The organism is Kribbella pittospori (assembly GCF_004331465.1).
In the GTDB taxonomy this organism is placed as follows: Bacteria; Actinomycetota; Actinomycetes; order Propionibacteriales; family Kribbellaceae; genus Kribbella; species Kribbella pittospori.
In genome coordinates, this window is the sequence record NZ_SJKB01000003.1 from 227,652 (window position 1) to 458,337 (window position 230,686).

Below are 230,686 nucleotides of genomic sequence, written 5' to 3' on the forward strand. Positions count from 1 at the left end.
GCATCCGAGTTGTCGGCGTGGAACCAGGAACTGGAGTCGCGGGTCGAGAGCCAGGTGTCGCAACTGCAGCGGATGAGCCGGTTGCGGCGCTTCCTCAGCCCGCAGTTGGCCGAGCTGATCGTGGACTCCGGCGACGAGTCGTTCCTGGCCAGTCATCGGCGCGAGATCGTCGTCGTCTTCTGCGACCTGCGCGGCTTCACCACGTTCGCGGAGGCGAGCGAGCCGGAGGAGGTGATGGGCGTGCTGGAGGAGTACCACCACGCGCTCGGTGACCTGATCTTCCGGTTCGAGGGAACGCTGGAACGCTTCGCGGGCGACGGCTTGATGGTGTTCTTCAACGATCCGGTGCGTTGCGAGGACGGACCGCTGCGGGCTTTGCGGATGAGCGTCGCGATGCGTACCAGGGTCCGCGGGCTGGCCGAGGCGTGGAGTCGTCGCGGGCACGACCTCGGGCTCGGCATCGGGATCGCGCAGGGCTACGCGACGCTCGGCACTATCGGGTTCGACGGGCGATTGGACTACGCCGCGATCGGCAGCGTGACCAACCTGGCCGCGCGGCTGTGCGCCGACGCCGAGGCGTGGCAGATCCTCGCTACTGAACGGGTTTACAGCGCGGCCGGCAACGCAGTCATCGGCGAGGACGCCGGGCTGCGGGAGGTCCGCGGGTTCAGCCGAACCGTGCATGCGTACAGCATTCGCGGTCTCGACAACTCCAGGGTCGCGTCGTGACCGGCGACCTGTGGACCGCTCCGGGCGAGGCGGCCCGGGGCCTGTCCACACTGACCGAGGACGAGCGCTATCAGTACTTCGACCAACTGCAGTCGCGGATGGCCGGAGTGTGGGCGGCGATGCGGCTCAACCACGACGACGAGTCGGTGGTCGTCGTACCGTCGCTGACCCTGGATCGGACCGAGGCGGCCGGGACCGGGACGATGATGCAGGCCTACGAGGAACGGTTCCTGTTCTTGCTGATCCTGTTGCGGGAGCCGCGGCTGCGGATGATCTACGTGACCTCGGTGCCGATCGCGCCCGAGATCATCGAGTACTACCTGGCGCTGCTGCCCGGCGTCATCCCGAGTCATGCGCGGGCCCGCCTGTCGCTGATCGCGGTGAACGACGCAACCCCGATCTCGCTCAGCGAAAAGCTGCTGGCCCGGCCGCGGCTGCTCCAACGCATCGCCGACCTGATCCCGAACCCGCTGCGTTCGCACCTGATTCCCTACAACACCACCGAGCTCGAGCGTGACGTCGCGATCAGCCTCGGCATCCCGATGTACGCCGCCGATCCGCGGCTGGCCCCACTGGGCTCGAAGTCCGGGTGCCGCCGGCTGTTCGCCGAGATCGGCGTACCGCATCCGCTCGGGGCGGAGAACCTGCGCACGCTCGACGACATCGCCGACGCACTACTCGCGATGCGGGCCGAACGGCCCACGATGGACAGCGCGATCGTGAAGCTCAACGAAGGCGTGTCCGGCGAGGGCAACTCGGTCGTGCGGCTGAAGGGGTTGCCCGCGCCGGGGTCGTCGGGGGAGCGCGACGAGGTAATGGAGCGACTGCGGGCGATGGAGCTGGAGTCCCAGAAGATGTCGTTCGAGACGTACGTCGCCAAGTTCGCGGACAACGGCGGGATCGTCGAGGAACGGATCGTCGGCACGGAGTTGCAGAGTCCGAGCGTCCAGTTGCGAGTCGTGCCCGGCGGTGCCGTCGAACTGCTGTCGACGCACGACCAACTGCTCGGTGGTGCGAGTGGTCAGAGCTACCTGGGGTGCGTGTTCCCGGCGGCGCCGGAGTACGCGCGGATGATCACCGAGCACGCCGCGACGATCGGGCGGCGGCTCGCGAGTGAGGGCGCGCTCGGGCGGTTCGCGATCGACTTCGTCGTGGTCAAGGACGAGGCGGGCGGCTGGACGCCGTACGCGATCGAACTGAATCTGCGCAAGGGCGGGACGACGCATCCGTTCCTCACGCTGCAGTTCCTCACCGACGGGCGCTACGACCCGCGGACCGCGCTGTTCCTGACGTCGAGCGGCCAGGAGAAGCACCTGGTCGCGACCGACCATCTCGAGTCGGAACTGCTGAAGGGCCTGATGCCCGCCGACCTGTTCGACATCGTGGCGCGGCACGGTCTGCACTTCGATCAGTCGAAGCAGGTCGGCATCGTGTTCCACATGATCAGCTGCCTGACCGAGAAGGGCCGCCTGGGGATGACCGCTGTGGGCGACACTCCGGCCGAGGCGGATCGCCGGTACCGTGATGCTTCCCGCATCGTGCTGGCGGAGGCCGAGCAGGCCTTCGTGGAGCGTTCCCTCCCGGTCTGAGAGGTTCGATGGAGCGAGTCTGGTACGTCGCCTACGGTTCCAACCTCGCCCTCGATCGCTTCCGCTGCTACCTGGCCGGCGGCCGCCCGGCCGGCGGGATGCGCCTGTATCCGGGCGCTCGGGATCGCAGCGACCCCGAGCAGATCGCGGATGTCGACGTACCCGGGCGTCTGCTCTTCGCCGGGGCGTCCAAGGTCTGGGGCGGCGGGTCCGCCTTCTACGATCCGGCCGGGCCCGGCCGCGTCGCCGGGCGTGGGTACCTGCTGACGCCGGACCAGCTCGGCGACGTCGCCGCGCAGGAGATGCGTCGCGAGCCGGGCGGACCCTTCGCCCGCGATCTCGCCGGCCTCCTGGCCAACGTCGAGTCCCTCCACACCATGGGCCCGGGCCGCTACGAAACCGTAGCCCGCTTGGGCGAACGCGACGGCCTCCCGATGTTCACCGTCACCCACGGAAACGCGTCCGACCTCGACCCAGCCGCGCCCACAGCGCCGTACCTCCGCTGGATAGCCACCGGCCTGACCGAATCTCACGACTGGACCACACCGCAGATCGTGGACTACCTGTCGGTCGCGCCGGGCGTCCAGTTGTCCTGGACGCCCGACGCACTCACCGAGCTGCTTACCGCTTGATCGCGACGCAGGTGGCGGTGGACTTCTTGGTGGGGTCGCTCTCGGAGGTTGCGGTGAGAGTGATCTTGGCGAGGGGAGCGGTGCCGGCCTTGGCATAGACCGGGACGTTCACGTGCTGGCCGGCGTCGGCGGTGGCCAGGGCGTTGGGGAGCTGGACGTCCCAGTTCTTGCCGTCGACCTTCGCGGACACGCGGTACACATCGCCCTTGAGGTACGGCGTGACGTCCTCGGGGTGCTGTGCTCCGGTGCCGGCCTTGCCGGTGTTGGTGAGGTTGAAGTTGCAGGTCTGGACGCCGCCCTGGCCTGGCTTGGCGACCGTGGGCAGGACCCGGACGCCGCGCTTCTGCGGGCCGGCGCCGTCGAGGGAGCGGATCGCGACCGTGTAGGACAGCACGCCCTTGCCGTCGCGGTGGATGTTGGTGATGTAGAAGTGCAGCCGGTTGGCGGTGTCGGTGTACTCGTACTCGCTGCCGGAGTTCGTGCCCGCGTGGAACAGGGCGTCGGACAGCTGACGGTAGTCGCCGATGGTGATCGGAACCTTGGTGCCGTCGGGCAGCACGTAGTCGGTCATGTTGATGTCCTGCGGGTTCGCGTCGACGACCCACTCGAACGGCGCCCGGTCCTGGTTCTTGGTCTTCGCGAGCAGGACACCGGAGTCGGGCGTGAACGAGTCGGTGCCCATCCGGTCGACCACCTCGACCGTGTAGTTCTGGTAGCCACGGCCGTCACACAATGCGTCGGTGTTCACGTCGCAGGGCGGTGCCAGGTCGCCGGTTCCACCGAGCTCGATGTTGACGCCGGACAGCCCCTTCGCTCCCGGCTCGACGGACCGCGCGGTGACATCAGCGATCACGACGCCGGACGAGGCAAGAGCTTCGCGGGACAGCCGAAGTACGTTCTGTTCGTCGACCATCTGCAGCTTCAGCTTGTTCCGCAGCATGTGTTGCGCGCCCATCGACGCGCCACCGGTGGCCGGGATCATCCAGCGACTGTGTGGACCGCCGGGACCGTTGAAGCTGCCGCGACTGAGCATCTCCCAGACCCCGGTGTACGCGCGTCTCGGTGGTACGCCGTACGGGTTGTTGTAGTTGTCACCGATCCCCAGGATGTGGCTGAACTCGTGCGCGAAGACCGCCATCCCGGAGCTCTCGGCCTGGGTCGACGAACCGCCGCCGGCGTTCGGCCAGATCGACGCGCCGGCGGCCCACGAGGTCCAGTCGACGTACCGCGTGTCCGACCAGTTCGGCAGGGCCGGGTCCGGCGGGCCGAAGTCGTCGGTGACGTCCTCCTTGTTCGGGAACTTCATCATCCCGAACTCCTGCCAGGTGGACGATTCATCCTGTCCGGCGCTGAGGAAGAACACGAAGTCGAACCCGGCGGGTACCTCGGGCCCCTGGTCGGCGACCCACGCGGCGCGGCCGTCGGCACGGATGTCCTTGGTGCAGTCGTCACCGGCCGGGCAGGCGGAGTCGCCCTGGAACTCCATCGCGTACTCGTGCGACTTGCCGGGCATCCGGTACGGGCCGAACGCGGTCAGGTTGACGCCGTACCGGCCGCCGGAGTCTTCCATCCAGTACTCGTGCAGGGTGTGGCCGCGGTTCAGCGCGCTCGGGGTGTTGAGGAAGTTCTTGTAGAACTGCGCGACCTGGTCTCGCGGTACGCCGTTCGCCTCGGCGCTCGGGTTGCCGAACGGCGTGGAGCCCTTCGGCTTGGTGATGACGAAGTCCTGGTTCGGGTAGTCGACCAGCACCAGCGCACCCTTGAACGTCCGCACCGATCCCGGCACCGCCGGGTCGGCCCAGTTCGTCCCGGGCGGCTTGCGGTAGTCGTTCCAGGTCATGTGGTCGGGGTTCTCCCAGTTCTGCGGATCGATCGGCCCGGGCAGGCCGTTCGCCGTGGTGGCGATCCGCTGTTCCGGCCCGGCGGTGCCCGACTCCTGCCACGGTTGCTTCTGTGGCCAGTGCGGGTACTGCCAGGCGTTCGCGGGATCCGGGGGAGCGGTGGCGTCCGGCGCGGCGAGCGCGAGACTCGGCACCGAGACAGCAGCCAGTACGGCGACCAGCCGCACAACGACAAGACGGTATTTCCGTAGCTCAGACACGGGCGGGCATCCGATCAACGAGTGGGCGGGACAGCCATGAGCATGCCTGTTCGACACCCCTGACGACAACAGGTGAGATCACTGTATACAGTATGGAGTGGAGTGGTTAGCCTGGGCGCTTGCGTCGTCTTTGGATGGAGGACCCATGTATTCAGTCACCGACCCGGCCACGGGTGTGCTGATCGAGGAAGTCGCGAACTCGACGGACGAGGAGGTGCGGGAGTCGATCGGGCGGGTGCACTCCGGCTATCCGGGGTGGCGACGCCGGACCGTCGAGGAGCGGGCCGCGATCGTGGCACGCGCCGCGGACCTGTTCGAACAGCGGACCGACGAGCTGGCCGCGATCATGACGCAGGAGATGGGCAAGCGGATCAACGAGGGCCGCGGCGAGGTCGGCATCGTGGTCGACATCTTCCGCTACTACGCCGAGAACGGACCGGCGTTGCTGGCCGACGAACCGCTGGACATCAAGGGCGGACGGGCGGTCATCACCAAAGGCCCGATCGGCGCGCTGCTCGGGATCATGCCGTGGAACTTCCCGTGCTACCAGGTGGCCCGGTTCGTCGCGCCGAACCTGGTGCTCGGCAACACCATCCTGCTCAAGCACGCATCGATCTGTCCGCGTTCGGGCCGCGCGATCGAGGAGATCCTGCGGGCGGCCGGCGTACCGGACGACGTGTACGTGAACACGTACGCGTCCAGCCGGCAGATCCCGGCGATCCTGGCCGACCCGCGGATCGTGGGCGTCTCGCTGACCGGCAGCGAGCAGGCCGGTGTCTCGGTCGCCGCCGAAGCCGGGAAGAACCTGAAGAAGACCGTGCTCGAGCTCGGCGGCTCCGACCCGCTGATCGTGCTCGACACTGCCGACCTGGACGAAACGGTCAACGCGACCGCGACGGCCCGGATGCGGAACTGCGGCCAGTCCTGCAACGCGCCGAAGCGGATGATCGTGCTCGCCGACATCTACGACGAGTACGTCGACCGCCTGACCAAACGCGTCGCGGAGTACTACGTTCCCGGCGACCCGGCCGACCCGGAGACGAAGCTGCCGCCGTTGGCCTCGAACTCGGCCGCGGACGAGGTGGCGGGCCAGGTGGCGAAGGCGGTCGAGCAAGGCGCGACCCTGCGCACCGGCGGTCAGCGGATCACCCCGGGTGCGTTCCTCGAAGCGACCGTGCTCACCGACGTCACGCCGCAGATGGATGCGTACTACGAGGAGATCTTCGGGCCGGTGGTGATCGTGTTCAAGGCCGAGACCGAGACCGAGGCGATCGCGCTCGCGAACGACACGCCGTTCGGTCTCGGCGCGTCGGTCTGGGGTACCGACGACGAGCGCTCCCGACGCGTCGCCGAACAGATCGAGGCCGGCATGGTCTATCTCAATCGCGCCGGTGGCTCCCAGGCCGACCTGCCGTTCGGCGGCATCAAGCGGTCCGGCATGGGCCGCGAACTCGGTCCGGCCGGCATCGAGGAGTTCATGAACAAGAAGTCCATCCGCTTGTAGCTGGCAGGAACCGGACACCGCGCGGCGGTGGCCGGAAGAACCCCTCATGCTCTGAGTGACGATCTATGACGGAAAGTGACTCAGCATGAGCTTCCTGCCGCCGCCCGCGCCGGGCACCGGCCCGTACCCAGGGCCGCGCCCTGTGTCGCACGACCCTCTAGCTGTTGCCTTGGGCAACGCTTCCTGGCTCGGTATCGGCTATCTGATGATGCGGCGGTGGAAGACTGCGGTCGCGAACTGGCTGGTCACCGCGACGCTCGTCGTACTCATAGTGGTGCTGCGAGAGCTCTGGTGCGAGCTCGCCATCGCCGGGCTGTGGGTGCTCGTCATCGTGCATGGGTGGTTCCTGGCCAGAGCGCAACCGTGGCAGGCGGCGGTCCGCAGGAAGCGACTGATCGCGCTCGGGGCGACGGTGCCGATCCTGCTGGTCGTCGGACTCCTGCGGTTCGACGCGTCGCGGATCAACGGCAGCATGACCGAGGCACGCGAGGCCGGCGACTGTGCTGGGGTGACGACAGCCGAGCAGAGGTACTGGTTCGGCCACCGCGTGGTGGACGGGCCGAAGACCGCGAGCGGCGAGGCCGACGTCAACGCCTGCGATCGGATCGACACGGCCCGGGCCCAGCTCGACGCCGCACTGACGGGTGACACCGAGGCGCTCGCCGTCGGCTTCCGCATCCTCGACTCGGTGCAGAGCGAGCGGGGTCAGGACAAGACGGTCGGGGTCGCGCTGGACACGTTCCTCGGAGCGCTGCCGAAGAACGCGCCGTGCGCGAACGTGACGATCGCCGGCTGGCTCCGGACCCGTACGCCGAACCACACCGCGCTGGACCGCTCCAGCGATGTCGTCCCGCGGATCGAGCCCGTCGCGCTGGTGGCCTGCGCGGACCAGCACGCCAAGTCGTTGGACTGGAAAGCAGCTCGCACCCTCTACCAGCAGACTCTCGACCGCTACCCGAGCGATCGGCTGGTGGCCCGGGCGACCGCCGGGGTACGCACCGCCGATCTGAGCCTGCAGTTGGCGAACGTCCGCAATCTCGTCGGCGCGGGGGAGGGCTACTGCTCGACACCGGCGAGGTACAGCGCCGCACCGCCGTACCACCGCGGCGTCAACCGAACGCTGTTCCTCGGCGAGGCGGACGACTACACGGCGAAGCTGCCGAGCAGCTGGAAGACGACTGACCCGACCGTCGCCTCGCTCATCGTCTGCGCGGACGATCCCGACTACGGAACGGCGGTTCGCACCTGCCCCTACACACCGGTGAAGAACCCCAGTGCCTTCCCGACCGACGTGACCTTCCACAAGATCGCGATCCCGCTCAAGGCCTACGAGTTGCGCACCGGCCGGCTGGTGGCGCGCACCACGCTCCAGATCAACGGCTCGTCGTGTCCGCGGACGCTCCACTTCACGTCGTACTTCGACTCCGACTTCTACGTGCCGTCCACAGAGTACGTGAGCCCGACCAGCGCCAACGTGCAGGCCGCCTTCCAGCCGGTGGTCGTCCGGCCGTGATCCGGTCGCGTCAGGAGTTGCCGTGGTCGCAGGCGACGCCGTCGCCGTTGCGGTCCAGGTCGCGCGAGTAGCCGGGGTCGCCGCGACGGAGCGGTGCCTTGCCGGCGGCGCGGACCTCGTCGCAGTTCTCGTAGTGGACCGCGCTCACGACCGAGGTCGACGGCGTCGACGAGACGGTGGGCGTCGCTGACGGCTCTGGGGCCGTTGGCGGATCCGTCGGCTCGCCGGTCGGCCCGACCGGCGTTTCTTCCGGCGTGGCCGACGGTGCCGGTGTCGACGTCGGCGTGCGCTCGATCTGCCGGGTCGGCTTCTCGGTACGACGCAGTGTCGTCGGCGGCTCGGTGGCGGGTGCGACCGAGGTGGACCGGATCGTCGTTGGTTCCGGACCCGTCGCCGAGGGGACCGTGTCGCCACTGCTGAACGGCTTGTAGAACAGCAGCGCGCCGATCAGAGCGAGCGGGACCACGGTGATCGCCGCCAGCTTGAGTTTGCTCGGACCGCCGTACCGTCCAAACGGGCCACGGACCGGCCGGCCGCGCTCGTCGACCCAGAAGGACCATCCCCTCGGGGCCGGTGGCCACGACTCGTTCGGCCTCCAGCGTCTCGGTGGCCGCCACCGCGCCGTCGGCGGATCGGGCCATTCAGGCGGTGTGTTGAACTGCCTCACGCATACCTCCCCCAGTACGCCCAGCAGCCTAGCGAGGACGCCGCCAGAGGCAAGTACCGGGGTCCGAACCCCTTGTTTTCATGCGCTTGAACAGAGTGAGCGCTAGGTCTCGTTGACGGACCCAGCTGGGCGTGTGAAGCTCGGTCCATGACGGAGACTCAGGAGCAGACCCGCAGCCGGACCTTCTCGTGGTCCGACCCGGCAGTGGCCGCGGCGCGGATCGGGACCACGTCCGGGCTGGAGATGCTGCACGCGATGGGCACCGGCGAGATCCCGCCGCCGCCGATCCTGCAACTGGTCGGCGCCACCGGGATGGAGGTGGAGGAGGGCCGGGTCACCGTGCTGATGCCGGCGCAGGAATTCCACTACAACCCGCTCGGCACCGTGCATGGCGGGATCATCGCGACTCTGCTCGACACGGCCGCCGGCTGCACCGTCCACTCGACGCTGCCGGCCGGGTTCGGCTACACCTCGCTGGACCTGATGACGCGATTCATCAAGCCGGTGACGATCAAGTCGGGACTGCTCCGTTGTGAAGGCGGCATCATCAGCCGCGGCCGCCGTACTGCGGTCGCGGAGTCGCGGCTGTTCGACGAGGCCGGCGCGCTGCTGGCTCATGCCACCTCGACCTGCCTGATCTTCGAGCTGCCGACCTCCTGACGGCAGTCGGCAACTCGAGAGCGGGCGTCAGCCGGCCAGGAGCTTCTCGGTGCCGACGAGGCGGACGCAGGTGGCGAGTCCGGAGATCGCGGCCTCCACCTCCGGGAGTTCCGGGTACGTCGGGGCGATCCGGATGGTGCGGTCGGCCGGGTCGTCGCCGTACGGGTGGGTCGCGCCGGCCGGGGTGATCGCGATGCCGGCCGCCTTGGCCTTCGCGACGACCTCGCGGGCGCAGCCTTCCGGCACCTCGAGGTTGATGAAGTAGCCACCGGCCGGGCTCGTCCACGTCGCCAGCCCGGTGCCGCCGAGCTCGGCGGTCAGGATCTTGTCGACCGCATCGAACTTCGGCCGGATCAGGCCGGCCAGGTTCCGCATGTGCTCGTGCAGCCCGTCGGCGTCGCGGAGGAACTGCACGTGCCGCAACTGGTTGATCTTGTCCGGCCCGATGCTCCGCTTGACCGTGTGGCTCAGCCACCATTCGACGTTCGCGGGGGAGGAGCCGAAGAACGCGACGCCGCTGCCGGCGAAGGTGATCTTCGAGCTGGACCCGAACACGAACGCCCGGTCCGGGTGACCGCTCTCCGCGCAGAGCGCGAGCACGTCGGCGATCTCGGCCGGTGCGTCGGTCAGGTGGTGTACGGCGTACGCGTTGTCCCAGAAGATCCGGAAGTCCGGTGCTGCGGTCTCCATCGCGGCCAGCCGCCGTACGGTCTCGTCGGAGTAGACCGAGCCGTCCGGGTTGCTGTACTTCGGCACGCACCAGATGCCCTTGATCCGGGCGTCCTCGGCGACCAGGCGCTCGACCACGTCCATGTCCGGGCCGTCCGGCGTCATCGGCACCGGGATCATCCGGATCCCGAACCGCTCGCAGATGCCGAAGTGCCGGTCATACCCCGGCACCGGGCACAGGAACGCGATCTCCGGCTGGTCGGCCCAGCGCCGCTCGGCACCCGGCACCAGACCGAGCAGCGCGAACACCACGGCGTCGTGCATCAGCTCGAGGCTGGAGTTGCCGGCGGCCAGCAACTGCTCGACCGGCACCTGCAGATCCGCGGCGAAGATCGCCCGCAGCTCGGGCAGTCCGTTCAGGCCGCCGTAGTTCCGCAGGTCGGTCCCGTCGGCTCCGACCGGATCACCTTTGAGCTCGAGCAGGCCGTTGGCGAGATCGAGCTGCCGGGGTGACGGCTTCCCGCGCGTCAGGTCCAGCTTCAGCCCTTGGGCCACCAGCGCCTCGTAGTCCTGGCGGGCACGGTCACGCTGGGCGGTCAGCTCGTCGACGCTCACGGGAGTCCTTTCACGGTCGGGTGATGGATCCAAGCCTAATGATCACCCGACCGCGACCGTGGACAGGGTCAGCGCCGCCGGCACTTCGGGTAGCGCGGGTCCGTCGGCGGACAGGTCGGCCAGCCCGGTGGCAGCTGGATCGTCGGCGGCGTACCAGGCGGTCCCGGTGTCGTCGGCGGCGGAGGCGGCGTCGCCTTGCTGCCGTTCGACAGGTACAGCGTGATCTTCGCACCGGCTGGTGCGCCGTCCTCCTGGCGTGGACTCGTGTACGCAACGGTGCCCGCCGGTGCGTCCGAGTCGACCGGCGTCGGCGAGACCTCGGCCTGGAAGCCGAGCTGCTGCAGCTGGGCGATCGCGATCGGCGGCAGCACGCCCTTGAGCTGTGGCAGGTCCTTCACGTTGCCGCGGATCGTCAGGTCGTCCGGCCGGACGAAGTGGGTCGACGGCAGACCCTTCAAGGCACCCTGGAGTGCGGTCTCCCAGATCGGCCCCGCGGTCCCGGAGCCGGACGCGTTCCCGATCTTCTTGCCGTTCAGCGTCAGCCTGGCCAGGTCCGTGTACTTCGGCGTCGCATCGGCCACCACGGACGCGGCCGCGAGCCTGGTCGAGTAGCCGGCGAACCAGACGGCGATGTTGCCGTTGATCGTTCCGGTCTTGCCGGCCAGGTCGCTGCGGCCGAACTTCAGCTTGCCGCCGGTGCCGCCCGGCTCCATCACCTTGTTCAGCACGTAGTTGACGCCGTCCGCGACCTGCGGGGTGAGCGCCTGCTTGCAGCTGCGGCCCTTGACCGGGATCGACTTGCCCTTGCTGGTGGTGACCGCGGTGACGAGTTGCGGGGTGCAGTACTTGCCGCGAGCGGCGAAGGTCGCGTAGGCATTGGCCAGCATCAACGGTGTGATCAGACCGGCGGACCCGAGCGTGAACGACGGGACCTGCTGCAGCGGCTTCATCGTCTGGGCGTCCTGCATGCCGAGCTTGGACGCGATGGTGGCGATCGGGCAGAGACCGACCTGCTCGGACAACTGCAGGAAGTAGGTGTTCGTCGACGCCCTGGCCGCGTCGATCATCGACGGGTCCAGGATCGTCTTGGTCGAGTTCTTCGGCTTGTAGTCCGGGGCGGACGTCGTACCGCTGCAGGTGGCGAACTTATGGCCGCTCAGGTCGATCTGCTGCGGCGAGTTGATCCGGTAGGTGAGGGGGACACCCTTCTCGATCGCGGCGGCGATGGTGAACGCCTTCATCGTCGAACCGTTCTGGAAGCCGCCGTATCCGCCGGCGTAGGACTTCTCGACGTTGTAGTTGTACGACGTCTGGCCCTTCTTGTTGCCGTACGGCTTGCTCTGCGCCATCGCCTTCACCAGACCGGTGCCGGGCTCGACGATGGTGACCGCGGCCACGGCTTGGTCGCTGGCCTTGGAATGCTTCTTCATCGAGTCCTCGGCCGCCTTCTGGATCCTCGGGTCGAGCGACGTCCGGATCACCAGACCGGCGGTCTCGATGTAGTTCTCCGCGGCCTGCGGGGTCTTGCCGAAACTCGGGTTGTTCTTCAGCTGGGAGACGATGTACTCGCAGTAGAACGGGTACTTCGAGTTCGCGCAGCCGTTCGGTACGTTGCGGACCTTCTTCGGATCGATCACCGGGGTCTTCAGTGCGGCCGCGGCCTGCGCGGCGGTGACGATGTTCAGCTCCTGCATCCGCCGGATCACCACGTCGCGACGCTCCTTGGCCCGCTTCATGTTGTTCGTCGGGTCGTAGCCGGTCGGGTTCTTCACCAGACCGGCGAGCATGGCGGCCTGCGGCAGCGTCAGCTGGGAGGCGTGCACGGAGAAGTAGTGCAAGGCGGCGGCCTCGATGCCCCAGGCACCGTCACCGAAGTTCGCGAGGTTGAGGTACTTCTCCAGGATCTGGTCCTTGGAGTATTCCTTCTCGACGGCGATCGCATACCGGAGCTCGGCGACCTTGCGTTCGTAGGTGTCGGCCGTAGCGGCCGCGGCCTCCTCCGGTGTCTTCGCCTTTTCGATCAGGTTCATCTTCACGTACTGCTGGGTGATGCTGGAGCCACCCTGCTGGACCGCACCCTGCGACTGGTTCCGCAGCAGTGCGCGCAGGGTGCCCTTGGCGTCCAGTGCGCCATGCTCGTAGAAGCGATCGTCCTCGATCGCGACGATCGCCTTGCGCATCATCGGGCTGATCTGCCGCAACGTCACCGGTACCCGGTTCTCCTGGTACAGAGTGGCGATGAGCGAGCCGTCGGCCGCCTGGATGATGCTCTTCTGGGAAACCGGCGCCGCCTTGAGGTCCTGCGGCAGGTACTGGACCGTGTCGTGGGCCTTCGCTGTGGTCACCCCGGCCAGTCCGGCGAGCGGAAGGGCCAGGCCGGCGACGAGCGCTCCGGCGAGAGCGCTGGTGAACAGGAAGAGCACCACGGACTGGACGACCTTGGGGCGGGCCGGCTCGCGTCTGTGCATGGTCCGGCAGATTAGCCCCGGAGGGGCTTCACCGGGACATTTTCGTCACGGAATTAACACATCTGCCCAACGATGTCACCAATTGTGACGAATCCGTCACTGCCGGCTCACCGGATCAGGACCTTGAGGGCGTCGCGGTTGTCCATGGCGCGGTAGCCGTCGGGGACCTGGTCCAGGGTGACGGTCTGGTCGAAAACCTTGCCAGGGTTGACCTTTCCGGACAGGACACCGGGCAGCAGACGTTCGATGTAGGCGCGGGCGGGAGCCGGTCCGCCGGTCAGCGTGATGTTGGGGCCGAACAGACTGGAGAAGCCCACCGGAGCGTCGAGGTACTGAGGTACGCCGACCCGGCTGATCACGCCGCCGGGACGAACAACACCAATCGCCTGCTCGTACGCCGGCATGTGCCCGACGGCCTCGAGTACGACGTGGGTCCCGTCCCCGCCGGTGAGTTCACGGACCTTCGCGATCCCTTCCTCGCCCCGCTCGGCGACGACGTCGGTCGCGCCGAACTCGACGCCGAGGTCGGTCCGCTTCTTGTGCCGTCCCATCAGAATGATGCGCTGGGCACCTAATTGCCGGGCCGACAGGACGGCGAGCAGGCCGACCGCGCCATCGCCGATGACCGTGACCGAGGTACGCTCGTCCACGCCGCCCTTCAGAGCCGCGTGGTAGCCCGTGCCGTACACGTCGGACAAAGTCAGCAACGACGGCAGGAGCTCGGAATCCTCGCCGACCGGGACCCTCACCAGCGTCCCGTCCGCGAGCGGAACTCGGACCGCCTCTGCCTGACCGCCGTAGACGCCGTTTGCGTTCCAGAACCCGCCGTGCCGGCACGACGTCTGCAGATCCTCCTGGCAGAAGTCGCACGTCCCGTCGGACCAGGCGAACGGCGCGATGACGAAGTCGCCCTTCCGCACCGTCGCCACGTCGGCGCCGATGTCCTCGACCACGCCGACGAACTCGTGTCCCATCGACTTGCCGCCGGGCAGCGCCGGCAGGTTGTGGAACGGGTGCAGATCACTGCCGCAGATGCAGGAGCCGGTCACCCGCACCACCGCATCGGTTCGTTGCTGAATCACCGGATCCGGTACGTCGATCACCCGTACGTCGCCGGCGCTGTACATGTAAGTCGCTCGCATGGTCCCAGTGAAGGTCACGGAGCGTGGGCGGGGGAGTGACTGTCGTTCCAGGTAACGCCAGTGCCTCCCTCGGGATCGCGAAGGTCCGTAGTGTTGACGCCATGGACCACCGAGCCGAGATCAAGGAGTTCCTCAGCTCCCGCCGGGCCCGGCTCACCCCCGAGCAGGCCGGCCTGCCGGTGTACGGCGGCAATCGCCGGGTGAAGGGACTGCGGCGCGAGGAGGTCGCCCTGCTGGCGGGCGTCTCGGTCGACTACTACGTCCGGCTGGAGCGGGGAAACCTGGCCGGCGCCTCGGAGAGTGTGCTCGAGGCTCTCTGCGGCGCGCTCCAACTGGACGACGCCGAGCGCACGCACCTGTTCGCGCTCGCGCGCGAGTCCGACGCCACCCCGGTACGGCGCCGCCCGGCGGTGAAGGGGGTTCGCCCGGCCCTGCAGCAGATCCTGGACGCGATCACCGATGCGCCGGCCTGGATCCGCAGCGCGCGGTTCGAGGTGATGGCGGCGAACCGGCTGGCTCGCGCGCTCTACGCGCCGATGTTCGCCGATCCGCGCCGTCCGGCCAGCACGGCCCGGTTCATCTTCCTCGATCCGGCCGCCCAGGAGTTCTTCGTCGACTGGGAACGCGCGGCCGACGACATCGCGGCGGTGCTGCGCTCCGAGGCCGGCAAGAACCCGCACGACAAGGCACTGACCGAACTGATCGGCGAACTGTCCACCCGCAGCGAGACGTTCCGGACCCGGTGGGCCGCGCACAACGTCCGCTTCCACCGCACCGGCGTGAAGAAGCTGCACCACCCGGTGGTCGGCGACCTCGAGATCAACTTCGAGGCGATGGAGATCCCGTCCGACCCCGGCCTGGCGCTGGTCGTCTACACCGCCCCGGCCGGCTCGCCGACCGCGGACGCGTTCCAGCTACTGGCCAGCTGGGCCGCCACCCAGGACCAACCCGAAATAGTCGCCCAGGACAACGAATAGTTGTGCGGATCCTTCAGGAGACCGAGCGGATGCGGTTGGGGGCGGCGGAGCCTCGGACGATGAGGGTGGTGGCCAGCTCGACGTGGTGTGAGGCAACCTTCTCGCCGGCGGCGAGCTGAAGGGCGGTGCGGAGCGCGACTGCTCCCATGTCGCGGAGCGGCTGCTTGACAGTCGTGAGTGGCGGCGACGCGAGCCGCGCGACCTGGGTGTCGTCGAAGCCGACCACGCTCAAGTCCTCGGGGACTCGCAGACCGCGGGCGCGGGCCGCCTCCAGTACGCCGAGCGCGGCCTCGTCGCTGCCGGCGAAGATCGCGGACGGCCGGTCGGCCAGGTCCAGCAACGCCGCTCCGCCGGCCAGGCCGTCGTCGTACAGGAAGTCGCTGAGCCAGATGTAGTCGGGTGGCACCGGGGCGCCGACCGCCTCCATCGCACTCCGGAACCCGCTCATCCTGGCCTGGTTGCAGCCTGAGGTCGGCGGACCGCCGACGTACGCGATCCGCCGATGGCCGAGGGACAGCAGATGCTGGGTCGCCGCCATGCCGCCGGCGAAGTTGGTCGAGCCGACGCTGGTCACGTCGGGCTGCGGGATGTTGGCCGGGTCCACGACCACGAGCGGCAGCCGGGCCCGCGACAGCGCGGCCAGGTCGGCGTCGGCCAGCTCACTGGTGATCCCGATCGCGGCGCGCCGACCGGCCGCGATCACCTCGCGGATCCACCGGGCCGCCCGTCCGGAGCTGGACGTCTGCGGGTGCGGCGGATGTGCGTTCAGTACGACGTCCACCCCGGCTGCCTGGCCGGCGTCGACGACACCCTGGATCACCTCGACCGAGTACGCGTTGACGATGCCCTGGTAGAACAACTCGATGCTGTCCCGCTCGACCGTCTCCGGCCGGCGGCCGACGTACCCGTGCTTCTCGAGGATCTCCTGGACCCGGGCGCGGGTGACCGGCGAGACGTCGCTGCGCCCGTTCAGCACCTTGGAGACCGTGGCGATCGACACCCCGGCGGTGCCGGCGACGGTGGCGAGGGTGACGCGTCCCTTCAGCCGTGACATCTCATCACCCTCCTCCCGGGGCATCGGCGGTGACCGGGGTGCGGTCGACCGGAGTGGTCAGCATGCGCTCGTGACCCACCACCCTCACATCCCCGGTGACCCGGACGACAGCGCGACACGGCAGGTCCTGCGACGAGGTGCCGAGCATCACTTCGACGTCGCCGGGCTCGACGATCCGGCGCAGATCCGGCCCGGTGTACGCCGTGCGATCCGCGTGCACACGGAAGGTTACGTCAACCGCCGCCTGCGGTTCGAGCGATATCCGCGCGAACCCGGTCAGCAGCTTCAGCGGCCGCGCGATCCGCGCCACCACATCGTGCAGATAGAGCTGGACGACCTCGTCACCGGCCCGATCGCCGGTGTTGCGGACCCGCACGGTCGCGGTGAAGTCACCGTCGTTCCCGATCTCCGTCGCGCTCATCCGCAGGTCACCGACCTCGAACGTCGTGTACGACGCGCCGTACCCGAAGGGGAACAGCGGCGCGGCCTCGAGACCACTGATGCCCGCACTCTCGACACTGCCAAGGGCTGGCTGCAGATACGTCCCCGGCTGCCCGCCCACGTGCCGCGGGATCTGCACCGGCAGCTTGCCACTTGGCACGATCCGCCCACTCAGTACGCCGGCAATCGCGGCGGCACCCTCCTGGCCCGGGATGAACGCCTGCACCAGTCCGGCGACCCGGTCCGCGATGCCACCAAGCGCATAGGGACGCCCCGAGACCACCACGACGACGACAGGCTTGCCGGTGGCAAGCAACTGGTCGAGCAACTCGTCCTGGACGCCGGGCAACCGCAGGTCCTCGGCGTCACAGCCTTCCCCGGACGTGCCGTGACCGAACAGTCCGGAGAGATCGCCGACGTACGCGATGCAGACATCCGCATCCCGCGCCGCGGTGACCGCGGCCTCGAAGCCGGAGCGGTCGTCTCCCATCACGTCACATCCCTTGGCAGACAGGAATTCGACGTCCGGAAGTTCGTTGCGCAGGGCATCGATGGGAGTGACCACCTCGACACCGAGGCCGCGATCGGGGTACCGCGGCAGGACGTGGTTGGGGAAGGCGTAGCAACCCATCAGGGTCCGCGGATCGCCCGCGCACGGCCCGACGACGGCGATCCGCCGCACGTCCGTTGACAGCGGCAACGACGATCCCGCGTCGAGCAGGATGACCGACCGCTCGGCAAGCTGCCGCGCGATGGCTCGGTTCTCGGCCGAGTCGAGGTCGATCGCCGCATCGCCGACCGAGCCCTGCGGAGTCCAGTCGGGATCGAGCAGACCGAGCCGGGCCTTCTGCAACAGCAGTCGCCGGGCCGCGCGATCGACCAGTTCCTCGGACAGTTCGCCCGCTTTCACCTTGTCCAGCAGGCCGGCGAAGCCGATGGTGTCCGGCAGCTCGACATCGGTGCCGGCCGTCAGCGCAACCGCGCCCGCGTCGGCGTTGTCGGCGGCGACCCGGTGCATCGACGCGAGGAACGGCACGGCCCAGTAGTCCGAGACCACCGTGCCGCCGAAACCCCATTCGTTGCGGAGGACCTCAGTGAACAACCACGAGTCCGCGCCGGCCGGCAGCCCGTCGATGTCGGAGTACGAGCTCATCACCGATCCGGCGCCGGCCGTCGCGATCGCGGTCTCGAACGTCGGCAGGATGAAGTCGAGCAACTCCCGCCGACCCATCGACACCGGTCCGTGGTTGCGGCCGGCGCGGGACGCGGAATACCCGGCGAAGTGCTTCAGCGTCGCCAGCACGCCCGCGCTCTGCAGCCCGCGCACGTACGCCGACCCGAGCATCGCGACCAGATACGGATCCTCGCCGATCGTCTCCTCGACCCGCCCCCACCGATAGTCGCGGACCACGTCCAGCACCGGCGACAACCCTTGATGAACGCCGACCGCGGCCATGTCCCGCCCGATCGCCGCCGCCATCCGCTCGACCAACTCGGGGTCGAACGTGGCACCCCAGGCGATCGACGCCGGGTAGACGGTCGCGCCGTACGTCGTGAATCCGGTCAGGCACTCCTCATGCACGAGCGCGGGGATCCCGAGCCGGGAACTATCCAGCACGACCTCGTGCTGCCGGATCAGTTCGGCCACGCCCTGCTCGACCGATTGCGGGATGCTGCCCCAGACCCGGGTCAAGTGACCGAGCCCGTCCCGGCTCGCCTCCGCCAGCGACGGCGCGGCACCGGTGGTGAAGACGTCCTCCATCGGCGCGACGTTGATCGTCTCGTCCGCGGGCAGCTCGGCGTCGGCCATGTCGTTGCCCGCCCAGCGGCTGCCGAGCTGGGCGATCTTCTCCCGCAGCGTCATCGCCTGCAGGAGCAGTTCGACCCGCTTGTCGGCCGGCAGTCCCGGGTCCCGCCACGGCTGGTCGCTCGAGCTGGACAAGAAATTCTCCCTAAATCGGCGCCCTTGGTTGAGACAAAGTATCGAAAAAGTTTCGATACTTTCAGCGATTCTCGCCGTCGTCACAAAGTCTGGGAATCACCTGTGTGACCAGGCGATTCCGTGACCTCACTGTGACCGCAAAGAGCCGGTAGTTCAAGTCTTGACAGCGACATGTTCGAAATCTACGTTACGAAACATCTTTTAATTGTCCGGTGCTTCCGCGACCGGCGGAGCAGCATGGAGTACGGAGATCACAGTGGATCCCATGGCGACATCTCGGCGTACGTTCCTCGGCCTGGTCGGCGGGGGCGCACTGGCGGCCGGCCTCGCGGCCTGCGGTAGCTCCGGCCCGAAGACCACACCCGGTTCGACCACCGGCGCGGCCGCCGGCACCGGTACGACGTACTGGTACCTGACCGGCCAGCCGCAGGAGGCCATCCGGGACGCGCAGGTCAAGCGGTTCAACGACGCGAACTCTGGCAGTCAGATCAAGACCACCAAGTTCCAGAACGACGCGTTCAAGGCGAAGATCAAGACCGCGATCGGTGCCGGCCAGGGTCCGACGCTGATCTGGGGCTGGGGCGGTGGCGGCCTCAAGGCCTACGTCGAGGCCGGCCAGGTCGAGGACCTGACCGACTGGTTCAACCAGCAGACCGACCTGAAGAACTCGATCTTCCCGTCCGCCTTCACAGCAGCCACAGTCAACGGCAAGCTCTACGCGGTGCCTGGTGAGACCGTGACGCCGATCGTGCTGTTCTACGACAAGCGCTCGTTCGAGAAGATCGGCGCCCAGCCGCCGCAATCGTGGGGCGACATCATGGACCTGGTGCCGAAGTTCAACGAGAAGGGCATCGCGCCGTTCTCACTCGGCGGCCAGTCCCGCTGGACCAACATGATGTGGCTGGAGTTCCTGTTCGACCGGATCGGCGGCAGCGAGGTCTTCCAGAACATCTACGACGGTAAGAAGGACGGCTGGTCCGACCCGTCCGCGCTCAAGGCGCTCGACGAGATGCAGAAGCTGATCAAGGCGAACGGCTTCGTGAAGGGCTTCTCCTCGATCACCGCCGACTCCAACGCCGACCAGGCCCTGCTCTACACCGGCAAGGCAGCGATGATGCTGCACGGCGCGTGGACCTACGGCAACATGAAGTCGTCCGGCAAGGACTTCGTCACCGGGGGACACCTCGGGTACATGAACTTCCCGCCGGTCGACGGCGGCAAGGGCGACCCCACCGACACCGTGGGCAACCCGGGTCAGTACATGTCGATCTCCTCCAAGGCGAGCCAGGCCGACAAGGACAACGCGAAGAAGTTCATCGCGAACAACACACTCGACGACGCGACGGTGGATGCCTGGGTGAAGTCCGGCAACATCCCGGTCGTGAAGAGCGCGAAGGACAAGCTCTCGTCGATCACGGACAAGAACGACTCCGAGTGGCTGAACTTCGTCTACGACACTGCGGCGAACGCGAAGAACTTCGCCCAGTCCTGGGACCAGGCACTCAGCCCGACGGCGGCCGAGACGCTGCTCGACAACATCGCCAAGCTCTTCCAGCTGTCGATCTCCCCGCAGCAGTTCGCCGACAACATGAACGCGGTGATCGGACAGTGACTCTGACCGCTCCGCCCGCCGTCTCGGCCGGCGCTCGTCAAGCTCCGTCCGGTGCCGTCGGGCGGAGCGGTCGGGTCAGCTGGATGGTCCTGCCCGCACTGGTGATGTTCGTCGTCTTCGGTGTCGTCCCGCTGGTCGGCGTACTCGCCCTCAGCTTCACCCAGTGGGACGGCCTCGGCCCGATCCATCCGGCCGGCCTGTCCAACTGGCGGTCCGTGCTCTCCGATCCCACGCTGCCGCACAGCATCTTCGTGACCTTCGAGATCATGATCCTGTCGTGGGCGGTGCAGACTCCGATCAGCCTGCTGCTCGGAGTCTTCCTTGCCGGCCGCCAGCGGTATCGCGCGTTGCTGGCCGTCCTCTATTTCATTCCGCTGCTGCTCAGCTCGGCCGCGATCGCCATCACCTACAAGGCCCTGCTCGACCCGAACTTCGGTCTGGGCCCGGGACTGCATCTCGACTTCCTGACCCAGGACTGGCTCGGCAAGAGCAACCTCGCCGTCGGCGTGGTCGTGTTCATCGTCTCCTGGCAGTTCATCCCGTTCCACTCGCTGATCTACCAAGGTGGGGTCCGGCAGATCCCGACCACGATGTACGAGGCCGCGTCGATCGACGGGGCCGGCCGGGTCCGGCAGTTCTTCAGCATCACGGTGCCGCAGCTGAAGTACACGATCATCACGTCGTCCACTCTGATGGTGGTTGGGTCGCTGACGTTCTTCGACCTGATCTTCGTCCTGACCGCGGGCGGTCCGGGCGACGCCACCCGCGTCCTCGCCCTCGACATGTACAAGCGCGGATTCATGTCCAACCAGATGGGCCCGGCCAGCGTGATCGCCGTCTTCCTCGTGTTGCTCGGCCTGGCCCTCGCCCTGTTGCTGCGCCGGCTCGGCGGCAGTACGACCGCCAGCCAGCAGGAAGGTGCGTGACATGGCATCCGGCACGACAACGGCCACGAGAAGCACGAGTACGGCGACCCGGCCGGCGCGCGGCGGACCCGTCCGTGCCCACAAGCTGCTCCAGCTGAACTGGTTCGGCGGTGCGGCAGGCTGGGTGTGGCTCGGGATCGTGCTGATCCCGCTGTACTGGATCGTCGTCACCAGCTTCAAGGACCAGAGCGACTACTTCACCCAGAACCCGTTCGCGCTGCCGTCCGCCCCGACGACAGAGAACTACAAACTGGTGATCGAGTCCGACTTCCCGCGGTACTTCGCCAACAGCGTGATCGTCACGGCCGGCACGATCATCCCGGCGGTCGCGATTTCGTTCATGGCGGCGTACGCGATCATCCGCGGTGCCGGCAGCCGCTTCCTTGCCGGGGTCAACGGCCTGTTCCTGATGGGCCTGGCGATCCCGCTGCAGGCCACCATCATCCCGGTCTACCTGCTGATCATCCGGATGCATCTCTACGACAGCCTGCTGGCGCTCATCCTGCCGTCGGTCGCGTTCTCGATCCCGCTGTCGGTGCTCGTGCTGACGAACTTCATCCGCGACGTACCGAAGGAACTCTTCGAGTCGATGCGGGTCGACGGTGCGACCGAGTGGGACATGCTGCGCAAGCTCGCGCTGCCGCTGACCCGGCCCGCGCTTGTCACCGTCAGCATCTACAACGGCCTCGCCGTCTGGAACGGCTTCCTGCTCCCGCTGATCCTGACCCAGAGCCCCGACAAGCGGACCCTGCCACTGGCGTTGTGGACCTTCCAAGGCCAGTACAGCGTGAACGTTCCCGCCGTCCTCGCGTCGGTCGTGCTGACCACGCTGCCGATCGTCATCCTCTACGCCCTCGGCCGCCGCCAGCTCCTCAGCGGCCTGACCGCCGGCTTCAGCCGGTAGGACACGCCCTAGCTACAACCTTCTGCTGCCGGGTCTGATCGCCCACGACGCGAGCGCCAGTACGGCGAACGCGGCGGGGGCGATCATTCCGGCGTACTGGTGGTCGGCGGCGTTCGATGCGGCCGCGCCGGTCATGTTGATCAGCACGCCGGCGTACGCCCACTCCTTCAGTCGCGGCAGGCCGGGCGCAACCAGCACCACCGCGGCCGCCACCTTCGCGACGCCGAGGATGGTGGCGAGATAGCTCGGGTACCCGAGGTCGATCATCATGGGGTAGAACGGCGGCAGCCGCAGCAGATCCATCGTGCCGCCGACGGCGCACTCGCCCACTACGATCGTGGTCACTGCCCAGTACGTGCCGGTCTTCATCGTGACTCACCTGCTATCGGTACGGACCCGTACTCTTATCTATCGGTACGATAGCGTTTCGATGGAGGAGGTTCAATGGCAGCGGTCTCGCGCGGCGACGGTGCCCGGCAGCGGATGCTCGCGGCTGCGCTGGAGGTTCTGGACGAGTCAGGTCTGGCCGGCTTCACGATGGAGGCGGTCGCCCGGCGGGCCGGCGCGAGCAAGGCGACGCTCTACCGGCGCTGGCCGACCACGGGCGCGCTGCTGATCGACGCGATGGACGCGACCTTCCGGCCGTTCCCGGTGCCGGAAACCGGGAAGGTGGAGTCGGATGTGGCCGCGATCCTGAACGCGTTCGTGCAGCTGATGGAGCACACGCCGTTCCCTCGGCTGCTGGCCGCCTTCATCGACGCGGCCGAACGTGACCCCGCCCTGTCCCGGCTCCACGCCGACCTGACCGGCCGCCGACGCGACCCGCTCCTCGCCGTTCTCGAACGCGCTCGCGAACGCGGGGAGCTTCCCGAGGACACGGACCCCGAGCTCACCACGGACCTGCTCACCAGCCCGTTCTTCTACCGCCGGTTCGTTGCCCACCGCCCCATTCCACCGACGATGGTGGACGAGGTCGTCAGCCGCGTCCTGGCACGCTGACTCCGGACGACCAACCGGGATTCACCGCGGGTGCTGGTTCGGCGAGGGAGATGCGGGACCGGACTGCGAGGCCCTCGATGTCACGCCGCAGCGGCATCGCGCCCATCTGGACCGCCGGACGGTACGCCGCGCGGAGCGAGTCGCTCAGTGTCGAGGCCGGCCGGCCTTCACCGAGACCCGACTCCACGAAGCGGAACAGCGCTTGCGCTTCGCCCCAGACGTTCCCCGTCTCGCGGCAGGCCGCTGCGGCGTCGAGCCAACGATCGGGCTGATCACCTCCGGCCCGGCAGCGCTCCCGCTCGGCCTCGAACAGTGCTCTGTGCATCGTCGCAGCGGGCGTGCCGGCCGAGAACGGCTCGGTCGGCCAGCCGGCCAGCACTTCGTCGAGGGTGGCGATCGCCTCGGCGACTTCGGCTGGATCCTGGTGGTCCCGTGCGGTCCGGGCGAGTTCGGCGGCGACCTGTGCGTAGGCGACGAGAACGTCGTCACCGAGGTCCTCGGCCGCCTGGTCGCCGGTCGGTACGCAGCGCTTCAGCCAGTCGAGTGCGTCCCGAGGCTTGCCATCGGCAAGCAACGTTGCCGCTCCGCAGAGTTTGAAGCCCTCCTGGAGGCCGGGGAAGCTGCTGGGCACGAGTTCTTCCGCGCGCTCCAGATGCAGTCTCGCCTCTGCAACCTGACCCGACCTCACGGCGAGCAGGGTGGCCGCGAGCCGGACGCCGGCGCCGCTGATACCACCGCACCGCGCCGCCAGGGCCGTCCGGATCATCGCTCGCGCTTCGTCCCAGCGACCGTTGTCCAGCAACCCGTCGGTCAGCATGAACAGCAGGAAATGGCAGGACTTGCCCGCACCGCCGTCGATCAGTTGCCGGTACGCCGTCAGGCCTTCGGCGAGGAACTCGTCGTACCGGCTGAGCTCAGCCAGGGCGTTGAGTCGCCAGATCGTCGCGTCCTGCAGGTCGCGCAGGTTTCCGTGCGACAGCGCGAGGTGTGCGGCTCGAGTGGCGTCGGTCAGCGCGTCCGGCGGGCTCGTCACGCACGTCGCGGCCGCACGCTTGCAGAGTGCTCTCGTCAGGGCCTCGTCGGAGCCTGATCGCTCGGCGGCGGCAACCGCCTGGCCTGCGTACCTGCTGCTGGCGGTCGGGTCGTTCCACACTTGCAGGGCGGCGAGTTCGGCAAGCGCCATCGCGTGTTCGGGGCTGTCCGGATCGGACGAGCTGAGATCGACGGCGTCCTGCGCGTCGGCCAGGTCCGGCGTCGAGGGCGAGTTGGCGCTCCAGCGTGCCGTCGATCTGCTGGTCAGGATCGCGGCGGCCAGGAGGGGCTCGGTACGCCGGTCGACCAAGTCGACCGCCTGGTCCAGCAACGCACTGGCCTCGCCGGGTTCGCTGATCTTCGAGTACGTCGAACTCGTACGCCGCAGCAGCCGGATCCGGTCGTGCACGCTGCCGCGGATCGGGTCGGAGACCGACTCCCACAGATCGCAGGCGCGGCGCAGATGGATCGCCTCCTCGGCCGGCGCACCCAGCCGCCGCGAGTCGTCGGCAGCTTGCAGCGACCAGCGGTAGGCGTCGTCCGTCCGTCCGGCCAGGTGGCTGTGCGCGGCCAGGTCGGCCGCGGCCGCGTCGGGCGTGGCTTCCAGCACTCGCACGTACGTCGCATGCACCTTCCCGGCCGCGGTCAGCGGGAGACCGTCATACAGGATGTCGGCGATCAGCGGATGGCGGAACCATGGTGTGCCGCTGGTCGACTCGATGACACCGTGGGTCTCGGCCTCGGTCAGGCAGTCGGTCACATACTCGGGGTTGATGCCGTGCTCTCCGGCGACTCTGGTCAGGACAGCGAGCGGCACCGGTCGACCGGCGGCCGCCAGCAGACGGGTGAGGTCCCTGGACTCCCGGGTCAGGCCGTGCCATTGGGCGAGTAGCGCATCCCGCAAGGCGTCCGGCACAGCGATGGGAGCGGCCTGCGGGTCCGGGAGATCGCGGACCAGCAGTTCGGTCAGGTACGGGTTGCCGTCGGACATCGCCTGCACCTGCGCGGCCAACTCCAGATCCCGCGGGTGCTGGGTCAGGCCGGCGATCTGATCAGCGGTCGATTCGAGGTCCAGCCGCTCCAGGTGGATCTCCTCGAACGACGGCATCCGGCGCATGTCGGCGAGCCAGCCGTGCAACGGGTGTGTTTCGGACCGTGCCTCGTCGCGGCAGGTGGCGATCAGCGCCAACGGCTGGTTCCGGAAGCCGGCGATCAAGTAGGCCAGCACATCGAGGGACGCCGCGTCCGCCCACTGCAGATCGTCGACGACCACCACCGTGGGTCGGCGGTCAGCCAGTCGGCTGATGACGAGATCGACCAGCGGTACCAGTCGTCCGCCGGCGATCGCCGTACCGAAGCCGATCGAGGGGAGCAGGGCCGCGAGATCGTCGGCACCGGCGAGGACCTCATCGCGCTCGGTCGGGCCGGCGGTGTTCAGCCAGTCCTGAAGCACACCGGCGATGGGCGTGTACGGAACCTCGGCGGCGGCGAAACGGACGCAACTGCCCCACGTTGGTCGCAACTGCGAGGCTTGGCAGGTCTCTCGGACCAATCGCGTCTTGCCGACGCCTGCCTCGCCGTGAACGAACAGCGCTCGTGGACTACCTTCGGCCGCACTCTGCAAGGCGCGGGCCAGCAACGCCTGCTCCCGGTCGCGGCCGGGGAGCGATCCGTGGTCTCCGTCCGTTCCCCCCATGCGGTCAGTGTGCGCCCCAACGCAAGAGCCGACCACAACTTTGCGTGGTGGGTCACTCCTTGCGGTCGGCGATGCCGCGCGTCGCGAGGAGGGCGGCGGCGAGGATGGCTGCGCAGAGAACGGTCAGCAGAGTCAGCGGTACGGCGTCCTCGGTCGCCGTGTGGTCGTTGGACAACAGGGTCATGATCGGGCGGATCGGCGAGACCCAGCGGATCAGCAGGACGGCGAGGATCGCGGCGGCCGCGGTCAGGGTCGCGATGCCGATGCGGGGGATGACCAGACGCGAGCAGAGCAGGCCGATCGCGGTGCCGATCATCGCGGCGGCCAGTTGGGCGACGGCGCCGACGGTCAGGTTGCCGGCGGTGATGACGTGCTTGCCGGTGACGATCGGGTAGATCAGGCCAACCGCGATGAGCGGGATGCTCCAGGTGAGTACGACGGCGACTGTGATCGCGAGCACGCGCAGCGAATCGCCCATCATCACCAGCGTGATCTTGCGCTGGGTCGGATCCTCGTGGTTGACGATGCTGACCGCCAGCCAGGTGCTGCAGATCAGCATGGCCAGCACACAGAACGCGTACGACGCCTGCAGCGGACCGTTGTCCGACGTCACGCCGACCGCGAGCGCGGCGAGGAAGATCAGGGTCGGCGGCAAGTAACGCTGGGAGAGCAGGACGCTGGCCAATAGGTACCGGTAGAGGGCGCTCACTCGGGCTTCACCTGCCGGACCGACACCACTGACCAGCCGTGGTTGAGGGCGGTCAGCAACGCGGCGTCGTGGCTGCCGGTCGGGATGATCAACGTGACGCCGGCGTCGTGGCGTCGTACCTCGAGAACGTCGGGCTGGTGCGACCAGTCGAGGTCGGCGCCCGGGATCAACTCGATCTCCGTCAACTGGTGCGGTGTGCTCGTGGTGCGTTGGATGAGCTTGCCCTGATGGATCTCGCAGACCCTTGTGGCGGTTGACTTCACGACCTGGTCCGAGTGCTCGGTGAAGGCGACCGCGCCGCCGTCGCGGGCCGTCTCGGTGAGCAGTTCCCGGAGCGTCCCGTGGGCCGTGGTGTCCAAGCCGGCCCACGGCTCGTCGAGGACGAGCAGTTGCGGTGGCATGAGTAGTGCTTGGGCGAGCGCGACCTTCTGTGCGTTGCCCTTGGAGAGTTCGCGCATCGGCGTGTCCGCTCCGCCGCTCAGCGCGAGTCGGTCCAGGAGCTCGCCGGACCGTTGCCGGGCTGCGCGAGCGGTCAGGCCACGGATCCGTCCCATGTGCCGTAGATAGGCCGAAGCTGAGAGCCGGTCGTGCGAGGCGAAGACGTCCGGTACGTAGCTCACGATCTGCGCGGTACGCCGTACTGTGCCGGTCGTCGGGCGGGACAAGCCGACCATCAGCTTCAGCACCGTCGACTTGCCGGAACCGTTGGCGCCGACGAGAGCCAGTAACTCACCCTCCTGAAGATGCAGATCGACGTCGGTCAGAACCTCCCGTCGGCCGTACCGTTTGGAGACCTTCCTCAGCCGCGCTATCTCCATGCGGCGAGACTATCCGGCCACCGGTCCGCATCACCTTCGCCAGCGGGCGGGTGAGGACGAGCGACACGAGTAACGACGCGGCCGCGAAGGCGGTGATCGACGGCGCCGGCGCGGTGAGGTCGGCGAGCGTACCGGCGAGGATCGCGAAGATCCCGAACGCCGTCATCCGGAGCGCTGACTCGAGACCAAGCACCTGCCCTCGGAGGTCGGGCAGCGTCAGATCGACCAGCACCTCCTGTTGCGACAAGGACGCCGAATACCCGCTACTGCCGACGGCGACCAGAGCCGCGAGTACGCCGATCGGCAGGTCGAAGGCAAAGCCAAGGAACGGGACGGCCAGCAGGTACCGCAACCAACGGCCGGCGGCACGACGACCTGATGGGGTGAGGAAGCGGCCGACGACGAGATCGCCGGTCATCATCCCAGCGGCTCCCGCGGCCAGGAGCCAGCCCGCGCGCGGTCCGGCGTACGGGACGAAGAGGGCCTCGCAGCCGACGATCAGGCCGTTGGGCAGCGACAGGGCGAGCAGCAGCGGTCGGGTCCTGGCCTGGCCGAGGAGACGGCGGTTGCCGCGCCAGGTCTCGCCGAGGCCGGTCCGGGTTCTGCGTCGCGGTGCCCGATCGTGGAGACCGAACCGGAGGACGGGGATGCTCAGCGCCGAACAGACCGTCGCCATCCACAGCACGGTCGCCGGGCTCAGTGCCTGCAGCAACAATCCGGCGATGCCGAAGCCGGCGATCTGCATCGCGCCGACGGACAGGTTCATCGCGGACCGGCCGAGGATGAACTGGTCCTCGTCGACCACCTCGTTCAGCAGCCCCCAGCGAACGCCGCCTCCGATCGAGAGCCCGTAGGCGACGAGGAGCGCGAGGAGGAGCCGCATCCCCGCGCTGAGATCGAGGGCAGCCTGGGCGGCGACCGCCGCGGTCGACAGGGTGGCGAGTGCGGTCAGGACTCGCCGTGGCCGGGCGGTGTCGGCGGCCGACATGAGCGTGGAGGCGCCGAGCACCTGGGCGAGTGACGGGCCGAACATCACCAGGGCCGCCAGCAACGCCGACCCGGTCGCGGCGTCGACCATCAGGGCGAGGGTGAGGCTGGTCATCGTCGACGACGCGTTGCCGAGGGCGCTGCTGACCCAGAGGTTGCGGAACTCGGCGTTCCTGAAGATCTCCCGGTAGGTGCTCATGTCCGGAAGCTTCGACGGCGGCGCGTCCGCGCCCTACAGTTTCGGATGGAGGCGAAACCTTGTCCGAGTTCCTCGTCGACGCCGACACGCTGGCCCTGGCCCGGTTCGGGACGTCGCAGCTGACCGAGACCGTGTCCGCGCTGAAGCTGCTGGAGCGGCCGGTCGAGCCGTGGTTCCGGGCCTGGAAGGACCAGCACAAGGCGGCGTTCGACGCTCAGTTGGCCACCCGGCCGGTCTGGGCCGCGCTCATCGGGAACGCGTTCGGCCGGAGTTGGGTCGCCGACTTCCTGACCGTGCCACCGCTCGAGCCGGACCAGGAGCTGGCCGACGAGCTCGAGTTGCTGACGGTCCTGGACGACGACCAGATCCGTGCCGACCTCAGCGTCGTACGGACGCCGCTGCCGGAGATCCTGCTGACGTCGACGGGACTCGCGGATGAGGCGGCGGAGCTGCTGCGGTGGGTGTGGACGGAGACGGTCGAGCCGGACTGGCCGCGGCGGTTGCGGGTGCTGCAGGCCGACATCGTGTCGCGTACGTCGCGGCTCAGCGAGCAGGGGTGGTCGGGCGTACTGCGGGGGCTCGGTCCGGATGTCCGCTGGCTGGGGGACGGGCGGATCCAGGTGAACCGAGCGGACTATCCGCCGACCGACGTACGCGGGCGCGACCTGATGTTCATCGCCGCGCACACGCAGGGTGTCAACGTCAGTTGGCGCAAGCCGGACCGGTTCGCGCTGACCTACCCGGTCACCGGGATCTTCGCCGGGACCGAAGGGGCCGCCGAGCCGCTCGTGCAACTGCTCGGCCGCAACCGGGCCCGCATCCTGGTCGAGGCCGCGGAGCCGGTGAGTACGACGTTCCTGGTCGCGACCACCGGTCTCTCGCTGGCCACCGTCTCGGACCACCTGCGGGTGCTGACCGATGCGGGTCTGCTCGAACGTCGCCGGTCCGGCCGCTCGGTCTTGTACTGGCAGTCCGACACCGGTCGTCGCGTCGTACGACGACCGGTGGCGGTCAGCGGACTTCGATCGGGCAGGCGAGCGGGAGGTCGTTGACCGACGAGCCGGCGCGGAGCGTGAAGGTGCCGGGTTCGGTGGTCCAGCCGTTGTCCCAGTGCTCGAAGGTGTGGTTGTGGAGCTGCACCGTGAGCTCCCGCGCTTCGCCCGCGGCGAGACGTACGACGGCGAAACCGGCCAACCAGCGGGCCGGACGATCCACAGTGGTCGAAGCGCGCTCGGCGTACACTTGGACGACGTGCTTGCCGGCCCGGTCGCCGGTGTTGCGGACGGTCAGCGCGACCGACGACGGATCGACCGCGCGGAGGTCGGTGAGCTCCCAGGTCGTGTAGCCGAGGCCGTGGCCGAAGGCGAACGCCGGCTCGGTGCCGGCCTTCAGCCAGGCGCGGTAGCCGATGTGGACGCCCTCGTCGTACCGGACGATTCCGTCGCGTGGCGTCACGTCGATGACCGGTACGTCGGCCTCCTCGCGCGGCCACGTGGTCGGCAGGCGCCCGCCGGGCTCCACGACCCCCAGCAGTACGTCGGCCAAAGCGTTGCCGTACTCCTGGCCACCGAAGTAGGTGACCAGGAGCGCGGCAACCTCGCCACGCCAGGGCAGCAGCACGGGCGAGCCTGCGTTGACGACCACGACCGTGCGCGGGTTGGCCGCGACCACGGCCCGGACCAGGTCGTCCTGACGGCCGGGAAGTGCGAGCGAACTGCGGTCGTAGCCCTCGGACTCGACCTTCGAGTTGGTTCCGACCACCACGACCGCGACCTCCGCCGCCGCGGCCGCCGCGACGGCCTCGTCGATCAACGCCTGCGGGTCGGAGCGGTCCGGCTCGACGCCCACCGTGACGCTCATGGCGTTGCCGAGACTGCCGTCGCGCCTGGGGAGATCGACTTCCACCCGAACGTCGACGGTCTGACCGGCAGTCACCTCCAGCGGCGCCGAGATCGACGGCGGCGCCAGGAGCGCCGCACCGAGATCAGTCCCCACCGGTACGGCGACGTCGTCGCGGAGGAGCTTGCCGTCGGCAAAGATCCGGCCACGGCCGACGGACGCGAAGCCGAGCAGAACGGAGCCCGACTCGGTCGGGGTGTAGCTCGTGCGGAACTCGACGGTGGACGCATCGCCGATCGGTGCGCTACCGCCGAGATAGACCAGTGCGCTGGAGAGCCGGTCCTCGGCGAAGAACTCGGCACCCGCGGCGTCCAGGAAACGAACCCGTGCGCCCGGCTGCCCGGTCTCCGGATTGACCATGGTCGAGAGCGGTAGCTCGGCGACGCCTTCCTGCACGACGGCGCCGAGCGAGTAGGTGACCTCGGCATCCGGCAGCGCGGCCCGGAGGCCGTCGAGCGGCGAGACCACGGACGACGGGATGACGGTTGCACTCCCACCGCCCTGGGTGCGCGCGTCCCGGGCGTTGTGGCCGATCACCGCCACGCGGGAAGGCGCGCTCCACGGCAACTCTCCGGTGTTCCGGAGCAGGACCGAGCCCTCGGCGGCCGCGGTCCGGGCGAATGCGACGCCGTCGACCTGCGGCACCTCGGCCGGCTTCTCGTAGCCCTCCAGCGCGCCGACCCGGGCAGCGAGCGCGAGCAGCCGCAGTACCTTCCGATCGATCGCCGCTTCCTCGACCTCACCGGCCCGTACGGCGTCGACCAGTGCATCACCCCACGCGCCGACCGGTCCCGGCATCGCCAGATCCTGCGAGTACTTAGCGCTCTCGACGCTGCGTACGGCGGTCCAGTCGCTCACCACGACCCCGTCGAAACCCCAGTCGGTGTTGAGCGGTGTCTCCAGCAGGTCGTTCTCCGTCGCGGTCGCCCCGTTGACCGAGTTGTACGCGCTCATCACCAGCCACGCCTTCGCCTCGGAGACCGCCTTCTCGAACGCGAGCAGATAGACCTCGCGTAGCGCCCGCTCACTCACCTCGACGTCGACGGTGAAGCGGTCGGTCTCGAAGTCGTTGGCGACGTAGTGCTTCGGCGTCGCGCCGACACCCAACTCCTGTACGCCGGCCACGTAGGCAGCGGCCAGGTCGGCAGTGAGCACCGGATCCTCGCTGAAGGCCTCGAAGTGCCGGCCACCCAGCGGGGAACGATGCAGGTTGATCGTCGGACCCAGCACGACGTCCACGTCCTTGCGCCGGGCCTCGAGTGCCGACACGACGCCGTACCGGTGGGCGACCTCGACGTCCCAGGACGACGAGAGGGCGGTGGCCGACGGCAGGTTCAGTGATGGGTCGCGCTCGTCCCAGACGGGACCGCGGACGCCGCTCGGCCCGTCGGAGAGAACCATCGAGCGCAGGCCGATGCCGGGCAGCGGATGGGTCGACCAGAAGTCCTGCCCGGTCAGGACCCGGACCTTCTCCTCGAGCGTGAGGCGGCCGAGCAGTACGGCGAGATCGGCTGAGCTGGGGTTCATGCGACGACTGTACGCTCCAAAACCGAGTATCGCTAGGTTTTCGTTCCGGGTCTCGGTAGCATCGCCCGCATGGCTGCCAGAGGTCCGTACGCGAAGGGGGTCGCGAAGCGGGAGGAGATCCTGACCGCGGCACTCGAGGTGATCGCCCGGCAGGGCTACCGCAAGACCTCGACCAAGGAGCTCGCCGCCGCGGTCGGCCTGAGCGAGGCCGGTCTGCTGCACTACTTCGGGTCCAAGGAGAAGCTCTTCGAGGCGGTACTGCGGGCGCGCGACGAGGCCGACGTCGACCGGTTCGAGGAGTCGGACCTGATCGGCAAACTGACCGCGATCATCCGGCACAACAGCGACGTACCGGGTCTGGTCCAGCTCTATTCGACGTTCTCGGCCGAGGCCGGCGACCCACAGCACCCGTCGCACCCCTACTTCGTGGAGCGGTACGCACGACTGCGCGAATCCCTGGCCGACGCGGTGCGCGCCCGTCAGTCGGCTGGGACGTTCAGTCCGGCCGCGGACCCGGAGGTGATCGCGACCGTGCTGATCGCGCTCTCCGACGGTCTTCAGGTCCAGTCGCAGTTCGGGCTGCCGGTCGAGCCGGCCGACCTCCTGACTCAGGTCGTGGGCCTGCTCGGTTCGGCTGGGGGAGCGGTGGATAGTTGAGGCATGACGAGCTCCGCGGGTGAGGCCGCCGGACCACCCGCGGCCCCCGTGGCCGATCGACGGGTCCTGACGAAGGAGATCTGGCTGGTCCTGGCGCTGTCGCTGGGCGCGTCGGCGCTCTCCGCGGTGATCTCGTTCACCGGTGTACTGACGTCGGCGAAGCCGATCAGTGGGCAGACGGCCGTCATCGTCGGTTCACGGGCGCCGGGGCGCCCGTGGCTGGACCTCACCTGGCAGGTGTTCGCGGTCGTCACCGCTCTGGTCCCGGTCGCGCTCGTCGCCCACTTCCTGGCCCGCGGGGGCGAGTCCCTGCACACCATCGGCTTCGATCTGCGGCAGCGCGTCCGCGATCTCGGCCGCGGCACCGCCGTCGCGGCCTGCGTGGGTGGAGCCGGGCTCGCCTTCTACCTCGCCGCCTACGCAACCGGCGCCAACCTGTCCGTCGACCCGTCCCAGCTGCCCGACTACTGGTGGCGCATCCCGATCCTGGTCCTCGTCGCCGTGCAGAACGCCGTACTCGAGGAGGTCATCGTCCTCGGCTACCTCAACCACCGGCTGGACCAGCTGGGCTGGTCGACCACGCAGTCGACGGTCACCAGCTCGCTCCTGCGCGGCTCGTACCACCTCTACCAAGGCCTCGGCGGCTTCGCCGGCAACGTGATCATGGGCGTCATCTTCTGCCACCTGTACCGGCGCTGGGGCCGGGTCGGACCGCTCGTCGTGGCCCATACGTTGATCGATATCGCTGCCCTGGTGGGGGCGACGTATCTGATCGGCAACGTCGGCTGGCTGCCCGGCGGAGGGTGATCGAAACGACTGACACGTAACCGATCGGGGGTGGATCGGGTTGTGGATACGTGACTGTTAACGGGGAAATCGCAAGTCCGCCCGAGATCGATCCGGGGTTGGCGGCCGCCGCACTGGCCGTCTTCGCCCACCGGCACGAGGTGGTCCATCTGCTCCACGCCGCTACCGACGAACCGGACGCGCTGGCCCGCATCGCCGACCTGCTGCGCGTCGACGAGGCGACCATCGCCAGAGTCCTGGACCAGCCGCTGCGCTGGATGCTGCCGCAGTTCCGCACCGAACTGGAGGCCATAGCCGCCGCTCCACCACCGGCCACTGCACCAGAGCCCCAGCCCGAGCCGGCGACCCACTGACCGCGCGCGGGGTGGACACCCCGTCCACCCCGCCGTCAGACCGGCTCCGGTTAGGTTTGGCGGATGGAGACTCTTGGGGCGGACGTGCTGGAGATCGCGGACGAGTTGACCGAGGCGTACGTCGAGGTGTTCACGGCGCCTCCGTGGCAGCACCGGGATCCAACCGAGACGCGGGTCGCGTTCCGGCGGCGGTTGGAGGGCGACGCCCGGCGAGACGGGTTCCAGGCCTGGGTGGAGCGGTCCGATGACGGGCGCATCGCGGGGTTCGTGACCGGCTGGATCACGCCGGCGCCGTTCCGGACCGACCGGTCCTACGGGAGCGTGCAGAAGCGGATCGGGCCGGAGCAGGTCGAGGAGTTGCTGGTCGGTGGCTTCGAGATCGACGAGCTGGGGGTGCTCGCGCATGCCCGCGGGACAGGCCTCGGGCGGCGGTTGCTGGAGACCGCGACCCAGGAGCAACCGCGCGCCTGGCTACTGGCCTGGAACCAGAATCACGACACCCTCGCCTTCTACCGCAGGATCGGCTGGCAAGAGCCACCCGTCCAGGGCCCCGAGACCGACATCGTCGTCTTCGTGTCCCCGAACCAGTCGATCAGAGGCTGAACAGACTGGTGGCGTTCTGCCACATGATCGCTTCGTGCTCGTCCGGGGTCAGGTTGGCGGCTTCGAAGGCGCCCAGCGCTACCGAGGGGTCGATGAGCGTCGCGTCGGTGCCGAACATGAGCCGAGAGTGGCCGATCTGCTCCAGCACCCAGCGGATCCGGTTGGCGTCGGGCGCGGACCAGCACGGCTCGAACCAGATGCGGTCCGAGCGGGACGCGGCCTCGGGCAGGTGCGGCCAGCCGAACGCGCCCATGTGGCCGGCGATCACCTGAGCGTCCGGGACGCGGGCCGCGACGTCGGCGAGATCGAGGACGTTGTCGCCCCAGGTGTGGACCAGAGTGGGCAGCCCGAACTCCGTGGTGAGTTCGATCGCGGCCTGCATGCCGGGGGAGGCGATCGGGGTGCGGCTGTATTCGGTGTGGATCTTGGCGCCGACCCACCGGGAGCGACCGTCCCCGGCGAGCAGTTCGTCGAGATCGGCCCGGGCCTCGTCCAGCCGGCGCGGGTCCACCACGAGCATGCCGCGCAGTCGCGGGTCGGCCGGGAGTTGTTCCGCGAGCGAGCGGTTCCCCGCGGGTGCGTCGTACACGATCGCCTCGATCGCGGAGACCAGTTGGAGGTCGATGCCGAAGCGGTCGATCAGGTCGATGTTGACGTCGATGCTGCGCACGTCCATGGAGAAGAACCACGGACCCCAGTGCGCGTGTACGTCGATCAGCATGCCGGCTCCAGGAGGTTGGTCAGGGACGTGCTGCCGGCCTGGGCGATCTCGGCGGGCGTGAGCTTCGAGGTCAGCAGGCGACGTACGACGGAATGGGTCTCGTGGAACGGCGTCCGGCAGCCGAGCAGCAACCGCTCGGCGCCGACCTCACCGGCGACGATCTCGAGCGAATCCGGCCCGGTGAGCATCCGGGTCGAGGTGTGGAACCCGCTCTCCGCGCGGGCGAGCACGATGAAGTCACCGAGGTGGTAGAAGTGCGTGTCGAGGAACACGACGCGCGCCCCGAGACCGCGGAACGGCGTACCGATCTTGCGTACGTCGCCCTCCACGAAAATGGTCAGGTCCGCGTCCACCAGCAGCCGCACCACATGGTCGAACGACGGGAAGCCCGGTTCCACACCCTGCGCGGTCGGCGCGAGCCGAATCGTCCGGGGCCGGTCCGGCTGGGCCAGGATCCGCTCGAGTTCTCGCTCGGCGCCGAGCACGTCCCGCAGGTCGAGCACCGGGGCCGCCGACCAGCCGTTGCTGTCGGCAACCTGCCGCGCCTCGTCGTTCCCGGTCGGTACGTCGAAGTGCACGGCCCGCAGCGAGGACACGACACCACCGGAGATCCCGGTGGCCTTGAACACGTCCTGCACCGCGTCGGGGCGACTCCAGCGACCGGTCGTGACGTCGTGCCCGACCAGTACGTCGCAGTCCAGCAGGTGCGGGGTGTCGTTCATCAGGCCTCCCGGGCCAGTGCGCTGTGGACCTTGCGGATCGCGGCGACGATGTCGTCGACGTCCGCGTCGGTGTAGTTCTCGTTCCAGGGCAGGACCAGCAGCCGGCTGTTGATCAGGTCTTCGGCGTTCGGACACAGACCGGGCGGGTACTCGGTGTCCTGCAGCGGGAACTTGGACTGTCCGTAGGTGATCCGCTCACGGACCGCGGGCGCGGCGTACAGCGGGCTGGTCAGATAGCCGCCGACCGCGGGCACGCCCTCGGCGGTCAGGGCCGCCGCCCACTCGCGCATGTCGCCCGCGACCTCCGGATCGATGATCAGCGGGTACTGCCAGTACACGTGATCGCCGCCGTCCGGTGGCGTCGTGATGCCGGCCAGGTCACCGATCCCGGCCGTGGCGCGTGCGGCGCCGGTACGACGATCGGCGACGATCTCCCGCACCCGCGACAACTGCGCGCGGGTCACCGCCCCGACCAACTCGGTCATCCGGTAGTTGAGGGCGAGGAAGAGGTAGGTCCGCTCGTCGGTGTCGCGCGGCCAGCCCTTGTCGGCGAACAGCCGCATCCGCCGGGCCAGGGCCGCGTCGTCGGTGACCACGAGACCGCCGTCGCCGGCGCTGATGTGCTTGGTCTGCTGCAGGCTGAAGCAGCCGATGTGCCCGATCCGCCCGACGTACGTGTCGCCGACCGGAGCGAGGTACGCCTGCGCGCAGTCCTCGATCAAGACGATCCCATGCTGATCGCACAGCTCCCGCAGTTCCCGGATCGGGGCCGGCTTGCCGAACAGGTGCACGGCCATCACGGCCTTCGTCCTCGGCGTGATCGCGGCGGCGACGGCGGCCGGATCGAGGTTGCCCGTGATCGGGTCGACGTCGGCGAACACCGGTACGGCGTTCTGCATCATGATCGGGAACACCGTGCCCATGTCGCTGATCGGCGTGGTGATGATCTCGTCACCCGGCTCCGGGTTCACCGCCGCGACCGCGAGGTGCAGCGCCGCCGTACCCGAACTGCACGCGACCGCATGCCCGGCGCCCAGCAGGTCCGCGAACTCCTGCTCCAGGGCGGGGACCTCGGTGCCCCAGGTCGCCGAGAGCATGCCGCTGCGCAGCACTCTCTCCACGGCCTTGACCTCCTCGTCGCCGAACCGGCGGCCGGAGGAGTCGAACACCGACGGCAGGGGAGTGGTGCGCACCGGCGTACCGCCGTCACGGGCGAGCGTGCTGTTGTCCATCGAAACGCGTCCTCACGTGGTTGAGGTTGCTTACGGCAACGGTAGTTGGACGAGATCGCGGTCGGCGAGACCCCACACGACGTGCCGCCGGCCGGCCACCGGAGTCAGCTGGGGCACGGTGTACCACCCGTCACCGAGGTTGTTCACCAGCAGCTCCGCCTCGGTCAGGCCGGGCCCGAGCCGGTACAGATTGCCGCCGAAGTTCGTTTCACCATAGACCCCGGAGCTGTCGGTGAAGATCTGGCCGTAGCCCGACAACTTGTTGGTGCCACGGACGACCGCCTTCGTCTTGAGGTCGTAGGTGAACCAGCCGCCGCTGGTCCGCTTGAGTGCGCCGTACAGGATGCCGTCCTTGACCGCGACGCTCTGGATCGAGCGCTCACCGGCGAGCGGTTCGACGGTCCACAGCAGTTGCCGGCGGCGGAGGTCGAACGCTGCGATCGCGGCCGAGGTCCGGGTCGGCGTGATCCCGCCACCACCGACGACGTCGCCGCCGATGTACGCGATGCCGTCGTCGATCGCGACCGTCATCACGCTCTGGTCCGGGAGGACGCCGTAGTGAACGTCCAAGGCCCCGGTCCTCGGGTCCAGGAGGGTGAGCGCGCCGGTGAGCTTGCCAGTGCCTGGTGCCGACGCGATCGCGAGCAGCTTGGATTTCGGGTCGTACGCCGCCTGCCACGGGCGCTGCTGGTCGTGGCCGATCGTCCCGAAGCTGTGGACCTCGTTGCTCCGCGGGTTGATCCCCACCACCTCGGTGCTCGGGTAGAGAGCGCTGTACAGCTCTCCCCGCAGCCAGGTCAGGGTCTTCGCCTCACCTGGCACCCGAATCCGCCGACCGGGGCCTGCACCTGGTGGGACGGTGTGCTCGGTGACGACCCAGTGGCCGCCGACGTACAGGTGCGGATCGCCGAGCTGGATCGACTGGGGCTTGTCCGCCGCCGGGGTGAAGCCGGCGTCGATCAGGTCGAGCAACTCGAACTCGCCGGTGGTGAGGTCGAGCAACCAGAGCACCCCGGATCCGGTCGAGCCCAGAAGGGTGGTCGCGTCGAGGAGGTGGAGCCTGCGGTGCTCGTCTGCCGGTGCCGGGTTGGCGACCGCGGTGAGCGTTGTGTCGCTCGGACCGCACGACCAGACCGTCCCGGAGCCGCGGGTCGTGACGTACGCCGTACCGTCCGCGCCGACTGTGATCGCGTCGATGCTGGTCTCGCCCGCGGGCAGCGCGACGGTCCGGACGTCGGTGCCGTCGAGCGCCATGCTGGAGAGCGCTCCGTCACTGCCTGCGAACAGCCGGTCGGTTGTCGCCGCGAACGGACCGAACTTCTGCCCGCGGAGCGGCTCGGGCGTCAGGTCGCGGAACTCGCCGGTGCTCCGGTCGTAGCCGATCAGCGCCGACGGCGTGTAGATCCCGGCGTACACGAAGTTGCCCGCGGCACCGACGTACCGGCCGTACTGCGCTCCGGCGACCGGCGTGCCGATGCGGGTGAGGGCGTTGGTGCTGGGGTCGATCTGCCAGATCGTGCCGTTCGGATAGCTGACTGCGAAGACCTGGCCGTCGGGCGCGGTCACCATGTCCCAGACGAACCCGCCGGCTCCGGCCAGGCTTCCGACGCGGGTGACCGAGCCGGTGACCGGGTCGAAGCAGTACACGTCCGCGACCGGGTACAGGCCGACGTACACCTTGCCGGCGGCAACCGTGATACCCCAGCCACCCTCGCCGACCGGGAGTTCGACGGTCCTGGTGACCTTTCGCGTGGTCAGATCGACCTCGCTCAGTCGCGGTGGCACGATGCCCCGGCTGACGACGTACGCGTGCCCTTCGTGGACGGCCATCGCGACGACGGCCGCGGTCAGGCAGGCGGGACCGAAGGTCGGCAGAGTCGTCCCGTCGATCGTCCCGTCGATCGGGCCGTCGCCGGCCACGGCGACGCTGGGGACGGCTGTGGCCACGGTCGTGATCGCGGCTCCGGCGAGGAGCGTACGGCGCGAGATCATCGGCTCACTTCTCCCGGGGCAGGTTGCCGATGCGGACCAGATCCCGGCCCTTGATCGTGTAGAGGGCGTCGCCGGTGGGCGACGTCGTGATCAGCGGATAGCTGTAGATCTGCGCGGCCAATCCGTCGACGACCGTGGTCACGGTCGGCGCGCCCGTGCGGTTCGGGACGAGTTGGAACACGCGCTTGCTGTCCGTCCCGAAGAGTCCGGAGCGTGCGATCGTCAGCCGGCTCTGACTGGTGCCGAGGACATCGGTCGAGAGCAGCTTGCCGGTGTGTGGATCCAGCACCGCGAGCCGTCCGTCGTCGGTGGTCGCGTAGAGCTTGCCGCGGTAGGTCAGGAGGTCGCTGTAGCTCTGCGCGCCGGCGAGTGGTGCGACCTCCCACAGCGTGCGGTTGCTGCGCAGGTCGAAGGCGACAACCGTTGCCTCCGGCAAGATGGGCGTTGTACCGAGGCTGTTGCGGGTGGCTCCGCCGAGATACGCGACGCCGGAGTCCGTGGTGACGGAACGGACCGACTGGTGCGGTACGACGCCGCGGTGGACCTCGCGGACACCCGTGTCCAGGTGCTGCTCGGTGAGCGTTCCGTCGTACTTCCCGTAGTCGGGCTCGGTCGCGATGAGCCAGGTCCGCGAGCCGGCGTCGTAGGCGTCGTCGGTGGGGCGGGTCTGCTCGTTGCCGATCTGGCCGAGTTCGTGCAGGCCGGAGCCGTTCGGCTTCATCGCCCACAACCGCGCGAGCGTGTAGACGCCGAGGTAGACGTCATCGCCGACCGGGGTCAGGGTCTTGGCCTCACCTGGCAGGAAGGTGCGCGTGCTGGTGCCGGTGGCGAGATCGTGGACCTGGATGCCGGCCTTGCCGCTGACGAGCACCGAGGTCTTCGTGGCCGCGATCCCCATCGCCTGCTCGGGCGCGGGTGGCAGCCCGGCCTGGCCCAGGTCGGTGCCGCTGAACGTCGCGCTCGCCTCGTCGAAGTCGACGACCTGGCTGGTCAGCTCGGCCCGGATCGTGGATCCGTCGATAAAGATTCGGTTGAAGTAGGCACCGTCGTACGGCGAACCGAGCGGTGTGAGCGTGCTGTCGCGGTACCTGTAGAGCGTCCCGGACGGGCGGGTGCCGAGGTAGACGTCGCCGGTCGGCTGGTCGATCGTGATGGCGGTGACGTACTGGTCTCCGCCGGGTGTCTGCACCTCGACCGGGTTGCTCAGGTCGGCGGTGTCGAACAGCAGCATCGTGCCGGTCGGAGAGAGGCCGGCGGCGAGTGTGGATCCGGACAAGGTGAGCGTCGCGACGAACGTGCGGTCGGCGTACTTGGCCGGAAGAACGTCGTGGCGATCGCCGGTCGCACGGTCGATGGCGATCAGGTGGGCCTTGGTGCCGACGCCCGCGTAGATGGTGGTCGCGTCGGCGGCGATGCTGCGCACGTACTGCTCGCCGGCGATCGCCGCGCCGTACGACTTGGTCGTGCCGCTGGCCGGGTCGTACTCGTGGACGGCGCCGTCGGGGTAGGTGCCGGCGACGATCTTGCCGTCCGGCGTGGCGGCGATCGACCAGATGAACGAGCCGAACTGCGCGACCTTGGTGGCGGTGCCGGTCGTGGTGTCGATGCGGTAGATGTCGCCGGGGGTGTACAGACCGACGTACAGGTCGGTGCCGATGTGTGCCATCGCCCAGGCGCCGGCGCCGGTGGGGAGCGCGAGCTTGTGATCGACGGTGCGCGTGACCGGGTCGAAGGCACCGACCTGCACCGGGGAGACACCGGACGTCACTGTCCAGATCCGGTCACCGACCTGCTCGGCGACGCTGGTCGAGGTGACGGCGGACGCCGGGCCGAGGGTGTCGATCGTGACCGGTGTTTCGGGCTTGGCCGGAACCTCGGCCTCGGCGGTGACTCCAACACTCAGCAGGGCTGCGCAAACGACGATGGTGCCGATCAGTCTCCGTGTGAACCGCTTGTCCACAAGGCCTCCCGGGATGAGCCAACCGCTATTACGGTCATGGCTGTAATTATCCCGGAACCCTACGCGGGCCCGATTCGGGGCGTCAACAGGTCAGAGGTGGACGCGGTAGATGATCAGCGGGCGGCCGCTGCTGGGGCCCGCCTGGGTGCCGGTGGCGTCGGCCAGGCCGGCACGTTCGAGGCGGTTGAGGACGCGGCGGGCGGTGCGCGGCTGGATGCCGAGGTGATCGGCGACCGTGCGGGTGGTGAGACCGGCCTCCGGGGTCGCGTGGACCAGCTCTTGGAGTCGTTCGAGGGTGGCCTTGGACAGGCCGGCGCGTTGAGCCAGCAGTTGGAGCTTCGAGCGTTGCTGCGCGCGGGGTGCGCCGCCGCCGACCAGGACCAGGTCGATGTCGTTGCGCAGCGAGATCACGGCCGCCGTTCGCCCCGCGGTCTTCGCGCGGCCGAGGGCGCGTCGGGCCAGCGCCTCGGTCTCGGTGCCCGAGCCGCCGATGCCGAACCCGATCCGCACCGGTCCGAACTGCTCCTTGAGCCTGTTCAGCATGCCGAGCTCGGTGAACGCCGCTGTCGCCTGCTCCAGTGGTCCCCGCGTGGCCACGACCAGGAACCGCTTGTCGTCGTACCGGATGACGCTGCCGCCAAGCGAGCCGGCCTCGCGACGCAGCGCGCTCTCGCCCTCGGCTGCGATCTCGACCAGGCCGAGCGCGATCTGCGCATCGTCGCTGCGCAAAGCGTCGTGGACCAGGAGCAGACCGTTGACCGCCGCGCGGACCGAGTGGACGGAAGGCGCCAGCCGGAGCGTCGTCTGCTCGGTCCGGAGTTTCTCGTACGCCGACCGGATGCAGGTGATGGCGACGGTCGCGCGAGCCTCGCGGTGGAACGCGAGTACGTCGTCGGAGCTGAGGCCGGGGCGATACGGGAGGACGCGGATGCCGCGGGTCGGCAGCCCGACCTCGTCGAGCGTCTCGTGCACCTGCGCCTCGTCCAGGATGTCGATGCTCATCGAGGTGATGTCGCGGCCCTCGCGGAGGAGCTGGACCAGCGCGCGCATCAGGGTCGCGCCGGTGTACTCGACGTGGACGGCCGGGCGGTCGAGGAGGTTGTTCGCAGCGGCGATCTGATACGGGACCACTCCGGTGAACAGCCAGGCGTCGACGGTGGGCGGCGCCTCGGCCATCACCTTCGGGGTGTCGGTCTCGCGGCGGTAGCGCAGCGGCACGACCTCGATACCGCGCTGGGAGGCGAGGACACGGCCGGTCGACGTGACCAGATCCGAGGGACCGACAACCCCGATCGTCGTGACCATCCGCGGTCCTCCTCACTGTGCGCACCTGTCCGGCGCGCTCAGTCTCACCAGATCACCGACCCCCTGCAAGAACGCGCGCCGTACGCGGCCGTCCGAGGGTTCCGCTAGGTTTCGAGCATGACGCGCACACTCGCCACCAGTCACGGTTGGGTTGCCCAAGGTACGGCGCTCTGCGCGAGAGCGCTCGCGGACGCGGATCTCGACGCCCCGTCGTCGCTCCCCGGATGGACGCGCAAGCATGTCGCCGCGCACCTGTCCAACAACGCCGAGGCGCTCGGCAACCTGGTGCACTGGGCGCGGACCGGCGAGGAGCGCCGGATGTACACGTCGCCGGAGCAGCGGAATTCCGACATCGAAGCTGGCGCGCAGCGTCCCGCCGATGAGCTGGTGCAGCGGTTCCAGGTCACCGCGCAGTCCCTGGCCGAGGCCATGTCGGCGCTGACCGAGGAGCAGTGGCAGGCCGAGGTGCGGAGTGCGCAGGGGCGCCCGATCCCGGCGACCGAGGTGGCGTGGATGCGCAGCATGGAGGTGATGGTCCACGCCGTCGATCTCGATGCCGGCGTCACGTTCGCCGACCTGCCGACCGACTTCCTCGAGGAACTCTGCGCCGACATCCGGGCGAAGAGCGAGACCGATCCGCAGGTGCACGGTCCGCTGCCCCAGCGGGCGGCGTACCTGACCGGCCGTTCCTATGAGGATGTGCTCACGCCTGACGGCAAGCCCGCACCACCGCCGCCGCCCTGGTTGTAAGCGTCAGACCTCGACGTGCGACCCGATGATGACCGTCCGGTCGCGGGGCAGGTTGAAGTACTCGGCGGCGTCCGCGGTGATGTGTGACGTGGCGATGAACAGGTGCTTGCGCCACGTCGCCATCGTCGCCGCCGGCCCCTTGCGCAGCTCGATCTTGGACAGGAAGTACGACGCGTGCTCCAGATCGATCCTGCCCTCGGTCGCCTCCGGATCGAGCAAGGCCAGCGCCGCCGGGACGTCCGGCGTCTCCATGTAGCCGAACCGCGCGGTGACGTGGAGGATGCCGTCGTCGCCGTGCCCGAGGTCGTCGGCGGTCATCCGCTGGTCGTCGGCGACGCGAGGTACGGGCTCGGTCTCGATCGAGACGATCACGACATGCTCATGCCGCACCTGGTTGTGCTCGACGTTCGCCCGCAGGGCCAGTGGTGCCGTGGTCCGGCCGCGGTTCAGGAAGATCGCCGTCCCCGGAACCTCCTGAGACACCAGCCCGCCGGAGCGGAGCTCCTCGATGAACTCGTCCAGCGGACCCTCGAGCCGTCCGCGCTCGGCGGTGACGACCGCGCGGCCGCGCTGCCAGGTGGTCATGATCGTGAACGCGGTGATCGCGATCAGCAGCGGTAGCCACGCGCCGTGCAGCAGCTTGGTCAGGTTGGCGGCGACGAACAGTGCGTCGACCGTCAGCAGGGGTACGGCGCCGACGGCGATCAGCCACTTGGGGACGTGCCACCGGTAGTGGGCCACGTAGAAGAACAGCAGTGTGGTGATGGTGATCGTCCCGGTGACCGTCATGCCGTACGCGTAGGCCAGGGCAGCGGAACTGCGGAAGGCGAAGATCAGCGTCAGCACCGAGGTGAACAGCAGCCAGTTGATCCACGGGACGTAGATCTGTCCCATCGTGGTTGCCGAGGTGTGCGCCACCCGGAGCCGCGGCAGGTACCCGAGTTGGGCCGCCTGGGACGCGACCGAGTACGCACCCGTGATGACCGCTTGGGACGCGATCACCGTGGCCGCGGTCGCGAGCAGCACCAATGGCAGCCGGCCCCAGTCGGGGACGAGCAGGAAGAACGGACTGCTGATGTTGCCCGGGTCCTGGAGGATCAGCGCTCCCTGCCCCAGATAGCTGAGCGTGCAGGCCGGGAGGACCAGGAAGAGCCAGCCGCGGCTGATCGCCCGGCGGCCGAAGTGACCCATGTCGGCGTACAGCGCCTCGGCGCCGGTGACCGCGAGCACGATCGCGGCCAGCGCGAAGAACGCGATGTGGAAGTGGCCGGCCAGGAACCCGATCGCGTACGTCGGCGAGAGCGCCTTGAGGATGTCCGGGTTGCCGACGATCCCGCCGATGCCGCAGGCACCGATCACCGCGAACCAGACGATCATCACCGGGCCGAACACCCGGCCGACCGTCTCGGTGCCGCGGCGCTGGACCAGGAACAGCACGATGATGATCACGGCGGTGATCGGTACGACGTAGTGCCCGAGCGGCGGCTCGACGACCTTCAGGCCCTCGACCGCGGACAGCACCGAGATGGCTGGGGTAATCATGCCGTCGCCGAAGAACAGCGAGGCGCCGAACAGGCCCACGGCGGCCAGCACGGTCGCCGCCCGGCGCCGTCCGGGGTGGCTGGTCCGCCACTGGCGCAACAGCGTGATCAGCGCCATCACGCCGCCCTCGCCGTCGTTGTCGGCACGCATCGCCAGCAGGATGTAGGTCGTGGTCACGATGATCATCACCGACCAGAAGATCAGCGAGACGACCCCGTAGATGTTGCCGGTGCTGACCGGGACCGGGTGCGGGTCCTCGGGGTTGAACACGGTCTGCAACGTGTAGATCGGGCTGGTGCCGATGTCGCCGAACACCACTCCGAGTGCTGCCACGATCACCGCCAGCCGCACCGTGTCCCGCGCCGAGCCGTGAGGCGCACCAGAAGCATTCACGGCCCGGACCCTACCGCGCAGGGGTGGCCATTCCGGCGACGACGTCGAGAAGCCGCAGGCCGCTCCGACGTACCAGGTGACCGAGAAGGAGGGACCTGATGAGTCCGGAGCGGATCCTGCGCACGTACGTCACGCTGACGGCGGTGGCGACCGGGGCGTCGTCGATGATCTGGGGCATCAATACGTTGTTCCTGCTCGACGCCGGCCTGAGCATCGGCGAGACCTTCGCCGCGAACGCGTTCTTCACCGTCGGCATGATGCTGTTCGAGGTGCCTACCGGTGTCGTCGCCGACACGGTCGGCCGGCGGGCGTCGTACCTCCTCGGAGCGGCGACCCTGTTCGGGTCCACGCTGCTCTACCTGTTCCTTTGGCAGCACCATGCGCCGTTCGTCGCCTGGGCGGGTGCGTCGGCGTTGCTGGGGCTGGGGTTCACCTTCTTCAGTGGTGCGACCGAGGCCTGGCTGGTCGACGGCCTGCACGCGACCGGGTACGAAGGCGAGCTCGACGCCGCATTCGCGAAGGGCCAGATCGCGAACGGCGTCGCCATGCTGGTCGGCTCGATCTCCGGCGGCCTGCTGGCCCAGTGGACCAACCTCGGTGTCCCGTACGTCGTCCGCGCGGTCCTGCTCGCGGTCACGTTCGTGGTGGCGTGGCGGTCGATGCGCGACGTCGGCTTCACGCCGAAGCCGCGAGTGTCGGTGGCCGGTGAGATGCGCGGCATCCTGCGGGCGTCGCTGACTCATGGGCTGCTCAACCCGCCCGTCCGCTGGCTGATGCTCGCGGGTCTGTTCGGGGCCGGCGTCGGTGTGTACGGCTTCTACGCCGCGCAGCCGTATCTCCTCCAGCTGTACGGCAACCCCAACTCGTACGCGGTCGCCGGGCTGTCCGCCGGACTCGTTGCCGGTGCGCAGATCGTGGGCGGCGCCTCCGCGGCGTACCTGGCCCGTCTGTTCCGTCGTCGTACGACGCTCCTGCTCGTGGCGACCGGGGTCATCGTGGTGACGCTGATGCTGATCGGCCTGGTCTCGGGCTTCTGGATGGCGCTCGTGCTGCTGAGCGTGTGGGCCATCATGTTCGCGGCGATCGGGCCGGTCCGGCAGGCGCTGCTGAACAGCCAGATCCCGTCGGCTCAGCGAGCGACCGTGTTGTCGTCGGACAACCTGCTCGCCTCCGGTGGCGGAGCGGTCATCCAGCCGACGCTCGGCCGGTCCGCGGATGTCTGGGGCTACGGCTCGGCGTACCTGATCAGCTCGGTGATCCAGCTCCTGGCCATACCGTTCCTGCTGCTGGCCGGACGGAGCTGGGCCCGGACCAGTCCGAAGCCCTTGGAATCGCTATCGTTGCCGGCGTGACGGGACGGCTGATGGTGGTCAACGGTGGGTCCAGTTCGGGGAAGTCCGGAATGATCCGGTGCCTGCAGGCGATCCTGGACGAGCGGTGGCTGACGTTCGGGGCGGACAGCTTCGTCGAGGCGATGCCGGCCGCGATGCAGGCGTCCGATGACGGGATCCACATCGGCGCGAACGGCGAGGTCGTGGTCGGCACCGAGTTCCGGCGGCTGGAAGCGGCCTGGACGGCGGGCGTCGTCGCGATGTGTCGGGCCGGTGCGAACGTCATCATCGACGACGTCTTCCTCGGCGGAGCCGCATCGCAGCAGCGCTGGCGCGACGCGGCCGAGGACGTCGAGGTCCTCTGGGTCGGTGTCCACTGCGATCCCGAGGTAGCCGCTGGACGCGAGCTGGCCCGCGGCGACCGGGCGGTCGGGATGGCGGCCTTGCAGGCGACCCTCGTCCACGAGGGTGTCAGCTACGACGTCGAGGTCGACTCGAGTCACACCGAAGCCTTGGACTGCGCCCGGACTATCGCCGGGCACTTGAAGTGATCTCGACCCGCGCGAAGGCCGAGCCGATCCGCGTCCGGTGATCTGAGACGACCTCAGCCTCGTCGTCACCGGCCAGAATCCGGCGGACCGACTCCAGGTGGACGGTCCGGTACGCCGCAACCGCCAGCGCGGCGGTGAGGCGAGCATCGGGTACGCCGGTGGCCTCCATCGCAGCTGCGATCGCATGCTCGAGATGGTCGAGCAGTTCGCGAGCGCGTGACTGCAGTGCACGTGAGGATTCGACCAGCCGCCAGAACGCCGCGAAACGACCTCGGATCGTGGACAGTGGATGCCCTTCGTCGGCCAGCTTGATCATCAGCTCGGACAACGCAGCGACGGCGGAGGTGCCGACCGGGCGATCGGTGACGGCGGCAACCACCAGGGCCTCGGCCTCCGGGTAGCGATCGAAGAGCAGGTCCTCCTTCCGCGGGAAGTGGGCGAACACGGTCGGCCGGGCGACGTCGGCGGCCTCCGCGATCTCTGACACCGACACCGCGTCGAAGCCGCGCTCCAGGAAGAGCGCCGTCGCGACGTCGGAGATCCGGGTCCGGAGCTCGGCCTTCTTGCGCTCGCGGCGGCCTGGCGCTGGGTGCTGGTCCACGCCGTCAGGGTAGGTGAACTCGTACTCGATAAAAAGATGTACCGAGTATGAGATTGATTGCTACCGTAGTGCCCATGCGTCCTCTCGGGGTGAACTACGACACCGGCCTGCAGTACGACGGCCGTTCGACGCGCCGGCGCTTCGACGCCGGCACGGTCCGCGACGAACTGCGGACCATCGCCGACGATCTGCACGCTCCCGCCGTACGGGTCTCGGGCAACGACCCGGACCGGCTCACGATCGCGGGGGAGGCGGCCCTCGACGCCGGCCTGGACCTGTGGTTCTCGCCGGTCCCGATGGATCTCGAGCCGGACGAGTTCATCGCGTTCCTGTCCGACTGTGCGAGGCGCGCAGAGACGTTGCGGACGAGCGGCCGGGGCGACGTCGTGCTGGTGCTGGGTTGCGAGCTTTCCGTGTTCTGCAAGGGATTCGTGCCCGGCGAGACGTCGGGGGAGCGGTTGGCAACGATGGCCGATCCGGCGACCTGGACCGATCAGGCGAAGCTCGCGCAGCTGTACGAGGGCCTCGCGCGGTGGGGCGACGTACAGCAGCGGCTGGTGGCCGCGGCCCGCGCCGAGTTCGGCGGCCGGATCACCTACGCCGCCGGGATGTGGGAGGACGTGAACTGGGAGCTGTTCGACATCGTCAGCATCGACGCGTACCGCGACCAGCAGAACGCGGCGACGTTCCACGACGAGTTGGTGGCCCGGCAGAAGTGGGGCAAGCCGGTCGCGATCACCGAGTTCGGCTGCTGCGCCTACCGCGGCGCCGCTGCCCGGGGCGGCTCGGGCTGGATGATCGTCGACCGGTCCGTCGACCCGCCCGCGATCAACGGGCACTACGAGCGCGATGAGGGGGAACAAGTGGAGTACCTGCTGGAGCTCGTCGAGGAGTTCGACCGGATCGAGCTCGCGGCCGCGTTCTGGTTCAGCTTCGCCGGGTACGAACTGCCACACCGGCCCGGCGACCCCGCCCACGATCTGGACCTGTCGTCCTACGGACTCGTCGCGACCGATGGCGACGGTGGCTGGCGGCCGAAGCGCGTCTTCGGTGCCCTGGCCGACCTGAACGGCAACCGGCGCTGATGGACTCCGTCCGGTTGGGCGGGACCGGTCTGCGGGTGTCGCGGATCTGCCTGGGGATGATGAGTTTCGGTACCGGTGGTGCGCGCGAGTGGCACCTGGGCGAGGAGGCCGCGGAGCCGATCGTACGGCGGGCAGTCGACGCCGGAGCCACGTTCTTCGACACCGCCGACGCGTACTCGAAGGGCACCGGCGAGGAGCTGACCGGTCGGCTGCTGCGGAAGTTCTTCGGCCGCCGCGAGGACTACGTACTCGCGACCAAGGTGTACTACCCGACCGGCCCCGGACCGAACGACCGCGGCCTGTCCCGCAAGCACATCCTGGACGCGATCGACGCCTCGCTGCGCCGGCTCGGCACCGAGTACGTCGACCTGTACCAGATCCACCGGTGGGACGACGAGACGCCGATCGAGGAGACGATGGACGCGCTCGCGGACGTCGTCCGGGCCGGGAAGGCCCGCTATCTCGGGGCGTCGAGCATGTTCGCCTGGCAGTTCGTGAAGGCGCAACAGGTAGCGCCGATCCCGTTTGTCGCGATGCAGAACCACTACAACCTGGTCTACCGCGAGGAAGAGCGCGAGATGATCCCGCTCTGCCTCGACCAGGGCGTCGCCGTGATTCCCTACAGCCCGCTGGCCCGCGGTCTACTGGCCCGGACCGGCGGAGGTACGACGCGATCCGGCAGCGACCCGGTCGCCGACGACCTGTACGGCGAGAGCGACCAAGCCGTCGTGAAGGCCGTTCACGGGGTCGCCGCGGATCGTGGTGTGCCCCCGGCTCAGGTCGCACTGGCCTGGCTCCTCGGCGCTCGCGGCGTCACCGCTCCGGTGGTCGGCGCAACCCGCGCGCAGCATATGGACGACGCGGTGGCTGCCGTCGACCTCACGCTCACTGCGGATGAGCGGGCGCTGCTGGAAGCGCCGTACCGTCCGCATCCGGTCACCACCTGACTGGACCCGCGGGTACAGTCGACGGTGTGCTGACGGCGAAGGGTGCGGCGACGCGGGATCGGATCGTCGCCGCCGCGGCTGCGGAGATCCGCGAGCGTGGGGTCGGGGCGGTGACGCTCGACGACATCGGGCGGCGGAGCGGGACGGGCAAGAGCCAGCTGTTCCACTACTTCCCCGAGGGCAAGGAGCAGTTGCTGCTGGCGGTGGCCGAGCGCGAGGCCGACCGGGTGATCGAAGATCAGGAGCCGCAGCTCGGGCAGCTGACCACGTGGGAAGCGTGGCGGGAGTGGCGTGATGTCGTCGTCGAGAAGTACCGGCGCCAGGGCGTGAACTGCCCGCTCGGCGTACTGATCACGGAGATCGGGCGGCATACTCCGGCCGCGCAGGCGGTGACCGGCAAGCTGCTCGCGCAGTGGCAGCGCCGGGTCCAGGCCGGGATCGAGGAGATGAAGGCCGCCGGGAAGATCCGTGCCGAGGTGGACCCCGCCCGCGCCTCCGCGGCCCTGATCGCGTCGATCCAGGGCGGGGTCGTCATCCTCATGTCGTCCGGCTCGGCCAAGCACCTGGAGTACGCGCTCGACCTCTGCCTGGACTACCTCCACGGCGGCGTCACCGCCAGTTGACCACCGGCGGCTGGTACCCGGACGGCTTGTCGGCGACCTTGGCGCCGGCGTTGACCAGCCAGCCTTGGTACTCCGGCGTGAACATGCGGTACACGGACTCCGGCGGTGCGGCGCTCGCCTCGTCGAGGGCAGACCGCAGTTCCGTGGGGAGCTCGAAGTCGAGGGACGCCAGCGTGGAGTCGAGCTGCTCAGGACTGCTGGCGCCGACGATCGCCGAGGCGATGCCGGGCTGGGTGGCGACCCAGTTCACGGCGACCTGAGCCATCGAGACTCCAAGCTTGTCCGCCACCGATTCGACCGTCTCGAGCAGGTCCCAATGCCGATCGCTCCAGGTCCGGACCGGTGCTCCGTCGCCGGTGAGACGTCCATCGCCGGACATGCCCTGCGCGTGGTCGCGGCGGTACTTGCCGGTGAGGAATCCGCTGCCGAGTGGACTCCACGCCGTGATGCCGAGCCCGAGCGTCTGGCCGAGCGGGACGTGCTCGGTCTCGATCGTCCGCTCGACCAGCGAATACGGCAGTTGCAGGCTGACCATCGGCACCGACGAGTGCGCCTCGGCGAGTGTCTGGGCGCGAGCGGCGTACCAGGCCGGTACGTCGGACAGGCCGGCGTACCGGATCTTGCCGGCTCTGGTGAGGTCGTCGAAGGTGCGCAGGACCTCCTCGATCGGGGTGATGCGGTCCCAGGTGTGCAGGAGGAACAGGTCGAGGTAGTCGGTGCGCAGCCGGCGCAGTGATGCGTCGACCGCGCGGATCATGTGCTTGCGGCCGTTGCCGCCGGCATTCGGATCGCCGGGGTCGACGCTGTTGGTGAACTTGGTGGTGAGCACCATCCGCTCCCGGAGTCCGGCCTGCTCGATCAGCTTGCCGAGGATCGTTTCGCTCTCACCCGCGGTGTAGAAGTCGGCCGTGTCGATGAAGTTGCCCCCGGCATCGACGTACCGGTGGAAGATGGATCGCGCCTCGTCCTCGGTCTTGCCGTACGGCGCGTGGAAGCCGCCGGTGCCGAAGTTCATCGTGCCCAGGGCCAGCCGGCTCACGCGCAGTCCGGACCGGCCGAGCAGGTAGTAGTCGTCAAGTGCCATGCCCTCAGCGTTGCTCGGGAAAAATGGACCGGCAAGTACAAACAGTCGCGGCGTGATTGAGTGGGGACCGGCGTCCTCTGACGAAGGAGATCGGACTGTGGGGTTGTCGGAACGGCAGCGGTTGGTACTCGAGCGGTTGGCGGAGCTCGCGATCCCGGCGGACGACTTCCCGTCGGCGGCCGAGGCCGGTGCGGTGGGGTTCATCGAGCGAGTGGTGACCGAGGACCGGCCGGACTGGCTGGTGCGGGTCGAGCGGGCGCTGGAGGTCGCGGGGGACGAGCCGGACCTTGATGTGGTGATGGCAGACCTGGATGGTGCGTGGCTGGTGCGGATGATCGCGCAGGGGTTCTACGCGGGGGATGGGCAGGTCCGGCCGCCGGCGTGGACCATGGTCGGCTGGCAGGCGGACATGGCCGGGGCGTGGGAGCCGGTGCAGACCGATCTGCGCGTCACGCCGCGGTCGGAGTTGGCGGATCGCTACGACTGCATCGTGGTCGGCTCCGGCGCGGGCGGTGGTGCGGCAGCGCAGGTGCTGGCCGAGTCCGGGCGGTCGGTGCTGGTCGTGGAGACCGGTCGCTACCCGACGACCGAGTCGTTGTCCCGCGACCATCTGCGGAACCCACGCTCGGTGGCCGGACTGCCTGCACTGACCGACCCGGATCCGTTCGGACGGCCTCGGGTCGCGGTGATCGACGGCGTACCGCGGCAGGTGCTGCCGCCGGACGGTGGCTGGGGCAACAACGCCTTCACGGTCGGCGGTGGCACCCGGGTGTACGGCGCTCAGGCCTGGCGGTTCGTGCCGCGCGACTTCGCGATGGCGAGCACGTACGGCGTTCCGTCAGGGAGTGCCCTCTCTGACTGGCCGATCACGTACGACGACCTGGCGCCGTACTACACGCTGGCCGAGCAGAGGTTCGGGGTGAGTGGCGGCGGTGTGGACCCGTGGCACGAGCCGCGGGAGCTCCCGATGCCGCCTATGCCGCGCACCGGTCCGGCGACGCGGCTTGCGGCTGCTGCCGAGCGGCTGGGTTGGGGGACTCTCGACGTACCGCTGCTGATCAACTCGGTCGAGTACCTAGGACGGTCCGGTTGTGTGCGGTGTGGGCAGTGCGTCGGGTTCGCCTGTCCGGTCGAAGCAAAGTCCGGGACCCACAACACCGCGTTGCCGGCCGCACTCGCGACCGGACGCTGCACATTGGTCACCGAGACGACGGCGGAGCGACTGGTGACCGATGCGACCGGCCGCGTGACCGGTGTCGCGCTGGTCGCCGAGGATTGGCGCCGGACCGTGCAGTGCGATGAGGTCGTGATCGCCGCCGGTGCGAGCGAGACGCCGCGGCTGCTGCTCAACAGCGCCCACGACCGCGAACCCGATGGCCTCGGCAACAACCAGGACCAGGTCGGCCGGCATCTGCAGGCTCATGTGTACGCCGGTGCGGTCGGGCTGTTCGACGACGAGTTGGCCGACCTGATCGGGCCGGGTGTGTCGATCGCGACCTGCGACTTCCGGCACGGCAACGACGGGATCGTGGGCGGCGGGATGCTGGCGAACGAGTTCGTGCCGACCCCGGCCGCGACGTACGACTATCTGACCGGCGCGGGGTTGATCCCGCGGGCTGGTGCCGCGGGGAAGCAGGCGATGCGGCGGGACGCACGACGCATGCTGCGGGTCGTCGGGCCGATCCAGGAGGTCACGTCGGCGGAGTCCCGGGTCCAGGTCGATCCGCGGGTCCGCGACCGCTTCGGCAATCCGGTCGTGACGATCAGCGGCTCCATCCACCCGGAGGACGTCCGGGCGCAGGCCTTCATGAGTGCGAAGGCCCGCGAGTGGCTGGAGGAAGCCGGCGCGGTCCGAACGGCTGTCGGTGGGGTTGGTACGACGCGGCAGGCGAGCAGCGGGCAGCATCAGGCCGGCACCTGCCGGATGGGCGACGACCCGGCGCGGTCGGTCACCGATCCGTACGGCCGGGTCTGGGGTCACGACAACGTCCGGATCGCCGACGCCTCCGTGCACGTGACGAACGGGGGAGTGAACCCCGTGCTCACCGTGCTGGCCAACTCCTTGCGGATCGCCCAGCACCTGGCTGGGTGAAAGTCAGGCGAGGATGCGGGAGATGCCGACTCCGCTGCGGGCATCGCGGCCGTACTTCTCCACCTCGGCCGCGAGGTCCAGGCGGCGCACTCCGGCCTTCGCCCGGTCCTCGTCGGTAAGCAGGTCGGCCGGGATGATCCAGACGATCTCGAACTCGAGCCCGTTCGGGTCCTTGCCGTACAGGGACTTGGTGGTGCCGTGGTCGGACTGACCGACCAGGGCGCCGGCCTCGGCCAGCGTCGCGGCGAGGTCCTCGAGGTCGCCGAGGGTGTCCACCTCCCAGGCGAGGTGATACAGCCCGACGGTCGTCTGCCCGGCACCGGACGGGCCGGCCTGCGGGCCGAGTTCGAACAGGCCGAGATCGTGGTCGTTGGTCGAGCCGGGCGCGCGGAGGAAGGCCGCGCCCTGGTAGGCGTCGCCGCCCTCGGTGTAGCCGAAGCCGAGCACGTCGCGGTAGAAGGCGACACTCTCGGCCACGTTCCGCACGTACAGCACCGCATGGTTCAAGCGGAAGATCGCCATCGAACAACCTCTCTCGTCGGGACCCTCTCGATGATAGTTGAAGACTCAACCTAGGGCCACGGCTGCGCGCTAACGACGGCGAGGTCTGCCCGGCTTCTTACCCGTGCCCTTTGTGGCCGGCGCTTTCTTGGCCGGGGTCTTCTTGGCCGGGGCTTTGGCGGCGGGCTGGGCGCCGCGGCTGCTGTTGACCGTCCGGCCGCGGACGATCCCGATGAACTGCTCCACCAGTTCTGACGTCTCGTTCTCGGGCCAGCTCAACGCGACCTGCGACTCCGGCGCGTCCAGCAGCGGCCGGTAGGTGAGGTCCTTGCGGTGGTGCAGCCTGGCCAGCGACTGCGGTACGACGAGCAACCCGGTGCCCATGGCAACGAGTGCGATCGCATCCGCCGTGGTCGCCGGACGTTCGTCGATCACTCGCCCGGGTGGGCGTTCCCAGTCGAAGACGTCGTCCTGCGGGTGGAGCATGAGTTCGTCGGCCAGGTCGTCGGTGGTCACCTCGTCGGCTGCCGTGACCAGGTGGTCCTTCGGGACCACGACCACCGTCTGCTCGACGTACAAGGGGATGGCGTGCAGGCCCTCGCGGTCGATCGGGAGCCGGAGGAGTACGGCGTCCACCTCGCCGCGACGTACCAGGGCCGGCGCGTCGTCGGCGCTGACCTGGATCAGCTCCAGCGGGATCCGGGGCAGGCGTTCGGCCCACATCCGCACCCACTTGGCGGGTGTCGCGCCGGGCACGTAGCCCAGCCGGAACGTGGGTCGGGGGCCGGTCACGGTGGCAAGACTAGCGACCGTTACCGGGCGTGACGGCAGCGGTCGCTAGTCTTGCCGCATGACGGCGCGTAAGACACCCCAGACGATGAAGCCGGCCACGGCCGCCAAGAAGCTCGGGGTGTACCTCCAGGCGACCCCCGCGGAGTTCCAGGAGGGCGCGGTGTCCCGCGACGAGCTGAACGCGCTCCAGACCGATCCGCCCGAGTGGCTCCGCGAGCTGCGCCGGACCGGTCCGCACCCGCGGCCCGTCGTCGCGGCCAAGCTCGGCGTCTCGATCAGCGGCCTGGCCCGGGCCGGCATCACCGAGGCGCTGACCACGGACGAGATCGAGGCCATCAAGTCGGAGAACCCCGACTGGCTCGAGCACGAACGCGCCACCCAGGCCGACGTCCGCCGCCAGGCCGCCGAGCTCAAGAACAAGACGGACTAGGGGCGTATCTCCCAATCCGGCTCGACCCCTTGACGCGACCCGTCACTCAGGCACTATTTTCGGTCATGACCGTAAATGCGGTCACAGCCGTGCTTGCGTCTGGGAGGTCCTGATGAAGGTCGGAGTCAGCCGAGTCGCGGGGTCTGTGGCCGCAGTAGCGGTGGTGGCCGGATTGAGTGCGTGCGGCGGTTCCAGCGGTTCCGGCGGGTCCTCGGACCAGGCGGTCGTGACGGTCTGGATGTACCCCGTGATCGCGGACGAGAAGGCGGCCACGACGTACTGGACGCAGATCGAGAAGGACTTCGAGGCGGCCAACGGCGGGATCGACCTGCGGATCGAGCAGCAGCCCTGGGCGAACCGGGACCAGAAGCTGGCGACGGCGTTCTCCGGCAACAAGGGACCCGACGTCCTGCTGCTCGGGCCGGACCAGATCCCGCAGTTCGTCACGTCCGGCTCGCTCGAACCGGTGGACAAGGTGCTGGAGGCGGACAAGGACAAGTTCCTGCCCGGCGCCCTGGATGCGCTGAAGGTCGACGGCAAGCTCTACGCGGTGCCGATCTACCACACCGTCACCACGACGGTTTACAACAAGAAACTGCTCGCGAAGGCCGGCATCACCAAGCCGCCGGAGACGTGGGACGAGATCAAGGCGGCGGTCCCGAAGTTCAAGCAGGCCGGTGTCGCCACGCTGGACTACTCCGCCTCGCCGGAGGCGTCGCTGAACCTCAGCTTCTACCCGCTGCTGTGGCAGGCCGGCGGCAAGGTGTTCGCCGACGACGGCAAGTCGGTCGCGTTCAACCAGGCTCCCGGCGTCGAGGCGCTGACGTTCCTGAAGGACCTGTACGACGCCGGCGGGATCCCGAAGAGCGCCCTGTCGAACGCGAACGTGGTCGCCGACCAGGCGCTCGGCAAGCAGCAGGTGGCGATGGGCTTCACCAACACCCTGATCGACGCCAAGACCGTGGCCTCCAGCTGGGGCGCCGCGAACGTCGTGGTCGGCGTACCGCTGGAGAACAAGAAGCGGGTCGGATTCGGGCTGCCCGGCGGGCTCGCGGTGAACGCGGGGTCGAAGGACGTCGACGCGGCGGAGAAGTTCCTCGGCTTCATGACCCAGCCGAAGCAGGAGATCAGCCTGGCGACCGCGTCCAACTTCCTGTCCCCACGCACGGACGCGCCGGTGCCGGCCGCCGACGACCAGGCGAAGAAGTTCGAGGAAGCCTTGCAGTACGCCTACTCCGGTGAGGTCAACCCGGCCGCCCGCCAGGTGATGACGTTGCTGTCGGTCGAGATCCAGGCCGTGCTGACCGGTAAGAAGACGCCGCAGCAGGCTCTCGATTCGGCGGCCAAGCAGTCCAACGATCTGCTCTCCAGACAGCGCTGACCGGATGAGAGTGGTCGACGTCAATCGCATCGTCGGTCCGGTGCCGACCGGCGACGTACCGAGTGCGGATGCGCCGGGTCTGCTGGCCGAGCTCGACCGGTTGGCGATCGACGCGGCGTGTGTGGTGCATTCGCACGACCTGTACTACGACCCGACCGCGGTGGCCGAGTTGCCGGAGGATCCACGGCTGATCCGGGTGCCGGTCGTCGTACCCGGGCCGTTGGGAACCGGCGTGCCGGCGGGTGCTCGGGTCGTGCGGATGTGTCCGGCCGAGCATCGGTTCCTGCTGACCGCGCCGCACGGCATCGCGATGGCCCAGGAGTTGGCCGAGACCGGCGTCTCGGTGTTGCTCGCGCTGGAGTCGGTGGGTCCGGGGGAGATCCACCGGCTCGCGACCGAGGTGCCGTCGTTGCGGATCGTGCTGATCAACACCGGCTACCGCGCGCTGCGCGAGCTCGCCGACTTGATGGACGCGCATCCCGAGGTACGGGTGGACACCGCGACGTTGTGCGGGCACCTGGCAGTGGAGTGGGTTGTACGCCGGTACGGCGCCCAGCGCGTGCTGTTCGGGACCGGTGCACCGCTGACCGACGACGCGGGGCCGCGGTTCCAGCTCGACCATCTGGAACTGCCGGCGGACGAGGTCGAACTGCTTGCTAGTGGCAACATCCTGGAGCTGGTCGGATGACGGGCATCATCGACGCCCACGGTCATCTCGGGGCGTGGTTCGCTTTCGCGATCCCGGACAGTTCGACCGAGAGCCTGGTGCGGGTGATGGACGGCTGCGGCGTCGCGACGATGTGTGTCTCGCACATGCTCGCGATCGGCCCGGACTCTCGCGCCGGCAACGCCCTGTTGGTCCAGGAGATCGAGCGCTTTCCAGGCCGCTTTCTAGGGTACGCCGTCTATGACCCGCACGACCCCGACACGGCGCAACGAACGGCCGATCTGCTCGACGCGCCAGGGGTGATCGGGCTGAAGCTGCACCCGGACACGCATGAGCATGCGCTCGACGGACCAGGGTACGAAGCCGCCTTCGAGTTGGCGGCCGAGCGCGGCTGCGTCGTACTCGCGCATGGCATGTTCGGTTCGCCGTGGTGCGGCCCGCAGCACTTCGCCACCGTTGCCGCCCGGCATCCGTCCGTGAACCTGTTGATGGGCCACGCCGGCCTGTTGCCGGCCGGGTTCCCCGCGGCAGCCGCGGTGGCGTCGACGTACCCGAATGTCACGTTGGAGCTCTGCGGGTCCCGGACCACGGCGCGGCATGTGGCCTGGCTGGTCGATGCGGTGGGTGCGGATCGGATGGTCTTCGGGTCCGACGCGCTGTTCCTGGATCTACGGGTCGGAGTCGGCCGGGTGCAACTCGCGCCGATCGATCAGACCGACCGCGATCTGTTGCTGTTCGGCACGATGACTCGGCTCCTGGAGGGATGTCGATGACAGAGGCAACAACCGGGGCAACACCTGGGGCAACAACTGGCGCAACGACTTTGGCGCTGGACGGCGGTACGCCGGTCCGGACCGCAGGCTGGCCGAGTTGGCCGCCGTCCGCGACCGCGGAGCAGCGCGAACTCCTGCTCGAGGTGCTCGACAGCGGCGACTGGGGTGCGACCTCTGGTCGGAAGGTGGCCGAGTTCACCACCGCCTTCGCCCAGTCGATCGGAGCGCAGTACGGCGTCTCGGTCGTGAACGGGACGATCGCGCTCTTCCTCGCGCTGCGCGCCCTGGGTGTCGGCCGGGACGACGAGGTGATCGTGCCCGCGTACACGTTCGTTGCGAGCGCGACCGCGGTGGTGCTGGCCGGCGCGCGACCCGTGCTGGCCGACGTTACTCCGGAGACGCTCCATCTCGACCCGGTCGCGGTCGAGCGGCTGATCGGGCCGCGGACGAAGGCGATCATGCCGGTGCATCTCGCCGGCGCTCCCGCGGATGTGGATGCGTTGCGCGAGTACGGCGTACCTCTCGTCGAGGACGCGGCGCAGGCGCACGGCGCGACGTGGCGTGACCGGCCGGTCGGGACGCTGGGGAATGCCGCGTGCTTCAGCTTCCAGTCCAGCAAGGCGATGACGGCCGGCGAGGGCGGGCTGATCGTGACGGACGACGAGGCCGTGTACCGGAAGGTCTGGGCGCTGCACAACGTCGGCCGGAGTCTCGAGGGCGGGTGGTACGAGCATCCGGACGTCGGGTGGAACCTGCGGATGACCGAGTTCCAGGCCGCCGTGCTGCTGCCGCAACTCGGCGTACTGGACGACCAAGTGAAGACCCGGCATCGCGCTGTGGAGTTCCTCCGCCGGGAGCTTGCCGACGTCGATGGTCTGGAGGTGCTGCCGGAGCCGCCGGGCACTACCGCGAGCAGCCATCACCTCGGCTTGGTTCGCTACGACGCGGCCGCGTTCGGCGGGCACGGCAAGGACGACTTCCTCGCGGCGATGGCGGCCGAGGGCGTTCCGCTGGACTCCGGCTACCGCTCGCTGTCCCGCGAGAACGCACTCCAGGCGTACTCCGACCTGCAGCCGTGTCCGGTCGCGGAGCAGGCCGCGGACACCGTCGTGTGGATCCGTCAGAGTCTGTTGATGGCCGACGAGGAGGAGCTGTCCGACATTGTCACCGCCGCGACGAAGGTCCGGCGGGCGTTCGTCAGCTCGTGACGAGGGCCTCGAACGCGTCGAGGGCGCGCCGGATGTTCTCGACCGAGTTCGCGTACGAGAACCGCAGGTGGTCCTCGCCGTACACACCGAAGGACGTGCCCGGCAGGCAAGCGACACCTGCCTCCTCGAGCAGCCGATCGGCCAGCGTTGCGGCGGACAGTCCGAGCTCACTGATGTTCGGGAACGCGTAGAACGCTCCACCCGGCTCGATGCAGGACACACCCGGTACGGCGTTCAGGCCGGAGACGATCACCTCGCGGCGTTCCCGGAACGCCTCGAGCATCCGCTCGACGTCGTCCCACGGTCCTTCCAAGGCGGCGATCGCGGCGTACTGGCTGAAGGCCGACGTACACGACACCGAGTTGATCAGCAGCCGCGTCACCGGCTCGACCAGCGGCTGCGGGAACACGCCGAACCCGAGCCGCCAGCCGGTCATCGCGAACGTCTTCGACCAGCCGTCGAGCAGGATGGTCCGCTCGGCCATGCCGTCGACATCCAGCACGCTGTGGTGGTCCCCGTCGTACCGCAGCGCCCAGTAGACCTCGTCACTGAGTACGACGAGGTCGTTGGCGATCGCGATCTCGGCGATCGCCTCCAACTGCTCGGGTGTCGAGGCACTGCCGCACGGGTTGTGCGGGGAGTTGAGGATCAGCAGCTTGGTCCGGTCGGTGACCAGCGACGCGAGCTCCTCGGGGTCGATGACGAACCCGTTCTCCTCGCGCAGCGGCACCGGCACCGGTTTCGCGCCGGCGAACGCCGCGATCGAGGCGTACATCGGGAAACCCGGGTCCGGATAGAGGACCTCGTCGCCCTCCTCGCACAGCGCCATGATCGTGAAGAACATGATCGGCTTGGCGCCCGGCGTGACGAGCACCTTGTCCGGCGTCGTGGTCAGCCGGCCGGTGCGCTCGAGGAAGTCCGCGACCGCGGTCCGCAGTTCGGGGATGCCCGGCGCCGGCACATAGTGCGTATGACCCTTGTCCAGCGCCTGCTGTGCGGCGGCGACGACGTGCGCCGGGGTGTCGAAGTCCGGTTCGCCGATCTCGAGGTGCACGATCTCGCGGCCGCGGGCTTCCAGGGCCTTCGCCTTGGCCAGCACCTCGAACGCCGATTCGGTACCCAGTCGATTCATCCGCCCAGCAAGCTTCACGGCTTCGAGCCTAGGCCGAGTGTCCACTTCCTGGCCAACGGTCCTGTGTCGTGAGACGCGTGCCATCATCGGTTGGTCGGTCAGCGAGCGACTCGAAGGAGTGCGGATGGCACGGGTAGCGGTCACCGGAAGCAGCGGGAAGCTCGGCCGGGCGGTGGTCGACCACCTGCAGGACAACGGCTGGGACGTGGTCGCCCTGGACCAGGCACCGCCGGCGCGGTCCGGTGTGGTGGCGTCGCGGGTCGACCTGACCGATTTCGGCCAGACCTACGAGGCGATCGCCGGCATCGACGACCGTCACGACGGTGTCGACGCCGTCGTCCACCTGGCCGCCGTCCCGGCGCCCGGACTACGGCCGAACGCGGCGACCTTCCACAACAACATGACGGCGACCTACAACGTGTTCTCGGCCGCCTTGCGGGCAGGAGTCCGCAACATCGTCTGGGCGTCCAGCGAGACCGTGCTGGGTCTGCCGTTCGACGAGTTCCCGCCGTACGTGCCGGTCGACGAGGACTACCCGCCGCGGCCGAACAGCACGTACTCGCTGGTGAAGACGCTCGAGGAGGAGCTGGCCCGGCAGCTGTGCCGGTGGCATCCGGACCTGAAGCTGATCGGCCTGCGGTTCTCGAACGTGATGTACCCCGAGGACTACGCGCGCTTCCCGTCGTTCGACGCCGACGCGCAGGCGCGCAAGTGGAACCTCTGGGGCTACATCGACGCCCGCGACGGCGCACAGGCTGTCCGCCGCGCACTCGACTACGACATCACCGGCACCGACGTGTTCATCGTCGCCAACGCCGACACGGTGATGTCGCGGCCGAACGAGGAGCTCCTCGCCGAGGTGTTCCCCGGCGTCCCCGTGAAGCGCCCGTTCGGCCCGAACGACACCTTGCTGTCCATCGACAAGGCCCGCCGCCTGCTCGGCTACGAACCCCAGCACTCCTGGCGGGACTAGGCCGGACCGTACGGGAACAGCTTCTTCGGGTCGTACGACGCGCGGACCTCTGCCAGCCGGGCGAACGTGTCCGCCGGCCACGCCGCCTCGTACGAGCCCGGCAGTGAGAAGGCGGCCGCGAAGTTGACGGTGGTCTCGGGGGAGACCCACTCCGACAGCCGATCCAGCACACCACCCGCCGCAGCGGGCAGCACCGTCTCGAACAAGGCCGGATCGGGGACACCGATCATCACCAGGCTGTACGCGCCGCCACGTCCACCCACCGCACTGCCTTCCGGTACGTCGCGGTGCGCCGCGCCACCGAGATGCCGGATCTCGACCGCGACCAGCGGCACCTGCTGATCCGGCCCGACGACCTCGAGGAACGCGGAGGCGAAACCGGCGTCGATGTCGCGGAGCAACAGACCTTGGTCCCATGCGGCCGTCGGGTTCTTGGGGTCGTTGTGAATGAGCGCGATGTCGGTGGCCGGCATCTCGCCGACGCTGTCGATGATCGACGTACCGGCGTCCCGGATCGGCCGGAACAGACTCTCGCCCTCGGCCGGGTCGCCGACGAAGGCGAACCGGACGTTGAGCACGGTCTTGCCCCGCAACGGCTCGGGGATGAACTCCAGCGGCGGCAGCCGCAGGATCACGACCGACGAATTCGCGGTCTCGGGCAGCGTCTTGGTCCAGCTCGCCCAGGTCATGAACACCCTGGCGATGTCCGGGGCGTCGAAGAACACCGAACCGCCGTACAGCGTGGTCAGTTCGACCAGCGCGAAGTCCATCGATGTGACCAGGCCGAGGCCACCCTTGCCGCCGCGCAGCGCCCAGAACAGGTCGGGGTGCTCGTCCGCGTTCGCCGTCACCACCTCGCCGGTGCCGGTGACGACGCGGAAGCCGCGCGCCCAGTCCGACGAGACGCCATAGGTCCTGGCCAGCGGACCGAGTCCGCCACCGAGGGTGTAGCCGATGCATCCGACCGCGTCGGAGGCGCCGATGATCGGCGCGAGCCCGTGCTGTCCGGCCGCGGCGATGACTTCCGCCCACCGGGAACCCGCGGCGATGTGGGCGACCTTCTGGTCCGGATCGACAGTGACGCCCGTCAGCCGGGACGTGGTGACCAGGACGCCGTCGGTGACCGCAGGCGTTCCGTGCCCGGTCGCGAGCATCCGGATCGGCAGTCCGGCGTCGGCTGCCGCCCGTACGACGGCTGCGGCGTCCGCCTCCGACGTGATCCCGACCGCGACGGCCGGACTGTGCGTGACCGCCGTGTTGAAACCGGCGAGCTCCTCCGCGAACCCTTCGTCACCAGGAACCAGGACCGGACCGGCCACCTCGCCCCGAAGTCGCGCGACCAACTCATCAACACCCGACACAGTGCCTCCCCTCCAGAGACTCCACCCTTGGCCTGCAGTCTTCCGCACGCGTGGGGTCACGCCGAAGCTGGCGAAAACACGCTTGGATAGGGGGCCGACTCGACGGTAGGCGGGCAAGGCTGAAAACCTGTGCCAGCGGTTGGCGATCCCAACGGCGACAACAGGGTGAGACACGGAGGCGGTCGATGTTCAAGCGTATCGCAGTGGTGAACCGGGGTGAAGCCGCCATGCGGCTGATCAACGCGGTTCGCGAGGTCAACGCCGAGGGTGGTGACCCGATCGAGACTGTCGCCTTGTTCACCGACGGTGAGCGGACCGCGACCTTCGTCCGCGAGGCCGACATCACCTACCCGCTCGGGGCGGCGTCGGCGCGCCCGTACCTGGATCTCGCCGTACTCGAGCGTGCCCTTCGGGAGACGAAGGCCGACGCGGCCTGGGTCGGCTGGGGTTTCGTGGCCGAAGACCCCGCCTTCGCGGAGCTGTGCGAGCGGATCGGGGTGACCTTCATCGGGCCGTCGACCGAGGCGATGCGCAAGCTCGGCGACAAGATCGGGTCCAAGCTGATCGCCGAGGAGGTCGGCGTTCCGGTTGCGCCGTGGAGCCGTGGCCCGGTCGAGTCGCTGGAGGCGGCGCTGCAGGCGGCCGAGACGATCGGCTACCCATTGATGCTCAAGGCAACGGCCGGAGGCGGTGGCCGCGGGATCCGGGTGGTGCGCTCGGCGGACGAACTCACCGATGCGTACGCGCGGACCAGCGACGAGGCCGCGCGGGCCTTCGGCAGCGGCGTGGTGTTCCTGGAGCGCCTGGTCACCGGCGCCCGCCACGTCGAGGTGCAGGTCATCGCTGACGGCCAGGGCACGGCCTGGGCGCTCGGCGTCCGGGACTGCTCGGTGCAGCGCCGGAACCAGAAGGTCATCGAGGAGTCCGCCTCCCCGCTGCTGTCGGCCGGCCAGGTCGAGGACCTGAAGGCCTCCGCCGAGCGGCTTGCGCTCGCGGTCGGCTATCGCGGTGCGGCGACGGTCGAGTTCCTGTATCACCCCGGCGAGAAGAGCTTCGCCTTCCTCGAGGTGAACACCCGGCTCCAGGTGGAGCACCCGATCACCGAGCTGACCACCGGCTTCGACCTGGTGAAGGCCCAGTTGCACGTCGCGAACGGCGGCCTGCTGGAGGGCACGAAGCCGGTCGAGAGCGGGCACGCGGTCGAGGCACGCCTGAACGCCGAGGACCCGGACCGCGACTTCGCACCGTCACCGGGCCGGATCGCCGTACTCGACCTGCCGTCCGGGCCTGGCATCCGGGTCGACACCGGAGTGAGCGCCGGCGAGAGCATCCCGGCCGACTTCGACTCGATGATCGCGAAGATCATCGGCTACGGGCGGACCCGCGAGGAGGCGCTGGCGCGGCTGCGCCGGGCGGTCGGCGCGACCACGGTGCTGATCGAGGGCGGCGCCACCAACAAGAGCTTCATCCTCGAACTGCTGGACCAGCCCGAGGTGATCGACGGCAGCGCCGACACCGGCTGGATCGACCGGGTCCGCGGCGAGGGCCGGCTGATCTCACACCGGCACTCGGGCGTCGCGCTGGTCGCGGCCGCGATCGAGGGATACGAGGACTCCGAGCAGGTCGAGCGGGTGCGGCTGCTGGAGACCGCGCACGGCGGCCGTCCGCAGATTCAGCACGAGGTCGGTCGCGCGATCGACCTGAAGCTGCGCGGCGCGAGCTACCGGGTGACGGTGGCGCGGATCGGGCCGGACCGGTTCCGGGTCGGTGTCGGGACCGGCAACGACCACCTCAAGGTGGTGGACGCCGAGCTGGAGCGGCTGGACGAGTACACCAGCCGGCTCGTGGTCGGCGGGCAGCGGTTCCGCCTCGTCACCGCGACGCACGGGCCGGTCCACCTGGTCGAGGTGGACGGCGTGACCCATCGGGTCAGCCGCGACGAAGGCGGCGTACTGCGTTCTCCCGCGCCGGCTCTCGTGGTCGCGACGCCGGTGCAGACCGGGGCCGAGATCGAGGCCGGTGCACCGGTGCTCGTGCTGGAGAGCATGAAGATGGAGACGGTGCTCTACGCGCCGTTCAAGGCGACCGTGAAGGAACTGCTCGTCAGCACCGGCAGCCAGGTCGAGACCGGTGCGCCGCTGCTCCGGCTCGAGCCGGTAGCCGACGAGTCCGGCGCCGAGGTGGCTGCTCCGACGGAGAACGGCGTACAGCTGGATCTTCCGAACGGGTCGGGGGAGAAGTCCGCGGCCGAGCGGGTCGAGCGGGGGCTGGACGACCTGCGCAGCATGCTGCTCGGGTTCGACATCGATCCGTCGGACGAGGGCGGCATGCTGGCCGACTACCTGTCCGCGCGGTCCGAGCTGGCGGACCCTCCGGTCGTGGCCGAGATCGACCTGCTGCGGGTGTTCGCGGACTTCGCCGAGCTGAGCCGCAACCGGCCGGCCGGCGAGGAGATCAGCACCGAGAACCGGGTGCACAGCCCGCGCGAGCACTTCCATACTTACCTGCAGAGCCTGGATCCGGACCGTGGTGGTCTGCCGGCCGAGTTCCGCGCCCGACTCACCCGGGTGCTCGGCCAGTACGGCGTGACCGATCTGGAGCGCAGTACCGAGCTGGAGGAGGCTGTCTTCCGGATCTTCCTCGCCCAGCAGCGCTCCACTCCGGACGTGCTGCTGGTGTCGTCGCTGCTGCAGCGCTGGATCGCCGAGCCGCGGCCGGTGTCGCCGGTGGACGAGTCCGCGCATGACCTGCTCGACCGGCTGGTGCTGGCGACTCAGCTGCGCTTTCCGGTGATCGGCGACCTGGCCCGCAGTGTGCGGTTCCGGTGGTTCGACCAGCCGCAGGTGGACGCGGAGCGGGCCTCGGTGCTGGAGGGTGTCGGCGACGAGGTCGCTGCGCTCGCGGCCGACCCGGAGGCGCCGGACCGCAAGGAGCGGGTCGACGCGCTGGCGACCATCCCGGAGCCGATCGTCCGGTTCCTGGCGCAGCGGCTGGAGCGCGGCTGGGGTGAGCGCGAGCCGATGCTCGAGGTGCTGATCCGCCGGCACTACCGCGAGTACGAACTGCACGACCTGCGCGAGTTCGCCGTCGACGGACGGCCGTTCGCGACCGCCGACTACACGATCGACGACCGGCCGAGCCATCTCGTCACCTCGGTGGGCACGGTGGCCGAGCTGGCCGACCCGCACAGCGGCCTGTCCCGCGCGCTGACCGCGCAGATCGAGGCGCGCCCGGCCCGGCACGAGGCGGTCGTCGAGCTCTACCTGTACGGCCCGGACCTGCCGGCCTCCCAGCAGGAGGCGTCCGACCTCTACCGACGGATGGTCGCCGACCAGCCGGTCGCCCAGCGGGTACGCCGGTTCTCGGTCGCGATCGCACCGGGCCAGGGCCGGCCGGTGTCCTACTTCACCTACCGCCCGGCCGGCGGGTCCGTGGCCGAGGACGACAACGTCCGCGGCGTCCACCCGATGGTCGGCCGACGGCTGAACCTGTGGCGGCTGCGGGACTTCCGGATCACCCGGCTGGAGGGGCCGGACGACGTACTGCTCTACCACTGTGTGTCGCGGGAGAACGACGCAGACCAGCGACTGGTCGCGCTGGCTCAGGTTCGCCAGTTCGTCGTGGTCCGGGACGAGGACGGGCAGGTGACCTCGCTGCCGCACGCGGAGCGGGCGATCGCGAACTGCCTGGAGGCGATCCGCCGGGCCCGGACCGACCGCGGCGCGGCCGGTGCCAAGCTCGACATGAACCACGTCTGGGTGCACATCTGGCCGGTGGTCGAGGCTCAGGTCGACGAGGTCACCGCGCTACAGCGCAACATCGCGCCGATGACCGCGGGCGCCGGGATCGAGGAAGTCCTGGTCCAGGGCCGGGTCGCGGCGCCGGACGGCAGCATCAACCTGGTGGCGGCCCGGTTCTACTACCAGCCCGGTGCCGGCGTCGTCACGTCGGTCGAGCAGCCGCCGACCGGCCGGCTGATGCCGCTGGACGACTACGCCCAGAAGGTGCAGCGCTCGCGCCGGCGCAACACGATCTACCCGTACGAGGTCAGCGGCATGGTCGCCGGCCAGGGCGGCTCCTTCACGGAGTACGACCTCGACGACAGCGGTGTCCTGGTCCCGGTGGACCGCCCGCGCGGCCTGAACAAGGCCGGCGTCATCCTCGGCATCGTCAGTACGCCGACCGCCCGGCACCCCGAGGGCATCACCCGGGTCGCGCTCAGCGGCGACCCGACCAAGGCGCTCGGCGCGGTCGCCGAGGGGGAGTGCTCGCGGATCATCGCTGCCCTCGACTTGGCCGAGCGGATGCGGGTGCCGGTCGAGTGGTACTCGCTGTCGGCCGGTGCGCGGATCTCGATGGACTCCGGCACCGAGAACATGGACTGGGTCGCCAAGGCGCTGAAGCGGATCGTCGAGTTCACCCAGGACGGCGGCGAGATCAACGTCGTCGTGGCCGGTATCAACGTCGGCGCGCAGCCGTACTGGAACGCCGAGGCGACGATGCTGATGCACACCAAGGGCATCCTGGTGATGACGCCGGACAGTGCGATGGTGCTGACCGGCAAGCAAACGCTGGACTTCGCCGGTGGCGTGTCGGCCGAGGACAACTTCGGCATCGGCGGGTACGACCGGGTGATGGGCCCGAACGGCCAGGCGCAGTACTGGGCTCCTGACCTCAAGGGCGCGCGGGATGTGCTGATGGCGCACTACGACCACTCGTACGTCGTCCCGGGGGAGATCGGGCCCCGCCGGGCCGAGACGTCGGACCCGCTGGATCGCGATGTCACGACGTACCCGCACAACGCGCCCGGCAGCGACTTCCGGACCGTCGGCGAGATCTTCTCGGCGGCGACGAACCCGGATCGCAAGAAGGCGTTCGACATCCGCACGCTGATGCGATCGGTCACGGACCAGGACCACCCGGTCCTGGAGCGCTGGGCCGGCATGGCCGACGCCGACACCGCGGTCGTGCAGGACGCCCGCCTGGGCGGCTACCCGGTCTGCCTGGTCGGCATCGAGTCCAAGTCGGTGCCGCGGCGCGGATTCCCTCCCACCGACGGGCCGGACACCTACACCGCCGGCACGCTGTTCCCGCTCTCGTCGAAGAAGACGGCCCGGGCGATCAACGCGGCCAGCGGCAACCGGCCGCTGGTGGTGCTGGCAAACCTGTCCGGCTTCGACGGCTCGCCGGACTCGATGCGGAACCTCCAGCTCGAGTACGGCGCCGAGATTGGCCGCGCGATCGTGAACTTCCAGGGCCCGATCGTGTTCTGCGTGGTGTCGCGGTATCACGGTGGAGCGTTCGTGGTGTTCTCCAAGGCGCTCAACCCGTCGATGACGGTGCTGGCGGTCGACGGCTCGTTCGCGTCCGTGATCGGTGGAGCGCCTGCGGCGGCGGTCGTTTTCGCCGGCGAGGTCGACGCCAGGACGGCGGCCGACGAGCGAGTCGCTTCGCTGGCCGAGCGGGTCGGCGAGGCGACCGGGGCGGAGCGAGCAGCGCTGGCGACCGAGTTGGCCGAGGTGCGGACCGCCGTACGCGCGGAGAAGCTGGGCGAGGTCGCGGTCGGGTTCGATCGCGTGCACAACATCCAGCGTGCGGTCGAGGTCGGATCGGTCGATAAGGTCATCAGTGCGAACGAACTGCGCCCACGGTTGATCGAGGCAATCATTTCCGGTCTACCGGGAGTTGGACCACTCGCCTAACCTGGAGGTATGCGGACCGAGAGGGGCGGTCGCAGTAAGGCTCACTCGTTGATCACTTTCATCGGCGTGAGCGTACTGTCCGGTGCGCTGGCGGCCGGACTGGCGATCCCCTTCGCCGGATTCGCGGGACAGGGCAGCGAGCAGGTGGCCAAGTCCGTGCAGGATCTGCCGCGCGAGCTCGTGGTCGAGCCGGTGGCGGTGCGGAGCCGGATCCTCGCCTCGGACGGCACTCTGATCGCCACGCTGTACGAGCAGAACCGGATCCCGGTCCCGCTGGACCGGATCAGCCCGATCATGCGCCGGGCGATCGTCGCGATCGAGGACTCGCGGTTCTACGACCACGGCGCGCTGGACGCGAAGGGCACGATCCGGGCGATGGTCCGCAACCAGACCGAGGGCGAGGTCCAGCAGGGCGGGTCGAGCATCACCCAGCAGTACGTGAAGCTCAGCCTGGTCGAGAAGGCCAAGACCGCCGAGGAACGCCAGCAGGCCACCGCGGTCACCTACCAGCGCAAACTGACCGAACTGCGGTACGCGATCGCGATCGAGAGCCAGCTGTCCAAGGACGAGATCCTGGAGCGGTACCTGAACCTGGTGAACTTCGGCGACGGCGCGTACGGCGTCCAGGCCGCGGCGCAGCACTACTTCCGGACCACAGCCGACAAGCTGACCCTGCCCCAGGCCGCGATGCTGGCCGGCCTGGTGAAGAACCCGACCGGCTACGACCCGACCAACGACCTGGCGCGGGCGAGGGCACGGCGCGACGTGGTGATCAAGCGGATGCTCGAGCTCAAGGTGATCTCGCTGCGCCAGGCCAACCAGGCGCTCAAGGCCCCGGTGATCAACCTGAAGCGGGTCCTGCCGGTGCCGAACGGCTGCGCCAGCTCACGCTACCCCTTCTACTGCGAGTACGTCGTCTCGAAGCTGCTGGACAACCCGGCACTCGGCGTGACGGTCAAGGACCGCGACCACTTCCTGAAGACCGGCGGGCTGCTGATCCGGACCTCGATCGACCCGCGGATGCAGAAGGCCGCGCAGAAGTCGATCAGTGCGCACAGCAAGCCCACCGACACCGCGATCGCGGCGATCACGATCGTCCAGCCGGGCAGCGGCCTGGTGAAGGCGATGGTGCAGAGCAAGCCGTACGGCAACGGCCGCAACCACACGAACTACAACTACAACGTCGAGAAGTCCTACGCCGGCGGGTACGGCGGGTTCCAGAACGGCTCGACGATGAAGGCGTTCACGATCGCAGCGGCGATCCAGAAGGGCATCCCGCTCAACTACCGGATCAACTCGCCGGCCCAGATCAACCTGAGTGGGAAGCGGTTCCGCACCTGCTCGGGCTGGACCCGGGACCCGGACTACTCGCCGAAGAACTCGACCCACAGCGGCAACCTCACGATGGTCGAGGCGGCGCGGTTCTCGACCAACACCTACTTCCTGCAGCTGTCACAGCGGACCGGGCTATGCTCGATCGCCCGGATCGCCTCCAAGCTCGGGATGTACAACGCCCAGACCCTGCATCCGCTCGACCAGGTCGTGTCGATGACGCTGGGCGTCGGCTACGTGACGCCGCTGATGCTGTCGAACGCCTACGCGACGTTCGCGGCGCGCGGCAAGTACTGCAAGCCGCTCGTCGTCGTGTCCGTTCGGGACAAGGCGGGCAAATACATCGACACGCCGCAGATCGACTGCAAGCAAGCGATCGCCCCGCAGGTTGCCGACGGCGTGAACCGGGTGCTCAGCGCGGTGATGGAGCCCGGCGGCACCGGCGGCCGGCTGAACTTCGGCAACTGGGACCTGGCCGGCAAGACCGGCACGATCCAGGACAACCTCGCCGTCTGGTACGCCGGTTACGCGCCGAACCTGGCCGGAGCAGCGGTGGTGGCGGACGCGAACCTGCCGTACACGAACCTGATGTACCGCCACACCCTCGACGGCCGGGACATCTCCGACCCGACCGGCTCGGGCACCGCCGGGCCACTGTGGCAGACCGCGATGCAAGGCGCCCTCAAGGGCATGCCGCTGCGCCACTTCAAGGCGCCACCGCGCAAGATGCTGGGCGCCGCCGAGCCTCGCCCGGCGGACGAGGGCAGACGCCCGGACGAGAACGGCGGCGGCCCCGGGCGCCGCTAACCGTCAGTCTCTGTGGCTGGGGGCGACGTCGAGCGCCGGGTTGCGGTCGAAGAAGCCGAAGGGCTTCAGCCAGAAGGCGATCGTGTCCACCGGCATCACCGGCCAGTTCCTCGACCCGGGTGACGTGGTGGATGCCGAACACGTACCAGAGCACCACGTCGGGCTTCTCCAGCGATTCGTCGTCCGCGATCCAGCGGGTCATCCCGTCGTCGGCCATCGACTGGGTCGGGTAGTCGCCGCACGGCCAGCGTTCCTCGTCGTGCTGCCGCGTCACCCACACCGTGTGCCCGATCACCGGTGCCCGCAGGTATTGCGGCGCGTCCCGGGGTCCATCAGTGCCGGGATCGACGCGCTCGGGATCAGTTTGTACGCCGGATTGGTGCCGACGGCGTTCACGCGGTTCGGGTTGACCACCTTCCAGGTGCGCTGGGCCGCCCAGTTGAAGTCGCGGGCGGCCTCGGACTCGGACCGGATCGGGGTCACCTCGGTGACGACGGCCAGTCCGTACGGGTTGTCGTCCGACACCGGTAGGGCGCGGGAGTCGACCTGTGACCTGGTAGATGACCGGGCCCTCGCGGTGGTTGAAGCCCAGCCGCATCGTCCAGTTCTGCCACTTCAGCTCGGTACCGTCGACGGTGAACGAGACACCCTCTGGCTGGGTGACGTGCAGCGGCTTGAGGTCGGTGCGCAGTGTGCCGGTCCACGGTCCGGGCGCGTACTCCGCGTCGACCTCGGGCTGCCCGTGGTCGTGATCGTTCTCGAGTTCGAGCAGTTCGAGTGTGTTCATGTCGACGACGATCTTGAGGCCCGAGACCGGGTGGGCGTACGGATTGCCGTCGGGAGTCTCGCGGTACCAGATGTCGCACCAGCCGAGCCGCCGGTCGCGGTACTTCTCCGGCATCAGCGCCTCGCCGTAGGTCCAGACCTCGATCATCACCAGCGAGAGGTCGGTGATGCCGGGCTCGGCCAGCGCGGCGATCGGTCCCCGGTCAGGTCGACGACACCTTCCCAGGTCTGGTTGCCGGCCCGGTTCCACAGCACGGCGAACGACGTCCGCGGTATGGCGTCGCCGGGACGCCAGGCGCGGACCGCGGACTTGGCCGGCTCCAGCAGTTCGATCGCCGCGAACCGCCAGGACCCGCCGAGCTCCCGGTCCCGGCGCAGGATCGCGGCGGTCTGCCGGAACTCGTCCTCGTCCAGGGGTTCGAGCGGATGGGTCGCCATCAGTCCACGTCCCGCGCCATCAGGTCGTCCCAGGACTCCCGCCGTACGACGAGCCGGGCTCGGCCGCCGGTTGCGAAGACCACCGGGATCCGGCGATTGCCGTTGTAGTTGTTCGCCATCGTGTAGCAGTACGCCCCGGTCGCAGGGACGGCGAGCAGATCGCCGACGGCCGGCTCCGACAGCGGTACACCGTCGACCAGAACGTCGCCGCTCTCGCAGTGCCGCCCGACCACGGTCACCGTCTCGAACCGAGGACCCTCGAACCGCCCGACGATTCCGGCTTCGAACCGCTGCTCGAACAACGCGACCTCCAGGTTGTCGCCCATCCCGCCGTCCACCGCGACGAAGGTGATCGCACCTCGCTTGACCGTGGTGACGCGGTAGATCGTGGTCGCCGCCGTACAGACCATGCTGCGTCCAGGTTCGATGACGAGGTGCGCGGAGGCGGGCAGGTGCTGTTTCGCCGCGCCGATCAGAGCATCGAGGTACGCCGCCACCGTCGGCGGCTCGTCGGACCAGGTGTAGCGGGCGCCGAGACCGCCGCCCAGGTCGTACACCTCGAACTCGCCGAGCCGCGCGAGCGGCTCCACCGACTCCGCGAACGGCTCGACGTCGAGGATCTGCGAGCCGACGTGGACGTGCAGACCGCGCATCCGCAGCCGCGGGCTGTGTTCGATCCGCTCGATCAACCGGGCCGCATCGGGTGGGGCGAGTCCGAACTTCGAGCCCTCGTGGCCGGTCAGCACATGGCTGTGGGTGTCGGCGGTGACGCCGGGGATGATGCGTACCAAGACGTCCTGGGTCCGGCCGGTCGTTTCCAGCCGGTCGACGTCGTCGGCGTTGTCCACCACGACCAGGCCGATGCCGTGCTCGACGGCCAGTGCGATCTCCTCGTCGCTCTTGGCGTTGCCGTGCAGGACGATCAGGCCGGGATCGGCACCAGCTTTCACCGCGGTCAGGATCTCGCCACCGCCGGCGACGTCCAGGCCGAGCCCTTCCTCGGCCATGACCCGCTGGACCGCCGTACACGGGAAGGCCTTGGAGGCGAAGACCACGCGGGAGTTCGGCCAGCGGGCGGCCAGCTCTTCGCGGTACTCGCGGGCGCGGGAGCGGAGCACATCCTCGGCGACGACCAGGACCGGTGTACCGAACGCGGCGGCCAGGTCGTCCGCACGGCAGCCACCGACGACCAGCATGCCGTCGCCGGCCAGGACGCTGCCGGCCGGGAAGAGCGAGAGCAGGTCGCTCCGGTCGGCTTGGTGCATGGTCAGTTCTCGGTGGCGCGTCCGGCCAGCTCCTCGGCCCGGCTGCGCGGTACGACGAGGACCGGGACGGGGGAGTGGCGCAGGATCTTGGTTGCCCGCGAGCCGAGGAACACCCGCGCGACCGGCCCGAGCTCGCTCGACCCGACCACGAGGATGTCGCCGGGCTCCCAGCCGACTTCGTCGATCGCCTCGGCCCAGTTCGCACCGGAGCCGATCACCGTCTCGACCGTTCGCGGCCCGTGCGGCAGGTGTTTCACCTGGGTCAGCGTGGCGGTGACGGTCTTCTCCACCTCCGCCCGCCACTCGTCCATCACGAGGTCCTCGGAATCGGTGCCGAGCCGGGTGGTGTACGCGGGACGCGACCACACCGCGAAGGTGGCGATCCGCAGCGAAGCACCCACGTCGGCGCTGATCGCTGCCGCGGCGAGGACCAGCTCCTCCGCGCTCTCGGTGCCGCCGAACGCCGCGGTCACCCGGTGGACCTTGGCATCCCCGGGGCAGCGGAATCCCCGGGTGGCCAGGGCGATCGAGACATGCGAGCTGTGCAGCAGCCGGTCGGTCACGCTGCCGAGCGAGATGTGCCCGAATGCGCCGGCCGATGACGACCCGAGCACGATCAGCCAGGCGTTATTGCGCGCGGCCATCTCGAGCAGCCCGGCCGGCGCCGACCGCGCGCTGTACCGGACGTACGTTGCGGGCACGTCACCCGGCAGGTGGTTCCGGGCCCGCTCCAGCGCCTGATCCGCAGTCTGCGTCAGATAGTTCTGGTACTCCGCGTCCACCCGCGCCATCCCGGGCGTCCAGGGCGCCGGTACGACGGTGCAGACGATCAGATCGTCGTGCGCGGACCGGGCCAGCATCGCGGCGAGGTGGAGCGCCGCCTTCCCGCGCTCATCGGAGGCGTAGCCGACGATCATCGTCATGGGGTCGGCCCGTCGTCGTCGTGGATCAGCCCGACGTGCTCGTGCCGGCCGAGATGCGAGTGCCTGAAGCCGTAGATGAAGTACCAGGCCAGAGCCACCGCGAGCCAGATCAGGAAGACCCAGATGGTCACGGCGCGCAGGTCCTTGATGATCCACAGACAGCCGAGGATCGACAGGATCGGTGTGACCGGATAGCCCGGCACCTTGAACCCGCGGGACAGCTCGGGATGCGTCCGCCGCAGCACCATCACTCCGACCGACACGACCAGGAACGCGACCAACGTGCCGATGCTGGTCATCTCGGCCAGGAAGTTGATCGGGATCAGCCCGGCCAGCAGGCCGATCAGCACGGCGACGATGATCGTGTTCGGCACCGGGGTGTGGGTGCGCGGGTTCACCCGGTGGAACAGCTCCGGGATCATCCCGTCGCGGGCCATCGCGAACAGGATCCGGGTCTGGCCGTAGATCACGATCAACGTGACGCTGAAGATCGAGATCACCGCGCCGGCCGCGAGCACGGTGGCGGGCCAGGATGCTCCGGTCACCTTCTCCAGGATCGCCGACAGGCCGGCCTCCTGGTTCTCGAAGTCGCCGGACGGCTGGGCGGCGACCGCGACCAGGGTGACCAGGATGTAGAGCCCGGTGACGGTGACGAGCGCGATCAGGATCGCCAACGGCATCGTCCGCCGGGGGTTCTTCACTTCCTCACCCGCCGTCGAGACGGCGTCCAGACCGATGTAGGAGAAGAAGATGATGCCGGCCGCGGAGGTGATCCCGCTGATGCCGAAGGGTGCGAAGTCGGACAGGTTGTTCGCGTCCCAGCCCCTCAGCCCGAGCACGATGAACAGCAGCAGGACACCGATCTTGATGCACACCATGACGGCGTTCGTCGTGGCCGACTCGCTCGCGCCACGGATCAGCAGCAGGGTGCAGAGCACGACCAGGATGACCGCGGGCAGGTTGAACACGCCGCCCTGCTCCGGCGCCTGCGACAGGCTGTCCGGGATGGTGAAGCCGAAGAGGTTGTCGAACAGTTCGTTCAGGTACTGCGACCAGCCGACGGCGACCGCGGCCGCGGACACGCCGTACTCCAGCAGCAGGCAGGCGGCGACCCCGATCGCCGGCAGCTCACCGAGCGTCGCGTAGGCGTACGAGTACGACGATCCCGACACCGGGACCGCACTGGCGAGCTCGGCGTAACAGATCGCGGTCAGCCCCGCGACCGCGCCGGCGATGACGAACGACCAGATCACCGCCGGTCCGGCGACCGGTACCGCCTGGGCGAGGACGAAGAAGATTCCGGTGCCGATGGTGGCGCCGATGCCGAACATCGAGAGCTGGAACAAGCCGATCGTTCGGGCGAGTTCGCTCTGGCCGGTGTCGGTGCCGCTCTCCTGCGACATCTCCGGGACCGGTTTGCGACGGAACAACTGCTGCGGCGTCATCGCCATGATGCCCTCCCCTCGAGGGAGGTCACCCCGCCCCCAATTCGGAGTGTGGCACTCGGAATTGGCCGACGGAACAGGTCAGTTCGGCTCCGGTCGGTCACCCAGCAGCGGGTGGGCAGGATCCCACCGCGTGCCGTCGCGCTCGTCCTGGCGCTTGCGAGCGATCGCTGACACCGCCTCGAGCACCACCCGATTCGCCAGCGCAGCGGTGATGTCCGAGTGGTCGTACGGCGGACTCACCTCGACCACATCCATCCCGGCCACGGGCAGTTCGAGGCAGATCCGGCGTACCGCGTCGAGCAACTGACGAGCGGTCAGGCCGCCGGGCTCGGGGGTCCCGGTGCCCGGCGCGTGGCCGGGGTCGCAGACGTCGATGTCGACGGACAGGAAGACGCCGTCGCAGTCGTCGGTGGCGATCACGAACGCCTCGGTCAGGCACTCGTCCAGGCCGCGGTGCACGATCTCGGTCATCTCGTAGGAGCGCATCCGCTGCTCGGCCATCCAGTCCAGCGTGTCCGGCGGCGGCCAGTACCCGCGCAACCCGATCTGCAGGAAGCGATCGCCGCGCAGCGCACCGGACTCGATCAACCGGCGCATCGGCTGGCCGTGACCCCACAGCGACCCGAACTCGATGTCGCCGGTGTCTGCGTGCGCGTCGAAGTGCAGCATCGACACCCGGCCGTGGCCGAGCACGTTCGCGACACCCTTCGCGTCCGGGAACGCGATCGAGTGGTCGCCGCCGAGGACGACCGGGATCGCCCCCGAGCGCGTCACCCTTTCGACCGCCGCCTCGAGCGCGGGCAGCGCGACCTCGATATCGCCGGAGTACATCTCCACATCACCGGCGTCGACGACGTTCAGCTCGACCAGACCGTCGGTGCGCAACGCGAGACTCGGCCGCGATCCGTCGTGACCGAGGTAGTCCCGCATCCGGATCGCCATCGGCCCGAACCGGGCACCCGGCCGATGCGACGTACCGCCGTCGAAGGGCGCCCCGAGGATCACGACCTGCGCGTCCGCGTACGACGCCGGATCGTCCAGATCGCACGCCGGCACACCCAGAAACGTGAAGTCCGGCCCGAACTGCTGCCCGTAGCGGGTCATGCTCGGAGTCTGGCATCCAGCCACCACATGTCAACCAACGCCGACGTAGTCTGACCGCCGTGAATCTACTCGTCGTGCAGCCGGACGAACTCTGCCCGCCGGGCCAGCTCGCCGACTGGCTGTCCCCGTTCCAGGTCTGCCGCGCGTACGGCGGTGATCCCGTGCCGGAGAACGCGGACGGGCTCTCCGGATTGATCGTGCTTGGTGGTCTGCCGGGCGTGCACGACGCGGATCGGGTGCCGTGGCTGACCCCGATCATGACGCTTCTCGCCGACGCGGTGCGGCAGGAGGTGCCGACGCTCGGGATCTGCCTTGGCCACCAGTTGCTCGCCCACGCCTTGGGCGGCACGGTGATCTCCCGGCCGCAGGGCCAGAACTCTCGCGTGCTCCGGCCGGTCTGGACCGCCGAAGCCGCCCTCGATCCAGTCGTCGGTCCAGCGTCTGCGCAACTGCCCGCGGTGGCGTGGAACGCCGACACCGTCGCCGTACCGCCACCCGGGGCGATCGAGCTGGCCAGAAGCGATGACGGCGACCTGCTGGCGTTCCGGATCGGTCGATCGGCGTGGGGCGTTCAGTGGCACCCGGAGGCGTCGTACGGGATCGTCAAGGGGTGGTACGACGCGCAGTGCCGGGCCGGTACCGCTCGTCCGGAGCTGGAGCGCGGGCTGGCCGAGATCCGCGCGGCCGAGACCGAGCTGTCCGCCGCATGGCGTCCGCTCGCTCTCGCCTTCGCCGCCGCGGCCACCGGTTCGCGCGAGCCGGCCTGATCGGCTACCTCAAGCAGCGGGACACGACCTCCAGCAGGCGATCGTGGGTTGCGGCGTCAGCTGCGACGACCAGGCCTGGGCCGGTGTGCACCGGTTGCCCGCGGAAGTCGGTGACCACGCAGCCCGCGGCCTGGCACAGCTGGATGCCGGCGGTGAAGTGGACGCTGTCGACCAACGCACCGTTGGTGATGTAGCCGGCTCGGCGACCCACAGCCACCCACGCGAGCGTGAGGGTGGTCGACGACACCCGCAGCCCGAAGGTGGCCAGGAGGGTCGGGTCGGTCAGGATCCGGGCGCCGAGGCGGTCGCTCCCGGGCGGATCGTCGACATCGACGTCGATCAGGAGTGAGGTCGCGGACGGTGTGGCCGGCGCGTCGGCACCGTCGCGGCGCACCGCGGCGGTCGTCCCGTCGGTCCAGAACACCTCACCGGAGAGCGGCTGCGCGACGGCGGCGACACCCGGCCCCTTGAGGGCAACGTTCACCGAGAACAACGGTGTCTCGGCGGCGAAGTTGAGGGTGCCGCAGAGCGGGTCCACCAACCAGGTCCGGGCCGCCTGACCGTCGGCGCCGTACTCCTCGCCGATCACCGCGTCGGCGGGCCGTGCGGCGCGCAGTACCTCGAGAATCGCCCGCTCCGCCTCGAGGTCCGCCTCGGTGGCGAAGTCGGTGGGCGACTTGTCGTACCTGGCCAGCGGTACGCCGTACTTGGCGCAGACGACCGCGGCGCCGGCCGCGGCCGCCTGGATCGCCACCTCCGCGTCGGTCTGAGTGCTCATGCCGCCCATCCAACCCGACTGCCTACAACGGGCGGAGGTCGGTGCCGGGGATCCAGGTGATGTGGCCGTCCTTGTCGCAGACCCGGCCGAGCCACTCGCCGTTGTCGCGGATCCAGACGTCGAGCTCGCCGTCCTGCCACTCGGCGCGCTGCACCGGCTGGGCCGGGTCCACCCGCCGTACGGCGTCCGCCGGACGCGGGCCGTGAGCGTCGTACTGGACGTCGAGATCGCTGGCTATCCGGTGGGCCTCCGTCTCACTGTCGATACCCATCGCACGCCACCCGTTGACCGCACCGTCCCAGACGCCGAATCCGTTGGATCCGTCGTCGGCCGGGCGAACCGTGAACCGACCAAGCATGTTTTCAGATTACACTTTCTTCGAACACATGTTCTAGTCTTGATCTTGGCAGCCCGGACGCGATGAGCTGTCCCAGATGGTAGAGGGTGTGCGATGGGCTACAACAATCCGCCGATCAAGTGGTCGGAGCTGGAGCGGAAGCTGTCGGACCGGTCCCGGCCGGGCAGCCACGGCGGGCGGCCGGTGACGGGCGACGGCGGCGACAGCCCGGCGTGGTCGCAGCACCGCGGTCCGTATGTGCCTGACACCGTCCGTCGCCCGGAGCACGCGGTGCCTTACGCGGAGCTTCACGCGCATTCGAACTTCTCCTTCCTGGACGGTGCTTCCCAGCCGGAGGACCTGGCCGAGGCCGCGGTCCGGCAGGGGCTGCACGCGCTGGCGCTGACCGATCACGACGGGTTCTACGGCGCGGCCCGGTTCGCCGAGGCGGCAGCGGCGTACAAGTTGCCGACCGTGTTCGGAGCGGAGTTGTCGCTGGAGCTGACCGGCCCGCAGAACGGCGTGGCCGATCCCGAGGGCAGTCACCTGCTGGTGCTGGCGGACGGCCAGGAGGGCTATCACAAACTGGCCGGCGAGATCACCGAGGCGCAACTGGCCGGTGGTGAGAAGGGCAAGCCGGTCTACGACCTGGAGAGGCTGGCCGAGCAGGGGCGGGACCATTGGCTGATCCTGACCGGTTGCCGCAAGGGACTGGTCCGGCAGGCGCTGGAGCTCGGCGGGCACGCCAACGGTCCGGCCGCCGCCGGACGTGAGCTGGACCGGCTGACCGCGTTGTTCGGCAAGGACCGGGTGGTGGTCGAGCTGATCGACCACCACCTGCCGGCCGACACCACCCGGAACCGGATCCTGGCCGGGCTGGCGGCCGACCGCAGTCTCCCGGTGGTTGCCACGAACAACGTTCACTACGCCACCCCGGCGCAGCACAAGCTGGCCGCCGCGCTGGCCGCGGTCCGGGCCCGGCGGGACCTGGACACGATGGACGGCTGGCTGCCGCCGAGCGGGATGGCGTTCCTGCGCTCGGGGGAGGAGATGGCGTTCCGGTTCCGCCGGTACGACGGGGCCGTGGCGCGATCGGTGACACTGGCCGACCAGCTGGCCTTCGACCTGGCCCGGGCGAAGCCCAAGCTGCCGCTGCGCGACGTACCGGAGGGGGAGACGCCGATGTCGTGGTTGCGGCACCTCACCTTCGAGGGCGCCGCCAAGCGGTACGGGACGCGGGGGCAGCGGCCGGACGCGTACGAGCGGCTGGAGCGTGAGCTGGCGGTCATCGAGGAGAAGGAGTTCCCGGGGTACTTCCTGATCGTCGAGGACATCGTCCGGTATGCCCACGACAACGGGATCCTCTGCCAGGGCAGGGGATCGGCGGCGAACTCGGCGGTCTGCTACGCGCTCGGGATCACCGCGGTGGACAGCATCCTGTACGACCTGCCGTTCGAGCGCTTCCTCGCCACCACCCGGACCGAGGAGCCGGACATCGACGTCGACTTCGACTCCGACCGCCGGGAGGAGGTGATCCAGCACGTCTACCGCAAGTACGGCCGCCGCAACGCCGCCCAGGTGGCGAACGTGATCTCGTACCGGCCGAAGTCCGCCGTCCGGGACATGGCCAAGGCGCTGGGGTACTCGGTCGGTCAGCAGGACGCGTGGTCGAAGCAGGTGGACGGCTGGAGCCCGGAGATCACCTCGACCGAGCACGACATCCCGCCGAAGGTGGTGGCGATGGCGACCGAGCTGCTGAAGTTCCCGCGGCACCTGGGCATCCACTCCGGCGGGATGGTGCTGACCGAGCGGCCGGTGGGGGAGGTGGTGCCGATCGAGCACGCCCGGATGGAGAACCGCACGGTCCTGCAGTGGGACAAGGACGACTGCGCGTGGATGGGGCTGGTGAAGTTCGACCTGCTCGGGCTGGGGATGCTGGCGGCGTTGCAGTACTGCATGGAGCTGGTCCGCGAGCACATCGGCGAGTCGTGGCTGCTGCACACGATTCCCAAGGAGGAGGCGGGCGTCTACGACCAGCTGTGCCGCGCGGACTCGGTGGGCGTCTTCCAGGTCGAGTCGCGGGCGCAGATGGCGACGCTGCCGCGGCTGAAGCCGCGCCGGTTCTACGACCTGGTCACCGAGATCGCGCTGATCCGGCCCGGCCCGATCCAGGGCGGCGCGGTCCATCCGTACATCCGCCGCCGGACCGGTGAGGAGCCGATCACCTACCTGCACCCGAAGCTGCGGCCGGTGCTGGAGCGGACCATGGGCGTGCCGCTGTTCCAGGAGCAGCTGATGCAGATGGCGATGGCGGTCGGCGAGATCGACGGCGACGAGGCCGACCTGCTGCGCCGGGCGATGGGGTCCAAGCGCGGCATCGAGAAGATCTCGTCACTGAAGGAGAAGCTGTACGCCGGGATGGCGCGTAACGGGATCACCGGGGACCTGGCCGACGAGATCTACGAAAAGATCGAAGCCTTCGCGAACTTCGGGTTCGCCGAGTCCCACTCGATCAGCTTCGCTCTGCTGGTCTACTCCAGCACGTGGCTGCGGCTGCACTACCCGGCCGCGTTCCTGGCCGCGCTGCTGCGCGCCCAGCCGATGGGCTTCTACTCACCCCAGTCCCTGGTCGCCGACGCCCGCCGCCACGGCGTCGAGGTACGGCGTCCGCACCTGCACCTGTCGGGGGTCGACGCCGGGCTCGAGCAACTGGTCGACGGTCAGGAGCTCACCGGCCCGACCGGATCGGACGACTGTCTGAAGGATCCGCAGCCGCTGGTCGGACCGTTCGATCCGAAGGCACCGTCCGACACCACCGGGCACCGCCGCGACGGCGTGTTCTCGGTCCGGCTCGGGTTGTCGGAGGTGCGCACGATCGGCGACAAGGGCGCGAAGCTGATCGTCGAGGAGCGCGAGCGCGGTGGGCCGTTCACGGAGATGGCCGACCTCGTCCGGCGTACCGGGATCACTGCCGCGCAGGTCGAGGCGCTCGCCACCGCCGGGGCGTTCGACTGCTTCGGCCTCGATCGCCGGCAGGCGTTGTGGGAGGCCGGTCGTGCCGCCGAGGAGCGGCCGGGCCAGCTCGCCGGGATCACCGCTGCCGGACCACCGCCGACCCTGCCTGGGATGAGTGACATCGAGGCGGACATGGCGGATCTGTGGTCCACCTCGATCACCACCACCAGTCACCCGATGCAACGCGTCCGGGAGCGGCTCCGCGCCGAGGGCATCCTGTCCGCGGCCCAACTCCGCGAAGCCCCGAACGGCGCCCGCGTTCGCGTCGCCGGCGTGGTCACCCATCGCCAACGCCCGGCGACCGCCTCCGGCGTCACCTTCATGAACCTCGAGGACGAGACCGGCATGGCCAACATCGTCATCACTGTCGGCTGCTGGCACCGCCACGCCACCGTCGCCCGCACCGCCGGAGCCCTCATCATCCGGGGCCGGGTGGAACGAGCCGGCGAAGTCACCAACCTCTCCGCCGACCACCTCCAACGCCTCCCCCTAGCCGCCAAAACCCCCTCCCGAGACTTCCGCTGACTTCGGCCGCGACGTCCGGATCGCCGTGACCCGCTCCGGCGTACGGCGGGCTCAGCGTTCAGTGGGCGGGCCGGGCTCAGTGTCCGGTCGGCGGGCCGGCGGCTATTCGGGTGCGGACCTGCTCCATGCGTTCGGGGGAGTGGTGGGGCATTTGCCAGCGGGTTTCCAGCCACCAGGTGGCTCCGGCGTCGGCCCAGGATTTGAGGAGGGCGGCGGCTGCGGCGGGGTCGTGGGCGGGGGTTTCGCCTTCGGCGATGATGTCGAGGTGTGGAGAGCCGCCTTGGGCGGTGAGCCAGGAGCGGACCTGCCGCAGGTCGTCCGGTGAGTCGTGGCCTGATTGGTACTGCGGGAGTACGCCGTCGCAGCGTAGGACGCGGCGCATCGACTTGGGTCTCGGCCAGACGCCGACCACCCAGATCGGGATCCGCTCCTGCACCGGCCGTCCGACCTGCGCGAGGTCGTCGCGGGCGCACTCGTAGTCGTAGTACTCACCGTGATAGCTGGATCGTCCGGCCCAGAGTTCGCGGATCAGGTCGATGCCCTCGTCCATCATGGCCGCCCGGGTCCGCAGGTCCAGCTCCTCGCCGGTCCGCGGGAGGTCGGTCTCGACGGCGCCGACCCCGACCGCCAGGGTCGCGCGACCCGATGACACCTGGTCCAGCGTGGCGACCTGGCTCGCGACCTTCCACGGCCGTCGCCACGGCAGCGGCGTCAGCATCGTGCCGAGCCGGATCCGGCTCGTCCTGGCCGCGATCGCCGTCAGCAATCCCCACGCATCGACGCCGTACGCCGCCTCCCAGACGAACACCCCGTCCCAGCCGGCCGCCTCCGCAGCGACCGCCTGCTCGAGCTGCTCGACCGCCGACCCGCCCGGAAGAATCAGTCCGTATCTCATTCCACCTTCCTACTAGCCGCCACCGACAACACGCGGCCCGTTGTATTACCCGCCGACTCGTGGGCTCCTAGGTAGTGGGGCTGCGATGGAGGGGGAAGCCATGCCGTTGAAGACGTACGGCGTACTGGTCGGCCGGGCGGTCGGCGTACGCCGGGAAGGCGATTCGGACACGCCGCACTACCAGATCCGGCTGGTGGACGACGCCAGGGTGGACTACCGGATCGCGGTCAATGTGAAGTCGAAGGAGTTCCCGTCGGAGCTGCTCTACCGGGTCCACGAGGACTTCCGGCATCCGGTCACCGCACAGTTGATCGGACTGGCCCGGGGCTGGCATCGGCTCGACACGGGTGCGGCCGGGGTGAACCTGGACTACGTCCGGCAGACGTTGTTCGATCGCACGCTGCTGCGGCCGTTGCCGGCCGACGTCGAGGGGCCGGGCAACGATCTGGCCGACCTGCTGGACGATCAGGTGCAGCGGGCGATCCGCGAGCCGGCTGCGGTCGTGTACGCGTTCGGCGAGCGGTGGGGTCCGGAGGACGGCGTACCGGACAAGGTCTTCGGCTTCCGGCCGGGCAACGGTGTGCATGACATCCACATGAACCAGGGCAACGTCGGTGCCTTCCGCAAGGACGACGGGGTGTGGCAGGACGGCGCGATCATCATCGGGCTGCCGGACCAGCAACGCTGGGTCGGCATCTTCCTGGCGTTCCAGAGCCAGTCGTGGCACACCGACGACAAGACCGGTCACGCTCTCGTGGACGCACCGGTCGCCGAGTTCGGCGCCGAGGCAGTCCAGATCGTTGCCGCGTTGATCAACCCGGTCGGCCCTGCGCCTGAAGCCGAGACGGTCACCCTGCTGAATGCTTCGCCGGACGCGGTCGACCTGACCGGCTGGCATCTCGTCGATCGTGCACTCCATGTCGGCCCGGTCCCGGCCGGTGTGCTGCCACCCGGCGAGACGCTGCTCGTCCGCCTTCCATCCACCGTCCAGCTGGGCAACAAGGGCGGCGAGATCACGCTGCTGAACAGCGCCGGCCTCAAGGTCCACGGCGTCGCCTACACCGCGGCCCAGGCAGAGCGCTCAGGCTGGAGTGTCGTCTTCTGATCCCGAAGGCCTGAAAGCGATATGAAAGGGTGGACAGCTTGGCTGGGCGACGGCAGCAGCTAACGACGGAGCGCTTGGAGTTGCAGCGATGGACACGTCCTCGTATGTGAAGTCTGTGGTCGAGCAGACGAGTACGTTCGCCGAGTGGGTGGACGGCAGGGATGCGGCGACGCCGGTGCCGACGTGTCCGAAGTGGACGCTGGCCGATCTGGTCGACCATGTCGGCGCCACCCATCGGATGGTGGCAATGCTGGTAGGTGAGCAACTGAGCGAGCCGAGCAAGGCGTTCGCCGCCTACGTGCCGGCGCCGGCCGATTCGAGCCAGTGGGGCGCCTGGATGACCGACGGTGCGGCCGCGGCGAAGCAGGCATTCGACGCGGCCGCCGATGACACGCCGGTGTGGGATCCGTCCGGTGCTGCGGCGGGGGTGCCGTTTTGGTCGCGGCGGTTGTTCGGTGAGGCGAGTGTGCACCGCGCGGACGCGGCGGTGGCGCTCGATCGGCGGTACGAGTTGGCGCCGGAGCCCGCCGCTGCGGCCCTGGAGGACTGGCTGGACACGATGACATCGGGCGGCTACTGGGAGAACAGGCCGGACTTCGCCGATGGGATGCGCGGTGACGGCCAGACGCTGCACTTCCACGCGACGGACGCGCCTGGAGAGTGGCTGGCCCGCCGGGAACAGGACCGGGTCGTGCTGGATCGCACGCACGCCGAGGCTGACGTCACGCTCAGCGGCCCGGCCGCCGACCTCCTGCTCGTGCTCAGCAGGCGCTGCAAGCTGGGTGCGGCACCCAGTCTGGAACTGCACGGCGATCGCGCACTGCTTGACTCCTGGATCGACCACATGGACTGGGTCAGCGACTGACCTCAGCTCTGGGTGAGCCGGGCGCCCAGCCGTTGACCTGGCCCGCCCCGGCGGCGATTCTCGACACATAGTGCCTCCGGGGTGGGGGAGAGATGGGGCAACGCAGTCCACTGGTGACGCTCGCGGCCGCGGCCGTCGGGCTCGTCGCGCTGCTTGTCGTGAACAGCACGCAGACCACGTCCACCGGCTCAGCGTCGTCCGAGACCATCGTGACGAACACGCCGGTCACCCCGCCCAACACCGGTCGGCCCGCGGCAGGCACGCCACCGACCAATCCACAGCCGACCGCCACGAAGCAGGCCGCACCCACTCCGACCCAGCAGGCAGCAGTCGTCTACGCCGGTCGTACGGCGAACCGCGAGGCGACTCTCGCCATCGCGGTGAAGGGCGGCCGGGCAGCGGCGTACGTCTGCGACGGCCGGCGCGTCGAGGCCTGGCTGACCGGCACGCGAACCGGCGACACCCTCGCGCTCCGCTCCCGAGCCGGTGACCGAGTGGTCGCGAACCTGGCGAACGGCCAAGTCACCGGCACAGTCACGGTGCACGGCCGCACGCTGCGCTTCACGATCTCCCAGGCCGACCCACCGGCCGGCCTGTATCGCGCGAAGACCTCCGGCAACACCATCGGCTGGATCGTGCTCGCCGACGGCAGTCAGGTCGGCATCGACAACGACGGCACGCCCGCTCCCGCCCCGCCGCTCGATCCGTCCACGGGTACGTCGACCGTCGGCGGGACCGCGGTGACGGCAACCTCGGTCACCGGCGACGAGACGTTCTGAGGAGAGCCATGTCGACCGCAACGATCGGCGCGACGAGCAGGGTCGCGATCCCGCTGTCGATCGGTGCGGCGGTCGCCGTCGTCCTCGGTCTGTACGCACGGCTGCACGAACCGACCGGCGTCGCGGTGAACCTGGCCGGCTTCTCCAGCACCCAGTCGGTCAAGGCGTGGCTGGCATCGCTCGCGTTCGTGCTCGCCCTGGTGCAACTGATGTCCGCGCTGGCGCTGTTCGGGCATCTCGGGCCCCTCAACAGCCGGAGCTGGATCGGACCGCTGCACCGGTGGTCGGGCCGCGCCGCCGTCGCGGCCACGCTGCCCGTGGTCGCACATTGCCTGTATGCGTTGGGGTTCCAGTACGACCAGCCGCGCGTGCTGATCCACTCGCTGCTCGGCTGCTTCTTCTACGGCGCGTTCGTCGCCAAGATGCTGACCCTGACCCGGACCGACGGGCCTCGCTGGCTGCTGCCGGCGGTGGGCGGCGCAGTCTTCGCCGGCCTGGTCGGGCTGTGGCTGACCTCGTCGCTGTGGTTCTTCACCACGTTCGGCATCATTCGCTGAAGGGACCTGCCTGTGGACGAACCGAAACGCCGTACCGTCCTGGCCGCGGCCGCGTTCGCCGCGGTCACCGGATGCAGTACCTACGGTGAGCCCAAGAGCGCTCCGGCCAGTACGCCGCAAGCCGGTACCGAGCTCGCGAAGACGAGCCAGATCCCGGTCGGCGGCGGAGTCCTCTTCGGGGACAAGCAGGTGGTCGTCACCCAGCCGACGGCGGGCACGTTCAAGGCGTTCACCTCGGTGTGCACGCACGAGGGCTGTCAGGTGGCGAGCGTTGCCAACGGCACCATCAACTGCGACTGCCACGGCAGCAAGTTCTCCATCAAGGACGGCTCGGTCGTCCACGACCCGGCCCCGCAGCCCCTCGCCGCCAAGCAGATCAAGGTCGCCGGTGACTCGATCACGCTCGCCTAGGCTGACGACTGATTCGACTGCGGTACTTCGTGGTGTGGCCGCGACTGCCACAGCGCCCACTCGGCGCTGACATCGCCGGCCGTGCGCAGGAGCAGCGGGAGATGGTCCCGCAGGAGCTTCTCGGTGCTGGTTTCCGCAGCGTGCACGGTCACGTTCATCGCGGCGCGGACGGCGCCCGTTCCGTCGCGGACCGGCGTCGCCACCGAACGGACCCCGGGCGCGAGCTCCTCATCAGCCAACGCCCACCCACGCGCGCGGATCTCGGTCAGCTCGTCACGCAACTGATCCGCAGTGCGCCCGATGTACGGCGGAAGCCCAGCGCGACTCGGCAGCGCGAGCGTCTCCGCGAGCTCGTCGGGGGAGAGAGCGGCGAGCAGGACCTTGCCCTGTGAGGTCTGGGCCGCCGGGAACCTGGTGCCGATGTCGACCCGCAGCGCGATGATCTTCGGCACCGACACCCGGGCGACGTAGACGATGTCGGAGCCGTCGAGCTGTGCCATTGACGACGACTCGCCGGTCCGCGCCACCAGTTCCTCGAGATGCGGTTTCGCGATGTCCCACAGTCCGAGCGCGCCGACGTACGCCATGCCGAGCGTCAGCACCTTCGGCGTCAGCTGGAAGGAGCCCTCGACCGAGCGGACGAAGCCGAGCTCCTCCAGCGTGAGCAGCAGCCGGCGCGCGGTCGGGCGGGCCAACCCGGCCGCGGTCGCCACCTCGCTGAGCGACATGGTGCGGTGGTTCGCGTCGAAGCAGGCGAGCACGTCCAGCCCGCGAGCCAGCGACTCGACGAAGTCCGGACCCGCACCGCGTCCTGCCATCAGTTCCTGCCTCCCCGTCGTACGACGTACCGTTCCGGACGAGAGCCTACGACCCGGCAGCTGTCACTCGCCGGAGCCGGGGTCGCCGAAGATGGTGCCGCGAGCCTCGCGGGTGGACTCCGACTTGTACTCGGTGTACTGGTACGGGTTGTCCAGCACCTCGTCCTTCGGCAGGTCCGGATTCATCCCCGCCGCCCACGCGTCCTCGCCGAGCGCCGACCGGAGGAAGTCCACAGTCGCCTCGACCTCTCCGCGTACGGCGGCCAGGTCGACGCCGACCAACTGGTTCGCGTACTTCACCACCTTGCCGTCGACGATGACCGTGTGGACGTCACCGCGCTGCGCCTGGAACGCGACCTGGCCGTACGGATGCACCATCGGGAACGACACCGGAGACGTATCGTTCTTGATCAGTACGACGTCCGCCTTCTTGCCGGGCTCGAGACTGCCGAGGTCGTCGCGGCCGAGGGCCTTCGCACCACCGCGAGTCGCCCAGTCGACCACGTGCTCGGCGCGCAGGTGGCTGTGCGTCACGGTGTCGCCCTTCATATGGGCTTCGAGGTGCTCACGGGCCCGGTCGGCGCCGAGCGTCGTACGCATCGCGCTGAACAGGTCGCCGCTCCACCAGACGCTGGTGTCCATCGACAGCGAGACCGGGATGCCGTACTTGCGGACCTGCCAGGTGGGTGGGTAGCCCTGGCCGGCACTCTGCTCGGACTCGGTCGAGACCGAGACCGACCCGCCTGTCGCGGCCATCCGCTGGTATGAGTCCTCGGTCAGGGTCGCGCTGTGCACGTAGATGTTCTGCGGCGTCATGAAGCCGTTCTCGTGCATCAGCCGGATGCCGTCGTCGTTCGTCGCGCCCCAGACACCGGCGTGCGTGGTGACACCGACCCCGAGCTCGCGGGCCACCTCGAACGCGGCTCGCTCGGGGAAGGCCGGGTCGCCGGTCACGTCGAAGGCGAGCTGGAGCCCGAGTTCGTCGTCGTCCCTGATCCGCTCCAGGAACGCCCGGACGGCCGGGTCCGCGGACCACTGCCACGGTCCTGCCTGGATGTTGCCGTAGGCAAGCACGAAGCGGCCGGGGACGGCGCGCAAGGCGTCCGCGGCGGCTTCGGCGTGATCGACGGACTGCAACCCGTGCGACCAGTCGACGGTGGTGGTGACACCGGCCTCGAGCGACTCCCAGGCCGACGTGAGGTTGCCGGCGTGGATGTCCTCGGGCCGGAAGGTCTTCCCGTGCTCGAGGTAGTACCAGACGAAGTACTGCGTCAGCGTCCAGTCGGCGCCGTACGCGCGCATCGCGGTCTGCCACATGTGCCGGTGGGTGTCGATCATCCCGGGCATCACGATGCCGCCGGTCGCGTCGATCACCTGCGTGCCCTCGGGTACGTCGACCGACGGTCCGACGGCGGCGATGCGGTCGTCGACGATCAGTACGTCGCCCGCGGCCAGCACCGTGTGGTTGTCGTCCATCGTGAGTACGGTCCCGCCGCGCAGCAGTAGCGGCCGGCCCGCCACCGGCGTCTCGGCAGTGGTCATGATCCCCTCCAGAAAACGGTCGGACAGGCGTCCGTATGCCGGTCATCACGGCGATATGGTCACTATCGAAGCGCCCGTCGGCAGTGTCAAGGGCTCGCCGTCCGGTCCTTGACAGTGCCGGTCCAGCGCGCCGAGACTGAGGCGACGAGCTCAATGCGGACAAGTGTCCGGAATAATCGGGGAGGTTGCGTCGTGCCCGCTGGGAAAGGTCCGTTGTCCGGGGTCCTGGTGGCCGATTTCTCCCGCATCCTGGCCGGCCCGTACGCGACCATGCTGCTGGCCGACCTCGGGGCCGAGGTGGTCAAGGTCGAGGCGCCGGGCGGTGACGACACCCGGTCCTGGCAGCCGCCGGTCCGCGACGGGATCTCGACGTACTACCTGGCGGTCAACCGGAACAAGCGGTCGATCGCGCTCGACCTGAAGGACCCCGGCGATGTGGCCGTCGCCCAGGAGCTCGCGCGGCGGGCCGACGTACTGATCGAGAACTTCAAGCCAGGTGGGCTGGCGCGCTTCGGGCTGGACTACGAGTCGGTCGCGGCGGTCAACCCGCGACTGGTCTACGCGTCGATCAGCGGATTCGGGAGCGGGCCTCGAGGAGCCGCCTTGCCGGGGTACGACCTGATCGTGCAGGCCATCTCCGGGCTGATGAGTCTGACCGGCGATCCGGACGGCGAACCGTTCCGTGCCGGGATCTCGGTGTTCGACGTGATGGCGGGGATGCACGCGACGATCGGCGTCCTGTCCGCGCTGAACGCCCGGCACGAGACCGGGCGCGGTCAGCACGTCGAGGTCAACCTGCTGTCTTCGGCGCTGTCGGGACTGGTGAACCAGTCGAGCGCGTACGTCGCGGGCGGCGTCGTACCGCTGCGGATGGGAAACAGCCACCCGAGCCTGTTCCCGTACGAGCCGCTGCCGTGTTCCGACGGCGAGCTGATCATCACGGCCGGGAACAACAACCAGTTCCGCCGGTTGACCGAGGTGCTCGGCGTACCGGAGCTGGCCGACGATCCGCGCTTCGACCGGAACGAGAAGCGGACCGCGAACCGCGAGGAACTGAGGCCGCTGCTGGTGGAGCGATTGCGGACCAGGACCCGGATGGAATGGTTCGGCGACATCATCGCCGCCGGTGTGCCGTGCGGTCCGATCAACACCATCGACGGTGGCGTGGCCTTCGCCGAGGACATCGGGCTGGATCCGGTGGTGACGATCGACTCGATCCCGTCCGTGCGCAACCCGATCACCTTCTCCGAGACCCCGGCGGAGTACCGGCTGCCGCCGCCGTCGCTGGACGAACACGGAGCCGAGCTGCGGAGGTGGCTGAAGGAATGAGCTTCCCAACGTCCCTGGGTACGTCGACCGCCGACGAGATCCGCCTCCTCGGTCAGGACCTCACGGCCGACCTGATGGGCAAGGTCGGCTTCGGCGAGCTCGCCTTCTGGCTGGTCGCGCTGCGCCGCCCGACGCCCTCGGAAACGCGGGTGTTCGAGGCGGTACTGGTCGCACTCGCCGACCACGGCTTCACCCCGACCGCGATCGCGGCCCGACTGACGTACCTCTCCGCGCCGGACTCACTTCAAGGGGCGCTCGCGGCCGGACTGCTCGGTGGCGGGTCGCGCTTCCTCGGAGTGACCGAGGACTGCGGGATGTACCTGCACGAGGCGCTGGAAGGGCGGGACCCGCCGACCGACGACGCCGGGTGGGACGCGCTGGCACTCGAAGTCGTCACCGCGACGCGGGCGGAGGGGAAGTACGTTCCCGGCCTCGGGCATCCGGTGCACAAGGTGCAGGACCCGCGAACGCCGGTGCTGATCGGCATTGCCTCCGACGAAGGGCTCCGCGGACCCCACCTACAGCTCTTCGAAGCCATCGGTCGGGTGCACGAGCAGGTGCTGGGCCGCAAGCTCCCATTGAACGGCGCCGGAGTCTGCGGTGCGGCCCTCGCCGATCTCGGCCTGCCGGTCGAGCTGCTGCGCGGGTTCGCCTTGCTGGCAAGGGCTGCCGGCCTGCTCGGTCAGCTCGCCGAGGAACGCCGCCGGCCGATCGGCATGGACGCCTATCTCACCGTGGACCGCAACGCCGTCTACGTCGACCCCAACGACTGACAGTTTCCCGGACGCAGAGGAGCTCTTCATGGCCACCGTCGCCGCGGTCATCGCCTCGACGCACCATCCGTTCTACTACCGGGCCAGCACCTCGACCGGAGCCGACCGGCCGCCGTTCGCCGACGAGTGGGTCGCGAAGATCGAGGCGTTCCGGGAGACCCTGACCAAGGCCCGGCCGGACATCCTGGTGATGGTCGGCAGCGACCACTTCCACCAGCTGTGGCTGGACAACATGCCGCAGTTCCTCGTCGGCAAGGCGCCGTACTTCGATGCGAACTGGTACAACGAGGAGCGCGAGTTCGGGCTGCCGCGGATGACGCTGCCCGGGGAGGAGCGGCTGGCCGGGCACATCCTGCGCAACGGGCTGGACGCCGGCTTCGATCTTGCCTTCAGCAACGAACTGCGGATCGACCACAGCATCACCTGCCCGATCATCACGCTCCGCCCGGACGCCGACCTGCCGATCGTGCCGATCTACACCAACATCTTCGCGCCACCGCTGCCACGGCCGCAGCGGTTCGTCGAGCTGGGCCGGACGATCCGGCAGCTGGTCGAGTCCTGGCCGGACGACAAGCGGGTGGCGATCATCGGCACCGGTCACCTGTCCCTCGAGCTCGGCGGGCCGCGGCAGTTCGGTGCCCACGGCCCCGATCCGGAGTTCGACCGGAAGGCGGTCGAGTGGATCGCGAGGGGCGACATCGAGGGCTGCCTGGGTGAGGTGACGCTGGACAGCCTGCATCTGCCGGGCAACGCGACGCACGGGTTCATGGACTTCATGCTGATGATGGGCGTGGCCGGCGCAGGGGCGAAGGCGGACCACGTCGACTCGCTCGACCTGTTCCACACCATGGAGGCGTACTTCACCTGGTATCCGAACGGAGTGCCTGCATGAGTAAATACTTGCTGGACAAGTTCCTGTTCACGATCGACCGCGATCCTGAGTTGGTCGAGCGGTATCGCGAGGACGCGGCCGGGACGGTGAGCTGGTGGGAAGCCGAGGTCGCGAACCGCATCCTCAACTGCACGACCGGCGAGAGGTCGACCTGGCAGCAGTTCACCGACGAGGAGCGGACGGCGTTGCGCGAGCACAACCATGTGGCGCTGTTCGAGCTGGGCGCGCATCCGTTCCTCACGCTCACCCTGTTCATCGCGATGTTCGAGCGAGACCATGGACCGCTCGAGTACCAGAAGGCGTACGGCAAGGCGATGGAACACCTGACTCTGCCGTACCCGGACATCGCGACCTGACTTCTGAGGAGGAGACGCGTGCGAGCAGCCGTCCTGCGCGCGCACGGCGAATCGCCGGCGCATGCTGAACACCCGGACCCGGTGCCGTCCGCGGGCCGGTCCATCGTCCGCGTCACCGCGGCCCCCGTCGTACCGCTGGATCTGCTCTGCGCATCAGGTACGTCGTACTTCGGTCAGCAGCCGTTGCCGTACGTGCCGGGTGTGCAGGGTGTCGGTGTGGTCGAGCAGTCGGATGTCGTGGCTCCGGGGACGAGGGTGTTCTTCCCGACGTCGGCCGGGATGTCCCCGGGTGATGGCAGCTTCGCGGAGCGGTGCGCCGTACCGGACGACGATCTGATCGTGCTCGATGCTCCGATGGCGGATGCCCAGGTTGCGGCACTCGGTCTGTCGGCGGTCGCGGCGTGGATGGTGCTGACGTGGCGCGCTCAGTTGCAGCCGGGGGAGAGCGTTCTGGTTCTTGGTGGCGGCGGGGCCGTCGGTCAGGCCGCGATCGGTACGGCGCGTGTCCTCGGCGCCAGTCGGATCGTGGCGGAATGCCGATCGGAGGAGGCGAAGGAGCGGGCGCTTGCGGTCGGTGCTGACGAGGTCGTGTCGCTGACCGGTGACGTCGCAGAACTCACGCGAGCGTTCTCCGACGCAACTGGTGGCTCGGTTGATGTCGTGGTGGATCCGGTCTTCGGCGCTGCGGCGACCGCGGCATCGCGGGTGCTGGCCGCCGGCGGGCGGCTGGTGAATCTCGGCGGTGCATCGGGCGATGAGGCAACGTTCTCCTCTGCGGTGCTGCGGAGCCGGTCGGTGAGTGTCCTTGGCTACACCAACAATGCGTTGACCTCGGAGCAGCGTCGGGACGCGTTCACCGCGGTGCTGCAGCACGCGGCAGTCGGGGAGATCGCGGTCGCCTACGAGAGCGTTCCGTTGCCCGAGATCACGGCGGCGTGGGAGCGACAGGCGGCCGGACTGACCTCGGGCCGTCTGGTGCTGGCCATCTGAGACGGGCGCGCCACCGAGATAAGAACGAGCGGTATTATCTCGGCCATGGGTGTTCCGGTCCGGCGGTTGTGGGTGGCGGTGCTGTCCGGGTATCTCGCGTTCGGCGCCACGTTGCAGGCCTTGCCGGCGTACGTGCCGGAGAAGTTCGGCGGCGGTGCGCTGGCGAGTGGGACCGCGGTCGGGATCGCGTTCCTGGCCACGGCGTGCGGTCGTCCGGTCGCGGGGTGGTTGGCCGATGCTGGGTGGTCGCGTCCGGTCGTCATGGCCGGGGGAGTGCTGACGGCGCTCGGCGGACTCGGGCAACTGCTGGCGCCGAGTCTCGTGGTCCTGATGATCGCGCGACTGGTGATGGGCGCGGGGGAAGCGGCGCTGTTCTCCGCTGCACTGCCGTGGGTTCTGTCGGGGATGCGGATGGCGCAACGTGGGCGCGCGGCAGGGTGGTTCGGCCTGTCGATGTGGGGCGGGCTGGCCGCCGGACCGGTGATCGCGTCAGCGATCGGGGATCATGTGTGGTGGGTCGTCGTCGGCCTCGCGGCTGCATCGGCCCTGCTGGTGCTGACGACGCGTTCGGATCCCGGCCGGATCGAGCCGCTGGTTCGGATCCGGCGGTTCCGTGACCTGGTCCCGGTCGGCGTTCCGTTGCCTGGAGCAACCGTCGGACTGGCGGCGTACTGCTACGGCACAGTTGCTGCGCTGCTGGTCCTCCGCCTGCGCGCGGACGGGATCGGCGGCGACGGCATCGCGCTCGCGGTGTTCGCGGCGGCGTTCCTGGTGATCCGGTTCGCCGGCAGCCCCGCGGTCGATCGGTACGGCGGGCGCGCGGTGGCAGCTGTGACCGTGACGATCGAGGTAGTGGCGTTGGTGGGGCTCGCGCTGGTCGGTGAGGCGCTGGGTGCTCTGGTGTTCACCGCGTTGGCCGGATGTGGGATGGCGTTGATCTATCCGGCGTGCGTGTCGATGACGCTGGACCGAGTGCGCGGGCTGCGGCCTGGTGTGTCGATGGGCGTGATGACGTCGTTCTGGGACCTCGGCGTGATGGTGGCCGGCCCGCTCGGTGGGCTCGTCGCGGAACGACTGGGATTCCCGGTCGCGTTCTACCTGGCCGCAGTGTCCGCCGCGGCCTGCGTCGTTGTCTGCCTGGTGTTCCTCAGGCAGCGTCGAGCAGTGTCTCCACGATGACCCGTGCCTCGGCGCCCAGGCCCGGATCCCGATCGACCGCACTGATGATCGTCGCGCCCTCCAGGACGATGACCAACTGGCGGGCCATGGTTTCGGGGTCGCGCACGCCGGCCTCGGTCAGCAGTCGCTGGAAGAGGTTGCGATAGAAGGTGAGATGGTCCTGCGCGAGTCGCCGGGGCGCGCCGTCATGACCGCGGTCCTCGGTGGCCGCGTTCATCATCGCGCAGCCGCGGAAGCCGGACTCGGCGTACCAGTTCGCGACCAGGTCGAAGACGGCGAGGATCCGCTCCCGGCCGGCAGTGGCCTGCTCGACCGCCTGCTCGTGCCACGCCCGGACCCGCTGGGTGCGGTCGGTCAGCACAGCCTCGACGAGGCCGTCCTTGGAGCCGAAGTTCTTGTAGATGGTGAGTTTGGACGCGCCGGCCGCCTCGGCGACCTCGTTGATCCCGGCCGCGTGGATGCCCCGCTGCAGGAACACCTCCGAGGCCGCCTTCAGGATCCGCGCCCTGGTCGCCTCGGGGTCCAGCCGCTCTCCGGCCTTCACCGGCATCGTGCACCACCTCCGGAGAACAGGATACCGATCGGTGTCATCTCGGAGTGGCGAGAGATAAGACCGATCGGTACTATCTGTCCATGATCGATGGGTGGACGGCAACAGGATTCGAGCAGGTGGCGGAGGCATTCGCGCGGAACTTCGCCGAGCGAGGTGAGTTGGGCGCGGCCTTCGCGGCGTACCAGGACGGCCGACCGGTGGTCGACCTCTGGGGCGGTACGGCGGACCCGGACACCGGGCGCGGTTGGGATCGCGACACGATCCAGCTGATGTTCTCCGGCACCAAAGGGCTTGCGTCGGCGTGCGTCCTGCTGATGGTGCAGCGCGGTCAGGTCTCGCTGGACGATCGGCTCAGCCGCTACTGGCCCGAGTTCGGTGCCGCCGGCAAGACCGAGACGACGCTGTCCGACGTTCTCTCCCACCAGGCCCGGCTGCCCTGGGTCGAGGCCGGGTACGCCGATCTCCTCGACCACGACGTGATGGCCGGGCACCTGGCGGCGCAGGCTCCGTCGACGGATCCACGGGCCGCGTTCATGTACCACGCGATCACCTGGGGCTGGCTCGTCGACGAGTTGGTACGACGGGTCGATGGCCGGACCGTCCAGCAGTTCTTCGCCGAGGAGTACGCCGTACCGCTGGGGTTGGAGGTGTGGATCGGCCCGCCGGAGGACCTGCACTGGCGCGCGACCACGATGGTTGCGCCCGGCGGCGTACTCACCGACGAACCACAGACCGACCGGCTCCTGCAGTTGAACCGCAATCCCCTCTGGGTGCCCGGCGCGGAGAAGATCTGGAACAGCACGGAGTACCGCAGCGCCGGCCTTGCCGCCGTCGGAGGCTTCGCCACTGCTCGCGGCATGGCTCGTTTCTACGCATCGCTCGTCGGCGAGGTCGACGGTCAGCGCATCCTGACCCCGGCCACCGTCGAGCTCGCTCGCCGGGAGCTCCGCCGCGGCACCGAGCCGACGTGGGGGAGCGAGATGGTGTACGGCGCGGGCTTCGAACTCCACGTCCCGGGCAGCCGCCTCGGCCGTCCGATCGATGCCTTCGGCCACGTCGGTGCCGGCGGCTCCACCCATGGCGCCTGGCCGTCGCGGCGGATCACCTTCTCCTACCTGATGAACCAGGTCCGCACGGTGCCCGACCCGCGGCCGCAGACTCTGCTCGATGCGTTGGAGAGCGCCGTCTGAGATCTCTCCCGAAAATCGGTGTATCAACCCGCGCCGACGGCGACTCCGCGTAGTGGGGCGCCCTTCGAGATGCTCTGGGGGGAGAGCAAGCGGGGGGCATAGAGGGGGGAGCGTCGACGCGGTGCGGGAGGAATCCGGTGGTCAGACCGGATGGGGGCCGCGCCGCGTCGACACACTCACACGCTCACTGGCCCAGTGACGCCAACGCGTCGCCGGTGGTGAGAACAGGCCCGACCCCCGGTGACGGCTGGGTCAGCGCGAAGGCGAGCAACGCGTCCGCGGACTGGCGGGCACTCTCTCCGGTCAGCGACATGCGGCCGGCGATGAGCGCGGCGACCAGCGGTGTCGAGAACGACGTACCACTCCAGCGCGCCATACCCGTGAAGTCCCGGATCTGACCGGTGTTCGGCGGCTCGGTGCACTCGTAACTGCCGGTGAGGAACGCATTCACCAGGTTCTCGCCCGGCGCGTAGACATCCACCCAGCCACCGAAGTTGCTGAACGACGCGCGGTCGCGCCCGTTGTCGGCGAGTGCACCTACGCCAACGACCTCCGGGAACGCGGCCGGCCAGAAATAGTCCCGGCTGTTCTCGTTCCCGGCCGCGGCCACCAGAACCAGGCCGTTGACCCGATTCAGCCGGGTCTGGACGAACACGTCGAGGCCGAGCGCCGGAAGGTCGAAACGCGTCCTGGTTCCGGCCGACAGACTGATGATGTCCGGAGCCAGATCGAGTACTTCGTCAAGAGCCTGGGCGAGATCGAACTCCCACATCGCGCCGACGCTGGTGAAATAGCTCTTGACCACCACCTCGACATTTCGCGCCACCGCCCGCAGTACGCCGGCGATGAAGGTGCCGTGGCCCGCGTACGGCCGGATCCGGCCGGAGGGAAAGAACGCGTCCTCCGGATCGCCGGTCACGCCGTTCAGCCAGTACGCCGCGGGTGCCTCGGACCAGCCGACATCGAGCACGACCACCTTCACTCCGCGTCCGTCGGCGGCGCCGGCGGGCAGGAACGGAGTCGGCAGTACGGGGTCCGGCGGGATGCCCTGCGCAACCTCCTCGGGTTCGGTCGCCGGACACGGGCTGACGCTGGGAGTCACGTAGAACAAGTGCTCCGGCGTGACGACCCCGCGGCCGAGCCGTTGGTCGGCAAGAGCCAGGAAGCGTTGCGTGGGGTTCGGTCCTTCCGGTGCGTTCGGCGGAACCTTGTCCGGCAGCAGCAGCCGGGTGATCCCGCCGATGCCGCCCTCGCCTGTCGTCCCGCCCTGGAAGAGCTCGACGACCCGGGGCACATCCTCGTCCCGGACCAGCACCGTGCCGACGCGGTACAGATAGTCGGCGCCTTCCTTTTCCCACTCCGGCGGATGGACTCCGGCGTCCCGTCCGAATGCCTCCAGGATGAGTTTGATCTGGGCGATGTACTTCGGGTCCTGTTGTTCGGTCGTTTGATTTCCTGCTTTTTGCGCCATTCGGTGGGCGATCCCCCTTGAATCGGTAACCCAGGAATCGACGAAATCGTCGAGCGGACCGATATCATTTCACCGTGCAGACGGCCGGGGGGAGTGCTGGAACGGCGGTTGCACCGACTGATCTGTTGCCGCTGGCTCTCTCACGCCCGCATGACGCCATCGCAGCGGCTCGATCGTTGCTCACCGGCGACCTCGACCCGGAAGCCGCGTCCTGCGCGCACCAAGCGATCGGGATCGGCCTGCGCCAGCTCGGCGATGTGGAGACGGCGATCCGCGAGCTCCGGATCGCGCTGCGACTCGCCCAGACCACAGACCGGCCGGAGCGCGAAGCCGATGTTCTCGCCACCCTCGGCGCGACCCTTGGCCGCGCCGGCCGCAGCCGCGAGGGACTCATCCATCTGGACCGCGCGGTGAGCCTCAGCCGGGGAGCACTCTCGGGGCGCGTTCTGCTGCGGCGTGCCGACGTACTGCTGATCCTGGGCAGGCATCGCGAGGCGCTGGACGATCTGCGGATCGCGATCAGCCGGCTGCGGCGGTCCGGCGATCGGGTCTGGGAGGCGCGCTGCCGCAACTACCGCGGGTTCATCCAGCTCGAGATGGGCATCACCCGTCAGGCCGACACCGATTTCGAACAGGCCGGCCGGCTGTACGCCGCGAGCGGCCAGGAGTTCGAGTACGCCGAAACCCGTCAGAACCGCGGCCTCGTTGCGTTCTCGCGCGGCGATCTGCCCGCGGCGCTGCAGTACCTCGACGAGGCCGGGCGCGGGTTCGCCGAGGTCGGTGTGGTGTGGCCCGAGCTCGCGATCGACCGGTGTGCTGTCTTGCTCGCGGCGGGTCTGCCCACCGAGGCGCTCGCCGAGGCGGACCAAGCGATCATCCGGATGGAGACCGTCGGCGGGCAGGCGACGAAGCGAGCCGAGGTGCTGTTCGCGGCGGCGACCGCAGCGCTCGCGGCCGGTGAGCTCGAGACCGCGCGTTCCCGCGCCGAGGGCGCTCGCCGGTTGTTCTCGGCTCAGCGTCGTCCGTGGTGGTCGGTCCGCGCGTCGATGGTGCAACTCGACGCCCGCTATCAGTCCGGAGAGAGCGGTCCCAAGCTGCTGCGACAAGTGACAGAGACCGCCAGACGACTCGACACCCTCGGCGCGACAGAAGCATCGGCCGCACACCTGCTGGCCGGCCGACTCGCGTTGGCCGACGGACGAACGCGGACAGCCGGGCGGCAGTTGGAGCTGGCCGGGCGGCGGACCCGAGACACTCCACCACTCGCGCGCGGCGCTGCCTGGCTCGGCAAGGCGTTGCGGTCAGAGGCCAAGGGCGACGTCCGCGGAATGCTGACCGCCTGCGGCCGCGGTCTCGACGCGCTGGACGAGCATCGCCTGATGATGGGTGCGACCGAACTGCGAGCACGCGCGACCGGTCATGGCGCGGAGCTGGCCGGACTGGCGCTCCGCGATGCCTTGCGGCGCGACGACGCCAGGAGCCTGCTGAAGTGGGGCGAACGCTGGCGCGCCACCGCACTCACGATCCCTCCTGTGCGTCCACCGGACGACCAGCAACTCGTCCACGATCTCGCCGCCCTGCGCGACGTCGTACGCCGGTTGGACGCGAAACGCGACGGGGATGGGACCGACCCTGCCCTCGACCGTGAACGGCGCAGGCTCGAGAAGGCAGTGCGAGAACACACACTCCGAGCGCACGGGCATCGCTCGCACCCAGAGACCTCTGGAGTTCAGATCGACGAGTTGCTCGACGAGTTGGGCGACACGGTGCTGGTCGAGTTGATCGAGATCGACGGAGTCCTGCACGCGGTGGTGGCGCGCGACGGACGGATCAGCAGACTCACGGTCGGGCCGATGGCCGCGGCCGAGATCGAGGTGGAGCGATCTCGGTTCCGGCTGCGCTGGCTGGCCCATGGCCGATCGAAGTCCGGACCTTCGCTTGACGTGCTGGGCGCTCGGCTTGGCAGCGCGATCCTCGGCCCGGTGCAGGACGTGCTGGAGGATCGGCCTGTCGTGATCGTGCCGCCCGCGCGATTGCAGGCGTTGCCCTGGGGGCTGGTGCCGTCGCTGGATGGTCGTGCGGTGAACGTCGTACCGTCGGCGGCGACCTGGCTGCGGGCGCGACGGTTGCAGCCGCCGTCCGATCGACGAGTCGTCCTGGTGCTCGGCCCTGGACTGCCGGCCGGTCGTGCCGAGGTCACACGCCTCGCCGAGCGGTACCCGGGTGCGACCGTCCTCGCGAACGGTGACGCCACGGCCGAGAGGGTATTGAAGGAACTCGACGGTGCGTGGATCGGCCACATCGCGGCGCATGGCACCTTCAGGTCCGACAGTCCTTTGTTCTCTTCGCTGCGACTGGACGACGGTCCGCTGACCGTCTACGACTTCGAGCGGCTGCGGCGGGCGCCGTACCGATTGGTGTTGTCGAGTTGTGAGTCGGGGCTGGCGAAACCGGTCGGCGCCGACGAGTTGCTCGGACTCAGCAGCAGCCTCGTGCCGCTCGGCGCGGCCGGCATCCTGGCCAGCGTCGTACCGGTGAACGACCCGGCCACAGTGCCACTGATGACAGCGCTCCACGACCACCTGCAAGCCGGTCAACCGCTGGCGGGTGCGTTCGCGCTCGCCCGTGCCAAGGTCGGCGACGACCCGGTCGCCCGTGCGGCGGGCCGGTCGTTCGTCGCACTGGGAGCGTGATCCACACCATGTATCAACGCGCGGCCCGCGGACTCCGTATCAATGACGGCGGGCGGAAGGAGCGGGGGAATGCGGGATGATCCGACCGTCGTCAGCCTGGTCGTGCGCGCCGGGGAGGGGGACGAGGGAGCCTGGGACGAGCTGGTGGAGCGGTACGCCCCACTGATCTGGTCCATCTGCCGGCGGTACCGGCTTCAGCCGGGAGACACCGACGACGTGGGTCAGGGCGTGTGGCTGCGGCTGATCGAGCATCTGCCCGGGCTTCGCGAACCGGCCGCACTGCCGGGCTGGATCGCGACGACCGCGCAACGCGAGTGCCTGCGCCTGCTGCGGGTGTCGAGCCGGGTCGATCCTGTCGATCCGGTGGACTCGCGGGAGGTGGGAGAGCACACCGTGGACCACGCGGTGGCGGAGGAGGAGGTGCTGCGGCACGAACGACGGCGGATCGTCCGGGCAGCCTTCGGCCAGCTGTCCCAGCGCTGTCAGTTGCTGTTGGCAATGATCACGCAGGACCCGCCGGCGCCGTACGACGAGATCAGCCGCAAGCTGCACATGCCGATGGGCAGCATCGGCCCGAACCGGGCCCGCTGCCTGGACCGGCTGCGACGAGCGCCGGCCCTGGCGACACTGGTGGACGAGCACTGAGGGATCAGTGAGGAGGTGGGAAGCATGACGGAGACCGGCTGGAACGACGACGAGCTCCTCGACGCATTGCGCGACGCGCTGCGGACCGAGCGGGAGATGCCACGGACGTTCGTCGACGCGGGCAAGGCCGCGTTCGTCTGGCGGACCATCGACGCAGAGCTCGCCGCACTGACCTACGACTCGGCCTGGGAGAGCGCGGAGGCCGCGCCGGTCCGATCCTCCGAGAGCGCCACCCTGCGCGCGCTGACGTTCGCCTCCGACGGCTGGACGATCGAGATCGAGCTCACGCCGACCGGCGTACTCGGCCAGTTGGACCCGCCCGAGTCCGGCACGGTCAGTGCCCGCGGCAACAGCGGTGAGCTGGCCACCGCCGAGATCGACGATCTCGGGTTCTTCGTGCTCTGGCCGATCCCGGCCGAGCCCTACCGCCTGATCTGTACGCCGTCCTCCGGACCGACGATCCTCACCGGCTGGGTGACGCCGTAGCCGACCCCTGGGGGGCCGGCTACGGCGGTTGCCTCAGCCCAGGTAGTCGCGCCACGGGCCGGTGATGGCCAGCGTGATGCCCGGGGTCTGGATGTTGACGAAGAGTACCTTGCCGTCGGCGGAGAACGTCGGCCCGGTGAACTCGGAGTCGTTCAGCATGTTCCGGGCGATCGCGTACGTCGGGCCGCCCGGGGTCGCGCTGAGCACGTGGCTGCTCGCGGTGCCGTCCTCGGCGAGGATCAGCGAGCCCCACGGGGTGACGGTGACGTTGTCCGGACCGTCGAAGTTGTAGTCGTCGTACTTCGCCGCGGCGCCCTTGTTCGCGGCGGCGCTCTCCGGGAAGTACGTGACCAGCTGGATGGTCTTGGCGTCGTAGTTGTAGAACCAGACCATGCCGTCGTGCGGGACGCCGTCGGCCGGCAGGTCGGCGGTGCCGCCCTCGGCGAACGAGTTGACGACGTACACGCCGTCACGGGTGCCGTAGACGCCCTCGAACTTCTTGCCGCGGGTGACCTGGCCCTCGGTGAACTGGTTGCGCACCGAGACGGTCAGCCCGTCGCGGTCGGACACCGGCACCCAGGCGACCCGGAACGGCCGGAGCAGCTGGGCCGAGGTCAGGTAGGCAACATCCGGGATCGGCTTGCCGTCGTCACCGAGGATCGCCATCGCCTCGAGCGTGCCGAAGTCCTTGTCGGCCAGGTCCTTGTAGCTGCGCGAGCTGAGCTTGTAGCCACGCGGCGCGGACCAGCGGTAGAACAGGCCGTTCGGGCCGCTGGCGTCCTCGGACAGGTAGATGTGGGTCCGCTCCTCGTCGATCGCCAGCGCCTCGTGGGCGTAGCGGCCGAGCGCCTTCAGCGGCACCGGGTGCGCGGTCTTGCCGTCGGCCCAGACCTCGAAGACATACCCGTGGTCCTTGAGCCGAGTGGTGCCGTTGGCCTTGTTCTCGGTCTCCTCACACGTCATCCAGGTGCCCCACGGGGTCGGGCCGCCGGCGCAGTTGGTGAGCGTGCCGGAGATGCCGACCCACTCGCCCTTGTTGCGGCCGTCCTTGTCGACGGAGATGACGGTGCAGCCGCCGGCCGAGCCGACCGCCGAGTCGTACACGGTGCCCGGGATCTGCGGCACGCCCAGCGGGTCGTTGCCACCGATCTCGTGGTTCTGGATCAGCGTGTAGCCGTTGTGGTCGCTGTCGACCACGGCGGTGCCGTCGTGCAGCGACGGGGTCGGCTGGCCGCTCTTCAGCTTGGTCTCACCGGCGCGCGTGACGACCTTGTACTTGAAGCTGGCCGGCAGGGCGAGCAGGCCGTTCGGGTCGTCCAGCAGCGGCGGGAACGGACGGTGCGTCGGGAACGGGCCGGGACCGTGGGGCGAGTGCGAGACCGGGGTGGCCTCGGCGAGCGACGGCACCGAGCCGACGGTGGCGAAGCCGACGCCCGCGGCGCCGACGGCGGCACCACGGAGAACGGAACGGCGATCGACTGACATGGAATGCTCCTCAAGCATTTAGTGGCGGACCAGCGCGGGCGACAGCCGCAGATCCTGTGTTCTCGAACCGCACAGAGTCGCTCGGCGGCACTGCGGGCCGGGACCTCTCCCGCAGGGCGACGGTGTCCGCCCGAGCGTGGACGATCCTGCCGTCGGTCGGCTGCCAGCCGGCAAACACCATCTGAACAACTCAGTGGTAATCGCCGAGCGGTCTCGCGGCGTGCCGTGAGGTCTATTGACAATCGATAGGTAGCCGCTGATAGTCGATGCATGAATCTGGCCGACCGGGTCGTCGCACCCCTCCGGATCCTGCTCGTCATGCTGTTCGCCGGCCTGTTGTTCGCGCAGGCGCTGAGCATGCCGGGACAGTTCGCCTACATGGCGAGGGAGGAGCCCGATCTGGCCTACCTGCGCTGGCCGTTGACGATCTGGTCGATCCTGGGACTGCTCTGCGTGCAGGTCGTGATCGTGTGCACGTGGCGGCTGGTGACGATGGTGAAGGCCGACCGGATCTTCACCGAGGACGCGTTCGTCTGGGTGGACGCGATCCTGTGGGCGCTGAGTGCCGCCTGGGTCCTGCTGGTCGCCGGGTTCATCTACTTGGGCTTCCTGGCCGACGACCCGGGGCTGCCGATCGTTCTGTTCGGCATGGTGCTGACCGGCGCCGTCCTGGTGCTGCTGATGGTGGTGATGCGGGCCCTGCTCAGGCGCGCAACTACACTGCGGTCCGATATGGAAGCGGTCATCTGATGCCCATCATCGTGCGCATCGACGTCGAGTTGGCGAAGCGGAAGATGAGCGTGGGGGAGTTCGCCGAGAAGGTCGGTCTGACGCCGGCCAACATCGCCGTACTGAAGAACGGCCGGGCCAAGGCGGTCCGCTTCAGCACGCTCGAGTCCATGTGCCGGGTGCTGGAGTGCCAGCCCGGCGATCTGCTCGAGTTCGTCGAGGACTGATCCTCGGTACGCTCGCCGGATGACAGGGCTTTCGGGTGCCGAGGTCCGGCGGGTCGGCAACCATTTCGTGAAGCGCGACCCGGCGGTCGCTGCCGAGGCGGAGCGGCTGGAATGGCTGGCGCAGCAGGGGATCAAGGTGCCGCGCATCGTCGATCGCCGCGACGGCGTACTGACGACCTCAGTGGTGCCGGGTGTACCGGCATCGTACGACTGGACCGACGAACAGCGGCCCGCCGTCGTGGCGACGTTCGTCGAGCTCGCCCGTGCGCTGCACAGCCTGCCGATCGAGAATTGTCCGTTCCGCCGCGACCTAGGCACAACGATGGCGGAGGCTCGCTCGCGGGTCGCCGCGGGCCTGGTGGATCTGAACAACCTCGAGGATTCGTACGCCGGTTGGACCGGTGAGCAACTGCTCGCGGAACTGGAGCGGACCCGGCCGTCGAGCGAGGACCTGGTCGTGTGTCACGGCGATCTGACCCCGGACAACGTCCTGGTCGATCCGCGGACCGGCCGGCTGACCGGGGTGATCGACGTCGGCCGGCTGGGCGTCGCGGATCGGTGGCTCGATCTGGCGATCCTCCGGCGGGAGCTGACCGAGGAGCCGTTCGCGGCGTTCCTGGCCGGCTACGAGCTGACCGGGCCTGACCAGGACAAGCTGGAGTTCTACATCCTGCTGGACGAGTTCTTCTGAGGCTGCAACGGCGGCCGTCCGCGGAGCGTCTAGGGTAGGAGGTGATCGTGATGCGAGTGTTCACTGTGCTGGCCGCGGCCTTCCTGCTGGTTTCGTGCAGCCTGCTGGTTGCGTGCGGCAACGAATCTGACGCGGGAGAGGAGCCGTCGATGACACCGTCCAGCAGCGGCGTGTCCGAGAGCGATTCGCCGCCGCCGTCGGGACCGGCCGAGCAGGCGAAGGCCGACCTGGTGAAGCGGCTGGGCGTCGACGCGGCGCAGGTCACCGTGGTCAGCTCCGACGAGGTGATGTGGCGCGACGGCAGCCTCGGTTGCCCGGAGCCCGGCATGCACTACACGCAGGCGCTGGTGAACGGCAGCCGCGTCGTCCTGGAGTCTGGCGGCAAGGAGTACCACTACCACTCCGGGCCGAACCGGCCGCCGTTCCTCTGCACGAATCCCCAACCACCCGTAGGCGGCTGACCGATGGCAGTTCCCGGACAGAAGGTGCCGGACAACGCCCCGGCGGCGCTGGCCGACACCGAGTTGTACGCCGTCGACGCGTACCTGGCCGAGTTCGACTCTCCGATCGTCGAGATCGACGCGGAGCAGCGCCGGGTGGCCTTACGTCGTACGGCGTTCTTCCCGGGAGGCGGAGGTCAGCCGTACGACGTGGGCACGCTGCGCTGGGCCGACGGGTCGGCGGCGGTCACCCGGGTCAAGCGGGAGGGACCACTGCTCTGGCACTGGCTGGACGGTGAGCAGTTGCCCGGTCCCGACGACGAGGTGCATGGCGAGCTCGACTGGGAGCGCCGCCACCTGACCATGCGGACGCACACCGCGCTGCACATTCTCTGCGGGGTGATCTGGGCCGACCACCACGTCGCGGTGACCGGCGGCAACATGGATCCGGGCAAGGGCCGGCTGGACTTCGCCTTCGACTCGATGTCGGCCGAGTTCGGCCGCCGGATCGAGGCCCGGATCAACGAGGAGATCGCGGCGGCCCGCGAGATCGTCGTCGACTTCGTCGGCCGTGAGGTTGCCGACGCCGACCCCGCGCTGATCCGGATCGCCGCACACCTGATCCCGCGCGAGATCGACCCGCTCCGCGTCATCGACATCACCGGCCTGGACAAGCAGGCCGACGGCGGCACCCACGTCCTCACCACCGCCGAGGTCGGCTCCGTCAAGGTCACCGGCACCGAGTCCCGAGGCAAAGCCAACAAACGCATCCGCCTCGAAGTCCACTAGTTCAGGCGTTCAGAGCCTCCAGGATGGTGGCGGTGACGGCGTCCGGCTCGGAGACGCTGAGGGCGTGGGAGGCGCCGGCGATCTCGCGGACGCTCTTGGCACCGGCGCGCTCGGCGAAGAAGCGGTGCAGGGCGACCGGGATGTTGAGGTCCTGGTCACTGAAGACGAACCAGGACGGGAGCGTCTTCCAGGCCGGCGAGTCGGTCGGCAGGCCGGTGGTGAGAGCCGCTTGGGTGACCGGTCGCTGGGTCGCGGCCATGAGCGCGGCGGTGTCGGCCGGTACGTCGGCGCAGAACTGCTGGTGGAAGACGTCGGCGCGGATGGCGAGCTCGTTGCCGCCAGTGCTCACCGGGTAGGCGTTCAGCGCGTCACCGAGCGTGCTGCCCGGGAACTTCAGCGAGAGGTCGAACGCGTTCTCGCCGGTGTCCGGAGCGAACGCGCAGACGTAGACCAGGCTCTTCACCGCGTCGTTGTTCGCCGCGGCCTCGGTGGCCACGAAGCCGCCGTACGAGTGGGCGACCAGTACGACCGGCCGTCCGAGGCCGGCGATCACATCACGGACGTACGCCGCGTCTCCCTCGACACTGCGCAGCGGGTTGGCGACGGCGATGGCGTCGATGGACTGGGCCTGCAACTGCTCGACGACGCCGTTCCAGCTGGCGGACTCGGCGAAGGCGCCGTGCACCAGGACGACGACCGGGTTCTGCTCGGGCATGGTGAGTTTCTCCCCTTGGTTCGGTAGTGCTCCTTGTCCATCAGGACAGGACACCCGGCCGGGATGTGACAGCGGTCGAATTCCGGCTCGGCAGTCACAAGCCGGGGTGGTGCCCTGTCTTAGCTGGTAACCGGCCGGCATCGGACGCCGTCCGGCAACGGAAGGGACAGCGATGAAGATCGTCGTGATCGGTGGTACCGGACTGATCGGTTCGAAGGTGGTGACGAAGCTCGGCGAGCAGGGGCACGAGGCCGTGGCCGCGTCGCCGAAAACCGGCGTGAACACCCTCACCGGCGAAGGGCTGGCCGAGGTTCTGCAGGGCGCGGACACGGTCGTCGACGTGTCGAACTCGCCGTCGTTCGAGGCGAAGGCGGTGATGGACTTCTTCACCACGTCGACCACCAACCTGCTCGAGGCCGAGGCTGAGGCCGGCGTACGGCACCACGTCGCGCTGTCCGTGGTCGGCACCGAGCGGATGGCGGAGAACCGGTACTTCGCGGCCAAGCTGGCGCAGGAGAAGCTGATCGAGGAGTCGTCGATCCCGTACTCGCTCGTGCACGCGACGCAGTTCTTCGAGTTCGTCAAGGCGATCGCGGACGAGGACAGCGACGAGACGACGGTGCGGATGGCGCCGGTCGCCTTCCAGCCGATGGCCGCCGAGGACGTCGCCACGTCGGTGGCCCGGACGGCGGCCGGCGAGCCGCTGAACGGCCGGATCGACATCGCCGGGCCGCAGGAGTACCGGATGGACGAGTTCTTCCGCAAGGCGCTTGCCATGCGCAACGACCCGCGCGAGGTCGTGACCGACCCACAGTCGACGTACTTCGGTTCCGTACCGCAGGAGCGCACCCTGGTCCCGGCCGGCGAGGCCACCCTCGGCACGATCCGGTACGACGACTGGTTCGCCACCCAACAGACGCCCGGAAAGTGAGCTGACCGCCTCGCAGGAGGAACTACTGACCGGTCCGTGAGACGAACCGCCGAGAACTCGCGCGAGCACCCGTTTGTCTTGGCAAAGTACTGCGGGAGACCGTCAATGACTTGCGCGAGGAGGACAAGGTGTCGAAACCGCTCAACATCGCGGTCCTGGGATTCTGGCACGTTCACGCGAAGGACTACGCCCGGCAGACCCAGCAGCATCCGGGGACTGAGCTGGTCGCGGTCTGGGACGACGACCCAGGGCTCGGACAGGCGGGTGCGGACGACTTCGGCGTCGCGTACACCGACGACCTGGACGCCCTACTGGCACGGGAGGACATCGACGGCGTCACGATCACGACGCCCACCAACGTCCATCGCGACGTGATGGTGAAGGCGGCCAACGCCGGCAAGCACATCTTCACCGAGAAACTGCTGGCGCCGACCGTGGCCGAAGCGGAGGAGATCATCGCCGCCGCCGACGCGAACGGCGTCAAGCTCATCGTCTCGCTGCCGCGGCTGTACCACGGCTACACCCAGGCGATCCGCGAGGTGATCGACAGCGGCCGGCTCGGGCAGCTCAACTACGGCCGGGTCCGCCTCTCCCACGACGGCGCCCTGCCGAAGGACGGGCAAGAGGGCTGGCTGCCGCAGCGGTTCTTCGAGCCGAAGACCGCGATCGGTGGCGCGCTGACCGACCTCGGCTGTCACCCGGTGTACCTGACCCAGCTGTTCCTCGGCTCCACGCCGGAGACGATCAGCGCGACGTACCGGTCGGTGGCAGGCCGCGGCCTGGAGGACAACGCCGTCGTCACCGCCGGGTACGCCGACCAGTCGATCGGCGTGATCGAGGCCGGGTTCGCCAGCCGGAACCCGTTCACGATCGAGCTCTTCGGGACCGAGGGCACGCTGACCTACACCGACGACGGGAACGTGCTGCAGGTCGGCGACGAGCAACTGCCGGTGCCCGAGCACAGCCAGGACGCGTTCGGGCAGTGGGTCGACCACATCACCGAAGGGACCCGCGCCGACGACAACATCAGCCGGGCGGTCGAGCTGACCCGGCTGGTGGTGGCCGCGAACGAAGCCGCGGAGACCGGACGATCGATCGCCTACAAGTGAAGGGACTGCCGATGATCAAGGTTGGGCTCATCGGGGCCGGCGGCATCGCCTCGGCACACATCCGCGGCTACCAGGAACACTCCGGCAAGATCGGGATCACCGCTGTCGCCGACGCCGTGGAGGCGACGGCCGCGGCGCGGGGCGAGGAGCTGGGCGCCACGCCGTACACGGACTATCGCGAGATGCTCGCGAACGAGGACCTCGACGCGGTCGACATCTGCCTGCCGCACCATCTGCACCGCGACGCGATCGTCGCGGCGGCGGAGGCGGGCAAGCACGTGCTCTGCGAGAAGCCGCTGTGCCTGTCGGCAGACGAGGCCGCCGACGTCCGCAAGGCGGTCACGAAGGCCGGCGTGACGCTGATGTGCGCGCACAACCAGCTGTTCATGCCCACGGTCGCGAAGGCCAAGGAACTGCTCGAGGCCGGCACGATCGGCACCGTCTACGAGGTACGGACGACCGACAGCTTCTACAACGACTTCGACCCGAGCAGCATGGGCTGGCGGGCGAGCAGCAAGACGAGTGGGGGTGGCGAGCTCATCGACACCGGGTACCACCCCACCTATCTGATGCTGCACCTGGCCGGCGGGCTGCCGGTCGAGGCGACGGCGATGCTGTCCACCCACCGGCTGAAGTTCATGGAGGGCGAGGACTCCGCGCAGGTCCTGATCAGGTTCGACAACGGGGTCGTCGGTCAGATGGTGACCAGCTGGGCCTACCAGCCGGCCGACTCCACCGAGCGATTCTCCGCGGTCGGGGAACTCGGCTCCCTGCACAGCGACGGTACGTCGTTGTCCTACCGGCTCCGGTCCGGTGAGACCGAGACGTTCGAGCTGGAACCGGTCGACACGTTCGTCGCCGAGATCGGGCACTTCGCCGACTCGTTGCTCGGCAAGACCCGCCCGCTGCACACCGAGGAGGAGGGCATCGCCGTCCTGGGAATCCTCCTGGCCGCCTACGAAGGATCCCGCACCAAGACGATCGCTCCCATCCCGAAGGTCTAGCCCTCCTCGAAGTAGAAGCCTTCGGCCAGGTCGTCCAGCAGGCCCGGGTGAGTGGGGTGCCAGTCGAGCAGCTCACTCGTCCGGGTCGCGGACGCCGGGTGGTCGAGGGCAGCGAACGCCGCCAGGTAGCCGATGTACTCGGCCGCCTGCTCCGGCGTGACCGATCGGACCGGTACGTCGATACCGCGTCCGATCGCCTCGGCGATCCGGCGCAACTCGACGCCCTCGTCCGCGACCGCGTGCAGCCGGGTGCCCGCGGGTGCCGACTCGAGCGCGAGCCGGTACAGCCGGGCCGCGTCGAGCGTGTGCACCGACGGCCAGCGGTTCGTCCCGTCGCCGACGTACGCCGCGAATCCGTTCCGGCGGGCGAAGGTGATCAGTCCGGGTACGAAGCCGGTGTGGTCGAGCGGGCCGTGCACGATCGGCAGCCGGACAACCGAGGACCGGATGCCCTTGCCGGCCAGGTCGATGACGAAGTTCTCCGCGTCGATGCGGTAGCCGCCCGGCAAGGTGTCGTCCTCCGTCCCGGTGCGGCCGAGGCCGGCGTGACCCAGCAGGCCCGTTCCCGACGTACCGACGAACGGCTTGTCCGTGCCGGCGAGTGCGTCGCCGATCGCTTGGACAGCGGCGAGATCGGTCTCGGCTGCGCCGGCCAGGTCGCCTGCCTGCATGGCGTCGTGCGGGAAGGCGAGGTGGATGACGCCGTCGGCGGCTTGGGCTGCGGCGCGCAGACCGTCGAGGTCGTCGAGGTTGCCGCGGACCACGTCGGCTCCCCATTCGGTGAGCCGGGCGGCGGATGCGTCCGAGCGAGCCAGGCCGACGACCGAGTGGCCGTGCTGGAGGAGTTCCGGGACGACGGCGGAGCCGAGGTGACCGGCGGCTCCGGTGATGAACACGCGCATGATGGTGGATCCTTTCGAGTGATGTCAGTCAGTGACATCACTCAGCCTACACCCGTGATGTCACTCGATGACATCGGCTAGGATCTGAGCCATGGCGCGGTGGGAACCGGATGCGGCGGGACGGCTGCGAGAAGCGGCGATGGCCCTGTACGCCGAGCGCGGGTACGAGCGCACGACCGTCGCCGAGATCGCGGACCGGGCCGGCGTGACCGCGCGGACGTTCTTCCGGCACTTCGCCGACAAGCGCGAGGTGCTGTTCGCCGGCTCGGAGGAGCTCGAACGGCGGATGGTCGAGGCGGTGCTGGCGGCGCCCGAGTCAGCCGGCCCGATGGACGCGGTCGCGGCCGGGGTGCTCGCCTCGGGCGAGTTCTTCGTCGACCGTCGCGAGCAGTCGCGTCGCCGTCAGGCCGTCATCACGGCGACCCCGGAGTTGCGCGAGCGCGAGTTCATCAAGATGGCGTCGCTCGCCGCGGCCTTCACCGACGCGCTGCGCAAGCGCGGGGTCGCCCCGGAGATCGCGTCGCTCGCGGCGGAGACCGGGGTGGCGGTCTTCCGGGTGGCGTTCGACCGCTGGGTCGCGGACCCCCAGGACGCCGACATCACCGACATCATGCGGTCCACCCTCACCGACCTCTCCACCCTGACCGCCTGACGCCAAGCCCGCGCCCCGGTCCCGCCCCGGCCCTTCGGACAGCGACTTTGGGCACCCACCATCCACGAATCCGCGTTGTAGGTGGTTGAGCGGTGCTCAAGGTCGGCGGTTTGGGGGAGGGGCGGGTGGCGGCCGGTCGGGATGTGTGATCCCGGCCGGCCGCGCGGGCTATCCGATGGAGATGCGGTCGAGGTCCGGGGCGGAGTCCTCGTCGTTGAAGATGCGGACGGTGTTCGTGCCCTCCTTGAGTTCGATCGGTACGGCGACCGTCTGGACGGTGGAGTTGCCGATGCCGGTGACCGACGCCTCGGTCGGGGCGCCGCCGTTGACGGAGACGAAGTACGACTTGGTCCCGTTGACCGTGTAGTCCAGATAGAGCTGGTACTGCCCGGCCTGTGCAACCGTGACGTCCGGGACGACCACGTGCGCGTCGTCCGAGCCGCCAAGGTTGCGGACCTTCTGGCTGCCCGAGCATCCGGAGCAGCTCGTCACACCGGCGCTGCCGATCTGGTTGAGCGAGCTCTCGGCCTCACGCATGAACACCCGGTCGGCCGGACGGACCTGGATCGGGACGGTCTTGCTCACCTTGTGCGGCAGGCCGACCGTCTCGAAGGACACGTCGACCGGGACCTGCACCGGACCGGTCTGGCCCGACGCCGGGCTGGTGATCGTCCACGAACCGCTGATCGTCTGACCCAGCCGCAGCCCGGCCGAGGTGACCGGATCGCCCGACACCGTCCAACCGGACGGTACGGCGGGAGCCATCCGCACATTGTCGACCGAGTCCTCGTCCAGTCGCAGATCGGCCGATACCTCGACCGACTGCTGACCCGGACCCACCCAGACCACACCGGACGGCTTCACCGTCATGGTCGTTTTCGGCACGTACGACGACGGCGGCATCGGCCCGACGCTGATTCGGTCGAGTCCGGCTGTGCCGGACACCTGGATCGTGTTGGAACCAGCCTTCAGCGGTACGGCGACCGCCGTACTGCCGGGGACCTCCGAGTTACCGGCGTCCAGGTTGGCCGTGATCGGCGCCGCGCCGTTGACGCGGATCGAGAAGGTGCCGGCGGCCGACGTCGTACCGTCGAGCTGCAGGCGGTAGGTCCCGTCCGCCGGGGACTGTACATCGCGATAGGTGGCGCTGCCGCGGTCCAGTCCGACGACCTGCGCAGAGCCCGAGCAGGCAGTGCAGAGGTCGATCCGGGCTGCACCGCTGCGGTGGAACTCCGCCTCCAGCGGAAGCGGGTTCGCCAGCGCCTGCGGGTAGGCGTACCCGACCTTGATCTCGTCGATCTTCAGCTGCCGGTAGAACGGCGGCGACTGCGGGCCCGACCACGTGTTGAGCACCTCGAGCTTGATGTAGCGGGTGAGCTGGTTGCCGATGTCAATGAACTGCACTCCGCGCCGGCTCGGCATCGCGCTGGTCCGCACCGTCTTCCAGGACTTTCCGTCGATGCTCACCGACACCTTGTAGTCCTTGATCCGGGCCGAGTCCTCCGGCCGCCCGAACGACTCCCGTGCATGCGTCGGCGACCACTCGGTCTGGTTGACCGCCAGGTACGTCGCCGGCCGCGGCCGGCCCAGGTTCAGGGTCGTCGAGACCGGGAATTGGCCATTGGCGTCCCAGTAGCTCGGGTAGTTGCCGTCGACAAAGTTCGTGGCCGGGTGGTCGGCTTTGGCGGCCGTGGCCGTCGCGGTCAGGATCGACTGCGGATACATACCGACCTGCCCGGACGTGGTCACCTTGAACACCGTGTCGTAGGTGTCCCAGTCGGTCACGCCGAGGATGGTGAGGTAGCCGGCGGACTGGTTGAACTGGAACTTCTTCCCGGTCCGGACGTCCGTCACCCCGGTGACCCGGTAGCCGTTGTCCCGCAGTCTCACCAGGTCCTGCGACTTCGGCTTGGTCAGAACGTGCACGTACTGCGTGTTGGCGTTGTCGGCGAGCGTGATCACGCCATGCGCGCCGTCGTTCCAGAAGCCCGGCTGCAGACCGCCGTACATGTAGCCGCCACCGTTGGTCTTGGCCAGCGAGGACCAGACGGGTGGCAGCCAGTCGGCCATGAAGTTGTTGAAGGCAACTTGCTGTGGTGGGAACCTACCGTTCACCATCGCGGTCTCGGCCATCAGCGACTTGATCGAGGATCCCGCGTTGGCGACGTACCGTCCGACGCTGAGTCCGTAGTCGACCTTGCTGTCGCTGCCGTCGTACCACCACTGGCCGGAGGTGGGCAGCTTGTAGTCCGCCTCGGTCAGCCGCGGCATCGGCGTGAAGGTGGCCTGTGGGTAGTCGTAGGCCGGGGTCATGCCGGTCTTCTGCTCGTTGCTGACCGTGTCCATGATCGGCGTGTCCTCGTTGTTGTTGCTGAGCAACCACGAGGGACGCTGCTGCCGGATCTGCTCGTACAGGCCGTGCTGTTCCCAGTAGGCGTTGTCGTTGTCGATCCAGAAGCCGGACAGGTCCGGATAGTTGTCCATCACCTCGTGGAACAGGTCGTAGCTGTACATGCCGAACCCGTCCCGCGTGGTCAGGTCGACCTGCTGACCCTTGTACGCCGAGTAGGCCGCCGAGTCGAGAGTCTCGACGCCGGGCACCTCGTTGTGCCACTGCGGGTCGTCGGTCATGTAGAGCAGCACGTGCACGCCCTTGGCCTTGCCGGCCGCGACCAGTTCGCCCAGGAAGTCTCGTTGCGTGGAGCAACTGCCGGGGATTGTGGACGGCCACGGCCGGGCGTAGCCGAGCCGGCTGTGGAAGGTGGCGAGCACAATGTACGACGCGTGCAGTTTCTGCGCCTCGTCGACCCAGTAGTCGGCGTTCCAGCCACCGTCGGTGACGTCACGCTCCCAGGCGGCGCAATCGGTGTGGCGGGGCGCGGTGAACATGCCCCAGTGCAGGAAGAGCCCGGCGGTGGAGTCGCGCATCCACTGCTGGCGCGGGTTCTCCACCTCCGCCCGGGCGGGTGCGGTGCTGAGCAGCGCGGCGAGCAGGGCCAGCGCGAGGGCGAGCGCGCTGAGCCGCCGCCGGCGCCGGGCGAGTCGGAAGGCCATCGGGGATCTCTCACTTCCAGGTGGGCGGGAGAAATAATGACAAGAAGATTGCCTATTGAGAGATCCGATCTTTCCAACGGTTCCCGCCCGCGGTCAAGCCCCCAGGCTCAGCTGCCGGGTACGGCGAGCAGGTCGGCGAGCACGGTGTCCAGCGCCATCCGGGCCGCGCCGAGGGCGACCGAGTCGGCGCCCATCGTCGAGCTGAGCACCTCGATCGGCACCAGCGTCAGCTTCGCCAGTTCGCGCCGGAACGGCTCGGCGATGATCGCGCCGCCGCGCGACATACCGCCGCCGAGCACGACCACCTCGGGGTCGACGGCCAGTGCGAGCACGGCTGCGCCACGCGCCAGCACTTCGGCGAACTCGATCAGCACCGCCAGGCTCTCCGAGTCCTGCCGCGCCGCCGAGGCGATCACCAGCTCACCCTCACGACCTGGTCCGACACCCTGCTCAGCGGCCAGCGCGGCACCGCGCGCATGTAGGCGATCCACCGCCGCCTCCCACCCGAGCATCGGCAGGGCACCGATCTCACCCGCGGCGCCGTGCCGGCCTTGGTGCACCTGCCCGTCGATCAGTACGCCGGCCCCCGCGCGATGCCCCGCGAACATGTAGACGATGTCGCGGTGATCGCGGGCGGCGCCCTTCCAGTGCTCGGCGAGCGCGGCCAGCTTCACGTCGTTCGCCACGGTCACAGGCCGTCCGAGTCCCTCGGACAGCTCACCGGTCACGTCGAGCTCGGTGAAGCCCGGCAGCGAGTACGGCGCCAGCCCGGAGCCGACCGGCCCCTCGCGGACGTCGTGCACGCCCTCGGCCGCGCTGAGCAGACCGGTCACGCCGCACGCGATGCCGGTGATGTCGTCCGCGCCGAGCTGCGCCTGGGCCCAGCTCGCGCGAGCCACATCGACGGCAGCCTGCACCCGATCCGGACCGGGGAGATCCGGGTCGAGCTCGACCCGATGGGTCGCGAGCGTGTTGCCACGGAGGTCGCTGACCACGGCCATTGCCTTGTGGGCACCGATGTCGAGTCCGGCGACGTACCCCGATTCGGCGCGGAAGCGGAAGTACCGGGCCGGGCGGCCGGCGCCGCGGGCGGAGGACGGCTTCCGGGGTGGGGTCGTCTCCTCAACGCGGCCCTCGGTGAGCAGTTCGGCGAGCAGGTCCTCGGCGGTCGGGCGGGAGACGCCGACGATGGCGCGCAACTCACGCAGTGTCAGCGACTCCGACTCGAGGAAGGCGCCGAGGGCCGCCGCGAGGTTCAGCCTGCGCAACAGCGACGAATCGCCCATCCGGCCGCCGGCGGCTCTGTCTTGACTCATCCGATGAATCGTCCTTATGCTCGCGCCAATATTGCTAACTGAGTTGCATATTACTGCCGGGTGGGTCGCCGGAGCGACCGCGCGGGCCAGATCGAGAGGAACCCGATGCCATCACGTGGGACAGGCTCAGCACGGTGGACACGCGCAGTCGCGGCGGCGACGCTTCTGACGGTAGCGCTCGCCGGCTGTACCAGCGGCGGCAAGGCGTCGACGAGTGACGCGAGCGGAACGGTCGAACTGACCATGCTGACCTTCGAGACCCCGAACCTGCCGGCCTCGCTGTGGGACTCGGCGATCGCCCGGGTGTCGCAGAAGGTGCCCGGGGTGAAGATCAAGAAGCTGGTCACCCCGAACGTCGACCGGACGACGTACGCCAAGCAACTGGCCAGCTCGGGGCAATTGCCGGACGTCATGATCGCGGTGAACCCGCAGGGCTTCGCCGAGGGCGGTCAGCTGGCCGAGTTCGGCAAGGACGAGCTGAAGGACTTCGCCAGCCCGGAGTCCGGCGCGATCAACGGCAAGATCTACCAGCTTCCGACCAACGCCCAGCCACAGTCCCTGCTCTACTACAACAAGGCCGACTTCACGAAGGCCGGCATCACCGCTCCGCCGAAGACGTGGGCCGACTTCCTGGCCGCGTGCGCGAAGCTCAAGGCCGCGGGCATCACGCCGATCGCGGTCGGCGGTGGCGGCCAGGACACGTTCGCCAGCATGTACACGTGGGTCGGCACGGTCGGCACCGACGTCTACCTGGCCGACCCGGACTTCTCCAAGCAAATCCGGGACGGCTCGAAGACCTTCGCCGACCCGCTGTTCGTGAAGGCGACCGACAAGGTTGCCCAGCTGGCCAAGCTCGGCTACCTGGACAAGCAGGGCACGAGCCGTTCGTACGCCGACCACGAGAAGGCGTTCCGGGCCGGCTCGGCCGCGATGTACCCGATGGGCTCGTGGTTCGCCACTTCGGCCGACAACGACAAGCCGAAGTTCGACGTCGGCGTGTTCCCTTGGCCGTCCGACGACGGCAAGGCAGTCGTGCCGAACCTCACCGGCGGTGGGCTGAGCGTCAGTGCGAAGGCGGACAACGTCGACCTGGCGAAGAAGTTCGCGCTGGAGTGGACCAAGGACAAGGAGACCTCGGACGCCTTCACCCGGGCCGACGGAACCTTCAACACCGTCGCGGGCTACCAGCCGCCGGCCGACATGGGTCCGCTGTTCAAGGCGACGCTTGCCTTGTACAACCAAGCCGTCAAGGACGGCACCGTCACCCCGGCGCTGTCGATCGAGCAGGGTGACAACGGACTGCCCGCCGACCTGACCGTGCCGGTGCAGCAGATCGCGGTCGAACTGCTGAACGGGAAATCCGACGCCCAGGCCGCCGTCGCGAAGCTGGACAAGGAATACGCCGCACTCAAGTAGTGCGGCACAGGACGAGGAAAGGTAGTCGATGCTGCGGCCAAGCAGGCCACCGAAGAGCCGGGAGTTGCCGTCCGTGCTGCGACGGGCGCGGGAGTTCTCCGGGTTCGCTCTCCCCGGGTTGTTCCTCTACGGTTTGCTCGTACTGGTTCCGATCGGATGGACCGTCGCCCAGGGGTTCACCGACCGGAACCGGTTCGACCCGCAGTCCAGTTGGGTCGGGCTGGACCAGTTCCGCCGGCTGCTCGAGGACGACCAGTTCTGGCTGGTACTGAAGAACACGTTCGTGGTGACCGTGATCGTGGTCGTCGTACCGAATGTGCTCGGCCTCGGCATCGCGCTGCTGCTGGATCGCGAGTCGTTGCTGTACCGGCTGTTGCGGTCGGTCTTCTTCACGCCGGTGATCCTCAGCGGCATTGTGGTCAGCGTCATCTGGCAGAGCGTGCTCCGGCCGGACGGCGTACTGAACAAGGTGCTGGCCGACGCGGGCGTCGAGTCGGCGCCCGGCTGGTTGTCCGACCCGTCGATCGCGCTGTACTCGATCAGCGGGATCCTCTGCTGGCAGATGCTCGGCTTCTGCGTCGTCGTCTACCTGGCCGGGCTGAACGGTGTACCGAAGGAGTTGTACGAGGCGGCGATCGTGGACGGCGCGGGCTGGTGGCGCCGGTTCGGCTCCGTCACCTGGCCGATGATCGCGTCCGCGGTGACGATCAACACGGTGATGCTGCTGATCAGCGGCTTCAAGGTGTACGAGCACATCCTCGTGCTCACCAACGGCGGACCCGGGCGGAACACCACCGCCTCGATCGCCTTCGACGTGATCGAGAAGGGAGTCCGCGGCGACCGGATCGGGTACGCCGCGGCGCAGGCCACGATCATGCTCTGCATCATCGTCGTCCTCAGCGGCGTCGTCCTGCGCCTGCTGCAGCGGCGGGAGGTGCAGCTGTGAGGAACCGCTTCGCGACCGCACGCCCGATCGCCGCGGTCGCCCTGGCCGCGCTGTTCTTCTTCCCCGTGTACGTCGTCGTGATGGGCATGCTGAAGCCGCCGAGTGAGATCCAGTCCTCGCCGCTCGGTCTGCCGACGCCGCCGACCGGCGCGAACCTGCGCGCCGTACTCGGCCGCGAGGACGGACTGTACTGGTCGGCGTTGCTCAACAGCGTCCAGATCACCGTGCTCTCGGTGCTGGCGTTGACGTTGCTCTCGGCAATGCTGGCCCACTATCTGGTCCGGTCCACCGCGCGCTGGACGCGGCCCGCGCTGCTGATGCTGCTGGCCGGCCTGATGATCCCGCCCGCCGTCATCCTCCAGCCGGTGACACAGGTGCTCGGCGCGGCTGGCCTGATGAACTCCGTCGTCGGCGTGGTCTGTGCGAACGTCGCCTACTACCTGCCGTTCGGCGTGTTCGTCTTCTCCGGCTTCATCGGCACTGTGGCGGTCGAGATGGAGGAGGCCGCGAGCATCGACGGCGCGAGCCGGTTCCGGCTGTTCTGGCAGGTGGTCTTCCCGACTCTGCGTCCGGCCGCGGCGAGCGTGATGATCTTCCTCGGCGTCTGGGTCTGGAACGACTTCCTCACGCCACTGATCGTCCTCGGCCCGGAGTCCGGCACCACGGTCACGGTCGGCGTCTACCGATCGGTGGGGGAGTACTCGACGAACTTCGGCACGCTGTACGCCTTCTCGTTCCTGGCGTCGTTGCCGGTGCTGCTGTTCTTCGTCGCCCTGCAGAAGCAGTTCGTCGCCGGTCTCACCGCGGGGGCGGTCAAGTGACCGTCTTCTTCGAGAACCGCGTCCTCCTGCTCACCACGCCCGGTACGTCGTACTCGGCGTACCTCGGCGATGACGACATCCCGATCCACACGCACTGGGGTGCCCGGATCACGCCGGCCGATGCGGCGTACCTGGCCACGAGTACGGCGGCCCGGTTGGCCGGGGAGTGGCCGAGCTTCCGGTCGCCGGCCAACGGTCATGAGGAGTACCCGCTCGACGGGCGGCTGCAGTTGGGGCGGGCCGCGTTGTCGCTCGGCTTCGGCGACGTCCGCAGTACCGAGTGGTCGTTCGCGGGACACGTCGTGCATGACGAGCGGGAGGTCGAGCTGCTGTTCGACGCCCGCGAGGTCAGGATCGGTCTGCATTACCGGGTGTACGACGACTGCGACGTGATCGACCGGTGGGTGACGCTGCGCAACGAGTCGGGTGATGCGGTCGATGTGCATCGCCTCGACTCGGCCGCGTGGGTGATGCCGGAACAGGCGCAGTACCGGATGTCGCATCTGACCGGGCGGTGGGCGGCCGAGACCCGGCTCGGCCGGACCGACCTGGCCGAGGGTCGGTTCGTGCTGGAGAGTCGACGGGGGATCACGAGCCACCACGTCAATCCGTGGTTCGCGATCGACGACGGATCAGCGACCGAGGAGCAGGGCGAGGTCTACAGCGCGGCCCTGCAGTGGAGCGGGTCGTGGCGGCTGCTGGCCCAGCGCGAGCTCGACGAGCCCGTGCAGGTGTTGTTCGGCTGGGGCCATGAGGACTTCGGCCCGCGCCGACTCGAACCGGGAGAGCAGCTGCAGACGCCGGTGACTTCGGGCCTGTTCAGCACCGGCGGTTTCGGTACGACGAGTCGCGCGTGGCACTCGTTCGCACTCCGGCACGTGTTGCCGCGGGCAACTGAAGTCCGTCCGGTGCTGTTCAACTCGTGGGAGGCGACTGAGTTCGACGTGGACGAGGCCAGTCAGGTCGCGCTGGCCACGCAGGCGGCCGACCTCGGCTGTGAGTTGTTCGTGCTGGACGACGGTTGGTTCGGCCAGCGGGTCAACGACCGGACCGGGCTGGGGGACTGGTCGGTGAACCCGGACCGGTTTCCGAACGGGCTGCAACCGCTGATCTCGAAGGTCCACGCGCTCGGCCTGGGTTTCGGTCTGTGGGTCGAGCCCGAGATGGTGAATCCCGACTCCGACCTGTACCGCGCTCACCCGGACTGGGTCTATCACTTCGACGGGCGCGAGCCGGCGCTGATGCGCAACCAGCTGGTCCTCAACCTGGCCCGGCCGGACGTGGCCGAATGGGTTCTCGGGGTTCTGGACGAACTGCTGAGCTCGAACGACCTCCAGTTCGTGAAGTGGGACATGAACCGCCCGTTCGCCGACACCGGCTGGCCGGCCGAACCCGAGCGACAGGGACGGATCTGGTTCGACCACGTGACGGCGGTGTACGCGATCATCGACGCGCTCCGGGCGAAGCATCCCGGGGTCGCGATCGAGGCGTGCTCGGGCGGCGGTGGCCGGGTCGACCTCGGGATGATGGCTCGCACCGACCAGTTCTGGACCTCGGACAACACCGACGCGCTGGACCGCCGCTACATCCAGCACGGGTTCAGCCAGGTCTATCCGGCCCGCACGATGTCGTGCTGGGTGACGGATCTGCCGACGTTCATCAACAAGCGGCAGGTCCCGCTGACCTACCGCTTCCACGTGGCGATGGCAGGCGTACTTGGCATCGGCGGTGATCTGACCGAGTGGTCTGCCGATGAGCTCCAGTTGGCGAAGTCGTTGATCGCGGAGTACAAGGACATCCGGAATGTCGTGCAGCACGGATCGCAGTACCGGCTGGGTAAGCCTGGTCGATCGGCGTCGGCGGTCCAGTACGTGACGGCCGATCGCCGGGAATCCGTCGTGCTCGTGTATCAGGAGGCGCAGCAGTACGACAGTGCGCCGCGGCCACTTCGCCTGCGGGGCTTGGACACTTCAGCGACGTACCGGATTGGTGAGACGTCGGTGTCGGGTGCTCTGCTGATGAGTCATGGCCTGTCGTTGACGTTGACCGGTGACTATGCGAGCCAGGTCGTCCGGCTGCGGTCAGCCGTCCAGGTGGTTGCGTAGGGCATCGAGGTTGGTGTCCCAGTCCCGGGCCAGGGCGGCGAGGAACTGTTGCGCCACCTGCATCGGGGCGGACTGGAGCCGGTAGCGGACGCGGCGGCGCTCGCCGTGTTCGGCGGTGACCAGGCCGGCCTCGGACAGCAGGGCGAGGTGTTTGGCGATCGCCTGCCGGGTGATCGGCAGGCGATTCGCCAGGTCGGTGGCGGTCGCCGGGCCGCCGGCGGCGAGGGTGGCCAGGATGTTGCGCCGGCTCGGGTCGGCCAGGGCGACGAAGACCTGCTCCGCGACCGCCTCGACGTCGGGGGCTGACGGCGTACCGGACTCAGACGGCATCGAGGTAGTCGACCAGTTCGCCGAGTTCGTGGGTCCAGCCGGTGCTGTTGCCGCCGAACGCCTTGTCGTGTGCCTCCGGCGGCAGTTGGGCGAAGCCGGACTCGACCACGGTGAGGCGGGTTCCGGTGCCGGTCCGCTCGAGGGAGAACTCGACGTACGTCCGGCGCGGGTCGTCCGCGGGCAGTCCGTGGATGTGCCAGGTGAACGCGAAGACCGTCGGCTCCTCGACGCGCTCCAGGGTCAGCTCGGCGGTGTCACCGCTGGTCCAGGTCAGCCGCGCCACCCCACCCGGCCGGAGATCGATCGTCGCCTCGTTCCCGAACCACGTGCCCAGGCCCTCGGCCGTGGTCAGCGCGGTCCACACCTTCTCCGGCGGGTGGGCCAGGTCCAGCACCCGCTCGATCCGATCGGGAAAACCCACGATAGCCTCCGATTGCAACCATATGGTTGCTTGGACTATAGCCTGCCGAAAGGGGTGAGCCGATGACCGCGGACCTGATCGTGGTGCCGGCGAACGAGGCGAGCTGGGACGATCTGCGGGCCGTCTTCGGCACCCGCGGCACCGGCTACGGCTGCCAGTGCCAGCGCTACAAGCTCGCCCGTGGGGAGGCGTTCGGGAAGTTCCCGGTGGAGGAGCGTGCGCAGCGGTTGCGTGAACAGACCGACTGCGGGTACCCGGAGTCCGGCACCACCAGCGGACTGGTCGCCTATCTGGACGGCGAGCCAGCCGGCTGGTGTGCGGTGGAGCCGCGGGTCGCGTACGACGGTCTGATCCGGAACGCCAACCGGGCCGCCTGGCAGGGCCGCAGCGAGGACAAGACGGACCCGACCATCTGGGCGGTGACCTGTGTCTTCGTCCGGGCCGGCTACCGCAAGCGTGGCGTGAGCCGGGCGCTCGTGGCCGCGTCGGTCGGCTTCGCCCGCGACCGTGGCGCCCGGGTGCTCGAGGGCTACCCGATGACCACGACGCAGGCGATCGCCGAAGAACTCCACGTCGGCACCGTGCGCACCTTCGCCGAGGCCGGGTTCACCGAGATCCTCCGCCCGTCGGTACGCCGGGCGATCGTGCAGATCGTCTTCGACTGACCCCTCAGCGGGGGATCGGGTTGCCTGTCGGCGTGTATTCGACCAGGAAGATGCGGCCGTCGAGGACGCGCTGGCTGGTGAGAGTCAGCTCTGATTCCTCGAGACCTTCGAAGGCCCACTCGCGACCGGTCGGCCCGCAGAACAGCGGGAACACCATCAGCCGGAGGTTGTCCAGCACCCCGGCGTTGACCAACTGCTTCACGATCGACATGCTGCCCATCGTCCGCAGCGGTACGTCGCTCGTCTCCTTGAGTGCGAGCACCGACTTGACCAGATCATCGGACTCGATCGTGCTGTTCGGCCACTCGACGGTCTTCAGCGTCCGCGAGAACACCGTCTTCGGCAGGTTCGCCATCCGCTCGTACCCCGCGTCCTTGACCTCCTCCGGCAACCCGGCCAGCGCCTCGTACGTCCGGCGCCCCATCAACACGTGCTGCGGTCGTGCCCCCTCCTCGTCGATCCACTGCTGCAGGTCCGGCCCGAGGTACCCGAAGTACCCGGGCGACTCCGCTCCGCGCGCCCAACCGTCCGCAGAGACGAACAGATCTGCAGTAACTGTGGTTCCCATCGTGAACACCTTCCGTAGCCGAGGTCATACCTTTCCCGCAACGTCGGAGCCGCCGACCGCACTTCGACATGCCCCAAAATACGTGTCCCCGTGACGCTCGGTTGGCGATGATGAGCCGGTGACGGGATTTCGGTCGGCGGTTGAGGTCAGTCGTGGGTTCTACGCCGAGGTGATCAAGCCGGTGGTGAACGCTCCGCACGCGGCCGGGTTGCTGGGGTGGGGGTCCGACGTACTGGGGTATGACACCGAGCGGTCGATGGACCATGGCTGGGGTCCGCGGTTGCACGTGTTCGTCGACGACGTCGAGCCGGTGCGCGAAGCGATCGAGGCCAACCTGCCGGACGAGTACGACGGCCACGCGGTGCGGTTCGGGTGGGACGCGCATGAGCCGACCCACCACATCACGGTCACGACGCTGTCCGGCTGGCTGGTCGATCACCTCGGATTCGATGCCGGCAAGGGCATCAGCCTCGAGGATTGGATGGTCACGCCACAGCAGCAGTTGCTCGGGGTGGTCGCAGGTGCGGTGTACGCCGACGACGGCCGGCTCGAGCCGGTCCGGGCCGCACTGCAGTGGTATCCGGACGAGCTGTGGCGCTGGCTGCTCACTTGTCAGTGGTCGCGGATCGCGCAGGAGGAGGCGTTCGTCCAGCGTACGCACGAGGTCGGCGATGAGCTGGGCTCCCGCATCGTCGCGTCCCGGTTGGTCCGGGACCTGATGCGCCTCGCGCTGCTTCAGTCGCGCACCTATGCGCCGTACGCGAAATGGTTCGGTACGGCGTTCGCCCGGCTCGGGCACGCGGATGGTCTGGACCGAGTCTTGGCGGAGGTGCTCGCGGCCGGCGACCACGCCGATCGGGAGCGCGCCCTGACCACGGCCTACGGGCTGGTCGCGCGGCGCCACAACGCGCTCGGCATCACGCCCGAGGTCGATCCGTCGCCACGCCGGTACTTCGACCGCCCGGCGATGGTGCTCGGCGCCGACCGCTTCGTCGACGCCTGCCAGGCCACGGTCACCGACCCGCGGGTGCGGGCGCTCGGGATGTTCGGCGCCATCGACCAGTTCGCCGACAACACCGATCTCCTCAGCAACCCGTCGGCGTACCGGAAGCTGATCGGCGCCTTTCGTCCTCCAGCGGGACCCTGATCCCACCGGCGGCGGAGGTGCGGCTCGGTCAACCTGACCAGCTCGCCGCCATCACACTCGCCTACCACCGTCCCACGGCGGCCGGAAATGAGCCGGTCCGGGAGGAGAGTCGGTACTAGGATCCGTGGGCAATGAGTGGTCAGGCGAGGTCGAAGCTTTCGCGCGTGCTCGAGGATCTCGGGCGGACGTTGCTGGATGTGGTCGCGTCGCCGGGGGAGCTGGACGCGGAGCTGACCGGCGTACTGATCTACGACCCGGACGACGAGTTGGTGGTCAGTCCGGGGGAGCTGGTGCTCGGGGTCGGCGTCCGGGATGCGGAGACGACGATCGAGTTGCTGCGGCGACTCGGTGAGTTCGGCGCGATCGGACTCGTCGTGAAGCATCCGGTCGAGACCTCTGAGGCGGTCGTGAGGGCCGTCCGGGAGAGCTCGGTCGCGCTGCTCGGGCTGACCCGGGCCGCGTCGTGGTCGCACGTGGCGGCGCTGCTCCGGACGATGTCACTGGCCTCGGCCGACATGGTCGGCGGCACGGACGACTTCGCGGGCGCTCCGGCCGGCGACCTCTTCGCCCTCGCGAACGCGGTCGGCGCCCTGCTCGACGCGCCGGTCACGATCGAGGACCGGGCATCGCGGGTGCTGGCGTTCTCCGGGCATCAGGAGGAGTCCGACCCCGGCCGGGTCGAGACGATCCTGGGCCGCCAGGTGCCCGACCGGTACACCCGGATGCTGCACGAGCGCGGCGCGTTCCGGGAGCTCTTCCACGGCGACGAGCCGGTGTACGTCGAAGCGTTGACCGACGAGATGCTTCCCCGCGTCGCCATCGCCGTACGCGCCGGCAACGAAGTACTGGGCTCGATGTGGGCCGTCGCGCGGGAGCCATTGACCGCCGATCGCGCCGCGGCTTTCGCCGACTCGGCGCGGATTGTTGCCCTGCACATGCTTCGCGCCAGAGCCGGCGCGGACGTCGAGCGGCGGCTCAGCGCGGACCTCGTGGCCACTGTGCTGGAAGGTGGCGCGGGTGCATCCGAGGCCGCACAGCGACTCGGGCTGGCCGACGGCCGGCTGTGTGTGATGGCTGCGCAAGTCCTCGAGGGCGACGCGGCTGACAACGAGGCCGCGTCCCAGCGGCTGCGCGATGCGCTGGCGCTCCACTTCGCCGCAGTACACCCGAGGTCGGCGGCTGCTCTGGTCGGCGGTGTCACATACGTCGTCCTGCCCGCCGGCCACGGTTCGACACGAACGGTGCTGAACGGCGATCGTGACATCATCCGGCTCGCCGAGGACTTCCTGGCCCGGATCGGTGCCCGCGCCGACGCCGTGATCGGCGTCGGCCGGACGACCGAATCGCTCGCCGAGGTCGCACTGTCCCGCCGAGAGGCGGACCGGGCACTGCGGGTCCTGCAGGCCGACCGTCGCGGCCGCCGGATCGCCCGCTTCGACGACGTCCAGGCCGAGTCGCTCCTGCTCCGGCTCGCCGACCTCGTCACCGAGGACGGCGAGCTGCACCTGGGACCACTGGCCACACTGATCGAGTACGACGAGCGGCACGAGATCGGCTTCGTCGACACGCTCGTCGCCTACCTCGATGCCTTCGGCAACGTCGCGGAGGCAGCCGCCGCGGTCCACCTGCACCCCAACTCGTTCCGCTACCGTCTGCGCCGGCTGTGCGAGATGAGCGGCCTCGACCTGGACGACCCCGACGTACGCCTGGCCACCATGCTGCAACTGCGGCTGCGCCGACTCGCCGGGGACGCCTGATCAGGAGAAGGCCACCCACTCCACCCCGGTCGTGATCTCGTCGAGCCAGTCGCGATCGATGTCGACCCCGAGCCCGGGACCGGTCGGCACCGTGACATGCCCGCGCTCGAGCACGAACGGCGTGGTGACGTCGCGGGCGTAGTACCGATTGGACGCACTGGTGTCACCAGGCAACGTGAAGCCCGGCAGAGCCGCCAGTGCCACGTTGGCTGCACGACCGATGCCCGTCTCCAGCATCCCGCCGCACCACACCGCGACGCCGTTCGCGGCGCACACGTCGTGCACACGCCGAGCCTCGAGATAGCCGCCGACGCGACCGGGTTTGACGTTGATCACCGAGGTGGCTCCCATCGCGATCGCGTCCGCCGCGGACCGTGCTGAGGTGATCGACTCGTCCAGGCAGATCGGCGTCGACATCATCCGGGCCAGCTCGGCGTGGCCGCGCAGGTCGTCCTCCGGCAGCGGCTGCTCGATCAGCGCGAGGTTGAACGCGTCGAGCTGCGCCAGGTGCCGGGCATCCCCGACCTCGTACGCCGTGTTGGCGTCGACCTGCAGGATCAGGTCGTCACCGAACCGCTCCCGCACCGCACGCACCGGCTCCAGATCCCAACCCGGCTTGATCTTGAGCTTGATCCGTACGTAGCCCTCGGACAGGTAACCGCCGACAGCCTCGAGCAGTACGTCGACCGATGGCATGATCCCGACCGAGACCCCGGCCGGCACCGACGGCTTGACCGCACCGAGGTAATCGCCGAACGACACCCCCGCAGCCTTCAGTTGCGCGTCGAGCACGGCCGCCTCCAGCGCCGCCTTTGCCATCGGATGACCGTGGTACGGCGCCAGCACCTCGGCAATGAGCGGAGCCGTGATCGGCCCGGCCGCTGCGACCGCCGGCAGCAGGAACCGGCGCAGTACGTCGGCCGCACCGTCGACGTACTCGGGGGAGTAGACCGGCTCCGACATCGCCACACACTCGCCCCAGCCCTCGCTGTCCGCGGTCACCACGCGGAGCAGCAGGATGTCGCGATGGGTCTGCGCACCGAAGGACGTCTCGAACGGAGCGACCAGCGGCAGCCCGATCCGCCGCAGCTCGACACCTGTGATCTTCATCGGTTCTTCCTCTCCCTCGTGAACACGTACCAGCCGTCCTTCGTCACTCCGGCCACCCGGGCTCCGCTCGCCAGCACCTCCTCGAACGCCGCCCGGACCTCTATCCGCCAGACCTGGGCAAGCGCGGGATCGTCCAACCGCATGCCCTCGATGTCGGCCGGTACGGCGCACCGGATCGTCGGACCGTCCGGCATCGCCAACCGGCGCGGTCGCCCGTCGCCATCGGTCTGGAGGATCGCCGCGCTTTCTGCCGCAGGTGTCTCGATGTGATGGCCCGCCGCGGCCGCGATCACGTCCGGCGCCCGCAACGGCCAGCGCACCAGCAGCCGGTCGCTGCCCTGACCGGCGTTGACGCCGTCGGCCATCTCGCCGTAGAAGTCGACCAGGTACGACACGACGTGCGCGCCGAGCTTGGTCAGGTTGAAGTACGCGTTGCGGCGGACGAGTGGGTCGAAGGTCCACGCGATCGACTCGATCCCGCGTTCCAGCGACCAGGCCCGCTGGTGCAGCTTCAACGCCCAACCGACCTGACGGCCGCGAACCTCGGACACGACCCCGGTGATGTGCGAGTGCAACTCGGCCGACGAGCCGGGACGGTTCGCCAGGAAGGCCGCCGTGACACCGACGAGCTCGCCGTCCAGGAACGCGCCGGCGACGTACGCACCGGCGTGCGACAGTGCGCGCATCAGGTCACCCGACACCGGTGGACTGGCCGGTCCGGTGCGCCAGACCCGCCCGAGGAGGCGCTCCGCATCGCGATGCTCGATCGGCTCGTGCAGCTCGCGAATCGTCAGGTCCCGGGCCTGGGCGACCGCATCGGCCACCTTCCGGGCCTTGCGCACCTCGGCCTCGAGCACGGCCGTCATCCGCGCGCTCCGGCGGCGATACGGTCGATCAGTCCCGTCAGCAACCGGGTCCGTTCGCCGAACGCGGCGACGTCGGCCCACTCGTGGACCGTGTGTGCACCGTGGCCCACAGCACCTAGTCCGTCGAGCGTCGGGATCCCGAGTCCGGCGGTGAAGTTGCCGTCCGAACCGCCACCCACGTGGGCGCCCTCCAACGGCGGCAGACCGAGCTCACCGGCAACCTCCTGAGCGACGGCGAACAGATCCGCCGACAGACTCGCTTCCAGCGGTGGGCGATTGATCCCGCCGAGCACCTCGATCGACACACCGTCGACCGGACTCGGGAGCGAACGGATCGCCTTGTCCACCCGCTCCTGCTCGTCCTTGCTCGCGGCCCGTACGTCGATCGCCAGGGACGCGTTGTCCGGAACAGTGTTGATCGTCACGCCCGACCGGGCCACCGTCGGAGTGACGGTGGTCCCGACCGAGGTATCCGCGAGATCGCTCACCGCGAGGATCGCCTGCGCGAGCGCAAGGCTCGTGTTGGCGCCCTTCTCCGGCTCCAGCCCGGCATGCGCCGCCCGCCCGGTGAACTGCAACTCGTAGGTGGACACACCCTTACGAGCTGTCTTGAGCTTGCCGTCGACACTTGCCTCGAGCACCAGTACGGCGCGACTCTCCGCGGCCGCCGCCTCGATCACAGTCCGGCTGGCCGGCGACCCGAGCTCCTCGTCGGCGGTGATCAGCAGACCGACATCCTCAGACGTGCAGGCGGCCATGGCATGCAGCGCCTGAACCAGCCCCAGCTTCATGTCGAACACGCCGGGCCCGTACACGCGTCCGTCGATCACTCGGTACGGCGTCTGCTCGAGCGTACCGATCGGGTGGACCGTGTCCAGGTGCCCGAGCAGCAGGACGGCCGGGTCGGCCGGTCCGAACCGGAGGACCGGTCGGCCGCCGGCCTCCGACCGGACCGGTGCCTGGCGCAAGCGCGTCGTACCGATGCCGGTCAGGACATCCGCGCAGCGGTGCAGGGCGTCGAGGTCTGACGACGGCGACTCGCAGCAGATCAGCCGCTCGAGATCTGCCAGCATCAGGTCGTGCATCGGGGTCGTCCTTCCGCGGTGGTCGTCATGAGCCGTCCAGCAGTCCCCACTGCTCGGTGTTGTACGTCGGGAACGCGAGGCTGTTCTCCCGGATGTTGCCGACCTTCGCGCTGTAGGCCAGGAAGGACCGGTTCTGGTAGAGCGGCAGGATCGCGTAGTCCGCGGACACGATCTTGTCGGCCTCCTGCAGATCCTTCGTCGCGGCGTCGGCGCTGGTCGCGGACAGGGCCGCGTTCAGCAGCTTGTCCACCTTCGGGTTGCCGTAGTTGTTCAGGTTGAACCGGCAGAAGGTGACCCCTGCGGGACAGCTCAGGTAGTAGGGGATGTTGCTGGTGGCCGAGAACGGCGACTGCGTCACGGTGCCCACGGTCAGGTCCCAGTTGCCTGCCTGTACGCCGTCGATCGTGTTCGGCACCGGCGTGGATTTGACCTGGATGCCCAGCGGCGCGACCGCAGCCTGCACGAGTTGCGCCTCGCTGGCGCGGAGCTTGTCACCGGCCTGGACGATGAACCGCAGCGTCGGTACCGGCGTACCGTCCGGCGCGACGACCTTCGACCCGACTCCGGTGTAGCCGGCATCGGTGAGCGTCTTCTTGGCCTTCTCCACATCGCCGATGCCGTACTCGTTCGCCGTGTCCACGTCCGAGTAGCCCGGGTAGCCCTCGATGAAGAGGTGACTGCGCAACGGTTTGGCGGTGGGGTCGAACTGCCCGATCGTCTTGTCGATCACGCCCTGCACGTTGACGGCCTGGATGATCGCCTTGCGCAGCGCGATGTTCTTCAGCGCCGGTGCGTTCAGATTCAGCCAGACCTGATGGACCGACGCGCCGGGCGTGACCTGGTACTTCACCCCGGGCAGGTCGTCGACCTGCTGGACGATGTCGACCTGTGGGTTCGGGTAGATCACGTCGACTTCACCGTTCGCCAGTGACGTCGGCTGCTGGGAGACGTCGGTGATCAACCGGAACACCAGCTTGTCGAGGTTCGGCGCCTTGCCGTACCACTTGTCGTTGCGGACCATCACCACCGAGCCGTCGGAGGTGTACTCCTGGATCTTGAACGGCCCGGCCGAGAACTTCGGCACGTTCTTCGCGAACCCCTCGTTGAAGCTCTTCTCCAGCCCGGCCGGCGTCGTCACCGACCCGTACGTCGCGGCCACGTGGGCCGGCAGGATCGGGGAGAACAGCGCCTTCCAGTCGACGTACGACTGGTCGAACACGACCGTCACCGTCTTGCCGCCGTTCGACCCGGTGACCGACTTGATCCGGTCGTACCCGGCCGTGTTGGAGGCCTGGCACTTCGGGCACTGGCGCGGATCGAGCACCCGCCAGGTGTAGGTGAAGTCGTCGGCCGAGATCGGCGTACCGTCGGACCAGACCGCCTTCGGGTTGATCGTGTAGCGGATCGTCTGCGGTGAATCGGCGACCTTCTCGACCTTCGTGGCGACCGGTTCGTTCGGGGCCAGCGAGCCGTCCGGCTGGATCAGGAACACACCGGGCAACAGCACGCTGGAGATGTCCAGCACCGAGTACGTCGCGCCGCCGGAGTTCAGCACGTTCCAGTTCGAGATCGGGTAGGTGATCGTGTAGGTCACGGTGCCGCCGGATCGCACGGTGGCGGTGTTCGCGGTGTTGAGCGGATCGGACACCCGGCCGTCGCCGGCGTTCGTCGTACCGCCACCACCGCTGCACGCGGCCAGCAGCAGTACGGCGGCACCAGCGGCGGCCGCGGCTGCGGTTCGGAAGGCCATCATGGCTCCAGGGGATTGAGAAGGATCAGGAACGCAGCTGGGCCACGGCCTGCGCGGCCGCCCAGCCGATCAGCCCGTCGAACTGCGGGGCATTGGGAGCCGGATCGGCGGCCCGGGTGAACACGCCCACGGCGTACCGGCCGCCGTCGGGGAACTCGACCACGCCGACCTCGTTGCGGACCAGCGGCAGCGTGCCGGTCTTGCCGCTGACCGTGATGTCGTCACCGGGGAATCCACTGCTCAGCCGATGCGGCCAGACCTGCTTGCCCATCCAGCCGCGCACCAGCGCACAGGCCTCCGGGTCGGCGGCCTCGTCCCGCCAGATGCCGGCCAGCAGACTGGTGATCTCGTCCGGCGCCGTCCGGTCGGTCGCGGCCGGATCGAGCGCCCGCAGTGCACGCAACTGCTCCACCGGTACGTCGGCCAGCTCGCGTTCGTCGTCGGTGTAGCTGATCGCGAGGTCGGCCTCGATCGACGCCAGGATCTCCGCACAGTTCTGCGGTACGGCGGTCCCCGGCAGCCCGAGCTCGGCCAGCAGTGCGGCGACCCGATCCTTGCCGACCCGATCGATGACGAGATCAGTGGCCACGTTGTCGCTGATCACCATCATCAGCAGGGCGAGGTCGTTGTAGGAGATGAGCGTCGGATCGCGGTGCATGGCCAGCCCGTACGGCGAAGCGACGAGGCCCTCGGCCGGCACCGTGATCCGCTCGGCCAGATCCATCTCGCCGGCCACGGCCTGACGCGCGAGTTCGAGCGCCACCGGGACCTTCAGTACCGAGGCGGTGACCACCGGCGTCTCCGCGTCGACGCCAACCGTCCGGCCGGTGGCGAGGTCTCGGGCGTGCAACCAGATCTCGGCGCCGAGCTCCCCGGCGTACGCGCGGATCTCGTCCGGGGTCGATGCGGTCGCGGTGACCGGCGTACGGAGCTTGGTCGGGACCGACCTGAGAGTGTCGACGAGGATCCGCGCGACGGATCCCACTGCCGCGTCGACTGCGGGGAGACGGTAGTCCGGGTCCTCGGTCCGTACGAACGACGCGACGGCGTACCGGCGGCCGTCAGGAGTTCGGACGACGCCGGCCTCGTTCCGCCAGAACCGGAGCGTGCCGGTCTTCGCGCTGACGATCGTGCCCGTCTCGGTGAACGCGTTGCGGAGTCGATGCGGCCAGGCTTGCCCCGCGAGAATGCGACGCATCTCCGCGCACTGCCCGGGAGGCGCTGCCTCGTCGTTCCAGATCGCGGCGAGCAGTCTGGTGATGTCGCGCGGCGTCGAGGCCTGCAAGGTGCGGGCCGGATCGATCGCCCGGGCGGCTCGCCAGGCCTCCAGCTCGAGGTCGTCGGTGTCCGGGATGTCGGCGTAGATGGTTTGGTAGATGTCGTCGCAGGTGCCGTCGACCCGGGTCGCGGTCAGTCCGAGCTCGCGCGCGGTCGCGTTGATCGACTCGGTGCCGAGCAGGTTGACGAGGATGTCGGTGGCCGCGTTGTCGCTGACGCTCATCATCCAGTACGCCAGATCGCGCAGCGACAGCTCGATCGGGTCGGCCATCACCGACAGCCCGGTCGGTCCCGCCGAGCGACCGTCGACCGGTACGTCCATCCGTGTCGCGGGGTCGAGCCGGCCGTCGCCGAACCGGCGGAACAACTCCACCAGCACGGGGATCTTGAACACGCTCGCCAGGACCACCGGCGTGTCCTCGCCGTACCCGGTCTCCTTGCCGGTGGTGAGGTCGACCGCGTGCACCCAGGCCTGCGCATGCACGGGCCCGAGCACCTGCTCCAGCTGTTCCTTCATGCCTTCTCCCATGCCTTCTCCATCGCGGGGCTACTGGCCGCGGCGCAGCGCGCGGCCGGGCAGGTTGCCGGTGGGTACGCCGCCCGCGAGCGCGACCGTCCCGTTGACGACGACGTGCTGCATGCCGACGGCGTACTGGTGCGGTTCCTCGTACGTCGCCCGGTCGGCGACGGTACCGGGGTCGAACGCGATCACGTCGGCATAGTTGCCCGGAGCAAGCACACCCCGATCGCGCAGTCCGAGGTTGCCGGCCGGCAGACTGGTCATCCGGCGGACAGCTTCGGGGAGGCTCAGCAGCGACTCCTCGCGGACATACCGGCCGAGGATGCGGGCGAACGTGCCGTAGGACCGCGGATGCGTCGCACCATCCGAGTACGGCGCCTCGGTCGCGAACGTCTGCGCGTCCGACCCGACCGAGACCCAGGGATTGCGGAGTGCGCTGCGCAGCACGTCCTCGTCCATCATGAAGTACATCGCACTCAGCGACGGTTCCTGCTCGACCAGGCGGCAGAGCATCTCGACCGGATCCTGGCTGTCGGCGTCGGCCGCCTGCTGCAGACTGAGTCCGCGGTACTTCGCGGCCGGTCCGTTCGGATCGGGGAGCAGCATCACGCCGTCCGCCCCACCGGCGGCGAGGTAGAGGTTCTCCCAGCGCGGTGAGGGAGTCACAACGGCCTCGCGGATCCGGGCACGCTCGGCGGGGTCGGCCAGGCGCGCGGCGAGCGCTTCATGACCGCCATCGTGGAAGTCCGGCGGGATCGACGCCCCCAGCGAGGTCTGACCGGCGAGGTACGGGTAGATGTCCGCGGTGACCGGCTGGCCGGTCGCGCGGGCCGCCTCGACGCGCTCGATCGCCTGCGCCATCTTCGGCCAGTTGTGCCGGCCCGCCGCCTTGAGGTGGTAGATCTCCGCGTGCACTCCGGCGCGACGGCCGATCTCGATCAGCTCGTCCACCGCCTCGAGGAAGTGGTCGCCCTCGCTGCGCATGTGCGAGATGTACATGCCGCCGCGCTTGGCGATGACCGTTGACAAGGCCACCAGTTCGTCGGTCGAGGCGAAGGTGCCGGGTGGGTAGATGAGGGCGGAGCCGATCCCCAGGGCACCGTCGGCGAGCTCCTCGTCCAGGATTCCGGTGACCTTCGCGAGTTCGGCCTCGGTCATCGGGCGGTCGTCCGCGCCGGCGCCGATCATTCGCAGGTTGTGCGCCCCGACGAAGCTGGCGACGTTCTGCACGACGCCCTTGGTCTCGAGGTGGGCGAGGAACTCCGACAGCCGGTCCCAGACCAGCTCGGGATCGCCCGCGTCACGGGTGGCTTCGAGCTCGGCCCGGATCTCCGGGGTGAACGGGCCGATCGAGATCCCCTCGCCGAAGATCTGCGTGGTGACGCCCTGGTACAGGTCGGACAGTCCGCGACCGTCGCGTTCGAGCGTGAAGTAGGAGTGACTCAGCACGTTCACGAAGCCCGGCGCGACCGCCAGCCCGGTCGCGTCCAGGATCTCGGCGTCCTGGTCGTCGCGAGCCAGCCCGGGCCCGATCGCGACGATGCGGTCGTTCTCGATCACGACATCGGCGGCCCGGCCGGGACCGCCGGTGCCGTCGTGGACAGTACCGCCTCGGATGATCAGAGTCGTCGACATGCGAGCATCCTCAGCCGCTGCGACGGCCGCGGTACTCGTCCAATCGGCCGAAGTCGGCGCCGATCTTGTGTGCGATACGACGAAGAGCCGACCTGGACCCACCGGCTGCACTGGGCTGCGAGGTCCGGACGACGACACGGAGGTCGGGAATGGCGAGCACACCCTCGAGACGGACGCTCCTGACGGCGTCACTGGCCGGCGTCGCCGCAGCGAGTCTGACGTCGACCGCCGAGGCAACGCCGGGGTCTGCCCGGCAGATCGACGACATCGTGGCGGCGATCACGCCGCCCGGAGTCGGCATCACCGTTGCGGTGAGCAAGCATGGCCGCACGGTCTTCACGAAGGGTTACGGCCTGCGCGACCGTGGCAGGCCCGACGTGTTCACCGGCGAGGACTTCTTCAAGGTCGAGCAGCTGGACGACCGGCTCCACCTGTCCCGGGGTCGACGCCCGGCGACCGGCGACACGATCTACAACCTCGGCTCGATCAGCAAGGGTTTCACCTCGGCCGCCGTACTGCGGCTGCACGAACGCGGCAAGCTGTCCGTCTACGATCCCCTCGGCAAGTACTTGCCCGAGTTTCCGCGCGCGGCCGCGATCACGCTGCTCCAACTGCTGCAGCAGGTCAGCGGCATCATCGACTACAACCAGTTCCCGCTGTTCCAGCCGGCGTACGACGCCTTTGTCGCGAGCGACGAGCGGGATCACTCGGAGGTGGTGGCGAAACTGCAGACCCTGCCGCTACAGTTTCCGGCGGGATCGCAGTACGCCTACAGCAACACCAACTACCTTCTGCTCGGGCTGGTCGTGCAGAAAGTGACCCGGATGACGCTGGGGGAGTACCTCGCGCAGTCGTTCTTCCGGCCACTGCGGATGCGCGACACCAGGCAGAGCTACCCGGCGCTGGGTAGCCGGGATGTTGCCCTCGGCTACTACGCCGAGGCGGACGGCGTACGCCGGGCGTATCAGTGGAACCTGCCGTGGATGCTGGGAGCGGGTGGGATCACCGGGACCGCGGAAGACCTCGCCCGATGGGATGCGGCGTTGCTGCGGCCGGGGTTGTTCCGGGCCGAGACGCTTCAGCTGATGTTCACGCCGATTCTCGGCAGCTATGCCTGTGGCTGGGTCGCGCAGACGCACGAGGGCAGACCGCTCATCTGGCACAACGGCACTGTCGGCGGCTTCCACGCGATGCATGCCTTGTTCCCCGACGACGGGATCGCGGTGGTGCTGCTCGGGAACGACCAGACGACGCAGGCCCAGCTCGACCCGAGTGCGACCGCCGTGTTCGACGCGATCACCGCGGCGCGGTAGGCCGACGTGCTGACCTACACCATCCGCCGGTTGCTGGTCTCGATCCCGGTGATCATCGCGTCGACGTTCATCGTGTTCCTGCTCGTCACGCTGTCCGGGGATCCGCTGGCGAACCTGAAGGGACGCAACCCACCACCGTCGCCGCAGGTCGTCGCGGTCGAGGCGGAGCGCCTGCATCTGGACCAGCCGATCCTGCAGCGCTACTGGACCTGGATCACCGGGGTGGTGCACGGCGACTTCGGGCCGTCGGTCCGCACCAACGTCGACATCGGCCACGAGATCGTCACCCGGTTCGGCGTCACGCTGCGGCTGATCGCGGTCGCCGTCGTTCTCGCGCTGCTGCTGGCGGTGTTCGTCGGCGTGGTCAGCGCGGTCAAGCAGTACTCCGGGATCGACTACGGCTTCACCTTCGCCGCGTTCCTGTTCCTGTCGATGCCGTCGTTCTGGTTCGCGGTGCTGCTCAAGCAGGGCGGGATCTCGCTGAACAACCTGCTCGGCGGGCAGGTCGTCTCCACGATCGGAGAGAGATCGGTCATCGTTGAGGGTGGGACGTGGGCTCATCTCACCGATGCAGCCGGCCACCTGGTGCTGCCGACCATCTCGCTGGCGCTGATCTCGTTCGGTGCGTGGAGCCGCTTCCAGCGGGCCTCGATGCTCGACGTACTGAACAGCGACTACGTCCTGTTCGCCCGGGCGAAAGGGCTGTCGCGGCGCCGGGTGGTGATCAAACACGCGCTGCGGACCGCACTGATCCCGATGGTGACGATCACCGCGCTCGACTTCGCCGCCCTGATCTCGGGGGCGGTGATCACCGAGACCGTGTTCCAGTGGCGTGGACTCGGCGACTTCCTGGTCAGCTCGGTGAACGAGCGCGACGCGTACGCCGTACTCGCGTGGCTGCTCGTGGTCGCGGTCGCCGTCATCGTCTTCAACCTGATCGCCGACCTGCTGTACGCCCTCCTCGACCCACGGATCCGCTATGAGTGAGCATCTCTCGACCGTCGCCGCACCCACGACCCGGCCGGTCAGCACCGTCAGGCAGCGCAGCCAGCGCGAGTTGGTCCTGCGCCGATTCCTCCGGCACAAGGCGGCCGTGATCAGTCTGGTCCTGTTCATCGCGATCGTGCTGCTGGCCTTCGTGGGTGGCGCGGTCTGGCGCTACGGGTACGCCGACATCACGCCGGCCGCCTCAGTACCACCGTCGGCCCAGCATCCGTTCGGCACCGACAATCTGGGTCACGACACGTTCGCGCAAGTACTACGAGGCACCCAACGATCGATCGAGATCGCGCTGCTGATCGCTTTGCTGGCTGGGCTGTTCGGCACACTGTGGGGTGCCTTCTCCGGCTACTACCGCGGTCTGACCGACAGCATCATGATGCGTATCGCCGATCTGGTCCTGACTCTGCCATTGCTGGCAGTCGCCGCCGTACTGACCCGGGCGACGTCGGGCTCGTGGTGGTTCGTCGCACTGGTGATCGCCGCGTTGCAGTGGGCGTACGTCTCTCGGGTGGTGCGCGGCGTGGTCCTGTCGCTGCGGGAGAAGGAGTACGTCGAGGCCAGCCGGGCGCTCGGGGCGACCGACCGCTGGATCATCTTCCGGCATCTCATCCCGAATGCGCTCGGCCCGATCATCGTCAACGTCACGATCCTGGTCGCCGCGGCGATCCTGGTCGAGACGGCGCTGTCGTTCCTCGGGCTCGGCGTTCAGCCGCCGGACACCTCGCTCGGCCTGCTGGTCAGTGAGGCCGACACCGCGGTGAGCACGCGGCCGTGGCTGTTCTACTTCCCGGGCGCGTTCATCGTGCTGATCGCGCTCACCATCAACTTCATCGGCGACGGACTGCGGGACGCGTTCGATCCGACCCAGCGGAAGGTGCGCCCGTGAGGGACTCAGAGACTGTGCTCGAGGTCGAGGACCTCACCGTGTCGTTCCCGACCGAGGACGGCCTGGTCCGCGCGGTCCGCGGTGTCAGCTACGAATTGCGCCGCGGCGAGGTGCTCGGCATCGTCGGAGAGTCCGGTTCGGGCAAATCGGTCACCTCGATGGCAGTGATGGGCCTGCTGCCGGCGTCGGCCCGCGTCGGCGGCTCGGTCCGGTACCGCGGGCAGGAGCTGATCGGTTCCCCGGACAAGGAGTTGCAACGGATCCGCGGCGGCCGGATCGCGATGGTGTTCCAGGACCCGATGACGTCGCTGAACCCGGTCTACCCGGTCGGCGACCAGATCGCCGAGGCCGTCCGTGCGCACAACGACGTGAGCGCGGCGGCTGCGCGCGAACGGGCCGTCGACCTGCTCGCGGCGATGCAGATCCCGCGCCCACGGGAGCGGGCCCGGGACTTCCCGCACGAGTTCTCCGGTGGGATGCGGCAGCGGGTGGTGATCGCGACCGCGATGGCGAACGACCCGGACGTGATCATCGCCGACGAACCGACCACGGCTCTCGACGTCACCGTGCAAGCCCAAGTCCTGCAGGCGCTGGAGACCGCCCGGGCCGCCACCGACGCAGCGATGGTCCTGATCACCCACGACCTCGGCGTCGTCGCCGGATCGGCCGACCGCGTCCTGGTGATGTACGCCGGACGCCCGGTGGAGCTGGGTGGTGTCGACGACATCTACTACGCGCCACGGATGCCGTACACGCTCGGACTGATCGGCAGCCTGCCTCGACTGGACGGCCGGTCGGAACGCCTGGTCCCGATCACAGGTGCACCGCCGTCGCTGCTCGATCTACCGCCGGGCTGCCCGTTCGCGCCGCGATGCCCGATGCGGGCGGAGATCTGTGACGCCGACGAGCCGGACCTCCTCGCGATCGGCGCAACGGATCATCTCGCAGCGTGCCACTTCTCTGCCGATCTCGAAGGAAGGCGACCGGAGGACGTGTTCGCTCAGACGTCAATGGACAGTGCGAGAGGAACCCGATGAGCGAGCAGCCGCTGCTGTCCGTGCAGAACCTGGTCAAGCACTATCCGGTCCGGAGCAAGGGAGTGCTCCGCCGGCGCAACGGCGACGTACACGCCGTCTGCGACATCTCGTTCGACCTGCATCGCGGTGAGACGTTGGGCTTGGTCGGTGAGTCGGGCTGTGGCAAGTCGACCACCGGGCGCGCCGTACTCAACCTGCAGCCCGCGACGGCGGGCAAGGTGGTGTTCGACGGTGAGGACCTCGGGGCGGTCGGCTCGGCCCGGATGCGCAAGCTCCGGCAACGGCTGCAGATCGTGTTCCAGGACCCGTACGCCTCGCTCGATCCGCGGATGACGGTGACCGACGCGATCGCCGAACCGCTGCGCATCCACGGCCGGTACGACGACGAGGGGCCGGCGCGTGTACGCGAGCTGCTCGCAACGGTCGGGCTGAATCCTGAGCACGGCAACCGGTACCCGCACGAGTTCTCTGGTGGCCAACGGCAACGAGTCGGCATCGCGCGAGCCCTTGCCCTGCGCCCAGATCTGCTCGTTCTCGACGAGCCGGTCTCGGCCCTGGACGTGTCGATCCAGGCGGGCGTGGTGAACCTGCTCGAGGACCTGCAGCAGGAGCTCGGGCTGGCGTACTTGTTCGTCGCCCATGACCTGTCGGTGGTGCGGCACATCGCCGACCGGGTCGCGGTGATGTACCTCGGCCAGATCGTCGAGATCGGCAACCGGGACGAGCTGTTCGACCGTCCGGCCCACCCGTACACGCAGGCGCTGATCTCCGCGATCCCGCTACCGGATCCGCGGCGCGAGCGGATCCGGGCCCGGGAGCGGATCGTGATCAGCGGTGACGTGCCCAACCCGGTGAGTCCGCCGAGCGGTTGCCGGTTCCGCACGCGTTGCCCGAAGTTCGCCGTACTGACTGAGACCGAGCAGCGCCTGTGTGTCGAGGAGACGCCGGAGCTGACCGATCGTGGTCAGGGGCATCCGGCGGCGTGCCACTACGCCGAGGTGCTCACCGTGGTGTAGCCAGCGCCCGGAGCGGATCGGCGAGCTTTCTGGCCAGCTCAGGATCAGCGGCCTCGATCTCGGGCAGGAGTGCGTCGATCGAGACGCGCAAGGCCCGGGTCAGCTCGCCGGTGTCGAGGCAGCGCACAAGTGTGCCCTCGACCGGCTTGGTGATTGCCTCCGGCAACAGGTGGAAGCCGCGGCCTTGCGAGGTCGGTACGCCGTGGCGGAGGCACATCAGTGCGAGCAGGTGATCGCGGAGTCCACTGATCATGTATTCGGCCTGCCAGTCCTTGCCGCGGGCAACGCTGGAGCGGGCGTGCAGTGCGTACAGCCAGGCCATCCCGATCAGGTCCTTCGCCGCGGCCTCGGCGAACGGCTGCTGCTCGCTCGCCTCGCCGAACAGCAGCTCGAACGTCGGACCGAGCGCGCCGAACTCGTCCGCAGGCGCGAACGCGATGTCCACCTGAAGAGTGTTCCGCAGCAGGAAGACACGGTAGACCGTCCCGCGCACCCGCATGTCCATGTGGTCGACGCAGCCGTGGTCTCCGTACATCCGGCCGGTCCAGTCGTCGAGTACGGCGGCCTGATCGGCTCCGTCCGCGAGGCCGAAGGCGAGGTCGATGTCCGACCACTCGTCCTCGGCCCCGGCGGCCGCCGACCCGGTCAGTGCCGCACCGGCGATCCGGTCGTCGTGCTCAGCTGCTTCGATCAGCCGGTTCCGCAACCGCAGGCGTTCCTCCACTGTGAACATCCGCCAAACCTAACTTGGGCAGAGCAGCCTCGTTCACGAAGGCGTCGCGGGGGCGTTGGACCGACGCCAGCGAGACGATGTCGCGGCCATGGATCGCGGCGGCGAGCCAGACCGACAGCACCCGCATCTTGCGGTCCCAGGTCGGCACGGCCAGGACGTGGTAGCCGCGGTGCATGAGCCAGGCAAGGAAGCCCCTGACCACGATCCAGTGGAACTGGAAGATCCCGGTGCCCAAGCCCAGGGTCGCGACGGCTCCGAGCGTGTGATGGATGTACTTCTTCGGTTCGCGGCCACGCAGCGACGCCAGCAGGTTCTTCGCCAGCCGCTTCCCCTGCCGTACGGCGTTCTGCGCGTTGGGCACCGTGAACGCGCCGGGGACCGGGGAGGCCAGGTCGGGCACGGCGGCATCGTCGCCGGCGGCCCAGGCGTCCGGGACCACCTGGGTCTCGGTGCCGACCCGCAGGTCGGCGCGCGTCTGGATCAGACCACGATCCGTCACCGGCAGGTCGGTGTGGCCGCGCACCAGCCGGGTCGCGGCGTTGCCCGCCGTCCAGACGAGCAACTCCGTGTCGTACTCCGTTCCGTCCGACAGGATCACCTGGCCGTCCTCGGCCGACACGAGTGTGGTGTCGAGGTGGAGGTGGGCGCCACGCCGTTCGAGCAGCGAACGCACCCACTTCCTCGGGCCGTCGGTGACCTCGGGCAGGATCCGCTGGGTCGCCTCGACCAGGTGGAAGGCCAGATCGTCGCGGCTCAGCTCCGGGTACTTCTTGAGCAAGGCGTTGGCCAGCGACAGGAGCTCCCCGAAGCCCTCGACCCCGGCGAAGCCGCCGCCCACGAACGTCACGGTCAGAAGGCGCCGCCGCTCCGGCCCGGGCGGGAGCACGGACGCCTCGTCGAAGGCGGTGAGCAGACGGTCGCGAATCGCGACGGCCTCCTCCACATGCTTCATGCCGATCGCGCGGTCGGAGACCCCGGGCAGGTCGAACGTCCGGGTGACCGCACCGGCCGTCACCGCGATGATGTCGTACTCGAGCTCGTACTCGGATCCCTTGACCGGCTGGATCGTCACCGTGCGCCGGCCGTGCTCGACCTTCGTCACCGAGCCCGCGATGAGCTTGGTGTGATGCAGGTTCCGCCGCAGCGAGATCGCCGCGTGCCGCGCCTCCACCGACCCGGACAACACCTCGGGCAGGAACGGCTGGTACGTCATGTACGGCCGCGGATCGATCACGATCACCTCGGCCTCACCACGCCGCAGCTTCTTCTCCAACTTCCACGCCGCGTAGAAGCCGGCATACCCACCACCGACCACAACGATCCTGCGCACCGATTGTCTCCTTAGTAGTCCTCACCAACTACGACAGAGCAGCCCCCCGATTTGTGACATGGAGGTGACTAGCCGGTCAACGGATCGGCGGCTGGGCGGAGTTGGCGGCGGGAAGTGATGCCTAGTTTGGTGAAGACCTTGCGGAGGTGCCATTCGACGGTGTGCTGGCTGAGGAAGAGTTTGGCGCCGATCTCGGCGTTGGTGAGGCCGGTGCCGGCCAGTTCGGCGATGTGGGCTTCCTGCGGGGTCAGGCCGTCGGCGGCGCGGCGCGTCACGCCGTTGACGACCTCGCCGGTGGCCGCGAGCTCCGCGCGTGCTCGCTCGACGAAGGCGTCGGCGCCGGCCGCGGTGAACATCTCGTACGCCGTGCGGAGGTGGGTGCGAGCGTCCTGGCGACGGCCCTCCCGGCGCAGCCATTCGCCGTACAGCAGATGGGTCCGGGCGAGGTCCACCCGGGCACGGCTCCGGCCGAGGAGCGCGATGGCCTCCTCATAGTCGGCCTCCGGATCAGCCGCCATCACCGCGCGCGAGCGGGCGAGCAGACCGAGGGCCCAGTTGGTGCCGCTGGCTCGCGCCATCTCGGACAGCCGGCCGAAGGCGTCCGAAGCGAGGTCTGCCCGGTCGCACCGAGTGGCGGATTCCACCAGCTCCGACAGAGCCCAGTTGGCGATGCCGAGGTCTTTCGGATCCTCGGTGGCGGCCTGTGCGAACTCGAGCGCCTCCGGGTAGCGGGCGAGTCCGTTCATCAGGAACGAACCGACCCACTGCGTGAAGGACATCCCGCCGCCTTCGCCGCGCGCCCTCACATCCTCCAGACTCGCCGCGATCAGCGGGGTGGCCTTGGCCACATCGCCCCGCCAGACCGTCAGGCCGAGCGTGCCGTACGGCGCCAGGCCGAGCCCGGTCGCGTCGGAGATCGTCCGGATCTCGGCCACGAGCGACGTGGCCGCAGCGAACTCCCCGGCGAACAGATGCAGGAACACCCGCGAGTTCAGCACCAGCGGGAGCCCGGCGAGATCGCCGAACTCGCGGGCGATCCGGATGTGCCGGGCGGTCAGCACATCCCAGTACTCGTCGTCCCAGAGAACCACCGCATAACGTGCGGCCAGCCACAGCCAGCGCAGATCGTCCGGCTGGGCGCGTTGCTCGTCGGCGAACGCCCGGAGCGCCTCCCGAGCCAACGGGACCGCCGCCGCGTACCCGTCGGTGTACATGACCGCCTCGGTCTCCAGCAGCAGGTCGTGCTTCCGGCGGGTCGTCGGCGGTGGTGCTGTGCGAGCGGCCTGCGACACATCGGTCTGGACGGAGCCCGGGGCGAGGCGGCCCGCGAACATCGCAGCCATCATCGCGTCGAGGTAGGTGTCGCGGGCGAGATCGGCGTCCAGCGGCTCGATCCGCTGGGCCGCGTCGAGCAGCAGATGGACCGAGTCCGCAGTGTGACCGGAGGCGAACCCGATCTGTGCCCGGAGCAGGTTCACCTGAGCAGAGTGGAGCGCGCTGACCGAGACTTCGTCAGCGGTGACGAGCAGCTTCAGCGCCGTCTCGAACGCGCCCGCCCCGAGGGTGACCTGCGCCGCGGTGACGGCGCGTTGCGCGCGCAGGGCCGGATCCGGGGTCAGCTCGGTCGCTCGCTGCAGGAACGCGGCCGTGGCCGCGACACCGCCGCGGCGCTGCGCCCGGTCGGCGGAGCTGATGAGTTCAGCGGCGATGTCCTCGTCCGGCCCGTCCGCTCCGTTGGCGCGGTGCCAGGCGCGCCGGTCGGGATCGTAGCCAGGGTCGATCGCCCCGGCGATGGCCTGATGGACCTCGCGACGATCGGCCGAGGTCGCCGCCCGGTATGACGCCGATCGCACCAACGGATGCCGGAACCGCACCCGGCGACCGATCTCGAACAGCCCAGCCGTCTCAGCCGGCCCAGCAGCACTCACTGGGATCCCGAGGATCCCGAGCGCCCGGAGCAACAGCGGTACGTCGCCAACCGGCTCGGCTGCCGCGGTGAGGAGCAGCTTCTGCGTCTCCGGCGGAAGCGCCCGCAGTCGCTGTGCGAAGTTCTGCTCGATCTGACTCGCGAGCGGCCGGGCATCCGGACGCTCGAAGCCACCGGCCAGCTCGGCAGCCGACAATCCGTGAGGCAGCTCCAACAGCGCCAGCGGGTTGCCGCGGGTCTCGGCCACGATCCGGTCCCGGACATGCTCGTCGAGCCGCCCCGGCACCACGGAGTCGAGGAGCGCGCTCGCATCAGGGTCCGACAACCGCCCGACGATCAACTCCGGGAGCCCGCGCCATTCAGGACCGGTCACAGGCTCGCGTACGGCGAACACCAGCCCGATGCGATCCGCGAACAGGCGGCGAGCGACGAACGTGAGCGCTTGCGCCGAGGCTTGGTCGAGCCACTGTGCGTCGTCGATCACGCACAGGAGTGGCTTCTGGTCGGAGGCCTCGGCCAGCAGACTCAGCGCCGCCGCGCCGACCAGAAACCGGTCCGGTGGGCCACCTGCCTCGAGGCCGAACGCGACGGCGAGCGCCTCGCGCTGCGGGCGGGGCAGCTGATCGACGTGGTCCAGCAGCGGCAGGCACAACTGGTGCAGACCGGCGAACGGAAGCTCCATCTCGGCCTCGACGCCCGCAGCCCGGGCAACCCGGCACTCGCCGGCGTGGCCGGCCAGATAGTCGAGCAGTGCGGACTTCCCGATACCCGCCTCGCCCCGGACGACCAGGACTTGGCCCTGACCGGAACGCACTCCGGCCGCCACTCGATCCAGTTGGGCACACTCAGCCCGCCGCCCGCGCAGCTCCTGAGCCGCCCCGCCGATCGTCACGAATCACCACCCCTCACCTGAGGCTAGTGCCCTTCGCCGATCGACGACAGCGAACCCCTTGGATGTCTCAGATCCGCGATCTGCTAGGGGTTTGGCATCAACTTGCCTGCGCAGCGAGGTCCGCGGTGAGGAGTCGTTCGAGGCCGGCCAGCTCGCCGGCGACGGACGCCAACGCCAAGGCGCGACGGAGCCGATCGTGTGCCGCCGGGGTGACCGGATGGCGCCGGTCCGACGACAGCCGGTCGCGGGCGCGCTTCACGAGCTGCCGCGCGTTCGGCGCTCCGATGTGCAGCGTCTCGGCGATCTCGCGGTACGGGTACTCGAAGCCTTCCCGGAGTACATAGGTGGCGCGTTCCGCGGGTGACAGTCGTTCCAGCAGGAGTCGTACGGCGTGGTCGACGGCCTCTCGGCGTTCGATCACCGCGTGGGGATCGACACCGCCCTCCGCGGTCTCCTCGGACAGCCACGGGGCGACGTAGGTCTCGTGCCGGTGCCGGGCGGACTGGACGACGTTGAGGGCGAGCCGGCAGGTCGCGGTGGCGAGGAACGCAGCGGGGTCGGCGACCGCGGCCCGGTCGGTGCGCTGCCAGCGCAGCCAGACGTCCTGCACGAGGTCCTCGGCCTCGTGCACGTTGCCGACGATCCGGTACGCGATCCGGAACAGGCGTGGGCGGAGCCGGACGAAGTCCGACACCGCTTGATCGAGAGTGGCGGTCTGCGTACTCACGTCGGGGGGCTCCTTCAGTCGTCGCTGGGGGCTTGCGAAGGACTCCTGACACCGTCCCCGAAGGACCGTGGCCGGCGCGCCCTGGAAGTCCGTGGTCAAGTCCGTGGTCTCCCTGGGGTGTCACAGGCGCGACCGCTGTGCGGTCATAGGAGTGCCGACCGGTTCCGTGAGCCCAGGAGCGTGAGATGAAGCCGACGATCGAGACCGACCGACTGGTGATCAGGCCGTGGCGCGACGCCGACGTGCCGGACGCGTTGGTCATCTACGGCGACGAACAGGTGACCCGCTGGTTGACACCGGCCATGAGCCGGATTCCGGACGAGCCGACCATGCGGGAGGTCCTGCACGACTGGGCGGCCCAGGACGTGGCGCCGGCCAGTCACTGGGCGGTCGAACTGCGTGAGTCCGGGCGAGTCATCGGCGGAGTGGCTCTGCTCCGGCTGGAGCCGTGGCAGGACCTCGAGGTCGGCTGGCAGCTCGCCCGTACGGCGTGGGGTCACGGCTACGCCTTTGAGGCAGGGGAGGCGGTGGCCCGCTGGTCGATGCACAAGGCGGACGTCGAGGAGCTGTTCGCCCTGGTCAACCCGAAGAACGCCCGCGCCGCGGCCACGGCTGAGCGGATCGGGATGGAGCCGATCGGGGAGACGGACCAGTACCACCACCAGCGGCTGAGTCTGTACCGCCTCCGCCACGACGATCTCGCCTACCGCGACGACGACTCCTCGGCGGTGTGACTGAGTAGACAGTCACAGATCGGTGTCCCGCGTGGTCCTAGCTGGTGAGACCACCGCCTGCAACGCGAGGAGATTGCGATGAGTACCACCGAACAGCAGATCGCCACGTCCGTCCTGGTGATCGGATCCGGTGGTGGCGGTCTGCGGGCCGCGATCGAGCTGGCCGAGCAAGGCGTCGAGGTCCTCGTCCTCGGCAAGCGCCCACGGTCGGACGCCCACACCTCGCTGGCCGCCGGCGGGATCAACGCGGCACTGGCCACGATGGACCCGGAAGACACCTGGCAGCAGCACGCGGCCGACACGCTGCAGGAGAGCTATCTGCTGGCGAACCCGATCACGGTGCAGATCGTCACGGAGGGTGCGGCCCGTGGCATCGAGGACCTCGAGCGGTACGGCATGCCGTTCGCCCGCGAGGCCGACGGCCGGATCTCGCAGCGGTTCTTCGGCGCCCACACGTACCGGCGGACCGCGTTCGCCGGCGACTACACCGGCCTGGAGATCCAGCGGACCCTGGTCAATCGCGCGGTCCAGCTCGGCGTCCCGATCCTCGACACCGTCTACGTCACCCGCATCCTGGTCCGTGACAACACCGTCTTCGGCGCCTACGGGTTCGACCTCACCACTGGTCGGCGCTACGTCATCCACGCGGACGCGGTCATCCTCGCCGCGGGCGGTCACACCCGCATCTGGCGGCGTACGTCGTCCCGTCGCGACGAGAACACCGGTGACTCGTTCCGCCTGGCGGTCCTTGCCGGAGGCAAGATCCGTGACCCCGAGCTCGTCCAGTTCCACCCGTCCGGCCTGCTCGAGCCCGAGAACGCCGCCGGCACGCTCGTTTCCGAGGCGGCCCGGGGCGAGGGCGGTCAGCTGCGGAACGCACTGGGCGAGCGGTTCATGGCGCGCTACGACGCCGAGCGGATGGAGCTGTCGACCCGGGATCGAGTCGCACTGGCGGCGTACACGGAGATCAAGGAAGGCCGCGGTACGCCGAACGGCGGGGTGTGGCTCGACGTGTCGCACCTGCCGCGGGAGACGATCATGCGGCGGCTGCCGCGGGTCTACCAGACGCTGCTCGAGCTCCAGATGCTCGACATCACCAAGCAGCCGATCGAGATCGCACCGACCGCGCACTACTCAATGGGTGGCGTGTGGGTCCGCCCGGAGGACCACGGCACCGGTGTCGACGGGCTCTACGCGATCGGTGAAGCGGCCAGTGGTCTGCATGGCGCGAACCGGCTGGGCGGTAACTCACTGATCGAGTTGCTGGTGTTCGGTCGGATCGTGGCCGAGGAAGCGGCGAAGTACTCGATCGGCCGGCAGTCCCAGGAGCGGTCCGCGGAGGCGGTCGCCGAAGCGCGGGCCGAGGTGGACGGGCTGCTGGCGAGCGACGGTTCGGAGAACGTGCGGGCGCTGCAGCGGGCGCTCCGCGACACGATGACCACGCGCGCCGGTGTCGTGCGCGACGAGGCCGGACTGCAGGCGGGGGTGTCGGAGCTGACGGACCTCGAGGACCGGATGACGCGGATCGGCGTACATCCCGACATCGCCGGCTACCAGGACCTGGCGCACGCGTTCGACCTGAAGTCCTCGGCGCTGGCCGCACGGGCGACCCTCGACGCGGCGCTCGAACGGCGTGAGTCCCGCGGCTGCCACAACCGGTCCGACTACCCGCACCTGGACGAGTCGCTGCAGGTCAACCTGGTGTGGTCCGGGCCGGGAGCGGTGGAGCGTGAGGCGATCCCACCGATCCCGGACGAGCTCCGCAAGCTGATGCGCGACGACATCTCGACCGAGGGCAAGCTGGTCGAGTGACCCGTACACCGGCCCGGCGCTGGGTAGAGCGCCGGGCCGGTCCGGCTACTGGCCCTGGGTGAGGGCGTCGGCGAACTTCTTCCCGTCCTGGATCATCTGCGCATCGGTGCGCGGGCGCTTGGTCGCCGACGTCCAGGCGGTGCCGACCATCACGACGATCTTGCCGTTGGTGACGGCGCAGTCCCGGGCCCGTTCGTCCGAGCTGTAACAGGAGCCGCCGGCAACCTCCTCGATCGGTGCCTTCACCCCGAGGAACGCTTCGTCGAGTTCGGCGAGCGGCCCGTACGCCGTCACCGTGTACAGGTAAGAGCCCGGCGTACCGCGGGACGCAGGCGGCTTGTTGGCGTAGAACTCCGCGGTGACCCACTTGTACTTCTTCGCGCGGGTGTCGTGCCAGGACGGTGCGGACTCGACCGCGTAATACCCACCGGGTAGCGTCTTCGGCCAGCTGATCTGGGCGATGTCGGGGGCGGACGAACCGCTTCCGCTGCCGATGCCGTCCTTGAGTCCGACGGCGTCGAGGACGTTGTTGCGGAAGTCCTTGTCGATGACGAGGAAGAAGGCCAGGAGCGCGATCACCAGGACCAGGATCCCCACCACCCGCTGCCCGGCCGACGGCTTCTTCTTCGGCGGCTGACCAGGCGGCGGCTGCTGCTGGAACCCCGGCGGCTGCTGCTGGAACCCCGGCTGCTGGAAGCCTGGCTGCTGGAACCCCGGCTGCTGGAAGGCCTGCGGTTGCTGGAAGCCCGGCTGCTGCGGGTATCCCGGCTGGGGCTGATATCCCGGTTGGTAGCCGGGCGGGGGATAGCCACCCTCTGGGGGCTGAGACATGAACGACAGAACCTTTCGTCGGCAGCTCGATCCCCCCGGCGGAGATCCTAGAGGATCCGGCCTAGACCGCGGGATCAGGCTCGCCTGACCGGTAGTGGTCGATTTCGTTGACGGCGGGTTGCCGGTCGCGATGGGGTGAACGGACCGAGACAACCGAGTGCGGAGGCCGGTCCTGTGGCGACGATGGACGACGTACGAAGGCAGTTCCGGACCCCGCCCGCGCAGGGGCGGCCGATGGTGCGCTGGTGGTGGTTCGGGCCAGCGGTGGAGCGCGGTGAGCTCGAGCGACAGTTGCGGGCGATGGCGGCGGCCGGTCTGGGTGGGGCCGAGGTCGCGTTCGTCTATCCGATGGGGCCGGTCGAGACGCCGTTCGGATCGGACGAGCTCTTGGAACTTGTCGGGTACGCCGCTCGGACGGCGCGTGAACTGGGTCTGCGGTTCGACGTGACGCTGGGCAGTGGCTGGTCGTTCGGTGGCGGGCACATCGGACCGGAACACGCGGCGCGCCGCCTCAGCTGGGATCGACGTGAGATCGGTGCCGAGGCGTACGACGTACCCGTGGTGGCTGCATGGCCCGGCGACGAGGTGGTGGCGGCCTTCGTGGGCGAGGGATCGGCCGGCGTACCGTCGTCGTACGTCGAGGTTGCTGTGAGCAACGGGATGATCCGGGTACCGGCCGGGCGCGGACCACGTGAGGTGCTGATCGCGTCGTCGCGGCTGACCGGGCAGAACGTGAAGCGGGCAGCGGCCGGGGCGGAGGGGCCGGTGCTCGATCACTACTCGGCTGCTGCGGCGGCGGAGCACATCACGTGCGTGGCCGAGCCATTGTTGCTGGCGGCAACGCCGGAGCTGCTCGGGTCGGTGTTCTGTGACAGCTTGGAGGTGTACCAGGCCGACTGGACGCCTCGGTTGTTCGAGGAGTTCTCGCGGCGGCGTGGGTACGAGCTGCGTCCGCGGCTGTACGAGTTGCTCGTTGACACGGCTGAGTCCGCGCAGGTACGGATCGACTTCCGGCGGACGTTGTCGGAGTTGTACGAGGAGAACTTCGTCGCGGTCTTCCAGCGGTGGGCGGCGGGACACGGCGTACCGTTCCGGATCCAGAGTTACGGCGAGCCGCCGGCGACGATGAGCAGTTATCGCTTCGCGGACCTGTTCGAGGGTGAGGGGTGGGGGTGGACGAGGCTGCCGGAGACTCGGTGGGCGTCGTCGGCCGCGAACCTCTACGGGCGGTCGGTCGTGTCGGCCGAGGCGTGGACGTGGGTGCACTCGCCGTCGTTCCGGGCGACTCCGCTCGATCTGAAGGGCGAGGCGCATGAGCACTTCCTGTCGGGCGTCAACCAGCTGATCGGTCATGGCTGGCCGTATTCGCCATCGAGTGCGCCTGGAGTCGGCTGGATCTTCTACGCTTCCGGTGCGCTGGACGACCGCAACCCTTGGTGGCCGGTTGCGGGAGATCTCTTCGGATATCTGCATCGGTTGTCCTGGCTGCTGCAGCAGGGGACGCCGGTGCGTCCGGTGAAGGTCTACGTGCCTGCTGCTGAGGCGTACGCCGATGGGTCGTTGAACTTGTATCGCACGGCGCGACGGTTGATCGGCGACGAGATCCCGCGCACGATTCGCGAGTCCGGGCTGGACTTCGACCTGGTCGATGACGATGCACTCGAGTTGGTCGATCCTGGGCTGCTCGACCTGGGTCTGGTCGTCGTACCTGAGGGGTCGACGTTCGCTGGGGGAGTCGCGGTCGGTGAGCTCGCGGAGCGTTTGGCGCAGGTGCCTGGGCCGAGGGTGAGCCCTCGGGACGACATCGGTGTGGTGCATCGGCGGCTCGACGACGGGGACGTCTACTTCCTGGCAAACACCAGCAACCAGACGCGGACCTTCCACTTCGATGTCCCCGACGCCACAACCTCCTTCGAACAATGGGATGCGGGCACCGGCAGGACCTCGCTGCACCGCCGCTCACCCGACGGCATCTCGCTGACCCTTCACCCCTACGAAGCAACCATCCTCGTCCCCACCGACGAAGCGCCGCCCGATCTGACGACCGAGAAGGTGACCCGGGCAACGATCCAGACATCCTGGCAGGTCAGCTTCAACAACTCCCCGTCGTCGGTCGAGCTGCCGCATCGATGGGAGGACGATCCCGAACGGGCGGCGTATTCAGGGGCGGCGTCGTACCAGACTGAGCTCGAGTTGCCGGAGCTCGATCCCAAGACGCGGGTCCTGCTCGACTTCGGCACCGGCGAACCAGCGCCTGCTGACACCGAGACCTACCTCCCTCCGAACTCCTTCCGCGCGACGCTCGTCCCCCCGATCGGTGTCGCCGCCGAGATCTGGCTCAACGACGTTGCCTGCGGCACCCTCTGGTCCCCGCCGTACCGCGTCGACCTCACCGACGCCGCCGTACCCGGCCGCAACATCCTCCGAATCACCATCCACAACACAGCCGCCAATGCCCTCTCCGCCGACCCCCACCTCCAACCCCTCGTAGAGTCGGTCACCACCGACTACGGCCACCGCTTCGACCTCCAGCACATCTCCCACGCCGCCGACTACCTGAACTCCGGCCTCCTCAGCCCACCCACCCTCCTCCTCACGACACCGGCCTAGGCGGGCGCTCGTTCGTCGCCGCGCCAGTCCGTGTTGAAGCCGCCCAGATGCGGGTGGTACATATCGGCGCCGTCGTGCTGGGTGAACTCGACCTTCAGCCAGACTGCGTCCAGCTCGAACAGCTCCACGCAAGTGTCGATCAGGGACTGCGCCAGCCTGGCGCGGACTTCGTTCGTACGGCCCTTGCGGATGTCGCACATGATCAGACCGGAGGGAGTGGGCGGACCAGACTGGTGGCACCGCCACACTCCCCCCTCGCCGAGGTCGTGGACGGAGACCGTGAGGAGATCCATGCCGACCTGCATGATCTCCGCGTAGCTGACGCCGACTCGCTGCGCCAGCGCCTGTTTGGTGGGTGCGTCGATGGTCAGCGGCAGGTCGATCTGGATCGATGGCATGTGAGTTCCTTCCTTTAGATACTGGTGGTTTCGAGTGCCTGGGCTGCCTGGAACATCAGGTGCTCGTTGCCGGGAGCCGTGACAAGCTGAACGGCGACCGGCAACCCGTCCAGGTGCCCGGCGGGCACGCTGATCGCCGGTACGCCGGCCAGGTTCCACGGACTCGTCAGGGAAAGCAGAGCCGCGCGTACTTCGAGGTCCGCGCCGGCCACGGTGATCCTGCGATCGCCCAACGGCGGCGCGACGGTCGGCACAGTCGGCAACGCCAGTACGTCGTACGCCGTCAACAGTTCGTCGACCGTGGCACGGAACTCGCGGCGAGCCTCGTCGGCTTCGGCGTACTGCGCAGCGGAAATGTCCTTGCCGCGATAGAGCCGGGCAACGACCTCCGGGTCGATGTGGTCCCTGTCATCGTCGAGGTGATCTTGGTGCACCTGGAACGCTTCGCGACCTTGGAGTGTCGAGAAGACCTCGAACAAGTCCTGGTCCTTGGGGAAACCGCGCACAGTCGCCAAGGAGAAGGGCGCACGCGTGACGAGGTCCAGTGTCAACTCGTCGATGCGTGGGTCCGTTATGGCGAGGTCACCGGGTAGGATCCACCCGATGCTGAGTCGCTCGCCGTTGCGTGGCAAGAGCGGCCGGTCGCTGAGTGCGTCGTACCCGATCAGGACGTCCTCGGCGGTTGCCCCGAAGAGGCCGACATGATCCAGCGTCGGCGCCAACGGGTAGACGCCCGTACTGGGGATGGCGTCGTACGCGGGCTTCAGTCCGACGACGCCGCAGAGGGCTGCCGGCACCCGGACCGAGCCGGCAGTGTCCGTGCCCAACGCGAGTGGCACCATGCCGGCCGCCACGGCGACCGCACTTCCACCGCTGCTGCCACCTGACATCCGGCTGGGATCGGTTGGGTTGCGTGAGGCACCGTGAACAGAGCGGTCGCCGGTCGCACCGTAGGCGAACTCGTGCAGCGTGGTCTTTCCGATGATCACGGCACCGGCGTCGCGCAACCGCCGTACGACCTCGGCGTCGGCCTGCGCCGCGGCCCCGGAAGAGGTCGCAGATCCGCACGTGGTGGGCAGCCCGGCCATGTCGATCAGGTCCTTGACCGCGACCGGAATCCCGTGCAGCGGGCCAAGGTCGATGCCCGAGGCAAGTTGTTCGTCCGCCGTCCCTGCGGCCGCCCGTGCGCCGTCGTCGTCGATGAGGGTGAACGCGTTCAGCGTCGGATTCAGCTCGTGGGTACGGCGCAAGGCCGCGTCGGCCAGGTCGATCGCGGACGTCTCGCGATCGCGGAGGGCTCGAGCGAGGTCCGCGATGGTGGGCAGGTGTGCAGTGGTTGAGGTCATGAAATGAATCCCGGGACGAGATCGAGCAGCGGCACCAGCAACGCCGTACAGACGGTCATGGAGGCGACGTTCCCGATGAATGGATGGAAGGTGGCCGGCAGGCGGGCCGAGATGGCGGCCGCGATCGGCGGAGCGATGAGTGCGCCGGCCAGCGCACCCACCACGATGGACTGGGCCGTCCCGCCGAAGGCGAGTACGACGGCCGGCGCCACCGATACGACCGGCACGAAGGTCGGGTAGAAGCCGTGTGCCTCCCAGCGCCGCCGCCAGATGAGTACTCCGGCGAAGGCGGTGAGGATCTGGCTACTGAGGACGGCCAGGAACAGACCCGACCCGTACGCGACTCCGTCCGGGCTGATCAGCTGCGCGACGAGGGCTCCGAGGATCAGGGCCGCGCTCGCCCATTCGTTGCCGAAGAACTGGGCCTCGGAGAAATCGGCCAAGGCGCGGCGAGGAACCCATAGGAGACCTCTGGTCAGGGCGCTGCCCGGCGTGCCCTTGCGCCACGCGCCAGGAGCAGGCATCCAAGGCAGGCCTCGGCACGACCAGAAGGCGAGGATCGCCGCGAGCCACATCCCGGCGGTCGCGCCGACGACAGGCGGGAGATCCCATGGCTTGCAGACGTACTCGACCACGAGGATCGAGGCCGGCGGGGTCAGGAGCGCTCCGAAGGTCGCCGCCGTCAGGGCGACTCGCCACCCCGGACCGTAGAGGACGACCATCGCCGGCGCCACCGAGACCAGCGGCACGAACAATGGCTGCCAGCTACCGGGCGCCAGCGTCCATCCCCACGCGAGGTTCCCCAGCAGCAAGCCGCCGAGCGCGCTGCCGACCGCCCAAGGCCACAGCCCCGAGCCACAGGCCTGGATGAATCCCTGCCAGCGCCGCGACCTCCGATGCGCAAGATGGCCCACAAGCCCGCCGATGAGCAGGAAGGCGCCGGCGGGAGCCACCGCATAGAACTGCGGTTCACTGATCGATCCGGCCAACCAGGAGATCAGCGCCTCCGGATCGGCGTAGTCACCGTCCCACGAATGCGCGGCGGTACCGCGGATGACTTGGGCAACCGTCCAAGCGGCCAATGCGATCAGCAGGACGCAACCCAGTACGGCGGCGGCGTGCGTGATCCAGCGCGTGCGCAGCGGGTTCGTCGTACCGCGGACTGTCGTCATGGCGTCACCGCGGCAGCGGAGCGCTGCCGGTGTAGCCGAGCATCTGGTCGTAGAGATCGGTACGACGGTCGCGATGCAGGTCGTTGAGCTGGTTCCAGATCGGCGCGGTCCGTGCCGCCGTCAGATCGACGTCGGCGTAGATGATCGTGTCCTCGTCCGGGCCGGCGATCCGGTCGATCGGCCAGCCGTTCGTGCCCGCGATCAGCGAGTTCCCCATGAACCCCGCGCCACGCTCCTGCCCGATCCGGTCCGCGGTCGCGATGAAGACGTTGTTGGCATGCGCGGCGGTGATGGTCAGGTACGCCGCCATGCAGACACCGCTCGCGTCGTACAGCGGTGGTGGCGTCCAGACCCAGCCGGTCGGGATGCAGATGATGTCCGCACCCATCTGTGCGACGATCCGCGCGGTCTCAGGGAACCAGATGTCCCAGCAGACGAGCAGCCCGATCCGGCCGATCTTGGTGTCGAACACCGAGAATCCTTCGTCGCCGGGCGTGAACCACAGCTTCTCGGTGTTCCACAGGTGGGTCTTGCGGTAGCGGCCGATGTAGCCCTCCGGACCGACCAGTACGGCGGTGTCGTAGAGCTTCTCGCCGGCGCGCTCGGCCACACACCCGACGATGTAGACGTTCCGCTCGGCCGCGATCCGCGCGAACGACTCGACCGTACGTCCGTTCGGAACCTGCTCGGCGTGGGCGAAGGCCTCCTCGCGGGTCTCGAACACATAGCCCGTGGTTGCGAGCTCGGGCAGCACGATCAGACCGGCTCCCGCGTCCGCCGCGGCCGTCAGTCGTTGCTCCACCGCCACGGCGTTCGCCTTGAGGTTCTCGACTCCGACCCTCGGCTCGAACTGCACGACCGCGACCCGCACCGGACTCACCCGCTGGTCCGCCGTGCTCGCTACCTGTGCCGTCATGACGATCCTCCTCATGCAAATCCGGTTTCAACTTGAAACCGGTTCTGGGAGCGTAGAGGACCTGGTTTATACTTGCAACCACTTGTTCGCAGGAATCTCACAGAGGGGACGCGGATGCCGCGGCGCGTGACGCATGAGGGGGCGGAGTGCCCCGTCGCCCGGACGGCGGACGTCATCGGGGACCGCTGGTCGCTGCTCATCATCCGGGACGCCTTCGACGGCATCACCCGGTTCAGCGAGTTCCAGCGCAACCTCGGCCTGGCGAAGAACATCCTGTCGTCGCGGCTGCGCGAGCTGGTCGCGCAGGGGATTCTCGAGGTCGTCCCGGCCGCGGACGGCAGCGCCTACCGCGAGTACGCGCTGACCAGCAAGGGACGCGACCTGTTTGTCATCCTGGTCAGCCTCAGGCAATGGGGCGAGGACCATCTCTTCGAGGCGGACGAGCCGCACTCGGTCCTTCTCGACAGCAAAGACGAGCAACCATTGCGCAAACTCGAGGTCACCGACGCGACCGGCCGCACGCTCGACTCCTCCGAAGCCTTTGTCCGCAAGGTTTCTCCGTCTCTCAAACCCAGATAGCGGCGAGCGCTCCGTCCTCGACGAGCTCCGGAGGGTCCGGGTATGCGACCGAACGTCCCTCGGCGTGGCGACGCGCGGTCCAGGAGACAGCGGCGGCGTCGAGTACGTCGTCTACTGCAGCCAGCTCACCCGCAAGACCGAGGGCGGACGGGACCGCGATGCCAACCGCCGCGAGGAATTGGCGACGTTCCTCGACACCTGCCCAGGTCGATTTGCGATGGGTGAGCGGGCGGCCCGCCATCGTGGCGAAGCAGAGCTCGGGATGGGACTCGATGACTTGGTGGTGGGTGGTTCGAGACCAGGCCTCGACCTCGAGGATCTTGGTGCGGAGGGCATAGGCCTGCTGGCTCAGGCCTTTGCCAGTAGCCGCTCGGTTGAGGGCTGACGCCTCGGCATGAGTTGCCGCCAGCAACGCTGCCCGCACAGGCGTCGAGAAGACCGATGCCGACCGCCTCCCGATCAGGCCACGCGCGAGTACGTCGGCCTGCCGCGGACCATCCACCGGCAACCCGATCGGAATGTCGATCGCCACAACAGCCAACGGCCCGTCCTGCTCCGCCGACGAGATCAGCTGGTCGATCGTCGCACCGAAGTACCCGCGCACCTCCCCACTGATCCCGACCCAGCCGGCCTTGCACGCATCGGCCCCGATCACGCGCACCGTCATCTGTCACCTCGCAGAACCGATCAGGAATCAAGAAGCACCACCGGCCGCCGGGCTCGTAGCGTCTTCGTCATGGACATCACCATTCAAGCGAGTTTCCTGGCACATCAGGACGCGGAAGCGTCAGTCGCGTTCTACACCGACGCATTGGGCTTCGAGATCCGGCTGGACGTGGGCTCCGGCCAGCAGCGCTGGATCACCGTCGGCCCGCCCGGACAGCCCGACACGGCGATCGTGCTGCACCCGCTGGGCACGAACAGCGACGACGAGCGGGCGGCGATCACCGAGATGATGGCCAAGGGCACCTACGGCGTCATCCTCCTGGCCACCGCGGACCTGGACGGCACCTTCGAGAGGATCAGGAAGACCGGCGCCACCGTCGAGCAGGAGCCGACCAACCAGCCGTGGGGAGCGCGGGACTGCGTGTTCCGCGACCCGGCCGGAAACACCGTTCGCATCAACGAGGTCGCGTCGTGAGCCAGCAGCAGACCGCCCGCAAGCCTGGTACGCCTGGGGCGTTCTCGCGGTGGGTGCAGCGGACGATGAACGCCCGTACCTCCAAGAAGATTCGTGGCGGTCGCGACAAGATGATGGGGATGGACGTCCTCATCCTGAAGACGGTCGGTCGTCGTAGCGGTGAGCCGCGGGAGACGCCGCTCGGTTGGTTCGCGGACGACGCCGGCTGGTTGGTCGTCGCGTCGGGCGGCGGCAGTCAGCACCCCGATTGGCACGCCAACCTGACGGCGCATCCCGACCGCGTGTCGGTCGAACTGCCAGGCCGCAGTCCGGTGCAGGTGACGCCACACAGTCTCGACCGCAACGAGCGTGATCGGGCCTGGCGGCGCATCACGGCCGCTCAGCCGCGGCTCGCGAAGTACCAAGCGAAGTCCGACCGGCAGTATCCGGTCATCCGCCTCACCCCGCGGTGAGGTAGGCGGTGACGGCCGGCGTGACCACGTCCGGCCGTTCCGCGTTCGCCAAGTGCGCAGATCCGGGGATGACGATCAGCCGGCCTTCGTCGCGATCTGTTCAAGGTGGTACGGCGGGGTGGCCGGGTCGTCGGCACCCGCGATCGCCAGCGTGGGCGCGGTGATCACGGGCAGGTCAGGCCGCAGGTCCATCGTCGCGATCGCCTCACAACACGAGGCATAGCCTTCGGCCGGCGTCGAACCGGCCATCTTCTCACATTCCTTGCGCAGCAAGGGATCCGGCTGCGTGAACCATCGCCGTACGACGGCCTCCGCGATCGCACCAGTGCCGTCCGCACGGACAGTCGCGGCTCGGTCCGTCCACGACTGCACCGGTTCGAGCCGTGCGCCCGTGCAGAGCACCACGAGCCGATCGATCCGGTCCGGATTGCGGGCCGCGAGCCGTCACGGCGGTACGTCCATCGAGACCGGCATCGGCACTGCCGCCTCTCTTCACCTGGCCTGTGCTGCACCGGGTGTCACGTGGGGGAGTGAATTGTTCGGCCCGAAGCTCTTCGCAGAAGAGATCCTTCGTACGCCGTTGCGCTACGAGGACGGCTCGCTGCACCTGCCGGACGGGCCTGGCCTCGGCGTCGAACTCGACCACGATGCCGTCCCCGCACTCCGTCGTACCGGCCTGACTCGGGAGGACTGACGCATGCTGTTCCAGGTTCGGATGGACGTATCGCTGCCACCCGACCTGGATCCCGAGGTCCGCGCCGACCTGGTGGCCCGCGAGAAGGCCCGGGCGCTCGAGCTCCAGGAGGAGGGTGTCTGGCCGCAGTTGTGGCGGATTGTCGGCGAGTACGCCAACTTCAGCATCTTCGACGTACCGTCCAACCACACCCTGCACGACCTGCTCTCCAGCCTCCCGCTCTTCCCGTATCTGCGGATCCAGGTCACGCCGCTCGCGCACCATCCGTCGAAGCTCGACTGACCCATTTCTCTGCTTCGGAGAGAAAATCGGTGGATCCGCGCATCAAATCAGGAGGTGGGGCTGTCTTTGCTGGGAAGGCCGGTTGCTGAACCGGTCTGAGGAGGGAGTCGAGGGTGACCTTCGAGGAATGGGCGCGACAAGGCGTGCCGGACCTGCTGCGGTTCGCGACCGTGCTGTGCGGGTCCGGCCACCTGGCCGAGGATCTCGTCCAGGACACCGTGATCAAGGCACACCGGCACTGGGGCCGGATCCAGCGGGCCGAGCGGCCGGACGCGTACCTGCGCCGGATGGTGGTCAACGAGTATCTGTCCTGGCGCCGGAAGTGGTCCCGGTTCGTGCCACGCCCGGAGATCTGGGCCGAGGCGGACCACCAGCAGCCCGACCACGCGGTCCGGCTCGCGGACCAGGACGAGATGGTCGCCGAGTTGGCCAAGCTGCCGCGCCGGCAGCGGACCGTGCTCGCGCTGCGGTACTACGGCGGTCTCACCGACTCCGAGATCGCGGAAACGATCGGTTGCTCACCCAACACGGTGCGTTCGTACGCCTCCCGTGCGCTCGCCGCTCTGCGGATCGAACTCGGCCCCTCATCCCCAGCCACCACCGCACCCCACGGAGTGATCAATGCGCACTGAGGAAGATCTCCGGAACGCGCTCGACCGGATCGCGGCGACGGCTCCCGACCGTAGTCCGATTGTTGACAATCTGCCTGTTGACCGTCCGCCGCGGCGGCGTCGTACGGCGCTGGTCCTGGCCACCGTGATGGCCACGGCGGCCGCGGCCGTCGGCGGCCCGATCCTGGTGGACCACCTGCGGGACACCGCGACCGAGCCGGCTGGTGAGCAGGCCGGATCCCCGTGGAGCAACTGGGTCACGCTGACCGCGCCGAAGGGGATGATCGTCAACCCGCGTGGCTATGAGGCCGACCGGCAGGTCTACCAGCTCGCCGGGGTCGGCAGTCCGTGGGCCCGCTGGTGCCTGCTCACGCTCTACCGCAACGGCGCCTTCGACCCGGGCAAGATCCCGGCCGACAGCCCACGGATCGATCTGTACGGGCTGGCCGGTCGGCTCGTCACGATGCCGAACGGTGGGCCGATCGTCGCGTTCCCACCCGGCTACGCGGTGTCGTCCTCGACGACCCGGCCGGTGACCACGGTCGCCTGGCAGCCGGCGAAGGGGATCTGGGGCTTGCTCAGCTGTGAGCGGCAACAGGAGCTCGGGACGCGCCAGGTGCCGCGGATCGACGCGCCCTCGGACACCGACGCCGATACGGCCGTGGCGGTCGCGAAGACGATCAAGGCCACTCCTGGCCAGCTGTCAGCGCCGTTCAAGATCGGCTATGTGCCGGCCGGACTGCGGGTGCAGCGGGTGCAGGACAAGACGGCGAACTTCGAGGGCGACGGGCATTCGTTCGGTGTCGTGTTCACCGACGGCGACCAGGCGACCGGGCAGAAGCCCCTCCCGACGTGGAGCGGGGACGCCGACCATCCGAAACCTGGCGGTCTGGTAGCGGGAAGTCTGTGGGGTCCGGCGCCACTGGAGGGCGAGGATCTCCAGATCAGCTACAGCACCGACAAGTTCTGGAACATGCGCACCAAGCGGCTGGCCGACGACCCCGCCGACCTGAAGATCCACGGCTGGAACGCGTGGTTCACCTGGGACGACCTGATCAACGCGCAGAAGGACGGCAAACCGTTCTACAAACCAGGTCAGGACAACGGACTCCGGATGGAGCGCAACGGCGTGGCGATCACCATCCGCTTCCTCGGCGGCAAGGCCGACAAGGCCCAACTCCGCAAGATCGCCGAGTCCCTCACCCTGCCCAAGGACCCGCGCGACACCTCCCAATGGTTCAACGCCACCAAGGCCATCCCGCGCTGACCGCCGTACCCACGGCTCGCACCTGACCCTCAGGTGCGAGCCGCCTCACGCCACCGGGCCAGGATGTCGGCCGACTCGACAAGGCGGTCCGGCTGGTTGAACCGGAGGAAGTCGCGGACGGCGCGGTTGTCGGTCTCGTCACCGAAGTCCTGCCCGGACACCAGGTCGGACGGGACAAGGTAGTGGTAGCCGCGCTCCGACGCGCCGAGGATCGCGTAGAGGACACAGCAGACGAGCTCGACCCCGCAGATGACCAGGCCGTCGATGTCGTTGGCGGACAGGAACTCCACGAACGACTCGCTCTGCCAGGAGTCGAAGCGGTCCTTGACGACGACGTCGGAGCCCGGAACGGGCGGGATGAACAGCTCGGCACCCCAGGAGCCGGCGGCGCAGAGGCCGTCCGCACGTTCCCAGCGGCGCTGGCGTTCGGTCAGGCGGTCCAGATCGAGGACCTGCTGGGTGTACACCACCCGAGCACCCAGCTCGGCCGCTTCCCGGGCGAACTCGTTGGCTCGCAGCGCGGTCGCGGCGTTGTTCGTATTGGTGGGCGGTCCGTCGCCGGCGACCTCCGGACTGCAGAAGTCGTTCTGGAAGTCGATCAGGACCACGGCGACGCGGTGCGGTTCGAGTCAATAGAAGGAATCCATGCCGCGATGCTACCGAGGCCGGGGTTCTCACCTGCGCTCGCTTGCGGGGGCTAAAGAGCGCAGAATTGTGTGCGAAGGCAGCGTCGTAGACACGAAGGAGCAATTCTGTGAGCTCATCAGCGGAGTCCGGGCGGTTGCGGATCGGGATCGCGGGGATCGCGATCGAGTCGAGTACGTTCTCGCCGCACCGGACCAGGCTGGACGATTTCCACGTGACCCGCGCCGACGAGCTGCTCGGGCGGTACGACTTCCTCGCGGCGGGCAAGCCGCTGACCGAGGGCGTCGAGTGGGTGCCGCTGCTGCACGCCCGCGCGGTCCCCGGCGGTCCCGTCGTACCAGAGGTGTACGACGAGCTCGCGGCCGAGATCTACGAGCGTCTGGGTCAGGCGGGGCAGTTGGACGGCGTCTTCGTCGACATGCACGGTGCGATGAGCGTGATCGGCCGGACCGACATCGAGGCCGACCTCGTCGCGGGGATCCGCCGGATCGTCGGTCCCGACGTACTGCTCTCGACCGGGATGGATCTCCACGGCAACATGTCGCGCGAGTTGATCGGGCTGCTCGACCTCGCCACCTGCTACCGCAAGGCCCCGCACACCGACGCGTGGGACACCAAGGAACGCGCGGCGCGCAACCTGGTGGCACGGTTGCGCTCGGGCGGCCGGCCGCTGAAGGCGTGGGTGCAGGTGCCGGTGCTGCTGCCGGGGGAGAAGACCAGCACCAGGATCGAGCCGGCCAAGAGCATCTACGCGCAGGTCGACGAGGTCGAGGCGATGGACGGCGTACTGGACGCCGCGATCTGGGTCGGATACGCGTGGGCGGACGAGCCGCGCTGCCAGGCCGCGGTCGTGGTGATGGGCGACGACGAGCAGGTGATCACCGCTCAGGCGAAGCGGCTCGCGGACGCCTACTGGGACGCGCACGACAAGTTCGAGTTCGTCGCGCCGACCGGGACACTCGCCGAGTGCCTTGACCAGGCGCTCGCGTCGACCGCCCGGCCGTTCTACATCAGCGACTCCGGCGACAACCCGACGGCCGGCGGGGCAGGGGACACCTCGTGGACCCTGGACAAGCTGCTGCGCATGCCGGCGATCACCGAGTCGGACCTGACCACGATCTACGCGGCGATTGTCGACCCGGAGGTGACCACCGCGGCGATGGAGGCAGGCGTCGGCGCGACGATCAGCGTCGAGGTGGGCGGCAAGATCGACTCCGAGCCGTGCGGTCCGGTCGCGCTGACCGGTCGGGTGACCGGCATCGACACCACGGCGGGTGCGGTGGCCCTGGCGGTCGGCGGGTTGCACGTCATCGTGACCATGCGCCGCAAGCCGTACCACATCGAGTCGGACTTCGTCGCTCTCGGACTGGCGCCGCGCGACGCCGACCTCGTCATCGTGAAGATCGGCTACCTCGAACCCGAGCTCTACGCGATGGCCGCCGACTGGCTCCTCGCCCTCACCCCCGGCGGCGTCAACCAGGACCTCCTCAGCCTCGGCCACCACGGCATCGAGCGCCCCATGTTCCCCTTCGACCCCGACATGCCCGACCCAGACCTCACCCCCGAGCTCATCTGACTGAAGGCATCAGCGGCGTACGTCGTCCTCCTCCGGCCGGTCGCGGTTCGCGTCGGCCGGCGGGGGAGGGGCGTCCCGCTCCGGGCCGGTGGGGGACAGCCAGGAGCGGGCGAGTGCCAGTGCGGCCTCCACGAATGACGGTCGCTTCATGCATCCCTCCCCGACGTGCTCAGGGAGTGAGACTTGCAGACCGGGCTTTCAGTTCACTTTCACCGACTGGCGGTCACTGAAATCCGGGCACGAACAGGACGCGGTTCCCGTCCGGGTCGTGGGCATCCGGCCGCGCTTCGGCCACCGTCAGACCGAGGTGGTTGACGTGGGTGTTTGCCGGCGGCAAGGACTTGCAGAGCTTCACCGCGTCGGCGCCGATCCGGAAGTACGCCGCGTCGGCCTCGTCGGACGGCACCGGCTCCATGCCGAGGTGGTCGCCGTAGAACTCGACGGCGGCGTCGAGATCAGGCGCGTCCAGTGCGATGTACGAGAGCCGGCTGACCGGTCCCGACGTGATCGGCGGGACGCGGAACTCCTCCGACCGCTGGAGAAGCTCGACGCGTACGCCGTTCGGATCGGAGAGGAACGCGAGTCGGCCCTGACCGCTCCCCGCCACCCTGGGCGTGCTGAGCTCGGCGTACCCGGCGCCGATCAGCCGGGCGTAGTCGCCGTCCAGATCGTCCGTCATGAACCCGACGTGGTTCAGCCCGTACGCCGCGCCCGGGTCGACCTCCTCGTTGTGGAGCAGTTCCACCAGCCCGGTCGCCAGCTGGATGTGCACCCGATGGACCCGCGGACCGGTCATGAACAAGCGGTCGACCACCTCGGCGCCGATGCCGGAGTAGAAGGCCAAGCTCGCATCCAGATCCTGGACACGACCACCGACATGGTTCAGTTCATAGATCACCGGACCATCATGGCAAACGTTTACCAATGACGCTATGAGGGATGACCGGATCTGGACTCAGCGGATCCGGGAGAGCCGGCCGTTCGGCGCCACCCGGACGGTGGTCTTGCGCGCGCCGACGGTCAGGTCGACCAGCAGCATGGATCCCGCGGTTCTGGTGCTGAAGGCAACTTTCGTACCGACCGCGGCCGGTACGACGACCGACAGGATCGAGGCGGTCGGCCCACCGCGGTTGAACTTGACCACGGGCGCCGGCTGCTTGTGGAAGATGTCCGGGAAATACCAACCCTGGACGGGATCCTGCTTGCCCTGCTCGACCGTGATCGCGTTGGCCGGAAGCTTTTGCCCGTAAGGGATCTGCAGCAAGTACGTCTTGGTGTTGTCACCAGGTTTCGCGGCGACTGCCGTGGTCGGGGACTGCACCGTCACCTTCTGGCCCGGCGCCAGGTGCCACAACGTCTCGTACCGCTGATTGGTCGTTGACTCACCCCGGTCCAGCGTGACGATCAGATCGGGATCCTTCAGTACGAGCACGTCCCTGGTCCGTTCCACCCCGGCCGCGGGTGTGTCACGGAACTCGTAGTACTCCGAGGTGGGCGCCATCGCCGCGCTGACCAGCTTCGTCTCGACCGGCGTGCCCTTGGCCGACGGGACAGTCATCACGTTGTGGGACGCCTGGCTCCTGGTCCACTCCTGCCACTTGTCGAGCTGGTATCCGGGGTGGCCCGGGTCGATCAGGATGTCGCGGCCGTGCGAGTTGTAGGTGATCGACATGTGGTCGTCGTGCCCGTGGTACCGGCGCGCGGCCCCGAACCGGATGCTGTACGTCGACTCCTGAGTGAACGGCCTCGTCTCGCCCCATCCGGTCCGACCGAAGACATAGCCGGCGTCGAAGACCGCGGTCCGCTTGGGCGGCTTCGTCCCGCGTGCCCCGAGGGTGGCGGCGTACTCCAAGGACGTACCGGCCGCGGGTTGCGGCTTCTGGCGTACCGTGTCGCCGACCTGGGGGAGTTCACCAGCAGCGGTGGTGGCGAGGGCCAGCCACTCCGCGAGTGCGCGTCGCCGTTCCTCGATGACGGGTCCTGGATCGGCGCCGCAGCGTTGCAGTGCCGTGGTCGCCCGGCCCCACAGCTGGTAGTTGAACATGGCGTAGCCGACGGACTGCTCGTTCGTCGATCCCTGCGGGTCGATCGCGGTGGTGATTGCCTGGGTCAACCGTTCGACGGCCCGCTTCTTCAGGTCCGCGCGACCCAGAGTGCAGCCGACGCCTAACATCGCAATGCTCTCGTCAGTGCCGTGGTTCGACGGCCCGCCCCAGTTCTCGGTCATGAACTTGGCGTGGTCGAGCAGCGATTGATCAAGCCAGGCGTACTGCGCCGGCAGCCGACGGACATGCAGTCCGGCAAGCACGGCCTGCCGGGCACAGATCAGCACGTTGGTGCGATGCATGGTGGACTCCCAGGCACCGACATCGCCCTTCCAGGAATACGGATTGTCGCGCACCCAGTCGTGAATGATCGCCATCACGTGCGTCAGCGCCTTGCGATCGCCCTTCCCGGCCGCCGTGATCCCATGTCCCAACCACCGCAACGAATGCAGCCACATGTACCAACTCGGCTTGTGATACGGATCCGACCGCCACCGGATATCACCGGAACCATCACCGACCTTGTACGCCGGATCGTCGCCCCACGCGAACGTATCCCGCATCACCATCCGCAACGGCACGTCCGCCTCGATCCCACTGAACCCCGGACACGCGTACGTCCCGGTCCGAGCAACCGGCGTCGACTTCACCGCAGTAGAAGACGGCGTACCCCGAACAACAGGACTCGGCGTCGCATCCCCAGCCGACACCACCGGAGTCTTCTCCCGCCCACCAGGCATCAACACCCTGATCGCGCCAGCAAACGCCACCGCACAAACCACCACACAAACAACAGCCGGCCCAACCCCACTACCCCTGCGCCGCGTACCCACCCCAGACCCCCCAAGTCGCCGCCTCACCAAGAGAGACGGGACCAACACCCGGATTAGTTGCTCCGGTTCCAGGGATGGGGTCCAGCTTGTTACTCGGAGAGCTCAGCAGACTGAGGGGATCAGGTGACGATGCCGTAGTCGCGGATTTTTCGGTAGATGGTGGCTCGGGACATGCCGAGGGCGGAGGCGGCCGCGGTTTTGTCGCCGTGGTGGGAGGCGAGGGCGCCGACGATGGCGTCGCGTTCGAGGGCTTCCATGCGGGTGAGGTGGCGGCGGGTGGTGGCGTGGCATTCGGCGGGGAGGTCTTCGAGTTCGACGACGCCGGAGCGGCGGCGGCGGGCTACGTCGGTCAGGACCTTCCGTAGGTGCGTCACGTTGCCTGCCCACGGGAGTCGCATCAGCTGGTTGAGTGCGGCCCCGGAGACGGTCACGCCGGTGATGCCGGCGCGGCCGAGCAGGTACCGCACCAGGACCGGGATGTCCTCGAGGTGGTGACGCAGCGGAGGTACGGCGACAGTCCGCGGGAAGAACCGCAGGAGCTGGGTCCCGAGCTCGTCCTGGCCGCGCGACTGTCCGGTCAGCAGCGTCAGCGCGACCCACGGCTCGCGGGCCACCGAACTGTCGCGCACCGACTGCAGGAGATCCACCAGACCCTGGATGACCTCCGCGGAGAGCAGGTGGGCGTTCCGGATGATGAGATCGGAGCCGGAGTCCAGTTCGCTGGTAGCGGAGGCGAGGAGATCAGCCTGATCGCCGGCATCGAGCACCGCGAGCCGCCGGCCCGGCGAGCTGTAGTCGTGGACCGCGCGGAGCAGAGTCAACTTGCCTGAACCCGGCTCACCCTCGGCGACCAGCCACTCCGCCCGGCGGCACGCGTCGAGCACCTCCTGCGTCGTGTGCCGCCACAACGCGCTCGTCCCGGTCATGCCTGGGAGCGACGGGACCCTGCCACCACTGGGCGACCGGGGTCCGGACCGCTGCTCCTTGATCTGCACGATCCCGCCGGCCAGAGCGTCGCCGAGGAACGTCGGTTGGTACGCCAGCCGGGCGCTGATCCCGCTCGGGAGGTCGGCGAGGAACGTGACCGGCTTGGTCCCGCCGCGGGCGTCCCGGGTCCGGTCGATCAGCGCGGCCTGGTCGGTGGAGTCGAACCGCTGCTGGGCATGGGCGTTGATCATGAAGACCTCGTCGCCGAGGGCGATCACCGAGCCGCCGGTGTGCCGGCAGACCGCGTAGTACTCGGTCAGCAGCGCCTGGTCGAGGGCGTTCGCCTCCTCCAGGATGCGTTCCTGGATCCGCCGGGCCGCGAGTTTGGCGAACGACAGCAGGATCGCGTTGGAGTTCTTCGCCTGGGTGGTGATGTCCAGGATCCCGAGCAGGCCGCCGGTGACCGGGTGCGTGATCGGCGCGCCGGCGCAGGAGAAACCGCGCAGTACACCGGTGTAGTGCTCGGCGCCGTCGATCAGGATCGGGCCGCCGACCTCCAGCGCGGTGCCGATCCCGTTGGTCCCGACCTCGGACTCGGCGTACCGGAAACCGGGGGCCAGATCGACGGAGTCGAGCCGCCGGATCAGGGTCTTGTCGCCGCCGCGACGGTCCAGGACGATGCCGCGGGCATCGGTCAGGATGATGCACACGGGCTCGTTGGTCAGCTCCGACGCCAGGGCGTCGATCACCGGCCGGGCCGCCCGGGCCAGCGTGGTGCCGAAGTCGAGCCCGTCGAAGTACGCAGGCGCGGGCCGGTCGGTGTCGACCAGGGACGCCTCCGAGCGTTGCCAGGACATCCGGATGGAGTCCCGGACGTCGGGTCTGGTGGCCATGGTCAGCTCCTTCCACTCGGCTGACTCTTCGAGAGAACAACACGACCAACAGTAATTGGCAAGCTTGTGACTCGAGTCTCACATTGAGACAGAACGCCCCCATCGGTGCGGCTTTCATGCCTGGAACGCAGCTCAGCCGTACCGCTGGAGCCGGGCAGAAGCCGGCTCCCGACCCTGGAGGCAGACATTGAGCAGGCAGAGTCTCACCAAGGCGCATGCCAAGATCACCGAACTCTCGTGGGAGCCCACCTTCGCCACTCCGGCGACCCGGTTCGGGACTGACTACACCTTCGAGAAGGCGCCGAAGAAGGACCCGCTGAAGCAGATCATGCGGTCCTACTTCCCGATGGAGGAGGAGAAGGACAACCGCGTGTACGGCGCCATGGACGGCGCCATCCGCGGAAACATGTTCCGCCAGGTCCAGCAGCGCTGGCTGGAGTGGCAGAAGCTGTTCCTGAGCATCATCCCGTTCCCGGAGATCTCCGCGGCCCGGGCGATGCCGATGGCGATCGACGCCGTACCGAACCCGGAGATCCACAACGGGCTCGCGGTGCAGATGATCGACGAGGTCCGGCACTCGACGATCCAGATGAACCTCAAGAAGCTGTACATGAACAACTACATCGACCCGGCCGGGTTCGACATGACCGAGAAGGCGTTCGCGAACAACTACGCGGGCACCATCGGCCGGCAGTTCGGTGAGGGGTTCATCACCGGTGACGCGATCACCGCGGCGAACATCTACCTGACCGTGGTGGCCGAGACGGCCTTCACCAACACGCTGTTCGTGGCCATGCCGGACGAGGCCGCGGCCAACGGCGACTACCTGTTGCCGACGGTCTTCCACTCGGTCCAGTCCGACGAGTCGCGGCACATCAGCAACGGGTACTCGATCCTGCTGATGGCGCTGGCCGACGAGCGCAACCGGCCGCTGCTCGAGCGCGACCTGCGGTACGCGTGGTGGAACAACCACTGTGTCGTGGACGCGGCGATCGGCACCTTCATCGAGTACGGCACGAAGGACCGCCGTAAGGACCGTGAGAGCTATGCGGAGATGTGGCGCCGGTGGATCTACGACGACTACTACCGCAGCTACCTGCTGCCGCTGGAGAAGTACGGACTCACCATCCCGCACGACCTGGTCGAAGAGGCCTGGAAGCGGATCGTGGACAAGGGTTACGTGCACGAGGTGGCACGGTTCTTCGCCACCGGCTGGCCGGTCAACTACTGGCGGATCGACGCCATGACCGACAAGGACTTCGAGTGGTTCGAGGACAAGTACCCGGGCTGGTACTCGAAGTACGGCAAGTGGTGGGAGAACTACAACCGGCTGGCCTACCCGGGCCGGAACAAGCCGATCGCGTTCGAGGACGTCGGCTACCAGTACCCGCACCGCTGCTGGACGTGCATGGTGCCGGCGCTGATCCACGAGGACATGGTGACCGAGAAGGTCGACGGCCAGTGGCGCACCTACTGCTCCGAGACGTGCTACTGGACCGACGCGGTCGCGTTCCGCGGTGAGTACGACGGCCGGCCGACCCCGAACATGGGCCGCCTGACCGGCTTCCGCGAATGGGAGACGCTGCACCACGGCAAGGACCTCGCCGACATCGTCTCCGACCTCGGCTACGTCCGCGACGACGGCAAGACCCTGATCGGTCAGCCGCACCTGGACCTGGACGACCCGAAGAAGATGTGGACCCTCGACGACGTCCGCGGCAACACGTTCAACAGCCCCAACGTGCTGCTGAACGAGATGTCCGACGCCGAGCGCGAGGCACACATCGCGGCGTACAAGGCGAACGGCACCAAGGCCGTCGCCTGACCCCACCGAACCGGCTGGTGGCGGCGCGGGGATGAGCGTCGCCACCAGTCGTTCCACCCGAGCGTGAGGAGGCCCGGACGTGGCCGACACCCACCGGATCCGCTTCGAACCGGTCGACATCGAGATGGACGTCACCGAGGACGACAAGATCCTCGACGCGGCGTTCCGGCAGGGCATCCACCTGATGCACGGCTGCAGGGAGGGGCAGTGCTCCGCCTGCAAGTCGTACGTGCTGGAGGGCGACCTGCAGATGGAGCGCTACTCGACCTTCGCCTGCAACGACGCAGAAGTTGCCGAGGGCTACGTGTTGCTGTGCCGGGCACACGCCTTCAGCGACTGCACGATCGAGCTGCTCAACTTCGACGAGGAGGAGCTGCTCGGCGGCGTCCCGATCCAGACGCTGAGCGCTCGGGTGGAGGCGATCGAGCCGGTCACCCGGGACATCGTCTCGCTCCGGCTGAAGGCCGAGCGCGCCTTCGAGTTCAAGCCGGGCCAGTACGTCGACATCACCATCCCCGGCACCGACGACCACCGGTCGTTCTCGATGGCGACCACCCAGTCGACGCCGGACGAGCTCGAGTTCCTGATCAAGAAGTACCCGGGCGGCCGGTTCTCGGCCCTGCTGGACGGCGAGCTCGCGGTCGGCGACGAACTGTCGCTGACCGGGCCGTACGGCTCGTCCACGCTGAAGGACGGCCACGTACTGCCGGTCGTCTGCGTGGCTGGCGGGGCCGGGATGGCACCCATCCTGTCCATCCTCCGGCACCTGCGGGAGACCGGCAGCACCCGTCCGGTCCGGTTCTACTACGGCGCCCGGACAGCGGCGGACCTGTTCTACCTGGACGCGATCCAGGAGCTCGGCGCGGAACTGGCCGGCTTCGAGTTCGTGGCCTGCCTGTCCGAGTCGGCGGCCGGCTCGGACGGTCTCGTGGTCGAGGAAGGCAACGTCACCGACATCGTCGAACGGCGGGAGGCGGAGCTGCACCGCAGCGAGGTCTACCTCTGTGGGCCGCCGCCGATGGTCGACGCCGCCTTGGCGTTGCTGGAGGCAACCAACGTGCCGAAGGACCAGGTCTTCTACGACAAGTTCACCAGCCCAGCGACTACCGATGGAGTCTGAGATGGAGCAAACCAAGCAACGCAGTTTCCCCAAGATCGAGTTCACCGACTCCGAGGCGGGGGCGCTGGAGTTCCCGAGCTCGAAGAGCCGGTCGTACAACTACTACAAGCCGGCCAAGCTGCGGGCGACGATGTACGAGGACGTCACCGTCGACGTCCAGCCGGACCCCGAGCGGCACCTGACGCAGGGCTGGATCTACGGCTTCGGCGACGGCCCCGGCGGCTACCCGAAGGAGTGGACCGCCGCGAAGTCCTCGAACTGGCACGCCTTCCTCGACCCGAACGAGGAGTGGAACCAGACGATCTACCGGAACAACTCCGCGGTCGTCCGGCAGGTCGACCTGGGCCTGCAGAACGCCAAGCGGGCCAGGGCGTACGACGCCTGGAACCCGGCCTGGCTGAAGTTCGTCGAGCGCAACCTCGGCGCCTGGATGCACGCCGAGAACGGCCTGGCGCTGCACGTCTTCACCAGCATCCAGCGGTCCGGCCCGACGAACATGATCAACACCGCGGTGGCCGTCAACGCCGCCCACAAGATGCGCTTCGCCCAGGACCTGGCCCTGTTCAACCTCGACCTGGCCGAGGCCGAGGTGGAGTTCGACGGCTCCGCCCACAAGGAGGTCTGGCAGAGCGCGCCGGAGTGGCAGCCGACGCGTGAGGTGGTCGAGCGGCTGACCGCCGTCGGCGACTGGTGCGAGCTGCTGTTCGCCACCAACATCGTGTTCGAGCAGCTGGTCGGATCGCTGTTCCGGACCGAGCTCGTGATGCAGATCGCGGCCCGCAACGGCGACTACCTGACGCCGACCATCGTCGGTACCGGCGAGCACGACTACGACCGCGACCTGGCCTACACCCGCAACCTGTTCCGCCTGCTGACCCGCGACGAGCAGCACGGCGAGACCAACAAGGTGCTGTTCGGCGAGTGGCTCACCACCTGGGTGCCGCGCTGCATCGCCGCCGCGCAGGCCTTGCAGCCGATCTGGTCGCAGCCGGCCGACAAGTCCGTCACGTTCGCGGTCAGCCTGGACGCGGCCAAGCAGAAGTTCCGTTCCCTGCTCGAGGACCTCGGGCTGGACATCCCTAAGGAGCTGGACAAGTGAGCATGCAGTTCGGATCTGCCGCCGAGTTCTCCAACAAGACCGGTGTGACCCTGATGAATACGCCGGTCGGCCGGGTCGTCGCCCAGGTGATGGGCGCCAAGGACGGCGTCGAGCTGACCGAGTACCCGTCGATGATCCGGGTCGACGGGACCGGCGTACTGGACTTCGACTACGCCGAACTGACCGACGCGCTCGGCTCGGAGTTCGACGGCTCGGTGTTCGAGGAGATCAGCTCGACCCACTACGGCCGGATGGTCCACCTCGACGACAAGACCCTCCTGTTCGCCAGCCCCGAGGACGCCGCCGAGTACATCGGCTTCGACCTCACCGTGCACTAAGGCCGTCTCTCCCACTCCCGTGCCTACTGCGCGGCACTCGGCGGGCACCTCGCTGCACTGGAGCGAAGGGCACGATGCTCCGCATCGAACCCTCCCCTCCAGCACACCGAGGCACTCCGCCGAGCACCTGCTCGCTACGGCACGGGAGTGGGAGACACGACCTAACACGCAGTGCCGCTCCGGTCCGGGGCCTGGCCCGCGCCCGGACCGGAGCTCATCCCGAGATCAGACCCATGAAGCGAGGACGTCATGTACGAGAAGAACGGCGAGAAGTACTACGTGGTCGACGCGCACGTACACATCTGGGACGGCCGTGAGTCGAACCTGAAGAACGTGCACGGCAAGCAGTTCATCGACTGCTTCTACGACTACCACCGCAACCTGAGCCCGGAAGACGTGGTGTGGGACTACGACACCTACACGTACTACGGCGGCGACCGGTTGATGAAGGACGTCTTCGACGACGGGTACGCCGACCACGCGATCTTCCAGGCCACGCTGCTCAGCGACTTCTACAAGGACGGGTTCGGCCAGACCGAGGAGGCGTTCGGCCTGGCCACGAAGCACCCGGACAAGCTCACCTACAACCACGCCTACGACCCGCGCAACGGCGAGGAGGGCCTGGAGCAGCTCCGGCGCGACGCCGAGCGGATGAACCTCAAGGGCGTGAAGCTCTACACCGCCGAGTGGCACGGCGACTCGCGCGGTTACAAGCTCGACGACCCGTGGTCGCGCCGGTACCTGGAGGAGTGCCTGAAGCTCGGCATCAAGAACATCCATGTGCACAAGGGCCCCACGATCCGCCCGCTCGACCGGGACGCGTTCGACGTCGCCGACATCGACAAGGTCGCGACCGACTACCTGGACCTGAACTTCATCGTCGAGCACGTCGGCCTGCCGCGGCTGGAGGACTTCTGCTGGATCGCCACCCAGGAGTCCAACGTGTACGGCGGTCTCGCGGTCGCGATGCCCTTCGTCCACGCCCGGCCGAAGTACTTCGCCCAGATCATCGGCGAACTGCTCTACTGGCTCGGCGAGGACAAGATCCTGTTCGCCAGTGACTACGCGCTCTGGACGCCGCAGTGGCTGGTGGAGAAGTTCGTCGACTTCCAGATCCCCGCGGACCTGCCGGAGTACGCGCCGATCACGACCGCGCAGAAGAAGAAGATCCTCGGCCTGAACGCGGCCGCCCTGTACGACCTCGACGTACCGCAGGAGCTGCGGCTGCCGACCGATGCCGGTGACACCTCTGTCGAGGTGGCGGCCGGCGCACGCGCATGACGGCCGTCGCGACCTCGGTGGTCGACGAGATCGTCGCCGCCCTGGCGACGGTCACGGATCCGGAACTGGACGAACCCATCACCACGCTGGGGTTCGTCCGGTCGATCCGGGTCGACGACACCAAGGTCGTGGTCCACCTGCGGCTGCCGACGTCGTTCTGCTCGCCGAACTTCGCCTACCTGATGGCGTCCGACGCCGTCGACGCGCTCCGGCGGGTCGGCGGCCTGGGACGGATCGTGGTGCAGCTCGACGATCACCACGACTCGGACAAGATCAACGCCGGCCTGGCCGCCGACGCCGGGTACGTCGGAACGTTCGGTGTCGAGGCGGAGACGAGCCTGGACGAACTGCGGCGGATCTTCCGGCACAAGGCGCATACCGCGGCGATGGAGCGTTGCGCCGAGGCGCTCCTGAAGAGCAGCGGGATGACCGTCGACGATCTCCACGAGGTCACTCTCGCCGATGTCCCGGAGGGTCCGCACAAGGAGGCGTTGCAGCGGCGACGGGTCGCCATCGGTCTCGGCGTCCATCCGGACGAACCGGTGCTGGTGGACGAGGACGGTGCGCCACTCGCAGCCGAGGCGGTCCCGCTGCGGCTCCGGTTCGCCAAGGCTGTGCGGATCTCGATCGAGGGAAACTCCCACTTCTGCCGCGGACTGCTCGCGACCCGGTACGCCGACGTGGAGCCCGACGGCATGTCCATCCGAGTCACGAACGCAAGGAGCACGTCATGAGGGCGGTCCAGGTAGTCGGTTACCACACCAAGTTGCAGCTCACCGACGTACCCGAACCGGAGATCCAGGGACCGCTGGACGTCATCGTCAGGATCGGCGGCGCTGGGGTGTGCCGGACCGACCTGCACATCCTCGAAGGGCAGTGGGCCGAGAAGAGCGGTGTGGCGCTGCCCTACACCATCGGCCACGAGAACGCGGGCTGGGTGCACGCCGTCGGCGATGCCGTCACCAACGTCCAGCCGGGCGACAAGGTGATCCTGCATCCACTGATGACGTGCGGTCTGTGCCGTGCCTGCCGCTTTGGTGACGACGTGCACTGCGAGAACAGCCGGTTCCCGGGCATCGACACCGACGGCGGGTACGCCGACTACCTGCGGACGACTGCCCGCAGCGTGGTCAAGATCGACGACAGCCTCGAGCCGGCCGACGTTGCCGCACTCGCGGATGCCGGGCTGACGGCGTACCACGCGGCGGCCAAGGTGGCCCGGGCGACGCGGCCCGGGGACGTTTGCGTGCTGATCGGCGCCGGCGGCCTCGGCCACATCGGCATCCAGGTGTTGAAGGCGATCTCGGCCGCGACCCTGGTCGTGATCGACCGCAACCCGGCGGCGGTGGAGCTGGCGGTCGCGATCGGCGCCGACCACGGCATCGTTGCCAACGGCACCCAGGTGGACGACGTACTGGAGTTGACCGGCGGGAAGGGCGCGGAGGCGGTCGTCGACTTCGTCGGCGAAGGCGGCGCCACCTCCGAGGGCGTCCGGATGCTCCGGCGGGCCGGCAACTACTACGTCGTCGGGTACGGCGAGGACCTCGTCGTACCGACGATCGACATCATCTCCACCGAGATCAACTTCGTCGGCAACCTGGTCGGCTCCTACACCGATCTGCAGGAGCTGATGGTGCTGGCCGCGCAGGGCAAGGTCGCCCTGCACACCACGAAATACCCGCTCGCTGACTTCCAGCAGGCTCTCGATGACCTCGACGCGGGCAAGGTCCGCGGCCGGGCGATTCTCATCCCGTGACCCGAAAGGTGGTCTGACCATGGCAAAGGAACTGCGGTTCAACGAGGAGGCACGCCGACTGCTCGAGTCCGGCGTGAACTCGCTCGCCGATGCGATCAAGGTGACGCTCGGCCCGAAGGGACGCAACGCCGTCCTGGAGAAGCTGACCGGCCCGCCGACCATCACCAACGACGGCGTGACGATCGCGAAGGAGATCCAGCTGCGCGAGCCGTTCGCGAACATGGGCGCCCAGTTGGTGAAGGAAGTCGCGATGAACACCAACGGTGTCGTCGGCGACGGCACCACGACGGCGACCGTGCTGGCGCAGGCGATGGTCCGGGAAGGGCTGCGCGCGGTCGACGCCGGTGCGAACCCGATGCGGGTACGTCGTGGCATCGAGCAGACGGTGCCGGTCGTGGTGGAGACGCTGCGCTCGTGGGCGGCCGAGGTCGGCGGCCCGGACGACCTGCGGCACATCGCGACGCTGGCGGCCAGTGACGACGAGACGATCGGCGAGGTGATCGCGGAGGCGGTCACCCGGGTCGGCCGCAACGGCGTCGTCACCACGGAAGAGTCCGATGCCATCGGTCTGTCGGTCGAGGTCGTGGACGGGATCGAGTTCGACCACGGTTACGTGTCGCTGTACATGGTCACCGACAAGGAGCGGATGGAGGCCGTCTACGAGAACCCGGTCATCCTGCTCACCAACAAGAAGATCTCCCAGGTGCAGGACATCATGCCGACCGTCGAGGCGGCCAAGCGCGCGGACCGGCCGCTCGTCGTACTCGCCGAGGACGTCGACGGGCCGGCGTTGCAGTTGCTTGTCGGCGGCAACATGCACAACACCATGCAGTCGGTCGTCGTCCGGGCTCCCGGCTTCGGGCACCGCCGGGTGGCCGAGCTCGAGGACCTCGCGGTGGCGCTGGGCGGTCAGGTCATCGCGACCGACACCGGACTGGACCTGTCCGAGGTCGCGCTGAACCACCTCGGGTCGTGTGACCGGATCACGATCACCGAGGACCGGACGACGATCGTCGGCGGTCACGGCGACGCGAACCTGGTGGACGCTCGCCTGACCCAGCTGGAGACGCAGTTCGAGCGGGCCAGGATCGACGCCGACCGGGACAACCTGCAGCTGCGGATGGCTCGGCTGTCCGGGCGGGTGGCTGTCATCCAGGTGGGTGGCGCGACGAGCGTCGAGCGCAAGGAGCGGATGCTGCGGGTCGAGGACTCGCTGGCGGCGACCCGCGCCGCGGTCGAGGAGGGCGTGGTGGCCGGCGGAGGTACGGCGCTCGTCCAGGCGCAGGAGGCGGTGTCGCGGGTCGAGTTGACCGGTGACGCTGCGGTCGGCCGCGAGGTCGTCCGGCGGGCGTTGCCCGAGCCGCTGCGATGGATCGCGATCAACGCGGGGTACGACGGTGACGAGGTCGTCGCCAAGGTCGCGAGCCAGCCGCTCGGCACCGGCTTCAACGCGCTCACCGGCCAGTACGCCGACATGTTCGACGAAGGCGTGATGGACCCGCTGAAGGTGACCAGGGCAGCTCTGGAGAGTGCGGCGTCGATCGCGGCGCTGCTGATCACCACCGAGACCGCGGTCGTCGAGGAGATCCTCGGCAACCCCGGTGCGATCATGGCCCCCGGCTTCGGCGATCTGGCCGAGGGCATGGTCCGTCCGTCCAACATCTACTGAGTCATGACCGAGCCGACCAGTCTGCAGCTGCACGCCGCGGCCCGCACCCTAGGGCTGCTTGTCGCGCCCGTGCGGCTGCACCTGGTCTGGCTCGCCACCAACGGCGAGTGCGACGTGGGCACGCTGGCCGATCGCGCCGGCGTCAGCATCACCACCGCCAGCCAGCACCTCGCCAAACTCCGCCTGGCCGGTCTCATCTCCCTCCGTCGCGAAGGTCGCCGCCACATCTACACCGTCGACGATCCCCACATCGTGGCCCTGGTCGACCAGATCCTCGCCCACATCGCCCCCGACGGCACCCTAGCCCCCGACCCACCCGTCCGTCTCAGAGCCTGACCCGATCCGCTGCCCGGAAACTTTTCGTCGCCTGGCGGCACTTTGTTTCCGCACTGCGCACCTCAGGAGTGGCATCGCCGGCTCAAGCAGAAGGCTTGAGCCGGCGATGCATGGAGGGTCAGCCGACCGACGGGCCGAGACCCAGGGACTGGGGTGTGCTGGAGTCGGGGGAGGGCTGGTGCAGCCCTTCGTCCAGAGCGCCGTACTCGGTCATCAGGGAGGCGCTGCCGCCCCACGGCGTCTGCTCCTCGGCGATCAGTGTGTTGGTGGTGAGCAGCAGACCGGCGACCGAGGCGCCGTTCTGGAGGGCCGAGCGGGCGACGCGGAGGGGATCGACGATCCCCATGTCGAGCATGTTGCCGTACTTGCCTTCGAGCGCGTCGAAGCCTTCGTCGACTCCGAGTTGCGAGGTCCGTTCAAGGACCTCCGCGCCGTTGTAGCCGGCGTTCGCAGCGATCAGGTACGCCGGTTCGCGCAAGGCCCGCCGGACGATCTTCACACCGGTGGCGTAGTCGTCCTTGACGTCGAGACTGTCGAGCGCCGACTCCGCATGCAGCAGGGCCATCCCGCCACCGGCGACGATGCCCTCGGCCATCGCGGCGCGGGTCGCGGACAACGCGTCCTCGACCCGGTGCTGCAGTTCCTTCAACTCGGCCGGCGTCGGGGCACCGACCCGGATCACTGCGACCTTGCCGGACAGCGCACCGATCCGCTCGGTGAGAACGTCCTCGTCCACCCCGAACGTCGCCCGCTCCAACTCGGCGCGCAGCTGCGTGAGCCGGAACTCGACGTCCTTCTCGTGCCCCGACTCCGCCACGATCGCGGTGCGCTCCGCGGTGACCCGCACCTGGTCCGCCCGGCCGAGCTGCTCGAGTCGCATCGTCTCGAGGGTGAAGCCGGAGTGCCGGCTGTAGACCGCGCCGCCGGTGATCGCCGCGATGTCCTCCAGCTTGTGCAGCCGCCGGTCACCGAAGCCGGGCGCCTTGACCGCGACGCACTGGAAGAGGCCGTTCACGTGGTTGTGGACCAGCATGCTGAGCGCGGTGCCCTCGAGGTTCTCCGCGATGATCACCAGCGGCTTCGGTTCCCGCATGATCTTGTCCAGCAGCGGCATGATCTCCTGCACCTTGGTGATCTTCTCGCTGCACAGCAGGATGTACGGATCGTCCAGCACCGCCTGCAGGCTGCCTGGATCGGTGACCATGTACGGCGACAGGTAGCCGTTGTCGAACTCGAATCCCTCGACGAAGTCGACCCGCATGCCGTGCGCGGCCGACTCCTCGACGGTGACGATGCCGCCGTCGCCGACGGTGTGCAGGGCGTTCGCGATGACCGCTCCCACCATGTCGTCGTCGTTGGCCGAGATGGCCGCGACCCGGGCGAAGTCGTGCTCGGTGGCGACCGGGTGCGCCACCTCGCGGAGCCGCTCCACCAAGCGGGCCACGGCCATGTCGATGCCGCGCTTCACCAGTACCGGGTTGCCTCCGGAGCTGATCGCGGCCATGCCTTCACGGATGATCGCCTGCGCGATGACGGTCGCCGTCGTGGTCCCGTCGCCGACGATGTCGTTGGTCTTGATCGCGGCTTCCTTGACCAGTTGGGCGCCCATGTTCTCGAACTGGTTCTTCAGATGGATCTCCCGGGCGATGGTCACGCCGTCGTTGGTGACCACCGGTGATCCGGTGATCTTCTCCAGGATCACGTTGCGGCCCTTCGGGCCCAGGGTCGATTTCACCGCGTCCGCCAGCTGGTCCACTCCGGAGAGCAGCAGGTCGCGGGCCTGCTCACCGAATCGCAGTTCCTTGGCCATCAGAGCCCTCCCGGTCGGTCGTGACTTACGGAACGAGGATCGCGCGGCCGCGAACCCGGCCGGCGTCGAGATCGGCGACCGCATCGACGGCCGCGTCCAGCGGGTAGGTCCTGGTGTGCAGGGTGACCTTCCCGGCCTGGGCGAGCGCCATCAGCTCGGCCAGTTCGTTGAACGTGCCGACGATGTTGCCGATGATGTTGCGCTCGGTCGAGATGATGTCGAGGGTCGGGATCTGGACCTGGCCGCCGTACCCGATGACGAAGTACGAACCGGCCGGTGCGGTCATCGCGAAGCCGTCCTGCTCCGCGCCCTGCTCGGCGACGAAGTCGAGTACGACGTTCGCGCCGACGCCGCCGGTGAGCTCGAGGACCGTCTGCACCTGTTTGCCGTCAGCAACCACTGTCTGATCGGCGCCGAGCTGCTCGGCCAGCTTCAGGGCGTCGGGGTTGCGGTCGACGACGATGATCCTGGTCGCGGTGAGCGCGGCCAGGCACTGGATGCCGATGTGCCCGAGACCGCCGGCACCGATCACGACGCAGGTCGTGCCGGGCGGAAGGAGCGGGATCGCCTTGCGGACCGCGTGGTACGCCGTGATGCCGGCATCGGCCAGCGCCGCGACGTCCTGCGGCCGGGTGCTCGGGTCGAGCTTCACGCACGCGCGCGCGGACGTGAGCAGGTACTCCGCCATCCCGCCGTCGCTGTCGAGTCCCGGGAACGAGCTCTGCGCGCAGTGCATGTCGTTGCCCGCCCTGCAGGCAGCGCAGAGCCCGCAGGTCGGGGTCGGGTGCAGGATGACCGTGTCACCGACCTGGACGTTGGTCACCGCCGAACCGACCTCGTGCACCCAGCCGGCGTTCTCGTGGCCGATCGTGTACGGCAGGGCCGGGTGCATCGCTTCGGCCCACTGGCCCTCGATGATGTGCAGGTCGGTGCGGCACACCCCGGCGCCGCCGATCTTGACGATGACGTCCAGCGGGCCCTTGACGACCGGTTCCGGTACGTCGTCGATGACCGGCTGCTGGTGGTATCCGTGCAGTCGAACGGCCTTCATCCCTACTCCTCCTCGCCGACGCCGGCTTCGGCGTACCGGTGGCGCAGCATTCCCCTGCAGATGCCGGTGTTGGCCTCGATCCCGGTCCGGGTGACGCGGGCCAACCCGAGATGCCTCGTCGCCTCGGCACCGGTGATGGGGGAGCCGGTGCCGGGGTCGACGAGGAGCGGAGCGGAGGGGTCGGTGCGCAGCCCGAGTTCGGCCCGCCGCCGCAGCAGCCGCTCCTTTTCGGCAGACGCGGGGACGTCGCCGAGGGTCATCGTGGCGAGCCGGGCCGGATCGGCGCCGGCGGCCCGCAGCGGCCGGCACACCTGGTCCGTCCCGGCCAGCATCGCCTTGGTCACGAAGGTCCGGCGCAGCTCGTCCAGCTCGCCGGCCGCCTCGCCGTCGAACGACGCGGCGAAGCCGGCCCGTGCCGCCACGCCGGCGTTGATCTGGTCGGACGCGAAGTGGTCCACGAGCGCGACGTCGACACCGCGGACGCCGGGCAGGGCGGCGACCACGTCGTACGCGTCGGCGACCATCAGGAAGGCGAAGTTGGGCGCACAGAAGTACGTCGGCAGCCGCAACCGCACCACGACGTCACCGGCGGCCGACACGACGCAGGTGGACACGAAACCCAGCGTCGTGATCGGCTCGTCCAGCTCCGGGTCCCGGACCGCGTCCAGCGCGGTCAGGACCCGGGACTTCTCCCCGGCCACCGCCGTCATTACTGGGTGACCAGCTTGGCGTCGTCCTGCGCGGCCGGCTCCGCCTCCTTGAGCTGGAGCTCGTCGGGAACCTTGAGGTCGTACAGCTTCGCAGCGTTCAGGCCCAGGATCTTCTTCTTGCCCTCCACTCCCAGTCGTGGGTAGTCGGCGAACTCGTCGCCCTCGGGGAAGTCCCAGTCGACGAAGCCCTCGACCTGCCACTTCGGCTCCCAGATGCCGTAGTCGCTGCCGAAGGTCATCTTGTCCTCGCCGACCCAGAACAGCAGCTCGCCCATCACCTTCGCGAAGAACCGCGGCCGTGCGTGCATCAGGCCGCCGATGACCACCGACAGGCCGGCGTACACGTTGGGTTCCTGGGTCGCCATGAAGCAGAAGTCCTCGATCCGAGGCAGTCCCACGTGCTCGACGATGAAGTTGAGCTCGGGGAAGTCGGTCGCGGCGTGGTCCACGTCGGAGACGTCGAACGCGTCCTTGTCCAGCGGCCAGATCGTGGGGCCCTTGTGGACATGGATGTTCTTGATCCCGAACTCCTGCGCCTTCTCCAGATAGCGGTACGCCGCGGGGTCGGTCAGCTTGTAACCCCGGGAGCCGGCGTTCCACTCTGCCGTGTAGAGCTTGACGCCGCGCGACCCGTACCGCTCGACGTTCGCCTTCAGTTCCTCGATGCCGGCGTCACCGTCGCGCGGGTCGAACCGGGTGTTGAGCACGAACATGCCCGGGTGCTTCTCGCCCAGGGCGGCGTTCTGCTCGGTGGTGTTGAAGCCCTCGGTGTACCACTCCTTCAGGTACGTCGGCTGGAAGATCGCCACGTCCACGTAGCCGTCCTCGAAGACGTCCTTCATCAGGTCGTCCTCGGTGTAGCTCATGAACTTCTCGATCGGCCAGTGGGTCTCCTTCGGCGCCAGACTCATGTACGCGTGGAAGCATTCGATCCAGCCCTTCGCGTACTGCTCCGCACCCGGGACCCAGTTGTCCGGTCCTGCCTTCCAGAAGTGCATGTGGCTGTCGACCACGAAGTACTTCTCACCGTTCTTCTCGTACACGGAAGACCCCCTTGTCAGCTGGATGCGGTCAGGTCGAAGCCGATGTACTCGGCAGCGTCCTCGGGGTTGGCGAACATGATGGTCCGGTCGTCGAGGTGGACCATGCGGCCGTAGTGGGTCGACATGTTCTCCTCGAACTCGGCCTGGTCGAAGTACCCGGGCTCCTCGCCGAGGGCCTCGGAGATGTCGTCGTAGACGAAGTCCATCCGGCCGACCGCGTCGACCCGGATCATCGACGGCAGCGGTGTCACCGTGACGTTGTCCAGGGGGCGCATCACGTCGGCGACGACCGCCCCGACCTGGTTGTTCATCAGCGTGACGCCACACCTGTTGGACGCGGTGTTGTCGGACTTGAACGGGCTCTCGACGACTGCCTTGAGCGTGGTCACTGTGCCAACTCCTTCGGTTCCTCGAGGCCCAGCGAGACGACGATGCCGCTGAACCTGCTCTTCACGCGGTCGAGCCCGTCCTCGAACCGCGGCGGTTTGGCATCCGGCTGCGACCACAGCGGCTGCAGCGCCCGGGCCGCGGCGAGTGACTTGGTGGTCCACGTGCTCGCCCAGTCGGTCAGGATCGCCTTGTTGTGGCCGGCGAACTCCCGGTCGTTGGTGAGCAGCTCGAACATCGCCGTGGTGTAGCGCAGGTCGCGCTCGGCGAAGTCGTACTCCGCCGCGCCGATGACCGTCGGCGTGACGAAGTCACCGTTGCGCGGTGCCGCCTGCTGGACCAGCTGGCTGCGGAACAGTTCGCCGACCAGCGGCTCGAACACGATGTTCGCGGCGAAGATCGCCTCGCACCAGTCGTCGATCGCGGTCAGTTGCTCGGCCAGGTCGCGGACACCCTGCCAGGCCGGGTCGTTGTTCCACGTCTCCAGGTGGGCGCTGCCGTCGAACCCCTCGAGCTCCTCGGACAACGTGAGGTTGTACAGCGCCAGGTCCTGGGCGGCCCGGATCCGGTGCATGCTGTTCACCGAGATCGCGTTGTTGTGCATGTTCGTCGGCGCGCGCCGGTTCGCGTTCGCGTACAGGTACAGACCGAGGCCGTGGTCGACGTGCATCCAGGCACCGATGTGCTGCTCGACGAAGCGGACCCAGTTGGCGTTCCACTGCTCGAAGGCCTTGGACGCCTTGGCGGCCTCGACGTTCTGGGTGACCTGGCGGACGACGTTGGAGTTGTAGCGGTAGAGCGTGAGCTCCCACTCCTCGTTCGGGTCACGGAACTCGTGCCAGCCGGTGGCCGGCCACTCCTTGACGATCATGCCGCCGCTGCCCGGTCCGCGCTCGGGTGAGGGCTGGTCCGAGCCCCACGCCTTCAGCACGGTCCAGTCCAGCGGGTAGCCGCCGCGCCCGTCGGCGAACCCGTAGAGCCAGCCCTGGGTCAGGTAGTGCCGCGGATCCGGCTGTACGTCGACCGTGACGTCCTCGTAGTGGCTCTGCTTGCGCTTCTGCGGCTTGTAGTAGTTGTACCGCCGCGAGTTCGAGTCCGGGAACTCCCGGGCGCCCGCCTCGGCATCGGTGAAGACCGGCTTGGGCACACTGCGTTCGAACTTGGGTGCATCCTGTGTGGTGGTCATCGGCTCTCCCCAATCTTGTGACAGCTCATCGCGTCGGGGCCTCCAGCACCTTCGAGTCACCGGCGTCGCCGGTCGTGGTGAACTTGTCGTAGTAGATGTGCTTCGTGACGACGCCCAGCCCTTCGAGCAACGGGATCGCGGCCTCCACCATCGGTGGCGGACCGCAGACATAGGCGTCGGCTCCGGCCAGATCCGGTTCGTGCCGGCGGACGACGTCGGTGATCAGACCGACCTCGCCGTCCCACTCGGCGTCCTCGGCAGGCTCGGACAGCGCCGGTACGTACTTGAACCCCGGCAGCACCTCCTGCAGCGCCCGGAGTTCCTCGTCGAAGCACAGATCCAGGTGGGTCCGGGCTCCGTAGTAGTAGGTCGCCGGCCGGTCGATCCCGCGCTCGGCCATCGAGCGCAGCAGCGACAGGATCGGTGCCATCCCGGCGCCACCGCCGACGAAGACGATCCGGGCGCCCGGATTGTCCCGCAGGGTGAAGACCCCGAACGGCCCGCTCAGCTGCAGCCGGTCGCCGACGTTGAGCCGGGTGTCGAGGAACTCCGAGAAGACTCCGCCGGGATAGACCTTGATCACGAACTCCAGCTGCCCGGAGTCGCGGCTGGTCGTGTTCGCCATCGAGAACGATCGGCTCGCCTCGCTGTCGGGGACCAGGATGTCGACGTACTGACCGGGGAAGAACTTGAGCTCGCCGGGGTCGGTCAGGCGCAGGACGAGATGACGCAGGTCGTGGGTGACCGGGGTGATCGCGACAACCTCCGCGACCCGGTCCTGGATCGGCAGCCCGGACCGGATCATGTCCTCGTCGTAGTTGAGCAGCTCGATGGTCAGGTCCTCGTACGGATGGGCCCGGCACAGCAGCGTGTAGCCCTCGTCCAGTTCGTACTCCGGCAGTGCGAACGTCGAGTAGCGGTCCAGCTCGATGTCCTCGCCGTCCAGGACGAACGACTTGCAGGACGAGCACTGGCCCTCTTTGCAGCCGTGCATGAGCATCACACCCTGCTCGGCCGCGGCGCGCAGGATCGTCTGATCCTCGTCGACCTCGATCTCGATGCCGACGGGCTCGAACCTCACGACATGCTTATCGCCCATGGTTCCTGACGTCTCTGCGGGGACGGACCGGGGCGGGCGGACACGGGGGTGCCCGCCCGCCCCGGGGAGGGGATCACGCGTCGGCGGGTGCGCGGCCGGCGGGGCCACCACGCACGTAACGGGCAGCGAACGCGGTCCGCTCGTCGTCGCTCATTTCGTTCAGCAACACGTTCGGGCTCGCCAGCGGCGGGCACTTGCGCAGGTGATCGAGCGTCCACATCTTGTCCGGGTTCAGGTCGAGATGCGGCTGCGCGACCATGGTCTTGCCGTCGTCCCGCACGAAGCCCATGTCGGAGACCACGTCGGCCCAGTTCCAGCCGTGGTACAGCGTCTCCCACTCGCGGTGGCCGATCAGCTTGCCCATGTTCGGCGTCTGCCGGCCCTGGTACGTCGGCCGGAAGGCGACCTCATCGGTCCAGCGGCACATGTCGTGGCAGTAGGTCCGCCACTGGCCGTCGACCTTGGCCATCACCATGTCCTCGCGGACCAGGCACGGGACCATGCAGGTCCAGCACCGGTGCGGGTACTCGTAGTCGACGTCCTCGAAGACGATCGGCTTGTGCCCGTTCGGCATCGACAGGCGGTTGTAGTTCTCCCACCAGGCGCCGTACTTGTCGTACCAGCCGGGGTACTTGTACTCGAACCACTCGAAGTCCTTGTCGGTCATCGGGTCGATCCGCCAGTAGTTGGCCAGCCAGCCGGTGGCGAAGAACTGCGCCACCTCGTGCACGTAGCCCTTGTTCCAGATCTGGTTCCAGGACTCCTCGATCAGATCGTGCGGGATCTCGAGGCCGTACTTCTCCAGCGGCACCAGGTAGCTGCGGTAGTAGTCGTCGTAGATCCAGCGCCGCCACATCTCCGCGTAGCTCTCGCGGTCCTTGCGGCGGTCCTTGGTGCCGTACTCGATGAAGGTGCCGATCGCGGCGTCGACGACACGGTGGTTGTTCCACCACGCGTAGCGCAGGTCGCGGGCGAGCAGCTGGTGGTTGCCTTCGTCGGCCAGTGCCATCAGCAGCGTCGCGTAGCCGTTGCTGATGTGCCGGGACTCGTCGGACTGGACCGAGTGGAACACGGTCGGCAGCAGGTAGTCGCCGTTCGCGGCCGCCTCGGCCGGCATGGCGACGAACAGCGTGTTGGTGAATGCCGTTTCGGCCACGATGGTCAGGTAGATACTGGCCGCCGTGATGGCATCACCGGTGATGAATCCCTCGGCGAACTGACGGCCGATGGTGCCGCAGTAGTCGCTCTGGAAGTTCCGCAGGCTGGAGTTGAAGCCGGCGGGGTCGATGTAGTTGTTCATGTACAGGCGCTTGAGGTTCTGCTGGATCGTCGAGTGCCGTACCTCGTCGATCATCTGGATCGCCTGGCCGTTGTGCAGTTCCGGGTTCGGCACGGTCCGGAACAGCAGCGGCATCGCCCGGGCGGCCGAGATCTCCGGCAGCGGGATGATGCTCAGGAACAGCTTCTGCCACTCCAGCCAGCGTTCCTGCACCTGGCGGAACATGTTTCCGCGGATGGCTCCGTCAGAGGCGCCGTACACACGGTGGTCCTTCTCTTCCTGCATCGGGAAGTACGACCGCAGGACCTGCTTCAGTGGATCCTTCTTCTGCGCCTTCTGGAACGTGTAGTCGGTCCCGTAGTGCGAGACCGGCTCGTGATACGCAGGTTCCCAGGACAATTCCTGGATCTTCTGGTGGGCCTTCGCCACACTTTGGCGACTCATGGCACTCCTCACACTCGTGGCCGACTGCACTTGCAGTACATCGCCGGTGTGACCGCCGTGGAGGTCTCAAATTGAGATGACGGACGGTCACCGGCTCAGGGGTTGCCGAACATCGCCTGTCTGAGCTCCGCCAGCCGCGCATCCTTGGCCAGCGCGATCTGTTCGTCACCCTGCGGGTCGGGCTGGATCCCGAACGCCTGCAGGAGAGCTGCGGCCGGCTCGCCCGGGTTCCCGGTCGTTCCGAGGACCGGATGGAGCCCGGCGTCGGCCAGGTGCTCGAAGACGACGTTCACGACAGTCCACGGGTTGTAGGTCTCGCGGCTCGGGACAGCGCTGTCCATCGCAACCTCCTGATCGCTACTTCGATCACAAGCCCGCCAGGCCCAAATGCGTGTCTCAATCTGAGACGCCAACGGCGCCGGACTGCACTACGCTCGAACTGCGAGCGACCGGTGGGGCGGTGGCACTTCCGCACCCGTCCCCGCCGGGCGTCAGGAGGCCCTGTGGAAGAACTCGTGCTCCCGACGGAAGACGACAGCGGGCGGGCCGCAAAGGCACGGCTGAACTTCCTCACGCTCGACCCGGTCGGGCCGAAGGACGTCCGGCCGTCAATCCTTGCCTCCTGGGTGAGGTCGCGGCGGTGGAACCTGCCGGCCGATCGGATCGCGCTGCCCTACGTCGCGGATCCCGACCTGGAACTTCCGTTGTCCAGGAGCGCGAGACCAGTCCTCCAGCAGTTGCACGAACACCTTGCCGGTCAACCGATCAGCGTCATCCTGACCGACCGGACGGGCCTCGTGCTCCAGCGTCTGACCGCCGACGCCGAACTGGCCCGGCACCTGGACAAGGTCCATCTGGCGCCGGGCTTCAGCTATGCCGAGGAGTTCGCCGGGACGAACGGAATCGGGACCGCCCTCGAAGGCGGCGGACCGATGCATGTCTTCGGGCACGAGCACTACGCCGAGGATCTCGAGGACCTGGCCTGCGCCGGCGTACCGATCAAGCATCCGGTCACCGGGAAGACGGTCGGCGCGATCGACCTGACCTGCTGGCGCAAGGATGCCGGGACTTTGCTGATCGCGCTGGCCAAGACCACGGCCGACAACATCAGAGCGGCGATGCTGACCGACAGCTCCACTCGGGAGCTGGCGCTGCTGCAGGCGTACCGGCAGAGTGCACGCCGGCTCGGCGACATGATTCTCGCGGTCGATGACGATCTGCTGCTGATGAACGCCAAGGCCCGGCAGTGTCTCGACGCCACCGACCAGCGAGCGGTTCTCGGGTACGCCGGGGAGTTACTGGCGCGCGGTGGCACGGATGCGGTCGTGGTCGAGTTGCCCACCGGGAGCTGGGTCAGGATCAGCTGCCGCCCGATCGCGGTCGGCGCGCGGGACGAGGCCGGCATCATCCAGGTCAGCCCGCACAACGCCGGCACGGAGAGCCGGATGCCGACCGCGACGCATCGTCCACCGCCCCGGCCGGTCTTGCCCGGGCTCGTCGGCCGCAGTGCGCCGTGGCTGGGCAGCAGTCGTGAGGTCGACAACGCGTGCCGGGCTGGGCAATGGGTCGTACTCACCGGCGAGCGTGGTGTCGGCAAGGTCGCGCTCGCCCGCGCCGCGCACCACCAGAACAACCCGGCCGGCCTGTTCCACATCGTCGACGCCGTCGGCTCGAACGGCGGATTCGGCGCGGAGCTGGAGGCCGAGCTGGCCGACGACATGGTTCAGGCGCTGGTGATCCGGCACGCCGACCGCCTCGGCCCGCGCGATGTCGAGGCGACGATCGAGGCTCTGTACGACGTACTCGAACGCCGGCCGTCCGAGCCGCCGTGGATCGCGCTGACGATGACGTCGGACGGCACGGACCTCCCCGACCTGGGGGAGTTGCTGGCGCTGTTCCCGCTGACCGTCGAGGTGCCACCGTTGCGGCACCACATCGAGGACGTCCGCGAACTCGTCCCGTACGTCCTCAACCAGGTGAGCCACGGCGACCTGAGCTGCTCACCGGAGGCGATGCACCAACTGATGCGCTCGTCGTGGCCCGGCAACACCGGGGAGCTGTGCCAGGTCCTCAAGCAGGTCGTCCTACGGCGCCGTCGTACCGGCGTGATCATGCCCGCCGACCTCCCGGCCCGCGTCCAAGCCATCAGCCGGCGCAGCCTCAGCCAACTAGAGGCCCTCGAGCGCGACGCCATCATCCGCAGCCTCGTAGCCAACGACGGCCACAAAGGCCGAGCCGCCAAGTCCCTCGGCATGTCCCGAGCCACCATCTACCGAAAAATCCACGACTACGGCATCCAACCCCCGTAAGTCTCACCGCCTGGTGACGATCCGTTCCACCGTGTCGCTTTCGGGGAGGCCGTCACGGAGGCGGACGCCGTGGCCTGGGGTGTTGGAGATGGTGATGTGGCCGTTGGTGATTTGGGGGAGGCCTTCGACCAGGTCGGTGTACCAGGTTCGGAGGAAGGCTCGGACTGTTTCTTGGATGAGGCCGTTGGGGGAGGCGAGGGTCAGGTGGGTGCAGGCAGCCAAGGAGGCGGGGCCGGTGCAGTCGTGGGGGGCTATGGGGATGCCGTAGGTGTCGGCGAGTGAGGCGACCTTGCGGGCTTCGGTGAGGCCGCCGGTCCATTGGACGTCCAGGGTGGCTACGTCGATCGCGCCGGATTGCAGGAGAGAGGCGAACCCGCGCCGTCCGACGGCTGTCTCGCCACAGGCGATCGGTACGTCGACGGAGGACGCCAGCACCTGGAGAGCGTCGACCGCGTCGGAGCGCATCGGGTCCTCGACCCAGTACGGGCGGTACGGCGCGAGGGCCTCCATGATCGTGGTCGCGGCGCGGCGGCTCCACAGGCCGTGCAACTCGACCATCAGGTTCATGTCCATCCCGACCTCGGACCGGATCGACTCGATGACGGCAAGGCCTCGCTGCAGGTCGTCATGGCCGATCGTCAGCCCACCGGTCGCCTCCGCGGCCTGGTCGAACGGCCAGACCTTGAGACCGCCGATGCCCTCGTCGAACAGATCCCGTGCGAGGGCCGCGGGCCTGGTCATGAAAGCCTCGAGATCCTCGTACGGGCGTTGGTCGGCGGAGCCATCCGGGATGCCCCAGTTGTCCGACCGCTGCCGCGTGCTCGAGCCGATGTACCCAGGGCCGGCGCACGTGTTGTAGATCGGCACCGACGTCCGTACCGGACCACCGAGCAGCGCGGCCAACGGCAGACCGGCGTACTGCCCGAGCAGATCCCACAACGCGAGGTCGACCGCAGCGTTGCCGCGCACCTCCGCGCCGGCGCCCTGGAATCCGAGGTACGGCGTGAGCGCCTGCGCCATCGCCTCCGGGGTGGGATCCTCAGCCTGCAGCACCACCTCGGCGGCGGACTCGTGGATGTACGCCTCCACGGCGCGGGCGGCGAAGAACGCCTCCCCGAGCCCGATCCGCCCGTCGTCGGTATGCAGGCGCAGAAACATCAGATTCGGCTGGATCCGGGGTCGGATCGTCTCCACGGCGGTGATTCTCACAGCGGCTCGCACCTGCCTCAGGCGTCGGGGATCGTCCGGACCATCCTGGCAGCGGCCTGGAATGAACGCGGGCCGGCGGGTGTTGACACGTCAACCTAGAATTGGTCAGGCTGACGTGGACGGCAGATGGGAAGTGGACGGATGAGCGACCTCGTGTTCGGGCTCGACACCTTCGGGGACATTCCGGAGGGTGACAACGGCGAGCTGGTGCCGGCCGCGGCGGCGATCCGGCAGGTGGTCGAGGAGGCCGTGCTGGCCGACCAGCTCGGCGTGGACGCGATCGCGCTGGGGGAGCACCACCGGCCGGAGTACTCGATCTCGACACCGGAGACGGTGCTGGCCGGGATCGCGTCGAAGACCGAGCGGATCAAGCTCGGATCCGGTGTGACGGTGCTGAGCTCCGACGACCCGGTCCGGGTGTTCCAGCGGTTCTCGACCGTGGACGCGCTGTCGAACGGACGGGCCGAGGTGATCCTGGGTCGCGGTTCGTTCACCGAGTCGTTCCCGCTGTTCGGTTACGACCTGAAGGACTACGACGTTCTGTTCGAGGAGAAGCTGCAGTTGTTCGTGCGGCTGCTCGACGAGAAGCCGGTCAGCTGGGAAGGCACCACCCGTGCCGCGCTGGACAACGCCGAGGTCTATCCGAAGACCGAGTCCGGCCACTTGAACACGTGGGTCGGCGTCGGTGGATCGCCGCAGTCCGTCGTCCGTACGGCGTACTACGGCCTGCCGTTGATGCTCGCGATCATCGGTGGAGCGCCGGACCGGTTCGCGCCGTACCTCGATCTCTACAAGAAGGCGGCCGAGCAGTTCGGCACGGTCGCGCACCCGGTCGGGATGCATTCGCCGGGCTTCATCGCCGACACCGACGAGGAAGCGAAGGAAGTCTTCTACCCGCGGTACAAGGTCATGCGCGACCGCATCGGCGCGCTGCGTGGCTGGCCGCCGATCAAGCGTGAGGAGTTCGACGCCGAGGTCGCCCACGGCTCGATGTACGTCGGATCGCCGGAGACTGTCGCCCGCCGGATCGCCGAGTCGGTCCAGAAGCTGGGCGTCGGCCGGTTCGACCTGATCTACAGCGCGGGTCCGGTGCCGGCGAGCGCCCGGATGAAGGCGGTCGAGCTGTACGGCACCAAGGTCATTCCGATGGTCCGTGACATCCTGGCCGGGTGACAGGATGGTCGACAATCCTACGATCGGCATCCTGGGCGCAGGCAAGGTCGGGACCGTCCTGGCCCGCCTCGCAGTCGCGGCCGGTTACCGGGTCCTGATCGCCGGGTCGGGTGACGTCTCGAAGATCGCGCTGATCGTTGAGATCGTCACGCCGGGCGCCGTCGCGACGACGGCGGCGGACGCGGCGGCGCAGGCCGATGTCGTGATCCTCGCGCTGCCGCTGGGCAAGTACCGGACTGTTCCGGTCGAGGCGCTGCGCGGCAAGCTCGTGATCGACGCGATGAACTACTGGTGGGAGGTCGACGGCCTCCGCGACGACCTGACCGATCCGCGGACGTCGTCCAGCGAGATCGTGCAGGACTTCCTGCCGGAGTCGCGCGTGGTGAAGGCCTTCAACCACATGGGCTACCACGACCTCGACGAGGGCGGCCGTCCGCACGGATCGCTGGACCGCAGGGCCATCGCGATCGCGGGCGAACCCGCGGACACGCCAGCGGTTGCCGAGCTCGTCGACGCGCTGGGCTTCGACCCGGTGGTCGCCGGCCCGCTCGCCGAAGGCATGCGACTCGAGCCGGGGACCGAGCTCTTCGGCGCGAACGTCCCCGCGGACGAGATCGCAGCCATGCTCACCCGCTTCCCCGAGACGCCGCGCGGGCAAGCGGTCAGCGAGGCCAGGGCGGTGGACTCCCGGCTGACGGCGTGACCCACGCCTCGGTGTCACGGCGCATATGGATGGGTACGGGACGTATGCACGTGGCATGTCGAAGGGACGGCCCGCAGCACGTTCGAGGAGTTCTCAGTGAAAGCAGTGAGGCGTTCGGGGGCCGGGCATGTGAGTACACCGCGCGTGGTCCGATCTGCCAACATGCCGACGGACGTGAGTGGACCGTTCGTCTGTGGTTGGTCGGCGGTCGGGGACTGCGCGGTGGTTCGCGTCGCGGGCAGGATCGACGACGTCAGCGCGCCGACGTTCGAGACCGAGTTGCACCACGTGATCACCACCAAGCGGCCGACGCTCGTGGTCGATCTGCGCCGGGTGAGTCACATGGATCGTGTCGGGATCGAGGTGCTCAGGACCGCCGGTGACTTGGCGGTCCAGCACGACGGATGGCTGCGGGTCGCCGGCGCGGCAACCTGGTTGGCCGAGCTGTTGTCGGACCTGGGCGAGCGGATCCGCCAGTATCCGAGTCTCGCGGACGCGCTCCCGTCGTACCGGCCGGCTCCTTCTACGTGATCACGTCTTCTCGTGGTGCAGCGCGACCGCTGCGACGATGATCGCGACTGCTGCGATCTCGGGGAGGGTCGGGATCTGACGCAGTACGACGGCTCCGATCGCTGTCGCCGTCGCGGGCAGCAAGGCCAGCATCAGGGCGAACGTTGATCGTTTGAGCCGGGCCATCGCGAGTTGATCGCTGACGTACGGGATGACCGACGAGCAGACCCCGACCCCGATCGCCGCGGCCAGTAGCTTCACGTCCGTGAACGCCGGTTTGGCTTGCATGACGCCGATCGGCAGGGCGATCACGGTGGCGATGCCCATCGCGAGTGCCAGTCCGTCGATCCTGCGCAGTCCGTCGACGCGCGATACGCGGTGTCCGAGTACGACGTACGCCGCGAAGAGGAGCGCGTTGAGCGCAGTGCAGAGCAGGCCGATCCAGTCCCGGGACAGTCTGATGTCGGTGAGGATGTAGACCCCGGCGACGGCGAGGACGAGCGCCAGCAGGTTCCGCAGGGTGCGTACGGCGATCGCGGCCAGCACGATGACGGGCGCGAACTCGGCCGCGGCGACCGTTCCGAGCGGGACCCGGTCGATCGCCAGGTAGAAGCTGCAATTCATCACCGCGAGGACGACGCCCCACCCCGCCAGCAGTGTGCGGGTCGCGGGGTCCAGCGATCGCCATGCTCGCAGCGGTCGGCGCCAGAGCCAGAAGATCGTGCCCGCGGCGGCGATTCGCAACCACGCAACGCCGAGCGGCTCGATCCGCGTGAAGAGCAGGACCGCCAGAGCCGGCCCTAGATAATGGAAGATCGCACTGACGACAAAGTACGTCTGCGCAGGTACGACATCCACGATCGCGGTGTCCCTGGTCCTTCGCACCTCATCACGGTAGGAAGCGGACACCTCGGACGACCATGGCGTTCTGGTAAGTCCGAGGTGCCCGATACCTCCGTAGTGAAAGGTTCTCAGACCCGTCGGAAACCCTTCGTGGTCATGTAGATGCCGACGGACAGTTCCCAGGCCGCGACGGGCAGGGTGGCGAGCAGGGACCAGCCGGACGTCTGGGTGTTGTGGCCGAAGACGGTGAGCAGGTTCGCAGTGAAGAGGAGCGGTGCACCGATGAGGCCCATCGTCGGGATGATGCGGGGGACCAGACGGGACCGGTAGAGCAGGGTGCCGAAGAGGATCGCGTTGACGGTGGCCATGAAGCCGGGGCCGAACAGGAAGGTCCAGTCGCGGACGGCGACCAGCGCCTGACCGGTGGCGACGTCGCCGGCCTGGTCCTGCCGCAGCGTGACGAGGGCGAGCAGGCTGACGACGCCGATCATGACGATGGCGGCCTCGAGCATGCGAGAGGTGACGAAACCGAGCGCCAGGGACTCGTTGCGTCGCTTCACCACCGGATACACCGCGACCGCGGTGCCGATACACGTGACGGCGTTGACGAAATCGAGGAAGCAGCCCCACAACACGCGGGTGTCCTGCCCGGCACTGGTGATGTAGCCGGCGTCGTTCAGCACCGGGCTGAGCAGCAGCAGCGCGGGGATCGAGGCGGCGAACGTGAGCAGGTAGAAGATCCCGCCGGCCCGGGCGTTGTTCCTGGTCGGGTCTGCGGTACGACGGTCGGCGGATGCGGTCGATGCGGTGATGGTCATGACAGTTCTCCAGGTGATGAGTGCTTCGCCGGATCGGAGTCGATCCGGGCGAGGGACAGCAGCGGGAGGCCGAGGTCGCGCAGCTTCTGCAGTACGCCGTGCAGTGCGGCCTGGTCGGCGACCCGGCCATGGATGACCGTGGTCCCGTCGGCGGCGCTGGTGACGGTCAGGCCGTCGAACCAGGACGCCCACCGCGGGTGGAGCTGCCCCTGCAGTCGGATCTCGTACCAGGCTGAATCGTGCGACATGCCTGGAAGTTACGGGCGGTTGTGGTGACCAGGCATCACATCATGTGGTGATTCAGCGTGTGAGCAGGTTGAGCTGGTGCGCTCGCCGGACCGCGCTGCGCCGGTTGGTGACGCCGAGCTTGGCGTAGATGTGCTTGGTGTGGGTGCGCACGGTGTTCAGCGACACGACCAGTTGGCGTGCGATCGAGGGGCCGTCGAGATCGCCGGCGAGCAACCGCAGTACGTCGAGCTCCCGATCGCTCAACGGGTCGACCAGAGCCTGATCTCCGGCCGGCTTCGGAGTCTGGACGGTTGGCCGGCGTACTGCGTCCAGCAGCATGCGCGGGTAGGGCCGGCGTTGCGCGAGAGCGGCCAGCATGGACGCCATCGGTGGGCCTTCGGCGATGAAGGCTCGGACGTAACCTTCGGGCTCGGCCAGCGTCAGCGCTCGGTCCAGCGGATCGACGTCACCTCGGGCGAGGGCACGCAGTACGAGGATCTCGATGACGGTCCCGGTGCGGCCGCCTGCTTCTGCTGCGGCTTGCAGACGTTCGAGCAGCCGGATGGCGTCCCCGCGTACTTGCTCGGCCAGGAGGATACGGGCGAGCGTCACGTGCTCGAACTCGCGGAGGTACGAGAGGTCGTCGTCCGCCGACAGTCCCTGCTGACGGACCCAGTCTCGAGCTCCGGACAAGTGGCCTTGGGCAACCAGAAGGCGCGCCCGGTGGGCCGCGATCGGACGAACGTTCGGGGAGAAGTCGCCGACGTACACCCGTTCGGCCGCATCGAGCTGATCTCGGGCGCCGGTGAGATCGCCTTCGGCTTCCCGGAGGCGGGCCATCGCCACGCGCCAGCGATAGGGGTTCTGCGGGAGGCCGGCGGCCGGGCCCAGATCCTCGGCGCGGCGCAGATAGTTGCTAGCGGCATCGAGGTCGTTCCGCTCCAGTGCGAGCCGGCTCAACCCGACGTACATGTCCGCCGTTCCGCGGAGACCTTCGCCGAGGTCGAGGGCTCGTTCGAAGGTGCTCTGTGCCTGCCGGAGGCGGCCTTGCGTGGTCTCGATGTCAGCCAGCGTGATCGAACAGCCGAGGACGTCGGCGATGTACCCGACCCGTTGTAGATCCCGCGCGGCCGTCGTGTAGCCGTCGTGCGCGGCCTCGAGGTCCCCGCCGGCCCAGTTTGCGAGACCCGCCAGCGCCGAGGCAGCGGCGGTAGTGAGGTGGTCGCCCTCGGCAGCGCGATCGATCGCGCCGCCGGCGTGCTCGATCGTGGCAGCCGGATCGCCACCGGCAAGCGCGAGCGCGGCTCGATAGGTCTCGATGGCGCCGGGCAGCCTGGCGAGTTCGCCACGGTCGACGACCACCAAGGCGTCCGCCGGACCAGCGAGCACACGCTCGACGTCGTCGATCCGCTGCCCGACACCGTCGAACTCGTTGCAGGCCATCAGCGCCCCGACGAATCCGACCGCGAGCACCGGTCGTTTCTGCACGACGGCGTTCGGTATGTCGTCCAGCCAGCGCCGCAGCGTGGGTTCCTGCCGCTCCCGCCGCAAGGCCGGCACCGCCAGCTCGACCAGGTCCGCGGCACGCTCAGCGTCGCCGGCCGCAAGGGCGTGCCGCACGGCTGCGACGGACTCGCCGGCCTTCTCGTACCACCGACTGGCCCGGCGGTGCAGCTCCCCGACGTCGCCACGTTCCTCAGTCAGATGCGTCCGCAGTACGTCGCCGAAGAGGTGGTGATAGCGGTACCACCGGCGATGGTCGTCGAGCGGAACCAGGAACAGGTTCTGTCGCTCCAACGCCTCGAGCATCGCCTTGCCACCGGACCGGCCGGTCACGGCATCACACAGCGGTCCGGTCAGCCTGTCCGCGATCGACGTCTCGAGCAGGAACCGGCGTACGTCGTCCGGCTGCCGATCGAGCACCTCGTCGAGCAGATAGTCCACGACGTACCGGTCATCGCCGGCGAATCCTTCGATGAACGCGGTCGCGTCGTCACGCCCTTGCAGCGAGAGCGCCGCCAGCCGGAGAGCGGCGATCCACCCCTCGGTCCGCCCTTCGAGCGTCGCGATGGCCGTCGCATCAAGGTCCAGCCCGGTCACATCGTTCAGGTACGCCGTCGCCTCGTCGACGGTGAAGCGGAGATCGGCGGCGCGAATCTCGACCAGCTCGCCGCGCGCCCGCAAGCGCGCAAGGGGGAGTGCGGGGTCGGCCCGGGTGCTGATCAGCAACTGCACCTGCGGCGGCAGATGCTCGACGAGGAACACCATGCCCGGCTGGATCTCGGGACCGTCCGCAAGGTGATAGTCGTCCAGCACAAGGTCCACGTCGTCCGGAAGAACGCTGAGCTCATTGAGTACGCCGGCCAGCACCGACTCGATCGGCGCCTGACCCGACTGGAGCAACCCGAGCGCGCCCTCGCCGACGCCCGGAGCGGCCCGCTCCAACGCGGTCAGCACATAGGTCCAGAACGTGGTCGCGTGACGATCGCTCTCCTCCAACGAGACCCACGCGGTCCGGTCGGCCGCCAACGCCGACAGAAGGGTGGTCTTTCCGAAACCCGCCGGTGCCGACACGAGCGTCAGCCTGACCCCGTCCCCGCGTCGCAGGCGCTCGGCGAGCCGCTCTCGTGGCACGAGAGCCTGCCGGTTCCGGGGCAGATAGAGCTTTGATTCGAGGAGAGGGCTGTGCATCACCAGCTCCCCTCGTCGGCGTTGTTGGAACGAGCGTAGGACAGGGCCTGTGAAACTCGGATGTTTTTGTCGGTGGTCCCCGTTACGGTCGGTCAAGTGCTGACTCTGTTGCGGTACGCGCTGCGTGTTGCACCGTGGAGCACCGTCCTGACGATGAGTCTGGCGGTGCTCGGCTCCGTGCTGGGCATGGCCGTCGTACTGCTCACCGGCCGCGTGGTCGGCGCCGTTCCCGGGGTCATCAACGATGCGCCTGGAGCGATGTCGATGACCGAGTTCAGCTGGCTGCTCGGCGCGCTGCTGGTGGTTTTCGTCCTGGAGAGTCTGACGCCCGCGATCCATCAGGTGGCGACCCTGATCATGGACGCGGCGCTCACCCGCGCGATCGGCACCGGCATCACCGAGCCGCTGCTCCGTCCGCGCCGGATCGCGCATCTCGAGGACACCGAAGTACTGGATGTGCAGGAGCGGGCCAAGGGCAAGGGCGGCTTCCACCTCGCCCAGGGCTTGGGCAACCTGCCGTGGCTGCTCGCGAGCCGGGTCACGCTGATCGGCTCGGCGGTCATCGTCGGCGTGATGTTCTCCTGGCCGGTCGCCGCGATGCTGGTCGCGGTCACGTTCCTGCTGGAGTGGTACGGCGGCCGCCTGATCGAGCGCGAGATCGACGTGTGGTGGGGCAACACCGAGGAGCAGCGGCGGGCCAACTATCTGTTCGACCTCGGCATGCGTGACGCGCCCAAAGAACTGCGCGTCTTCGGCCTCCACAACTGGCTGGTCGAGCGGTACGTGCGCGAGTGGACCGCGGGTTTCCGCCCGGTCTGGGAACGCCGCCGCAGGAACGTGAAGTGGTCGATCCTGACCGGCGGCCTGCACCTGGCGGCGAACGGTCTGGCGATCCTGCTGGCCGGCCGCGCCGCGCTGAACGGCGACCTCCCGTTGACCCAGGTCGCGACCACCGTTCCGGCGATCCTCGCGATCGGCGTGTCGAGCAACGGGTACGGCGTCGTGCAGGTGAAGCGCGGGCTGTCGGCGTACCGGGCGATGAAGGGGTTGCCGGGGACGATCGCCGAGCGTCATCCCGAGCCGCGGGCGACCACCAAGCACCGCGTCGAGACGATGCCGGCGCGCGAGGTCCGATTCGAGAACGTGAGCTTCCGGTATCCGGGCTCCGACGTCGACGTACTCCGCGACCTCAACCTCACGATCCGTGCGCACGAAGCGCTCGCGCTCGTGGGCGTCAACGGCGCGGGCAAGTCCACGTTGGTCAAACTGCTCGGTGGCGCGTACCGACCGACGACCGGCCGGATCCTGGTCGACGGCGTGGACCTCGCGGACATCGACCTGACCGCTTGGCAGCGGCGCATCGCCGCGATCGTGCAGGACTTCCTCCGCTTCCCGTTGTCGGTGACGGACAACGTCACGTTCGGCGCGGTCGAGCGCGTCGACGACGAGGTCGGGCTGGCCAAGGTCGCCCGGGAGTCGGGCATCGACGACGTCGTACGCCGGTTGCCGGACGGCTGGGACACCGTGCTCGACAAGACGTTCGACGGTGGCGTCGATCTGTCCGGCGGTGAATGGCAGCGGATCGCGCTGGCGCGGGCGCTGTTCGCCGTTCACGCGGGCGCGGGTGTGCTGGTGCTGGACGAGCCGGCCGCGGCACTCGACGTACGCGCCGAGGCCGAGCTGGTCGAGCGGTATCTGGAGCTGACGTCCGGTGTGGCGTCGCTGATCATCTCGCACCGCTTCTCGGTCGTCCGGAACGCAGACCGCATCTGCGTGCTGGCCGATGGCCACATCATCGAGGACGGCACGCATGACCAGTTGCTCGACAAGGGCGGGACGTACGCCGCCATGTTCCGTCTGCAGGCCGAGCGCTACGTGACGTCGTCCGACAAGGCCGGCAGCGAGGTGCTCGATGCGTAGCCTCCGGATCTGCTGGCTGTGGCTGTCCACGTCGTTCCGGGCCGCGCCGTTGCTGATGACGATCTCGGCGGTGCTGGTCGCGGCGCGAGCGGTCACCGCCCCGCTGCAGACGTACGGCGTCAGCCGGCTCGTCGACGGGATCACGGAGGACGAGTCGAGCACGATCGCGCTCGGCATCGGCATCATCGTCGGTGCGCTGGCGGTCTCGTTCGTCGCCGACGTCGTGGGCTGGCCGCTGCAGGACACCGCGCAGGAGCGGATGGCGGGTCGCGTGCACGCCGACCTGCTGGACGTGACGACCGGCATTCCTGGTCTGACGCATCACGAGCGGCCGGACGTCGCCGACCGGCTGGAGTTGGTGCGCGAGCGCGCGTGGCGGATGGGTGTCGGCGCCGAGGTATTGCTGTGGGCCTTCGCGACGATCGCCAACACGGTGACCGTGCTCGGGTTGCTGGGGTCGGTGAACCCGCTGCTGCTGATACTCCCGCTGCTCGGTGCGACGCGGATCTGGTCGGCGTACCTGAGCAGCACGCGGCAGCACAAGGCGTGGGAGGACTCGATGCCTCAGGAGCGCCTGATCGATCGGCTGATCGAGGTCGCGAAGGATCCACGGGTGGGCCTCGAGCTGCGGGTGTTCGGGCTCGGGCAGGTGCTGCTGGACAGGATCTTCGCGTTGCAGACGGAGCGGTTCCGGCGCCGGGTCGCGGCGGCCCGATGGGGCGGAAAGGTTGACGGATCGGTCCGCCTCGTGTTCGGTCTCGCGTACGCCGCGGCCGTGGTGTGGATCATCGCGCGAGCCCGCAACGGGCAGCAGACCGCGGGCGACGTCGTACTCGTGCTGCTGCTGGCGCCGCAGGTGGATCAGATGACCGGCGGGATCGCGCGGAACGTGTACTGGGTGGGCGAGGTCGTGCGGAGCTTCAGCCGGTACGACTGGCTGCGCACGTACGCGAAGGAGAACTCCTGGAAGTCGAGCACGACCGCGGCGCCGGCCCGGCTGGCGTCCGGCATCGAGCTGCGGAACGTCGGATTCTCCTACCCTGGCACGGATTCCGCCGTACTCACCGACGTCAGTCTCAGCCTGCCCGCGGGGTCGGCGGTCGCGTTGGTCGGGGAGAACGGCGCCGGCAAGACGACATTGGTGAAGCTGCTCGCGCGGATGTACGACCCGACGACCGGGCGTGTCCTGGTCGACGGCGTGGACCTGTCGACGATCTCACCGGACGCCTGGCGGTCGCAGCTCTCGGCCGGGTTCCAGGACTTCGTCAAGTTCGAGCTGGCGGCCCGCGACGTGGTGGGCCTGGGCGACGTCGACCGCGCGTCGGACGAGGCTGCCATTCGTGCCGCGGTCGCGCGAGGGGACGCGCAGTCCGTCATCGGTGGGCTGCCACGCGGCCTCGATACGCAGCTGGGCAAGAAGTTCACCGACGGCGTCGAGCTGTCCGGTGGCCAATGGCAACGACTCGCGCTGGCCCGGGCGTTCATGCGCGAACGCCCACTGCTGTTGCTCCTCGACGAGCCGACCGCAGCTCTCGACCCGGAGGCCGAGCACCGCCTCTACGAGCAGTACGCCGCCGCCGCGAAGATCGCGGCCACCGAGACCGGCGGCATCACCGTTCTCGTCTCGCACCGCTTCTCGACCGTCCGCATGGCCGACCTCATCGTGGTCATGCACAACGGCCGCGTCGAGGAGGTCGGCACCCACGAAGCCCTCCTCGCCGCCGGCCACCGCTACGCCGAACTCTTCGAACTCCAGGCCCGGGCCTACCGCTGATCGCCGGTATCCGACGACTGCCCGCCGGAGAAGAGCTTGGTGATGGCCCGCAGCGGAGCGTCCGGCGACTGGTACTCGATCTCCTCGACCTCGTCGATGGAGCCGTCCGGGTTATGCCGCTTGGCCTTCAGATGCCGCTTGACGCCACCCGTTTTCCTCAGGTACATGCCGTAGGCGACGGTAATCGCGATGAGAGCTACCTCGATGACGGGCAGTTGCGCCTTGGCGTCCTGCAGAGCCCCGCGGACGGCGTCGCGTTCGGCCGGGTCCTCCCAGGCACCGGCCAGGACCGTCAGGCAGGCGGATTCGATCTGTGCACTGTCCTGCTCGACCATGGCCAGTGCCGCGTCGAGCTCAGGACCGCGATCGCCAGCGGCCTGCCGCAACTCTTCGATCATCTTCGCCGGGTCGAGGTCGCCGGTCTTCTCGGCGACGTAGTACCTCGTGGCCTGCTCCACCGCGTCGGCATCGGGCCGCAACTCGGCCAGCAGTTCCTCGAACGTTTGGCTCATCTCCAGTCCCCCTCCAGCATCAAGGCCCAGGCATAGCGTGGCGGAAGAGTTTCCGCCGCGGCCGTGCAGGCCTGGTGTAGCGCACGCGCCAGGTCCAGGTCGCCTGACAGCCAGATCTCGAGCGCTGCGTCGAGAATAGGGGCAACCTCGGCGGGAGGCACCTCCCAACGCGGGGCGATCAGCGCGCGGGTGCCGGCCGGACCGAAGGCGGTGAACAGGCCGAGACGCTCGCCCAGCCCCGACCAATGGACGACGCCACTCAAGCAGGCCAGCGAGAAAATCACCATCGGTGCCTGCGCCATGGTCTGCAGCGCCGACCAGTCGAGCCGATGGCGCCGGCCGCGTTCGGTGGCAGCAGCGATCGAGTTCCGCAGCGGCAGTGCTCCCGCGTCGGCGACGACGATACCCACTTCGTTCGTCTGCGGATCCTGATAGCCGTGGCAGAGAAGCTTGGCGACGTCGACCGTACTCAACAGCGACATCACGGCCGCGGCGTCCGCCGGCGCTTCCTCGGCGGCATCGAACTCCAGCCCGGATGAGTTCGCAAACGCCTCGGTCCGGGCGGTCGAGGTCAGAAGAGCGTCACGGACCTCTTCCGCGTCGCCGTACTTCGGCACCCGCACAACCCCGATCCGTTGGACAGGTCGCGACTGCGTGTCCTGCAGGAGTGCGAACCACCCCGCCGTGTACGAACACGTCCACGCGCCACCGCAGGCAGCATGCCACGGCAGACCGACGAGGTCCGGGTGCTCGATGACGACCACATGGTCGCCATCGGTCAGGTCGTCGGACAGTTCGCGCGTCCACCAGGCGACGAGGGCCTGCCACGGCTTGTGCTCCAGTGGGTCACCGGAGCGTCCGCGCCGCCAGCCACGGATCAGGTTGGGCAGAAAGGGGGCGAGGGCGACCGGGTCCTCGTCGGGTGCCTCGAGGAATCGTGACCGCACCTGCCCGTCCGGCGTGATGACGGTGAGCATGCACACGTACACCTCGACCGTCTCGATCCACTCCACGACACCGATGGTCCGGTCCGGTTCGGCGAGCGCCGCGAGTCGATCGTCGTCCGGCAAAGGCGCGTCGCTACTCCACGACCGGCTGTTCCGGGCGACCGTACGGCCGATCGCGTTGCGGCCCAGGTCCGCCACCTGACGAAGAGCACTCCACGGCGCGCTCCGGCGATCGAGCACGCTGTCCAGGGCTGCCGCCGCCAATCGTTCGGCCGCATAGCGCAGCGGCTCGCTGCCGGTCGAGACGGCCGCCAGGTCCCGGACGTCGCGATACATCCGGCGCAGAGCCGTCGGCACCTTGCCGAGGAGCTCGCCGGCACCGTCGGAGTCGTCGTGTTCGTAGGCGAACGCGGCCAGCCGCAGCAGCACGACCGCGTCGGGAATCTGCCCGAACTCGCCGGCGAGGCGATCGGCCGCCAGCCAGCGGTCCTGGTTGTCGGCCAGACCGAGGACATCGTGCAGGACAGCCGTCGCGTTCGCGGCGGTGCAGGCGACAGGTACGTCGCCGGCGGCGATCGCACGATCGCGGACCTCTGCCAGGCTGCGGTCGATCGCGTCGGTCTGATCCTGATCGACCAGCTCCGATGCCTTCCCGGCCAGGATGAACAGTGCCGCGGCCGTCGGCAGGACGACGCCCGGATCGGTCAGCACCGTGGCCGGATCAAGGATCTCGCGCACCAGCGCGGCGGCTCTGGCCGGCTCGCCGGGCGCGAGCAGGTTGGCGAGGGCAGCCCGCAGCGAGAGGGCACGGTGTGCCTGGGGACCGTCGGCGAGCGCGAGTGCGCGTTCGAGTGCGCTGATCGCCTCCGGCACCCGGTGCAACATCGCGAGCGTGACAGCGACCGAGTGGAACGCCTCCAGGCGGTCCGCGGCCGTGCCCCGGGTGGTCAACCCGGTGAAGATGGTGAGAGCGGCATCTGGTGCGCCCGTCTCGCGCAGGAGGATCCCGACGTTGCGGTCCCCGACCGCCTTGTTCGCATCGCCGGCGTCATCCGGCAGGGCGGCTCGAGCCTGCCTCGCGACCTCCAGCGCTGCGTGAGGCTGTCCGGCCAGCCGCAGTGCGTTCGATCGCTCGGTCAGGAGCGCCGCCCGGCGCAGGTCGCCCAACTCGGACTCCCAGGGCCGCGGCTCCGATCCGACTCTGGCCAGGAAGCGGTTCGGCTGCCGGAGCAGCTTGAGTCGCGAACCCAGCCAGATCTCGGTGGCGGCGCGTGCGTCGGCGGACGGGAAGTGTTCGATCAGACGATCGGCGAGACGCTCGAGCTCGTCCGCCTGCCCGCCGCGGAGCAGCGGCGCGTCCATCTCCTTGAGGAAGGACAGGGCCGAGTCGACATCGTCGCCGCGCTCGTGGAAGGCATCCACGGCCTCCAGGAGCCGCTCGAATCCAGGCGCCGCGTCGTACCCGGCGAGGACGTCGTTCACGACGCTGTCCAGACCGGAGAAGCCCAGGAACTCGACAACCTCCTGCACGGTGAGAATCTCCTGTCCCGTGATCCGGCCCGGCCCGGCGCCGGCATCGCTGCCCTCCGCGACCCGGTCCTCCATGACAGTGGCGAGAAGGAGCTGCGCGGCCCACCAGGCGTCCTGTCTCGTCACGGTGGCGCGGGCGAACTCCTCCGCCACCCGCAGCGCGCCGAATCCGGCCGGTACCGTGCCGGTGTCCCGTCGGCAGGCGAACTCGAGCGTCGCCAGAGCCATCGCCCACTCGCGTCCGTCGCCGACCGGAACGTCGGCGCGCAGATGCGCCGCGGCTCTGGTTGCCTCGAGCACGTAACGGCCGGGGAACGGGAGCTCGTCGGTCTCGAGGTTGTCGGCGTAGGCGTCGAACGCGTCGAGCGCGCCCGGCAGAACGTAGCCACGCAGTACGTAGCGCTCCAGGTCCAGCTGGAGGGATTCACCTTCCGTCTGGTCCTGCATCCACGAGTAGCACAGTGCCAGCCAGACCTGGGCCTGCATCGACCCGTAGTACCGCAACAGCGCTTCGAACGTCGGGGCATCCGCCTGGCCGGCGTTGGGGTCACGCACCGCGGCGACTCGGGTGCCTGGCACCGGCGCGATCGCCGGAAGGATCGCCGCAGCGAACGTCTCGGTGGGGAACTGCCGCCAGTGATCCTCGAGGTAGTCCATCAGGCGATGGTCGGCGATGGCCGTCCCGGCAGCGTTGATCGGGGCCAGACGCCCCTTCATCCGGGCAGCCACGCTGTGCATCAGGCTGTCGGCGGACGGGTGAACGACGTACGGCCGGTCGACCGGTACCCCACCGCGGGCGATCACCGCCTCGGGTTCCCAGTCCTGGGCCATCCGGCCGCAGAGCACGTCGATCGCCGGCGGGTCGTCCGAGACACAGACCACGCTGACCTCGGCGTCCGACGGATCGCTGCAGACTTCGCAGCGTGCGGCCAGCAGTTCGCCGGTGAAGAGCCTGCGCAGCCCCTCGATCCCCGCGTCGTGAACGACCTCGACGAGCCCGCCGGCTTCGAACGCAGCACTCGGCGCGCCACAGTTCGGGCACAGGCGTGTCACGTCCTCTTGATACGGCATGCCTGCGCAGTTGGAAAGCCGTCAGACATCAGTACGTCGGCGAACCTAACGCGCTGTTGTGTCCTGGAGCCCCGCGTCGGGTTCGGCGACGTGGCAGGCGGCTTCGTGGTCGGGGCCGAGGATGCGGAGGGCCGGCGTGGTTTGGTGACACTCGTCGACGACGAGTGGGCAGCGCCAGCGGAAGCGGCAGCCCGGGGTGGGGTCGATGACCTTCGGGGGTTCGCCGGTGTCGCCCTCGACGGCGGCAGTCAGCGGTGCCCTGGGGTCGGGGACCGCGCCGAGCAACAGGTCGGTGTACGGGTGCTTGGGGTTGGCCAGCACGGACTCGGCCGGACCGGACTCGACGATGTGACCGGCGTACATGATGGCCAGACGGTCGGCGACGTACCTGGCGCTCGCGATGTCGTGGGTGATGTAGAGGAACGACACGCCCTCGGTCTCGCGCAACTCGCTCATCAGGTTGAGCAGGCCGATCCGGATCGACACGTCGAGCATCGACACCGGCTCGTCGGCGAGGATCAGTTTGGGCTTGTGCGCCAGCGCCTGGGCGAAGCCGATGCGCTGCCGCTGACCACCGCTGAGCTCATACGGATAGCGGTGAATGATGTCGCCGGCGGGGGACAGGCCGACCGCCTCGGCGACGCGCTCGGCTTCCTCGAACCGCTGTGCCCGCGACAGCTCCGGGCGGTGCAGCTTCAGGCTGCGCAGGATGCCGTGCGAGACGCGGAACGCAGGGTTGAGCGAGCTGAACGGATCCTGGAACACCATCGGTACGTCGCCGCGGTAGGCGAGTTGGTCCTTGCGCGACCGCATGCTCGACGTCGGCCGGCCCTGGTAGTAGATCTCGCCGCTCGTCGGCTGGTAGACACCCGCGAGCAGCCGGGCGATGGTGCTCTTGCCGCTGCCACTCTCACCGGCCAGCGCGACGATCTCCTGCCGGTTGATGGTGAGGTCGACGTCGTCGACCGCATGCAGCATCTGGCGGGACAGCCCGCGGCCGACCCGGAAGTGGCGGGTGAGCTTCTTGGTCTCGAGCAGCGGCGCCGTCGACGGCCCCGAGTCCTGCTCGGCCGAGGGCTTGGAGTCCACGCTGAGGTCGGTCATGACGTCACCTCCTGGACGGGCTCGGCCGGCTGGGTCCGCCCAGGGGCGTGCAGCAGGCAGCGCGCCTGGGTCGGACCGACCTGGTAGAGCTCAGGCTCGATCTTCGGACAGTCCTCGAACGCCACCGGGCAGCGCGGATGGAACCGGCAGCCGCTCGGTGGGTGGGCCAGGTTCGGCGGGGTGCCGGGGATTCCGGTCAGTGGTTGCTTCGGGCCCCGGATCGACGGGAAAGCGTCGAGCAGGCCCTTGCTGTACGGGTGCGCCGGATGGTCGAAGACCGCGCGAGTGGCGCCGAACTCGACGACCTGACCGGCGTACATGACCATCAGCTGGTCGGAGAAGTGGCTGACCAGCGACATGTCGTGGGTGACGAAGACGACCGCGAAGCCGAGTTGCTGCTGCAGTTCCTTGATCTGCACCATCAGGGATCGTTGCGCGACCACGTCGAGGGCCGAGGTCGGTTCGTCCATGATGATCATGTCGGGGGTGAACAGCAGGGCCATCGCGATCATGGCCCGCTGCCGCATCCCGCCACTGAGCTGGTGCGGGTAGCTCCTGAGGTGGATCGGATCGATGCCGACCATCCGCATCACCTCGGCCGGGCGGTCGTCGTCGACCCGCTCGTCGTGGGACATGATCGCGTCGCGGAACTGGCTGCCGATGCTCTTCACCGGGTTGAGCGCGTTCATCGCGCTCTGCATCACCACGGAGTAGTCCCGCCAGCGCAAGGCGGCCAGCTTCTTCTCGTTCATCGCGACGAGGTCCTGGCCCTGGAAGTGCACGCTGCCACCGGTGATGGCCGCCGGTGGGCTCAGCAGCTGGACGATGGCGAACAGCAGCGTCGACTTGCCGCAGCCCGACTCGCCGACCACCCCGACGAACTCGCCGGCGTGTACGTCGAGATCCACCGAGTCGACCGCGACGACCGGGCTGCTGCCGGTGTCGTACTCGACGGTGAGATCGCGGACCTCAAGAATTGGCTGCTGACTTGGCACGTCGCCTCCGAACCGGCCGCAGTGCGGGGTTGCTGATCTCGTCGAACGCATAGTTGAGCAGGGCAAACGAAACACCGAGCAGCGCGACCGCCAGGCCCGGCGACAGCGCCCACGCGGGCAGCCCGTTCACCAGGGCGCCCTGGTTCTGTGCCCAGTAGAGCATCGTGCCCCAGCTCAGCGAGTTGGGATCGCCGAGCCCGAGGAACTGCAGGCCGGCCGCGGTCAGTACGGCGTACAAGGCGGCACCGAGGAAGTTCGCCACGATCAGCGAGATCATCGTCGGCAGCACTTCGACCACGATGATGTACGACCGGCGCTCGCCGCGGACCCGGGCCGACTCGAGGAAGTCGCGGTTGCGCAGCGACAACGCCTGCGCGCGCATCTGTCTGGCGCCGTACGACCAGCCGGTGAGGATCAGCACGATGATGATCACGGTCAGGTTGCCCTTGCCGGCGTACGTCGCCAGCACGATGATCAGCGGGAACGTCGGCAGCACCAGGAAGATGTCGGTCATCATCGACAGCACGTTGTCCGCGGCACCACCGAGGTAGGCGGCCGAGACCCCGATGATGACGGACAGGATCGTGGCGCCGAGGCCGGCGATGACCGCGATGACCAACGACTCGCGGGTGCTGTAGATCAGTTCGGCGTACACGTCCTGGCCGAGGCCGGTGGTGCCGAGCCAGTGCGCGGACGAGGGACCCTGCAGCGGTAGGTCACCGATCGCCTGTGGATCGCCCTTGAGCCACGGGACGAACAGCTTCGGGACGGCGGCCAGCAGGACGAACAGCAACAGCAAGGCCGCCCCCAGCATGGCCTTGCGGTTGTGCAGGATGGCCCGGAAGATGCCGCCCCGCGGGCGGCGGGTCACACTCGGTGCGGCCGGTGCGGTGCCGGCGACGATCGCGCTCATCAACTACCCCTTCGTCCGGGCTCGTGGGTCGAGCAGGAACACCGCGAAGTCGCAGAGCAGGACACAGATCAAGACGGCGAGCGTCACCAGCAGGAACAAGGCCTGCAGCAGTGGATAGTCCGTACTCACCGTGGCGTTGTAGAACATGTAACCCAGTCCGGGGTAGTTGAAGACGTACTCGACCAGGATCGTGCCGGAGATGACGAAGCCGAGCGACATCGCGAACCCCGACAGGTTCGGCAGGAACGCGTTCCGGCCGGCGTAGCCGAACATGATCTTCCGGCTCGGGATGCCCTTGGCCCGGGCCATCCGGACGTAGTCCTCGGCCAGCGTGGTCACCATGTTGTTGCGCATGGTCAGGATCCAGCCGCCGACCGCGGTGATCAGGATGGTGGCGGCCGGCAGGATGCCGTGCTTGATGACGCTGCCGGCGAACTCGGCCGTGAACGCAGGCGTCAGTCCCTGATCGTAGTTGAAGTCGTTGGGCAGGACCGGGTTGTCGCCGATCGCAAAGATCGAGATCAGTAGCAGCGCCACCCAGAAGTACGGCAGCGCCGAGGTGACGATGAAGACCGGCGGTACGACTCCGTCGATGAGCCCGCCGCGCCGCCAGCCGGCGATCGTGCCGATCAGCGTGCCGATCGCGAACGCCAGGACGGTCGTGATGCCGACCAGTCCCAGCGTCCACGGCAGCGCATCGCCGATGAGGGTCGTCACCGGGACACCGAGGCTGCTGCCGACCGACACGCCCCAGTGCCCGGTGACCATCGATTTCAGGTACTCGCCGTACTGCAACAGGATGTTCTTGTCCGGATCGAAGCCGAACTCGGCCAGCACCGTCCGCAACTGCTCCGGCGTGACGACCGCGCCGCCCTTGCTGAGCCGCTCCCGCAGTGCCTCCTCCGGACTGCCGGGCATCATCCGCGGGATGAAGAAGTTCAGCGTCATCGCCGCCCAGAGAGTGAGCACGAAGAACCCGATACGACGGATCAGGTATCGCACAGCCACCAGCTCCTCGTGCTCACTCTCGCCACGATTCCTTTCTTACTACTTGCTCAGTTCTGGGCCGACTTCGAGTACAGGTTCGCCAGCACCTGCCCGGCGTCCGGGATGTTGTACGGCGCCGGCTGGGCGTACGGGTTCTGCTCCGTCGGCCAGCCCTCGATGTCCTTGGTGTTGTACTGGTACCAGTCGACCGACTCGGTGGTCGGGATGATCGGCACGTCCTTGATCATGTACCCGGAGATCTGCTTGATCAGCTTGACCTGGGTGTCGGGGTCCGCACTCGCGTACTGGTCGAACAGCTTGTCGACGTCGGGGTTGATGTAGCGCGAGTAGTTGCTGTTGGCCTGCTTGCCGATCGGGGCGGTGTTCTTCGAGTACAGCAGTTGCCGCAGCTCGTAGTACGGCGAGGGTCCGCCGGACAGGCTGGAGTACGCCAGGTCGTAGTCACCGGTGTAGAGCTTCTGGTTGTACGACTGCTGCTGCAGGTCCTGCGTGGTCAGCTCGATCCCGACCGCGGCCAGTTGCTGCTTGACGACCGCCAGCGACGCATCCCAGTCGGTGTAGCCGGTGACGCTGATGACGTTCAGCTTGAGCGGGTTCGACGAACTGTAACCGGCGCTGGCCAGCAACTGCTTGGCCTTCTCCGGGTTCGGCTTGTCGTAGCCGGCCGCGGTCAGCGCGTCCTTGTCGAAGTACTTGTCGAAGGTCGGGGTGACGACGCCGGTCTGGTTCGCGGCCGGCTGGTAGCCGCTCTCACCGATCTTCGAGATCTGCTCGCGGTCGAGCGCGTAGGCGATCGCCTGCCGGACGGCCAGGTTGCTGGTCACCTTGTGCGACGGGTCGAGGTTCGGGACGATCGCGACGTTCGCGGTCGGCGGGAACCAGTAGTTGTTCTCCGGTGACTTCGACTTGTAGAACTTGTCGATGTTCGGAATGTACTGACCGCCCCACTGCGCCTTGCCGCTGGCCAGGTCGAGGTTGGCCGGGTTGTTGTCCAGGTACGCCGGGTACTGCACCTTCGACAGGTACGGCTTGCCCGGCTGCCAGTAGCTGCCGTTGGCGGCGTAGGTGATGTTGTTGCTGCTGCAGGACTCGACCGTGAACGGCCCGGTGCCGACCGGCTTCGGGTCGGCCCAGGTGGCCGGCTTGGACGCCGCCTCACCGGTGGACCAGATGTGCTTGGGCACGATGTTGACCTGGTTGGCGAAGTTGAAGAAGTACGGCTCCGCCGGTGCCTTGAACTTCATCGTGACCTTGTTGCCGGCTGCGGTGACGCTGGACAGTCCGGCGCCGGTCCACAGCGCGTACAGGTCGAGGGCCGGCTGCTGCTTCATCAGGTTGAACGTGTAGACCACGTCGTCGGCGCTGAACGGCTGGCCGTCGCTCCACTTCACGCCGTCGCGGATGGTGAAGTCGATCGAGTCCTTGGTCGGCGACCAGGTGAAGGCCGACGCCAGCATCGGCGTCGTCGCACCGCTCTTGAGCACGTTGACGAAGACGAGGGGCTCGTAGACGAAGCCGCCCGCCACGCCGTTGACCGACGGGTTGAACGGGTTGAACTGGCAGGGCCAGGTCTGACCGCCGACGTTGGCGATCGTGACGACTCCACCCTTCTTGAACTGCCCGGTGCTGCCGCCGCTGCTCGTCGAGGACGACGGGTTGCTGGACGCAGCCCCGATCGGCTTGTCACCGCCGCCACAGCCCGCAGCGGCCAGTATGCCGACCGCCATGGTGGCGACGGCGATCCGTTTGATGCCCCTCATCGTCTCTGCCTTTCACTCCTCGATCTCATGGTCATGCGAATGCCTCCGCACCGAGGACCGCGCCCGCGGCCTCGACTCCGAGGGCGAGTGCGCCCACCAGCGGCGCGTCCGAAGGGAATCGGGCCAGCTCCAGTTCCGGTGGGAACGGGACGGCCGCGTCGAGTGCCCGGCGCAGTTCGGGACCGATCCGGTCCCAGGAACCGACCAGGCCGCCACCGACGACGATGCGGGCCGGGTCGAGGGCGATGGCGAGGTTGACGACGTGCATCGCCAACTCGCGGTTGAACTGTTCGGTGAGGACGGCGGCGTCCGGCTGGGTCGCCGACCGGGTGAAGACGTCCGCCGCCGATACCCGCTGTCCGAGCCGGTTGCTGCCGGTTGCCTCGAGTGCTTGGCCGCTGACGACATCCTCGAGGATCGTGCGCTGTGCCGGCTCGATCCAAACATCCGCGGCGGTCCGCAGGTTGTAGGCGATCTCTCCGGACGCCCGGTGCGCACCGGAGATGACCGTGCCTCCGGCAACGATCGCCACCGCCAGGCCGGTGCCGAGGTTGAGGTAGATGCCCGGATCGCAACCGGCCAGCGCACCCCACCGCACCTCGGCGGCGGCCGCGGCCTTCACGTCGGTCCCGAGCAGGACAGGTATGTCGGGGAACGCCTCCCGCACCATCCGCCCGAAGGGGAGTTCACCCCAGCCGGGAAACGTCGGCGCGAGCTCGACGTGGTCGTCGTACGGAATCCCGAGCGTCGCCGCGCCGACCGCCGCGAGTTCCCCGTCCGGAGCGACCTCCGTCAACAGTTCCTGGGCCGCGGTCAGACCGCGACGCATGGCGGCCTCGGCTCCTGCCTCGGCCAGACTGTCGATGGTGGTCGTGCCGAGACGCCGGCCGGACAGGTCGCCGACCGCGACGGCGATCTTCGTCCCGCCGAAGTCGAGACCGAGCACAACCGGGGTAGGAATCATGGGCTGGCAACTCCACCGTGCCGTCCAATAGAATCGTTAGGAAACTAACTTAACAATCCTGGCGGGCACAAGGCCCAACGTGCAGCTTGACCAATTCGCGACCCAAAGGAGACCGACGTGACGGTTGTCGCCGGAGGTGCCGCCGCAGCCCGCCCGCAGCTGATTCGCGCGATCAACGAGCAGGTGCTGCTGGAGCACATCCGGCGGTCTGGTCCGGTGTCCAGGACGGAGCTGGCCACGCTGACCGGTCTGTCGAAGCCGACGGTCTCTGCGGCCCTGGCCACCATAGAACGCGGTGGGTTGGTGCATGCGTCCGGCCAGCGGACCGGCGTCCCCGGTCCGGCCGCGCGATTATACGACGTACGCCCGGAGGCGGGGTTCGTTCTCGGGCTCGATGTCGGGCGGGAGTTCCTGCGTGGAGCGATCGCGGATCTGCGGGGCACTGTGCGTTGCCGGCTCAGCGTGCGTACGAAGGCAGTGCGCGAGATGGCCCGGGTCCAGGAACTCGCTGACCTCGCGGCGACACTGCTGGACGAAGCAGGCATCACCGCGTCGCAGCTCACCCAGACAGTGATCGGGAGTCCGGGTGTCTACGACCCGAAGCGCGACACCCTGGCGTTGACCGGGCGTCTGTCCGGTTGGGATTCGCCTGCGGTGTTGCCGGCGCTGCGCGAGCGGTTCGGTCCGGCGTTGATGATCGAGAACGACGTGGACGCCGCCGCGCTGGCCGAGCGGGTCCACGGTCATGGCCGCGATGTCGACAGCTTCGCGTTCGTGTCCGTTGGTACGGGTATCGGCATGGGCCTGGTGCTCGACGGCAAGCTCCGGCACGGCTTCCACGGTGTGGCGGGCGAGATCAGTTACCTGCCGTTCACCGAAGGCAGCGGAAGCGATGCGCGGGATGCACGTAAGCGGGGGAGCTTCGACGCGTCGGCGTCGGCCGCGGCCGTGGTCAGGGCTGCTCGGCGCGCCGGCGTACGAGGTGCGACGTCGGCGGCGAAGGTGTTCGCGGCGGCGGCGCGTGGTGATGTGATCGCGGCCGCCGTGGTGACCGAGGAGGCACTCCTCGTGGCCAAGGCGGTGTGCAGCGTCATCGCGGTCGTCGACCCCGAGCTGATCGTGCTGGGTGGCGGCATCGGGCAGGCACCGGGCTTCCTCGATGCGGTCGTCGAGCAGTTGCGCCTGCTGTCGCCGGTGATGCCGGAGGTGAAGATGAGCGTACTCGCGGCCGACACGGTCGTGGCCGGCTGTATCGCCGCCGGGCTCGACCGCGCGTGGCAACACCTGCTGGGCCGGATAGCTCAGCCGGCAACAGCCTGACGAAGGGTGCCAACTAGGCTGGCGGGGTGGACAGTCAGCCGAGTTGGCGCGAGGAACGGCGGGAGGCAGCCGCCGTCCATGCCGCCGCGCTCGAACGCCGCAAGGCCGCCGAGACAGCGCAGGCCCGTGCGCTGCTGACCGACTTCGTCCGGACGATGAAGGAACGAGGCGTCGAGCCACAGCCGCTGCGAGCACAGGTCACCGGATCGGGAGCCAGCTACCGCACCGGCATCACCGGCTGGTACCTGCGCCGCAACCGCTCGCTCGGCACCGACGCCGAGGGCAACTTCTACATCCTCGGTACGCCGGCCAGCCTCAGCGCCCGGCTCTTCGGCGTACGCATCCTGCCGTCCGATCCGCCGATCGCCGTCGGCCTCGGCGCTCGCGATGGTGAGTCCATGCCGCTCGCGCAACTTCTCCAGCTCCGGCTGGACGAGAGCGACTGACCGGCGTTTGTCCAACCCTGGGTTGATCTGTGGGTTGATCTTCCGTTGACGACGGTGACCTGGCCGGGGCCGGAGCCTATGGTCGTTCGGTGATCGCCGGAGCCAGAAGTGTGCCTGCGCTGGTGGCGCTGCGTCACGCTCGGGCGCACCATGAGACGACCTGGCGGTGGCTGCGCCTGGTGGGTCCGCTCATCATCGGTCTGCAGATCATCGTGCTGAGCCAGTCCGCGCCCGGTCCGGGCCGGCACGGTGAAGGGCTGGTGATCTCGGTCGCGATCGCCGCCTTCGCCGCGAGCGCGTTCGGAACGTTCGCCGCTCGGAGCGGGCCGACCTGGGTGCGATGGCTCTCGATCGCGGTCCTGTTCGTGGCAAGCGTCGTATTGCTGCGGCTGCAGCCGTCGGGACCGGGTGTACTCGGAGTGTTCGTCGCCGTGGCTCTGATCGGGCGCAAGCTTCCGCCGATCCCAGGCACCGCGGTCGTCGGAGCGGGGCTGGTGCTGCTGCTTGTCGGGGGTGACCGGTCGCCGTTGCCGGCGCTGTTGACCAGCATCGCGATGGCAAGCTTCTACGCCGTGATGCGCCTGGCCGAGCGGCTGAGCGAGACCAACGAGGAAGCGGAACGGCTGCTGCTCGAGCTGGAACGGACCCGCGACGCGCAGGCTCGTGCCGCCGCACTCGCGGAGCGCCAGCGGCTGGCCCGCGAGATGCACGACGTACTCGCGCACTCTCTGTCGGCGTTGGTGCTCCAGCTCGAAGGTGCGACTGTGCTGGCCGCCGGCGACGATCGTCTCTCCGGAGTCATCGACCGCGCGCGGCATCTGGCCGGCTCAGGACTCGACGAGGCCAGGCACGCCATCGGCATGCTGCGCGACGACCAGGCGCTGCCGGGACCGGGGGAGCTGCCGGCGTTGACCGCGCGGTTCGAGAACGACACCGGCATCCGGTGCGAACTGACCGTCGCCGGCGACGAGCACGCGCTCGACGCAGACGCCCGGCTGGCCGTCTATCGGGTTGCCCAGGAGTCCCTGACGAACATCGCGAAGCACGCCACGCGACAACAGTGCGTCACCGTGAAGCTCAACCACGAACCAGGGCTGGCGAGGCTCAGCGTCGAAGATTACGGCGATCCGGCAACAACCTCGGGTTGTTCCGGCTATGGCCTGACCGGTATGCGTGAACGGGCCGAACTGCTCGGCGGACGCCTCGATGCGGGCCCGACTCCGACGGGATTCCGGGTGGAACTGGAGGTGCCGGCATGATCCGCGTCCTGAGCGTCGATGATCAGCGCGTGGTCCGGGAGGGACTGGCGCTGGTGCTCGGGCTGCTGCCCGATGTCGAGGTCGTCGGCACCGCCTCCGGGGGCGAGGAGGCGGTGCGCATGGTCGGTGAGCTGAAGCCTGAGGTCGTACTGATGGATCTGCGGATGCCGCGCTGCGACGGGGTCGAGGCGACCCGGCGGTTGCGTGACCTGCACCCGGACGTGAAGGTCATCGCGTTGACGACGTACGCCGATGACGAGTCGGTACTCGCCGCACTCCGAGCGGGTGCGTGCGGTTACCTGACGAAGGACGCGAGGTCTGCGGAGATCCACCAGGCGCTGCACCGGGTGCTGGACGACCAGGCCGCGATCGACCCGGCCGTGCAGCACCACCTCGTCGCGGCGATCGCAGCAGCCCCCGGTACGCCGAAGCCGACGGCAGTGACGGACGACGTGCTGACCCGGCGCGAGACCGAAGTACTGACGCTGATCGCCGAAGGCCTGTCGAACGCCGAGATCGCGGCCCGGCTGGTGGTGACCGAGGCGACCGTGAAGAGTCACGTCAACCACCTCCTCGCCAAGATCGGCGCCCGGGATCGTGCCCGTGCCGTCAGCTACGCCTACCAACATGGTCTCCTCCGGCATCAGCCCGAGGCGCAGTAGAAGTTCGAGCGGGCCGGCGCTGGCGGGTCCGCGTCGGCTCCCAGCGGAAGACGGCCAGCGACACCAGCAACCCGGCGACAGACCAGCCACACAGCACAAGCACATCCCGTACCGGAAGCCCAGTGCCGGTGAGCGCGTGACCCGCAGCCTCGATGATCGGTCGCACCGGCAGGTACGACGCGATCGTGGAAACCCACGATGCCTTCACCGGATCGCCCACCGTGCCGGAGAACAACACCACCGGCAGATACGTCAGACCGAGAATCGGGAAGGCACTCGCGACGGTCGAGATGAAGCCCGTGACAGCAGTAGCCGCGGAGGCACACGCGAGCGCCCCGAGGAAGATCGCCGTCAGCATGGCCAGCGCACGCCAGATGTCCAGGTCGGTGCCGAAGAAGGCCACACCCGCGAGTACGGCGACCGCACCGGCGAGCACCGAGACGAGCACCGACGCGACGATCTGACCACTGAGATAGCACCAGGCGGGCAGCGGTGTCGCACGCCAGCGCTTCATCACACCGGACTCCCGGGCCGCGACCAGCCCGATTCCATGGGTCGTCCAGGCGATCATCGTCGTACCGAGAACCGCGCAGCCCGCCAGCCGGGACGGCGCGATCTGCCCATCCGAGGAGTTCAGCAGGAGCAGCAGGATCGGGAGAACGAGACCGGTGCCCATCGCTCTGGGAGTGCGAAGGAGCAGGCGGATCTGATGAGCGATCTGACCGAGCAGGAGTGGCAGGAGCGGTGGCAGCCGCGCACTCGGGTCAGACATGGCTTGCGAAGAGGGCATCGTGGGGCTCCGAGTGGGTGATGGACAGGTAAGCCTCTTCGAGGCTGGGTGGACCGACCTCGAGCGCCGTCAGTTCGAGCCGGTGGTGTTGGGCCCAAGTGAGGAGATCCGCGAGGACGGGCTCGATCCGGTCTGTGTGGAGGCTCAGCACGCGATCGCTGACATGAATGGCCAGGGACGGTGGGAGCTCGGGAGCCTCGACCGGCAACGGGAAGCGGACAACGCTCAGGCCACCGCCGGCTCGCATGGCGGCGGGCGTGGTGTCGGCCACCAGGCGCCGGGCGGAGAGCACCATGACTCGATCCGCGAGGTGGTCCGCCTCGTCGAGGTAGTGCGTGGTCAGCAGGATCGTCGTACCCGCGTCGTTCAGCCGCTCGACGCTCGCCCAGCATCGCCGTCGCGCTTCCGGGTCGAGGCCGGTGGTGGGCTCGTCGAGGAACAGCACGTCCGGATTCCCGATGATCGCGAGCCCGAGATCGACCCGACGCTGCTGTCCGCCGGACAACGTGCCCACCCGCGTCCTCGCATCGTCGGCGAGGTCGATCAACTCGAGTACTTCGGCGACCGGCCGCGGGTTCGGGTAGAGACGTCCGAAGACGCGCAGCAGATCCACGACAGTCGGCTCGGTCTCGAGACTGGTCGACTGGAGGACGAGGCCGACCTGCGCACGCCAGGCGCGGCCGCCGCGCAGTGGGTCCTCACCGAGGACCCGCACGTGACCCGATGTCGGCCCGGCGAACCCCTCCAGGATCTCGAGCGTCGTCGTCTTCCCGGCACCGTTCGGTCCCAGTACGGCGACCAGCTGACCCTCGCCGATCTCGAAGCTGACGCCGTCGACGGCCGCGAAGTCGCCGTACCGCTTGGTCAGGTCGCGGACGGAGACGACGCCGGTCATCGGTCCCGCCCGGGACGGTCGCGGTGACCGTTGCCCTTGGCATCCATGACGACGTTCGCCACACTCCAGACGCCGACACCGGCGCCGACGGCGATCAGTAGCGGCCGGTGCGTGACGATCCCGAACACCAGCAGTCCGATGCCGATGAGCGCACGCAGGTACGGGTTGAGTCCCAGGAGTCGAAGCATGTCCAGTCCCTTGCCTTGATTGCTTGCCGCAACCAGCGTCGGCGAACCGACGGCGCCCCGTCATCGGCGTGACTGTCGAAGTGCTGCCTCGATCGGAGGTTGGAAGGCCATCCATCCCTGGTAGGAACGCAGAGGCCCCTGACCGGCGTGACGCCGGCCAGGGGCCTCGAAGGTGCTACCTGTTATCTCAGCCGTCGGAGTCCGGGGCCGGGATGAACGAGCCTGGCACGTCCTGCGGTGCGACGATCTTGTCCTCGCCGGGGTACGGCGTGGCCCAGTCGTGCGCCTGGTACCACGTGAAGTGGTCCATCTGCGCCGGGTTCGCGAAGTCGGCCTTGGCGTCCGGACCGGTGAGCCGCTGCTGCGACTTCCAGTCGTTCCACGTGGCCGCCATCTCCTGCATGTCCGCCGGTACGACCGCCTTCGGCGCGGGCGCCGCGAGCGGGTTCTGCGCCGCCGGGGTGTCCAGGCCGCAGGACGGCGGGGTGCTCAGACCGCCGGTCAGCGAGGTCCGGTTGGGCAGAGCGGTGAACGGCGCGTTGTCGGGGCGCTGGGTGAACGCGTCCCGCATCGGGGTGGCCGCACTGTCCTTCTGGTTCATCGGGTGGATCCCGAGGATCTGCTCGATGGTGCGCATCATCGTGATCTGCGAGTAGTAGTGGTTGTCGACCTTGCCGTGCTGGGCCCACGGGCTGATGATCTGGATCGGCGCCCGGTGGCCGTCGATGTGGTCCAGACCGGCCTGCGAGTCGTCCTCGACGACGAAGATCGCCGAGTCCTTCCAGTACTTGCTGTGCGAGATCGTCTCGACGATCTTGCCGACTGCGAGGTCGTTGTCGGCGACCTGGGCGGCCGCGTTCGCCGGACCGCCGGTGTGGTCGCTGGACAGCCAGAACATGTTCAGGTTCGCCGGCCCGTTCTTCTCGAAGTCCTGCTTCCAGATCTGCTCCCGGTAGATGTCCGGGACGCTGGTGTCGAACTTCGGGAAGCCGTGCACCGACACGTCGTTCAGCGACGGGATCGGCGACGACGAGACCAGCGGGTACGCCGTGTCCTGCCCGGTGGCGATCATGTTCTTGGTGTCGCAGTACAGGTTCTGCCAGCTGGCGCCGGCCGGCTTGGTCAGGAACTGCTGGAACTCACCGAAGTCGCGCACGGTCTTGCCGGCCGCCTGCGCACCACTCCAGATGAAGCCGGTCTGCTGGTGGCCGAGCGCGTCGTCCTCGGTGTCGTAGCTGCGCAGGTACTCGCCGGCCGAGGACTCGGTGTACTCCGGGTTGTCGGCCTGCATCAGCCAGTTGTGACCCTCGGCCGAGTTCGTGCCGATGTCGTAGGTGTTGTCGTAGAGCCCGAACTGCCGGGCCAGCGCGTGCTGGTTCGGGGTGACGTTCTCGCCGAACTGCGCGAGCGCCGGGTCGCCGTCGCCCTCCGGCATGTCGCCGTAGACCTGGTCGTAGGTCCGGTTCTCCTTGACCAGCAAGAAGACGTGCTTGATCGTCGACGGCTCGCCCAGCCGCTGCGGGACCGGCACCGGCTTCTTCTTCGCCGCCTCGCCCTTGCCGTTGGCCACCTGGACCGAGCCCTTGGTCCAGCCGTTCTGCTCGAAGACCGTGGCCGTGCTGGCGCGGATGGCGTTGTCGGTCGGCAACTTGAACCGCAGCAGGCTCGACGTGGTGTCGTGGGTGGCGTGCCCGGCGGCGGTCGTCGTACGCCGGGCGTCGATGCCCCGGGTGTTGGACACCAGTACGTCGTCGCCGACCGTGGCGATCTCGGCCGGGAAGTAGTCCGTCGGCAGCAGACCGACGTAGCTGACCGGCTCCAGCGGGGTCGTGTACTTGTAGACGGCGACCGCGTTGGCGCGGCCGAGCGTCACCAGCAGGTGACCGTCGTCGGTGAGCGTCACGCCGTCGGGCTCGTAGCCCACTGAGGCCTCCGGCCACGGCTGGGTCGCGACGGTCTGGACGACCTTGTTCTTGCCGGTGTCGATGATCGACACGTCGTTCGTCTGGGTGTTGGTGACGAACAGCGCCTTGCCCTTGGCGTACAGGGCGGTCGGGTGCAGACCGACGTTGATGCTGGTCGGGGCCGCGGCCGGCTTCGCCAGGTTGATGACGCTGACCGTGCCGGTCGTGGTCGCCGCGGTGACCGGGTTGGCCGGCACCGGGGTGTTGTACGAGTTGATCGTGGTCTCGCCGGGCCGCGCGGTCCGGCCGCCCTCGTTGCTGACGTACAGCTTGTCGCCGACCATGATCAGGTCACGCGGGGCGATGCCCACCGGCCAGCTCTGGATGATGTCGCCGGTGCCCGCGTTGATCGCGACCACGCGGTTCTGGCCGTTGACCGCGGAGTACACGATCGAGCCGTCGGACGAGAACACGGCCTCGCCCACCAGCGCGTGCTTGGGCCCGTCGGCCGGGATCGACACGAACGTCGGGTTGGCGAGGCTGCCGTCCGGGTTCACCGTGAACCTGTGGTAGCCGTCGGTCTGCCCGAGCCACAGCTGCGACCCGTCGGGGGAGTACGTCGGGCCTTCCTGACCGATGTCGTTGCCCGGGATGCGCAGGTTCGCCGCGGCGTTGTTGCCGATCAGCTGCTGCACCTTCCAGTCCTTCAGGTTCACGATCGCCAGCGCCATACCGCCGTCGGTGATCGAGGCCGCGACGTGGGTGCCGTCGGGGCTGACCGAGGAGGACATGATCTTGCCGGGCTGAAGGAGGAGGCGATCCCCGATCGGCTTGAGGTACTGGTCGCTGGAGATGACCAGACCCTTGTCGGTCGTGTCACCGACTTGTTGGGTACCGAACTGTGTGGTCTGGGCCGATCCGGTACCGGCGGCGAGGACGGCGACAACAGTGGCGCCTGCCGTGACGAGCGGTACGCGGCGGCCGATGCGTCGACCGAGAAGGCCCGAAGGCTTCTTCTCGACACGCCGGCGGAGGCGTGTTACCTGCATCTTGGGTTATCCCTTCGGGGTGGGTAGCAGGTCGACGTTGCCGTCGAACTGCCATAGGGGGTTGGGTGCGTCACCGATCGGCGTCCGGACCAGGAAGAAGCCGTTGACTTCCTTCGGTCCGTCGCCGTCGGCCATGAAGCGCCCATCGGCGGTGATGTCCAGTTGATAGATGGCCTGCCCGGTCGCCGCGACGTCGGGCAGATGCCACGAGACGACGCAACGCCAGTCGTTGCCGGGTCCTACCGGGTCGACCTTGCCGTCGCCCTTGGTGCACGCCGTCGAAGCCTGCAGTTGCGTTTCGGTGACGTCGGGGCGGTTGAGCTCCTTGGTCTGCACCCGGTAGAGGTGCGCGAACGCGGTCGACACGCCGGCCTCGACCTTGGCCTGCTGGATGCCGGCCGTCGCCGAGGCCGTCACCGCGGCGAGGATCGCGATGGTGACGGCGAGCAGGCCGACGAGCGGAACCAGACCGACGGTGATCGCGCGCCGGCCCGAACCGTCCGAGGTCAGGTTGGTGAAGTCGCGCCGCAGGAAGAGCAGGTACGCGAGCACAGTCGCGGTGGCCGCCCAGACCAGGCTGACGACGACGCCGATCAGCAACGGAGCGAGTTGACCCGGGCTGGTGAACAGGCCCTTCCAGGCCGTGAAGGCGTACCCGGGCAGAGCCAGCCGTACGGCGACCGGCAGCGGCAGCATCTGCGCCAACTGCATGGCCAGCGCGACGAGCGCGGGCAGCAGAAGACCCATCGGAGACCGGCCCAGTGCGACGGATCCGAGTAGGCCGATCGCGGCGAGGGCCAGGGTCGGGGCGATCGCACAGACCCAGGCGAGCAAGACGTTCCCGGCGGCATTGCCGGACGACAACAGGTGGCCGTCGAGGCCGACCAGCGGCTGATTGCCGACCGCGATGAGCCCGCCGACCGCGCTGGACACGGCCAGGCCGGCCATCAGCAGCATGATGACCGTGAGGCTGGCCAGTGCCTTCGCCACGAAGATCCGTTGCGGCGAACGGACCGCCACGAGCAGATGGCGCCAGGTCCCGAGCCGGTCCTCGGAGGCGAACACGTCTCCGGCGACCAGCGAGGTCAGCAGCGGGAGCGCCCAGTTCCCGGAGAAGCCCAGGATCACGAGCGGTCCGGCCCACCCGGTCGCATGCATCCAGCGGCCGAAGAGGGTGTCGACCGGAAGTGAGGTCTGCTGGCTGACCGCGGCGACGAACAGCGCGGGTGCGATCCAGCAGGCGACGACGATCAGGCGGATCCGCCACTGCGAGGTCAGCTTGACCAGCTCGAACCGGTAACCGCGGGCCACCGAGACGGGATGGGCGACGGCCGGACGGGCGTCGGCGACGGTCGCGGTCACTGACCGACCTCCTGCTGCTCGGTGAGGGCGAGGAACGCTGCCTCGAGGGGCGACACCACCGGCGCGAACTCCCGTACCGCGATGCCGGCATGCACCAGCCGTACGACGAGGTCGTCGAGCGCGGGCACCAGTCCACGAACAACGATGAGGTCGTCGTTCGGCGACACGGCCTCGTCGACCGTGATCCCGGCGGTGTCGGCAGCCACCTTGCGGGCTGACTCCGCATCGGACGTGACCAGGCGGTAGTCGAGTTCACCGTTCTCGGCCGCGAGCTTGCTCAGCGGTCCGGTGAAGACGATGCGTCCGGTGTTGAGAATGGTCACCTCGGAGCACAGGGCCTCGACGTCGTCCATGCGGTGACTGGACAGGACGACGGTCGTTCCCTCGGCCGCCAGTCGGTTGAGGACACCGTGGACATGTCTCTTGCCTGCCGGGTCGAGGCCGTTGGACGGCTCGTCGAGCACGATCAGCCGCGGCTTGGTGAGCAGCGCGGCGGCCAGGCCGAGTCGCTGCCGCATGCCGAGGGAGAAGCCACGGGTCCGGTCGTCGGCGACATCGGTGAGGCCGACCTCGGCGAGGACGGCGTCGATTCCGGCTGTCTCGGTCCCGCCGCGGAGGTCGGCCAAGGCCGCGAGATTCTGCCGGGCGGTGAGTGATGGGTAAAGGCCAGGTCCGTCGACGAAGCCGGCCACACCTTCGGGCGCGGCCAGTGCGCGGCCGACCGGCGTACCCAGGATCTCGAGGCTGCCGCTGTCGGCGACGGCCAGGCCGAGCAGGAGACCGAGCAGTGTCGTTTTGCCGGCGCCGTTCGGCCCGACGAGGCCGTGGATCTGTCCCTGCGCCACGTCCAGATCGATGCCGTCGAGGGCGACGACCTCACCGAACGCCTTGGTGATCCCGCGAGCCCGGACCGCGATGAGTGCGTCCATGCATCCCTTCCTTCATGACCTCAAGGAACTTAGGAAATGCAGACGACGCCCACGGGGGTCCTGAGGTTAACGGCCAGGGAACGGGCGGCGACCGATATCCATCGGTCCCAAATGTAGTGCCGAACCGGGTCGCGGGTAATTCGGTAGCGGCGCGTCGAGGGCGCTGGTAACGTCCTCGGCCTGTCTTTTCGGGTGGCTTCTCTGCACTGCGTGAAGGATCGAATCGAACCGGATGGTTCTCCGGGGCGGGACCCTGTTGATCGCCGCCAGTCCGTCGTTCGTACATCTGCCAACAGAGTCGAGGCTCTTTCGATGGTCGATTCCGCACACACCCTTGCCGGCACCGATGAACTCGAGGCCGAACGGGCCTTCCTGACCGAGGCCCGCGCCGCGCTGGCCCGCATGTACGGCGACGTCTTCGGGCGCGAGATCCCGGTGATCGGGGGTGAGGACAACGACGAGCGCTTCACCAACGAGGCCAACCAGCGCGCGTACGAGCAGCGGACCCGGGCGCTGATCGACCTGCCCGACGTACCGCTGTTCTTCGGGCGGCTGGACTACGAGGCCGGTGCGATCGAGGAACTCGAGCGCATCTACATCGGCCGCCGGCACGTGCACGACGGCACCGGCGCACCGCTCGTCATCGACTGGCGCGCGCCGGTGTCGGTGCCGTTCTACCGCGCCACCCGCAGCGACCGGCAGCGAGTCCTGCTGCGGCGCCGGTACGGCTTCTCCGACCACGCCGAGTTGACCGGCTTCGAGGACGAGCCGCTGATCGGGACCGAAGTGGCCGACCAGGCCGACGCGTTCCTGCGCGCCGAGATCGAGCGCCCACGCACCGGGCCGATGCGTGACATCGTGGCGACCATCCAGCCTGAGCAGGACGATCTGGTCCGTGCGGCGCTGCATCCGTCCGTCTGCGTGCAAGGCGCACCCGGCACCGGGAAGACTGCCGTCGGCCTGCACCGGGTGGCCTATCTTCTCTACACCGAACGGGAACGGCTCAGCCGCGGCGGCGTCGTGATCGTCGGACCGAACCGGTCCTTCCTCTCCTACATCCGCAAGGTTCTGCCCGCGCTGGGCGAGGTCGACGTACGGCAGACCACCATCGACGAATGGATCAGTCAGGCCGCCGTGGCGGTCGACGAACCGGAGGCCGCGCGGGTCAAGGGCGATGCCCGGATGGCCACCGTGCTGCACCGGGCTTTGTGGTCGTACGTCGGTACGCCGACCGCCGGAGTCCTGTACAGCAAGGGATCCCGGCGCTACCGCGTGCACGAGGACGAGGTCAGGGAGATCGTGTCGTCGTTGCGCGAGTCGACCCGGTACGCGCCGGGCCGCAATGCTCTCGCCCAGCGGATCGCGCACGTCGTCCTGGTCCGGATGGAGGAGCGCGCCGAGTCGCCGGACGACCGCGTGCAGAACGCCGTGGCCCGCTCGAAGCCCGTGCGGGAGGTGCAGGATGCGGTCTGGCCGCGAGTGTTTCCCGAGCAGGTGCTGCATCGACTGTTCTCCGATGCCGAGTTCCTCGCGCAGGCCGCCGGCGACGAGTTCAGCGAGGACGAACGCGCCGCGCTGCTGTGGACCAAGCCTGCGCGGTCCTGGAAATCCGCGAAGTGGTCGGCCGCCGACACCGTGTTGCTCGACGAACTCGAGGATTCGATCGAACGCAGCAGCGGCTCACTCGGTCACCTCGTCCTGGACGAGGCACAAGACTTGTCGGCCATGCAGTTGCGCGCGCTCGGCCGGCGCTGCCGCACCGGTTCAGCCACTGTCCTCGGCGATCTCGCCCAGGCGACGACCGCGTGGGCCGCGGGCTCCTGGGATCGCGTCCTCGGTCACCTGGAGAAGTCCGACGCCGTGGTGGCCGAGCTCGATCGGGGCTTCCGGGTCCCGGCCCAGATCATCGACTTCGCCGCGAGGTTGCTGCCGGACATCGCGCCCACGCTCGGCGTACCGACCGGTGTCCGGACGGTCGAGAAGGCGCTGAGCGTCATCGAGGCCGACGAGCGCTCCTTCGTGGACAAGCTGGTCGACGCCTGCAGGGCCGACCTCGGCGGCGAAGGTTCGGTCGCGCTGATCGCGGCCGACGACCAGGTCTCGGCGTTGATGGACGCGCTTGTCGCCGCGGGTCTCGAGCCTGCGCTTCTCGGCGCGGGCGAGGAGGAGATGGACGCGACGCGCCTGGTCTGCGTGCCGGCCTCCCTCGCGAAGGGTCTCGAGTTCGACGCGGTCGTGGTCGCCGAGCCGGCCCGGATCGTCGCGGCCGAACCGCGAGGCCTTCACCGTCTCTACGTCGTTCTGACCCGAGCCGTCAGCCGCCTCCACATCATCCACACCGAACCTCTGCCGGCCGCTCTCAGTCAGTAGCGCTGGGGAAGGCCGGGCCACGCTTGTCGAGGAAGGCTTCGATTCCTTCCTTGGCGTCGGGCGTGCTGACCGCGGCGCGGATCGTCAGAGCCTCGCGGCGCATGGCTTCCGCAGGGGCCGGGGTCGCGGTCATCCGGAGCAGCCGCTTGGCCACCACCTGGGCGGACCGCGAGCCGGCGAGCAGTACGCCGACCACGCGGTCCACCGCTGCCGCAAGTTCGTCGTCCGGGTGGACCTCTGCGACGAGACCCGCGGCCCTCGCTTCCTCAGCCGTGAGGAGTGGGTTGAGGAGTGTGAGGTACAGGGATCTGTGCAGTCCGAGCGAGGCCGTGAGGAGGCTGGTGCCTCCGTCCGGGGACAGTCCGACCTTGGTGTAGGCGATCGAGAACCGTGCCGAGTCGGCGGCCAGTACGACGTCCGCCGCGGCCGCCAGGGCGACACCGGCGCCGGCGGTGACCCCGGCCACGACCGAGACGACGATCGCATTGAGATTGTGCAGTTCGCTGATCGCTCGATGCAGGGTTTCGGCGAGGTCCTCGACGTACTGTTCGCGATCGTCCGCGGCCGTGATCGCGGCCAGGTCGCCACCGACGCTGAACGCATCGCCGTCGGCCGCGAGCACCACGACGCGGACATCGTCGACCCGGGCCTGGCGGAGTGCGCTGCCGAGTTCCTGCAAGGTGTCGAGGTCGAGCGCGTTGCGCCGCTCCGGCCGGGCCAGCGTGATGTACGCCGCCCCGCGGCTGCTGCGATAGCGGATCGTCATACCGGCAACACCGGCGTACGCGCCAACTCCGCCTTGGCCAGCGACTGCAGGTGCACTTCGTCCGGGCCGTCGAACAGGCGCATCGCCCGGTGCCAGCCGTACATGGCCGCAAGCGGAGTCGAGTCGCAGAGTCCGGCCCCGCCGTGCACCTGGATGGCTCGGTCGATGACCGCCGTGGCCGCACGCGGAACGGCGACCTTGGCCATGGAGACCAGGTGCCGTGCGGCCTTGTTGCCGGCGGTGTCGATGACCTGGCAGGCCTGGTGGCAGAGCAGCCTGGCCTGCTCGATCTGCAGTCGTGACTCCGCGACCTGCTCTTGCAACATGCCTTGCGCTGCGAGCGGCGCGCCGAACGCCACTCGGCGGTGCGCGCGATCGGTGAGCATCGCCAGGGCGCGCTCCGCCGCGCCGAGCGCACGCATGCAGTGATGGATCCGGCCAGGGCCGAGCCGTGCCTGGGCTGCTGCGAACCCGCCACCCTCCTCACCGAGCACATTGGTGACCGGCACCCGGACACCGTCGAGCCGCAGCTCGACATGCCCGTGCTGATCGTGCCGGCCGAAGATCGACAGATCCCGTTCCACGGTGACGCCCGGAGTGTCCATCGGCACGATGACCATCGTCTGCTGGCGATGCACCGGCGCCGAGGGATCGGTCTTGCCCATCAGGATCAGGACCGCGCAGCGAGGATCGGCCGCGCCGGTGATCCACCACTTCCGGCCGGTGATGACGTAGTGGTCACGGTCTCGTTCGATCCGGGTGCCGATGTTGGTCGCGTCGCTGCTGGCCACGTCGGGTTCGGTCATCGCGAACGCCGACCGGATCCGGCCCGCGAGCAACGGCTCGAGCCATTCGCGGGCTTGCTCCGGCGTGCCGAGCAGGTGCAGCAGTTCCATGTTGCCGGTGTCCGGCGCCTGGCAGTTGATCGCCTCCGGTGCGAGATCGCTGCTCCAGCCGGACAGCTCGGCGATCGGTGCGTACTCGAGCTGGGTCAGACCCGACTCGGATGGCAGGAACAGGTTCCACAGGCCGAGTTCCTGGGCCCGCAGCTTCAGCTCCTCGACGACCGGCGGGACGCTGTGGTCCTCCGGACCCGCGGCGGCCCGGTACGCGTCGTACTTCGGCTCGGCCGGCAGCACGTGGTCGCGCATGAACACTGTCATCCGTTCGGTCAGCTCCCGCGCCCGGGGCGACGCCTCCGCGATCATCTGTGATCTCCTCCTCCGATTCGATCCGTACGCCGGTTCAGCCGTCGAGTGCTTGGTGGCCGCGGGCAACGAGTGGGCCGACCAGGCCGGCCAGCAGTTCGAAGCCGCCTCCGACGGTCTGGCCCCGCAGGTCGCGAAAGTGGATGCTCTCGAAGATCGCGGCCACCTTGTAGTACGCGAACCCGAGGTACCAACCCATGGTGCCCACGGGAACGTCCTGGTCGGCGGCGTACCGTTCGAGCAGCCGGCTGCCGGGAGGGAACGCCTGCCACTCGCCCGGTACCGCCGCCACCGGGCTGTTCAGCCCGGCGATGCCGTCCCACCAGACGAGCATCGAGGCCAGGTCGGTGAGCGGATCGCCGATGGTGGCCATCTCCCAGTCGAGGACGGCCCGGACCCGCGGTACTCCGGCGTGTTCCTCCAGTACGACGTTGTCGAGCCGGTAGTCACCGTGCACCAGCGTGGTCCGCGACGACCGGGGCAGGCCTTTCGCGAGCCGCTCGCCGAGCTCCGCGATCCCGGGGATGTCCCGCGACCGGGACGCCGCGAGTTGCGTGCCCCAGCGCCGGACCTGCCGCTCGAGGTAGCCGTCCGCACGGCCGAGGTCGGACAGACCGACGCTGGCCGGCTCGATGTCGTGCAGGACGGCGAGCGTGTCGACCAGGGCGTCCGCGACCGCCTGCCCGGTCTCCGGGCTGACATGACCCAACTGCTCGGCGGTGCGGTAGATCGTGCCGTCGGCGTACTCCATCAGGTAGAAGGGCACACCGATCACCGACTGATCGGTGCAGAACAGGAACGTTCGGGGGACCGGCACCGGTGTCGGTGCCAGCGCGGACAGGACGTGGTACTCGCGACCCATGTCGTGGGCGGTCTCGAGTACATGGCCGAGCGGAGGCCGGCGGAGTACCCATCGTTGCCGGCCGTCGTCGAGCAGGTAGGTGAGGTTCGACCGTCCGCCCGCGATCAGCTCGGCCGACAGACCACCACGGAGCCCGCCGGGCAGGCGGTTCCCCAGGTAGGTGCGGAGAGCAACGAGGTTGAGCCCGGGCAGGGTGCCGGTGCCGTTCCTCACCCCGCTTGCTTCCGGAGTTCGCGTCGCAGGATCTTGCCGGTCACCGTCTTGGGCAACTCGTCGATCACCTCGACGCTGCGCGGATACTTGTACGCCGCCAGCCGGTCCCTGCAGTGCGCGATCAGCTCGTCCGGCGTCGCCGTCGTACCCGGCTTGAGGCTGACGTACGCCTTCACGGTCTCGCCGCGGTACTCGTCCGGTACGCCGACGACGGCCGCCTCGCGTACGGCGGCGTGCTCGTACAGCACGTCCTCGACCTCGCGCGGCCAGACCTTGTAGCCGGCCGCGTTGATCAGGTCCTTCTTGCGGTCGACGATGTAGAACCAGCCCCGCTCGTCCATGAACCCGACGTCACCCGTGCGCAACTGCCCGCCGGCCAGCGCGTGCGCGGTCTCGTCCGGCTTGTTCCAGTAGCCGAGCACCACCTCGGGGCCGGACGTGACGATCTCGCCGATCTCGCCGGGCGGAAGGTCGTTCCCGTCGTCGTCCTGGATCCGCACCATCGTCCCCGGACCTGGTACGCCGACCGAGAGTGCACCGCTGACCGGATCGACCGGAGCGTGCACGCCGCGCGGAACGAGGTGCGAGGGTGACGTCGTCTCGGTGAGTCCGTAGACGTTGTGGAGATAGATGCCGAAGTCATCCTCGAAGCGCTGCGCGATGGCAGGGGAGATGGGCGCGCTCCCGGAGTACACAGTGGTCATCGATGCGAGATCCGCGCGCGTCGCGCCCGGCGTGTTCGACAACGCGATGAACACGGTGATCGCGCCGACCGTGAAGGCCGGACGGTGTTCACGGATCGCGTCCAGCATGACTCCCGGATCGAACCGGTAGGCCAGGACGAGTGGTCCGCGTGTCAACACGGACACTGAGATGTGCGCGATCAGCCCGGTGATGTGGAACAGCGGCGCGACGCCGAGGACCCCGTGGTCCGAGGACAGTCCGCACCAGTCGCGATACACCTGCGCGTTGTAGGTCACGTTCCCGTGCGTGTTCATCGCACCCTTCGGCGTACCCGTGGTGCCGGAGGTGTAGGTCAGGAACGCCACGTCGTGGGCTTCGTACGACACCGGCTCGGGACGCACGCCGGCGTGGGCGGCGATCAGTTCGACGAAGTCGGAGGTGCCTTCGTGCCGGGTGCGTTCGATACCTTTGAAGATGCGTTCGTCGTCGCGGCTCTGGTAGTCGAGTTCGCTGGTGGTGACCACGAACCGCACGTCCGTGTCACCGACGACGTCGCGCGCGACCCCGGCGTACAGGCCCTCCAGGCACAGCAACGCGGTCGCGCCGGAGTCCTTGAGATGGTGCGTGAGCTCGCGCGTCTTGCTCATCGGATTCACCGGTACGACGATGCCGCCGGCCTTCCAGGCGGCGACCAGGGCGATGACGAACTGCGGCACGTTCTGCAGATAGAGGGCGATCCGGTCGCCACGGGTGAACCCGTTCGCCTGCAATGCGACGGCGAAGGCGTCGGACAGTTCGTCGATCTCGCGCAGGGTCAGCACGCCGTCGAAGTACTTGACGGCAACGGAGTCCGGGCAGTCGGCGACCGAGGCGCGGAACATCGCCAGCGCGTCGGTGAACTCGGGCTCGAAGTCGGTTGCCTGGCCGGCGGCGTACCGGCCGAGCCAGGGACGGTCGTCGTAGCTCATGGCGCGCCTACTTGATGACGACCGGGTTGACCGGGGCGCCGGTGCCGTTCACGACCTTGAGCGGGGCCGCGGTGTACATGAACTCCCACTGGCCGTCCTCGGCGCAGTCCGCGGCGAGCTTGTCGAGGTTGCAGATCTCGGTGAAGACGATGCCGAGGTTGCGCATCAGCGCGCAGTGCAATGGCAGCGCGACGCCGCTCTCGGGGTCGATCGTCACCTCGTTGGCGATGGTGTCGGTGACCAGGTTCGGCACCTCGAGGTCCTGGAACCACTGGACCAGTTCGGGGGAGTAGGTGAGCCCGGGCTCGCTGAAGCCGTCGTAGAAGGCTTCCTTGCCGAGTTGGTGGAAGAGGTTGAGGAAGCCGGTCCGGATCACCAGGATGTCGCGCTGGCGGATCTCGACACCCTGGGCCTCGGCGCAGGCGAGCAGGTCGTGCTGGGTGAAGGTCTCGCCCTTGTCCAGCGTCTCCTTGCCGCGGTGGCGGGCCATGTCCAGCAGCACACCACGGCCGACCACGCCCTTCTCCGCGATCGGCTGCACGCTCGCCTTTGCCATCCCGCCGATCGTGCTGGTCGCGTCGTACCCGTTCCAGATCTCGCCGTCGTACCAGACGTGGCCGAGGGCGTCGTACTGCGTCGAGCCCTGGAGGAAGGCGGACATCGCGTCGTCGGCGTAGTGGAGTCCACCCGGGAGGCTTGGGCCCTTGTCGGCGAGCCAGTGGCTCTCGTCCAGCAGCATGTACCGCTCCGAGCCTCGACGGCCGGGCCAGACCGGATCGCCCGCCGGGTTCCCCATCGGCATCTGGAGGGTGAATACCTTGCCGGAGCGGACCAGTGCGACGGCGGCGAGGACCTGCGCCGGTCCGAGGTAGTTGAGGGCACCTACCTCGTCGTCCGCGCCCCACTTGCCCCAGTTCTTCGGCGAGTCCTTGAGCAGGTCACCGACGTAGGGTGCGCTTGCCGTCTCAGTCATCCTCGACCTCCGGTGTTTTGTGGAACCGAGCGAGCGATCGGTCTGTGGTGAACAACCCTGGCGAGGTGGTTGAAAGTTGTCAAGATCTCGAATGATTAGAAACCACGTCCTCCGCAGTGCGGACGATGACGCGAAGTAGAGTGTTCAGTCATGAGGATTACCGAGCGATCTGTCGCCCGTGTCTGAACACCTGGCGACCGATGACGACGCCCGGGCCACCATCGGCCGCCGGGTTCGTCAGCTGCGGACGGCGCGCGGTATCAGCCTGCGGCGGCTGGCCGCCGAGCTCGCCGTCAGCCCGGCCACGATGAGTGCTGTCGAGAACGGCCGCACCGGAGTCGATGCGGTCCGGCTGGCGCAGATCGCGGGACTGCTCAACGTACCGGTCGAGCAGTTGTTCCCGGAGTGGTCGACCGACCTACGGCAGCGGTCAGGTCGCGGCGTACTGGCGATGGCTGTGGTGGGGGAGGACTGGCGGCGGTTCCCGCCGATCGAGCTCGATGCGCCGCTGGCCGCGGCGCTCGCGGCGTTCCTCGAGGTCGGGTACCACGGCGCGACCATCCGCGACATCGCGCAGCGGGCCGGGTTGTCCGTGCCGGGTCTTTATCACCACTACGCCAGCAAGCAGGAGATGCTGGTCGCGATCCTCGACCTGACCATGGACGACCTGCAGACCCGGATGCTCGCGGCTCGGGCGGAAGGCCGGGACCCGGTGGCGCGATTCGCCTTGCTGGTCGAGTGTCTGGCTCTCTTCCACACCCACCGGCGCGAACTCGGATTCGTCGGTGCCAGCGAGATGCGCAGCCTCCAGCCGGCCGCGCGCGAACGGGTCGCGGCGGCCCGGCGCGCCGTGCAGCGCATGGTCGACGTCGAGGTGAAGCTCGCGGCCCAGGACGGGTCGTTCACCACGCCGCACGCCCACGAGGCGTCCCGCGCGGTGGTCACCATGTGCACCGCGCTGTCCCAGTGGTTCCAGGCCGGCGGACCGTCCACCCCCGAGGAGGTCGCCCACCTCTACGTCGACCTCGCACTCGACCTGGTGGGCAACCACTCCTAGAGCGGCACACCCCAGGCGGCGAAGGTGGCGGGAGCCGCGTCGTAGTACTGGCCGGGGTTCTGGTGGAGCCATCGGACGTTGGCCGCGCTGATCGGGGAGTCGAACAGGCGGAGGTCGTCAACGTCGGCCACGGACGAGTCCGGGTTGTCGCCGCCGACGTTCAGCTCGGTCGGTTGCAGCAGCGCACCGGCCGAGTAGGACTCGATCGTGAACGGCTTGCCGTCCAGGAAGAACCGGATCGCCTTCTGGTCGCACGATGCCGCCACGTGCGTCCAGGTCTCGGCGGCGATCGGTCCTCTGGCCGAACTGAGGATCCCGGTGGTGCCGCTCGCGCCGAACAGCCGCACCCAGAACACTCCGTCCAGGATGCCCGCGTGCGCGACTTCGGAGCTGCTGTTCCGCAGAACGAGGAACCGGGCACCGCTGCTGCTCGCGCGACACTTCACCCACGCCGAGAACGCCCAGCCCGGTGGCGATGCCGGCCAGGTGAGCGTGGTCCTCGATGCACCCGGACCGGTGCCGTTCGAGCCGAGAGCGGACCCCTGGATTCCGGTGACCCACGACCCGGCCGCGGTGAGTGTGAGGTCGTTGCCGGACGGCGACTTGTCGTCCACCAGCGTCCCGGCGTTCTCGTTGAAGTGGTAGACGCCGCGGGCAACATTCTCCGGGCGGTACGGCGTGGCGACGGGCGCACCACTCCAGTAGCCCGAGGTCACCTCGGCCAGGAAGTTCTTCGTGAAGGTCAGGTAGTCGTACGACACCTGACCACCGGCGGTCGCGTCGCCACCGACGTACAGCGTGTCCAGTCCGTCGATCGCCGGCGACACGTGCGGGACACCGTCGCCGATGTTCACCGTCTCCTGGGCGTCCTCGAGCCGGACCTGCACGTACGTCGGGTTGATCGCGATCAGGAACCGGGTCCATTGGCCGACCGTCAAG

204 protein-coding genes (2 of these 204 only partly in view) are annotated in these 230,686 nt (G+C 68.7%); 101 read left to right on the forward strand and 103 right to left on the reverse strand.

The features are described from left to right. The 3 genes in view from E0H73_RS11475 to E0H73_RS11485 are tightly spaced (at most 8 nt apart) and all read left to right on the forward strand, a layout consistent with a single transcriptional unit that may run on beyond the window. On the forward strand, positions 1-729 hold the 3' portion of the coding sequence (locus E0H73_RS11475; RefSeq protein WP_131353758.1) for an adenylate/guanylate cyclase domain-containing protein. It extends 390 nt beyond the left edge of the window; 729 of the gene's 1,119 nt are visible here — the last part of the coding sequence; its start codon lies off the left edge, out of view; it ends in the stop codon at positions 727-729. Continuing rightward, the gene (locus E0H73_RS11480) at positions 726-2,318 is read left to right on the forward strand and encodes a peptide ligase PGM1-related protein (RefSeq protein WP_202867327.1); all 1,593 of its coding nucleotides are present in this window, start codon (positions 726-728) and stop codon (positions 2,316-2,318) included. The genes E0H73_RS11475 and E0H73_RS11480 overlap by 4 nt, the downstream gene beginning before the upstream one ends. An 8-nt stretch (positions 2,319-2,326) precedes the next feature. Beyond that, on the forward strand, positions 2,327-2,950 hold the full coding sequence (locus E0H73_RS11485; RefSeq protein WP_131353760.1) for a histone deacetylase: 624 nt from the start codon (positions 2,327-2,329) through the stop codon (positions 2,948-2,950). Here E0H73_RS11485 and E0H73_RS11490 read toward each other — a convergent pair. Further along, positions 2,940-5,051, reverse strand: a complete 2,112-nt coding sequence (locus E0H73_RS11490; protein WP_131353762.1) for a M6 family metalloprotease domain-containing protein — start codon at positions 5,049-5,051, stop codon at positions 2,940-2,942. The genes E0H73_RS11485 and E0H73_RS11490 overlap by 11 nt on opposite strands. A 145-nt stretch (positions 5,052-5,196) precedes the next feature. Between E0H73_RS11490 and E0H73_RS11495 the strand changes: the two genes are divergently transcribed. Together E0H73_RS11495 and E0H73_RS11500 are read left to right on the forward strand one after the other, a co-directional pair. Further along, positions 5,197-6,555 (forward strand): NAD-dependent succinate-semialdehyde dehydrogenase, encoded by a 1,359-nt coding sequence (locus E0H73_RS11495; protein ID WP_131353764.1) that lies wholly within the window; start codon positions 5,197-5,199, stop codon positions 6,553-6,555. 85 nt (positions 6,556-6,640) lie between these two features. Continuing rightward, on the forward strand, positions 6,641-8,068 hold the full coding sequence (locus E0H73_RS11500) for a hypothetical protein (protein ID WP_131353766.1): 1,428 nt from the start codon (positions 6,641-6,643) through the stop codon (positions 8,066-8,068). A 10-nt stretch (positions 8,069-8,078) separates the two neighbouring features. Here E0H73_RS11500 and E0H73_RS11505 read toward each other — a convergent pair whose 3' ends face one another. Continuing rightward, positions 8,079-8,735, reverse strand: a complete 657-nt coding sequence (locus E0H73_RS11505; RefSeq protein ID WP_238163948.1) for an excalibur calcium-binding domain-containing protein — start codon at positions 8,733-8,735, stop codon at positions 8,079-8,081. 147 nt (positions 8,736-8,882) lie between these two features. Here E0H73_RS11505 and E0H73_RS11510 point away from each other — a divergent pair, with 147 nt between their 5' ends. Then, positions 8,883-9,395 (forward strand): PaaI family thioesterase, encoded by a 513-nt coding sequence (locus tag E0H73_RS11510; RefSeq protein WP_131353768.1) that lies wholly within the window; start codon positions 8,883-8,885, stop codon positions 9,393-9,395. A gap of 27 nt (positions 9,396-9,422) precedes the next feature. Here the strand turns inward: E0H73_RS11510 and E0H73_RS11515 are convergent, their stop codons facing one another. The 3 genes from E0H73_RS11515 to E0H73_RS11525 form a co-directional block, all read right to left on the reverse strand. Beyond that, positions 9,423-10,679, reverse strand: a complete 1,257-nt coding sequence (locus E0H73_RS11515) for an aspartate aminotransferase type Ic (protein WP_131353770.1) — start codon at positions 10,677-10,679, stop codon at positions 9,423-9,425. Between the two features lie 68 nt (positions 10,680-10,747). Then, the gene (locus E0H73_RS11520) at positions 10,748-13,147 is read right to left on the reverse strand and encodes a penicillin-binding protein (protein ID WP_131353772.1); all 2,400 of its coding nucleotides are present in this window, start codon (positions 13,145-13,147) and stop codon (positions 10,748-10,750) included. Between the two features lie 107 nt (positions 13,148-13,254). Next, positions 13,255-14,289 carry a zinc-binding dehydrogenase gene (locus tag E0H73_RS11525; RefSeq protein WP_131353774.1) on the reverse strand — a complete coding sequence of 345 codons (1,035 nt, stop codon included), beginning with the start codon at positions 14,287-14,289 and terminating at the stop codon, positions 13,255-13,257. A gap of 101 nt (positions 14,290-14,390) precedes the next feature. Here E0H73_RS11525 and E0H73_RS11530 point away from each other — a divergent pair, with 101 nt between their 5' ends. Continuing rightward, the gene (locus E0H73_RS11530; RefSeq protein WP_131353776.1) at positions 14,391-15,266 is read left to right on the forward strand and encodes a helix-turn-helix domain-containing protein; all 876 of its coding nucleotides are present in this window, start codon (positions 14,391-14,393) and stop codon (positions 15,264-15,266) included. A 13-nt stretch (positions 15,267-15,279) separates the two neighbouring features. Here E0H73_RS11530 and E0H73_RS11535 read toward each other — a convergent pair whose 3' ends face one another. Together E0H73_RS11535 and E0H73_RS11540 are read right to left on the reverse strand one after the other, a co-directional pair. Further along, positions 15,280-16,320 (reverse strand): LacI family DNA-binding transcriptional regulator, encoded by a 1,041-nt coding sequence (locus E0H73_RS11535; RefSeq protein WP_131353778.1) that lies wholly within the window; start codon positions 16,318-16,320, stop codon positions 15,280-15,282. 4 nt (positions 16,321-16,324) lie between these two features. Next, on the reverse strand, positions 16,325-18,703 hold the full coding sequence (locus E0H73_RS11540) for a glycoside hydrolase family 3 N-terminal domain-containing protein (RefSeq protein ID WP_238163949.1): 2,379 nt from the start codon (positions 18,701-18,703) through the stop codon (positions 16,325-16,327). Positions 18,704-18,968: 265 nt separating this feature from the next. On the opposite strand from E0H73_RS11540, the gene E0H73_RS11545 reads away from it, so the two are divergent. The 3 genes from E0H73_RS11545 to E0H73_RS11555 are packed head-to-tail and all read left to right on the forward strand — an operon-like array spanning position 18,969 to position 22,145. Continuing rightward, a complete protein-coding gene (locus tag E0H73_RS11545; protein WP_131353780.1) occupies positions 18,969-20,315 on the forward strand; it encodes an extracellular solute-binding protein in 1,347 nt (448 codons plus the stop codon). Continuing rightward, positions 20,312-21,241 carry a carbohydrate ABC transporter permease gene (locus E0H73_RS11550; protein ID WP_238163950.1) on the forward strand — a complete coding sequence of 310 codons (930 nt, stop codon included), beginning with the start codon at positions 20,312-20,314 and terminating at the stop codon, positions 21,239-21,241. The genes E0H73_RS11545 and E0H73_RS11550 overlap by 4 nt, the downstream gene beginning before the upstream one ends. 1 nt (position 21,242) lies before the next feature. Next, entirely contained in the window at positions 21,243-22,145 is a 903-nt protein-coding gene (locus tag E0H73_RS11555; RefSeq protein ID WP_131353782.1) for a carbohydrate ABC transporter permease, read from the forward strand. Positions 22,146-22,157: 12 nt separating this feature from the next. Here E0H73_RS11555 and E0H73_RS11560 read toward each other — a convergent pair whose 3' ends face one another. Then, positions 22,158-22,514 (reverse strand): DoxX family protein, encoded by a 357-nt coding sequence (locus E0H73_RS11560; RefSeq protein ID WP_131353784.1) that lies wholly within the window; start codon positions 22,512-22,514, stop codon positions 22,158-22,160. 75 nt (positions 22,515-22,589) lie between these two features. On the opposite strand from E0H73_RS11560, the gene E0H73_RS11565 reads away from it, so the two are divergent. Beyond that, complete coding sequence (locus tag E0H73_RS11565) at positions 22,590-23,144, forward strand: TetR/AcrR family transcriptional regulator (protein ID WP_131353786.1); 555 nt, start codon at positions 22,590-22,592, stop codon at positions 23,142-23,144. Here the strand turns inward: E0H73_RS11565 and E0H73_RS11570 are convergent. The 4 genes from E0H73_RS11570 to E0H73_RS11585 are packed head-to-tail and all read right to left on the reverse strand — an operon-like array spanning position 23,122 to position 28,585. Further along, positions 23,122-25,872, reverse strand: a complete 2,751-nt coding sequence (locus tag E0H73_RS11570) for an ATP-binding protein (protein WP_131353788.1) — start codon at positions 25,870-25,872, stop codon at positions 23,122-23,124. The genes E0H73_RS11565 and E0H73_RS11570 overlap by 23 nt on opposite strands. 52 nt (positions 25,873-25,924) lie before the next feature. Beyond that, complete coding sequence (locus tag E0H73_RS11575; RefSeq protein WP_131353790.1) at positions 25,925-26,581, reverse strand: hypothetical protein; 657 nt, start codon at positions 26,579-26,581, stop codon at positions 25,925-25,927. Then, complete coding sequence (locus tag E0H73_RS11580) at positions 26,578-27,399, reverse strand: ABC transporter ATP-binding protein (protein ID WP_131353792.1); 822 nt, start codon at positions 27,397-27,399, stop codon at positions 26,578-26,580. Before E0H73_RS11580 ends, E0H73_RS11575 begins: the two co-directional genes overlap by 4 nt. Then, entirely contained in the window at positions 27,311-28,585 is a 1,275-nt protein-coding gene (locus E0H73_RS11585) for an MFS transporter (protein WP_131353794.1), read from the reverse strand. The genes E0H73_RS11580 and E0H73_RS11585 overlap by 89 nt, the downstream gene beginning before the upstream one ends. Positions 28,586-28,644: 59 nt before the next feature. Here E0H73_RS11585 and E0H73_RS11590 point away from each other — a divergent pair, with 59 nt between their 5' ends. Continuing rightward, positions 28,645-29,637, forward strand: a complete 993-nt coding sequence (locus E0H73_RS11590; RefSeq protein WP_131353796.1) for an ArsR/SmtB family transcription factor — start codon at positions 28,645-28,647, stop codon at positions 29,635-29,637. Here the strand turns inward: E0H73_RS11590 and E0H73_RS11595 are convergent. Then, the gene (locus tag E0H73_RS11595) at positions 29,597-32,011 is read right to left on the reverse strand and encodes a glycoside hydrolase family 3 protein (RefSeq protein WP_131353798.1); all 2,415 of its coding nucleotides are present in this window, start codon (positions 32,009-32,011) and stop codon (positions 29,597-29,599) included. The genes E0H73_RS11590 and E0H73_RS11595 overlap by 41 nt on opposite strands. 69 nt (positions 32,012-32,080) lie before the next feature. Between E0H73_RS11595 and E0H73_RS11600 the strand changes: the two genes are divergently transcribed. The 4 genes from E0H73_RS11600 (at position 32,081) to E0H73_RS11615 (ending at position 34,431) form a co-directional block, all read left to right on the forward strand. Next, a complete protein-coding gene (locus tag E0H73_RS11600) occupies positions 32,081-32,668 on the forward strand; it encodes a TetR/AcrR family transcriptional regulator (RefSeq protein WP_131353800.1) in 588 nt (195 codons plus the stop codon). Between the two features lie 3 nt (positions 32,669-32,671). Continuing rightward, positions 32,672-33,475, forward strand: a complete 804-nt coding sequence (locus E0H73_RS11605) for a CPBP family intramembrane glutamic endopeptidase (protein WP_131353802.1) — start codon at positions 32,672-32,674, stop codon at positions 33,473-33,475. Between the two features lie 50 nt (positions 33,476-33,525). After that, positions 33,526-33,828, forward strand: coding sequence for a hypothetical protein (locus E0H73_RS11610; RefSeq protein WP_131353804.1), 303 nt, complete (start codon positions 33,526-33,528; stop codon positions 33,826-33,828). 63 nt (positions 33,829-33,891) lie between these two features. Beyond that, positions 33,892-34,431 (forward strand): GNAT family N-acetyltransferase, encoded by a 540-nt coding sequence (locus E0H73_RS11615; RefSeq protein ID WP_131353806.1) that lies wholly within the window; start codon positions 33,892-33,894, stop codon positions 34,429-34,431. Here E0H73_RS11615 and E0H73_RS11620 read toward each other — a convergent pair. From E0H73_RS11620 to E0H73_RS11645, 6 genes are all read right to left on the reverse strand, one after another. Beyond that, positions 34,421-35,152, reverse strand: a complete 732-nt coding sequence (locus tag E0H73_RS11620; protein WP_131353808.1) for an amidohydrolase family protein — start codon at positions 35,150-35,152, stop codon at positions 34,421-34,423. The genes E0H73_RS11615 and E0H73_RS11620 overlap by 11 nt on opposite strands. Further along, entirely contained in the window at positions 35,146-35,874 is a 729-nt protein-coding gene (locus tag E0H73_RS11625; RefSeq protein WP_131353810.1) for an amidohydrolase family protein, read from the reverse strand. The genes E0H73_RS11620 and E0H73_RS11625 overlap by 7 nt, the downstream gene beginning before the upstream one ends. After that, the gene (locus E0H73_RS11630; protein ID WP_131353812.1) at positions 35,874-37,106 is read right to left on the reverse strand and encodes a DegT/DnrJ/EryC1/StrS family aminotransferase; all 1,233 of its coding nucleotides are present in this window, start codon (positions 37,104-37,106) and stop codon (positions 35,874-35,876) included. Before E0H73_RS11630 ends, E0H73_RS11625 begins: the two co-directional genes overlap by 1 nt. Before the next feature lie 30 nt (positions 37,107-37,136). After that, positions 37,137-39,098, reverse strand: coding sequence for an NHL repeat-containing protein (locus tag E0H73_RS11635; protein ID WP_131353814.1), 1,962 nt, complete (start codon positions 39,096-39,098; stop codon positions 37,137-37,139). A 4-nt stretch (positions 39,099-39,102) separates the two neighbouring features. Then, entirely contained in the window at positions 39,103-41,058 is a 1,956-nt protein-coding gene (locus E0H73_RS11640) for an outer membrane protein assembly factor BamB family protein (RefSeq protein ID WP_131353816.1), read from the reverse strand. 90 nt (positions 41,059-41,148) lie between these two features. Then, entirely contained in the window at positions 41,149-42,363 is a 1,215-nt protein-coding gene (locus tag E0H73_RS11645; RefSeq protein WP_131353818.1) for a helix-turn-helix domain-containing protein, read from the reverse strand. A 117-nt stretch (positions 42,364-42,480) separates the two neighbouring features. Here E0H73_RS11645 and E0H73_RS11650 point away from each other — a divergent pair, with 117 nt between their 5' ends. Continuing rightward, entirely contained in the window at positions 42,481-43,113 is a 633-nt protein-coding gene (locus E0H73_RS11650) for a maleylpyruvate isomerase family mycothiol-dependent enzyme (RefSeq protein WP_131353820.1), read from the forward strand. 3 nt (positions 43,114-43,116) lie between these two features. Here the strand turns inward: E0H73_RS11650 and E0H73_RS11655 are convergent, their stop codons facing one another. Beyond that, a complete protein-coding gene (locus E0H73_RS11655; RefSeq protein WP_202867328.1) occupies positions 43,117-45,048 on the reverse strand; it encodes a potassium transporter Kup in 1,932 nt (643 codons plus the stop codon). Positions 45,049-45,146: 98 nt separating this feature from the next. Here E0H73_RS11655 and E0H73_RS11660 point away from each other — a divergent pair, with 98 nt between their 5' ends. Then, entirely contained in the window at positions 45,147-46,400 is a 1,254-nt protein-coding gene (locus E0H73_RS11660; protein WP_131353823.1) for an MFS transporter, read from the forward strand. Beyond that, on the forward strand, positions 46,397-46,930 hold the full coding sequence (gene cpt / locus E0H73_RS11665) for a chloramphenicol phosphotransferase CPT (protein ID WP_131353825.1): 534 nt from the start codon (positions 46,397-46,399) through the stop codon (positions 46,928-46,930). Before E0H73_RS11660 ends, cpt begins: the two co-directional genes overlap by 4 nt. On the opposite strand, the gene E0H73_RS11670 is transcribed toward cpt, so the two are convergent. Then, positions 46,908-47,531: a TetR/AcrR family transcriptional regulator gene (locus E0H73_RS11670; RefSeq protein ID WP_131353827.1), complete on the reverse strand. Its 624-nt coding sequence runs from the start codon at positions 47,529-47,531 to the stop codon at positions 46,908-46,910. The two genes, cpt and E0H73_RS11670, sit on opposite strands and share 23 nt — an antisense overlap. Positions 47,532-47,605: 74 nt before the next feature. On the opposite strand from E0H73_RS11670, the gene E0H73_RS11675 reads away from it, so the two are divergent. From E0H73_RS11675 to E0H73_RS11685, 3 genes are read left to right on the forward strand one after another with little or no spacing between them, the layout of a single operon-like run. Continuing rightward, positions 47,606-48,616 (forward strand): hypothetical protein, encoded by a 1,011-nt coding sequence (locus tag E0H73_RS11675; RefSeq protein ID WP_131353829.1) that lies wholly within the window; start codon positions 47,606-47,608, stop codon positions 48,614-48,616. After that, positions 48,616-49,563, forward strand: coding sequence for an aldo/keto reductase (locus tag E0H73_RS11680; protein ID WP_131353831.1), 948 nt, complete (start codon positions 48,616-48,618; stop codon positions 49,561-49,563). The genes E0H73_RS11675 and E0H73_RS11680 overlap by 1 nt, the downstream gene beginning before the upstream one ends. Before the next feature lie 26 nt (positions 49,564-49,589). Further along, positions 49,590-50,186 (forward strand): TetR/AcrR family transcriptional regulator, encoded by a 597-nt coding sequence (locus E0H73_RS11685; RefSeq protein ID WP_131353833.1) that lies wholly within the window; start codon positions 49,590-49,592, stop codon positions 50,184-50,186. Here the strand turns inward: E0H73_RS11685 and E0H73_RS11690 are convergent. Continuing rightward, a complete protein-coding gene (locus E0H73_RS11690; RefSeq protein WP_131353835.1) occupies positions 50,173-51,270 on the reverse strand; it encodes an aldo/keto reductase in 1,098 nt (365 codons plus the stop codon). The two genes, E0H73_RS11685 and E0H73_RS11690, sit on opposite strands and share 14 nt — an antisense overlap. Positions 51,271-51,367: 97 nt before the next feature. Here E0H73_RS11690 and E0H73_RS11695 point away from each other — a divergent pair, with 97 nt between their 5' ends. Further along, positions 51,368-53,362 (forward strand): GMC oxidoreductase, encoded by a 1,995-nt coding sequence (locus E0H73_RS11695; protein WP_238163951.1) that lies wholly within the window; start codon positions 51,368-51,370, stop codon positions 53,360-53,362. 3 nt (positions 53,363-53,365) lie between these two features. On the opposite strand, the gene E0H73_RS11700 is transcribed toward E0H73_RS11695, so the two are convergent. Continuing rightward, positions 53,366-53,884: a VOC family protein gene (locus tag E0H73_RS11700; RefSeq protein WP_131353839.1), complete on the reverse strand. Its 519-nt coding sequence runs from the start codon at positions 53,882-53,884 to the stop codon at positions 53,366-53,368. 69 nt (positions 53,885-53,953) lie between these two features. Then, positions 53,954-54,655: a LysR family substrate-binding domain-containing protein gene (locus tag E0H73_RS11705; protein ID WP_131353841.1), complete on the reverse strand. Its 702-nt coding sequence runs from the start codon at positions 54,653-54,655 to the stop codon at positions 53,954-53,956. A 58-nt stretch (positions 54,656-54,713) separates the two neighbouring features. On the opposite strand from E0H73_RS11705, the gene E0H73_RS11710 reads away from it, so the two are divergent. The 5 genes from E0H73_RS11710 to E0H73_RS11730 all read left to right on the forward strand — a co-directional run bounded on the left by E0H73_RS11710 (position 54,714) and on the right by E0H73_RS11730 (position 59,114). Next, positions 54,714-55,085: a DUF5997 family protein gene (locus E0H73_RS11710; RefSeq protein ID WP_131353842.1), complete on the forward strand. Its 372-nt coding sequence runs from the start codon at positions 54,714-54,716 to the stop codon at positions 55,083-55,085. A gap of 112 nt (positions 55,086-55,197) precedes the next feature. After that, entirely contained in the window at positions 55,198-56,466 is a 1,269-nt protein-coding gene (locus tag E0H73_RS11715; protein WP_131353844.1) for an ABC transporter substrate-binding protein, read from the forward strand. Positions 56,467-56,470: 4 nt separating this feature from the next. Further along, positions 56,471-57,154, forward strand: coding sequence for an amidohydrolase family protein (locus tag E0H73_RS11720; protein WP_131353846.1), 684 nt, complete (start codon positions 56,471-56,473; stop codon positions 57,152-57,154). Beyond that, positions 57,151-57,906, forward strand: a complete 756-nt coding sequence (locus E0H73_RS11725; RefSeq protein WP_131353848.1) for an amidohydrolase family protein — start codon at positions 57,151-57,153, stop codon at positions 57,904-57,906. The genes E0H73_RS11720 and E0H73_RS11725 overlap by 4 nt, the downstream gene beginning before the upstream one ends. Further along, the gene (locus E0H73_RS11730; protein ID WP_131353850.1) at positions 57,903-59,114 is read left to right on the forward strand and encodes a DegT/DnrJ/EryC1/StrS family aminotransferase; all 1,212 of its coding nucleotides are present in this window, start codon (positions 57,903-57,905) and stop codon (positions 59,112-59,114) included. Before E0H73_RS11725 ends, E0H73_RS11730 begins: the two co-directional genes overlap by 4 nt. On the opposite strand, the gene E0H73_RS11735 is transcribed toward E0H73_RS11730, so the two are convergent. Further along, complete coding sequence (locus E0H73_RS11735) at positions 59,104-60,264, reverse strand: pyridoxal phosphate-dependent aminotransferase (RefSeq protein WP_202867329.1); 1,161 nt, start codon at positions 60,262-60,264, stop codon at positions 59,104-59,106. The genes E0H73_RS11730 and E0H73_RS11735 overlap by 11 nt on opposite strands. Before the next feature lie 106 nt (positions 60,265-60,370). On the opposite strand from E0H73_RS11735, the gene E0H73_RS11740 reads away from it, so the two are divergent. Then, positions 60,371-61,219 carry an NAD-dependent epimerase/dehydratase family protein gene (locus E0H73_RS11740; RefSeq protein ID WP_131353854.1) on the forward strand — a complete coding sequence of 283 codons (849 nt, stop codon included), beginning with the start codon at positions 60,371-60,373 and terminating at the stop codon, positions 61,217-61,219. On the opposite strand, the gene E0H73_RS11745 is transcribed toward E0H73_RS11740, so the two are convergent. Continuing rightward, entirely contained in the window at positions 61,216-62,580 is a 1,365-nt protein-coding gene (locus E0H73_RS11745) for an FAD-binding oxidoreductase (protein WP_238163952.1), read from the reverse strand. The two genes, E0H73_RS11740 and E0H73_RS11745, sit on opposite strands and share 4 nt — an antisense overlap. Positions 62,581-62,765: 185 nt before the next feature. On the opposite strand from E0H73_RS11745, the gene E0H73_RS11750 reads away from it, so the two are divergent. Together E0H73_RS11750 and E0H73_RS11755 are read left to right on the forward strand one after the other, a co-directional pair. Beyond that, entirely contained in the window at positions 62,766-68,282 is a 5,517-nt protein-coding gene (locus tag E0H73_RS11750; RefSeq protein ID WP_131353856.1) for an ATP-binding protein, read from the forward strand. Positions 68,283-68,291: 9 nt separating this feature from the next. Next, complete coding sequence (locus E0H73_RS11755; protein ID WP_131353858.1) at positions 68,292-70,421, forward strand: transglycosylase domain-containing protein; 2,130 nt, start codon at positions 68,292-68,294, stop codon at positions 70,419-70,421. On the opposite strand, the gene E0H73_RS48655 is transcribed toward E0H73_RS11755, so the two are convergent. The 6 genes from E0H73_RS48655 to speB all read right to left on the reverse strand — a co-directional run bounded on the left by E0H73_RS48655 (position 70,321) and on the right by speB (position 76,385). Continuing rightward, on the reverse strand, positions 70,321-71,355 hold the full coding sequence (locus E0H73_RS48655) for a copper amine oxidase (RefSeq protein ID WP_238163980.1): 1,035 nt from the start codon (positions 71,353-71,355) through the stop codon (positions 70,321-70,323). The genes E0H73_RS11755 and E0H73_RS48655 overlap by 101 nt on opposite strands. After that, positions 71,355-71,645 carry a hypothetical protein gene (locus E0H73_RS47160; RefSeq protein ID WP_238163953.1) on the reverse strand — a complete coding sequence of 97 codons (291 nt, stop codon included), beginning with the start codon at positions 71,643-71,645 and terminating at the stop codon, positions 71,355-71,357. Before E0H73_RS47160 ends, E0H73_RS48655 begins: the two co-directional genes overlap by 1 nt. After that, positions 71,645-72,910, reverse strand: a complete 1,266-nt coding sequence (gene lysA, locus E0H73_RS11765; protein ID WP_131353860.1) for a diaminopimelate decarboxylase — start codon at positions 72,908-72,910, stop codon at positions 71,645-71,647. Before lysA ends, E0H73_RS47160 begins: the two co-directional genes overlap by 1 nt. Positions 72,911-72,912: 2 nt before the next feature. After that, positions 72,913-73,833, reverse strand: coding sequence for a universal stress protein (locus tag E0H73_RS11770; protein WP_131353862.1), 921 nt, complete (start codon positions 73,831-73,833; stop codon positions 72,913-72,915). Then, positions 73,830-75,284: an amino acid permease gene (locus tag E0H73_RS11775; protein ID WP_131353864.1), complete on the reverse strand. Its 1,455-nt coding sequence runs from the start codon at positions 75,282-75,284 to the stop codon at positions 73,830-73,832. The genes E0H73_RS11770 and E0H73_RS11775 overlap by 4 nt, the downstream gene beginning before the upstream one ends. A gap of 75 nt (positions 75,285-75,359) precedes the next feature. Beyond that, on the reverse strand, positions 75,360-76,385 hold the full coding sequence (gene speB, locus E0H73_RS11780) for an agmatinase (protein ID WP_131353866.1): 1,026 nt from the start codon (positions 76,383-76,385) through the stop codon (positions 75,360-75,362). 59 nt (positions 76,386-76,444) lie between these two features. Between speB and E0H73_RS11785 the strand changes: the two genes are divergently transcribed. Further along, positions 76,445-77,152, forward strand: a complete 708-nt coding sequence (locus tag E0H73_RS11785) for a type 1 glutamine amidotransferase (RefSeq protein WP_165555598.1) — start codon at positions 76,445-76,447, stop codon at positions 77,150-77,152. 4 nt (positions 77,153-77,156) lie between these two features. Here the strand turns inward: E0H73_RS11785 and E0H73_RS11790 are convergent, their stop codons facing one another. Both E0H73_RS11790 and E0H73_RS11795 read right to left on the reverse strand, forming a co-directional pair. Then, a complete protein-coding gene (locus E0H73_RS11790) occupies positions 77,157-77,930 on the reverse strand; it encodes an inositol monophosphatase family protein (RefSeq protein ID WP_131353870.1) in 774 nt (257 codons plus the stop codon). A 22-nt stretch (positions 77,931-77,952) separates the two neighbouring features. Next, positions 77,953-78,288 (reverse strand): hypothetical protein, encoded by a 336-nt coding sequence (locus tag E0H73_RS11795; RefSeq protein ID WP_131353872.1) that lies wholly within the window; start codon positions 78,286-78,288, stop codon positions 77,953-77,955. Between the two features lie 93 nt (positions 78,289-78,381). Between E0H73_RS11795 and E0H73_RS11800 the strand changes: the two genes are divergently transcribed. Beyond that, positions 78,382-81,807 (forward strand): error-prone DNA polymerase, encoded by a 3,426-nt coding sequence (locus E0H73_RS11800; RefSeq protein WP_131353874.1) that lies wholly within the window; start codon positions 78,382-78,384, stop codon positions 81,805-81,807. A 76-nt stretch (positions 81,808-81,883) separates the two neighbouring features. Here the strand turns inward: E0H73_RS11800 and E0H73_RS11805 are convergent, their stop codons facing one another. Beyond that, complete coding sequence (locus E0H73_RS11805) at positions 81,884-82,702, reverse strand: LLM class flavin-dependent oxidoreductase (protein ID WP_131353876.1); 819 nt, start codon at positions 82,700-82,702, stop codon at positions 81,884-81,886. Between the two features lie 100 nt (positions 82,703-82,802). Here E0H73_RS11805 and E0H73_RS11810 point away from each other — a divergent pair, with 100 nt between their 5' ends. The 5 genes from E0H73_RS11810 to E0H73_RS11830 all read left to right on the forward strand — a co-directional run bounded on the left by E0H73_RS11810 (position 82,803) and on the right by E0H73_RS11830 (position 86,419). Then, positions 82,803-83,807 carry a DUF2278 family protein gene (locus E0H73_RS11810; protein WP_131353878.1) on the forward strand — a complete coding sequence of 335 codons (1,005 nt, stop codon included), beginning with the start codon at positions 82,803-82,805 and terminating at the stop codon, positions 83,805-83,807. Between the two features lie 88 nt (positions 83,808-83,895). Then, positions 83,896-84,672, forward strand: coding sequence for a maleylpyruvate isomerase family mycothiol-dependent enzyme (locus E0H73_RS11815; RefSeq protein ID WP_131353879.1), 777 nt, complete (start codon positions 83,896-83,898; stop codon positions 84,670-84,672). 92 nt (positions 84,673-84,764) lie between these two features. Then, positions 84,765-85,451: a hypothetical protein gene (locus tag E0H73_RS11820; protein WP_131353881.1), complete on the forward strand. Its 687-nt coding sequence runs from the start codon at positions 84,765-84,767 to the stop codon at positions 85,449-85,451. An 8-nt stretch (positions 85,452-85,459) separates the two neighbouring features. Further along, positions 85,460-86,008, forward strand: a complete 549-nt coding sequence (locus E0H73_RS11825; protein ID WP_131353883.1) for a DUF6529 family protein — start codon at positions 85,460-85,462, stop codon at positions 86,006-86,008. A 12-nt stretch (positions 86,009-86,020) separates the two neighbouring features. Beyond that, positions 86,021-86,419, forward strand: a complete 399-nt coding sequence (locus tag E0H73_RS11830; RefSeq protein WP_238163954.1) for a Rieske (2Fe-2S) protein — start codon at positions 86,021-86,023, stop codon at positions 86,417-86,419. Here the strand turns inward: E0H73_RS11830 and E0H73_RS11835 are convergent. Together E0H73_RS11835 and E0H73_RS11840 are read right to left on the reverse strand one after the other, a co-directional pair. Beyond that, positions 86,416-87,237, reverse strand: a complete 822-nt coding sequence (locus tag E0H73_RS11835; protein WP_131353887.1) for an IclR family transcriptional regulator domain-containing protein — start codon at positions 87,235-87,237, stop codon at positions 86,416-86,418. The genes E0H73_RS11830 and E0H73_RS11835 overlap by 4 nt on opposite strands. A gap of 63 nt (positions 87,238-87,300) precedes the next feature. Further along, positions 87,301-88,779 (reverse strand): amidohydrolase family protein, encoded by a 1,479-nt coding sequence (locus E0H73_RS11840; protein ID WP_131353889.1) that lies wholly within the window; start codon positions 88,777-88,779, stop codon positions 87,301-87,303. A 192-nt stretch (positions 88,780-88,971) separates the two neighbouring features. Here E0H73_RS11840 and E0H73_RS11845 point away from each other — a divergent pair, with 192 nt between their 5' ends. From E0H73_RS11845 to E0H73_RS11870, 6 genes are read left to right on the forward strand one after another with little or no spacing between them, the layout of a single operon-like run. Then, on the forward strand, positions 88,972-90,108 hold the full coding sequence (locus E0H73_RS11845; protein ID WP_238163955.1) for a CaiB/BaiF CoA transferase family protein: 1,137 nt from the start codon (positions 88,972-88,974) through the stop codon (positions 90,106-90,108). After that, on the forward strand, positions 90,105-90,881 hold the full coding sequence (locus E0H73_RS11850) for a citryl-CoA lyase (protein WP_202867330.1): 777 nt from the start codon (positions 90,105-90,107) through the stop codon (positions 90,879-90,881). Before E0H73_RS11845 ends, E0H73_RS11850 begins: the two co-directional genes overlap by 4 nt. A 28-nt stretch (positions 90,882-90,909) precedes the next feature. Continuing rightward, positions 90,910-91,773 carry a DODA-type extradiol aromatic ring-opening family dioxygenase gene (locus E0H73_RS11855; protein ID WP_131353895.1) on the forward strand — a complete coding sequence of 288 codons (864 nt, stop codon included), beginning with the start codon at positions 90,910-90,912 and terminating at the stop codon, positions 91,771-91,773. Further along, a complete protein-coding gene (locus E0H73_RS11860; protein ID WP_131353897.1) occupies positions 91,770-92,129 on the forward strand; it encodes a hypothetical protein in 360 nt (119 codons plus the stop codon). Before E0H73_RS11855 ends, E0H73_RS11860 begins: the two co-directional genes overlap by 4 nt. Positions 92,130-92,147: 18 nt before the next feature. Beyond that, positions 92,148-93,119 carry a quinone oxidoreductase family protein gene (locus tag E0H73_RS11865; protein ID WP_131353899.1) on the forward strand — a complete coding sequence of 324 codons (972 nt, stop codon included), beginning with the start codon at positions 92,148-92,150 and terminating at the stop codon, positions 93,117-93,119. Between the two features lie 45 nt (positions 93,120-93,164). Next, a complete protein-coding gene (locus E0H73_RS11870) occupies positions 93,165-94,298 on the forward strand; it encodes an MFS transporter (protein WP_131353901.1) in 1,134 nt (377 codons plus the stop codon). Here E0H73_RS11870 and E0H73_RS11875 read toward each other — a convergent pair. Further along, positions 94,267-94,848 carry a TetR/AcrR family transcriptional regulator gene (locus E0H73_RS11875; RefSeq protein WP_165555600.1) on the reverse strand — a complete coding sequence of 194 codons (582 nt, stop codon included), beginning with the start codon at positions 94,846-94,848 and terminating at the stop codon, positions 94,267-94,269. The two genes, E0H73_RS11870 and E0H73_RS11875, sit on opposite strands and share 32 nt — an antisense overlap. An 83-nt stretch (positions 94,849-94,931) precedes the next feature. Between E0H73_RS11875 and E0H73_RS11880 the strand changes: the two genes are divergently transcribed. Next, positions 94,932-96,041, forward strand: a complete 1,110-nt coding sequence (locus E0H73_RS11880) for a serine hydrolase domain-containing protein (RefSeq protein WP_131353905.1) — start codon at positions 94,932-94,934, stop codon at positions 96,039-96,041. Between the two features lie 184 nt (positions 96,042-96,225). Here E0H73_RS11880 and E0H73_RS11885 read toward each other — a convergent pair whose 3' ends face one another. Then, a complete protein-coding gene (locus E0H73_RS11885) occupies positions 96,226-97,512 on the reverse strand; it encodes a S8 family peptidase (RefSeq protein WP_131353907.1) in 1,287 nt (428 codons plus the stop codon). A gap of 74 nt (positions 97,513-97,586) precedes the next feature. Between E0H73_RS11885 and E0H73_RS11890 the strand changes: the two genes are divergently transcribed. The 3 genes from E0H73_RS11890 (at position 97,587) to E0H73_RS11900 (ending at position 101,336) form a co-directional block, all read left to right on the forward strand. Next, positions 97,587-100,205 carry a CHAT domain-containing protein gene (locus tag E0H73_RS11890; protein WP_131353909.1) on the forward strand — a complete coding sequence of 873 codons (2,619 nt, stop codon included), beginning with the start codon at positions 97,587-97,589 and terminating at the stop codon, positions 100,203-100,205. A 69-nt stretch (positions 100,206-100,274) separates the two neighbouring features. Then, positions 100,275-100,850 carry an RNA polymerase sigma factor gene (locus E0H73_RS11895; RefSeq protein WP_165555601.1) on the forward strand — a complete coding sequence of 192 codons (576 nt, stop codon included), beginning with the start codon at positions 100,275-100,277 and terminating at the stop codon, positions 100,848-100,850. Positions 100,851-100,874: 24 nt separating this feature from the next. Beyond that, positions 100,875-101,336 carry a hypothetical protein gene (locus tag E0H73_RS11900; protein ID WP_131353913.1) on the forward strand — a complete coding sequence of 154 codons (462 nt, stop codon included), beginning with the start codon at positions 100,875-100,877 and terminating at the stop codon, positions 101,334-101,336. A 33-nt stretch (positions 101,337-101,369) separates the two neighbouring features. Here the strand turns inward: E0H73_RS11900 and E0H73_RS11905 are convergent, their stop codons facing one another. Continuing rightward, positions 101,370-102,821 carry an alkaline phosphatase PhoX gene (locus E0H73_RS11905; RefSeq protein ID WP_131353915.1) on the reverse strand — a complete coding sequence of 484 codons (1,452 nt, stop codon included), beginning with the start codon at positions 102,819-102,821 and terminating at the stop codon, positions 101,370-101,372. Between the two features lie 270 nt (positions 102,822-103,091). Here E0H73_RS11905 and E0H73_RS11910 point away from each other — a divergent pair, with 270 nt between their 5' ends. From E0H73_RS11910 to E0H73_RS11930, 5 genes are read left to right on the forward strand one after another with little or no spacing between them, the layout of a single operon-like run. Then, positions 103,092-103,571, forward strand: coding sequence for a DUF2975 domain-containing protein (locus E0H73_RS11910; protein ID WP_131353917.1), 480 nt, complete (start codon positions 103,092-103,094; stop codon positions 103,569-103,571). Then, positions 103,571-103,777, forward strand: a complete 207-nt coding sequence (locus E0H73_RS11915) for a helix-turn-helix domain-containing protein (protein ID WP_131353919.1) — start codon at positions 103,571-103,573, stop codon at positions 103,775-103,777. Before E0H73_RS11910 ends, E0H73_RS11915 begins: the two co-directional genes overlap by 1 nt. Then, positions 103,752-104,468 (forward strand): APH(3') family aminoglycoside O-phosphotransferase, encoded by a 717-nt coding sequence (locus E0H73_RS11920; protein WP_272949125.1) that lies wholly within the window; start codon positions 103,752-103,754, stop codon positions 104,466-104,468. The genes E0H73_RS11915 and E0H73_RS11920 overlap by 26 nt, the downstream gene beginning before the upstream one ends. A gap of 50 nt (positions 104,469-104,518) precedes the next feature. Beyond that, entirely contained in the window at positions 104,519-104,929 is a 411-nt protein-coding gene (locus tag E0H73_RS11925; RefSeq protein WP_131353924.1) for a hypothetical protein, read from the forward strand. Between the two features lie 3 nt (positions 104,930-104,932). Beyond that, complete coding sequence (locus E0H73_RS11930; RefSeq protein ID WP_131353926.1) at positions 104,933-105,697, forward strand: alanyl-tRNA editing protein; 765 nt, start codon at positions 104,933-104,935, stop codon at positions 105,695-105,697. Between the two features lies 1 nt (position 105,698). Here the strand turns inward: E0H73_RS11930 and E0H73_RS11935 are convergent, their stop codons facing one another. Next, positions 105,699-106,412, reverse strand: a complete 714-nt coding sequence (locus E0H73_RS11935; RefSeq protein WP_131353928.1) for an alpha/beta fold hydrolase — start codon at positions 106,410-106,412, stop codon at positions 105,699-105,701. Between the two features lie 172 nt (positions 106,413-106,584). Between E0H73_RS11935 and E0H73_RS11940 the strand changes: the two genes are divergently transcribed. The 3 genes from E0H73_RS11940 to E0H73_RS11950 all read left to right on the forward strand — a co-directional run bounded on the left by E0H73_RS11940 (position 106,585) and on the right by E0H73_RS11950 (position 109,456). Then, positions 106,585-107,343, forward strand: a complete 759-nt coding sequence (locus E0H73_RS11940; protein WP_131353930.1) for an SDR family oxidoreductase — start codon at positions 106,585-106,587, stop codon at positions 107,341-107,343. A 128-nt stretch (positions 107,344-107,471) separates the two neighbouring features. Further along, the gene (locus E0H73_RS11945; protein WP_131353932.1) at positions 107,472-108,452 is read left to right on the forward strand and encodes a Gfo/Idh/MocA family protein; all 981 of its coding nucleotides are present in this window, start codon (positions 107,472-107,474) and stop codon (positions 108,450-108,452) included. A gap of 11 nt (positions 108,453-108,463) precedes the next feature. Beyond that, positions 108,464-109,456, forward strand: coding sequence for a Gfo/Idh/MocA family protein (locus tag E0H73_RS11950; RefSeq protein ID WP_131353934.1), 993 nt, complete (start codon positions 108,464-108,466; stop codon positions 109,454-109,456). Here E0H73_RS11950 and E0H73_RS11955 read toward each other — a convergent pair. Next, positions 109,453-110,358, reverse strand: a complete 906-nt coding sequence (locus E0H73_RS11955) for an SDR family oxidoreductase (RefSeq protein ID WP_131353936.1) — start codon at positions 110,356-110,358, stop codon at positions 109,453-109,455. The two genes, E0H73_RS11950 and E0H73_RS11955, sit on opposite strands and share 4 nt — an antisense overlap. A 91-nt stretch (positions 110,359-110,449) precedes the next feature. Here E0H73_RS11955 and E0H73_RS11960 point away from each other — a divergent pair, with 91 nt between their 5' ends. Then, positions 110,450-111,010: a TetR/AcrR family transcriptional regulator gene (locus tag E0H73_RS11960; RefSeq protein ID WP_131353938.1), complete on the forward strand. Its 561-nt coding sequence runs from the start codon at positions 110,450-110,452 to the stop codon at positions 111,008-111,010. A gap of 168 nt (positions 111,011-111,178) precedes the next feature. Here the strand turns inward: E0H73_RS11960 and E0H73_RS11965 are convergent, their stop codons facing one another. Continuing rightward, positions 111,179-114,064 (reverse strand): CBM35 domain-containing protein, encoded by a 2,886-nt coding sequence (locus tag E0H73_RS11965; protein WP_131353940.1) that lies wholly within the window; start codon positions 114,062-114,064, stop codon positions 111,179-111,181. Between the two features lie 107 nt (positions 114,065-114,171). Beyond that, positions 114,172-115,380 (reverse strand): ROK family protein, encoded by a 1,209-nt coding sequence (locus tag E0H73_RS11970; RefSeq protein WP_131353942.1) that lies wholly within the window; start codon positions 115,378-115,380, stop codon positions 114,172-114,174. Between the two features lie 243 nt (positions 115,381-115,623). On the opposite strand from E0H73_RS11970, the gene E0H73_RS11975 reads away from it, so the two are divergent. Genes E0H73_RS11975 through E0H73_RS11990 form a run of 4 tightly spaced genes read left to right on the forward strand, consistent with a single transcriptional unit; the run spans position 115,624 to position 120,668 of the window. After that, a complete protein-coding gene (locus tag E0H73_RS11975) occupies positions 115,624-116,796 on the forward strand; it encodes an extracellular solute-binding protein (protein WP_202867331.1) in 1,173 nt (390 codons plus the stop codon). A gap of 28 nt (positions 116,797-116,824) precedes the next feature. Further along, complete coding sequence (locus tag E0H73_RS11980; RefSeq protein ID WP_131353946.1) at positions 116,825-117,742, forward strand: carbohydrate ABC transporter permease; 918 nt, start codon at positions 116,825-116,827, stop codon at positions 117,740-117,742. Continuing rightward, on the forward strand, positions 117,739-118,563 hold the full coding sequence (locus E0H73_RS11985; RefSeq protein ID WP_202867332.1) for a carbohydrate ABC transporter permease: 825 nt from the start codon (positions 117,739-117,741) through the stop codon (positions 118,561-118,563). Before E0H73_RS11980 ends, E0H73_RS11985 begins: the two co-directional genes overlap by 4 nt. Continuing rightward, entirely contained in the window at positions 118,560-120,668 is a 2,109-nt protein-coding gene (locus E0H73_RS11990) for an alpha-galactosidase (protein WP_131353948.1), read from the forward strand. Before E0H73_RS11985 ends, E0H73_RS11990 begins: the two co-directional genes overlap by 4 nt. On the opposite strand, the gene E0H73_RS11995 is transcribed toward E0H73_RS11990, so the two are convergent. Both E0H73_RS11995 and E0H73_RS12000 read right to left on the reverse strand, forming a co-directional pair. Further along, the gene (locus E0H73_RS11995) at positions 120,645-120,998 is read right to left on the reverse strand and encodes an ArsR/SmtB family transcription factor (protein ID WP_131353950.1); all 354 of its coding nucleotides are present in this window, start codon (positions 120,996-120,998) and stop codon (positions 120,645-120,647) included. The genes E0H73_RS11990 and E0H73_RS11995 overlap by 24 nt on opposite strands. After that, entirely contained in the window at positions 120,988-121,419 is a 432-nt protein-coding gene (locus E0H73_RS12000) for an SRPBCC domain-containing protein (RefSeq protein WP_131353952.1), read from the reverse strand. The genes E0H73_RS11995 and E0H73_RS12000 overlap by 11 nt, the downstream gene beginning before the upstream one ends. Before the next feature lie 62 nt (positions 121,420-121,481). Between E0H73_RS12000 and E0H73_RS12005 the strand changes: the two genes are divergently transcribed. Continuing rightward, positions 121,482-122,084, forward strand: coding sequence for a GNAT family N-acetyltransferase (locus tag E0H73_RS12005; RefSeq protein WP_131353954.1), 603 nt, complete (start codon positions 121,482-121,484; stop codon positions 122,082-122,084). A 4-nt stretch (positions 122,085-122,088) separates the two neighbouring features. Here the strand turns inward: E0H73_RS12005 and E0H73_RS12010 are convergent, their stop codons facing one another. Further along, the gene (locus tag E0H73_RS12010; protein ID WP_131353956.1) at positions 122,089-122,652 is read right to left on the reverse strand and encodes a dihydrofolate reductase family protein; all 564 of its coding nucleotides are present in this window, start codon (positions 122,650-122,652) and stop codon (positions 122,089-122,091) included. Positions 122,653-122,770: 118 nt separating this feature from the next. Between E0H73_RS12010 and E0H73_RS12015 the strand changes: the two genes are divergently transcribed. Both E0H73_RS12015 and E0H73_RS12020 read left to right on the forward strand, forming a co-directional pair. Beyond that, complete coding sequence (locus E0H73_RS12015) at positions 122,771-123,799, forward strand: DUF4037 domain-containing protein (RefSeq protein WP_131353958.1); 1,029 nt, start codon at positions 122,771-122,773, stop codon at positions 123,797-123,799. Positions 123,800-123,963: 164 nt separating this feature from the next. Next, positions 123,964-125,556 carry a helix-turn-helix domain-containing protein gene (locus tag E0H73_RS12020; protein ID WP_238163956.1) on the forward strand — a complete coding sequence of 531 codons (1,593 nt, stop codon included), beginning with the start codon at positions 123,964-123,966 and terminating at the stop codon, positions 125,554-125,556. Here E0H73_RS12020 and menC read toward each other — a convergent pair whose 3' ends face one another. From menC to E0H73_RS12055, 6 genes are read right to left on the reverse strand one after another with little or no spacing between them, the layout of a single operon-like run. Continuing rightward, complete coding sequence (gene menC, locus E0H73_RS12025; RefSeq protein ID WP_131353962.1) at positions 125,557-126,666, reverse strand: o-succinylbenzoate synthase; 1,110 nt, start codon at positions 126,664-126,666, stop codon at positions 125,557-125,559. It lies immediately after the preceding gene. Further along, on the reverse strand, positions 126,663-127,532 hold the full coding sequence (locus E0H73_RS12030; protein WP_131353964.1) for a GNAT family N-acetyltransferase: 870 nt from the start codon (positions 127,530-127,532) through the stop codon (positions 126,663-126,665). The genes menC and E0H73_RS12030 overlap by 4 nt, the downstream gene beginning before the upstream one ends. Further along, complete coding sequence (locus E0H73_RS12035) at positions 127,529-128,617, reverse strand: M20 family metallopeptidase (protein ID WP_131353966.1); 1,089 nt, start codon at positions 128,615-128,617, stop codon at positions 127,529-127,531. Before E0H73_RS12035 ends, E0H73_RS12030 begins: the two co-directional genes overlap by 4 nt. Before the next feature lie 25 nt (positions 128,618-128,642). Next, a complete protein-coding gene (locus E0H73_RS12040) occupies positions 128,643-130,370 on the reverse strand; it encodes an ABC transporter family substrate-binding protein (protein ID WP_131353968.1) in 1,728 nt (575 codons plus the stop codon). 22 nt (positions 130,371-130,392) lie between these two features. Then, positions 130,393-132,162 (reverse strand): serine hydrolase, encoded by a 1,770-nt coding sequence (locus E0H73_RS46550; protein WP_202867333.1) that lies wholly within the window; start codon positions 132,160-132,162, stop codon positions 130,393-130,395. Between the two features lie 30 nt (positions 132,163-132,192). Continuing rightward, on the reverse strand, positions 132,193-133,800 hold the full coding sequence (locus E0H73_RS12055; RefSeq protein ID WP_131353970.1) for an N-acyl-D-amino-acid deacylase family protein: 1,608 nt from the start codon (positions 133,798-133,800) through the stop codon (positions 132,193-132,195). Between the two features lie 149 nt (positions 133,801-133,949). On the opposite strand from E0H73_RS12055, the gene E0H73_RS12060 reads away from it, so the two are divergent. Genes E0H73_RS12060 through E0H73_RS12080 form a run of 5 tightly spaced genes read left to right on the forward strand, consistent with a single transcriptional unit; the run spans position 133,950 to position 139,054 of the window. Beyond that, a complete protein-coding gene (locus E0H73_RS12060) occupies positions 133,950-135,113 on the forward strand; it encodes a serine hydrolase domain-containing protein (RefSeq protein WP_131353972.1) in 1,164 nt (387 codons plus the stop codon). A gap of 6 nt (positions 135,114-135,119) precedes the next feature. Continuing rightward, positions 135,120-136,100, forward strand: a complete 981-nt coding sequence (locus tag E0H73_RS12065; protein WP_131353974.1) for an ABC transporter permease — start codon at positions 135,120-135,122, stop codon at positions 136,098-136,100. Further along, complete coding sequence (locus E0H73_RS12070; protein WP_131353976.1) at positions 136,093-137,001, forward strand: ABC transporter permease; 909 nt, start codon at positions 136,093-136,095, stop codon at positions 136,999-137,001. Before E0H73_RS12065 ends, E0H73_RS12070 begins: the two co-directional genes overlap by 8 nt. Further along, on the forward strand, positions 136,998-138,038 hold the full coding sequence (locus tag E0H73_RS12075) for an ABC transporter ATP-binding protein (protein WP_131353978.1): 1,041 nt from the start codon (positions 136,998-137,000) through the stop codon (positions 138,036-138,038). The genes E0H73_RS12070 and E0H73_RS12075 overlap by 4 nt, the downstream gene beginning before the upstream one ends. Beyond that, complete coding sequence (locus tag E0H73_RS12080; RefSeq protein ID WP_131353980.1) at positions 138,035-139,054, forward strand: ABC transporter ATP-binding protein; 1,020 nt, start codon at positions 138,035-138,037, stop codon at positions 139,052-139,054. The genes E0H73_RS12075 and E0H73_RS12080 overlap by 4 nt, the downstream gene beginning before the upstream one ends. Here E0H73_RS12080 and E0H73_RS12085 read toward each other — a convergent pair. From E0H73_RS12085 to E0H73_RS12100, 4 genes are all read right to left on the reverse strand, one after another. Beyond that, complete coding sequence (locus E0H73_RS12085; RefSeq protein WP_131353982.1) at positions 139,041-139,787, reverse strand: nucleotidyltransferase domain-containing protein; 747 nt, start codon at positions 139,785-139,787, stop codon at positions 139,041-139,043. The genes E0H73_RS12080 and E0H73_RS12085 overlap by 14 nt on opposite strands. Continuing rightward, positions 139,732-141,117, reverse strand: a complete 1,386-nt coding sequence (locus E0H73_RS12090; protein ID WP_131353984.1) for an NAD(P)/FAD-dependent oxidoreductase — start codon at positions 141,115-141,117, stop codon at positions 139,732-139,734. The genes E0H73_RS12085 and E0H73_RS12090 overlap by 56 nt, the downstream gene beginning before the upstream one ends. Positions 141,118-141,185: 68 nt before the next feature. Then, a complete protein-coding gene (locus tag E0H73_RS12095) occupies positions 141,186-143,936 on the reverse strand; it encodes an ATP-binding protein (protein WP_238163957.1) in 2,751 nt (916 codons plus the stop codon). A 97-nt stretch (positions 143,937-144,033) separates the two neighbouring features. Next, positions 144,034-144,663 carry a sigma-70 family RNA polymerase sigma factor gene (locus E0H73_RS12100; RefSeq protein ID WP_165555603.1) on the reverse strand — a complete coding sequence of 210 codons (630 nt, stop codon included), beginning with the start codon at positions 144,661-144,663 and terminating at the stop codon, positions 144,034-144,036. 185 nt (positions 144,664-144,848) lie between these two features. Between E0H73_RS12100 and E0H73_RS12105 the strand changes: the two genes are divergently transcribed. Beyond that, positions 144,849-145,397: a GNAT family N-acetyltransferase gene (locus tag E0H73_RS12105; protein WP_131353988.1), complete on the forward strand. Its 549-nt coding sequence runs from the start codon at positions 144,849-144,851 to the stop codon at positions 145,395-145,397. 78 nt (positions 145,398-145,475) lie between these two features. Further along, positions 145,476-147,209 (forward strand): L-aspartate oxidase, encoded by a 1,734-nt coding sequence (locus E0H73_RS12110; RefSeq protein WP_131353990.1) that lies wholly within the window; start codon positions 145,476-145,478, stop codon positions 147,207-147,209. A 45-nt stretch (positions 147,210-147,254) separates the two neighbouring features. Here E0H73_RS12110 and E0H73_RS45815 read toward each other — a convergent pair whose 3' ends face one another. Further along, positions 147,255-148,040: a hypothetical protein gene (locus E0H73_RS45815; protein WP_165555605.1), complete on the reverse strand. Its 786-nt coding sequence runs from the start codon at positions 148,038-148,040 to the stop codon at positions 147,255-147,257. Between the two features lie 183 nt (positions 148,041-148,223). On the opposite strand from E0H73_RS45815, the gene E0H73_RS12120 reads away from it, so the two are divergent. After that, the gene (locus E0H73_RS12120) at positions 148,224-150,650 is read left to right on the forward strand and encodes a glycosyl hydrolase (RefSeq protein WP_131353992.1); all 2,427 of its coding nucleotides are present in this window, start codon (positions 148,224-148,226) and stop codon (positions 150,648-150,650) included. On the opposite strand, the gene E0H73_RS12125 is transcribed toward E0H73_RS12120, so the two are convergent. From E0H73_RS12125 to E0H73_RS12140, 4 genes are read right to left on the reverse strand one after another with little or no spacing between them, the layout of a single operon-like run. Next, positions 150,647-151,048 carry a tautomerase gene (locus E0H73_RS12125; RefSeq protein WP_131353994.1) on the reverse strand — a complete coding sequence of 134 codons (402 nt, stop codon included), beginning with the start codon at positions 151,046-151,048 and terminating at the stop codon, positions 150,647-150,649. The two genes, E0H73_RS12120 and E0H73_RS12125, sit on opposite strands and share 4 nt — an antisense overlap. 14 nt (positions 151,049-151,062) lie before the next feature. After that, positions 151,063-152,394, reverse strand: a complete 1,332-nt coding sequence (locus E0H73_RS12130; RefSeq protein ID WP_131353996.1) for an amidase — start codon at positions 152,392-152,394, stop codon at positions 151,063-151,065. Next, a complete protein-coding gene (locus E0H73_RS12135) occupies positions 152,391-153,566 on the reverse strand; it encodes a hypothetical protein (RefSeq protein WP_131353998.1) in 1,176 nt (391 codons plus the stop codon). Before E0H73_RS12135 ends, E0H73_RS12130 begins: the two co-directional genes overlap by 4 nt. Before the next feature lie 4 nt (positions 153,567-153,570). Then, positions 153,571-154,482, reverse strand: coding sequence for a nitrilase family protein (locus tag E0H73_RS12140; protein WP_131354000.1), 912 nt, complete (start codon positions 154,480-154,482; stop codon positions 153,571-153,573). A gap of 114 nt (positions 154,483-154,596) precedes the next feature. Between E0H73_RS12140 and E0H73_RS12145 the strand changes: the two genes are divergently transcribed. Beyond that, positions 154,597-155,061, forward strand: a complete 465-nt coding sequence (locus E0H73_RS12145) for a winged helix-turn-helix transcriptional regulator (RefSeq protein WP_131354002.1) — start codon at positions 154,597-154,599, stop codon at positions 155,059-155,061. Here the strand turns inward: E0H73_RS12145 and E0H73_RS12150 are convergent. Further along, on the reverse strand, positions 155,048-155,728 hold the full coding sequence (locus tag E0H73_RS12150; protein WP_131354004.1) for a DUF429 domain-containing protein: 681 nt from the start codon (positions 155,726-155,728) through the stop codon (positions 155,048-155,050). The genes E0H73_RS12145 and E0H73_RS12150 overlap by 14 nt on opposite strands. Before the next feature lie 69 nt (positions 155,729-155,797). Here E0H73_RS12150 and E0H73_RS12155 point away from each other — a divergent pair, with 69 nt between their 5' ends. Continuing rightward, complete coding sequence (locus E0H73_RS12155) at positions 155,798-156,202, forward strand: VOC family protein (protein ID WP_131354006.1); 405 nt, start codon at positions 155,798-155,800, stop codon at positions 156,200-156,202. Continuing rightward, the gene (locus E0H73_RS12160) at positions 156,199-156,654 is read left to right on the forward strand and encodes a nitroreductase family deazaflavin-dependent oxidoreductase (RefSeq protein ID WP_238163958.1); all 456 of its coding nucleotides are present in this window, start codon (positions 156,199-156,201) and stop codon (positions 156,652-156,654) included. The genes E0H73_RS12155 and E0H73_RS12160 overlap by 4 nt, the downstream gene beginning before the upstream one ends. 75 nt (positions 156,655-156,729) lie before the next feature. On the opposite strand, the gene E0H73_RS12165 is transcribed toward E0H73_RS12160, so the two are convergent. Then, positions 156,730-157,026 carry an alpha/beta hydrolase gene (locus E0H73_RS12165; RefSeq protein WP_131354008.1) on the reverse strand — a complete coding sequence of 99 codons (297 nt, stop codon included), beginning with the start codon at positions 157,024-157,026 and terminating at the stop codon, positions 156,730-156,732. A 19-nt stretch (positions 157,027-157,045) separates the two neighbouring features. Here E0H73_RS12165 and E0H73_RS12170 point away from each other — a divergent pair, with 19 nt between their 5' ends. The 4 genes from E0H73_RS12170 to E0H73_RS12185 all read left to right on the forward strand — a co-directional run bounded on the left by E0H73_RS12170 (position 157,046) and on the right by E0H73_RS12185 (position 159,508). Next, positions 157,046-157,348 carry an enolase C-terminal domain-like protein gene (locus E0H73_RS12170; RefSeq protein ID WP_202867334.1) on the forward strand — a complete coding sequence of 101 codons (303 nt, stop codon included), beginning with the start codon at positions 157,046-157,048 and terminating at the stop codon, positions 157,346-157,348. Positions 157,349-157,351: 3 nt separating this feature from the next. Further along, positions 157,352-157,630 carry a muconolactone Delta-isomerase gene (gene catC, locus E0H73_RS12175; RefSeq protein WP_131354010.1) on the forward strand — a complete coding sequence of 93 codons (279 nt, stop codon included), beginning with the start codon at positions 157,352-157,354 and terminating at the stop codon, positions 157,628-157,630. A gap of 113 nt (positions 157,631-157,743) precedes the next feature. Beyond that, on the forward strand, positions 157,744-158,262 hold the full coding sequence (locus tag E0H73_RS12180) for a SigE family RNA polymerase sigma factor (RefSeq protein WP_131354012.1): 519 nt from the start codon (positions 157,744-157,746) through the stop codon (positions 158,260-158,262). After that, positions 158,252-159,508 (forward strand): hypothetical protein, encoded by a 1,257-nt coding sequence (locus E0H73_RS12185; protein ID WP_131354014.1) that lies wholly within the window; start codon positions 158,252-158,254, stop codon positions 159,506-159,508. Before E0H73_RS12180 ends, E0H73_RS12185 begins: the two co-directional genes overlap by 11 nt. 29 nt (positions 159,509-159,537) lie before the next feature. Here E0H73_RS12185 and E0H73_RS12190 read toward each other — a convergent pair whose 3' ends face one another. After that, the gene (locus E0H73_RS12190) at positions 159,538-160,116 is read right to left on the reverse strand and encodes a cysteine hydrolase family protein (protein WP_131354016.1); all 579 of its coding nucleotides are present in this window, start codon (positions 160,114-160,116) and stop codon (positions 159,538-159,540) included. 146 nt (positions 160,117-160,262) lie between these two features. On the opposite strand from E0H73_RS12190, the gene E0H73_RS12195 reads away from it, so the two are divergent. Beyond that, entirely contained in the window at positions 160,263-161,729 is a 1,467-nt protein-coding gene (locus E0H73_RS12195; protein ID WP_202867335.1) for a M81 family metallopeptidase, read from the forward strand. Positions 161,730-161,738: 9 nt separating this feature from the next. On the opposite strand, the gene E0H73_RS45820 is transcribed toward E0H73_RS12195, so the two are convergent. The 4 genes from E0H73_RS45820 to E0H73_RS12210 all read right to left on the reverse strand — a co-directional run bounded on the left by E0H73_RS45820 (position 161,739) and on the right by E0H73_RS12210 (position 166,427). Continuing rightward, positions 161,739-161,879: a hypothetical protein gene (locus tag E0H73_RS45820; RefSeq protein ID WP_165555607.1), complete on the reverse strand. Its 141-nt coding sequence runs from the start codon at positions 161,877-161,879 to the stop codon at positions 161,739-161,741. 73 nt (positions 161,880-161,952) lie between these two features. Further along, complete coding sequence (locus E0H73_RS12200; RefSeq protein WP_131354018.1) at positions 161,953-162,627, reverse strand: VOC family protein; 675 nt, start codon at positions 162,625-162,627, stop codon at positions 161,953-161,955. A gap of 57 nt (positions 162,628-162,684) precedes the next feature. Then, entirely contained in the window at positions 162,685-164,424 is a 1,740-nt protein-coding gene (locus E0H73_RS12205; protein WP_238163959.1) for a heparinase II/III domain-containing protein, read from the reverse strand. Positions 164,425-164,726: 302 nt separating this feature from the next. Continuing rightward, complete coding sequence (locus E0H73_RS12210; RefSeq protein ID WP_202867336.1) at positions 164,727-166,427, reverse strand: sigma-54-dependent Fis family transcriptional regulator; 1,701 nt, start codon at positions 166,425-166,427, stop codon at positions 164,727-164,729. Positions 166,428-166,614: 187 nt separating this feature from the next. Between E0H73_RS12210 and E0H73_RS12215 the strand changes: the two genes are divergently transcribed. The 9 genes from E0H73_RS12215 to E0H73_RS12255 all read left to right on the forward strand — a co-directional run bounded on the left by E0H73_RS12215 (position 166,615) and on the right by E0H73_RS12255 (position 175,851). Further along, positions 166,615-168,252, forward strand: a complete 1,638-nt coding sequence (locus E0H73_RS12215; RefSeq protein ID WP_131354020.1) for a ferritin family protein — start codon at positions 166,615-166,617, stop codon at positions 168,250-168,252. Positions 168,253-168,331: 79 nt separating this feature from the next. Then, positions 168,332-169,372, forward strand: a complete 1,041-nt coding sequence (locus E0H73_RS12220; RefSeq protein WP_131354022.1) for a 2Fe-2S iron-sulfur cluster-binding protein — start codon at positions 168,332-168,334, stop codon at positions 169,370-169,372. 1 nt (position 169,373) lies between these two features. Next, positions 169,374-170,471, forward strand: a complete 1,098-nt coding sequence (locus E0H73_RS12225; protein ID WP_131354024.1) for an aromatic/alkene monooxygenase hydroxylase subunit beta — start codon at positions 169,374-169,376, stop codon at positions 170,469-170,471. A 2-nt stretch (positions 170,472-170,473) separates the two neighbouring features. Then, complete coding sequence (mimD, locus tag E0H73_RS12230) at positions 170,474-170,809, forward strand: propane 2-monooxygenase effector subunit MimD (RefSeq protein WP_131354711.1); 336 nt, start codon at positions 170,474-170,476, stop codon at positions 170,807-170,809. Positions 170,810-171,058: 249 nt separating this feature from the next. After that, positions 171,059-172,090, forward strand: a complete 1,032-nt coding sequence (locus E0H73_RS12235; RefSeq protein ID WP_131354026.1) for an amidohydrolase family protein — start codon at positions 171,059-171,061, stop codon at positions 172,088-172,090. Then, positions 172,087-172,824 (forward strand): iron-sulfur cluster assembly protein, encoded by a 738-nt coding sequence (locus tag E0H73_RS12240; RefSeq protein WP_131354027.1) that lies wholly within the window; start codon positions 172,087-172,089, stop codon positions 172,822-172,824. The genes E0H73_RS12235 and E0H73_RS12240 overlap by 4 nt, the downstream gene beginning before the upstream one ends. Continuing rightward, entirely contained in the window at positions 172,821-173,846 is a 1,026-nt protein-coding gene (locus E0H73_RS12245) for an NAD(P)-dependent alcohol dehydrogenase (protein ID WP_131354029.1), read from the forward strand. The genes E0H73_RS12240 and E0H73_RS12245 overlap by 4 nt, the downstream gene beginning before the upstream one ends. A gap of 19 nt (positions 173,847-173,865) precedes the next feature. Beyond that, positions 173,866-175,515 carry a chaperonin GroEL gene (groL, locus tag E0H73_RS12250; protein WP_131354031.1) on the forward strand — a complete coding sequence of 550 codons (1,650 nt, stop codon included), beginning with the start codon at positions 173,866-173,868 and terminating at the stop codon, positions 175,513-175,515. 3 nt (positions 175,516-175,518) lie between these two features. Continuing rightward, a complete protein-coding gene (locus tag E0H73_RS12255) occupies positions 175,519-175,851 on the forward strand; it encodes an ArsR/SmtB family transcription factor (protein WP_131354033.1) in 333 nt (110 codons plus the stop codon). 118 nt (positions 175,852-175,969) lie between these two features. Here the strand turns inward: E0H73_RS12255 and groL (E0H73_RS12260) are convergent, their stop codons facing one another. From groL (E0H73_RS12260) to E0H73_RS12300, 9 genes are all read right to left on the reverse strand, one after another. Further along, positions 175,970-177,664, reverse strand: a complete 1,695-nt coding sequence (gene groL, locus E0H73_RS12260; RefSeq protein ID WP_202867376.1) for a chaperonin GroEL — start codon at positions 177,662-177,664, stop codon at positions 175,970-175,972. Positions 177,665-177,686: 22 nt separating this feature from the next. Then, the gene (locus E0H73_RS12265; RefSeq protein ID WP_131354037.1) at positions 177,687-178,712 is read right to left on the reverse strand and encodes an NAD(P)-dependent alcohol dehydrogenase; all 1,026 of its coding nucleotides are present in this window, start codon (positions 178,710-178,712) and stop codon (positions 177,687-177,689) included. 2 nt (positions 178,713-178,714) lie between these two features. Continuing rightward, a complete protein-coding gene (locus E0H73_RS12270) occupies positions 178,715-179,422 on the reverse strand; it encodes an iron-sulfur cluster assembly protein (RefSeq protein WP_131354039.1) in 708 nt (235 codons plus the stop codon). Next, positions 179,422-180,465: an amidohydrolase family protein gene (locus E0H73_RS12275; protein WP_131354041.1), complete on the reverse strand. Its 1,044-nt coding sequence runs from the start codon at positions 180,463-180,465 to the stop codon at positions 179,422-179,424. The genes E0H73_RS12270 and E0H73_RS12275 overlap by 1 nt, the downstream gene beginning before the upstream one ends. A 14-nt stretch (positions 180,466-180,479) precedes the next feature. Beyond that, on the reverse strand, positions 180,480-180,854 hold the full coding sequence (gene mimD, locus E0H73_RS12280) for a propane 2-monooxygenase effector subunit MimD (RefSeq protein WP_131354043.1): 375 nt from the start codon (positions 180,852-180,854) through the stop codon (positions 180,480-180,482). After that, on the reverse strand, positions 180,851-182,038 hold the full coding sequence (locus E0H73_RS12285; RefSeq protein WP_131354045.1) for a ferritin family protein: 1,188 nt from the start codon (positions 182,036-182,038) through the stop codon (positions 180,851-180,853). The genes mimD (E0H73_RS12280) and E0H73_RS12285 overlap by 4 nt, the downstream gene beginning before the upstream one ends. A 25-nt stretch (positions 182,039-182,063) precedes the next feature. Further along, complete coding sequence (locus E0H73_RS12290; RefSeq protein WP_202867337.1) at positions 182,064-183,119, reverse strand: FAD-binding oxidoreductase; 1,056 nt, start codon at positions 183,117-183,119, stop codon at positions 182,064-182,066. Between the two features lie 91 nt (positions 183,120-183,210). Next, positions 183,211-184,860 carry a ferritin family protein gene (locus tag E0H73_RS12295; RefSeq protein ID WP_131354050.1) on the reverse strand — a complete coding sequence of 550 codons (1,650 nt, stop codon included), beginning with the start codon at positions 184,858-184,860 and terminating at the stop codon, positions 183,211-183,213. A 95-nt stretch (positions 184,861-184,955) separates the two neighbouring features. Beyond that, positions 184,956-185,201 (reverse strand): hypothetical protein, encoded by a 246-nt coding sequence (locus tag E0H73_RS12300; RefSeq protein WP_131354052.1) that lies wholly within the window; start codon positions 185,199-185,201, stop codon positions 184,956-184,958. Positions 185,202-185,363: 162 nt separating this feature from the next. Here E0H73_RS12300 and E0H73_RS12305 point away from each other — a divergent pair, with 162 nt between their 5' ends. Beyond that, positions 185,364-187,169, forward strand: coding sequence for a sigma-54-dependent Fis family transcriptional regulator (locus tag E0H73_RS12305; RefSeq protein WP_165555610.1), 1,806 nt, complete (start codon positions 185,364-185,366; stop codon positions 187,167-187,169). Positions 187,170-187,172: 3 nt separating this feature from the next. On the opposite strand, the gene E0H73_RS12310 is transcribed toward E0H73_RS12305, so the two are convergent. Next, positions 187,173-188,363, reverse strand: a complete 1,191-nt coding sequence (locus tag E0H73_RS12310; protein WP_131354056.1) for a mandelate racemase/muconate lactonizing enzyme family protein — start codon at positions 188,361-188,363, stop codon at positions 187,173-187,175. A gap of 156 nt (positions 188,364-188,519) precedes the next feature. On the opposite strand from E0H73_RS12310, the gene E0H73_RS12315 reads away from it, so the two are divergent. From E0H73_RS12315 to E0H73_RS12325, 3 genes are all read left to right on the forward strand, one after another. Continuing rightward, positions 188,520-189,551 (forward strand): LLM class flavin-dependent oxidoreductase, encoded by a 1,032-nt coding sequence (locus tag E0H73_RS12315; protein ID WP_131354058.1) that lies wholly within the window; start codon positions 188,520-188,522, stop codon positions 189,549-189,551. A gap of 4 nt (positions 189,552-189,555) precedes the next feature. Next, entirely contained in the window at positions 189,556-190,254 is a 699-nt protein-coding gene (locus E0H73_RS12320; RefSeq protein ID WP_131354060.1) for an NADPH-dependent F420 reductase, read from the forward strand. Between the two features lie 162 nt (positions 190,255-190,416). Further along, positions 190,417-190,785: an STAS domain-containing protein gene (locus E0H73_RS12325; protein WP_131354062.1), complete on the forward strand. Its 369-nt coding sequence runs from the start codon at positions 190,417-190,419 to the stop codon at positions 190,783-190,785. Here E0H73_RS12325 and E0H73_RS12330 read toward each other — a convergent pair whose 3' ends face one another. The 4 genes from E0H73_RS12330 to E0H73_RS48230 form a co-directional block, all read right to left on the reverse strand. Continuing rightward, positions 190,786-191,649 (reverse strand): EamA family transporter, encoded by an 864-nt coding sequence (locus E0H73_RS12330; RefSeq protein ID WP_131354064.1) that lies wholly within the window; start codon positions 191,647-191,649, stop codon positions 190,786-190,788. 86 nt (positions 191,650-191,735) lie between these two features. Beyond that, positions 191,736-192,425, reverse strand: coding sequence for a DUF4386 domain-containing protein (locus E0H73_RS12335; RefSeq protein WP_131354066.1), 690 nt, complete (start codon positions 192,423-192,425; stop codon positions 191,736-191,738). Further along, on the reverse strand, positions 192,422-192,673 hold the full coding sequence (locus E0H73_RS12340) for a hypothetical protein (RefSeq protein ID WP_131354068.1): 252 nt from the start codon (positions 192,671-192,673) through the stop codon (positions 192,422-192,424). Before E0H73_RS12340 ends, E0H73_RS12335 begins: the two co-directional genes overlap by 4 nt. Positions 192,674-192,725: 52 nt before the next feature. Further along, a complete protein-coding gene (locus E0H73_RS48230) occupies positions 192,726-195,344 on the reverse strand; it encodes a winged helix-turn-helix domain-containing protein (protein WP_131354070.1) in 2,619 nt (872 codons plus the stop codon). Between the two features lie 96 nt (positions 195,345-195,440). Between E0H73_RS48230 and E0H73_RS12350 the strand changes: the two genes are divergently transcribed. After that, positions 195,441-197,264, forward strand: a complete 1,824-nt coding sequence (locus E0H73_RS12350; protein WP_238163960.1) for an ABC transporter ATP-binding protein — start codon at positions 195,441-195,443, stop codon at positions 197,262-197,264. After that, positions 197,257-199,038, forward strand: coding sequence for an ABC transporter ATP-binding protein (locus tag E0H73_RS12355; protein WP_131354074.1), 1,782 nt, complete (start codon positions 197,257-197,259; stop codon positions 199,036-199,038). The genes E0H73_RS12350 and E0H73_RS12355 overlap by 8 nt, the downstream gene beginning before the upstream one ends. Here E0H73_RS12355 and E0H73_RS12360 read toward each other — a convergent pair. The 8 genes from E0H73_RS12360 to E0H73_RS12395 all read right to left on the reverse strand — a co-directional run bounded on the left by E0H73_RS12360 (position 199,029) and on the right by E0H73_RS12395 (position 209,842). After that, a complete protein-coding gene (locus E0H73_RS12360; protein WP_131354076.1) occupies positions 199,029-199,550 on the reverse strand; it encodes a hypothetical protein in 522 nt (173 codons plus the stop codon). The two genes, E0H73_RS12355 and E0H73_RS12360, sit on opposite strands and share 10 nt — an antisense overlap. Next, positions 199,547-203,080, reverse strand: coding sequence for a tetratricopeptide repeat protein (locus E0H73_RS12365; protein WP_131354078.1), 3,534 nt, complete (start codon positions 203,078-203,080; stop codon positions 199,547-199,549). Before E0H73_RS12365 ends, E0H73_RS12360 begins: the two co-directional genes overlap by 4 nt. Positions 203,081-203,143: 63 nt before the next feature. After that, entirely contained in the window at positions 203,144-204,202 is a 1,059-nt protein-coding gene (locus tag E0H73_RS12370) for an ABC transporter ATP-binding protein (RefSeq protein WP_131354080.1), read from the reverse strand. Next, on the reverse strand, positions 204,199-205,197 hold the full coding sequence (locus tag E0H73_RS12375) for an ABC transporter ATP-binding protein (protein ID WP_238163961.1): 999 nt from the start codon (positions 205,195-205,197) through the stop codon (positions 204,199-204,201). The genes E0H73_RS12370 and E0H73_RS12375 overlap by 4 nt, the downstream gene beginning before the upstream one ends. Beyond that, positions 205,172-206,110 (reverse strand): ABC transporter permease, encoded by a 939-nt coding sequence (locus E0H73_RS12380; RefSeq protein WP_131354084.1) that lies wholly within the window; start codon positions 206,108-206,110, stop codon positions 205,172-205,174. Before E0H73_RS12380 ends, E0H73_RS12375 begins: the two co-directional genes overlap by 26 nt. A gap of 3 nt (positions 206,111-206,113) precedes the next feature. Next, on the reverse strand, positions 206,114-207,118 hold the full coding sequence (locus E0H73_RS12385) for an ABC transporter permease (RefSeq protein WP_238163962.1): 1,005 nt from the start codon (positions 207,116-207,118) through the stop codon (positions 206,114-206,116). Positions 207,119-207,165: 47 nt separating this feature from the next. Further along, positions 207,166-208,878 (reverse strand): ABC transporter substrate-binding protein, encoded by a 1,713-nt coding sequence (locus E0H73_RS12390; protein ID WP_202867338.1) that lies wholly within the window; start codon positions 208,876-208,878, stop codon positions 207,166-207,168. 31 nt (positions 208,879-208,909) lie between these two features. Then, complete coding sequence (locus tag E0H73_RS12395) at positions 208,910-209,842, reverse strand: ROK family protein (RefSeq protein WP_202867339.1); 933 nt, start codon at positions 209,840-209,842, stop codon at positions 208,910-208,912. A gap of 117 nt (positions 209,843-209,959) precedes the next feature. Between E0H73_RS12395 and E0H73_RS12400 the strand changes: the two genes are divergently transcribed. From E0H73_RS12400 to E0H73_RS12415, 4 genes are all read left to right on the forward strand, one after another. Then, positions 209,960-211,162: an ROK family transcriptional regulator gene (locus tag E0H73_RS12400; protein WP_131354086.1), complete on the forward strand. Its 1,203-nt coding sequence runs from the start codon at positions 209,960-209,962 to the stop codon at positions 211,160-211,162. A 26-nt stretch (positions 211,163-211,188) separates the two neighbouring features. Continuing rightward, positions 211,189-211,608: a hypothetical protein gene (locus E0H73_RS12405; RefSeq protein ID WP_131354088.1), complete on the forward strand. Its 420-nt coding sequence runs from the start codon at positions 211,189-211,191 to the stop codon at positions 211,606-211,608. 89 nt (positions 211,609-211,697) lie between these two features. Next, the gene (locus E0H73_RS12410; RefSeq protein ID WP_131354090.1) at positions 211,698-212,867 is read left to right on the forward strand and encodes a sensor histidine kinase; all 1,170 of its coding nucleotides are present in this window, start codon (positions 211,698-211,700) and stop codon (positions 212,865-212,867) included. After that, positions 212,864-213,529, forward strand: coding sequence for a response regulator (locus E0H73_RS12415; RefSeq protein ID WP_131354092.1), 666 nt, complete (start codon positions 212,864-212,866; stop codon positions 213,527-213,529). Before E0H73_RS12410 ends, E0H73_RS12415 begins: the two co-directional genes overlap by 4 nt. Here the strand turns inward: E0H73_RS12415 and E0H73_RS12420 are convergent. The 6 genes from E0H73_RS12420 to E0H73_RS12445 all read right to left on the reverse strand — a co-directional run bounded on the left by E0H73_RS12420 (position 213,477) and on the right by E0H73_RS12445 (position 220,646). Beyond that, a complete protein-coding gene (locus E0H73_RS12420; protein ID WP_165555612.1) occupies positions 213,477-214,301 on the reverse strand; it encodes an ABC transporter permease in 825 nt (274 codons plus the stop codon). The genes E0H73_RS12415 and E0H73_RS12420 overlap by 53 nt on opposite strands. Next, positions 214,294-215,214, reverse strand: coding sequence for an ABC transporter ATP-binding protein (locus tag E0H73_RS12425; protein ID WP_131354097.1), 921 nt, complete (start codon positions 215,212-215,214; stop codon positions 214,294-214,296). The genes E0H73_RS12420 and E0H73_RS12425 overlap by 8 nt, the downstream gene beginning before the upstream one ends. Next, on the reverse strand, positions 215,211-215,402 hold the full coding sequence (locus E0H73_RS12430; protein ID WP_131354099.1) for a hypothetical protein: 192 nt from the start codon (positions 215,400-215,402) through the stop codon (positions 215,211-215,213). The genes E0H73_RS12425 and E0H73_RS12430 overlap by 4 nt, the downstream gene beginning before the upstream one ends. A gap of 187 nt (positions 215,403-215,589) precedes the next feature. After that, positions 215,590-218,355 carry a bifunctional YncE family protein/alkaline phosphatase family protein gene (locus tag E0H73_RS12435; protein ID WP_131354101.1) on the reverse strand — a complete coding sequence of 922 codons (2,766 nt, stop codon included), beginning with the start codon at positions 218,353-218,355 and terminating at the stop codon, positions 215,590-215,592. Positions 218,356-218,361: 6 nt separating this feature from the next. Beyond that, complete coding sequence (locus tag E0H73_RS12440) at positions 218,362-219,717, reverse strand: ABC transporter permease (RefSeq protein WP_131354103.1); 1,356 nt, start codon at positions 219,715-219,717, stop codon at positions 218,362-218,364. Further along, positions 219,714-220,646: an ABC transporter ATP-binding protein gene (locus tag E0H73_RS12445; RefSeq protein WP_131354105.1), complete on the reverse strand. Its 933-nt coding sequence runs from the start codon at positions 220,644-220,646 to the stop codon at positions 219,714-219,716. Before E0H73_RS12445 ends, E0H73_RS12440 begins: the two co-directional genes overlap by 4 nt. A gap of 312 nt (positions 220,647-220,958) precedes the next feature. Between E0H73_RS12445 and E0H73_RS12450 the strand changes: the two genes are divergently transcribed. Then, the gene (locus E0H73_RS12450; RefSeq protein ID WP_131354107.1) at positions 220,959-223,016 is read left to right on the forward strand and encodes a HelD family protein; all 2,058 of its coding nucleotides are present in this window, start codon (positions 220,959-220,961) and stop codon (positions 223,014-223,016) included. Here the strand turns inward: E0H73_RS12450 and E0H73_RS12455 are convergent. The 5 genes from E0H73_RS12455 to E0H73_RS12475 are packed head-to-tail and all read right to left on the reverse strand — an operon-like array spanning position 223,006 to position 228,690. Further along, positions 223,006-223,782: an enoyl-CoA hydratase/isomerase family protein gene (locus E0H73_RS12455; protein WP_131354109.1), complete on the reverse strand. Its 777-nt coding sequence runs from the start codon at positions 223,780-223,782 to the stop codon at positions 223,006-223,008. The two genes, E0H73_RS12450 and E0H73_RS12455, sit on opposite strands and share 11 nt — an antisense overlap. Beyond that, positions 223,779-224,990, reverse strand: a complete 1,212-nt coding sequence (locus E0H73_RS12460; RefSeq protein ID WP_131354111.1) for an acyl-CoA dehydrogenase family protein — start codon at positions 224,988-224,990, stop codon at positions 223,779-223,781. Before E0H73_RS12460 ends, E0H73_RS12455 begins: the two co-directional genes overlap by 4 nt. A 37-nt stretch (positions 224,991-225,027) precedes the next feature. Continuing rightward, complete coding sequence (locus E0H73_RS12465; protein WP_131354113.1) at positions 225,028-226,065, reverse strand: phosphotransferase family protein; 1,038 nt, start codon at positions 226,063-226,065, stop codon at positions 225,028-225,030. Then, positions 226,062-227,717, reverse strand: a complete 1,656-nt coding sequence (locus tag E0H73_RS12470) for an AMP-binding protein (protein ID WP_131354115.1) — start codon at positions 227,715-227,717, stop codon at positions 226,062-226,064. Before E0H73_RS12470 ends, E0H73_RS12465 begins: the two co-directional genes overlap by 4 nt. Before the next feature lie 7 nt (positions 227,718-227,724). After that, on the reverse strand, positions 227,725-228,690 hold the full coding sequence (locus E0H73_RS12475; protein WP_131354117.1) for a cyclase family protein: 966 nt from the start codon (positions 228,688-228,690) through the stop codon (positions 227,725-227,727). A gap of 178 nt (positions 228,691-228,868) precedes the next feature. Between E0H73_RS12475 and E0H73_RS12480 the strand changes: the two genes are divergently transcribed. Further along, positions 228,869-229,747 (forward strand): TetR-type transcription factor C-terminal domain-containing protein, encoded by an 879-nt coding sequence (locus E0H73_RS12480; protein ID WP_238163963.1) that lies wholly within the window; start codon positions 228,869-228,871, stop codon positions 229,745-229,747. Here the strand turns inward: E0H73_RS12480 and E0H73_RS12485 are convergent. Beyond that, positions 229,744-230,686, reverse strand: the 3' portion of a protein-coding gene (locus tag E0H73_RS12485; RefSeq protein WP_131354121.1) for a LamG-like jellyroll fold domain-containing protein. Its footprint extends 1,022 nt past the window's final position; only the last 943 of its 1,965 coding nucleotides appear in the window; its start codon lies off the right edge, out of view; the stop codon is at positions 229,744-229,746. The two genes, E0H73_RS12480 and E0H73_RS12485, sit on opposite strands and share 4 nt — an antisense overlap.

Coding starts and splice junctions, on each gene's coding strand:
- E0H73_RS11485 (WP_131353760.1), top strand. CDS start 2,327: ATGGAGCGAGTCTGGTACGTCGCCTACGGTTCCAACCTCGCCCTCGAT.
- E0H73_RS11495 (WP_131353764.1), top strand. CDS start 5,197: ATGTATTCAGTCACCGACCCGGCCACGGGTGTGCTGATCGAGGAAGTC.
- E0H73_RS11500 (WP_131353766.1), top strand. CDS start 6,641: ATGAGCTTCCTGCCGCCGCCCGCGCCGGGCACCGGCCCGTACCCAGGG.
- E0H73_RS11510 (WP_131353768.1), top strand. CDS start 8,883: ATGACGGAGACTCAGGAGCAGACCCGCAGCCGGACCTTCTCGTGGTCC.
- E0H73_RS11520 (WP_131353772.1), bottom strand. CDS start 13,147: ATGCACAGACGCGAGCCGGCCCGCCCCAAGGTCGTCCAGTCCGTGGTG.
- E0H73_RS11525 (WP_131353774.1), bottom strand. CDS start 14,289: ATGCGAGCGACTTACATGTACAGCGCCGGCGACGTACGGGTGATCGAC.
- E0H73_RS11530 (WP_131353776.1), top strand. CDS start 14,391: ATGGACCACCGAGCCGAGATCAAGGAGTTCCTCAGCTCCCGCCGGGCC.
- E0H73_RS11535 (WP_131353778.1), bottom strand. CDS start 16,320: ATGTCACGGCTGAAGGGACGCGTCACCCTCGCCACCGTCGCCGGCACC.
- E0H73_RS11545 (WP_131353780.1), top strand. CDS start 18,969: ATGGCGACATCTCGGCGTACGTTCCTCGGCCTGGTCGGCGGGGGCGCA.
- E0H73_RS11555 (WP_131353782.1), top strand. CDS start 21,243: ATGGCATCCGGCACGACAACGGCCACGAGAAGCACGAGTACGGCGACC.
- E0H73_RS11560 (WP_131353784.1), bottom strand. CDS start 22,514: ATGAAGACCGGCACGTACTGGGCAGTGACCACGATCGTAGTGGGCGAG.
- E0H73_RS11565 (WP_131353786.1), top strand. CDS start 22,590: ATGGCAGCGGTCTCGCGCGGCGACGGTGCCCGGCAGCGGATGCTCGCG.
- E0H73_RS11570 (WP_131353788.1), bottom strand. CDS start 25,872: ATGGGGGGAACGGACGGAGACCACGGATCGCTCCCCGGCCGCGACCGG.
- E0H73_RS11580 (WP_131353792.1), bottom strand. CDS start 27,399: ATGGAGATAGCGCGGCTGAGGAAGGTCTCCAAACGGTACGGCCGACGG.
- E0H73_RS11585 (WP_131353794.1), bottom strand. CDS start 28,585: ATGAGCACCTACCGGGAGATCTTCAGGAACGCCGAGTTCCGCAACCTC.
- E0H73_RS11595 (WP_131353798.1), bottom strand. CDS start 32,011: ATGAACCCCAGCTCAGCCGATCTCGCCGTACTGCTCGGCCGCCTCACG.
- E0H73_RS11600 (WP_131353800.1), top strand. CDS start 32,081: ATGGCTGCCAGAGGTCCGTACGCGAAGGGGGTCGCGAAGCGGGAGGAG.
- E0H73_RS11605 (WP_131353802.1), top strand. CDS start 32,672: ATGACGAGCTCCGCGGGTGAGGCCGCCGGACCACCCGCGGCCCCCGTG.
- E0H73_RS11615 (WP_131353806.1), top strand. CDS start 33,892: ATGGAGACTCTTGGGGCGGACGTGCTGGAGATCGCGGACGAGTTGACC.
- E0H73_RS11620 (WP_131353808.1), bottom strand. CDS start 35,152: ATGCTGATCGACGTACACGCGCACTGGGGTCCGTGGTTCTTCTCCATG.
- E0H73_RS11625 (WP_131353810.1), bottom strand. CDS start 35,874: ATGAACGACACCCCGCACCTGCTGGACTGCGACGTACTGGTCGGGCAC.
- E0H73_RS11630 (WP_131353812.1), bottom strand. CDS start 37,106: ATGGACAACAGCACGCTCGCCCGTGACGGCGGTACGCCGGTGCGCACC.
- E0H73_RS11635 (WP_131353814.1), bottom strand. CDS start 39,098: ATGATCTCGCGCCGTACGCTCCTCGCCGGAGCCGCGATCACGACCGTG.
- E0H73_RS11645 (WP_131353818.1), bottom strand. CDS start 42,363: ATGGTCACGACGATCGGGGTTGTCGGTCCCTCGGATCTGGTCACGTCG.
- E0H73_RS11650 (WP_131353820.1), top strand. CDS start 42,481: ATGACGCGCACACTCGCCACCAGTCACGGTTGGGTTGCCCAAGGTACG.
- E0H73_RS11660 (WP_131353823.1), top strand. CDS start 45,147: ATGAGTCCGGAGCGGATCCTGCGCACGTACGTCACGCTGACGGCGGTG.
- E0H73_RS11675 (WP_131353829.1), top strand. CDS start 47,606: ATGCGTCCTCTCGGGGTGAACTACGACACCGGCCTGCAGTACGACGGC.
- E0H73_RS11680 (WP_131353831.1), top strand. CDS start 48,616: ATGGACTCCGTCCGGTTGGGCGGGACCGGTCTGCGGGTGTCGCGGATC.
- E0H73_RS11690 (WP_131353835.1), bottom strand. CDS start 51,270: ATGGCACTTGACGACTACTACCTGCTCGGCCGGTCCGGACTGCGCGTG.
- E0H73_RS11700 (WP_131353839.1), bottom strand. CDS start 53,884: ATGGCGATCTTCCGCTTGAACCATGCGGTGCTGTACGTGCGGAACGTG.
- E0H73_RS11710 (WP_131353842.1), top strand. CDS start 54,714: ATGACGGCGCGTAAGACACCCCAGACGATGAAGCCGGCCACGGCCGCC.
- E0H73_RS11715 (WP_131353844.1), top strand. CDS start 55,198: ATGAAGGTCGGAGTCAGCCGAGTCGCGGGGTCTGTGGCCGCAGTAGCG.
- E0H73_RS11720 (WP_131353846.1), top strand. CDS start 56,471: ATGAGAGTGGTCGACGTCAATCGCATCGTCGGTCCGGTGCCGACCGGC.
- E0H73_RS11725 (WP_131353848.1), top strand. CDS start 57,151: ATGACGGGCATCATCGACGCCCACGGTCATCTCGGGGCGTGGTTCGCT.
- E0H73_RS11730 (WP_131353850.1), top strand. CDS start 57,903: ATGACAGAGGCAACAACCGGGGCAACACCTGGGGCAACAACTGGCGCA.
- E0H73_RS11740 (WP_131353854.1), top strand. CDS start 60,371: ATGGCACGGGTAGCGGTCACCGGAAGCAGCGGGAAGCTCGGCCGGGCG.
- E0H73_RS11750 (WP_131353856.1), top strand. CDS start 62,766: ATGTTCAAGCGTATCGCAGTGGTGAACCGGGGTGAAGCCGCCATGCGG.
- E0H73_RS11755 (WP_131353858.1), top strand. CDS start 68,292: ATGCGGACCGAGAGGGGCGGTCGCAGTAAGGCTCACTCGTTGATCACT.
- E0H73_RS48655 (WP_238163980.1), bottom strand. CDS start 71,355: ATGATCGAGGTCTGGACCTACGGCGAGGCGCTGATGCCGGAGAAGTAC.
- E0H73_RS47160 (WP_238163953.1), bottom strand. CDS start 71,645: ATGGCGACCCATCCGCTCGAACCCCTGGACGAGGACGAGTTCCGGCAG.
- lysA (WP_131353860.1), bottom strand. CDS start 72,910: ATGCACCAAGCCGACCGGAGCGACCTGCTCTCGCTCTTCCCGGCCGGC.
- E0H73_RS11770 (WP_131353862.1), bottom strand. CDS start 73,833: ATGACGATGATCGTCGGCTACGCCTCCGATGAGCGCGGGAAGGCGGCG.
- E0H73_RS11775 (WP_131353864.1), bottom strand. CDS start 75,284: ATGGCGATGACGCCGCAGCAGTTGTTCCGTCGCAAACCGGTCCCGGAG.
- speB (WP_131353866.1), bottom strand. CDS start 76,385: ATGACCCGCTACGGGCAGCAGTTCGGGCCGGACTTCACGTTTCTGGGT.
- E0H73_RS11790 (WP_131353870.1), bottom strand. CDS start 77,930: ATGAGCACTCAGACCGACGCGGAGGTGGCGATCCAGGCGGCCGCGGCC.
- E0H73_RS11795 (WP_131353872.1), bottom strand. CDS start 78,288: ATGCTTGGTCGGTTCACGGTTCGCCCGGCCGACGACGGATCCAACGGA.
- E0H73_RS11800 (WP_131353874.1), top strand. CDS start 78,382: ATGGGCTACAACAATCCGCCGATCAAGTGGTCGGAGCTGGAGCGGAAG.
- E0H73_RS11805 (WP_131353876.1), bottom strand. CDS start 82,702: ATGAGATACGGACTGATTCTTCCGGGCGGGTCGGCGGTCGAGCAGCTC.
- E0H73_RS11810 (WP_131353878.1), top strand. CDS start 82,803: ATGCCGTTGAAGACGTACGGCGTACTGGTCGGCCGGGCGGTCGGCGTA.
- E0H73_RS11815 (WP_131353879.1), top strand. CDS start 83,896: ATGGACACGTCCTCGTATGTGAAGTCTGTGGTCGAGCAGACGAGTACG.
- E0H73_RS11820 (WP_131353881.1), top strand. CDS start 84,765: ATGGGGCAACGCAGTCCACTGGTGACGCTCGCGGCCGCGGCCGTCGGG.
- E0H73_RS11825 (WP_131353883.1), top strand. CDS start 85,460: ATGTCGACCGCAACGATCGGCGCGACGAGCAGGGTCGCGATCCCGCTG.
- E0H73_RS11835 (WP_131353887.1), bottom strand. CDS start 87,237: ATGGCAGGACGCGGTGCGGGTCCGGACTTCGTCGAGTCGCTGGCTCGC.
- E0H73_RS11840 (WP_131353889.1), bottom strand. CDS start 88,779: ATGACCACTGCCGAGACGCCGGTGGCGGGCCGGCCGCTACTGCTGCGC.
- E0H73_RS11850 (WP_202867330.1), top strand. CDS start 90,105: ATGAGCTTCCCAACGTCCCTGGGTACGTCGACCGCCGACGAGATCCGC.
- E0H73_RS11855 (WP_131353895.1), top strand. CDS start 90,910: ATGGCCACCGTCGCCGCGGTCATCGCCTCGACGCACCATCCGTTCTAC.
- E0H73_RS11860 (WP_131353897.1), top strand. CDS start 91,770: ATGAGTAAATACTTGCTGGACAAGTTCCTGTTCACGATCGACCGCGAT.
- E0H73_RS11870 (WP_131353901.1), top strand. CDS start 93,165: ATGGGTGTTCCGGTCCGGCGGTTGTGGGTGGCGGTGCTGTCCGGGTAT.
- E0H73_RS11875 (WP_165555600.1), bottom strand. CDS start 94,848: ATGCCGGTGAAGGCCGGAGAGCGGCTGGACCCCGAGGCGACCAGGGCG.
- E0H73_RS11880 (WP_131353905.1), top strand. CDS start 94,932: ATGATCGATGGGTGGACGGCAACAGGATTCGAGCAGGTGGCGGAGGCA.
- E0H73_RS11885 (WP_131353907.1), bottom strand. CDS start 97,512: ATGGCGCAAAAAGCAGGAAATCAAACGACCGAACAACAGGACCCGAAG.
- E0H73_RS11895 (WP_165555601.1), top strand. CDS start 100,275: ATGCGGGATGATCCGACCGTCGTCAGCCTGGTCGTGCGCGCCGGGGAG.
- E0H73_RS11900 (WP_131353913.1), top strand. CDS start 100,875: ATGACGGAGACCGGCTGGAACGACGACGAGCTCCTCGACGCATTGCGC.
- E0H73_RS11905 (WP_131353915.1), bottom strand. CDS start 102,821: ATGTCAGTCGATCGCCGTTCCGTTCTCCGTGGTGCCGCCGTCGGCGCC.
- E0H73_RS11910 (WP_131353917.1), top strand. CDS start 103,092: ATGAATCTGGCCGACCGGGTCGTCGCACCCCTCCGGATCCTGCTCGTC.
- E0H73_RS11915 (WP_131353919.1), top strand. CDS start 103,571: ATGCCCATCATCGTGCGCATCGACGTCGAGTTGGCGAAGCGGAAGATG.
- E0H73_RS11925 (WP_131353924.1), top strand. CDS start 104,519: ATGCGAGTGTTCACTGTGCTGGCCGCGGCCTTCCTGCTGGTTTCGTGC.
- E0H73_RS11930 (WP_131353926.1), top strand. CDS start 104,933: ATGGCAGTTCCCGGACAGAAGGTGCCGGACAACGCCCCGGCGGCGCTG.
- E0H73_RS11935 (WP_131353928.1), bottom strand. CDS start 106,412: ATGCCCGAGCAGAACCCGGTCGTCGTCCTGGTGCACGGCGCCTTCGCC.
- E0H73_RS11940 (WP_131353930.1), top strand. CDS start 106,585: ATGAAGATCGTCGTGATCGGTGGTACCGGACTGATCGGTTCGAAGGTG.
- E0H73_RS11950 (WP_131353934.1), top strand. CDS start 108,464: ATGATCAAGGTTGGGCTCATCGGGGCCGGCGGCATCGCCTCGGCACAC.
- E0H73_RS11955 (WP_131353936.1), bottom strand. CDS start 110,358: ATGCGCGTGTTCATCACCGGAGCCGCCGGTCACCTCGGCTCCGCCGTC.
- E0H73_RS11960 (WP_131353938.1), top strand. CDS start 110,450: ATGGCGCGGTGGGAACCGGATGCGGCGGGACGGCTGCGAGAAGCGGCG.
- E0H73_RS11965 (WP_131353940.1), bottom strand. CDS start 114,064: ATGGCCTTCCGACTCGCCCGGCGCCGGCGGCGGCTCAGCGCGCTCGCC.
- E0H73_RS11970 (WP_131353942.1), bottom strand. CDS start 115,380: ATGAGTCAAGACAGAGCCGCCGGCGGCCGGATGGGCGATTCGTCGCTG.
- E0H73_RS11975 (WP_202867331.1), top strand. CDS start 115,624: ATGCTGACCTTCGAGACCCCGAACCTGCCGGCCTCGCTGTGGGACTCG.
- E0H73_RS11980 (WP_131353946.1), top strand. CDS start 116,825: ATGCTGCGGCCAAGCAGGCCACCGAAGAGCCGGGAGTTGCCGTCCGTG.
- E0H73_RS11995 (WP_131353950.1), bottom strand. CDS start 120,998: ATGCCGTCTGAGTCCGGTACGCCGTCAGCCCCCGACGTCGAGGCGGTC.
- E0H73_RS12005 (WP_131353954.1), top strand. CDS start 121,482: ATGACCGCGGACCTGATCGTGGTGCCGGCGAACGAGGCGAGCTGGGAC.
- E0H73_RS12010 (WP_131353956.1), bottom strand. CDS start 122,652: ATGGGAACCACAGTTACTGCAGATCTGTTCGTCTCTGCGGACGGTTGG.
- menC (WP_131353962.1), bottom strand. CDS start 126,666: ATGAAGATCACAGGTGTCGAGCTGCGGCGGATCGGGCTGCCGCTGGTC.
- E0H73_RS12030 (WP_131353964.1), bottom strand. CDS start 127,532: ATGACGGCCGTGCTCGAGGCCGAGGTGCGCAAGGCCCGGAAGGTGGCC.
- E0H73_RS12035 (WP_131353966.1), bottom strand. CDS start 128,617: ATGCACGACCTGATGCTGGCAGATCTCGAGCGGCTGATCTGCTGCGAG.
- E0H73_RS12040 (WP_131353968.1), bottom strand. CDS start 130,370: ATGATGGCCTTCCGAACCGCAGCCGCGGCCGCCGCTGGTGCCGCCGTA.
- E0H73_RS46550 (WP_202867333.1), bottom strand. CDS start 132,162: ATGAAGGAACAGCTGGAGCAGGTGCTCGGGCCCGTGCATGCGCAGGCC.
- E0H73_RS12055 (WP_131353970.1), bottom strand. CDS start 133,800: ATGTCGACGACTCTGATCATCCGAGGCGGTACTGTCCACGACGGCACC.
- E0H73_RS12060 (WP_131353972.1), top strand. CDS start 133,950: ATGGCGAGCACACCCTCGAGACGGACGCTCCTGACGGCGTCACTGGCC.
- E0H73_RS12070 (WP_131353976.1), top strand. CDS start 136,093: ATGAGTGAGCATCTCTCGACCGTCGCCGCACCCACGACCCGGCCGGTC.
- E0H73_RS12080 (WP_131353980.1), top strand. CDS start 138,035: ATGAGCGAGCAGCCGCTGCTGTCCGTGCAGAACCTGGTCAAGCACTAT.
- E0H73_RS12085 (WP_131353982.1), bottom strand. CDS start 139,787: ATGTTCACAGTGGAGGAACGCCTGCGGTTGCGGAACCGGCTGATCGAA.
- E0H73_RS12105 (WP_131353988.1), top strand. CDS start 144,849: ATGAAGCCGACGATCGAGACCGACCGACTGGTGATCAGGCCGTGGCGC.
- E0H73_RS12110 (WP_131353990.1), top strand. CDS start 145,476: ATGAGTACCACCGAACAGCAGATCGCCACGTCCGTCCTGGTGATCGGA.
- E0H73_RS45815 (WP_165555605.1), bottom strand. CDS start 148,040: ATGTCTCAGCCCCCAGAGGGTGGCTATCCCCCGCCCGGCTACCAACCG.
- E0H73_RS12120 (WP_131353992.1), top strand. CDS start 148,224: ATGGACGACGTACGAAGGCAGTTCCGGACCCCGCCCGCGCAGGGGCGG.
- E0H73_RS12125 (WP_131353994.1), bottom strand. CDS start 151,048: ATGCCATCGATCCAGATCGACCTGCCGCTGACCATCGACGCACCCACC.
- E0H73_RS12130 (WP_131353996.1), bottom strand. CDS start 152,394: ATGACCTCAACCACTGCACACCTGCCCACCATCGCGGACCTCGCTCGA.
- E0H73_RS12135 (WP_131353998.1), bottom strand. CDS start 153,566: ATGACGACAGTCCGCGGTACGACGAACCCGCTGCGCACGCGCTGGATC.
- E0H73_RS12140 (WP_131354000.1), bottom strand. CDS start 154,482: ATGACGGCACAGGTAGCGAGCACGGCGGACCAGCGGGTGAGTCCGGTG.
- E0H73_RS12145 (WP_131354002.1), top strand. CDS start 154,597: ATGCCGCGGCGCGTGACGCATGAGGGGGCGGAGTGCCCCGTCGCCCGG.
- E0H73_RS12150 (WP_131354004.1), bottom strand. CDS start 155,728: ATGACGGTGCGCGTGATCGGGGCCGATGCGTGCAAGGCCGGCTGGGTC.
- E0H73_RS12155 (WP_131354006.1), top strand. CDS start 155,798: ATGGACATCACCATTCAAGCGAGTTTCCTGGCACATCAGGACGCGGAA.
- catC (WP_131354010.1), top strand. CDS start 157,352: ATGCTGTTCCAGGTTCGGATGGACGTATCGCTGCCACCCGACCTGGAT.
- E0H73_RS12185 (WP_131354014.1), top strand. CDS start 158,252: ATGCGCACTGAGGAAGATCTCCGGAACGCGCTCGACCGGATCGCGGCG.
- E0H73_RS45820 (WP_165555607.1), bottom strand. CDS start 161,879: ATGAAGCGACCGTCATTCGTGGAGGCCGCACTGGCACTCGCCCGCTCC.
- E0H73_RS12210 (WP_202867336.1), bottom strand. CDS start 166,427: ATGGCCACCAGACCCGACGTCCGGGACTCCATCCGGATGTCCTGGCAA.
- E0H73_RS12225 (WP_131354024.1), top strand. CDS start 169,374: ATGGAGCAAACCAAGCAACGCAGTTTCCCCAAGATCGAGTTCACCGAC.
- mimD (WP_131354711.1), top strand. CDS start 170,474: ATGCAGTTCGGATCTGCCGCCGAGTTCTCCAACAAGACCGGTGTGACC.
- E0H73_RS12235 (WP_131354026.1), top strand. CDS start 171,059: ATGTACGAGAAGAACGGCGAGAAGTACTACGTGGTCGACGCGCACGTA.
- E0H73_RS12240 (WP_131354027.1), top strand. CDS start 172,087: ATGACGGCCGTCGCGACCTCGGTGGTCGACGAGATCGTCGCCGCCCTG.
- E0H73_RS12245 (WP_131354029.1), top strand. CDS start 172,821: ATGAGGGCGGTCCAGGTAGTCGGTTACCACACCAAGTTGCAGCTCACC.
- groL (WP_131354031.1), top strand. CDS start 173,866: ATGGCAAAGGAACTGCGGTTCAACGAGGAGGCACGCCGACTGCTCGAG.
- E0H73_RS12255 (WP_131354033.1), top strand. CDS start 175,519: ATGACCGAGCCGACCAGTCTGCAGCTGCACGCCGCGGCCCGCACCCTA.
- E0H73_RS12265 (WP_131354037.1), bottom strand. CDS start 178,712: ATGAAGGCCGTTCGACTGCACGGATACCACCAGCAGCCGGTCATCGAC.
- E0H73_RS12270 (WP_131354039.1), bottom strand. CDS start 179,422: ATGACGGCGGTGGCCGGGGAGAAGTCCCGGGTCCTGACCGCGCTGGAC.
- E0H73_RS12285 (WP_131354045.1), bottom strand. CDS start 182,038: ATGACCACCACACAGGATGCACCCAAGTTCGAACGCAGTGTGCCCAAG.
- E0H73_RS12295 (WP_131354050.1), bottom strand. CDS start 184,860: ATGAGTCGCCAAAGTGTGGCGAAGGCCCACCAGAAGATCCAGGAATTG.
- E0H73_RS12300 (WP_131354052.1), bottom strand. CDS start 185,201: ATGGACAGCGCTGTCCCGAGCCGCGAGACCTACAACCCGTGGACTGTC.
- E0H73_RS12315 (WP_131354058.1), top strand. CDS start 188,520: ATGAGCGACCTCGTGTTCGGGCTCGACACCTTCGGGGACATTCCGGAG.
- E0H73_RS12320 (WP_131354060.1), top strand. CDS start 189,556: ATGGTCGACAATCCTACGATCGGCATCCTGGGCGCAGGCAAGGTCGGG.
- E0H73_RS12325 (WP_131354062.1), top strand. CDS start 190,417: ATGCCGACGGACGTGAGTGGACCGTTCGTCTGTGGTTGGTCGGCGGTC.
- E0H73_RS12335 (WP_131354066.1), bottom strand. CDS start 192,425: ATGACCATCACCGCATCGACCGCATCCGCCGACCGTCGTACCGCAGAC.
- E0H73_RS12340 (WP_131354068.1), bottom strand. CDS start 192,673: ATGTCGCACGATTCAGCCTGGTACGAGATCCGACTGCAGGGGCAGCTC.
- E0H73_RS48230 (WP_131354070.1), bottom strand. CDS start 195,344: ATGCACAGCCCTCTCCTCGAATCAAAGCTCTATCTGCCCCGGAACCGG.
- E0H73_RS12355 (WP_131354074.1), top strand. CDS start 197,257: ATGCGTAGCCTCCGGATCTGCTGGCTGTGGCTGTCCACGTCGTTCCGG.
- E0H73_RS12360 (WP_131354076.1), bottom strand. CDS start 199,550: ATGAGCCAAACGTTCGAGGAACTGCTGGCCGAGTTGCGGCCCGATGCC.
- E0H73_RS12370 (WP_131354080.1), bottom strand. CDS start 204,202: ATGACCGACCTCAGCGTGGACTCCAAGCCCTCGGCCGAGCAGGACTCG.
- E0H73_RS12380 (WP_131354084.1), bottom strand. CDS start 206,110: ATGAGCGCGATCGTCGCCGGCACCGCACCGGCCGCACCGAGTGTGACC.
- E0H73_RS12390 (WP_202867338.1), bottom strand. CDS start 208,878: ATGAGGGGCATCAAACGGATCGCCGTCGCCACCATGGCGGTCGGCATA.
- E0H73_RS12395 (WP_202867339.1), bottom strand. CDS start 209,842: ATGATTCCTACCCCGGTTGTGCTCGGTCTCGACTTCGGCGGGACGAAG.
- E0H73_RS12415 (WP_131354092.1), top strand. CDS start 212,864: ATGATCCGCGTCCTGAGCGTCGATGATCAGCGCGTGGTCCGGGAGGGA.
- E0H73_RS12420 (WP_165555612.1), bottom strand. CDS start 214,301: ATGTCTGACCCGAGTGCGCGGCTGCCACCGCTCCTGCCACTCCTGCTC.
- E0H73_RS12425 (WP_131354097.1), bottom strand. CDS start 215,214: ATGACCGGCGTCGTCTCCGTCCGCGACCTGACCAAGCGGTACGGCGAC.
- E0H73_RS12430 (WP_131354099.1), bottom strand. CDS start 215,402: ATGCTTCGACTCCTGGGACTCAACCCGTACCTGCGTGCGCTCATCGGC.
- E0H73_RS12435 (WP_131354101.1), bottom strand. CDS start 218,355: ATGCAGGTAACACGCCTCCGCCGGCGTGTCGAGAAGAAGCCTTCGGGC.
- E0H73_RS12445 (WP_131354105.1), bottom strand. CDS start 220,646: ATGGACGCACTCATCGCGGTCCGGGCTCGCGGGATCACCAAGGCGTTC.
- E0H73_RS12450 (WP_131354107.1), top strand. CDS start 220,959: ATGGTCGATTCCGCACACACCCTTGCCGGCACCGATGAACTCGAGGCC.
- E0H73_RS12455 (WP_131354109.1), bottom strand. CDS start 223,782: ATGACGATCCGCTATCGCAGCAGCCGCGGGGCGGCGTACATCACGCTG.
- E0H73_RS12460 (WP_131354111.1), bottom strand. CDS start 224,990: ATGATCGCGGAGGCGTCGCCCCGGGCGCGGGAGCTGACCGAACGGATG.
- E0H73_RS12470 (WP_131354115.1), bottom strand. CDS start 227,717: ATGAGCTACGACGACCGTCCCTGGCTCGGCCGGTACGCCGCCGGCCAG.
- E0H73_RS12475 (WP_131354117.1), bottom strand. CDS start 228,690: ATGACTGAGACGGCAAGCGCACCCTACGTCGGTGACCTGCTCAAGGAC.